A 196144-nucleotide genomic window follows, 5' to 3' on the forward strand; every position below is an offset into this window, starting at 1 on the left:
CCTGGCTCATCCCGATCGGATAGCCGGCCGCCGAGCCGTTGTTCAGCCACGGCAGGTAACCGGTCTGCGGCACCTGCGTGACGGTCTGCCCGTCGATCGTGCGCGTCACGCCGCTCGATCTCAACCCCGGGTAGTAGATCCACGTCAGTTCCCAGGTCAACGCGGCCGAATCGGCGCCGAGCAGTTTCAGGAACGGGTATTCGCTACGCGTGAGCGCCAGCAGCCCGTTGATGTCGTACTGGAACTTCTTCTTGTCGACCCATTGCGAGCAATTGACGCCCGCCACGCCGTTCGTGTTCAGGTCGAGCGGGCCGCCCGCGCCGTAGCAGCTCGACAGCGCGACCGCATCGCGCGGCCGGTACGACAGTTCGGTGCCGATCGCCCAGGGGCCGAGCCCGAAGTTCGCGCTGACGCCGAACAACTGGCGCCGGCCGGGGTACGACCATTGCACGTTGCCGTTCGCGAGCGACGCGAGCACCGGCGACTTGTCGGTGTAGTTCAGGTAGTAGAACGCGAAGTTCGCGTCGAACGAGCGCGGCGAGTAGTTGAACTTCACGCCGAACTGCGGCCGGTATTTCGCCGGCAGGTTCGTGACCGACGGCAGCCCGATGTCGTTGAACGGCGGCCCGGCGTAGGTGCCGTTCACGAGCCCGTTCTTGATCGCGTTGAGCGTGTCCTGGTTGCCGGCCGCGCCCGGTCCGCCGATCGCGTTGGCGATCGTGCCCGCGCTCGGGCCGATCACGTTCAGGTTATTCGTGTTGATCGTGAACGGCTCGGCACCGCGGCCGAAACCGTTCGTCACCGACCAGTACGAGCCGACCGGCGGATAGCGGTTGCCATTCCACTGGAACTGGTAGTAGGCCTCGGTGCTGAACCCGTGCGACAGGTCGGCCGCCAGGCTCACCATCGGCGCGGGCAGCAGCGCCTGCTTGAGCTGCGAGCCGGGGATCAGCAGCTTTTGCACGTCGATCGAGTTCGTCGCGTTGATGCCGCTCTGCGCGAACATGCTCTCGCCCCAGTTGATCACCTGGTTGCCGAGCCGCACGTGCGCGTTGCGCCCGCCGATCGTGAAATCCTTCTGCGCCCACAGATCGAGCAACTGCGCGTTGTAGACGACCTGCGCGGCCGCGGTGCTCGACAACGGCGTGCGGTTCGTGTTCTTGGCCATGAAGTCGTACATGCCCGTGCCGCGCACCATGAACTTCAGCCCTTCGCTCGGCATCTTCAGCAGCAGCTCGCTGGTCGCGCTGATGTAGGTGCTGAACGGCTGGCCCTTGCGGTAGTTCAGGTCACCGTTGTCCGCGTAGCCCCACTGGTTGGTGTTCGCGGCCGCGCCGCAGCCGAAGGCGTTCGGGTCGCCGGTGAGCGAGCAACTGGGGTTTTTGGTCCGGATGCCCGCGCCAGCCGTCAGGTTCGACACCCACGAGCCTTGCAGGGCCCCGCCGTTCAACGTGAAGTCATACGCGTACGCGCTCGACGTCGCGGCACCCGCCATCGCCACCGATACGGTAGCATTCCTGAACAATCTTGCCGGTTCCATGATCCACCTCCGCCCCTGTTCGATGCCGGCGCACGATCGTTGCGCGCGCCGGTCCTTGTATCCGTCAGCCGGTCAGCCTGCTGCCATCAGCGTTCGCTGACCGAGCGCAGCGATTCCGCCGTGTAGAAATCCGACTTGAAGCGCGGATCGTCGGCCTGCTCGAGCCAGTGGAGGTCCTTGCCCTGCCCGATTGACGACGCATCGAGCACGTAGCGGCCGTTGATCATGTCGTACTGCGCAAACGGTTCGTTGTCGCAGGCGCCGCCGAGCTCCCATACCGGAATCGGATAGCTTTCCCGCACCTTCCACAGCTTGCCCTGCGCGTCGTAGTCCTCGCCCACCAGCGCGAGCCAGCTATCCTCGTCGAGATAGAACACCTTCTTTGACGCGACGTGCCGCGCGCTCGGCTTCAGCGTCGCCTCCACCACCCACACGCGGTGGGCCTCATAGCGCCGGTTCGCAGCCGCGACGCCGTCCGGCGTCGCGACGTCGTGCAGCTTGCTCTTGAACTTGTACATGCCGAACGCGTTGTACGGGACGAGCATGTCCTTCTTGCCGACCAGTTTCCAGTTGAAGCGGTCGAGCGCGCCGTTGATCATGTTGCTTTCGTCGATCAAGTACTGATTCTCGAAGCCGATCAGTGGCGCGTCGTGCGTATAGGCCGGCATGCGCCGTACGCGGCGCTGGCCCGGGAAGTAGTAGTACGTCTCCGATGCCTTGTCGAAGTACTGGCGCTGCACGAAGGCCTGGCCGGCCAGCGCGGCCGGCGAATTCATCTGGAAGTATATGGCCGTGCTCAGCTGGTCCACGTCCTGCGGCGAATGCTTGCCGAGCTTGCCGGACGGGAAATAGAACGTCTGTGGACCGACCGCGTCGATCCATTCGCTGCTGCCCGGTCGCGGCGACACAGACGTCACGACTTGCGCCCATTCGACACCTTCGCCGCGATAGCGCATCTCGTAGTTCAGAATCGCTTCGACGCCGCTCTTCGGCTGCGGGAACGGCACGCCCGGCAATACGGCCGACGCGAGGCTCTCGCCGCTCGAATTGAGCTTCGCGGCGGTGAGGTTCGCCTTCGAGTTCTGCTCGGCGGCGTCCGGCAACTGGCATTCGCGATGGGACGGATAAACATCCATCCGGTAGCCCTTCTTCTGCTTGATCAGCGCGATCTGGCCGGGCGACAGCTTGTCCGCATACTTGTCGACGTTCGCGGCATCGATCGAGTACAGCGGTTTCTCGTTGCGATGCTTCCAGAAATCGCCGCGAACCTTGCCCCACTCCCAGCCGGCGTCGGGCGACTGCTTGCCCGTATAGGCCGGCACCGCGCCGTCCTTGCTCGCCGAACGGTCGGCGCCGGCCGGCGTCAGGTCGTCCGCCGCGACGGCGGTGCCGATCGCGACACATGCAGCGGCCGCCATCGCGGACACGGCCCAGAAACGATGCTTCTTCATCACGGTTCTCCTTCCCACTCCGCCTTCGCTCGCCCGTCATGGACGAAACGCGCTCACTCCGATCGCCTTCGTCGTCGACGATGACGTCGCTCCTTGATCGCGGCCGGCCAGTGCGCCGGCCGCGTGCCTTTTCAATCGACTTTCATGTTTCCTTCAGGACTGCGATTTATGTCTCGCGCAAGCCCATCCGGAAATTTGCCGCTGCCGCCCCGTCAGTCCTTGCCCGACCCGGCCACCGCCACTGCGCGAATCTCCACGCACAGGCCCGGCAGCGCCAATTCCGTAACGCCGACCGCCGTCCACGACGGATAGCGGCTCGGGAAGTACTCGTCCTTGACCGTCGCGAAACCCTGCATCTCCTGCTGAAGGTTCGTATGGAAGGTCGTCAGTTCGACGACGTCAGCGAGGCTCGCGCCGGCCGCTTCGAGGATCATCTTCAGGCTCTCGAACGCGATCCGCGCCTGCCCCTCTATGCCGTCGGCCGGTTGCATCTGCGCATCGAGACCGACCTGGCCCGATACCCAGATCGTGTCGCCGACGCGCGTGGCTGGTGAGAAGTGATACGCGTCGTACCACGGCTGGAACGGAGGCGGAACAATCGATTGACGCTTGGCGGTCACTGACATGATGCGAACCTCTTTACTCAGATGAATGGACGGACACAGGATGTGCATTACGGATCGCCGGCTTTCAAAGTGAAATCCCGTCAAGAAGCAGAGCGCCCAGCAGTGCCGTATCCCAAAATGACTGTATTCGGCTGCGGTTTGAGTGGAAATGGTTACCGCTCGACTATGTAGAGCGCCCCGACCCTTCCAAACCATCAGCCTTTCCAAACCTCTCCCGAACTACGTTACACCGGCCTAAAAATAATGTCTATGCGGCCAAATATTAGCGGTGATGCGGCCCACTATCAAGACGATAGAGATAGGGGAAACACCGACTGAACCACGCTTAAACAGGCTGGTTAGGCTAACGGATAACACGCGCTGGAGCGCCGATTGAAGAAGGAAGGCGCCAGCTTTCGGGACCTCCCGGTCGAGGTACGCAACGACCGCGCCTTCGCGGAAAAAGTTGAATGCCGTGCGAACGCAGCATCAAAAAACGCCAGTGGAAACGGCACGGCGGCATCGAAAAAATGACCGCCGCGCCAATTTCGATGTCTCGTCGGTCATCGCAACTGCGTGCAGTAAGACGACCGGTACGGTTGGCCCGGCTCCAGCGACGGATCGTTGAGCTCACTGATGTCGTAAGGGAAGTTGCACCCGCCGGTCGGCAGGGGCCGGTAATACACCTTGTCGCCGTAGAACCGGTAGACCAGCGTGTGACGATCGGGGCAATCCGGGGTCACTGGAGCGCCGCCGTGCAGCATGCCGGAATGAAACACCAGCGCATCGCCAAGCTCCAGATCCCAGGTAAAGACATCCCACGCCGCGGGGTCCTTGGCTCGGTCGGCCTCGATATCAGGGAGCCGGGGCCACTCGCAATCGATCCACAACGGCGAGGTATGGTCATTCGCGTCGTTGTAGGAAGTACCGTTGTACTGAACGCCGGCGTGGGAGCCGCGGACGAATTCGAGTGCGTTATACCGGGGAATCTTTTCGAAGCTGGTCCAGATATTGAGCATCTGCGGCCCGCTCACAGGCACGTACGAGTTGTCCTGATGCCAAGGCGACCGGCCGGCATTGCCGCCCTTCTTGATAAACAGTTCTTCTCCGACAAACCACAGGTGCTCAGTGTCCCAGAGAGACGCCACGAATTCATCGAGTCCCAACTCCTTGACCGTCGCGACATACACATCGCGGTTCTCGAAATTTCCGTAGTCGTTAAAGGTCTCGTAGGGCGTCCCTTTATAGGCGTAGCCGTGCAGCGGGCTCGGGTGGGCGATCCCGTAGTCGAAAGCCTCCCGCATCCGCTTAAGCCGCTCCGGTGAGAACAGACCTCGGACGACGATGGCACCGTCACGCGCCAAGTCTTGCTTCATTTGCTCTGTCACTTGCATGGAAATTTCCTCCTTCCTTTTTGACCACAACGTTTGCAATACATCGGGTGACGATGTCCGATCTGTTCTGGGGGAAACCATGCACATGCTCAACGCCCGATAAGTGCACCAGGTCGCAGCGCAAGCCCCCGCATGATCACCATTCAACTCGTAGCCACGCACCTGAACTCGAGCGCGTAATCCACAGCCCTGAGGATCGGATCTCCTCGTAATTTCATCTCTACTCGGTGGCCGCGCCGGACTCAGCCACTACCCTGATCTCGACGCGCAGACCCGGACCGGCCAATTGGGCCACACCCACTGCCGTCCTCGACGGATAGCAGCTCGGAAAACACCGATCCTCGACGGTCATGAACGCTTCGATTTCGCCGCGAAGATCGGTCTGGAGCGTGCGACAAGGTTGCGGCGCCAACATGCAGAGCGGCCGCTATCCTTTCAAATTACCCCTGTCAATATTACGTATTCATGGCCCACAAATAACGTTTCCATGGCCAAATATTAGCGGCGCAGCGGCCTACAATCAAGATGAACAAATTAGGGAAAACACCAACTGAACAGCGCCCGAACGATCGGGGCCGGTCACCGAAGCGCAGGTGCTAGCGCGCGCGTTCCCGAGGCGCTGTGTGCGGAACACGCCGAGCGAGACGCAACGCCGAGTGCGGAAGTCGACAGGGCACCCTCGTGACTCCCGGGGGAATGCAGAGGCGCCTCATGCTGGAGACGGAGGGAGCCCGCGACGCTCAACGCCGCTCAGAGGCCGTACTAGCCAAGGTCCAACACAGAAACGAGTTGCTTGTCGGTAACGGGCAACGGCCGCACTGAATTCAGGACGCGATGGGGGACTGGCAAGAAGGCATGTCGATTCCGTTTGAAGAACACTCGCGTGTTACATCGCGCTTGGCCTCACGTGGCACCGCGGAAAAATTCAGGTTGCACCCAAAGCTATCTCAGACGAGGCGATGTTTTCCGGCGAAGGCCTTCTGCTGCTCAGTAAGCCAAAACGAATAGCGAGGCTGGCGAGCGAGTCACGCGGAGCATGTCAGAATTTTAGTGTGCGGAGGTCATGAGACGTCTTGAGACGGGGGCCTGCTCACCTTTGAAAGCGAGTGGAGCCCGGCCCTTGGACCATCGCTCGACAAGGCGCTGAATGCTGATCTTGCAGATGGGCGTCTAGACATCGGATGCGTGGCGGCTCATGGCCACTTCTTCTATGATCGAGCGGCAAGTAAATACAATTACGTTGACGAGAATAAACCGGCCACCGCGTTTCTCTTCAAGTTGATAGCACAACTACAGTTTAGCGGAACGGTACCGATGATAGATGTAGAGGCGTATGGCCAGTGGCTGACGAAATAGCAAGGCGTCGACCTACCCCATCTAGGCTGGTGTCGATAGCGCTTGCTCGATGCCCCCACTATGAAATGGCTCTGGTTCCGGGGCTGAAGCCACTTCTCTTCCGAAAGGAGCATCAAATGTCGTATTGCCCCTTCCTTCAGACGCTGCACGATGACACGCGGCCAGTAGGCAACCTCGGTCGAGGAACTCACTACTCTGTCCTTCGCGCGCCGGTGTGGCACGACGAGCTTCTGAATCGACTCGATCGATGTGCCTTCCTCGACTTCGCGGTCATCTGGGATGAAGATCATGACGACCGTGTGATCGACGCAATCATGATGTTCTACGTTGCTGGCCTGCTTTCCCCCCATCCGGTACATTGGGGAAAGATGCGGCACTCTGTCAGTGATTCTCGCGCCCGACACCGGCCGAGTTTGGGAGCCGGCAAAGCTGGATCAGTATCGCGACGAGATCGACGACATCTGCCAATGCCTAGAGGATCCGTGTTCAGTGCACTTCGACGACGTCGATGGTCAACAGCACTCGATCATCCATGACTGTCCAGAGAAGGTTGCCATATATCTAAAGAATATCGACATGCTGTGGCAACTAGGCGTGAACCCCAAAACCCGGGTCGCGTAGGTCAAACGCAACACTGGGACTGGCTGGGACACCAGATGGGTCGCATTCCTGTTGCGTTATCCCGCACCCAGCAGCGCAACAAATGACTTGATTTGAACACGCAACGGGCAACAGCCTAAAAAGTGGATATTCTGTGAATAACTTGGCCGCCTTCCGGTTGAAATACAATAAAACCAGGAAAAACAACCCGACGCAACACCCCACCATAGGTACCAAGATTCGATCGTTTGTGTTGTGGCGGCTAAGTTGTAATGTCCGCTTCTGGCTAAGTTCAAATGTCCGTTTTTCGACCCATCGTAAGCTGATTGGCCGCTGGGAATCCAGCGCTGGAGGCTTCGATGGCAGCGACGGAACGGATCACGATGACGATGCGTGAACTGGACCGATTCAAGGTCATTCAGGATGTGGCGGACGGCAAGCTTCAGCCGTGGCGCGCGGCCGAGCGACTCGGGACCGGACATGATAGTGGTACCACCTTCGTTGCCCAACTGGATCGCCCGGGCCTGCTTCGGCGGCAACCAACCGTCAACTGCTCTCCACAGCGGTGAAGTCGCCGGGCGGCAATGGTCGGTTCGCCACGTCCTTTGCTTCGGTGCGCGTCAGGCCGAGCGTCTGCAATACCATTGCCGCGGCCCGCTCGGGTAGCCGGCCCTCGTCTCCCACCGGCTTCCTCACCTCGCCCGCAGCCGCGTCGGCCGCGTAGCACTCTGCCGCGATCGCCGCCAGGATCGTCCCCGTCATCGCGAGCACGCTCATGAACGGATCATCGACCACGAAGCGGCGTGCCGCGATTCCGCGCTCGCTGTCCCGCCGCAAGCGCCGGCCCAGCCCGTGGTCGAGCGCGCGCGCCGAAAAACCCTCCCGCATCAGAAACCGTCCCCAAAGCCGCTCGCGGCGCGCGCGCATCAGCGTGTGACGCACGCAGACGGAAACGACCTCGGCCGGATCCGATAATCCGCTCGCCAGCCGCTCGAGCCCGTCCGCGAAATCGTCGAACACCCACTCCGTCAGCGCGGCGAAGATGCCGTCCTTCGATTCGAAGTGGTAGTAAAACGAGCCGAACCCCACATCCGCCGCCTCGGTGATTTCGCTGATCGCCACGTTGTCCCTGCCCTTTGTCGCCATCAGGCTGAACGCCGCCTGCAGCAAGCGCATACGCGTCACCTGTTTGCGCCGCGCGCCGCGCGGCTGGCGCTGCTCCGCTTCGCCCGCTGACGCGTTCGCGCGGCCGCGCCGGGCCGGTGTGTCGTCCATGAGCGCGCCTCCGTTGTCCGAAAGATTCTTCTGCATGGCGCAATTCTAGATTACTCACTCATACTTGACAACTTTATCAGTTATGAGTCTAATCTCGAAAATAGCAGAACCGGTTCCGGTCCGCGCCCTGGGTCCGACTCCCGCCGGCAACCTCGGCGACGTGCGGAGGACCGTGCAGGTACAGGCGCGGCCATCGCAGGGGGCGAGCCGCGCCATGTTGGCGAGCGGAATGGTCTGCGCCATGAACATCGGAGTACTGATTGATCGTCAGGCGCACCGTCGCGGAGACGTGCTCGCGCGCCTGCCTGAATCGGGGTGTCCCTCCGTGGTCGCCAAACTCTTTTAAGTTGACCCCTCATTTGTCTTGGAAACATCGTGAAATCACCCGGTCTTGACGCGCGGACTTCAACGCGCCCGTTTCTGACACGCATCGCACAGCCGGTACGGCGAGCCCCGATCGCGTTCGCGTGCTGTGCGATTCTGCTCACGGCCTGCCACTCGCACGAGGCCGCTGCGCCCGAACCGCAACCCGTGGTCGCGCTGGCCGTTCATGCGGCCGACGGCGCCGCGCAGCGCGTGCTGCCCGCACAGGTTCAGGCGCGCTATTCGACGCCGCTGTCGTTTCGCGTCGGCGGCAAGGTCGTCGAGCGGCGCGTGCGGATCGGCGACACCGTCAAGGCCGGCCAGACCGTCGCGATGCTCGATCCGACGGACCTGCGCAACACGCTGCTGAACGCGCGCGCCCTGCTCGATGCCGCCGAGCATCGCGTGGCCTATGCGAAGCAGCAGCTGGATCGCGATCGCGCCCAGGCCCAGGCCAACCTGATCGCGCCCGCGCAGCTCGAAACGACGCAGGACGCGTATGCATCGGCGGTCGCGCAACGCGATTCCGCGCTCGCGCAAATGGCGCTCGCGAGCGATCAGCTGCGCTACGCGACGCTGGTCGCGGATCACGACGGCGTGATCACGTCGGAGGATGCCGATACCGGGCAGAACGTCCAGCCGGGCCAGGCGGTGTTTCATCAGGACTGGAGCGGCGACCTCGACATCGTCTGCGACGTCGCGGAGCGCGACCTGCGCGATCTCGCGGTCGGCCGCATCGCGCACGTCAACCTGACGGCCCTGCCGGGCAAGGTGCTCGACGCACGCGTGCGCGAAGTCGCGGCGGCCGCCGATCCGCAGAGCCGCACCTGGCGCGTGAAGCTTACGCTGATCGCGCCGGGGCCGGACGTGCGCGCCGGGATGACCGCCAGCATCACGTTCGACGGCGCCGCCGACACCGCTGCGGACCACGCGGTCACGCTGCCGGCCACCGCGCTCTTTCATCGCGGCGACGCGCCGGCCGTATGGGTCGTCCGCAAGGGCAGCGACACGCTGGAGCTGCGCCCGGTGACGATCGGACGCTACGACGAACGCACGATCACCGTCACGTCGGGTCTCGCGGACGACGAACGCGTCGTGATGCAAGGCGTGCACACGATCAGCGCCGGCCAGCACGTTCGCGTCGTGCCGCCGCTGCATGCGGAGGACTTCGCGTCATGAATGCGCGTGAACACCGGCCGTCGACCGACGGCAATCTCGCACGACCCGGCGCGGCATCGCACGACGACGGCGGATTCAATCTCTCCGCATGGGCGCTGAAACACCAGCAATTGGTGATCTTCCTGATCGGCCTCGCGACGATCTTCGGCGTGATCGGCTATACGCGCCTCGCGCAGTCGGAGGACCCGCCGTTCACGTTCCGCACCATGGTGATCCAGACCTACTGGCCGGGCGCCACGGCGCGCGAGGTGCAGGAACAGGTCACCGACCGGATCGGCCGCCAGCTCCAGGCCGCGCCGTACGTCGACAACATCAAGAGCTATTCGCGGCCCGGCGAGTCGATGATCTTCTTCGCGATGAAGGATTCGGCGCCGGTCGACCAGGTGCCGGAAACCTGGTATCAGGTGCGCAAGAAGGTCGGCGATATCCGCTCGACCCTGCCGAAGGGCGTCGTCGGCCCGTTCTTCAACGACGAATTCGGCGATGTCTATACCAACGTCTATGCGCTCGAAGGCGACGGCTACTCGCCCGCGCAACTGCACGATTACGCGGACAAGCTGCGCACCGCGCTGTTGCGCGTGCCGGGCGTCGCGAAGGTCGACTACTTCGGCGACCCGGCCCAGCACGTGTTCGTCGAGATCTCGAACGCGCAGCTGACGCGGCTCGCGATCACGCCGCAGCAGCTCGCGCAGGCGATCGATGCGCAAAACGCGGTCGCGCCGGTCGGCACGATCACGACGGCGGACGATCGCGTGTTCGTGCGCCCGAGCGGCGCGTTCAAGGACAGGCAGGCGCTCGCCGACATGCTGATCACGGTGAACGGCCGGACGTTCCGGCTCGGCGACGTCGCGAAGGTCACGCGCGGCTACGACGATCCGCCGGCCACGCAGATGCGTACCAACGGTCACGCGGTGCTCGGCATCGGCGTCACGATGCAAAAAGGCGGCGACGTGATCGATCTCGGCAAGGCGCTCGACGCGAAGGCCGCCGAACTGCAGCGCGGCTTGCCGGCCGGCCTGAAGCTGGCCGCGGTATCCAGCATGCCGCATGCGGTGAAGCACTCGGTGGACGACTTCGTCGAAGCGGTCGGCGAAGCCGTCGCGATCGTGCTCGTCGTCAGCCTCGTGTCGCTGGGCCTGCGCACCGGCATGGTCGTCGTCATCACGATTCCGATCGTGCTCGCCGTGACGGCACTGTGCATGCACGCGTTCGGCATCGGCCTCGACAAGGTGTCGCTCGGCACGCTGGTGCTCGCGCTCGGGCTGCTGGTGGACGATGCGATCATCGCCGTCGAGATGATGGCGGTGAAGCTCGAGCAAGGGTGGAGCCGGACCCGCGCCGCGGCATTCGCGTACACGAGCACAGCGTTCCCGATGCTGACGGGCACGCTCGTCACGGTATCGGGCTTCCTGCCGATCGCGCTCGCGAAATCGAGCACCGGCGAATACACGCGCTCGATCTTCGAGGTATCGGCGATCGCGCTGATCGTGTCGTGGTTCGCGGCCGTCGTGCTGGTGCCGCTGCTCGGCTACCACATGCTGCCCGAGCACGCGCATCGCGACGGTCACGCACACGGCGACGAGGTGTACGACACGGGCTTCTACCGCCGGCTGTCCGGATGGATCTCGGCTTGCATCGAGCGCCGCTGGGTGGTGCTCGGCATCACTGCCGTGCTGTTCGCGATCGCGATGGCCGCGTTCACGCGCGTGCCGCAGCAGTTTTTCCCGAATTCGGAGCGTCCCGAACTGCTCGTCGACATGCGCTTGCCGGAAGGCGCTTCGTTCGATGCGACGCTGCGTGAAGCGAAGCGGCTCGAAAAGGTGCTCGACGGCCGGCCTGAAATCGACCATGTCGTCGACTTCGTCGGCACCGGCGCGCCGCGCTTCTATCTGCCGCTCGATCAACAGCTTCAGCAGCCGAACTTCGCGCAATTCGTGATCACGGCCAAGGACGTGGAGACGCGCGACCGGCTGTCGCACTGGCTCGAGGCGACGCTCGCCAGCCGCTTCCCGACCGTGCGCACACGCGTCGCGCGGCTCGAGAACGGGCCGCCCGTCGGCTTCCCGATCAAGTTCCGGGTGAGCGGCGACGACATCGCCACCGTGCGCGGCATTGCCGAAAAAGTGGCGGACAAGGTCCGCGCCGACGCCCGCACGCGCAACGTGCAATTCGACTGGGACGAACCGGCCGAGCGGTCGGTGTCGTTCGAGATCGACCAGCTCAAGGCACGCCAGCTCGGCGTGACGTCGGAAGACGTGTCGGGTTTTCTCGCGATGACGCTGTCCGGCTACACCGTCACGCAGTATCGCGAGCGCGACAAGCTCATCGACGTCGACCTGCGCGCGCCGAAGAGCGAACGCGTCGATCCGTCGAAGCTCGCCGGCCTGGCGATCCCGACGCCGCACGGCCCGGTGCCGCTCGGTTCGATCGGCCACGTGCGCGACACGCTCGAATACGGCGTGATCTGGGAACGCGACCGTCAGCCGACCGTCACCGTGCAGGCCGACGTGCGCGGCGAAGCGCCGAGCATCGGCGTGACGCGCGACATCGACGCCGCGCTTGCGACGGTGCGCGCGACGCTGCCGGCCGGTTACCGGATCGAGATCGGCGGCGCGGCCGAGGAAAGCATGAAGGGCCAGACGTCGATCAATGCGCAGATGCCGCTGATGATCATCGTGGTGCTGACGCTGCTGATGATCCAGCTCAAGCGCTTCTCGCGCACCTTCATCGTCGTGCTGACGGCGCCGCTCGGCCTGATCGGCGTGGTCGCCGCGCTGCTGCTGTTCGGCAAGCCGTTCGGCTTCGTCGCACTGCTCGGCGTGATCGCGATGTTCGGGATCATCATGCGCAACTCCGTGATCCTGGTCGACCAGATCGACCAGGACATCGCGGCCGGGCAGCCACGCTTCGCCGCGATCGTCGGCGCGACCGTGCGCCGCTTCCGGCCGATCATGCTGACCGCTGCCGCCGCCGTGTTCGCGCTGATCCCGCTATTGCGTTCCGGCTTCTTCGGTCCGATGGCGACCGCGCTGATGGGCGGCATCACGGTCGCGACGGTCCTGACCATCTTCTTCCTGCCGGCCCTGTATGCGACGTGCTTCAAGGTGCGCCGCGACGAGAGCGAGCCGCGCGCAATGAACGTCGCGTCCTCGGAGATCTCCTGATGAAATTCCCTCTTCTCACCTCGGTGCTCGCCGTGAGCGCGGCGCTGGGCTTCAGCGGCTGCGCGATGGCGCCGAGCGGCACGCCGCCCGCGATGCCGTCGCCCGCGCACTACGGCGCCGAGCCGCAAGTGCAACAGACCGTGGCCGCGCAAGGCGTCGCGCAGCAATTCGACGTCGGCGCCGCGCCCGTTCCGCAATGGTGGCGCCTGTATCGCTCCAGCGCGCTCGACGCACTGGTCGACGAAGGCCTGCGCGCGAATCCGACACTCGCCGCGACGGAGAAAACGCTCGCCGCCGCGCAGCAGGAACTGCGTGCGCAGATCGGTGCATCGACGCTGCCGTCGCTCGATGCGAACGCACAGGTTGCCCGCACCCGCACGCCGGACATCTCCGGCGCCGGCACGCAAAACCTGCGATACAACGTGTTCGTCGGACAGCTGCAGGCGCATTACACGTTCGACCTGTTCGGCGCCACGCGGTATGCGAACGCGGCGAGCGCCGCGCGTGTCGACGTGCGCGGTTGCGAACTCGAAGCGGCTCGGCGCGCGCTGGCGGCCAACATCGTCGGCACCGCGATCAATGCGGCGGCGCTCGACCGCCAGATCATGCTGACCGAGCGCCTGATCGCCGTCGCCGAGGCCTCCGCGCTGGAAGATCAGCAGCGTTACGCGCTCGGCGCGATGTCCCACGTGCAGGCGCTGACGACGACGCAAGGCGCCGCGTCGCTTGCCGCGTCGTTGCCGCCGCTGCGCCAGCAACGCGCGAGCGCCGTTCACGCGCTCGCGATCCTGCTCGGCCGCACGCCCGACGCGCCGCCGCCGATCCCGGCTTTCGCCGGGCTGTCGCTGCCGGAACACGTGCCCGTGGCCGTGCCGTCCGACCTGCTGAAGGCGCGCCCCGACATCCGCGCGGCCGATGCCGCCGTGCGGGCCGCGGCGGCGGACGTCGGCGAGGCGACCGCGCAGATGTTCCCGAGCCTGTCGCTCACCGCGACGATGGGACGCGGCGGCTTCAGCTGGCCCGCGCTGCTGTCGGGCGCGGGCGGGCTGTGGGCGGTCGGCGCGGGGCTGTCGCAGCCGCTCTTCCACGGCGGCGCGCTGCTGGCTCACCGACGCGCCACGCGCGACTCGTACGACGCGGCGGTGCTGCAGTACAAGGCGGCGGTGCTGTCCGCGTTCGGCGACGTCGCCGATTCGCTGGCGGCGCTGGACAACGACGCGCAAGCGCTGGCCGCGAACGAACTCGCGGCACGCGCGGCGGGCGAGGCTTTCGACGAAACGGTGCAACGCCGCACGCTGGGCGCCGTGCCGATGTCCGCGCAACAGGCGAGCGAGCAGCGCTATCTGGGCGCGGAACTGGATGCGACGCGTGCCGCGAGCCGCCGGATGACGGATACGGCCGCGCTGCTGCAGGCCATGGGCGAACTGCCGCCCGACACTCACGCGACGGTCGCTGCCCGGCAATAGTCGATGCGTGCCCGGACGCCCGGTCGCGCCGCCTTGCGGCCGCCCCGGGCGGATTCCGGGTTTCGACGCCCGATGCGTGCGTGTCGTGCGCGCCGCGGCGCCGAGCTTCCGTTACGCCACACGATGGATTCCCGATGAAACCCGACAACCTGATCGCCTGCCACGAATGCGATCTGCTGCTTCAGCGTCCGCCGCGCCTGCGCGCGCTGGTTCCACACTGCCCGCGATGCGGCGCTCGCGTGAGCGGCGCGGCGCACGGCCGCCGGACGCTCGACCGGATGTGCGCAATGGCGCTCGCCGCGCTGCTGACGTATTGCGTCGCGCAGGCCTTTCCGATCGTCGCGCTCGATGCGGCCGGCATCGCGTCGCACGCGACGCTCGGCGACGCCGTGCGCGCGCTGGGGTCGCACGGCCAGCCGGTGGTGGCGGTGCTCGTGTTCTGCACGACGATACTGTTCCCGCTGCTGGAACTAGCCGCATGGCTGTACCTGCTCGTACCGTTGCGCGCAGGACGCGTGCCCCGGCGCTTCGCGCCGATCCTGCATGGCGTTCAGCGGTTGCGGCCGTGGAGCATGGTCGAAGTGCTGATGCTCGGCGTACTGATCACGATCGTCAAGATTACGAGCCTGGCGCACGTGATCGCGGGGCCCGCACTGTTCGCGTTCGCCGCCCTCGCCGTGATGCTCGCGTTCCTGTCGTCGATCGAGCCGGCCGGCCTGTGGGACGCGCGCGACGAACTCGTCGCGCTGCATCCAGCCGGCGAAGATCACCCGAGGCCGTCCGGAGCCGGCATGACGCAACCCGCCGCGCGCCCGGCAACCGGCGACGGATCGTCGGGCATGACGGCCCGCGCCGCGGGATTGATCGCCTGTCACCACTGCGCACGCGTACAGCCGGCGCATGCGTGCGGCCAGCGCTGCACGCGTTGTGGTGCGACGCTGCACGCGCGGCGCCCGCGCAGCGTCGCCCGCACCGGCGCGCTGGCTGCCGCCGCCGCCCTGCTCTACATCCCGGCGAACCTGTTGCCCGTCATGCATGCGACGTCGCTCGGCCGGGCCGAGGACGACACGATCCTCGGCGGCGTCGCGTACTTCTGGATGTCGGGCGACTGGGCGCTCGCCGTCGTCGTGTTCGTCGCCAGCGTGCTCGTACCGATGCTCAAGCTCGCGATCCTCGCGTTGCAGGCGATGGCCGCGCATCGCGGCGCGCAATGGCGCCCGCTTGAACGGGCGCGGCTCCACCGGCTGGTCGAGCGTGTAGGCCGCTGGTCGATGCTGGACGTGTTCGTCGTCGCGCTGACGATCGCACTCGTGCATTTCGGCAGGTTCGCCGACATCACGCCCGGCCCCGGCGCGCTCGCGTTCGGTGCCGTGGTCGTGCTCACCATGTGCGCGTCGATGCAGTTCGATCCGCGGCTCATCTGGGACGGCACGTCCCGCACGGGCATGTCCCTCACGAACACGTCCCGCCCGGCGGCCGTCCGCCGCCCATCCTGAACCGGCGCAAGCCCGCCGCCTCCTTTCGGATTCCAAAACGATGCATCCATTCGATCTACCCCAACCCGAGATCCGGCCGCGCAGCCGCTGGATCCCGTCGCTCGTCTGGATCGTGCCACTCGTGTGCGCGCTGATCGGGCTGTCGCTCGTGATCCGGACCGTCGCCGCGACCGGTCCGACGATCACGGTCACGTTCGCCAGCGCAGAAGGACTCGAAGCCGGCAAGACCAAGGTCCGCTTCAAGGACGTCGATATCGGCTCCGTCCAGACCATCACGCTCACCCCCGACTTCAAGCGCGTGGTCGTGTCGATTCAACTGACCCGCGACGCAGCGCGGTTCGCGAACCGCGGTACGCGCTTCTGGGTCGTTCGGCCGCGCGTCGGCGCCACCGGGATATCCGGGCTCGGCACGCTGCTCTCCGGCGCGTACATCGGTGCGGACCTCGGCCGCTCGCCGCAGGAGGAAACCGCCTTCACCGGCCTGGAAGCGCCGCCCGCCGTCACCGCGGATCAGCAGGGCCACCGCTATCGGCTGCACGGCGACTCGCTCGGCTCGGTCGACATCGGCTCGCCGGTGTTCTACCGGCATCTGCAGGTCGGTCAGGTCGTCGGCTTCGCGCTCGACGAGCACGGTAGCGGCGTCGACGTACAGGTGTTCGTCAACGCTCCGTACGACAAGTACGTCGGCACCAATACACGCTGGTGGCACGCGAGCGGCGTGGATCTGCGGCTCGACTCGAGCGGCCTGAAACTGAATACGCAATCGCTCGCGACGGTGGTCGTCGGCGGTCTCGCGTTCCAGTCTCCGCCCGGGCAGCCGGACGCGCCGCAGGCAGCCGACAACGCACCGTTCCGGCTCGCGCCGGACGAAGCCGACGCGATGCGCGATCCGGACGGCACGCCGCTGATGGTCGTCATGCGCTTCGACCAGTCGCTGCGCGGGCTATCCGTCGGCGCGCCGGTCGACCTGCGCGGCATCGCACTCGGCCAGGTCACGAACATCGGCATCGAGTACAACGAGCACACGCACAATTTCAGCATGAAGGTCACGATGGCGCTGTATCCGTCGCGACTGAGCCGGCACAGCGACACGGCGCTCCCCGCGCCGGATTCGGCCAGCGGGCATGAGCTGCTCGAGCACCTGGTGGTCCAGGGGTTGCGCGGACAGTTGCGCACCGGCAGCCTGCTGACCGGTCAGCTCTATGTCGCGCTCGACATGTTCCCGAAGGCGCCGCGCGCGAGCGTGGACGTGCGCCGCACGCCGGTGGAGCTTCCGACCGTGCCGAACACGCTCGATGAACTTCAGGTGCAGATTGCCGACATTGCGCGCAAGCTCGATCAGGTTCCGTTCGACCGCATCGGCAACAATCTGAACGGCGCGCTCGCGCATGCGAACCAGTTGTTCGGCCATCTCGACGAGCAGGTCGTGCCGCAGGCGCGCGACACGCTGGCCGCCGCGCAACGCACGTTCGACGCGGCCGAGTCCACGTTGCGGCAGAATTCGCCGATGCAGTCCGACGTGCACGACGCGATGCAGTCGCTCACGCATACGCTCCAGTCTTTGAACACGCTCGCCGACTATCTGGAGCGTCATCCCGAAGCGCTGCTGTTCGGGAAGAAAGGAGACCGGCAATGACCGCGCGCCCGTTTCGCCGCCTTCGCATGACCGCGCGCATCGCGACGTGCGTCGCGCTGGCCGTGCTGAGCGCGTGTACGTCGCCGCCCGTGCACTTCCATACCCTGGCGGCGCCCACCGGTGCCGGCGGCGATGCCGCCGCGCATCCCGCATGGCTGATCGACATCCAGGCCGTGCACGTCGTGGCGCCGGCGGACGGCAACCGGCTCGTCGTGCAGCGCGGCCCCGAGCGCGCCGACATCCTGGAGCAGGAACGCTGGGCCGCGCCACTCGGCGACGAAATGCGCGGCGGGCTGTCGACGCGCGTCGCGTCCGAGCTAGGCGCGATCGACGTTCACCGCGTGGCCTATCCGGACGGCACGGCCGTCTACCGGGTCGCGGTGGACATCCAGCGAATCGAATCGTGGCCGGCGTCGCACGTGCTGCTCGACGCGACCTGGAGCGTGAGCGCCGGGGCCGGGCAACGGGCACTGACGTGCCGCAGCATCGTTCGGTCCGGCGCGTCGACCGGCTACGACGCACTCGTCGATGCGCATCGCCGCGCGCTCGATGCGCTCGCGCTTGAGATCGCTGCAGGAATTCGTGCGGAAATCACGCACGCTGCGCCGCCCGCCGGATGTCGCGCGGGAACACTCGACCGTCGGCGCGCGCCACCGGTCGTCGATCGCGGCGCGCCGGACCCGCTCATCGATTGAATTGGGCCCCGAAGACGCGGCCAGCCGGGTCGGGCGATCAGCTTGGCTCCGCGGCTGTGGGGCCGGTGCCCTCGCACGATCAAGTCTCATCGTTATAACAGCGGACCGACGTACCGCCCTTTCCCGTGTCGATCCGACGTTCGCGCGATGCGGTGTTGCGCCGCTTCAATCAATTTCGCCCACATGGACAACACATGACAAAACGCGCGCGCCTGACCCGCGAGCAACGCAGGCTTGACACCCGCGAACGGCTGATCGCCACCGCTCGTGCGCTATTCATCGCGAAAGGCTTTGCCGATACGAGTGTCGAACATATCGCAGAGGGCGCCGGCTACACGCGCGGCGCGTTCTACGCGCACTTCGAACACAAGCGTGAACCGTTGATCGAGATCCTTCGCCGTGACCATGATCGACTGATCAAGAGGCTTCGGCTGGCGGCGCCGAAGGGCGACGGTTGCTGCACCGTCACCGACGCCGCGGACGTCGCCGCCGGCTGGGAATTTTTCCCGCTGTGGGTCGAGGTGTATCTGTACGCCCTGCGCGATGCCGGATTCCGGCAGATCATCGACAGCATGCACACCGAACTGGCCGCGCCACCGAACGCGGCAAACGGCGCGGCGGGCCCCTCTGACCACATGTCATCGTCGGCCGAACTGGCGGCGGTGCTCGGCGTCGCGTTGTTGCGTACTGGCGCACGGCGCGACGAGCCGACGTAGTACGCCGCGATGCGCATGCCCTGCTGTCCGTCTTCGACACACGCCGGCTGGACGGTGCCCGACAGGCTAATCGATCCAGTCAGCTGACGGGTACCGCTCGAGCACGCGGGATGGCTTGGCCGGCGCCTGCGGCACCCAGTTGCGTCACTGTGCGGTCTCGGCCGCTTCCACGACCGGCAGCGGCCGGCTTGCGATCTTCTCGGCTTCCGTGCGCTTGAGCCCCAGGGTACACAGGAGCGTCGCCGCGGTGCGTTCCGGAAAATGCTCTCCGCTGAAGCCGAGTTCCTTGAGAACACCGGCCGCCGGCGCACCCGGAGCAACGAAGTTGAGCTCGGCGGCAATTGCGGTCAGCACTGTACCGCCAACTGAAAGGAAGCCGATGAATGGGTCGGCGACCACGAAGCGCTTCTCGGCGATACCGCGCTCGATGTCCCGCAGCAGGCGTTGACCCAGGCCAAGCGTCAGGACGCGCGCCGAAAAGCCCTCGCGTATCAGGAAGTGTCCCCACACCGGCTCGCGCCGCGCGCGCATCAGCGTATGTCGCACCGAGACGGAAATGATTTCCGCCGGGTCGGACAAGCCGCTGGCCACGCGATCGAGCGAATCCGCGAACTCCTCGAATACCGATTCCACGAGGGTCGCGTAGATCGCCTCCTTCGATTCGAAGTGGTTGTAGAACGAGCCAAAGCCGACGTCGGCGGCCTCGGTGATTTCATTGATGGCGACGCCTTCCATGCCCTTCTCCGCCATCAGTCCAAGCGCGGCGTCCAACAGGCGGGCACGGGTCTCCCGCTTGCGGCGCGCGCCGCGTGGCTCACGCTCTTCGGCGACCACTGGACTGGCTGCTTCCGGAGCGGAGCGTTTTGATGTCCGGCGACTCGGTGTATTCGTCATGACGTTTCCGATGCTTGTTCGTGCCCGAGTATAGATTCAAATGTCTACATTGACAAAATTATCATCTATGACTTTAATGTCACCAAAGTGGCCGACAAACCCTCAAGAACCGATCGAACGACGAATGGAGATACGGTGGAGACACAACTGCACACGGGCGCCCGCGCGTCCATTTACAACAACTCGCGCTCGTCGACGGAGCGTGCGCTGCCTTTGGCGCTCGGCATACTGATTGCAGGATTCGAGGCAGTCGGCGCCACAGTGGCCAATCGGCGGGCACGTCACGAAGTCGACGTCTTGATCGTCGACGAGGCTGCCGAGATACGCGTCGCCCCACGCGCGATCGCACTCGGCGACGAAGCGCTGCGGACTCCCGACACCTGTGACGAGCAGCATCGCCTCCATGCGAAATCGACGACCGACTTCGCAATATTCACGGGCCGGCCAGTCACGCCGTGCCGCGATTCGATTGCATGCCTGCCGTTGCGCGGCAAGCCCCTCGATGCGACGGCGCCTGTCGTCGCGATTGCCATTCGATCTGCCTGAGCGTCATCCGCCATGAAACTGACCACCACCCAGCCGGCTCGCCACCCTCACCCCACGACGAAGGCATCGGCGCTCGCCTATCTGATCTTCGATCGTCCCGACATCGGCGAGGCGGAGCACTTTCTCAACGACTTCGGTCTTCGAACCGTACTGCGGGATGACACCCAAGTGCTGCTGCGCGGAACGGGCACCGCACACTTCTGTTATGTGGTTCGCCAGGCGCCGAAGGCCCGCTTCGTCGGCTTCGGATTGCGGGTCGACAGCCGAGCCGATCTGGAGGCGCTCGCCGAAGTCCCGGGCGCGTCGAAGGTCGAGGCATCGGATTGGCCCGGTGGCGGCTACCGGGTGCGGCTCACCGATCCGTCGGGTTTTCGGGTCGACGCGATTGCGGGCCAGGCACTGGCCCGCACGTTGCCGCATCGCGCTCCGCTCTCGTTCAACTCGATCGACACGCCCGTGCGGATCAACGAGACGCAGCGGCCGCCGGTGAGCGCGCCCGAGATCATTCGGCTCGGGCACGTCGTGCTCGAGCTCGCCGATTACCAGGAAACCTGCGCGTGGTACACGCAGCATTTCGGGTTCATCCCCAGCGATGTCCAGGTGCTGCCGGACGGCTCCCCTGCGGTTGCGTTCATGCGGCTCGATCTCGGCGACAGGCCGGCCGATCACCATACGCTCGCGCTCGCCCAAGGGTTCGTGCCGACTTATAGCCATAGCGCGTACGAACTGGTCGACGCCGATGCCGTCGGCATGGGCCAGCGCATGCTCCGCGATAACGGGTGGACGCACGCGTGGGGCATCGGCCGGCACATTCTGGGCAGCCAGATCTTCGACTACTGGCAGGACCCGTGGGGCGACAAGCACGAACACTATTGCGACGGCGACCTGTTCACGGCCGATGAGCCGACGGGCGTGCACGCGGTCAGCCGCGAAGCGATGGCGCAGTGGGGCCCGACGATGCCGCGCAGCTTCACGAAGCCCCGGTTCACGCCGTCGAGCCTCGCGGCGCTGTTTCGCAATCTGCGCAGCAGTCCCGATCTGACGCTGAGCAAGCTGCTGACCCTGGCGAAGCTGTTCGCCTGATCCCCAACCGCCTATTCGACTCACGAGAGACCTATTCATGTCACTGCTTGTCCTGCACTTCCGGCATAACGGCCGCGCCCAATGGGGGGTGGTCGCCAACGGCGCCGTCACGCCGATTCCCGGCGACTTCGAGACAACCGCGCACTTTCTCGCGGCAAATCCGGTTGAACGACTCGTCACGCTCGATGGAGCGACGATTCCGGAGTCGGACGTGGAGTGGCTGCCCCCGGTGACAGCCAACCAGCAATTCGTTTGCCAGGGCGCGAATTATCGTCGGCACATGATCGAATCGGGCATGGATCCGGACGCGAAAAAGTTCAACATGATCTTCACGAAGGCGACGAGTTGCATCGTCGCCGCCGACTCACAGGTCGTGAAACCGCGACACGTCCGGTTTCTCGACTACGAAATCGAACTCGGCCTCATCCTCAAGCGCGACATCACGTCTCACCAGCAGATCACGGACGCGAACCTGTCCGACTATGTCGCCGGCACCGTGATCGTCAACGATTATTCCGCGCGCGATGTCCAGATCCCGCAGATGCAGTTCTACAAGGGCAAGAGCTTCCGGACGTTTGGCCCGGTCGGCCCCTATCTGTGCCTGCTCGAGCGGCGCGACTTCCCGAAGCTGAAGTCGCTCGACCTGACATTGACCGTCAACGGCGCGGTGCGTCAGCGAGACTCGACAGCGAACCTCGTCTATGGTCCGGCGGAAACGTTGACCGAGTTGTCGAGCGTGCACGACCTACGCGCCGGCGACCTGCTCGCGACCGGCACGCCGGCCGGCTGCGCACTCAGCATTCCGTCGCCGCTCAAGCAGCGGGCCGTCGCGCTTTTTCCCGAATCCGTGAAGTGGAAGATGTTCATGAAGGTGCAGGCGGGGCGAGCGCAGTATCTGAAGGCCGGAGACATCGTCGAAGCCCGGATCGCGAGCCGCGACGGAACGATCGATCTGGGCGTGCAACGTAACGAGATCGTGGACGAAGCAGCATGAACGGCATCGCGACCCAGGACGACGTGCTGGCGATCGAAGCACAGGGCCTTCCGCCGGACCTCCCGGCCAGCACGTACGAGATGATCTGCGCCGGTGCGGCCCTCGATCCGTCCGCCCCCGCGCTCTCCTTTTTTCTGACCGCCGACGGGCACCGCGACGTCGAGCGCTGGACCTATCGCGAGTTGGTCCATGACATCACCCGCACGGCCAACATGTTCACGCGCCTCGGCGTGAGTTCGCATTCGGTAATCGCTTACGTCCTGCCCAATCTTCCCGAAACACACTTCGTGATCTGGGGCGGGCAGGCGGCCGGCATCGTATGCGCCATCAATCCGCTGCTCGAAGGCGAAGCGATAGGCAATCTGCTCAAGGCGTCCGGCGCCAGCGTACTCGTGACGCTCGCGCCATTTCCCGGGGCCGATCTCTGGCAAAAAGTCGCGGATCTCCTTCACCAGGTCGAGCCGCTGCGGCATCTCGTGCTGGTCGATCTGGCCGATCGCGTGCGGGGCACGGCGCAGTCGGCAGGCCGCACGCTCCAGCACGACGCCGGTGCGAAGCCGTACGGCGATGGCGGTTTGCGCAGCGCGGTGCCTGCGCACATCCAGATCCACGACTTCGGTACGGCAATCGCGCGGGAATCCGGTACGGCGCTCGACAATGCGCGCCGCTTTCAACCCGGCGACATGTCCTCCTTCTTCTGTACCGGGGGAACCACCGGGTTGCCGAAAATCGCGATGCGCAGCCACGGCAACGAAGTGGCGAATGCATGGAGCGCCGGGCGGTTCTTCGGCGACAGCATCGGCCCCGGCAAAACGACTTTCTGCGGATTGCCGCTCTTTCACGTCAATGCCGCGATGGTGACCGGCCTTCTGCCTTTCTCGCGCGGCGCCCATGTCGTGCTCGGCACACCGCAGGGTTATCGGGGCGACGGTGTCGTCAAACGTTTCTGGGAAATCGTCGAGCATCATCACATCAATTTCTTCAGTGGCGTCCCGACACTTTATGCTTCGCTGCTCGATATTCCGGCCAACGATCATGTTATCGACTCGCTCGAATACGGCCTGTGCGGCGCCGCGCCGATGCCGGTCGGCGTCTTCAGGGCCTTCCAGGAAAAGACGGGCATCCGGATTCTCGAAGGCTACGGCCTGACCGAAGGAACCTGCGTGAGCAGCGTCAACCCGACGACCGGCGAACGCCGGCTGGGATCGATCGGGCTACGCATCCCTTTCCAGGCGATGAAAGCAGTCGTCGTGGACAACGCGGGACGGTATCTGCGCGATTGCGCAGTTGACGAGGCGGGGCTGCTCGTCATCTCCGGGCCGAACGTTTTCACCGGCTACACGCGTGCCGATCAGAACGAGGCCCTGTGGCTCGATCTCGGCGACGGCAAGCGCTGGCTCAACACCGGCGACCTCGGCCGCTGCGACGTCAACGGTTACTTTTGGCTGACCGGCCGCAGGAAGGATTTGATCATCCGCGGTGGACACAATATCGACCCGGCAACGATCGAGGAGCCGCTGCATCGACATCCGGCGGTCCAGATTGCCGCGGCAATCGGGCGTCCCGATGCATATGCCGGCGAGTTGCCGGTCGCGTATGTTCAGCTCAAGCCCGGTATGACCGCTACCGAGCGCGATCTGGAAGTGTTCATGCAGCAGGAGATCGCCGAACGCGCCGCCCTGCCCAAGCATGTTCGAATCGTCGAGGCGATCCCGCTCACGGGCGTCGGCAAGATATTCAAACCGGAACTCAAGCGCCGCGAGACGGTTGACGCGCTCCGCGCGGCATTGGACCAGGGTGGAGCCCCCGGAGCATCAGTCAACGTCACGACCAATGATTCGGGCGGAATGTCGATCCTGGTCGAGCTGAGCGATCCCGGGCTCGAGACTACGGCGCGCTTCGTGCTTGGGCGTTTTCCGTTTGAATTCTCGATTTCGATCGGCGCGAAGTCAATCCGGTCACATGACTGACAGCGACGGATCCACGGCGATGGGGGAGCACGGCTAGCCGGGAAAACAAAAACTTTGAAATCGGCTCGCCGCACTCAATAAGGTATCCAAATTAGTTTTTACTCGTGAATCGGATCGAGACAGAGGAGACAAAAGATGAATTTCACGCGAACGATGCGTTTCGCAGGCGTGGCGGTTTGTATCTGCTCGGCTGCACTTGCCGATAATGCATGTGCACAGACGGCCGGAAGCATCACCACATCGGTGGGATGGCTACACATCTCGCCACAGGGCGACGCAACACCGCTGACCGTGCAAAGTGTTGGCGGCGTAACGGTGAATCAGCAACTGGCCGGTACCGGGGCGCATGCCAGCTCGACGGATACGATGGGCATCACCACCGAGTACTACGTCACCGACAACGTGGGTGTCGCCATGCTTTTCGGACTGCCACTGAAAGTCAATCTGATTGGCGATGGGACGTTACAGAAGTACGGCACCCTCGGCACGACCAAGCCGATGCCGCCCGCCCTCGAACTTCGATATCACCTGTTTTCAGCCGCATCGAAATTCCGTCCATACGCAGGACTTGGCGTGAACTATACGTGGTTCACTCAGGTTCGAGCGACCAACCGCCAGTTTGTCTCCGATAGCTTCGGGCCGGGCGGCTCGGTGCACGCGACCCTCAGCTCATCGTGGAACCCCGTATTCGAGCTGGGGGCAAGTTACGCGATTACACAACACTGGTCTGTCGGCACCTCCGTCAACTACATGCCGGTGAAGACCGGCCTCACGTTATACGGACAGACCGCCACCGGAACGCAGATCGTTTCCAGATCGACGCTCCGACTCCATCCCGTTAGCGTTTTCTTGAACGCCGCCTATACGTTCTAGCGGGTGCGCCCGGATGCCAGCGCCCCGCATCAACGCAACACACTGGATCGAACGATGAAACGACAGGCTCTCAAGACCATTCTCTTTGCATTGCCCAAGGTTCTGGACCTGACGGCACGCCGCTTCCCCGCTTATCGTGATCGCCTCAAGGAGCGCAATCTCGTCGCGTGGATCGGGCTCATGGATCAAAGCATCGGTCGCGCCATCGAGTTCAAGAATGGCCGTATTCGGTCGCGCGCCGGCAAGCATCCGCGGCCCGACGTGCGCATGGCCTTCAAGGATGTCGCCACCGCCCTGAAGTTCCTTTCCCCCAGCCCGGACCAGGGCGAAATCGTCCACGCCGCCAAGAACTTCAAGGTGGTCACCGAGGGCGAGGACGACCTGTTGGTCTGGCTCATGCAAACCCTGAGCATGATGCGCACCGTCGGCCTGCCGATGGGCACGCCCATGCGCGACGGCACCCGACGCTACACCACCTGTACCAATGGCGGGCCTCTGTTCGTCTATGTCAAGGACGGCCGCATCGTCCGCGTGACCCCCATCGACCTGGATGGTACGGATGCGCCAAGTTGGGTGATCGAGGCACGTGGGCGCCGCTTCAGCCCGCCGCGGCGGGGATTGGCCGCCCCCCACGCGTTGACGCTCAAGTCGCTGGTCTACTCCGACAAGCGCATCCTTCACCCGATGAAACGGGTCGACTTCGACCCCGACGGCGAGCGCAATCCGCAGAACCGCGGCAAGTCCGGCTATGTGCGCATCAGCTGGGATGAAGCCCTGGACATCGTCGCCAAGGAGATCAACCGGCAGAAGCGCGTCCACGGTCCCGGTTCCATCACTTTCCCGATGTCGTCCCACCACCAGTGGGGCAACGTGGGCTACTACCTCAGCGCGCTGACGCGCTTCGCCAACCTGATCGGCTTCACCCGCGTCGCCGCGAATCCGGACAGCTGGGAAGGCTGGTACTGGGGCGCCATGCATCATTTCGGCAATTCGATGCGCGTCGGCGTGCCCGCCGGCTATGGCGGTCTGGAGGATGCTCTCAAGGAAGCCGACATGATCGTCTTCTGGTCCTGCGACCCCGAAAGCACCAACGGAGCCTACGCAGGATTCGAGGGAACGCCACGCCGCCTGTGGGCCAAGGAGCTTGGCATCGAGTTTGTTCACATCGACCCGCACTGCAATCCCACCGCCCAGTTGCTGGGCGGCCGCTGGATTCCGATCCGGCCGCAAACCGATGCCGCCCTCGCTGCCGCCATCATGTACGTATGGACCGTGGAGAACTTGTACGACAAGGACTACGTCGCGACGCGCACGACCGGATTCGACGATTGGAAGGCCTATCTTCTGGGTGAAACCGACGGTACCCCCAAGACTCCCGAGTGGCAGGAGAGCGAGACCGGCGTGCCGGCCAAGGACGTCCGCGCACTGGCGCGTCTATGGGGAAAGAAAAAGGTTCATCTCGCCGTCGGGATGACCGGCGCGGGATTCGGCGGCGCGGGCCGCGGGGCGACCGGCGCGCAATGGGCGCGCTGCATGATCATGATGATGGCCATGCAGGGCTGGGGCAAGCCGGGCGTGAATTTCGGCTGTCTCGAAATCGGCGTCCCGCACGATCTCCAGTTCTACTTCCCGGGCTACGCGGACGGCGGCATTTCGGGCGACCTGGCGTGGACGGCCAATGCGGTGGACAACTATCAGCGCATGCCACACATTCTGACCATGAATCCGGTCAAGCAGATGGTGCCGCGACAGCAGATGCCCGATGCGATTCTCAACGGCCACGCCACCGGCTATCTCTGGGACGGCATGTCCCAGGAAGCCCAGTTTGCGCCGTTCACCTACCCGATGCCCGGCTATTCGCCGATCCACATGATCTATCGCTACGGCGGATCCGCGTTCAGTACCGTGACGAATTCCGGACGCTGGACGGAGGCCTACCGGCACTCGAGCATCGAGTTCGTCGTCAATCAGTCAATCTGGATGGAGGGCGAGGCCCAGTTCGCCGACATCATCCTGCCCGCATGCACTTCGCTGGAGCGTTGGGACATTGGGGAATGGGCGAATTCGGGCGGCTACGCCCACCATGGGTATGGCACGGTCAACCATCGCATGCTGACGCTGCAGCACAAGTGCATCGAGCCTTTGGGCGAGTCCCGCTCCGACTACGACATTTTCACCGCCATCCTGACCCGGTTGGGCCTGGGTGGCGTGTTCACCGAGGGCTGTGGCGATCTTGACTGGGTCAAGCGCGTCTTCGACTCGTCGGATCTGCCCGATCATATTTCGTGGCGCGAATTCTGCCGCAAGGGCTACTTCGTCGTGCCGCCAGAGAAGCCCGAGCTACGGCATCCCGTGGACATGCGTTGGTACGCGGACGGCAGGAAGAAGGATCTGCCCGAACCCCATCCGCTGCCGTCACAGTTCTCGGAAAAGTTCGGCGAGGGCCTGCAGACGCCGAGCGGCAAGCTGGAGTTCGTGCCCGAGTTGCTGAAGCGGCACACTGCGGACAACCCCGAGCGGCCATCGCTCAACCGATATATCCCCTCCTGGGAGGGCCTGCGCTCGGACCTGGCTCAGCGCTACCCGCTGCAGTTGATCGCCACCCACAGCCGCTACAGCTTTCATACCCATTGCGACGGCAAGAATTCCGCGGTGAACAGCGTCGAGGATCATCGTGCCCTGATCGCGGGGCACCGGTTCTGGCTGCTGAGGCTCAATCCGGCTGACGCCGCCATTCGACGCATTGCCCATCGCGATCTCGTCAAAGTGCACAACGCCCGCGGCGCCGTGATCTGCGCGGCCGATGTCTCGCCGCTGGTGAACGCTGGCGTAGTGAAATCCTACGAAGCTAGCGCTGAATTTCAGCTGATCGAAATCGACGGCGAGCAAGTCGAGATTGGCGGTTGCATGAACATGCTGACCCCCGACCGGCCGCAGACCTCCGGCACCAGCAGCATGAGCCCGAATTCCTGCCTGGTGCAGGTCGAGAAATGGCGCGGTGCCGAGGCGTTCATGCTCGGTCGCGCAGCGTGAGGAATTTCAAATGAGCAAGTGGAACCTGATTATCAAAGTCGGGCGTTGCGAGAACTGCCAGAACTGCGTGATCGCCGCGCGGGACGAGCACGTCGGCAACGACTTCCCCGGTTACGCCGCACCCGCCCCGGCCGACGCCGAGAGCCCCATCCGCATCCTGCGTCGTGTCCAGGGCGCTTCGCATATGGTCGACACCACTTATCTGCCGGTCATGTGCAACCACTGCGACGACGCGCCCTGCATGCGCGTGGGCGGCAGCGCCATTCGCAAGCGTGCCGACGGCATCGTCATCATCGATCCGGACAAGGCACGAGGCCGAAAGGACATCGTCAAGGCCTGCCCTTACAAGGCGATCGTCTGGAACGAAACGCTGCAACTGCCCCAGATCTGGATCTTCGATGCGCATTTGCTCGACCAAGGTTGGCCCCGCCCGCGTTGTCAGCAGTCGTGCCCCACCGATGTCTTCGAGACGGTCAAGCTCGATGACGCAGCGATGGCCGAGAAGGCCCGACGCGAAGGACTCAAGGTATTGCGACCGAACCTGAGCACGAAGCCCCGCGTGTGGTATGCCGGCCTTGAGCGCTGGGAAACGTGCTTCGTCGGCGGAAGTGTCAGTGTCCAGGCAGGAGACGGAGTCGAGTGTGTGACGGATGCGGCCGTCGCCTTGTACGTCGGTAATCAGCAGGTCGCCGAAACCGTCTCGGACGGCTTCGGCGATTTCCGGTTCGACGGCCTGGCCAAGGGCAGCGGCCCCTACAGAGTCAACATCCGACATGCACTCGGCAACGCCTGGCGCGAGTGCGAATTGGGCGACAGCGCCTACCTGGGCGAGATCAGGCTCAGTCAGTCGACAAACGCCGTGGCGATCGAGTGCTGACGATCCGAGCAAGGCTGGCCGCTGCGGCAATCGCACCGATCTCCGTAGCACCGCCTTGTCGTTTCATCAGAACTTCGCCAACCACAACCAGACGGCCCACATCATCACGGACTCTGCAAGTTCGGGTACCGCTGGCCCCACTGTATCGTATAGTCAGCAAGTCATTGATTACTTTTATTATTAAATTGGGGCCCAAGCGAAAGACGCCGCCAAGCCGAGGTGGATCTAACCGGAAAATTGCACGGAAATCCAAGGGGCCCCTTGGACCTCGGTAAGCTGACCGGCCGCCGGTTTTCCGGCGCCGACGGCGCCTCAGCGCACGACCAACGCTTCTACGACGCCGCATCCGATACGACCGCGATCGCTTCCACCTCGATCAGCGCGTCCGGCGAATACAGGGCCGAGACTTCGACAAGACTTTCCGCCGGATACGGTGCGGAAAACCATTCGCGACGCACGTCGACCATTCTGTCGAGGTACGACATCGACTTCAGGAAGATCGTCGTCTTGACGACTTGATTCATTCCCGAACCGGCCGCTTTCAACGCACGCTCCAGGTTGCCGAACGCGCATCGGGCCTGACGATCGAAGTCGCCGGGCCCTTCGATTTCACCGTCATCGCCAATGGCAGGCTGCCCCGAAACGAAGACGAAACCGCCCGCCCGAATTGCTTGAGATAATGCAAACGGCGCATAGGGATCGGGATTCGTGTGCACCTGTTCGATTTTCATGGAAGGCTCTCCGTCGAGTTCCGGGTGATTGTCAAGGATCGGAGTATCGGGGGAGCTTTCGAGCGCAACAAATGGTCAATTCTCACCTTACAGATGAGCTTTTCTAATCCATGCGCAAACTGCCTCCGTTGAGCGCGCTACGTGCATTCGAAGCCGCGGCGCGGCGCGCCGGCTTCAAAGCGGCGGCTGAAGAACTCAATGTCACCCCTACCGCCATCAGCCACCAGATACGTCAACTCGAGGAATGGCTCGACGTCAAACTGTTCGAGCGCCAGACACGCGGAGTCCGCTTGACGGAAAACGGCAAGGCGCTGTTTCCGGCGCTTCGTGACGGCTTCGACAGCTTCGAGCGTGCAATCGAGGCAGCGCGAAACGTCGACGAAACCAAGGTCGCAACGCTCACGTCCACGGTGGCATTCACCGCAAAATGCCTCGCCGCTCGAGCAGGCGGATTTCGTGCCGCGTATCCCGATTGGACCCTGCGGCTCGATGCCACCCATGCCATCGTGGACCTCGACCAGTCCGCGCATGCATCGATCCGTTACGGTTCGGGCTACTATCCCGGGCTCATGTCGGAACCGCTTTTCAGGGACCGTTTTACCCCGGTGTGTCGTCCGCATTTGTCGATCGCACACGAGAAAGACCTGCAGCGCGCGACGCTGATTCACTTCGATTGGGGTCCCGCCGTTCGCGACGATCAACGAGCGATTACATGGGCGCGCTGGCTGGAGGCAGCCCAAATACGCGGCACCGACCCGAACGAAGGCCTCCGATTCAACGACGAAGTCCATGCGATGCAAGCGACCCTTGCCGGACAGGGAATCGGCCTGATAAGCCGGACCCTGGTCTCCGACGAGTTGGCCAACGGCACCCTGGTACAACCGTTCGACCTGGCGCTGGATAGCTTCCAGTACGATCTCGTTTATAGCCCTCGCTCCGCGACGAGACCGGCAACCGAAATATTGCGAGACTGGGTGCTTCGGGAATTTGCCGGGCATCGCTGTGCAGAAACCGCCAAAACGAACGCGAGCGCGCTGCCCACTCAGGCACCCGCCTTCGATACGACGTAATCGTTATCGAGAGATCGTCCCCCGTCGAGCGCCCTGCTTCAACACGGAACCCGACCGCCCACACCATTACCCATCATCGTGCACCAGCGCTGCGTGTCTTGTTGCGGTGACGGATACGGCAAGCCGGTCCGCGGATTGATCGAGTCCAGCGGATTCGGTCCCGGGGGATGGTTTGCCGCGTGCATCGCGGCGTTCTCCGCCATCTGCCTCGCGGTCGCCGCGTTCTGTCGAGCCAGGTCCGCCTTCTGCGCGTCGTCCACCTTCTTCGTCAGGGTCACCAGCCGCGCGAACTGCGGATCGCGAACATCCTGCAATGGCGGCAAAGGCGGCGCGAACGGCATGAAAAGCAGCGGCCCGTCATATCTCGGCACCGCTAGTTTTGACGGCTTGCCGAAATCCGCGGCCATGCTGATCTCCCACATGCCGGCGTTCATGCCGAGCGCGTGTTCGTAGCGTCGGTTCACGTCCGCCACGCTGAGCGGCCCGGACGGCGCGGGCAACGGTTGCAGGGATGGCGGCAGCGTCTGCCGGGCGGCAGGATAGATTGCGCGAACCCAGCTCACCGCGGCGACCGAGTATTGATAGAGAAGCGCGTCGTACTTTTCCAGCACTTGCGCTCGACTATAGTTGCCGGGATTCTGGAAAACGGGCTTGTACGCCGCGAGGCTGTCGATGTACCGCATGTTCGCATCTCGCTGCTCCGCAACGAACTGCTGCTGAGGGTCGACCGGCGCAGATGAAGAGAGCGCAGCGCAGCCGGATAGCAGGCTGACGACGAATGCAACGCCGGCCGTCGTTCGGGAGGCTGACCGGATGGGACGCAAGATGTTGGGCATCGGAAACGCTGTGGAGACTTGACGGGTTTTGATGAATCGGCGCGCTGCCGACAACGGCCGGCATGCGCGACACTCGCCCTATTCTGCCCCGCTCCATGACGCGCCCGGTGGAATTGCGTCTGATCCTGGTGGATTCCAGTCTCGGGATTTCGTCCGGCGACAGCGGCCCCGGACATCCGCCCACCTCCTCAACAGGGTGTGACGAGCCCCCGTCGACTGCAGCAACGGCTCGCCATCCGCGTCCTGTTGCGTCAATCGCCGAATCGCGACATCGCGTGCGGCCGAATCAGCCGGTTGTCGCATGCACGTGCGTGCCGGCGCGTATGCCATCCACGCGTTCAATCCGTGCTGCCCAGCGCTTCCCGCAGCGCAGCAGCGGCCTCTCGGTGTGCGTGCGCGGCTTCGGGAATCACGCGCCCCATCGAAAAAAATCCGTGGATCATTCCCCGGTAGCACCGCGCCTCCACGCGATTTCCCGCGCGGCGCAACTTGTCGGCATAGCCGGCATGCTCGTCGCGCAACGGATCGTATTCGGCGGAAACCAGCCACGCCGGGGCGACGCCATGCAGATCCGCCGGCGCGTGACGCTCGCCGTCGAGCGGCGCAAAGCGCCAGTCCGCCGCATCGGCCGCGTCCCGCAGATAGTTGCGATGAATCCAGCGGATCACGTCGTGCGTCAGGAAATGATCTTCGCCGTAGCGCCGGTGCGCCGCGCTGCCCAGCGACGCCGACAGCGCCGGATAGATCAGCAACTGCATCGCCAGCGCAATGTCCATCTCGCGGGCCCGAACGGCGACCACCGCCGCCAGCGTGGCCCCCGAGCTTTCGCCGCCGACGGCCAGCCTCGACGCATCGAGACCATAGGTCAGCGCCTTGCGGTGCAGCCACCGCAGCGCATCCAGCGCGTCGTCCACCGCACACGGAAACTTGTGCTCGGGCGCGAGCCGGTAAGACACCGACACGACCGCGCACCGTGCGTCGGCTGCCAGCATCCGGCAGACGGCGTCGGCCGTCTCGAGCGAGCCGACGACATAGCCGCCCGAATGAAAGTAAAGCAGCGCCGGCTGCGGCGCGCTCCAGTCCGCGGCACGCGGATAGTAGATGCGCGCGGCGATGCGCGCGCCGTCGCGCATCTCGATCAGGCATTCGTCGATGCCGTCGACGCCGCGCGGCGCGAGGTCGGCAAGCGGCACGTAGTACGCGAAATAGCGGCGCGCCTCTTCCAGCGGCAAGCGGTCGAGCGACACCGCGCCGGGCCTCGCGCGACGCTCGAGAAACTGTCTGACACTCGGTGCGACGGGCATTCGATGTCTCCTCGACGGGTACTTTGCGCCGCGTGTCGTCCCGCGCGGCGCATCGGGCGCTAATCGGGCCTTACCTCGGCAGCGCGAGCGCGCGCAACTGGTCGCCGACATGCAGCAACGCAACCTGGTCCTTCACCTGTCCGATGAACATGCCGATCATCAGCGCGAGCAACAGGACGGCCAGCGCGCCCTTGACGGGCTGCGCGAGCGAGACGAGATCGAGTTTCGACGCAATCCGCGACAGCAGCCCCACCCCGACGTCGATGAGCAGCAACAGCAGCACCGCCGGCCCGGCGAGCTTCGCGATCGTGACCATCAGCGAATCCGTCTGCTGCATCACGAACGCCTCGATGAACGCGCGCGGCACCGGCGTCAGGCTGCCGAGCGGCCACCACACGTAGGTCTGGAACACCGCGCCGAGCAGGAACGTCATGCCGCCGAGGGTCCAGAACGCGACCGTCGCGCACTGCATCAGCAGCGTGGAGGTCAGCGTCGTCTGCTGCCCGAGGCTCGGGTTCGTGATCTGCACGTTGTTGTAGCCGGTGAGATCGTCGATATAGGTGCCGACGGCTTCCGCGACCCAGAACACCGGCGACGCGACGAACGCGATCACCAGCCCGATCACGGCCTCCTTGACGACGACGGCCAGCAGGAACCCGCCATGCAGTTGCGTCATCAGCGCCTGCTGCCCGTAAGCGACGTAGATCGACCACAGCACGACCATCGCATTGCGGATGCGCTTCGTGATCAGCTCGCCGCCCGTGGGCGGAAAGATCGTCAGCAGCACGAGCAGACGCACGCCGCAGACGGCGACCAGGATCATGAACGACAGCAGCGCGCGCCCGAGCTGCGGAATGCCGGTCGAGAACGGATCGATCATCGCGTGCGCTCCGTGGCGCCCCGGCGCGGCCCGTGCACGGCCGGCGCGGCACGGCGACGCGCGACGAACGTTTCCTCGCTCTCCTCGTCCTGCAGATCGTCCGCGCGGGCCTCGGCGAGACGGCCCAGGCGATCCAGCCGCGCGCTGCACAGGTCGATCCGCACGTCGTGGCGGAGAATCGCGGTACGGGTCGTACCGATCGCCTGTTCGATCGCGGCCACGCTCTCCCGCAACCGCTCCAGCGTGTCGAGTTCCCGCGCGCGCCGTGCGTGCGCGTCGGCCAGCAGCTTCTCCCAGTCGAGCAGTTCGTCGATCCGCACCGGCCCGCGGCCGTCGAGCAGGCGGTCGATGCGCGCGGTGCGCCGGTCGACCTCCGCCGCCGCTTGCGCGAGCACGCGCTGCTGCTCGGCCAGCCGCGCATCGGCCTCGTCGCGTTCGCGCTGCTGCTCGGTCAGCGTGTCGCGCAGCGCGGCCCGGGCACGCGTGAGGCGACTCCGGATCGTCGAGAATGCAATCACGCGCCTGTCTTTCATCGTCGTCGCCTTTCTCCTTTGGCAGCGGCGGCCGCGCTCACGCACGCAGGCCGCGCAGCGCGTCGCGTGTCGCGTCGCGCGTGCTGAATTCGTCGGTGCGCTGACAGAGGAATTGCCGGATGGCCTCGATCTTGCGCACGGCTTCGTCAGCGACCGGATCGCCGCCCGCCCGGTACTCGCCGAGTTGCAGCAGCGTTTCGATGTCCCGATGCTTGGCCAGCAGCCGGCGTACATGACTGGCCGCGTCGCGATGCGCGTCGTCCGTCACCTGCGGCATCACGCGCGACAGGCTCGCCAGCACGTCGATGGCCGGATACTGGTTGCGTGCGGCAATCTCGCGCGACAGGATCATGTGCCCGTCGAGAATGCCGCGCACCTCCTCGGCCACCGGATCGCTGCCCGATTCGTCCTCGGCGAGCACGGTGTAGAGCGCGGTGATCGAGCCGTGCTCCGACAGCCCCGCGCGTTCCAGCAGGCGCGGCAGCTCGGCGAAGATCGACGGCGGAAAACCGCGCCGCGCGGGCGGCTCGCCCGCGGCCAGCCCGATCTCGCGCTGGGCGCGTGCAAAGCGCGTCAGCGAATCCATCATCAGCAGCACCCGCTTGCCGCGATCGCGAAAATATTCCGCGATGGCCGTGGCCGAATAGGCCGCCTTCACGCGCTCGATCGACGAGCGGTCGGAGGTCGCGCACACCACGATGGACCGCGCGATGCCTTCCGGGCCGAGGATCTGTTCGATGAACTCGCGCACTTCACGGCCCCGCTCGCCGATCAGCGCGATCACGTTGAGGTCGCAGCGCGTGCCGCGTGCGAACATGCCCATCAGCGTGCTCTTGCCGACGCCGGCCGGCGCGAAAATGCCGACGCGCTGGCCTTCGCCGAGCGTCATCAGCCCGTCGACGACCCGCACGCCGGTGTCGAGCGAACGCTCGAGCAGCGGGCGGCTCATCGCGTCCGGCGGCGCCGCGTAGAGCGCGGCGGTTTCCGTCGTGTCGATCGGGCCGCGGCCGTCGATCGGGCGGCCCATGCTGTCGACCACGCGGCCGAACAGCGCGGAACCGACCGGAATCGCAAGCGGCCGACCCAACGCGACCACCTGGGTGTCACGCGACAGGCCGTCGAGGCGCCCGAACGGCGACAGCAGCGCCGTGTCGCGGGAGAAGCCGACCACCTCGGCGCATTGCATCAGTTCACCCTGCCCGGTCCTGAGTTCGCACAGCTCGCCGTAGCGGACGTCGATGCCGCTCACGCGGATCAGCGTGCCGAGCGCGTCCATCACCTTGCCGCGGGTCGACAGGTGCGCCGCACGGTCGAACTCCTGTTCGAGCGTGTCGGTCAGCCGGATCAGCGCATCGATGCCGGCGGCGTCTCGCGACACGTCGCTCATGCCGGCACCCCGACATCCTCGGCCGGGCCCGTGCCGCTCGCGGGTTCCCGTTCCTGTTCCGGCGGTTCCGGCAACCCGGCCGCCGCCGCATGCGTCCTGACTTCGGCGAACGCGTCCGGTGCGAGCGTATCCGGCACGTCCGGCGCGTTCGCGTCGCGCCGCAGCGCGGCGTCGGCCGCCATGCGGACCGCGTCGATCTGCACCTTGAGGCTCGCGTCGACCGAACCGATGTCGGTGTCGCACACGCACGCGCCCGGGTCGAGCGTGCGGTCCGCATGGACCGTCAGCTGGACCGGCTGGCCGCGCGCGCGCCACTGCGCCACCGCCCGCGAGAAGGTCTCGACGGCCGCGTCGTGCTCGTCCGGATGCACGCGAACCTGCAGGGTCCGGCTGCCTTCGATGATGCGTTCGACCACCTCGCCGGCGCGGGCGAACAGCGCCGCCGGCTGTTCGTTGGCGACGATCTTCTCGACCGCGGATACCACCAGCCCGGCGATGCGCTGCTTCAACGACATCTGCAGTTCGTAGCGCTGCTCGAGCAGCTGCGCGGTGCGCGCGTACCACTGCGAAAGCGCATCGCGACTGCCTGCGTCGTAACCGCGCTGCTGCGCGGTGTCGTACTCGCCGCGGGCTTCGGCGCGCAGCGCGTCCGCGTCCGCGCGGGCCGCCGCGAGCATGCTGTCGGCATCGCGCGCCGCTTGCGCGAGGACTTCCGCGTGCTGGCGCTGCAACGCGAGATAGCCCGCGTCGAGCTGCACCAGCGACGCCAGCGCCTCGCGCGGCACGACGTCCGCGTGCACGCCGACGCCCGTGTTGCACGCGCGTGCCGCCTGTTCGGTGCCCGGTTGCCTGAGCCAGATGATCATCGCGTTTCCTCCTCCGCAAAAAAATCGTCGAGCCGCATCAGCACGCGCCGGCTGTCGTCGCGCGTCGCGTCCGCGTCATGCGCATGCAGCCACGGCGCCGCCACCGCATCGCGCGCCCATGCCAGGCGCAACAGTCCTGCCGGCGCATCGGGTTCGCACATGCCGCTCGCCCGGAACAGGCAAAAACCTTCCCAGCTCAACGCGTACTCGTCGAGATGATCGAGCGGATGCATGCCGAAGTCGCGAATCCAGCGGTCGACCGGTTGCACGCGCGGCTCGGCCATCAGCCAGCGCAACGCCGCCGCGCCGTGCCGGCCGAGCCAGCCGCAGACCTTGTCGCGGCTCTCGCGGTCGACCCAGTAACGCAGTTCGGCGCGCCGGCCGTAAAGCGCACGCAGGCACAGCACGGCGAGCGCATCGTCCAGCGCCAGCGCGCCCAGCCGCCCGGCGTCGCCACGAAACGTCCGATAGGCCGGCACCGGCAGCCCCTCCTGCGCAAGCCAGCCCTCCAGCGCGCCGGCCCGCAGCCGGGCGAGCTGCGCACCGCCCGTGCCGGCCGCCCGGCGCCACGCGTCCGGAAACCAGCCCGGCCCGATCCAGTCGGGCAGCCCGATACGGTTCGCCTGGTACTGCACGAGACGCCGTGCGAGCCCGAAGGCGACGCTGCCGTGTTTGTCGATATCCATGATCGTCCGCCGCGTCCGCGCGCCGGTCAGCGCCCGGCGCCGTCGGCGGCCGGCTTGCCTCGGAACGGGCCCACCGGCAGCTTCGCCGCCAGGCCGTCCGCCGCATGTCCAGCGGGCGCGCCCGGCGCGTCAGGCGCGTCGGCGTCATGCGCGCGCCGGCCTCGCTTGAGCGCCGCGACGACGAGCAGCGCGAGCGCCGCGAGTACGCCCCCGACGATCGCGATCGTGCGCCACACTCCGCCGCCGGACGGCGCGCGCGGCATCACGTCGAGCGGACTGCCGGCGACGGCCGTCAGGCTGACCTTGTCGTACGACAGCCCTTCGACGCTGTGGACCACGAGGTTCTTGATCTGCGGCTCGATCGTCGCGAGATTCGCCGTCGGCAGGTACTTGATGAACACCGAGGCCGACGACGGCTTCACGTGCATCGCGAGCGGATCGTTGTCCGGCAGCACGATATGCACGCGCGCAACCATCACGCCGTCGATCTGCGACAGCGTCTTCGACAGCTCCTGCGACACGCCGTAGATGAAACGCACGCGCTCCTCGGTCGGCGTCGACACGAGGCCGTCCTTCTTGAAGAGATCGCCGAGATCGTCGTACTTGTGCGCCGGCAGTCCGTGCTCGCGCAATACGTTCATCGCCTGCACGATGTGCGCATCGTCAACCTTGGCGCTCCACGTCTTGCCGCCGTCCGCGCTCTCCTTCTTCGCGTCGATGCCCGCCTGCAGCAGCGCCGCGACGATCTCGTTGCAGTCCTGCTCGCTGAGGTTTCCATAGAGTTCCTGTTTGCAGCCGGCCAGCGCGATGCACAGCGCGACGCACGACACCGCGCACACGCGCATGCTCGCGCGGCCGACGATCCTGATCCGGGCGTTCATGATCATTGGTTCTTCATCAGGGTTTCCAGCGCGCCTTTCGACGATTCGACCACGCTGATCTTCATCGACATGTCGACCTGCAGGCTCGCCGTCTCGATCTGCATCTGCACGGAAGCCGCCGCGATCTGGTTGAACGACATGTCGCCCGCGTTGTGCAGCATGTAGAGCGCGTCGTTGGAGACGGTCTGCAGCGCCTCGTCCTCGCTGAGCACGAGGTGCGTGGCGAGCGATCCGGCCTCGGAACCCTGCGGCTTCGGCGGCGCCGTGACGCCGCTCGTCATCATCTGCTCGAAGCTCGCGACCTCGTGCGGCGGCACGACGACCGGCAACGCCGGCACGCCCGGGTCGATCACGTCGGCCGGGCCGGCCACACCGCCGCCGCCGCGTGCGATCGCCAGTTGAAAATCGGGTACGGGAGGAATCGGATTCATCTGGAGTCCCTTTTTTCGAAAAGACGAGCGACGCGTTCAAAGACGCAGGTACTGGCTTTCTTCCGCGGTCGGCGTCGCTGCGGACGGCTGGCCGCCGTCGGCATTCGCATCCGGCCCGTTCGCGTCGTGCAACGTCGGCGTCTTGATGCCGAGCCGGTCGCGCAGGCGCTTCATCATGTCGGTCATGTGGAACACGCCGGTGGCCTGGGCATCGCGATTCGCGCGCTCGAGTTCGTCTCGCAACTCGACCGAATCGAGCAACGCGCGCGCGTCGTCGCTCAGGCTGTCCTCGTCCTCGCGCATCTTGCCGGCCACGATGCGCCAGTCGGCATTGCCGCTCGCCGCCAGGCAATAGACGAGCATGGCCCGCGCGCCGGGCATGCATTCGCCGCGCGACGCGAGCCCGTCGAACACCGCGATCGCGTCGATCCAGTTGCGATGCACGATGTGCACGTAGCCGTCGTACAGGATCAGCTCCGGCCGCGCGGGCCGCATCACGTGGAGCGCGTCGAGCAGATGTTCGGCTTCGTCGCTCGTCATGCGCGGATTCGGAAACTTGTCGACCAGCGCAAGACGCACGATCTCGCGCATTGCACTGACGAGCCTGTTGCTGCACTGCATGTATTCGGGTTTGCCGTCCATGTTCGAGTCCGCCTTCAGGTAACGGGAATGTCGGGACGCGGTTGCCGTCCACGCTCCCAAGTTAGCAAACCGCCGCCGCGGCAACGCCACGCGTGCGAAGGCATTTCCCGCGCCGCGAAGGCCGCATCGCGCACGCGGCACGCGGCCGGCCCGAACGCCGCGTGCTTCGGGCCGGCCGCGCCGCCTTCGCCTGCATGCGTGTTCCCGGGCGGCGGCCGCGCTACCGTGCGACGACGCATGACGACGCGAACGGAGCGTTCATGAGCGACGAGAAGACCGAACAGCCCACGCGACGCAAGCTCAAGGAGGCGCGCAAGAAAGGCACCGTGGCGAAGAGTGTCGATCTCGTCGCGGCGGTGCTCGTGCTCGTCTCGCTCGCACTCTTTACGTTCGGCTGGCATCCGCTGCTCGACGCCCTCCACCAGAACATCTCGCGCGCGATCGATTTCTGTGCGTCCGAACGCTCGATGCAGGCGCTCTGGTCCGTGCTGATGCACGAACTGGCCAACGGCGCGATCGCGTGCTGCGTGATCAGCGTGGCCGCGGCGCTCGCGGCCGCGCTGTCGATCGGTGCGCAGGTGGGCCTGCAGGTGTCGTTCGACCCGGTCATGCCGAAGATGGACCGGCTGTCGCCGGCGGCCGGGCTCAAGCAGATCTTCTCGAAGCGCGCGCTGATCGACCTGCTGAAGATGAGCGTCAAGGCCGGGGTGATCGCCGCCGCGCTGTGGCACGTGATCGTGTCGCTGTTTCCGTTGATCACGTCCGCGATGGCCGAGCCGCTGGCGGCGCTCTCGCAGATTCTGTGGCACGCGCTGCTGAAGCTGCTGTTCGCGGCTGCCGTGCTGTTCCTGGTGGTCGGCGTGGTGGACTGGAAGATCCAGCACTGGCTGATGATGCGCGCGCAGCGCATGTCGAAGGACGAGGTCAAGCGCGAACTGAAGGAGCGCGAAGGCGAGCCGAAGCTCAAGCACGAGCGGCGCAAGCGCGCGAAGGAACTCGTCAACGGCGGCGGCGAAAGCGTGGCGGGGGCGGTCGGCCGCGCGAACGTGGTGGTCGTCAATCCGACGCATTACGCGGTCGCGCTGCGTTACGTGCGCGGCGAAACGCCGTTGCCCGTCGTGCTGGCGAAGGGCACCGACGACGCGGCGCTCGAGATTCGTGCGCTGGCGACGCAACGCGGCATACCGATCGTCGCCAACCCGCCCGTCGCGCGTGCGCTTTACAAGGTGGCCGAGCACCGGCCGATTCCGTCCGAACTGTTCGAAGTCGTCGCGGCGATCCTGCGCTGGGTCGAAGCGGTCGGCCCCGGCACGCCCGCTGCCGAACCCCGTTGATTCGCCCCTGGAGCGCGACATGTTCAAGAACCTGAAGTTACCCGCGAGCGGCGAAGTCGGCATCGCGGCCCTCGTCACCGCCATCGTTTCGCTGATGATCCTGCCGCTGCCGCCGGTCGTGATCGACATGCTGCTGTCGGTCAACATCTGCATCAGCGTCGTGCTGCTGATGGTGACGCTGTACGTGCCGTCGATCACGCAGCTGTCGGCGTTTCCGTCGGTGCTGCTGTTCACGACGCTCTACCGGTTGTCGCTCAACATCGCGTCGACCAAGTCGATCCTGCTGCACGCGGACGCGGGACACATCATCGAAAGCTTCGGCGAGCTCGTGGTCGGCGGCAACCTCGTCGTGGGCCTCGTGGTGTTCCTGATCATCACGACCGTTCAGTTCATCGTGATCGCGAAGGGTTCGGAACGGGTGGCCGAAGTCGGCGCGCGGTTCACGCTCGACGCGTTGCCCGGCAAGCAGATGAGCATCGACGCGGACTTGCGCGCGAACCTGCTGACGCCCGACGAGGCACGCCGCAAGCGCGCGCGGCTCGCGGTCGAAAGCCAGCTCTACGGCGGCATGGACGGGGCGATGAAGTTCGTCAAGGGCGACGCGATCGCCGGGCTCATCATCACGCTCGTCAACATGACCGCCGGTATCGCGGTCGGCGTGGCCTATCACGACATGACGGCCGGCGATGCGGCGAACCGCTTTTCGATCCTGTCGATCGGCGATGCGATGGTGTCGCAGATCCCGTCGCTGCTGATCGCGGTCGCCGCAGGCGTGATGATCACGCGGGTATCCGACGAGTCGGCCAAGCAAGGCAGCTCGCTCGGCGAGGACATGTTGCGCCAGCTCGGCGGCAACGCGCGCGCGATGTGGTTCGCGTCGGTGCTGCTCCTCGGCTTTGCGATGGTGCCCGGCTTTCCGTGGGAACTGTTCCTGCTGCTGTCCGCGCTGCTCGCGTTCGCGGGTTACCGGCTCGGGCGGCGCGGCGACGGCACGTCGTCGGCCGCGCCGGGCAAGACCGTCTCGGCGCTGCAGCGCGCGGGGTCGAAAGGCGACGCGCCGACGATCCTCCGGCACGCGCCGCAGTTCACCAGCGCGCTCGGCGTGCGGCTCGCCCCCGATCTCGCCGAGCGCCTGTCGGCCGCCGCGCTGAACGACGCGTTCGAGGCGCAGCGCATGCTGCTCCAGGAGCAGGTCGGCCTGCCGTTCCCGGGCATCACGATGTGGACCGCGTCCGACCTGGCGGCCGGCACGTTCGAGATTCTCGTGCTGGACGTCCCGTCGCTGACCGTGACGATTCCGCCCGGCAAGGTCATGGTGCCCGGCGCGGCGGCCGACCCGGCGCTGGCCGCGCAATGCGAGCAGGCCGGCGCGGCGGGCGGCCAGGCGAACAGCTACTGGGCGCCGGAACGCCAGCCGCCCGGCGGCGCGACGGTGTGGCGGGCGGAACAGGTGATCGCCAACGACACGATCGCGCTGCTGCGCGCTCGCGCGAAGCTGTTCGTCGGCATCCAGGAAACCCAATGGGTGCTGGAGCAGCTCGGCGCCGAATTCCCCGGGCTCGTCGCCGAGGTGCAGAAGGCGTTGCCGCTGCAACGGATCGCCGACGTGTTGCGGCGCCTGCTGGAAGAGAACGTTCCGATCCGCAACGCGCGCAGCATCATGGAGAGCCTCGTGAACTGGGGGCCGAAGGAGAAGGACATGCTGCTGCTGACGGAATACGTGCGCGGCGATCTCTCCCGCTATATCGCGTACAGCGCGACGGGCGGCGCCGCGTCGCTGCAGGCCGTCCTGTTCACGAGCGACCTGGAGCAGCATATTCGCCAGTCGATCAAGCAGACGCCGACCGGCAACTATCTCGCGCTCTCGCCCGATGAAGTCCGCACGCTCGCGGAGCGGATCGGCACTTACGTGGGCGACGTGCCGCACGACGAAGTCGCGCTCGTCACGTCGATGGACATCCGTCGCTACGTGCGGCGCATGGTCGAGGCGCACCTGCCCTGGCTGCGCGTGTACTCGTACCAGGAGCTCGGCGATTACGTCGAACTGCGCCCGCTCGGCCGCGTCACGACATGACGGCCGCGCGCCGGGACAGCCATGACGACCCACCCGATCACGCCGCGCATCCACATGCCGGACGACGACCCGGACGACGCCGCGCACCGCACGCCGCGCCCGGCGCGGAGCCGGCGCGGCATCGACTATGCGGAACTGGTACGCGATGCGCGCGAACGCGGCGAGCGCGCGGCGCTGCACGACGCGTTGCGCGCGCACGGCCGGCGCACGCGCGGCGATCCGCTCCGCAGGCCGGCTGACGCGGCCTCGTCCGACGACACCGCTGCCGACGCAGCGGGTCAACCGGACGCCGGCGAAAACGGCGCAGACGACGATCTCGACGCCGATGCCGACGCCGACGCTCCGCCGGCCGAGCGCGCACGGCGGCTCGACGCACAGGTCCAGCCGTTCGTCGCGGCACTCGGCGTCGAACAGTTGCGCGTGGTGGAACTGATGCGCTTCGTCGCCGCGCACGTGGCCGATTTCTGCAACGACGCGGCCGTGCTCGAGAACGGCAACTGGACCATCCGGCTCAGGCTCGATCCGGACCTGCTGCCCGGCTGCATGCTCGAACTGCATCTTTCGTATTTCGACCTCGCGCTTCGGTTCGACGCCGATGCGCCCGACACGCGTCAACTAGTGTGTCGTCATGTGCACGTGCTGCGCGAACAACTGGCGAATCTGCTGCATCGCCTCGCCGTCGCGCGCCACGTGTCGATCGAAGTCGCGTGACCGCCAGCCGATACGAACGGTTGCGCGCGCACCTACCGCCACGTCGAACGAACCGCTCACACACGACACGATGAACGCCACCGGCCAACCTGCTCGCCATGCCGTCCGCGCGCTGCGCGACGCCCCGACCGGGCTGCCGCGCATCGATGCGGAACTCGCGAGCGTTGCCCGTCTGCTCGGCGATGCGCGTTTGGCTGCGTGCGTCGCCGCGATCGACGGTGCCGCGGGCTGGCGGCTCGCGCCCGGCGACGTGGCGGACGGCAACCTGTGCTGGGTCGCGCTGCAATACGACGGTGCGCGGGCCTGGGTCGGGCTGAACGCCGACGCGCACCCGGCACTGGCGGCACTCGCGGACGACGACAGCGCGCCGCTGCCGTGCGCGATCGCGGGCCTGCTGCTCACGCCGCTGATCGACCTGCTCGACACGTTCGGCGCCGTCAACGTCAGCGTCGCGGCGATCGGGCGTCATGCCCCCGCGCACGCCGACGGCCGCCGCGCGGCGACCGTCGGCATGTATTGCGTGCGCGATGGGCACCGCCATGCGTGCCGGATCGGGCCGGTTGATCCCGGCTGGATCGACCTGATCGAACGCCGGATGGCCCGGTATCCGTCGCCGCTGCCCGCGCGGCTCGGCCGGATTCGCATGCCCGGCTACCTGGTCGTCGGCAAGAAGGCGCTGCCGATCGCGACGCTCAAGCGCCTGCGTGCCGGCGACGTCGTATTGCGCTTCGCCGATCCGGCATTCGCCGATTCGGACGGCGCCGCGCCGGTCCATGCGCTTGCGCTGCGCTGGGGCGTGGCGGGCACGCATCGGTACATCGCGCACGCCACGCTCGACGGCCCCCGACTCATCCTCGATACGGAACCCGCCATGACCGACCGCAACGACCACCCGGCGCCCGGCGCCCCCGACGCCGAGACCCAGACCTCGCTCGACGAACTCGAGCTGCCCGTCAGTTTCGAAATCGAAACGGTCACGCTTCCACTCGCGCAGTTGTCCGCGCTGCGGCCGGGCTACGTGATCGAGTTGCGGGGCACGCTGCGCGACGCGCGCATCCGGCTCGTCGCATACGGGCAACTGATCGGCATCGGCGAACTCGTCACGGTCGGCGAGCAGCTCGGCGTACGGGTCATCGACGTGTTCGGCAGCCATGACGCAGATTAACGAACTGACCGCGCTGCTGGTCGCGGTCATCGCGATCGGCCTGATCCCGTTCGTCGCGATGGTCGTGACCTCGTACGCGAAGATCGTCGTCGTGCTCGGACTGCTGCGCAACGCGCTCGGCGTGCAGCAGGTGCCGCCGAACATGGTGCTCAACGGCATCGCGATCCTGGTGACGCTCTACGTGATGGCGCCGATCGGGATGAGCGCGGCCGACACGATGCGCCACGAGCAACTGGCGAATTCGCCGGCCGAAATCATGGTCCAGGCGTTCGGCGCATCGCAGGCGCCGTTCCGGACCTTCCTCAAGAAGCATTCGCGCGAACGCGAGCGCCTGTTCTTCATGCGCTCGGCGCACGTGATCTGGCCGGAGAGCCTCGCGAACGCGCTGCACGAAGACGACCTGATCGTGCTCGCGCCCGCGTTCACGCTGACCGAGCTCGCCGACGCGTTCAGGATCGGCTTCCTGCTGTACATCGCGTTCATCATCGTCGATTTCGTGATCGCCAACGTGCTGCTGGCGATGGGCCTCAACCAGATCCAGCCGACCAACGTCGCGATCCCGTTCAAGCTGCTGCTGTTCGTGGCGATGGACGGCTGGTCGGCGCTGATTCACGGCCTGATCCTCACTTACAAGTAGACAAGCAGGCGCGCGATGAACACGGACACCCTGATCGGACTGACCTCGCAAGGCTTGCTGCTGTGCCTCTACATCTCGCTGCCGGCGATCATCGTGTCGGCGCTGTCGGGATTGATCGTCGCGTTCCTGCAGGCGATCACGTCGCTGCAGGACCAGACCATCTCGCACAGCGTCAAGCTGTTCGCGGTCATCGGGACGTTGCTGCTCACGGCCGGCTGGGGCGGCACCACCATCCTGCGCTTCGCCCTGCGGCTCCTGAGCGCGGCGGTGCCGACATGACGACCGTCCATCACGGCCCCGGCGCGTCCGGCCCGCACGAGGTGGCGCCAGCCACCGCGGGCACGGCCGCGCAAGCGCGTGCACGCATCGACCTGCGTGCGCGGCTGTACCGGAACAGCATCTTCCGCCACGCGGCGCGCGCCTGGCATCCGTCGCACGGCGCCGCGCATGCGCGGCAGGCCGCGGCCGATCACCTGCGTCACCTGCTCGCCGCGCACGGCGGCGTGCCACACCTGCCGCACCTGCCGGGCCGCCACGAAGGCCACGGCGCGCCGCGGCCGCGACAACCGAATGCGCGGCCCGACCCGCAGCAGAAGCATCGGCAACAACAGCAGCAATCACGGCATCCGAAGAGTCCGCCGCAGACGCCGAAGCACGACCGTCGCCCGCCCCGCCATCCGGCGCACGGCAGCTGGGCGCCGCGCCGGGACGCGACACCCGCCGCGCGCATGCCGTCGTTCAACGACGGCGGATCGCAATCGAACGGCGGTCGCCGCGACACGCCGGAGGACGGCAAGCGGCGCATCGATGTGATCCGGCGCGTGGCCGCCGCCGCCCGCACCGAACTCCAGGCGCTTGCCGCACGGACCGCCGACCAGCCGCTCGTCTACCCGGGCGCGATGCGCGAAGCGGTCATCCTGCAGCGTTGCGCGGGACACGACGCGTTCGCGGTCGCGGCCGACGTCCTGAAAGCCCGGCAGCTGGCGGGCGACGACGCGTCCAGCAGCTACGACGACCTGCTGAACTTCCTCGTCGACTTCAAGCGGCTGAGCGCCAGGACCGGCGCACGCGGCGCACTCACGCCGCTGCTGGCCTTCCACGACCTGCGCCGGTCGACCTCGGCGCTGCGCATGCGCTCGCTGGTCCGGCTCGACGCGATCGCGCGCGTCCGCCACGGCGTACCCGGCAGCGGACCCGGCGGCGAGGAGCCGTGAACGCACGCCGGTTCGCGGCACGGGCGATGCGTTCGCGATCGCGGCCGGATCGCGGCGCGCCGCTGCCTACACTCGCAAACATGCGGTAAGCGGCGGTGCCGTGCATCTGCGGCGCCGATCACCGAATCCCTGCCTGCCAACGGACCTGCCCTCATCCCATGAAGACACTGCGCATCCTGACCGGCACCCATGCGGGGATTCAGGCGCGCCTGACGCCCGGTCGCTACCGGATCGGCGCAGCCGACGACACCGATATCTGCATTACCGACTGGGACGAGGACGACGTGTTCGTCGAACTCGACGAACACGGCGCGGTCAGCGCGCGGCGCGCGGATGCGGCCGCGCCCGATCAGTCGGTCGTGTGGATTCCCGATTTCGTCGCCTTCCCGTTCGGGACGACCGTGCTGTGCTTCGGCGACGAAGACGCCGCGTGGCCGCCCGACATCGAATTGCTCGCCGGCCTGTACCACGGCACCGGCGACAAGCCGGCCGCCGGCGAACGCGCGCCCGCTGCGAAGCGCCGCTCCCGGCTGCTGCTCGCGGCGGGGGCCATCGTCGCGCTGCTGGCGGCAGGCGGCTCCGTGATCGCCAACGTCTGGCCCGATCGCGGCAGCGCACCGCCGCCGCCCGATGCGCGCTCGGTGGCGGCGCGGCTGGAGCGCCAGTTTCGCGACGCACGCATCGCCGGGCTGCGGGTCCGCGCGCAAGGCGACACGGTCGTCGTCGACGGCATCGTCGACGAAACCTCGCAGGACATCGCCGCGCGCGCCCTGCTCGCCCGCGCGGACTACCACGCGATCGCGCGCCAGTACGACGTCGCGCACGACGACGTCGCGAGCATCGAGGAATCGATCGGCATCGACGGCGTGCGCGTGCGCTATGCGGGCGACGGCGTGTTCGACGTGACGGGCGTCGCGCCGTCGATCGCGCGCCTCGAGGAAGCGCTGGGCCAGTTGCGCGCGGACCTCAACGCCAACATCCGGCGCCTCGACGTGAACGTCACCGAGGCGCCCGCGGCCAGCACCGTGCTGTACAGCGCGATGCTCGACGTGGGCGCCACGCGTTACGTCCAGACGACCGACGGCGTCAAGCACGTGTTCACGTCGAGTACCGGCGACGCCGCCGGCGGCCCGCGGATATTGCGCGAATCGATCGTGCCCGGGCGCGACGCGATCCGCTAGTTCCCCGTCAACCCGGCCCGTTGCGGGCCATCGAAGGAGTTGCCATGTACGACGCACTGGAAGCCATGATCGACGAAATGAAGGGCCTCGAGCAGACGCTCGCGGGCGGCCATGCCGGCGCGCGGATCACCGCGATCGCGGCCGCGTTCGAGGACTGCGCGCAGCGCGTATCGGACGCGACCGCCGCCTGCGCCGATGCCGACGAGCGCGCGGCGCTGCAGAAGATCTACCGCGGGATGATCGCGGGCCAGCGCCTCGTGCATCGGCTGAACGAACTGGCCGCGGACGATTCGACCGTCAGCCATTGAACCGGTGTTGGGCGTCTCGTCCAGCCGCCGGGCGCGGGTGCCCGGCGTAATCGGCCGGTACGCGAAGCCGCTCGGGCGTCGCGTGCCGGACCCGTTTGTCATTCAACTTGTTCCGGAGGAAGTTATGTCATTTGGCGCCAGCGCGGCAATGATGGGCATGATGCAGACGATGGTCAGCACCATGATCGAGGCCACCATGATCCAGGTGATGATGTCGATGATCCAGTCGGTCTGCAACATCGCGAAGACGGGCGCGCAGGATACCGAGGAGGATTCGAAGAAAGGCTGATCCCGTCGGGCGTGGCGGACGCGGCCCGCGCCGCGTTCGCCCGCGCCGGATCGTCGCGGTCATGAGCATCGAACGCTTCGCGGAAATCGTCCGCGACACCTGTGCCGTCGTCGGCCTGCCGGATGCGGACTACGTGCTGCAGACGCGCACGATCGAAGTCGAGGGCTTCGACGTGCGGCTCGATCATTTCGACAACGATCCCGAAGCCATGTATGTGAATTTCCACTACGGCACCGTCACCGCCGGGCGCACGCTCGTGATCTTCCGCCTGATGCTCGAGGCGAACCTGCTGATCTATGCGCAGGACCAGGCGCAGCTCGGCCTCGACGCCGACACCGGCGGCATCATCCTCATCCTCAGGCTGCCGCTGACGCCCGATGTCGACGGCGCCGTCGTCGCCGATACCGTCTCGCACTACACCGAACACGGCCGCTACTGGCGGCGCAACATCATCGAATCGACCGACGAGATGTTCCAGAACATCGTCAACGGCGATTACGCGTGGCTGCGCGCGTAGCGTCGGCGTCCGCGTTGGTCGCGCACCCTCGCGTGGTCGCGGCCGGCACATGCGGCACATGCGGCACATGCGGCGCATGCGGCGCATGCGGCGCGGGCCGCGCTCATCGGCACGCCACGGCCGGCTGACCGGGCGGCGCGCCGTCACCCGTATCGGCGGGCGATGCGCAGCCGTCGGCCGGATGCGGCGCGAGCAGGATCACCCGCATCGATCCATGCCCGGCTACCGACGGGGACGCACCGGGTTCCACCATCGCGAGCATCTCGCCCGGCCCGAGCGACGCACGCGCGACGTCGATCGCCGCACCGCGCCATTCGACGGCCAGCACCACGCGGGGCGGCTCGGTCCGCATGTCGAGCGCCGGCACGATGCGCAACGCGTCGTCCGTGGGCGGCCCCGCGTCGGAGGTCGCCACCGGGGTCGCGGCGGTGCCGTCCGATGCGGCCGTGTCCCGCAGGCCGCCCGCCCGCGCGACAGGATGCTCGGCGTGCCGTTCCCACGCGACGGCCACGCCGTCATCCGTCTGAAGCGCGCTGTCGGTCAGCATGCGCACGCCCGGCGTGCCGCGCAGCGCGGCGCCCAGGTTGCGCGCCGCGCGGGCCCGCATCACCGTGGCGCCCGGTGCGCCGAGCCCGATCGCGCCCAGCGCATCCGCATCGACTTCGGCCACCAGCAGGCCGATGCCGACGTGCTGCCGGGGCCGGTCGAGCGCGACGATCGCCCGCACGTCGGCGTCGAGCCGCTCGGGCCGGTCGCGCACCAGCACCGCGTTCGTGCCCGCATCGGCGCCGAGCACCGGCAGCGGCGCCTCGTATTCGGTGATGGTTGCGCGCAGGCCGTCGTGGGGATCGAGCACGCGCGCCGCGCGGCTCGCGATGCCCTGCACGACGTTGGTTCGACCATTCGCGAACGCCGTGCGATCCGCCGCGTTGCCGTAGCGGAGCGGCACGATGCGCACCGCCGTCTTCACGCGCGCCCGCGCGTCGGCGTCGAGTCGCTGTGCCGCGCGGCCCACGAGCGCAATCCAGGCGGGCGGCCCGCGAAACGTGATGAGGCCGCGGGCCGGCGCGTCGTCGCGCGCGACGAAACGCACGTCGTCGATGCCGGTCTGCGCGAGCAGCGCATGCAGGTCCGCCGGGCGCGCGTAGTTGAGACGGACGATCAGCGTGGTCTGCGCGCCGGCCGCATCGACGTGCAGCACCGTGCCGTCGTAATACCAGACGAGCCCGTACCCGTGCGCGAGCATCTCGACGAAGCGCTGCGGCGGCAGCTCGAAGCGCCCTTCGACGCGGCCCGGCAGCCCGGCGTCGAACGCAATCGGCACATGTGTCGCGGCGGACAGCGCACGCAGCGCGTCCGGCAGCGAGGCGCCGCTGGTGGAATAGCGGTACGGCGCGGACGACCACGGCGGCAGGTTGGGCAGCGCACACGCATGCGCGCGGCAGTCGGGCGACCGGCGTCGCGCCGGCGGCGGTGATGCGCGGGCGTCGCTCGCGGCGTTGCCGGCGGACCGCCCGCGCGTCGTGCGGCGTGCGCGCGGCGGCGCGGCTGCCGTGGGCGCGGACACCGCCGATGCCGGCGCGGCCTGACGCGGCGGCGCAGCCGGCGCGGGTTCGCCGCACGCGAGGTGCAGCAGCATGCAGACGCTCGCGAAAAACCCGCTCAACGCTTGAACTCGATCGCCCCTTCGCCTTGCTCGACCTCCTGGTCCACGGGCATGTCGGCCAGGTTCAGCCGGTAGCCGCGGCCGTACACCGACTGGATCACCCAGTCGACGTTCAGGTTCTTCAGGCGCGTGCGCAGCCGGCTCACGTACATGTCGACCGAGCGGCTCTGCGAGCCGCCGTCCCAGCCCCAGACGACCGAATACAGGTCCTGGCGCTGCACGACGATGCCGCGATGCGACGCGAGGTGCCACAGCAGGTCGAATTCCTTCGCGCCGATCGAGTGCGAGGTCGTGCCGCGGCTGATGTTCAGGTTGGCGCGGTCGAGGATGTAGTCGCCGACGATCATCCGGCGCCGTTCGCTGCCGGCTGTCTGGAAGCGCCGCAGCAGCGCGCGGATGCGCGCGAGAAAGACGATCCGGTCGACCGGCTTGATCAGGAAGTCGTCCGCCCCGGTGTCGAGGATCCGGACGATTTCCTCTTCGTCGGAATGCACGGTCTGAAACATCACCGGGACCGTCGAGCGCGATCGCCCGCGCACCCAGTTGAGCAGCTTGTCGCCCGACAGGCCGGGCACGTCCCAGTCGAGGATCATCAGGTCCGCCCAGTGATCCGACAGATGGTTGCGTGCCTCGATGCCATTGTCGAACGCCTCGACCTGGTACCCCTCCGCCTTGAGCCACGAAACCAGCATCGTCTGCTGGATCCGGTCATCCTCCAACAACATGATTCGCGTCTGATTGAGCATGTTTGCGATCCGCTCGGGCCCTCAGCCCGGTGTCAAGCGCCGCTGACGAGGTGCCTGGTCGAGCGGTGGGCGCTCCAGCGCCGCAGGGCCAGTGCGCCGGCCGTCCGGCGAGTTTCGGATACCGGCCTGCAGCACGAGGCGCGGCAGGCGCAACACGAAATCCGTACCGGACTCGCGATTGACCTCGGCATGCAGCGTGCCGCCATGCAGCGCGACGATGCGCGCGGCCAGCTTGAGGCCGATGCCGTAGCCGCCCGATGCCTTCGGCGACAGCGCGTCGAAGTCGGTCATCGGGCGATCGGGCGAGAGCCCCGGCAATCCGCCCGCCTCGTCGCCGACCACCACGACCGCCGTGCCGTCCTCGACCCGGAGCGACACCGTCACGCGCGCCCCGGCACGCGATGCCTGGATCGCGTTGTCGATCAGGTTCTGCAGCGCGCGCATCACGAACACCTGCACGCCGCTCATCCAGACGGCCGGCCCGTCGGCGAGCCACAACCGCAACGCGACGTCGCGATAGACGGCGGCCACCTCGAGTTTCGGAATCAGGCTGCGGATCGCGCGGCGCAGATCGAAGCGCACGAAATCGCGATGACGAACGACGTCGGCTACCGACGAGAAGATGTACTGATCGCCGAGCGACAGCGCGTAACGCGCGAGTTCGGCGATCCGCTGCATGCCGCCGCACGCTTCGAACGCCGCCTGATCGTGCTCGTGCAGCTGCGTGAGCGCGACGATCGAATTCTGCGGCGAGCGCAGGTCGTGCGACAGGAAGCGCAGCGATTCGGTACGGTGGTCGAGCGCCTGGTGCAGGTCGGTCACGTCGTGCAGCCACGCGACGGCCGCGGCGGGACTCCCGGGCCGGGCCCGCTCGAGCTTCACCCACAGCCAGCGGCCGGCCGCCTGCAGCTCGATGCCGCGTTCGAGATCCTGCTGCAGCGCGCGGTGCGCATCCGTATCGTCGTCTGTGTCGCCATCCGGCCGACACGCGCGCAGCAGCGGCAACAGCGACACGCCGGCGTCGAGCGGCCGTTCGAGCAGACGCGCCGCGACCGGCGTCGCGAACAGGATCGCGCCGCGCCCGTCGACGGCAATCGCGCCCTGCGGCTGTGCGTCGAACAGGACCCGTGCCCAGTCGATCGCGGACGGCGGCCCGTCTACCGTCAACGGGCGCACATCGGATCCAGGCTTCGTCGACATCGATGCCATTCAGGTTTCCGTTAATCAGAAGCGGGCAGTCCGGCGAGCATATCATTAGTAATATAAAACTAATAATATTAGATTTATTTATACCCGGAAATTGGTGTCAAATTCCGATGGAAATCGCCATCGAAATTCGATTGGCCATGTTTAGAAAATGAAATACCTTTCGTTTAGCATTTCGCATTCATAGCTCGATGATTCGAGGCGTCAGCAGAAACAGGCGTTCCATCCGACTGTTCTCGCGATTCGTATATTTGAACAAATTACCTATTAAGGGAATTTTTGAAAGAACGGGCACGCCCGTCGTCGTATCGCTGCGGCCGTCGTTCTTGTAGCCGGCGATCAGCAGCGCCTCGCCTTCATTGACGAAGGCCGACGTATTGATGTTCGTACTCGAGATCACCGGGATATTGTCGACGGTCCGCGACGTCAGCTGGCCATCCTGGATCGCGACGTCGAGCTTGATCTGCGTTCGGCCGCCTTCGTTGACGACCATCGGCAGGACACGCAGCGACACGCCGGTCGACACGCTGTACAAATCGGCCGACGTGTATCCGCTCACGCGCACGAAGAACTGCGTCTGGTTCGCCATGTCGGCTTCGATGTTGTCGAGCGTCGTGACTTTCGGATTGGCGTCGATCTTCGCCAGGTTCTGCTCCTCCAGCGCCGACACGTTCGCCATCAGATAGCGGCCCGCGTTGCCGATCACCGCCGACAGCACGCCGCCCACCGGCATCGCCGCCGCCGTCACGTTGCCGGCCAGCGTCGTGTTGCCGAAATTCTGGGTCAGCGTGCCGTTGTAAGTGTTCTGCGCGCCCAGGCCGTTGCCCGTCTGCAGGTCGATATGGCTGTTGTGCGCGGTCCAGTTCACGCCGAGCTGGCGGACCGACGACGTATCGACCTCGAAGATGTGGGCCTCGATCTCGATCAGGCACGGCTTGACGTCGAGCCGCTGGATCAGCGCCGGATACTGGTACATCCGGTCGGGCGTGTCGCGGATCAGGACCGAGTTGGTGCGCTGGTCGGCCTCGATGACGGGCAGCGTTTCCTCGTCGCCGCCGCCGGACGCCTGCCCGCCGGCATTCGGCCCCGAGCTGGCGACGGCCGACGACAGTTGTTGCGACGGCCGCCCCGACAGGCCCGACAGCAAGCCCAGCGACGACTCGCCGTTCGCCAGCGTCGTGCCCGGCGGCAGCGGCGCGGACGGTCCGCCCGCCTGCATGCGCGCGCCGCCGACGTTGCCCATCGGCTGCGCGCGCTGGACGTTCGGCGCGCGCCCGCCGCCGCCGCCCGAATTGCCGCCGCCGCCCTGTTGCGGGTGATAGACGTTGTTGAGCACCGTCGCGACGCCGAGCAGGTTGATGCTCTGCCCGTCGGCGACCACCGAGCGGTCCATCGCCCACGCATGATGCAGCGGATAGACCTGCACGACGGTGCCGGCCCGGTGCCGCGTGGTCGTATCGAGCCGCTGCGCGACGTCGCCGACGAGCTTGACGTAGTTCGGCGGCCCGTTCACGATCGCCGCGCCCTGCACGTCATCGTAGGTGATCCTGAAGCGCGGATCGGTCACGTTCATCGCCGCGAGCGTGCTGCGCAGTTGCGCGGTGCTGCCGTGATCGAGCTTGATCAGCGTGCTCTTCATTTCGTCGGGCGTCACGATGTCGAGCACCTGGCCGTCGTAGTACCAGACGAAGCCGAACGACGATGCGAGCGTGTCGAGCAGGCGCTGCGGCGGCATGTGGAACTTGCCCGTGACGCTGCCCTGCACGTCCTTCGAGATATCGGCCGGAATGCCCTGGCTGGCGGCGAAATCGCGCAGCACGTCCTTGATGTCCTTCGAGTCGGCCGTGTAGTCGACCATGCGCGTATGCCAGTTCACGGGCGCGGCGTGAACCGTCGCCGCCACGCATGCGGCGACGAGGATGAACAGCAGGCCGAAGCGGAAGATGGGCATGGTTGTCTCGCTCGCACGAAAGGCAGGTCGTGGGATCGATGATTGGCTGCCCGCCCGGCCGCGTCAACGCCCGGCGCCCCGTCGCATCGCCCCCGCTTCCGGTGCATGCATGTCCGTTCGCATCGCGCCGGTCAGTAGTAGGTGTTGATCGTCCAGCCATGCACGACCGGCGTATTGGGAATCGCCTGGTTCTGCTGGCCGAGCAGGCTGCTGGTCCACGGCGTGGTGATGACGGCGTAGGTCGCCCAGCTCGTGACGATCCGGACGCGGTACGTGCCCGGCTTCACGGCTTGCGTGAGCGACGTCGTGATGCCGCCCGAATCGTCGATCAGCGTCGGCGATTGCGCCTCGGTATGGCCGTAGCTCGCCGACAGCGCTTCGTTCATCACGTCGACGGCCTGCGAGAGCTGCGCCTGCGCGCCGCGCTTGCCGGTGCTCACGCCGTCGTTCAGGTGCCCCCAGGTCGTCACGGCGATGATGCCCGGCTTGGCCATCGTCACCGGCACATAGTAGTAGTACGAATAAGTGCCGTTCGCACCGTTGTAGGTGAACGGTCCGCTCGACCACGCCCCGCCGGGCACGCCGCCGCACCCGGCGTAGTCGGTCGCGTTCGGCGAGGCCATCAGGATCGTGCAGCCCGTCTGGTTCGTGACCGGTTCGATTTCCGCCTGCGTCTGCCACGTGCCGTCGCGGCACGACAGCACGCGGCCCGACGCGTCGGTGGTGACGGGCGTCGTGTTCGCTTCGTCCGGCGCGCACGGTGCGCCGACCGTCTGCCCGTTGCCGAGGTCGAGATAGCCGGCCTCGTTGACCGCGAGCGCCTGCCATGCCGTGCCGTTGAACGTATAGGCGCGCCCGGTGGCAAGCGTCACCGCGACGTCGCCCGGCAGCGGATTCGGCAGGCTGCCGAGTGCCGCGGCCGACGCGACGGGGTCGCGCCAGTGCAGCGACGTGATCGGTTTCCACATGCCGCTGCTGCAGGTGACGACATGGCCCGACGCATCCGCCGCGATCGAGCCCGCCGCGGACGTACAGGCGGCGTAGTCCTCCTGCTGCGCCAGCGTGACCGGCACCTGCATCGTGTTCAGCGCGGGATTGCCCGGCACGCTGACGCGATAGAGGAAATCGCCGTTCTGCGCCTGCGCGTTGGCCGGAAACACCTGGCTCACGAGATGGCCGAACCCGGTCGCGTTGCCCGAGCACGATTTGCGCGACGGGTTCGGTGTCGCGATGCTCCACGCACCGTACGCGCCGAATGCCGCGCCGGCCGCATTGTTGGTGCGCGGAATCGAGCCGCCGCCCGCGCCCGCATTCGCCGCGATGTAGCCGAGCTGCACGTCGCCGATCGTCGCGCCGCCTTCGGTCACGAGCAGCCCCTGCACGGTCGTCGCGTCGATGCCGTAGACCAGCAGGCACGGCGTCTGTCCGTACGCGTTCTTGCCGGACACGCCGGGCGGCAGATAGCGCGCGAGCGGGTAGCTGCCGCCCGCGAGGGACACGACGACCGGCACGGTCGGCGTGGCCGCGCCCGCGAGCGCGCTCTGGTTCTGCGTGATCAGCTGCGCGGCGGCCTGCGTCATCTGCGCCTGCCAGGCGGCCGCCTGTTGCCCCTTCGCGTCCGCGAGGGAGGTATTGATCATCGCCGTGACGCCGACGATCATCAGCGATGCGATCGCGAGGGCCGCGAGCATCTCCACGATCGTGAAGCCGCGCTGACGTTTGCGTGATGGGCTCATGATGAAGTCGACGAGTTCAGGGGCGGCGCCGCGCCGCCCGTCAATACGCTTGTGCCATCCAGACCGGCGCACCGTCCGGAACGGCGGCTGCGACGGCCTCCGGCAGCGCGACGGCCGGATTCCCCGGCGACACGATCGTGCCCGCGTGCGCCACGCCGGCAAGCGCCGAATGGAACGCGAGCGCCTCGATCACCGGAATCGCCGCGCCGGCCGCCGTGGAGGTCGTATAGACGACGACCGTGCTGCCCGCGACCGTCGTGTTCGGTGCGACATAGACCCGCCACAGCGGATTGCCCGCGCCTGCGCCGAGATACGGCCCGAGCGCCCCGTCCGATACCGTGCCGGCCGCGGCCGGATTGGCGAGCGCATACCGCACGCCGGCGAGCCGGTAAGCCGCCATGCTCTGTCCCATCGACGTCGCCGTGACGGTCGGTTCGGCATCGACCGCACGCGCATCGACGAGCGCGTAGACGCCGGCGAGCGCGATCATCGCAGCCGCGATCCAGAGCGCGAACATTCACCCGCCTCCCCTGAGCGACGCCAGCGCGTCCGACGCGATCATCGACTTCATCTGCTGGCGCAGCGCGTCGCCGAGTTCGTCGTAGCGCCCGTCGCGTACCTGCGCCCGCGCCGGCGCGCTGTCCGCGAGCATCAGCAACTGGGCCTCGAACCGCCGCTGCCCCGGCGCCCGGCTGGCGAGCCGCTGGTGCAGCACGGCCGCGAGACCGTCGGCGAGCAGCGAGCGCACCGACGGCGCGTCGAGCACGCGGGCCGCGAGCGTATGCAGCCGCGCGATCGCGCGGCCCACGTCGTCGGCCAGGACCGTGCTCACGATCAGGTGGCCTTCGCGGGCCGCCAGCAGCACGTCGATCATCAGCGCCGGATCGTCGAGATTGCCGACGAAGATCACGCGTGCGCCGCAGCCGAGCGCCGCCCGCAAATCCTCCTGCCGGTCGGCGCTGGTCAGCGTCGGGATGCAGATCCCTTCACCGTAAGCCCCGCCCGGCGCCGCGTCGATCGGCTCCTCGATCGTCATCGCGATGCCGCCGTGCAGCGTCAGCCGCTCGCGCACGAGCGCGCCGGCCGTGCGGGTCTTGCCGCACTTGGCCGCGCCGCAGATCACGACGAGGCCGTCGAGGTCCGCGCGCAGCAGGCGCCGCACGTAGGCGCCGGGCAGGCCGAGCCCCGCGAGCGACGCGAGCGTCGGGTCGAGACGGCGCAGCACGTACATCGGCCCGTCCGGCGTCGGCATCACGCGCACCCGGTACGGCACGCCGCCGTACTCGAGCCGGAACGCCCGCGCCCCGGGCCGGGCGCTGCCGCACGCGAACTTCAGCGCATCCAGCTCGGCCCGCAGCTTCGGGTGCGTGGGCAGCGCCCGCACGCGCTCGGCGGTCCCGTCCATGAAGCAGTCGCCGATGCGCGCATGCCCGAGGTACAGGTACGAAAAAGCCAGCCGCTGCAACGATTCGGTTTCGAGGGTCATCGCGTCGGTTCACCGGCATCAGGTCGAGGTCCAGGCCACCGTATTCGTGTCGCCGCCCGCGCACGCGGTGGCCGCGCTGTCCGGCGTCGCGGGCAGCGTCAGCGCCGTGTCGTTGACCGTGATCGAGATCCAGCTGCCGCCCGCGCTCACGCTGTTGACGCACACGCTGCGCGGCACGTTCGTATAGGTGATCGTGAACTGGTTGCTGTTGTTCGTGGCCGCCGCGACGGTGATCGTGCCGTTCCACATGTTGGTGATGGCGCCGCTGCCGGACGCCGGCGCCAGTGTCGACGGAAACACGCCCGCGCTCGCCAGCACCGAATTCGACAGGTTCGCGTAGCTCGCCGACTGCCCCATGTACAGCTTCTTCACGCCGCTCTGGATCGCGTTCACCTGCTCCGTGATCGAGTTCGTGTTCGCGCTGCTGAACGCGCCCGCCAGCAACGCGATCGCGCCGATCACGACGATCGCCGCGATGCCGAGATAGGAAATCGCCTCGAGCAACGACGCGCCGCGCTGCAGTGCGGCGCCCCGGTGCGCGGGCCCCCCTGCCGGCGGCGGCATGCGCGCGACGTCGCGCCGCTTCGTTCGTATCGGCATCCCATGCTGCGTGACCGCTTTCATCGCCTTTCCCCTGTTGATGAACCTGCGTGGTTGATCGGAGTGATTGACCGGAGTACCGCTAATGCATCGCCCTGCTCATCGCGGCGAGTTCCTCCTGGATGCCGAAGAACCCGACGATCAGCACCCCCAGCATGATCGCCATCGCCACGATCGCGACGCCGTTGAGCACGCGCATTTGCGCGGACACCCGCTCGACGCCCGTTTCGATCCATTCGTCCGCGAGCGTCTTGAGCGACTCGGCGAAGCCCTTGTATTGCGCGTACACGCACAGGTCGTCGACGATTTCCTGCGACGGAAACCGATGCCCGCTCATGCGCATCGCCTCCCCGACATTCAAGCCCGATTTCACGCCGAACAGCGTGTCGTCGATACGCTCGCGCAGCCATGGCTTCGCATGGTCGGCCAGTTGCGCGAGCGATTTCTCGACGGTGAAGCCGGCCGCCTGCATCGACGCGAACGCGGTCAGGAAGCTCGAACCGACCATCAGCCGGTACAGCGACCACGGGGCGTAATTGTCGAAACGGCTGCGCAGGCGCCCGGACCAGCGCGGCATCGACCAGACCAGCAACGCGACGAGCACGACGAGCACGATCAGGCATTCGGGCAGCCACGCCTGCACGAACACGGACAGGTCGTACAGCAGGCGTGCCGAGCCATGCCAGCGTTCGGGATCCTCGATCGCCGCGAATTGCGGCACGAGCTTCGCGCCGAACAGGTAGAGATAGGCCAGCATCATCGCGAGCAGCGCGACGGGATACGCGAGGCCCTGCGCGATCGCATTGCGGATGCGCCGCCCCGACGTCACGATGCCGGTCACCGAGCGCAGCGCGGCTTCGAGGCGGCCCGACTGCTCGCCCGCCAGCACGATCATCTGTTCGGCCTGCGGCACCCAGCCGTCCATGCCCTCGGCAAGGCTGCCGCCGTTCTGCACGGTGCGGCGCCATTCGCCGAGCAGGATCGCTTCGGGCAGCGTCGGCTTGCGTCCGTCGTGCGACGCGCGCAGTTCGAGCTCCTCGAGCACCTTCAGCAACGGCAGGCCGTTCGAGAGCATCTTCTCGATCTTGCGATAGTGCCGCAGGCGCGCTTGCGGCGTGGCCTGCAGCTTGGCCCACCGCAGGTGCGGATCAAGATTCATGGCCGGCTCCCGCGACCGCGCCGCCCGGATTCCCGCGCCGGCCCTCCGTCGTGTCGACCGGACGCAGCCGCACCGGTTCGTTGCGCGCCACGAGCGGGCCGACGATGCGTTCGGCCGCGCGCGGGTCGACCAGGCCTGCGGCGACTTTCTCGATCGTGTGCTCGACGGTCGTGCGGCCGCCGAGCTCGTCGAGCCAGTACGCCTGCGCCGCGCGTTTGTCGCCCTCGCGCAGATAGGCGAACAGGCGCGCATCCGGCCGGATCACCTCGGCGACCACCGTCCGGCCGATGGTGCCCCGCCCGCCGCAATGCTCGCAACCGGGCCCCTGCACGAAGACCTTGTCGAACGAGGCGCCGACCGCGCGGCGCACGCGCGCCGCCAACGCATCGTCCTGCTGCGGCGAACCCGCGAGGCGCTGCTTGCAATGCGGGCACAGCAGCTTGACGAGACGCTGGCTGACGAGCCCCGTGATCACCGATTCGTCGGCCACCATCGCGAGCGGCAGGCCGAGGTCGACGAGCCGGTCGACGATCGCGAGCGCACTGTTGGCATGGACGGTGGTCCAGACCTGATGGCCGGTCATCGACGCCCGCAACGCGCTTTGCGCGGAAGCGCGGTCGCGCACCTCGCCGATCATGATCGTGTCCGGGTCGAGCCGCATCGCATTGGCGATGGCGCCGGCAAACGCCAGCGAGCGCGCTTCCTCGGTCGGCGCGTTGACGACCGGCGTCTGCACCGCGCCCGCGATCGGATACTCGACCGGATCCTCGACGGTAATGACGTGGACGGAGCCGTGGGTCTCGGCGATCTGCCCGGCCAGCACGCGCTGCAGCGTGGTCGACTTGCCCGACCCGGTCGGCCCGCTGATGATGTTCATGCCGTGCGGCAGGCGCCGCAACTCGTCGATCTCCGCGGCCTGCGCATCCGAGTAGCCGAGCAGGCGCAGGTCGATCGAATCGCCGGCGTCGTTGTAGAGCAGCCGCAACACCATCACGTTGCCGGTACTGGTGGGCGCCGTTGCAATGCGGACCCCGAACAGCTCGGCAGGCAGTTTGTCGCGGTCGCCGATCGCCGCGTCCTGGCGCTCGTGCGGCTTGTACGTGTTGTCCGAAACGCTCGCCATCGCCGCATAGAGCGTCGCGAGCAGGCGCGCGCCCTGCTCGCGGGTCTGCTCGCTCACGCGCACCAGTTCGTTGTGGATGCGAAACAGGATCTCCGTGCTGAAGCGCTTCACGCGGATGTGGATGTCGGACGCGCGTTCGCGGCACGCATGCGCGATCAGTTCCTTCGCGAGCATCTGCATCGCCGTGTGATCGACGCGTTCGCCGGTCCCGTCGGAGCGCATTCCCTCGTACGCGCGCCGCACCTCGTCGAGCCCGACCGCCTGCATCCGGTAGTGATGGTGGAGCCGGTCGAGCCGCGCGCGATAGGACAGCACGTAGGGGCTCAGCTCGTGGCCCTCGGCGATCAGCAGGCGGCCGTCGTCGAGCAGGCACAGCAGCTTGCGCTCTTCCGCGCTCGCGGCCCACGGGCCCTCGCCGGACAACGGATGCGCGGTGTCGACGCCGGCCGCGCTTCGCGGCGGCGCGGCGGCGCCGGGACGCCCCAATCGAAGTGAGCTCATCGAATGCCTCGCCTGGCTACTGGGCCGGTTGGTACGCGGGCGGCAAACCCGCTGCCGCCGCCGCGGGGTCGGCGGCGGGCACGAGCGTGCCGGCGGACGCGCCGGCGCCCATCGCCACACCGGGATTGGCGGCGCCGTTCGCGGCCGGGTTCGGCCCGCCGCTGAACACCGCGCCGCTGCGTGACGCGAGCACCGGCACCATGCGCATCTTCTGCCCGTTGCCCCAGCGCCCGACGACTTCGTTCGCGCCGATCGACACGATCTTCATGCCGTTCGGCAATTCGTCGCCGGACGCCACGTCGAAACGCTCGCCGATACCGGTCTGCACGATCGCCGTATAGCGATGACCGAAGCCCTCGATCGCGATGACGCGCACGTTCTGCGCGACCGGGTCGATCGTCGCGGCGCTGCCGAGCCGGGCCAGCGCGGCCGTCCGTTGCGCGACTTCGGCCTGGGCGTCGAGTTTCCTGATCTCGGCCTTGAGCAATACGGTCTGCTCCTCGAGCCGCGTCAGTTGCGCGGCGGCCCCGGTCGACCAGCCGGCCGGCGGCGCGTCCTGCGCGGCGCCGCTCGCCGGCGCGGCGCCAAGCGGCTTCGCCACGGCGACGCCCGCGGACGCTTTCGGCACGGTCGCGGCAGGGTCGGATGCGGCGGCGACCGCGCCGCCCGTCCAGATCAGCGCCGCGACGATCAACCCGGCACGGGCGCGAGCTCTCGTATCAATTCGCATAGACGACTCCCTCCGCGGACCAGTCGCCCGCCTGGTAGGTCAACTTCACAAGGCGCACGCCCGCCGCGCTCAGCAGCGGCGTGAACTGTTCGGGCGGCAAGCCGCCGAGCCGCGCCAGCAAGCGCCACTGACGCCACGGCGGCGGCGCGCTGCCGACCGGCGCGAGCGCGTCGGGCTGCGGCGCCGCGACCGGCGACAGCGTCGCCGGCACGTTCATCGCCTGGAACCGCGCCAGCAACTCCGCTTTCAGGCTGCCGCCCGGCAGCAGCGCTTCGTCGCGCGGCGCGCCCATCTCGAACGGCTCGCTGAACGACGCGTGTTCGCCGCTTGCATCCAGTTGCGCGGACGGCGCCCGCGCGAGCAGCAGCGCGACCGTCGAGCCGTTGCGCGACCACGCGTACTGCACGCCCTGCGGATCGCACACGTAGCGATCGAGCGTCCATCCGCCCGGCGCGAGCAGCGCGAAATGCCGCTGGCAGGCCCGCGCGAACTGGCCGGGATCGGGCAGCCGCGCCCACGGATGGGCGGCCGGCCCCGACGCGCCCACCCGCAGGCCGGCCCGCGCCAGCGCGAGCGCGCGGTCCCGCTCGCGCTGCTCGGCGGCGCGATGATGGGCGTACCAGACCGACACGCCGGTCGCCGCGACCGCGACGCCCGCGGCGAGCCCGAGCGCCTGCCACGGCAGGCCGCGCCGGACCGGGCGCAGGCGGGTCCATTGCGGTGCCCGCACGCGGCCGCGCCGGCTGTCGAGCAGATCGTCGATGCGCCGCGCGTAGAAATTGTGGAACCCCATCGGCTCGATCTCGGGGTCGCCGATCACGGTGTTCCAGCCACCGAGCGCGTAGTCGGAGTTCAGCCGCTCGAACACCTCGTCGGCGGACCCGATGAAATCGCCGTTCGGCAAGAACGAGCCGTCGCGGATCGCGAAAAAGGCCCAGCGTCCGTCGGGCAGCCTGAACGCACCCAGCCAGTTCGGCGCGGGTTGCTGGCGGCCGTTGTAGAACGCGCCCTGCTTCGCGATCGCCTTCGCGACGACGATGCCGAGCGACGCCATGCCCGACTGCACGCCGTCGCCGGCGTTCGCGAACCCCGCGGCCGCGACGCTGCGGTCCATGCGCAGCACCATCAGGTCGAAGCTCAGCTTCCTGCCGAGTTCGATCGCTTCCTTGCGCAGTTCGTGGCGCCGCGACAGCGACTGCCAGAACAGTCCGCAGACGAAACGCTGGTGCCCGATCTGAATGACGTGAGTAGCCATGGCAGGATCCGTCGCGCGATCGTCAGGCGCCGTTCATCATGATCGGCGTGATCAGGATCACGATTTCCTGCCGGTCGCGGACCCCGTCGTAGCCGCCGCCGAACGCGTAATTGTTCGGCTTGCCGATGCCCGACTTCGTGAGGCTGTCGTTGGATGCCTCGTAACCGCTCAGCACCAGCGTCTGCCCCGACTTCATCGACACCCGCTGCAGGAAATTGCGCGTGTCGATCTCCGGCGTCTGGATTTTCTGACCGCCGCTCTCGACGGTTTTCAGCTCCAGCAGCGCCGAGATGTTCGTGTAGAACTGCAGCAGGACCGTGCCGTTGTCGAGCACGTGCGGCAGCAGCGTCATGTTGAACCCGGTCGTGATGGTGCCGGGCGTGAGCGCCGTCTGCGAGCCGACGTTCGCGGTGTTGGTCGTCGACACCGACGCCAGGTAGCCCTGCTGGGTCGCCACCTGCACCGGCACCGGCTGATCGTTGAGCGTCGTGATCGACGCCGAGGTCTTGCGCCGCACCTTGCCCTGGCGCGACAGCGCGCTGATCATCGCGAGCGTGCCCGACGCGCGGCTGTTCGGCGTGATCACCTGCGCAGTGAACGAGACCGGATTGGTCGCGGTCGTCGAGAACGTGTTCGCGAGCGAGAACGACGTACCGAGCGCCTGGTAGACGGCGTGCCAGTTGATGCCGTAGCTGTCGTCGTCGGACAGGTCGACCGACAGCACGGTCACGTCGATCAGCACCTGCTTCGACAGCGAGCGATTCTGCGCGTCCATGAACTGCCCGACGCGATCGAGCGCGTCGGGCGTGTCCGTGACCGTGATCGACCCGGTCGCCGGCGACGACACCACGCTGCCATAGCGCGACAGCATCGCCTTGATCGACGCGCTCAGGCTGTTGAACACCGACAGCTGCGAGTTGACCACCGTGTTGGCCGTATTGCTGGCCGATACGCTCGGCTGGTTCGAATTCGAACCCGTGCCGCCCGCCGACATGTTGCCGCCGCCTGCGATGTTGTCGCTCGTCGCGCCGCTCATCACGTGCGCGTCGACCGACGCGTCGCCGGGGATCGCGTTGACCTGGAACGTGCGCGTGTCGGTGAAGTAGAACAGGATCGCGCCGTTCACCAGCTTCCACGACACGCCGAAGCGCGCGGCCGCGGCATCGAGCAGGCCGCGCAGGTCGCCGTGCCGATACGAGATGTGGGTCGGCGCCGCGAGGCCCGCGATCGCATTCGCGCCGGGCGCGTTGCCGCGCGACCCGTCGAGCCCGGGCAGCGTCGGTAGCGGCGGCAACGGCGGCACGTTGCCGAGCACCGGCGTCGACGCACCGCCGCGGGCGCTCGCCGGCGCATCGCCGGTCGCGTTCGGCGAGACGCGCGTCGGGATATGCGTGAGCCGCGAAACGCGCTCGGCGAATTCGGCCAGCGAGCCGACGTCGCTGTCGAAGGTGGCCGGCTGCAGGAACACCGGCGGCAGCACGTCCGCATGATTCAGCTTGATCGTCGTGCCCGACAGCCACAGTGAATCCTTGACGATCACGCTGTCGGCGCCCGCGCGCGGGCGGGCGTCGCCGGCAAACGCGGCATCGATCGCTTGCTTCGACTGCGCGTGATCGTGGTCGACAGCGGCGGACAATTTCTCCGACAGGCCGGTACAGCCGGTCGTCAGGGTCGCGGCGAGCGCGAGAGTGATCGCGAGATGGCGCATTAACCGGCTCCCTTTTCAACGATGCGAAGCACCTTGTTGCCTCGATAGAGAATCGCCTGCACGGGCGCGTCGGTGGCCGACAGCGCGCCGATCACCGATTGCAGCGCTTCGTCGAACGTGCCGGTCAGGGTCGCGGGCGCGTCGACGGCGAAATCGACCGGCGCCTCCCAGATCAGTCGCCAGCCCGCCTCCTGGGTCCAGCGCGTGAGTGCGCCTCGCACCGTGCGATCGGACAGCTCGATGCGCCACGTCCGCGCCGGCGGCGGCAACGGCCCCGCGCCGGCGGGCAGCGCGCCCGCGACGGGATGACGATCCACGGCGGCGCCGCGCGCGCCGGGCAGCGGCAATTCGGTGTCCGGCGTGCGGTCGGCCTGGGTCGCCGGACGCGCGTCCGCGGCCGCGGACGCGCGCGACGAGCCCGGCGCCGACGGACGCGATGCGAGCCGCGACGCGCCGGCCTTGCCGGCCGGGCTCGCGCGATCCGGCATCGGGCTCGCGGGCGGCGCGCCGCCGATCGGGCCGCCGACCACGGCACCCGCGGGCCCGCCATCGGTCACGCCGCCCGGCAGCGTCGCGGACGGCATCGGCGGCACCGGTGGCGGCATCAGCGCGCCCACCGTGTCGGAGCCGAACGGCTGCCGGTAACGAACGGTGACGAGCTGGAAATCGGTGTCGACCTGCGCGGCGAGTTCGGGATGCGCCGCGAGCATCTCGCGCAGCGTTTGCGCGAGCGAATGGCCTGCGCTCCACGACACCGGCGTCGCCGCCCATGCGCCGGCATTCGGCAGGTTGATGCTGTACGTGACCGGCACCATCCTGCGCAGCGCGGCGCGCAACGGTACGCCCGCGCCCTGGGTCGTGACGCGCGGCGTATCGTGCGCCTCGCCGGCCACCGAGACCTGATCGTCGAGCGCCGTGCCGCCGGGCCCGGTGGCCTGCGCATGCGCGGCCCCCCAGCCTCCGACCATCCAGAGCGCTACCATGCATGCCTTCAACGTACGCATTCAGGTCGTTCCTCCAGCCACGGCGTCGCCGACGCCCGATGATTTGCCTGCCGGTTGCCGCATCCCCGCCGCCGCGCTGGACAATCGCGCGGAGGCCTGCGAGGATCGCGTTACCCCCTTCGCTGCAATCGACACACGATATGCACAGTCACCCGTCCGAACCGCGCGACCTGACCCAGGAGATCCTCGACCTCGTCGATCAGCGCCGCTTCTTCACCGACCTGCACATCGAGCAGGACCGGCCCATCATGATCAAGACGCCGCGCGGCTGGGTCGAGACCGAAGGCGGTCCGATCATGCTCGACGAGATGGCGCCGATGCTCGACGCCGTCGACGACGACTGGGACAACCGCCTGCGCGACGGCGCGATCGATCGCCAGTTCGTCCTCACCGGCTGCCGCCTGCGCGCGCACGTCTACCGCACCTCGAACGGCCGCAAGACCGTCATCTCGATCCGCCGCCTGCCGCTCGCACCGCTGCCGCTCGACAAGCTCGGCCTGCCCGCATACATCCGCTCGACGATCGAGACCGCGAGCATGGGGCTCGTGCTCGTGACCGGCGTGACGGGCTCGGGCAAGACCACCACGATCGCGTCGCTGCTCGACCACCTCAATCGCACCCGCAACTGCCACATCGTCACGATCGAGCAGCCGATCGAATACGCGATCGACAGCCACCAGTCGATCATTTCGCAGCGCGAGGTCCCGACCGACACCCGCAGCTTCTCCGCCGGCATGCGCGAAGTGCTGCGCGAGCGTGCCGACGTGATCATGGTCGGCGAGATCCGCGACATCGAAACCGCCGAGGCCGTGCTGCAGGCCAGCGAATCGGGGCACCTCGTATTCGCGACCATGCATACCGGCAGCGCACTCACCACCGTCACGCGCCTGCTGTCGTTCTTTCCCGCCGAGCAGCGCGAACGTCACGCGGCATCGCTCGCGAACGCGCTGATCGGCGTGATCTGCCAGAGCCTCGTGCCCAGCGAAAGCGGCGATCAGCTCGTGCTCGCCAGCGAACTGCTGTTCAACCACAATCAGCAGATCAGCGCGTTCCTCACCGATCCGTCGAAGATCCCGATGCTCGCGGAATTCGTCCGGCGCAAGGAGGACAACATGTCCCGCTCGCTCAACGAAAGCCTCGCGCAACTCGTCGCCCGGAATGCCATCACCGCGCGCGACGCACTACGTGCGACCTACAACCGCATCGAACTCAACGAAATGCTTCAGCAGACCGGTATGCGTTGAGGTCATTCTCGCCAGCCGGATAACGCGCGAAGACAATCTTTGACAATCTGTTACGATTCGCGCCGCGCCGGCCGCACACGAGGGGCGCGCACGCACGCCGTACGCTCGCCGTACGCGAGGCACTGCCGTTTCGATCAGGATCGGGCGGGTTTGTCGAGGCCGAGTTTTTCCATCGCCTCGTGCGCATCGATCACCATCGTCGCGACTTCGCCGACGGTCACGCGCAGGCGGGTCGCACGCGAGCGGATATGTTCGTAGGCGTCGTTTTCGCTCAGCTGGTGCGATTCGATCAGGATGCGCATCGCGCGCTCGATGTGGCGGCGCGCCTTGATCGCGTCCTCGAGCTTGCCGATCTTGCTCTGCAGCCGCTGCTGATAGCCGGACGACGCGCGCGCGAGCACCAGCGTGCTCAGGATGCCCGTCGAGCGATAGGGCCTGGTGATGACGCCGTGCGCCTGCGTATCGACGAGGATCTTCAGCACGGTCGGATTTTCATAGTCCGACAGCGCGATCAGCGTCGCCCGCGTATCGGCCGCGCACCAGTTGCCCGCGCGGCGCGTCTCCGGTCCGACCAGGAAGAACACCGCGTCGGCATCGTCGGGCAACTGCGCGGGAAACGGCCACAGCACCGTCACCGGGCAGCCGATCCGGCCCAGTTGCTCGACCAGCACGTTGCGGTCCTCGCCGGGCGGATGAATCACCAGCACGCGCAAGGTGCGCAGATCGTCGAACAGCCGGTGCGCCCACGTGGTCATGGCCGTTCTCCATCGAGCCAGAACTCGGCGAAGCCGTACGACACCAGGTACGGATCGGGCTTGACGGGCCCGCTCCCCTCCCAGACGATGTCGAACGCGCCGTCGGGCCGGCACACGGCGATGCGCGGCGTGAGGATCGCGTGATTGTTGTCCCGGTCGATGCGCAGCACGCCTTCGGGCGAATCGAATTCGACGTCGTGCACCGCGTCGACCAGCTTCGCCGTGTCGAGGCTGCGCGTGCGCGCCAGCGCGAGCGCGAACAGGCGGACCTGGTTGTACGCCATCTCCGACCACATGCTCGCGGGCTGCTCGCCGAAGCGTGCGCGCCACGATTCGAGAAAGCGCCGGTTGCCGTCGAGATCGAGCGTATTCAGGTAGCTGGCCGACACGATATGGTGGCCGCACAGTTCCGGGCCGATCATGCGCGTCTCGCCCTCGGTCATGGTCAGGCTCGCGATCGGCACCTGGGCGGGATCGATGCCGTGCTCGCGGTACAGCTGATAGAACGCGCGCGCGCTGCGCCCGATCAGCGTCGAGAACACGACGTCCGGCGGCGCCGCGCGAATCTGGCGGACCACCTCCGCGAGCGCGTCCGGATCGGCGTCGTTCGGCAGGTAGATCTCGTCGACGATCTCGCCGCCGTGCTGCTCGACCATGTCGCGCATGATGCGGTTCGATTCGCGCGGATAAATGTAGTCGGCGCCCACCAGGAAGAAACGCCGCCCGCGGTTGCGCAGCAGATAGGCCGCCAGCTGCATGCTGTTCTGGTTCGGCACCGCACCCGTATAGATCACGTTCGGCGAATATTCGAAGCCCTCGTAGATCGAGCAATACCAGAGCAGCGCATTGTTGCGCTCGATGACGGGCAGCACCGCCTTGCGGCTCGACGACGTCGAGCAGCCGAAGATGACCGTGACGTCGTCGTCCTGGATCAGGCGCGACGCCAGCCGGCGGTATTCGTCCGGATCGCTGCGCGGATCGTAGACCACCGGGTCGAGCGGGCGTCCGTCGACGCCGCCCGCCGCGTTGATTTCCTCGATCGCGAGCACGGTGCCGAAAAAGTGCTCGGATTCGGTCGCCGCCGTCACGCCCGTGCGCGAATACAGCACGCCGATGCGCCATCCGGCATCCGCGCCCGACTGTCCCGACGACTGCTGCGACTTCGCCTGCATGCCGTTTCCTCCAGTGTCCGTGCTCATCGTGCCGGGCCCGCGCCGTGATGGCCCGCGCGGCCCTCGGCACGCGCCTGCTTACGTGACCGAGATGGCCTGCTCGACGAACCGGGCTGCCGCGAGGCAGCGCAGGTCGTCGCCGCGCGGGCCGATCACCTGCACGCCGATCGGCGCGCCGCGCACGCCGAGCAGGCCGGGCACGTTCACGCACGGCGTGCCGAGCAGGGTCCAGTTCCGGTTGAATGCCGGATCGCCGGTCGACGCGAGACCGTCCGGCGCCTCGTCGGGCGCGCTGGGCGTCAGCAGCGCGCTCAATCCGTCGAACCAGCCGCCGAGCGCGTCGCGCGCGGCCGCGAGTTCGGCGCATGCGGCGAGATAGCTCGCCGTGTCCACCTGCGACGCGCGCTCGAGAAACGACGCGAGCATCGGCGTCAACGCGCCGCGATGTCGATCGTACTCGAAACCCAGCGTCCGGTATGCCTCGTAACGCTGGATCGTCTCGTGCGCATCGGTCATGCGCGCCATCCACGGCGCGAAGCGCACGCGGCGCACGCGGCCGCCCGCCTGCTCGATCGCGCGGATCGCCGTGTCGAGCACCGCGTACGCGTTGTCCGACGGCTGCGTCCACGGCCACGATTCCGGCACGCCGAACACCGGCCCGTCGAGCGGCGACGCGTCGTCGGTGCGCGGATCGCGCGCGGCCAGGACGGCGCCCAGGTACGCGACGTCGCGCACCGTCGCCGCGAACAGGCCGACCGTATCGGCCGTCCACGAGAAGCCCTTCATGCCGGCGGTCGGCAGCATCGCGACGGTCGGCTTGTAGCCGGCGATCCCGCAGAACGACGCGGGGCGGATCGTCGAGCCGCCCGTCTGCGAGCCGATCGCGAACGGTGCGTAGCCCGCGGCGACCGCCGCCGCCGATCCGGACGACGAGCCGCCCGCGGTACGGCCGGGATCGCACGGATTGCGCGTGACCGTCGGCGCCATGTACGCGAACTCGCTCGTCACGCTCTTGGCGATCACGACACCGCCCGCGCGCCGCAGCATCGTGACGATGGCCGCGTCGGCGACCGGCTGGTGCCGTGCGTAGATCGGCGAACCGTAGCAGGTCGGCAACGCCTGCGTGTCGAAGATGTCCTTGACGACGACGGGCAGCCCGCCCAGCGGCCCGTCCGCCGCGCCGGCCGCCGCCAGCGCGGCCTCCCGCGACACCACCGCGGTCAGCGCGCGAACCGATGCTTCGACGGCGTCGATCCGCGCGAACGCGTCGTGCATCGCGCGACCGCGATCTCCGTGCCTACCGTCGATTCGCGCCAGCATCTGCCGCGCGGAGCCCGGGCGATAAAAGCCGGTTTCGTGCATGTCGTCGTCCTCCCGGCTAGACCCGCAGGTGCGCGAAAACCGACGCGGCAGCCGACGGCGCCTTCGCATCGCCGTCGTCGATCAGCGCCCCCTGCTTCAGCACCGCATAGCGATCGGCGACCTTCAGCGCGAACGGCACGTTCTGCTCGATCAGCAGCAAGGTCGTGCCGCGGCGCTCGCGCTCCCACAGCAGCACGTCGGCGAGCCGGTCGATCACCGACGGCTGCAGGCCCTCGGTGATTTCGTCGAGCAGGATCGTCGACGGCCGCATCATCAGCGCGCGCGCCACCAGCAGCATTTTCTGCTCGCCGCCGGACAGCGTCCCCGCATACTGCTTCAGCCGGCTCGCGAACACCGGAAACACCGGTTCGATCTCGGCGAAGCGTTCGTCGAACGTCGACGCCTGCGCCAGCCCGAGCCGCAGGTTGTCGCGCACGCTCAGGTCGTGGAACAGCGCGTGCTCCTGCGGCGCATAGGCGATCCCCGCCCGCGAGATCCGGTGCGGCGGCAGGCGCGTGATGTCCGCGCCGTGCGCATGGATCGAGCCGCCCGTCTTCGGCAGGTAGCCCATGATGGTCTTCAGCAGCGTCGTCTTGCCCATGCCGTTCTTGCCGAGCAGCGCCACCGCCTCGCCGGCGGCGACGCGCATCGTCAGGCCACGCAGCACGATCGCATCGCGATAGCCGCTCGTGACCGCGTTCACGTCGAGCGCAATCCCGCTCATGGTGCCTCCTGTCGCGCGGCAGCGGCGCCGCCCTGCGCGCTGCCGGAATAAATGGTGCGGACCAGTTCCGACGCCACCACGTCGGCGAAGCTGCCCTGCATCACGATTCGGCCTTGATGCAGCACGACGATGCGGGTCGCGACTTCCGCGACGAAATCCAGATCGTGCTCGACGAGCAGACAGCACAGCCCGTACCGGTGCGCGAGCGCCGCGAGCACGTTGCCGATCTGCGTGCGCTCGACCTTGGTCAGTCCCGCCGTCGGCTCGTCGAGCAGCACGATGCGCGGCTCCAGCGCGAGCACCATCGCCAGTTCGAGCGCTTGCTGCTCGCCGTGCGACAGATCCTTCGCGACGGCATCGAGCTTGCGGTCGAGGCGCGTCGCCCGGATCACCTCCAGCGCGTACGGCGGCAGCGCGAGCGTCGTCGCGGCGCGCACCAGCGACGGCCGCTCGACGATGGTGCCGGCGATGCGCAGGCATTCGGCCACGGTGAGGCTGTCGAACACGTTGGCGTTCTGGAACTTGCGGCCGAGGCCGAGCCGCACGCAGCGCTCCGGCGGCATCCGGCCGATCTCGGTGCCGCCCAGCGCGACCTGCCCCGACGAACGCTCGGCGCCGTCGCTCATGCAGCGCATCAGCGTCGTCTTGCCCGCGCCGTTCGGGCCGATCAGGCCGACCAGCTCGCCGCCGGCCGCCTGCAGGTCGATGCCCTGCAATACCTTGAGACTGCCGAAATGCCGCTCGACCGCACGCATGTCGAGGGCAGGCGCGGCGCCGGCCGCGGCTTCACGCGGCTGCACCGGCCGCTCCACGAGCACCGGCAACGGCCGCCCGCTCGCCATGAAGCGGCGCAACGGTCGGGCGAGCAGCGGCACGAGGCCCTTCGGCAGCAGCACGATCACGACGACGAACGCGGCGCCAAGAATCAGCTGCCATGCGAACGGCATGCTCCCGCTCAGATAGGCCGTCGCGACGTTGATCAGCAGCGAACCGATCACGGGCCCCCACAACGTGCCGCGCCCGCCGAGCGCGACCCACACGACGAGTTGCGTACCGAGCAGGAAACCCGACAGCTCGGGCGCGACCACGCCGCTGAACGCGCCGTAGCCGAACCCGGCCAGCCCGGCGATCATCGCGGTCGCGATCAGCAGCACGATCTTGACGAACGACGTGTTGATGCCGAGATACGCACAGCGCGCCTCGTTGTCGCGGATCGCGACGAGCAGGCGGCCGCCGTCGCTGCGCACGAACACCCAGGCCAGCACCGCGACGGCCAGCAGCGCCGCGCCGGCGATCCAGTACCACTGGCCCAGCGACAGGTCGAAGGTCTCGAAGCCGGTCAGCCCCGAGCTCGAGCCGGTCCATTCGCCGCCCGACAGCAGCGACTGTGTCAGCACGATCGGCAGCACCAGCGACATCACGGTCGCGAAGAACGGCGACGCGCCCCGATAGAACGACAGCCAGCCGAACACCGCGGCGACGGCCGCCGTCGCGGCGAGCGCCGCGCCGATCGCGAGCAGCGCATGCAGCGCCGAAAAGCCGCCATGCGTGAACACGAGCCCGGCCGTGTACGCACCGATGCCGAAGAACGCCGACTGGCCGAAGGTCAGGTAGCCGGTATAGCCCCACAACAGGTCGACCGTCACCACGACGATCGAAAAGAAACACGCCTGGATCAGGACGTTCAGCAAATACGAACCGAACACGAACGGACCGGCGACCAGCAGCACGGTCGCCGCGGCGACCATGATCGCGAGGTCGCGCCACGCACGCGCACGCGGTGCAGACGCGGCCTGCGCCGCCGAATCGGCGCGATGCGGCTCGAACGAGGCGTCGACCTTAGCCATGAGCGAACCCCCGCGGACGGATGCGCAGCGTCAGCGCCGCGAGCACCGCGATCGTCAGGCCGCCGAGCACCGGGCTCACGAACGTGCTGACGAGCACCTGGCATGCGCCGAACACGATGCACGTGACGAGCAGGCTCGCCATCGAATGCCCCGAGACCATCACCAGCATGAATGCGCTGACGATCCACCCGACGCCCATGTCCGGATCGACGCTCGACAGCGGCGTGATCAGCGCGCCGGCGAGCGAGCCGAGCGCCGCGCCGAGGGCGAACGTGATGAAGCGGATGCGGCCCGAATGAATCCCGAGCCCGCGTGCGAGGTCTTCGTTCATGATGACCGCCCGCGTCTTCACGCCGAAGCGCGTGCCCGACAGCAGCAGCGTCAATCCCGCGCAGAGCCCGAGCGCGATCGGCACCAGCACCAGCCGGTAGGCCGAGTATTGGGTGCCCGCGATCGACACCGCGCCCTTCATCGAGGTTTCGACGAACTGCACTTCACGGCCGAACACCATCACGATGATCTGGCCGATCACGATGCCGAGCCCCCAGGTGGCCAGAATCGCGTCGAGCGGCCGTTTGTACAGCGGCCGGACGATGATCCATTCGACCGCCATGCCGACCACCGTCCCCACCACGATCGCGAGCGGCACGCTCAGCCACGGATCGAGCCCCAGCCGCGTCACGACGAAGCTCGCGTAGGCGCCCAGCGTGAGCAACGCGCCATGCGCGAAGTTCACGATCTTCATCACGCCGAAGATCACCATCAGGCCGACGGTCACGATGAACAGCACGGCCGCCGTCGTACCGATGTCCAATACCAGTCCCATGTTTCCTCCCGGTTCAGGTTCGGTTCGCCGCCGGCGAACCCGGGTGCACCGCGCCGCGCGTTACTTGAGCTTCGGGCATTGCATGCCGGGATCGACGTCGGCGAACGTCTGCAGCACCTTCACCGAACCGTCCGGCTGGATCTGCCCGAGGCGCATCGCGAGCGGCACGTGACGGCTGCGGTTCATCGTGACCGTCCCGCGCGGCCCGTCGAACGACACCTCGCCGAGCGCCTTCACGACCTTCGACGAATCGGTCGACCCGGCCTTCTCGACCGCCGCCTTGTAAAGGAAGAACGCTTCGTACTGCGGCTCCGACAACTCGTTCGGCGTCTTCACGTCCTTGCCGAACTTGCCGTCGAGCGCCGCGACGAACTTGCGGTTCTGCGGCGAATCGATGCCGGTGAGGTAGGACGCCGTCATGAACACGCCGGTCGCGACGTCGCCCATGCCCTTGGCCGTGCCTTCGTCGATCGCGAGGTTGCCGTACGGCAGCGCGAGGCCCGAGCTCTTGAGCTGCTTCGCGAGCGCGACGTTCGGCGCGCCGCCCGCGGTGGCGCTGATCAGCGCATCGGGTTTCGCCGCGCGGATCTTCGAGAGCACCGGCGTCCAGTCGGTGCCGTCGATCGGCAGGTAGGTCTCGCCGATCACCTTCCCGCCGTGCTGTTCGATGTACTGCTTCGTGAAGTCGAGCATGCCGCGGCCGAACGCATAGTCGTTGCCGACCAGGTAGAACGTCTTCGCGCCGCGGCGCTGGTTGAAGTAATCGACGATCGGCGCGACCACCTGTTCGGGCACCCAGCCGTTCACGTACATCCACGGGCTGCACGAGCGGCCTTCGTAGAACGACGTGTAGATGAACGGCTTCTTGCCGCGCGCGACGATCGGCAGGGCCGCGTTGCGCGCGGCGCTCGTCTCCATCGAGATGATCGCGTCGACGTTCTTCTGGAACACCAGCGTGTCGTACGCCTTTTGCGCGCCCACCGCGCCCGAGCCGTCGTCCGCGATCACGAGCTCGACCGGACGCCCGAGAATGCCGCCCGCCGCGTTGATCTCGGCCACGGCCAGTTGCGACGACTGCACGACGGCCGGCGCGACGACGCTGTTGGCGCCCGACAGCCCGACCGCGACGCCGATCCGGATCGGCTCGGCCGCCGATGCGGCCATCGATGCCGCGACGATGAAGGCGGCGGCGATTGTCTTGTTCAACGACCTCATGATGCTTCCTTGTAGTGGGGATGAGTCGCGGCGCATCGGGGTGAATGACGCCGGGTGAGGCACGAAACGCGCGCCGCGATCACGGCGGCGACACCGGCCAGCCGGTGCCGAGCATCGGGTCGTAGATATCCGCGCGACGATCGCGCAACACATGGTTGTGCGCATTCAGCGTGCGGCCGGCGCGCGTGCGCGCCACGTCGATCGTCCCGTAGACGATTTCCTCGCGATCGGCGCTGGCCGGGCCCGCGATGGGCCAGCCGTCGCCGCCGACGATCAGGCTCTGGCCGATGAACGGCTGGCCGCGCTCGATGCCGACCCGATCCGCGCACGCGATCGCGACGCCGTTGCTGTGCGCGGCGGCCATCGTCAACGTGGTCGCCATGCCCGGACGATCGTCGGGCTGCGACGGCATCGGCACCCAGTTGGTCGGCACGCAGACGAGATCGGCGCCCTGCATCGCGGCCAGTCGAAACGTCTCCGGAAACCACACGTCGTAGCAGATCGCCATCGCGATGCGCCCGAGCGGCGTGTCGAATACCGGCACGCCGAGGTCGCCCGGCTCGAAAAAGCGCTTTTCGTTGTCCCACAGGTGCAGCTTCCGGTACACGCCGAGATGCCCGCCCGGCCCCGCGAACAGCGCCGAGTTGTAGAGCCGCGCGCCATCGCGCTCGGCGATGCCGCTCACTATGTGGACATTCAGACGCCGCGCGATGGCCTCGAACGCCCGCGCGGTCGCGCCGTCGGGCACGGGCTCCGCGAGCGCCAGCGCTTCGTCGCGATCCTCGAACACGTAGCCGCTGTTGGCAAGCTCGGGCAGCACGATCAGCACCGCGCCGTTGCGCGCGGCCGTCTCGATCCGCTCGAGCGCACGCGCGAGGTTGTGCTGCGCCGCACCGATGCGCGGCTCCATCTGCACGCATGCGATCACGAACGCACGCGCCTGCGCCGCCTCCCCTTTCGCCGGGCCGTATTCCGCCATCCGTCGTTTCTCCCGAAAAACAAAAAGCCCCCGGACCAGCGTCGTGCGACGCAAGTTCGGGGGCTTCATAGCCGTCCATATGTGGCGCGGCAACATTGCCGCGGAGGCGCCGTCGAGCTTGGCGCCTCAGTCCGGCCGAATATAAGAAGCCATTTTTTACGTGTCAAGCGATTCCTCCGGCGTCGTTGCCGCGTCATGCCACCCCGCTTTTCGACGCACTTTTCGTATGCGGCCGCGACGTTTGCCGGCTCGTCGCGGCCGCACGTTCGCGACTACAGGATCTGCTGCTCCAGCGGCGGGTTCTTGGGCAACGTGCCGCCGTGGTGCTTCACCATGCTCTGCACCGAGTTGATCGCCGCCGCGAACGGACCGCTCGCGAAACCGGCCTCGGCCGTCACCTTCTCGTTGATGAAATGCAGACCGCTCGACTTCAGCGTGTTGGCGTACAGCGTGCGCGTATTGTCGAGATCGTTCGGCGCGTCCATCTTGAAGGCGCCGCCCTGGGTCGGCACTTCGGTCCAGTGCGTGTAATGACTCCGCGCTTCCCAGTGCTTGTCGATCAGGTCCGCGAGATTGCGCAGTTTGGTGGCGTCCTCGGGCTCGGCGCGCGTCGCCGCTTCACGCAGCGTGCCGACCAGGTTCTCGATCTGCGTTTTCTTCGACTTGCCCTCGACCTTCTTCGCGTTGTCGCCGAGCGTGTAGCTCAGGTAGATCACCGCGTTGTCGCCTTCCTTCGCGGGGGCGTGCAGATACAGTTGCTGGAACTCCGCGGTGGACTGCAGGTTCTTCGGCAATGCCTCCGGATGGAACTCGTCGGCCGGCACGGTCATCGTCATCTTGGTCGCGCCGACGATGTTGACACTGTCCAGCGCCACGGCGAGTTCCGCCGAGACCAGGCTGCCCTCGCCCTGCTTCGTCAGGCCCAGTTGCGTCGCGATCTTCGGGCTCGCCGCGAAAAAGACCTCGTCGTAGGTTTCGGTCTTCGTTTCGCCGTTTTCCTTCCACGACACACGGTACTCGTCCTTGCCGGTCTTTTCGTTGGTCGTCTTTTCGACGCCCATGGCCGGCGCATTCAACCGGATCGCGCCCTGAGCCGCGAGCGACTGGCGGCCGGGCGGCAGCCCCGCGGTGTCCGCGATCATGCGCTTGAGCGGCTCGTCGGCGCCATCGACCAGCAACTGGTGGTTTTCGAGCCGTTCGTCGACGAGGAAACGCATTTCCTCCAGGAAGCCCGTGTTGAAGTAGCCCTTGTAGCCGCCGACGCCGATGCCGACCGCACCGAAGGTTTCCCAGTGCTTGTCGTCCCAGTGAATGCCGTTTTCCTTCAGCAGATGCTCGACGCCTTCCTTGAACGTGAACGGATCGAACCGGTTCTTCGCGGCCTCGCACAACTCGCGAAACTTCGCCGTGTCGCCCGCGTCCCGTGCGTCGCGCATCGGCTGCGTCAGCGATCCCATCGCCTTGTCGAAGTCCGACTTCACCTGCTTCAGCACCGGGTCGGTCGGCTCCTTGCCCGGCTCCGCCTTGCGCACGCTTTCCTCGAGCAGCAGCAGCGCACCGACCTGGCTCGGGTTCGTGAAATCGATATGCTTGAGCTCGTAGTGCTCCGCGAAGCTCCAGTAGAAGTTGCCGTGCGTCGTGTGAAAACGCATGCCGCCGGGATGCGTGGCCGTCGGGCTCTGGGTGCCGTCTTCGAACTGGCGATGGTGCGTCGCCAGGCGGCCGCCGATGTGATCTTCCGCCTCGAGCACCGTCGACGTCACGCCAATGCGGTTCAGGCTGTCGGCCGCCATGATCCCCGCCGGGCCCGCGCCGATCACGCACACCCGGAGCTTTTCCGCGACGTCCTTCGGCAGGTTGCCGACCTTGCGGTCGTTGCCCCAGTAGAAGCCCTTGTAGTCGTACATGTGGTCGAGCGGCAACGTCATGCGCATGTCGGCATCGCGTGCGCGGACCGTGGCGCGATGCGTTTCGTCGGTGGCCGCCTGCCCGAACGACCCTTGCAGGGCCGTGCGCGCCTGCGCGCCGCAGGCCGCGAGCAGGCGCTGCGCATCCGCGGTCGGCATGTGGGCCGCCGTGTGTTCGAGCCACGTCGCGACGTTCGGCCCGCCGGCGAGCCGCTTGTTCCCGGCGCCGACCGTGTCGAGCACGTCGCTTTTCTCGCGCTCGGACAGGGCGTGCCAGTGCAGCGTCAGCTCGCGGCGCATCTGCTTGACCTCCGGCGCCGACTTCAGCGTCGAGAGCGTGGTCAGGTTGGTCGTCATCGCTTCCAGCAGCTTGGCGCGATTGTCGGCGGACGGCCATTTGCCCGCCGCCGCCGAGAAGTAGTGGCCGAGCGACTGCGGCGTGAGCGGCGGGATGTCGCGCCCTACGGCGGACAGGCTTTCGCGTGCCGGCCGCATCCTGTTCTTGATCGATTCGGCGCCCAGGCTGAAGGCCGCCGTATCCACGCGGCTCGACGGCCAGCCGCTGGGCGTGTCGACGCGCGCACGCTTGGCGGCGGCCTCGAGTTCGGTGGCCGACGCGCGCGGGCTGCCCTGCGTGGGAAGCGCGCTGCGCCGTTCCACGCCCGTGACTTCGGGCAGCGTCGAACTCGACGGGCCGACGGGCGACGACGGCGATGCCGGACGCTCGAGCGTGGCGTGTTCCGCGCTGTCGGAGGTGTGAACGTGAGGATTGACCGATTCCATTTCGACGTTTCCTTTCGGGTTGCAGAAGGGGATTGAAACAACGATGTGGTGAAACGGGCCGTGCCGGCTGCGTGTCGCAAGCGGCTGCGTGACGGCCCGAATCGGGGGGCCGGCGCACCGCGACGGGTGGGTCGCGATGCGCCGGGCGACGACGGCGACGTCAGGACGCGTCGCCCGTCGACGTTCGCCGCGGCGACTCCGTCGGCGTCGGGGCATGCGACACGTCGGCGGGCGACGACGACGCCGGCGCGGGCGCGGGCAACGCACCCGATGCGACCGGCTCGCTGCCGTGTTCGCTGCCGCTGTGTTCGTCGACTTCCTCGATGCGCGACGACACGTCGTCCTCGTCGTGGGCCGGCGCCGGCCTTCTCGACATCAGCGCGTCGCAGGTATCGATCAGCGTGCCGAACGCCTCGGTCGCGAGGAACTCCATGATCATCAGCGCGCCGGGCACCGCCAGCGCCGAGCGCGGCGAGATCTGCCCTTTCGGCAAATTGGCATTCTCGGGATCCTGTTCGATCAGGTGCGAGGTCAGCACGAGCGCGGTCGCGATAACGAAGCCCGCGTGCGCCGGCACGCCCGCCAGTCGGCCGAACTTTTCGGTCCAGAGCGTCTTGAGGCCCTGCCCCATGGCGCGCGCGGCGTCGCTGCCCGATTCGAGCAGGCTCTTGTTGTGGTTGACGAGTCTCGCTTCCAGCCGGTCGAGCGGTTGATGCGCGATCAGTTCGCCGTGCGTCGGCGCCTCGATGCCTTTTTCCCGCATGGCATCGCCCGATTGCCGCAACCGGCCGAGCGCAGCCTTCACGGCGCCGCCCGCGCCGCTCAGTGCGCTTTCGAGCGTTTCCGCGCCGAAGAACGTCGCGGCGTCGGCATACACGTCGTTCAGTACCGTGCGCTGCTGATCGAGCGAACCGCCGGTATGGATCGCATGCAATACGGGCACGATCGTCACCATCGCGCGCACCAGTTGACGCTCCATCTCGGCCCGCACGCCCGGCGGCAGCGCTTCTTCCGCGTAGCGGTTGTAGCGGCGCAGCACGGAAGGCGGCAACGCGGTCGCCACCAGCGGCGGGATGTAGTGCGCCTCGAGGCCTTCGCGCGCAGCGGCCGTGTTGGTCGTCGTGAACATGACCGTCGCACCGATCGGCAAACCGGTGGCCGGCGACGGCACGTGCTTGCCCACGTACGTCCCGGCCAGCGACAGCGCGAGCAGGTAGCCCGAGCGCCCGACGAGCGGCGCCGTCCACTCCGCGAAGGACTTTTTCAGAAAACCGCGCAGCGCCTTCTCGTCCGTCACGCCATGGCGTTCGTACAGCGGCGCGCGTGCGAGCAGGCTTCGCAGCACGTCGTCGGGCACGCGGTCGGCATGCGTGCCGTACAGCACGTGTGCGGTCGTGGCCGCGATCGTGACATGCGCTGCCGGCACATCCGGGCCGGCGAGCGCCGTCAGCTTCTGTTCGCAGGTCCGGTGCCCTATTTCAGGATCGCTGCCGTGTGGCACCGGCATGCGCCGCTGGCGCAACGTCATGGCGAATTCGTCGCCTGAGGCGACGGTGCCGCGATTGCGCGCGGCCGGCAACGCCGCCGTGTGCTGGGCCATCGACGTCGATGCCGGCACGGGCGGACGCGCGTCCTCCCGGGAACGCGCCGTCTCTTCGGGCGGTTCACCGGTCGCTTCGCGATGTCCAATCGTGGAGGGTTCCATAGGTATCCTGATAGATCGGTTTGCAGTTGGCGAGACGAATGCCATGCCCGCGCCCCATGGGGCGGCCTTGCCTGTCGGGCATCGATCGGGCCGGCATCCGCGGCATGGCGTCGTTCCGGATACGAGAATAGGATTCGTCGCGGCCGGCTACCCCGCTTGCGCGAAGCCGTCGCGCGACGCGCGAAGCGCCGCTGCGCCGGCCCGTGCGTTCAGCGGTCGGGCCGGCTCGCGATCGTATGCAGCCCGTCCCGCAGCAACGAATCGAGCGTGGCCGGCGCCGTCGCGAGTGCGCGCTGCGCGTGTGCGGCGGCATTGACGGTATCGCCGAGCGCGTCATAAATCTCCGTCAGCCGGCTCAGCACGTCGAAGCTGTCGTAGCCGCCTTCGAGCGCGCTCATCAGGAACGGCAGCGCCGCGCGCCGGTTCGCGTCGCCGCCGTTCGCCAGCAGCAGGCGCGCATGCAGATAGCTCCATTCCGGCAGCGCGGGCATGTCGTTGGCGAGGGTCGACAGCGTGTCGCGCGCGAAGCCGGGATCGACGCCCGCATCGATCATCGACCGCACCATGTCGCCGACGATGCCGTGGTGCCTGCGCGTGCGGTACAGCTCGACGATCAGCTCGCCGAATTCCGCGTTGACCGCGCGCAGGCGGCTCGCCATCGCGTCAGCACGCGTGCCGCGCACGGGCTCGCCGTCCCACGGCAGGATGTCGTACAGTTCGGCGCCGAACGGGCTCAGGTCGATCCAGCGCGGCGTTCGTCGCCCGCCTTCGATCACGTGCAGCCCGCAGCCGGTGCCCGCTTCCCGCGGCGACGGCGCGGCCGCGGCCGGCAGCGCCGTGCCCCGGCTCTTGCTGCGCGTGCGCGCCATGCTGGTGCCGACGAACAGCCGCCCGGCATGCGCCAGCGCGCCGCGCACGTAACCGTCGAGCGGCCGGTCGGCGCCGCGCGGCGCGCCCGCGACATGCACGAGACTGCCGTCGCGTGACGACACGCACAGCAAGGTGCCGCGATCGATGAACAGCGAGTGCGGATGGCGCAGGCCGCGCCGGACGACGCGGCCCGCCTCGCTGAGATCGAGGATCTGCCCGTCGCAGGCATCGCGCCACGACGCGCCGGGCTTGCAGCCGAACATCGACAGATAGACGTGCTCGCCGAATGCCCGCAGCGAATTCATGTGCAGCGTATCCGCGCCCGGCTCGATTTCGAAGAACACGCGCAGGTGCAGCGCGCCGTCGCGCGGCCAGTCGATCGCGAACACCTGGTTGGTGCCGCTGCTCACGACGAGCAGTTCGCCATGCCACGCCAGCAGCGAATGCGCATCCAGCACCGGCGCGAGCCGCGCCACGCGCCGGATGCGTGCGGACGCATCGATTTCGGCCAGCAGCGTGCCGACCGTGCCGGGCACGCGAATCTGCAGCGCCGCGTAGTAGCTCGCATCGACGCGGCACAGACCGGTCGCGCCGACGACCTGCGCGGCGACATCGCCCAGATCGATCCATTCGAACGTGTCGGCATCGACATCGAAGCGCGCGAGCACGTGTCCGGACGGCTTGGCATAGCAGAAGCTCAATAGCAGTTGGGTCATGAAGGCATCGGGTCGTGGAGGAACAGGCGGATGCGCCGCTACCGCACGGGTCGCGGCGCACGGACGATCATCGGGATCAGGCGGCGCAACAGCTCGTCGGTGCACTGCGCCGGCGTGCGGCCGCCGGTGTCGACGACCATCGCCGGCGAAGTCGGGCGTTCGTACGGCGATCCGACGCCGGTCAGGCCATCGAGCGCGCCCGCCCGCGCGAGCCGGTACAGCCCTTTCGGATCGCGGGCTTCGCACACCGCGAGCGGCGTGCTGACGAACACTTCGACGAAGCGCGATGCGCCGACGATCGAGCGGGCAAGCGCGCGTTCGTGCCGATACGGCGTGATGAGCGCCGCGATGACGACGAGCCCCTGATCGTTGAGCAGCCGCGCGAATTCGGCCGCGCGCCGCACGTTTTCCGTGCGATCCGGCGGGGTGAAACCGAGATCGCGGCTCGCGCCGCCGCGCAACACGTCGCCGTCGAGCGTCGCGGCGACCACCCCGCGTGCCGACAGCCCTGCGCGCAGGTGCACGGACAGCGTCGATTTGCCCGCGCCGCTCAGGCCGGTCATCCACACTGTGACCGCGCGTTGGCCGGGTACGCCGGCGACGCCGTGCCGCGCATCGTGCATGCCGCCCGCCCGCGCGTTCATTGCGCCGCACCGTCGATCGTCATCGCCCCCCACTTCACGAGCGTCGCCCTGACGAGCCGTGCGTATTCGTCCCGCAGGCGCGGGCTGCGCGAATGATAGGCGCCGACCGCGTCCCAGGTATTGCCGTAGGCGGCAATCTGCTTGCGCAGGTGCCACGCGGCCACGTAGACGTTCACGCATTCGTCGAGCAGATCCTTGGCGCGAATGCCGAAGGCGGCCAGCTCGCGCAGATGAATCGAGTTGATCTGCAACTCGCCGATGTCGGTCGTGCCGTTCTTGTTGCGGTGGATCGCCTGCGGATTGCCGCGCGACTCGACGTTCGCGATGGCCCGCAGGATCATCGGGTTGACGCCGTGATACGCGGCGGCCGATTCGAAACAATCGGCGTGCGCGGCCGTGGCGGCGCAGGCGAGCCACACGCACAGCGCGACGCGCGGTACCCAGCGGCGCTGACGTGGCGGCGCCGAATGACGTTGGTTCATGGTCGACCTCGAGAAGATCGGAGATGTCGGTCAGCGCCCGCTCGGCGCTGTTGCGGCATGCGGGCGTTGCAGCGCACCGCGACCGCGTCGAAGCGAAACTTAGCGACGTATCGCGGGGCACGTCGAGGGTCGATCGGCGGCTGCGGGTGCCGCGCTTCGGATTGGCGCCGTTCGCTTCGGCACGCATCGACGCGGGTGAAAGCGGCCGACGCATCGGCTTCGCGCCGACGCGAGGGGCTTCGCGCCCCACGCCGCGCGGCCGCGGCGGCCCGGTATAAAACGTTCATCCCCCGCGCCGACGCCGCTCGGCCGGCGACCTGGATCGTCTGGAGAACGCCATGCCGAGAACCGAGGAACGCGACCCGAGCCTTTATCCCGTCGAGTCCGGGCACGATGCCGTGCACGACACCGGGCGCGACGATGGCCACCTCAGGTCGTCGCGGCTGGACCGCGGGCAATTCGAGGCGCTGCAGCCGCAGCCCACCAGCAAGTCGCGAATTGCGCGGTGGAACGCGGAGGTCCACCGCGCGATTCACGGCGACGAACCGCCTGTGGCGTGGGTATCGCAGCCCGATTCGTCTCGACGGGCGGAAAGTGTGCCGCCCCTGCCCGGTTCGCCCGACCCGTTCGCGTCGGCCCCGCCGGGACGCCGGCCGATCGGTGCGATGCCGTCGCGTCACCGGCCGACGGCAAACGACGACCATGTGCACTATGCGCAGTTGCCGTCCGAAGACGGCCGGTCCCAGGTGGGCGAATCGTGGATGCCCATGCCGCCGCGCTCCGTCAGCCCGATATCGTTCGTGCACGAACGGCACACGCCGCTCGAGCGCCGCGCACCGGCATCCGACGACGGCCGCATCCCGCTGCGGTCGGACGACGATGCTTTCCGCACGGACACGCGGCGGACGCCGTTCCCGTCGCGGCCGGTCAGCCCTTCGACGACGTTCGACCGGAGCGATCGCGATAGCCATGCCGATACGTCCGCGTTCACCGATCGCGCCACGCGCGATTCGACCGACGGCTGGCAGGATCCGTCGTTTCAGACGAATTTCACGCCGGGCATGCAAGGCACCGGGCAGCCGCGCCGCCCCGGCATGAACCCGCCCGACAACCGCTGGACCTCACGGCTCCGGCCATGGGAAAACGTCATCGAAGGCGGGGCCAGCGTGATGGCGATGATGGCGAGGACCATCATCAACGTCGTGCAGTCGATCGCGCAGATCTTCGAGAAATGGGGTGACGCGCTCGTTTCGCTGACGCGTCGTTGACCGAACCGATCTCACCATCACGCCCATGTTCGACGAAACCTTCGCGCACAAGACGCTTTTCGAACTGCTGACGGACGCCGCCGACGATCGCGACGCGTTCTACGACGCGATGCCGGCGCTGCCCGGCCCCTATCGCGACGTCAGCGGCACCTGGATGGTCGGCCGCTACCGGCTCGCGTGCGCCGTGCTCGATCATCCGGCGCTGACGACCCGTTCGCCGCTGGTCGAATGCGACGTCGTGCGCGACGAAGCCGGCCTGCTCGACACGATGCTGTTTGCCGACGATTCGATGCACGAGCGCATGCGCAAGACGTTCGCACCGCTGTTCGCGAAGCCGCGCCTCGCGGCGCTGCGTACGCACATCGCGAGCGACCTCGACGCGCTGCTCGAGCAGATTCCCGATCCGCGGCGCTTCGATCTCGTCGAGCACATCGCGCAGCGCCTGCCGGCGCTCGCGGCGTGCCGGCTGCTGGGTATCGATCCCGTGCACGCGCCGCGCCTGCAGGCGCAGTCGATGGGGCCGATCCGGCTGATCAGCGCGATGCCGATCGGGCCGGCCGACCACGCATTGGCCGTCGCCGAGACACGGCGTTTCGTCGACGCGCTGGACGCGCATCTCGACAGCGTGTGCGCCGTGCTGCAGGCCGGCGGCACGCGTCCGGCGCTTGCGCACCGCCAGTTGCTCGCGAACGTGCTGCTGACGTTCATCGCGGGCTACGGCACGACCATGCTGTCGCTGGGCAACACGTTCGCACAGGCGCTGGCGCGCCGCGATCTGTGGCAAGCGCTCGCGCAGGAACCGCGGCGCGTGCCGCTCGCGCTGCGCGAACTGATGCGGATCGAACCGGCCGTGCACGTGATGATTCGCTTTGCGCGCGCCGACGTCGAACTCGACGGGCTCCGCATGGCGAAAGGCGATGTCGTCGCGGTGGTCGCCGCCGCCGCGAACCGCGACCCCGACGAATTCGCCGGGCCGGCCGACCTCCGTCTCGATCGTGCGCACGGCGGGCTCGTATTCGGCGCTGGTTCGCACGGGTGCCTCGGCGCCGCACTCGCGCGCATGCAGCTGGCCGTCGTGTTCGATACGCTGCTCGCCCGCATGCCCGGCCTCATGCTCGAACCCGGCGCGCATCCGCGTCTGCAGGAAGGGGCGTTCCGCGGCTACCGCTCGCTGCGGGTGTACGACGCGACCGGCGCTTGAGCGGCGTGGAACGCATGGGCCGTCGAAAGTAACAGAACGTCACAAAAGCCGGCTGCGGCGAAACGACGGTGCCACGATGCGCTCACCGACACGTTCGTGTCATCCATCAAGGGAGCGCCTCATGTCCTCATCGATCTACTTCGCCGTGGCTTCGACCCTCGCGTCGGTCGACGCCGAATCGTCGCTGTTCACCATGATGCTGAACGGCCAGTTCCGCGACGCGTCGGTTGCCGCGGCGGCGCGCGCCGAGCCGGCCGTGCCGGGCGTCGCGGCCGACTATGCGAGCCTGCAGACGTACGCCGACGTGCTGCTGGTGCTCGGGCAATACGAGGAAGCCGAAGACGCATACCGGCATGCGCAGAAGGCCATCCGCGGCGAGCACCGGACGGCCCGCGCCGCCCTGTCGCGCAACGCCGGCTGGCAGGCCCTGTTCCAGAACCATCTCGGTACGGCGCTCAAATGCTTCCAGCGCGTGAGCGACGACGAAGACGCGAGCGCCGGCCAGCGGCTCGAAAGCCTCGTCGGCTCGGTGCTGGTGCTGTTCAGGCTCGGCCGGCTGGACGGCGTGCATGCGCTGCTGACCGCGTTGCACGGTCAGGCGGCCCGCGCGCAGGATGCGCGCTGGGTGCGCGTCGCCTACATGCTGAACCGCGACATCGTCGATCAGTACAAGCTGCGTTCGAGCGCCCAGCTGGCCGATCACATCTACTGGCATTCGGCGGCGCTCGAAACGCGCTCGAAGGGATTCGACGAGACGTTGCCCGCGCAACCCGACGACACGCCGCCGATCGGCGTCCTGTCACGCCACGCGGATTATCTGAATCACCTGCGGGCGCTCGCGGGCGGTGCCGAATCCGCGCTCACCCGGATCGAAACGCACCTGCGCTGGAGCCAGGGCGCCGGGCTCGCGGAATACCACCGCGAATTGCGGCTCGAAGTCACGCTGGCCGCGCTCGCGGGGCGCCTCACGCACGTTGCCGAATCCACGCTCCACGTGTTCGGCGAACGCGCATTCCAGGGCAACCAGCACGCGCACTGGTACAACGAGCTGCTCTACTGCCAGTCGAAACTGCGCCAGCAACAGGGCCGCCTGCAGGACTACGCGCAGATGTACGCACGCTATGCGCTGCAGTCGCTGCGCCACGTGCGCGCCGACAGCGCCGCCGTGCCGGCGGTGGCCGCCGAACGCGCGCAGCCCGCCGCCGACGACATCAGCGCGCGGCTGCCCGGCAAGTACCGGCGCGCCTATCGTTACCTCGTCGAGCACCTCGAGCGGCCGGATCTGTCGGTGCGCGAAGTGGCCAGCCATATCGGCGTCACGGAACGTGCGTTGCAGGCCGCATTCAAGGCCAATCTCGGCTATACGCCGAGCCAGTTGATCCGCACGCGGCGCATGGAGCATATCCGTCACGACCTGCTGGAGGACGACGCGCACACGTCGAGCGTGCTGCGCATCGCGAACCGCTGGGGCGTCCAGCATCGCTCGACGCTGCTGAACGGCTATCGTCAGCTGTTCAACGAAGCGCCGTCGGAAACGCTCGCGCGCTGACGCCCATGTGCGCCACACCTGGCCCGTCCATGCCGGACGCCGCCGCGCCCCGCTTCGCGGTCCCGCGCGTCATCGAGGCCGGCGCCGTGCGGCTGCGCCCGTTTCGCGCGGACGACGCGCCGGCCCTGTTCGCGGTCCTGCTCGGCGATCCCGGCGTGACGGCGTGGCTGCCGATGCGCACCCATGCGAACGTCGCCGAAACGCAGGCGTTCATCGCCGGCTGCGACGCGGCCTGGCACGCCGGATGCCGCTACACGTGGGCGCTCGAGGACGCCGCCGGCGGGACGCTGCTCGCCGCGATCGAATTGCGGCCCGAGCCGCCGCGCGCCGAGATCGGCGTCGTGATCAGCCGGCTCGACGGTCATCGGCGCCGGCGGGCGTGTCTCACCGCGCTGCTCAAGCTCCTGCGCTGGCTGCTGGCCCAGCCGGCGCTGTGCCGCATTCATGCGTATTGCGCGCCGGAAGGCGCTGCCGCCGGCACGCTCACGCGGCTCGGCTTCCGGTTCGAAGGCCGGCTCACGAACTGGGAGCCGCGCCCCAACCAGGGGCTGGCCGCCGCCGATGCGCTGCTCTTCGCGATCACGCGCGAGCCGGGCGCGACCGGCGCGGCGGCCGCGCCGCCGATGCACCGGCTGGTCGACACCTGAGCGCGGGGCGGCCATCGCGGCGATGCCCGTCCGCCGTCCGCAGTAGAATCCGCGTGATCCATCCCGAACGGCACCGCCGCGCAACCGGAGGGCACCATGGCGATTCACGAAGTCTTTCCGTATCTGCGCGCCAAACGCGCGGAGGACGCCATCGCGTTCTATGCGAAGGCATTCGGCGCGCAGGAGAAATTCCGGCTCGTCGAACCGTCCGGGCGCATCGGCCACGCGGAATTGCAACTCGGACCGTGCACGCTGATGATCTCCGACGCGTTCCCGGAATACGATCTCTTCGCCCTCGACCCGGACGGCAACGCGCCGATGGCGCTCCATCTTCATGTCGACGATGCCGACGCGACGATCGCCGCCGCCGTCGCGGCCGGCGCGCGCGTCACGCGCGCGCCGCAGGACCAGTTCTACGGCGAGCGTTCGGGCAGGATCCGCGATCCGTTCGGTTACGATTGGCTGATCGGGCATACGATCGAAGCGGTCGAACCCGACGAAATGCAGCGACGTTACACGGCGCTGATGTCCGGCGACCGGTAAGCGATCCGGACGGCATACCCCGAGCGATCCCCCCGACATTCGCGATGCACTACCACCCCGACGACATCAGCCGGCTTTTCCTCGGTGTTCCGACACTGCAGTTGAACCGCTCCGCGCCGGCCGAACGGTTTCTTGCCACCGCCGTCGAGTCCGGCGTCGAACTTCGGCAGGTGCTGCGCGATTACCCGCATGTCCGCTATCAGCCGCTCGACTTCCACTATCTGTGCCAGCAAAGCCTGTCCGCGCTGGACGACGCGCTGCTGGCCGACCTGACACGCGACATGCAGTTCGGCTGGCGCGGCGCGCACTGGGCCGCGCTGCTGATCGCGTTGTCGGGCGACGCGCGTTATCTGCCGTATCTCGACGAGGTCAGGCACCATCGCGGCGTCGAATGGACCGCCGAGCTTGCCGAAGCCGCGTCAGGCCCCGATGCGCAATCGTCGGCCTGCCGTTGCTGCCGGTCGATCGTGCAGTTGCGCAATCAACTGGCCGAGTTGCCGCGCGTCGTCGTCCGGTTGAGACGCTGGCTTTCACCGGAAGCGCTCGAAGCGAGGGCAAACGCCATTCGCGCCGCCTATCGAAGCGGCGGCGCCGACGCGGCGCTGCCGATCGCGCGCAGCTAGACGCTCGACACACCACCATCGCGCGATGGCGCGCCGAACCCCACGCATCGCCACGCACACGTCCGTCCCGACCGCTTCCCCGCAGTCGACGCATCGCGATTCCGAGCGATTCCGCAGAGGACCTTTTCTGTGCAACGCCTTAATCGACCGCCGCCCGATCTCCAATAATGGCCGCTCGATCCGTCGGCCGGCGCGCCGATGCGACCCACCGGCGATCGGGCCGGAGACCAACGATAAAAAATCCTATGTATTCCTATAAAACTGGCCAGCAGGCCGGCACTCGCGTTGCCGCACCGCATGCCGTCCGTCGCTGCCGCGTTGCCGGCGCAATCCCGCGGACCGTGATCGCGGCCTGCGCAGCCGGCTTCATCCCGGGCATCGCGCTTGCCCAGAGCAGCGTGACGCTGTACGGCCTGATCGACACGTCGATCACCTACTCGACCCACCAGCGCACGCGCGGTGCCGGCTCGCCCGGCGGCGACAGCGTCGCGATGACGAGCGGCGCACTGAACGCGTCGCGCTGGGGGCTGCACGGCCGCGAGGATCTCGGCGGCGGATTGGCCGCGGTCTTCACGCTCGAAAACGGCTTCTCGGGCACCACCGGCAAGCTGTCGCAGAAAGGCGTCGACCTGTTCGGCCGCCAGGCGTGGATCGGCATGAGTTCGCAGACGGCCGGCACGCTGACCTTCGGCCGCCAGTACGACCTGATCCTCGATTTTGTGACGCCGCTCGGCGCGTCCGGCCCCGGCTGGGGCGGCAACCTTGCGGTCCACCCGTACGACAACGACGATTCGAACCGCAACCTGCGCATCAACCACGCGGTGAAGTACACGAGCCCGACGGTTCGCGGACTGAGGTTCGGCGCGATGGTGGGGTTCTCGAACACGGCCGGCCAGTTCTCCAACAACGCGGTGTGGAGCACGGGCGTGTCGTATGCGAACGGGCCGCTGAAGCTCGGCGCCGGCTACCTGAAGATCAGCCGCGACCGCCACGCGCCGAACCCGGACGGCGCACTGAGCACGGTCGACGGCTCGGCGACGATCACGGGCGGCAACCAGCAGATCTGGGCGATGGCCGGGCGTTATGCGTTCGGGCCGCATTCAGTCGGCGCCGCGTGGTCGCATTCGACCACCGACGGCGTGACCGGCGTGCTCCAGGGCGGCAACATCGCGCCGCTGAAGGGCGAATCGCTGGTGTTCGACAACTTCTCGATCGACGGGCGCTACTTCGTCACGCGTGCGCTGAGCGTCGCCGCCGCGTACACGTACACGATGGGCCGCTTCGACACCCGCACGGGCCAGACGCGCCCGAAATGGAACCAGGTCGTCGCGCAGGCCGACTATGCGCTGTCGAAGCGCACGGATGCGTATCTCGAAGGCACGTACCAGAGCGTGAGCGGCGGCAACGGCAATCCGGCGTTCAACGCGACCGTCTGGACCTTGACGCCTTCCGCGAACAGCAACCAGTTGGTCGTCGCGCTGGGGCTGCGGCACAAGTTCTGATGAGGCGGCGTGCGCTGCGGCGTCACGCGGCCGACCGACGGCATCCGGCGAGTGCTCCCCGCATCACCCGCTCCCCGTGACCGGCACTGACAAGGCCGCCCCCGTGCGCGGCCTTTTTTGCTGTGGCGTGCCGCGCGTACCGCACACCGCTTGTGCGGAAGCAAGAATGCCTCCCGACTGTCGCGTTTGCGCAAAAAATGCGGAGAAACTGGGCACGTTGTGACATTTTTCCTAATCTGTTTGCAGCGACGCCGCGATCCGGCGTTCCGGCCGCAACATTCTTTCATCTGGCGCACCATCGGCTTACGAGCCTGCATCACGGCAACGGAGCCGGACCTTTCGCGCCATGGCGGCCGGACAGCTGCGTGCAGACGAAACGGCACGCGCCACGCTTTCAACGCAGTCAACCGCTGGAGAAGAACGATGAGCAAAATGAACCGAATTGCGGTCCTGGCAACTTTCATCCTGCTGGCCGGTTGTCACCACGCGGCGAAAACGCCCGAGAATGCCGCCGCGGCGCCGGAGCCCTCGAGCGAAACCGTCGCGACGGTGACGGCCGACGATCTGAACAATCCGAACAGCCCGCTCGCCAAGCGCAGCATCTACTTCGATTTCGACCAGTACTCGGTGAAGCCCGAATTCCAGTCGCTGCTGCAGGCGCACGCCGACTACCTGCGCAGCCACCCGGCGCGGCGCGTGCTGATCCAGGGCAACACCGACGAGCGCGGCACGTCCGAATACAACGTCGCGCTCGGCCAGCGCCGCTCGCAGGCCGTGATGAGCACGCTTGAAACGCTCGGCGTGCCGGCGACGCAACTCGAGGCCGTCAGCCTCGGCAAGGAGAAGCCGGTCGCGCTCGGCCACGACGAGGAATCGTGGGCGCAGAACCGCCGCGCCGATCTCGTCTATCGTTGATCCAGGCGCCGCTGCCGCGGCGATACGCAAAAAGCATGGAATAAACGCCCCGCCGAAACGTCTTCTCATCGCGCAGACGCGCGGTTCACGCGAACCGCCTTTCCTGTGGCCTGCGCGCTGCAAGGAGATTGCCATGAAATCGGCAACGTTGGCTGCGGCGCTGATCGCGGCGCTGGTGCTCGTGCTGTCGGCGGGCTGTACGTCGTCGGGCAGCGGTACGTCGCAAGGACCGGGCATGAGCCGGTACGGCGGCTCGGGCGGCAGCGGAGGCGGTGGCGGAGGGGGCGGCGGCTACTGACGCGCCGCCGCGAAGAAAATGAGGCGACGAAATCGCGCGCGAGCACCGGAAGCTGGCTGCTCGCGCGCGACGCTCTACCCCACGGCGCGACTCAACGCATCGCCTTCACGTCGGCCGGCGTGACGCTCGCGGGCTGGCCGCCCCACGTCGCGCGCAGGTAGTTCGCGAGCTGCGCGAGTTCGTCGTCGCTCAGCGTGTGCGCGAAACCCGGCATCGGCTGCAGGTTTTCGAAGCCGGCGAACTTCTGCTCGTCGATGCCGTCGAGCATCGCGACCAGCAGGTTGCGCGAGTCGGCCTGACGCACCGTCGAGTTGCCGTTCATCGGCACCGCCACGTGCGGCTTGCCTTCGCCGTTGAAGCCGTGACAGCCGGCACAGACCGCGAGATACACCGAGCGGCCGGCCGCCAGTTGCGCGGCATCGGCCGACACCGGCTTCACTGGCTGCGGCGCGGGCGGCGTATCGCCGAGCAGGTACGTCGACAGCCCGCGCAGGTCGTCCTTCGTCAGGTACTGCGTGCTCAGGTGCACGACCGGATACATCTCGCCGAACGCCGAGCCTTGCGGCGCGATACCGACGCCGAAGAACGCCTGCAGGTCGGTGGCCGTCCAGCCACGCGCGGCGAGGCCGGCCGGCGTGATGTCGGGCGCGGCCACGCGGCCGAGCGCGGCCCCCGCGAGCGGCTTCGCGCCGTCGAGCTGGCCCGTGAACGCGCGCGGCGTGTGGCATTCCGCGCAGTGGCCGAGCGCGCCCGCGAGATAGCGGCCGCGCTGCCAGTCGGCGGATTGCCCGGCCGACGCATCCGGCAGGCTGTCCTTCAGGAACAGCATGTCCCAGAACACCATGCCGAAGCGCAGGTTGTACGGGAACTTCAGGTCGTGCGCGCGGTTTTCCTGCGCGACCGGCTTGACCGTCATCAGGTACGCGTACATCGCGTCGGCGTCGGCGCGCGTGAGCTGCCGGTACGACGTGTACGGCATCGACGGATACAGGCGCTTGCCCGGCGCCTTGCCGTCGTGCAGCGCAGCGTAGAAGTCGTCCGCGCTCCAGTTGCCGATCCCGTGGTCCTTGTCGGGCGTGATGTTCGAGCCGTAGAACGTGCCGAACGGCGATTCGAGCGCCGCGCCGCCGGCGAACGGCGCGCCGTCCTTCGCGGTGTGGCACGCCGCGCAGTCGGCGGCCTTGACGAGATAGCGGCCGCGCGCGACCGGGTCGGCGCCGGGCGCACCGGACGCCGCGCTCGACGCCGGCGCGTCGTGGCCGCCGCAGGCGGCGAGCAGCAGCGCGCAGGCCGCTGCGAGCGCGGGCAGGCCCGCGGCCCGCGCGACGCGATGAGCGAGTGTGCGTTTCATGCGGCGTCCTTCACGAGTCCCGGCGTCGTCAGCACCACGTCCTTGACGGCTTCGTAGTAGCGGACATAGCCCGTGCAGCGGCAGAGATGCGCGTCGAGCGCGTCGGTGATCGTGCGTTCCACGTCGGCCTTCGCGATCGGCTCGCGCTTCAGGCGTTCGATCAGCACGGTCGCCGCGTTGACGAAGCCCGGCGTGCAATAGCCGCACTGGAAGCTGAAGTGCTCGAGGAACTTCTGCTGGATCGGCGACAGCTCGACCACTTCGCCGGCTTCGTTGCGCTTCGCGTGGCCTTCGATCGTGCGGATCGAACGGCCGTGGAAGAAGTGCGCGCCGGTAAGGCAGGTGCGCATTTCCTCGCTCGTGCCGTCCGGCTTGTCGACAATCACGACGCACGCGTGGCAGATGCCCTGCCCGCAGCCGAGCCGCGAACCGGTGAGGCCCAGGTACTCGTGCAGGAACTCGATCATCATCAGCCCTTCCGGTACCTGCATCGGGCCGACGGCGTTGCCGTTGATCCTGACCGACAGCGGCTTCTGCTGGAACCGGACGAGCGGACGCTCGACGGCAGCCGGTGCCGATGCCGGCGCGGCGGGTGCGGACGCCGGTGCGGCGGAAGCCGCCGCCGGTGCGGAAGCGCCGGGCGCAGCCGCGCTGGCGCTCGCGGCCGAAGCCGCGGTTTGGGCGGTCGTCATGCGAGCACCTCCTGAATCTTTTGCGGGGTCACCGGCAGGTCGGTGAAACGATGGCCGATCGCGTGCGCGATGCCGTTCACGATCGCGCCGACGACGGGGATCATCACCACTTCGGCGACGCCCTTCGGCGGATCGGTCTCGGACAGCGGCGGCAGCACGTCGCCCGTTTGGGTCCATACGGCGACGTCGGACGCGCGCGGCAGCTGGTAGCGGTTGAAGTTCCACGTGCCGTTGCCGGGGCCGTCTTCGTAGAGCGGCAGGTACTCGTGCAATGCATGACCGATGCCCATCGCGAGACCGCCCTGCAGCTGGCCCGACACGAGTTGCGGCGAAATCTGGTTGCCGCATTCCATGATCGAGTGGTGCGTGAGCAGCTCGACCTTGCCGGTCGCTTCGTGCACGGCCAGCTCGACGAGCGTGCCGACCGCCGTGTAGTACGTGACGGCCGCGTTGTTGCGGCTCGTCGGCGGGATGAACACGCGCTTGCGATCGAGCACGCGATAGCCGTTCGCGGTCGGCGGCAGCGTGCCGCGCAGCGCGGTCGCGCCGGCCGGTGCGGCGGTGCCCGGCACCGGGCCGTCGTCGGCGCCCGTCTTCGGCACGCCGACACGCAGCGACAGCCCGTCGATCGGCAGACGCTCGACCGCGCCGCCTACCTCGAATTCGGCGTCGGTCCACTGCCAGCGGTTGAACACGTGCACGACGGCGCCGGTCGGCAGGCCGAGCGCATGCGCCTGCTTCGCGAGCTGCTCGAACGTCAGCGGCTCGAGGCCGTCGGCGGTCAGCTTGCCGTCGACCCAGCGCGCGTCCTCGATACGAATCGTGTACGGCGCGGCCTGGCCGCCGCCGAGGCCGCGCGTCCAGATCGACATCGCGGCCGGCCACAGCCCGTAGCGGAACACGGCGCGCGCGGCTTCGCGCGTGCTGTGCGTGAAGTAGTACGCCGAGTTCGTCGCGCTCGACGGCGACGCATAACCCGGCGACCAGCGCGGGTTCGCGCTCAGGCGGTCCTGGTCGGCCTGCGACATCAGGTACGGATCGCCGCTCGTCTCGACCGGCAGGTCCGGCCATTCGGTCAGGGCCACGCGCACGTCGGTCGCCGGCCGGCCGAGCCATTTCGCGACCGCGACGGCCTGCGACGTCGACATCCCGGTGCCGATCTCCGCGGCCGTGTGTTGCAGCGACACCTTGCCGTGCTCGTCGAACTCGACCTTCGCGAACGAAGCCTCGGCACCCGTGCCGAAATCCTTCTGCACGCACGCGAAGCCGACGCCGTAGCGCTTGCCCGGATGCGCGGCCTCGAATTCGGCCTTGCGCGCGGCGCGACGCGTCCACAGCGGATGCTGCTTCGCGCGTTCCAGCACTTCGTCGACGCGCAGCGCGCCGGCGGGAATCGCGCCCTGCGTGTTCTTCATTCCCGAACGCAGCGCGTTGCGCAGCCGGAACTCGATCGGGTCGATGTTCAGTTGCGCGGCGATCTCGTCGACCGCCATCTCGGTCGCGGCCATGCTCTGCAGCGTGCCGTAGCCGCGTGCGGAACCGGCGTCGATCGCGCGCGACGCGATCGCAACGGCCGCGAGGTCGCTCTTTGGAAAGTAGTAGATCGATTGCGCGGCCGTGGCGCCGACCATCGCGACCGACGGCGAGAAGTTCGAGCGACCGCCGCCGTTCGCCTCGAAGTCGCCCTTGAACGACTGCAGCAGGCCCGTGTTGCGGTCGACCGCGATCCGGTAATGCATCTTGAACGCGTGACGCTTCAGCGACGTCTGGAACTGCTCGTAGCGGTCGTTCGCGAACCGCACCGGGCGGCCGTCCGCGTACAGCGCGCAGACGAGGCCGTAGAACGGCACGTTGAAGTGATCCTTCGAGCCGTAGCCGACCGTGTAGCACGGATGCACGAACAGCTGCTTCACCGGGAAGCGGCACTTCGCGACCATCGCGGCCGCGTTCTCCGACACTTCGAGCGGCGACTGGGTCGGCACGACGAGATGCAGCGACTGCGTCGCGGCGTCGTACCAGCAGTTCGCGTTGTCGGGCTCGAGCGCGGCCGTATCGACCGACTGCGTGTTGTATTCGCGGTCGAACACGAGCCAGTCGGCCGACGGATGGTCGAGCTCGCCGGCGATCTGCCCGGCGAGGAACATGCCCTGCTCGTCGAGCTTGCCGTGCTCCTTGCCGTCCGGCCAGACCGGCAGGTGCTTGCGCATCATGCTCGGGAAGATCGGCGCGTCCTTCAGGCTCGAATAGACGTCGTCGTCATAGGCCGTCTTGCCGCCCACGCGCACGTAGCGGAAGGTGCCCCACGGATCGCGCTCGAGCGGGCCCGTGACCGCGCCGTAGCGGATCACGTCGTCGCGGAACTTCAGCGCGTTCTTCGCGAAGCGGAAGCGCGCGAAGTCGTGATAGATCAGGATCGCGACCGCATGGCCGAGATACGCGGGCGTCTTGCCGGGCGGCAACAGCATGTCGTCGCCGTAGAACGCCGGGAACGCGACGCCGTCTCGCGCGAGATCGTCGGCCGTCACCACGCGGTCCGGCTTCAGCTCGTCGCCGAGCAGCGACAGGTCGAAGCCTTCGTACGTGCGGTCGGCCTGCGTGACGCGCAGGATCAGCGCGTGCGACTGCTGCTGCGGCCAGTGCGGCATGTCGGCGGCGCGCACGTCGCGGGCGAACACTTTCGAGCCCGTGACCTTCGCGATGCCGTCGATGCGGAACTGGGGGATGCCGGTGACGCTATCCCATTTGACCGGGGTGAGGAGTTTTTCTTCGAAGAGCGCCGCGAACGCGCGGCTGCCGATGGGCGCGACGTAGACCGCGACGCCCGCCAGCACGCTGGCTTTCAGAAAACCCCGCCGTGACAGGCCGTGGTTTTTCATTTGGGGGAACCTCCTGAGGCGGCTCGGACGGCGATCGGGTGTCGCGGCGTTCGGAGCGGCGCGCATTCTGGCATTGTTTTAGATATATCGCCCATAGTATTTCCCGCATGAAATACTTATTGGATTTCTTATAACGAGATTCAGCCGGCCTGCGGCGGGTGGTCGCGGGGCGATCCGTTGGCCGTTTGCGTACGGCCGGATGCCGTCGCGTCCGGCTTCGGCCGGCATCGACAACGCCCGGCGAACCCGTACGCCACCCATCGCGGCCGGTCTCCGGTCGGCCGCCGTACATCGTTCCGTTCGCAACGATGCTGCCTTCGCGCCGCCGAATCCGCAAGCCTCCCGCAGCCGTGGTTGACGACTGGCGTTCGACGCGATGCGCGGCGCTGCCAGCCGGCCCGCGCCGCCGGTTTTTCGTGGTAATGTCGTGCGCATCCGGCTCGGCCGGGCGTCCGCCACGTGCCGTGCGGGCGCCGCCAGCCATCGAGACATCGTGTCGAGGTCGACAACCATGGCAGTCAGGGCGTCTCTCCTGAACTCCGTTCTCGCCACTCCCCCTTCCGGCAACCACCGCGTGACGGCCGCGCTGCGTCCGTCGATGCTCGTGACGCTGTTCGAGGACGTGCGCCCGATGGCGCTGTCCGGGCTCGCGAGCGGTTTCGTCGCGGCCGTCGCGCTGCTCCGGCTGCAGCAGCTGTGGTGCCTCGCATGGCTCGTCGCCGACGTCGGCCTGCTCATGGCGCGCCTGTCGATCGCACGGGCGTACACGGTGCGGCGCAACGCCGGCGACGATCGCGCCGAATACTGGGCGAGGCGCTATGCGCCGGTGTCGCTCGTCGCGTGCTTCGTGCTCGGCCTCGGCGTGATGGGCTGCGTGCAGGCCGCCGACGTCGAGCTCGGCACGCTGTCCGTGATGGTCGCGGGCGGCGTGTTCGGCGGGATCGCGTCGCGCAATTCGGCGCTGCCGCGGCTCGCGATGACGCAGGTCGCGCTCGGCGTGCTGCCGATCGGCGTCGGTGCGCTGCTGGCCCCTCGGCCGGGCGCGTGGCTGCTGGTGCCGCCGCTCGCGATCTATCTCGCGGCGATGCGCACGGTCGTGCAGCGCCACTACCGCGTGCTCGTCGCGCTGATCGCCGCGCGCCAGCGCAACGCCGAACTCGTCGCCCGCTTCGACGCCGCCCTCACCTACATGCCGCACGGCCTGTGCATGATCGACGGCGACAGCCGCGTGATCGTCGCGAACCGGCGCACCGCGCAACTGTTCGGCTCGCCGCGCGAGATCGTGCTCGATACGCCGCTGCCGGCGGTCGTCGCCGCGCTCGGCGCCCATGCCGTGACCGATCCCGGCGGCGCCGGCCTCGCCGCGCAGTGCGACAGCTGGCTGAGCCGCCACGAGCCCGGGCCGCTCGACATCGCGCTCGCCGACGGCCGCCAGCTCGAACTGACGCGCCACCGCGTGCCGGACGGCAACGCGGTGATCATCGTCGAGGACGTCACCGCGCGCCGCCGGACCGAACAGCACATCCGCCACCTCGCGCGGCACGACGCGCTGACGGGTTTGCCGAATCGCCACGAACTGCATGCGCAGCTCAAGCGGATGCTCGCACGCCGGCCGCGGCTGCCGAGCCCCGCGTTCGCGGTCATGTATCTCGACCTCGACGGTTTCAAGTCGATCAACGACCGCTTCGGCCACCAGGCCGGCGACGAAGTGCTCACGCGGGTTGCCGAGCGGCTCGGCAAGACGCTGCCGCCGGGCGAGCTCGCCGCACGCATCGGCGGCGACGAATTCGTCGTCGCGATCGACGACACGACGATGCACGCATGCTCGATCCTCGCCGCGCGGATCATCCGGCAGATTTCGGCGCCGTACGCGCTGTCGATCGGCGAGACCGTCTGCATCGGCATCAGCATCGGCATCGCGCTCGACGACGGACACGGCTCGCCCGACGAGCTGATCCGGCAGGCCGACAGCGCGCTGTACGACGCGAAGTCGGCCGGCAAGGGCATCTACTGCTTCTATTCGAGCGGCAGCCGCCGCATGGCGCCGGCCACCGCAAGCTGAGCCGGCGACGCGCGCACCACGCCCGCATCCGCTCTTTCCGTGCCTGCCGCCTCCTCCCGACGATTCAATCCCGCAACGTTTTGCCGGTTCGCACGTGGCGCCGCGCGTTCGCGTGTCACGTGACGTGTTCCGTAACATCGCCGTCCGGCACGCAGCACGATGACGGCAGAAGCCCGCACGATCGCGGCCGCGGCCTGCATTTCGTCGCTGGCACTCTTATTGCTCCTTGATGGGGAAAGAACGTTTCAGGGAGCCCAACATGAATACCGTCGACGTCCTCGCACGAACCGAAATCATCGACGAACAGGCTGTGATCGACGGCGCATTGCTGATCCGCCGGCTCGTGTCCGACCGCCGGATGCCGGCCGCGTACGAAGCCGAATGCATCGACAATCCGCCGCTCACGCTGTACGGCGCGTTTCGTCAGGGCGTCGCCGATCACGCCGCGCGGCGCGCGAATCCGTATCGCGCCGGCAGCCGTTTCTGGGCACTGTGGGAAGAAGGACGTCTCGAAGCTGAAACATCCGGCCGGTAAGCCCGTTGCACGCGCCGGGCCTGTCGCGACAAGGGCTCGGCGCGAAATCCGACACGTGAATGCAGTTGGCCGGCGTGCCGGCATGCGTTCATCGCTGCAACATCGCGCGGTCGCGCGTATCGGCCCGGCAAGGTCCGGCAACGCGCCCGTCCGCCGTCACGCGCATCCCGGTCGATCCCGCCCGGCGCGCCGCGCGGTGCCGGTTTCCCCTATAAGATGGCAGATTCCGTTCATCGAACGATACCGCCATGACCGCCTCCTCCTCTCCCCGAAATCCCATTCACTGCGAAATCGATCTCGACGCGCAAGGCAAGCACGCGGGCTACCTTCGGCTGCCGCACTCCGTGCACCGCTCCGCCTACGGCTGGCTGCCGATCCCGATCGCATCGATCCGCAACGGCGACGGCCCGGTCGCGCTCGTGATGGCCGGCAACCACGGCGACGAGTACGAAGGCCAGATCATCGTGTCGCAACTGATGCGCGAGATCGAGCCGGACATGGTCAGCGGGCAGTTGATCCTGCTGCCGATGGCGAATTTCCCGGCGGCGGATGCGGGCCAGCGCGTGTCGCCGCTCGACGAAGGCAACCTGAACCGCAGCTTTCCCGGCGACCCGACCGGCACGCCGACGCAGATGATCGCCCACTACATCGAGCACGCGCTGTTGTCGCGCGCGCAGTATCTGGTCGACCTGCATTCGGGCGGCAGCTCGCTGTTGTACCAGGGCGGCAACATGCTCGCAATCGATCCGCTCGACGCGGACGAAGCCGAGAAACTCAACGGGCTGCTGGTTGCGTTCGGGTTGCAGAATGCGCTGCTGCATGCGCCGAATCCCGTGCATTCGGCGTCGGCCGCGCGCCGGCAAGGCGCGATCTCGATCGTCACCGAACTCGGCGGCGCGGGCATGGCCGATCCGTCGCTGATCCGGCTCGGCCGCCACGGGCTGCTGCATTACCTCGGCTATATCGGGCTGCTGCACGGCGCGCTCGTGCCCGACGCGCCGCCGACCGTCACGCGCTTCATGCGCGTCGACGGCGATCGCCATTTCGTCTATGCGTACGAGCGCGGGCTGTACGAACCGCTCGTCGAACTCGGCGACCAGGTGAAGGCCGGGCAGCCGGCCGCGTGGGTGCATTTCCCCGATACGCCGTTGCGCGAACCGGTGCTGCACCGATTCAACGGCGATGGAGAGGTGGTGTGCAAGCGCGTGCCCGCGCAGGTGCGGCGCGGGGATTGTCTGTTTCAGTTGGCGGAGTTGTCGACGCCGCCGCGTGTCATCGGGTGATGAAGCCGACTGACGCGTTCACGACCGTCGTACGTCGTACGCCGACGCCGGTGCGTACGCGCTGATCGTCAGTCGGAGGACACCGGCGACTCATTTCCCTGCGCCACGCCACATTGATGGCAATGCGGGAAGAAGAAGAAATTCCGGCCCCCGCATTCGCATACATTGAAAAGTTTCAATCCGCAATGCACGCAGAACGTGGAGTCGTCGCCGCCGAGATTCCATTGTTTGTCGCATGACGGGCAACGCTTTTTCTCGAGTGACCGCACGGCTTTTTCGTATCCGATCGTGCGCGCGCGTTCGCCCTGATCCTGCTGCAATTCGAGCCGCTTGCGTTCGGCATAGCGCTGAAATGCCTTCATCATGTAAAGACCGGCGAATACCGTGAGCACGATGCCGACCAGGACCCGGACATAGCCGCCGAAATTCGGCAAGTACGGGACCAGTTCGATGAAAAACGCACTCAGCGCAAACAGGCCGAAACCGTACACGAACGGCCAGTAGCGCGCCTTGCGGTAGCGGATGAACAGCCAGGTCGCGACGAGCAGGATCGGCAGCGTCAGCGCGAGCCGCAGTCCGAACACCTGCATCTCGTAGCGCCGGGTTGCCTCGTCGAAGCGACGTTCGGCTGCTGCGTCCGCTTCGGCGATTTGTGTGTCGACTCGAGTTTGCTGCGATGCCAGTGCCCGTTGCTGGTCGCCGATCGCATCGATCTGATGCTGCCAGTTGACCACCACTGCCTGGAGCGCATCGAGCTTGCGCGTTCTCGCGAGAATGTCCGGGTCCCTCGCACCGTCCCCCGTCACCGCGCGAGTGGCCAGCCAGTTGCGGAAACTCTCCTTCTCGGCCGCGTACTCCTTCGCGGCGCGGCTGCGCGCCACTTCCATCGTGTCGGCCTTCTCGGCAAGCGCGTCGCGCTGCGCCAGCAGCTGGCGCCGCGCCGCGTCCAGCCGTGCTTTTGTCGGCGCATCGGCGAATTGCTCGACGACCGGCGGGCCACCGCTCGGGGCGAACGCCATGTCGCGGATCACGAGACTGCCGAGCATGTTCAGAAAGACGGCGAAGATGATCGCGATCACCCATGACGCGAGTCGCAGGAGCCGCGCCGGGCTGGTCAGGCCGTCGCCGGAAGTCATCATTGTTTTTTTCCCGTTTGTTGGAATGGTTGCCATTGTCTTCAATCTTGATGCAACCGTCGATCGTCTCTTTCTCCGTCGATTACAGTCGCGAACCTCGGTAGACGAGGGTTAATGTAGTGACGGAGTTAATACGTTCTACGCGATCCGGGCGCCTTTTGCGCGTTCATGGCGCAATCAAAATCCCCCTGTTGGCGAAATAGCGATCGAATGTACTTCGCTGCATCGATACGTTTTCCTGCGTGTCATGTTCAAAGCCTGACGGATTGTGGAAAACCCACTCGTCGGTCGCGGGATTGACGCCAAGCACCAGGACAAGGTGCCCGCCACGGGAGGGAGGCTCAACCCCGGCATGCCGGATGCCAGGATGAACAGATGCCATGAACATATATCCGTCACGCAAACTGTGCTCGACCGTAGACGATTCCATATGCTCGACGACACGACCTTCAATCTGAAAGCGTTCGCGGATCCAGTTTACGAATGGTCGGTAGAGCAGGCGCTTTCCTTTGTCGCCCATCTCTGGTTGATAGACACCAAAGGTGATGGCCTCACGCACGAGTTCCAACAGCGGAATCACTCGCGCGGTGCGATGTGCCAGCAACATCTTCAGGCACGCGATGCCGCAAATATGTGGGCTCCATTGCGCATACTCGTCCGGGCTGCTGGCGCCAGAGTTACGCCAGAGCGGATCTTCCTCAGCGCGCAATTCGCGCGACAGGAATCGTGAGATCAGGGTCCTGGATTCCCATTGGGAAAAATACGGTACATCAATCATTTTTCATCCCATGAACAGAAGTGCGACGCCTATGGCTGCCACTGCGCCAAAAGCAAGCTGCTCGCGAAGTTTGCCTTCGTTGTAGAGAATAGCCGAGACGCCCAATAGCAACGGGACACGGAGGGCAATCGCCAGGTAGCCAAATGCGACGGGCAGGATCGTCTGTAATGAAAAATTGAAGAATAACTCGGGCAGAGCCCATATTGCGCCGACAAACAGGAGCGGTCGAACGTGGATGCGGAAGAGCGTGCGCCGGACGAACCATGCCGCGAGAACATTGCCGATACCAGTCCAGAACAAATAGGGAAGCCAGCCGGTGCGCGGAATACCCACCTTGTCGCAGACAGCGAAACCCACGACTATCACGATCATCCACGCAAACCGCCGCTTGTCTGCGGCTGGCATCACCGCGAGATGACCGAACATGGCAAATCCGACCCCGGCCGCAAACAGTATCGCGATCGCGGCGACACCGCCCGGCGTCAGACGGGTTCCAAATGCCCACGATTCGACTGCCGCGATGAACCCGATCGCGATTGGGAACGTATAAGTCGTCGCGGACAAGCTCCGCCCGATGAGACGCTGTTGCATACCCATCAGCACAGCGAGCAACGCCCCCTTAATCAAACCTGCACCGATGCCGCCGAGATGCGGGTGCAGATCTGGTGCTCGACCGACTGCAGCCAGAATCGACCACAGTACAGTACAGCTCACGACTGTACCGAGCCCTACACATAGGGAAGTGGCATCGGGATCGATGTCGTTAACGACCCGCTTGAACAGTAGCGTCCGAACGGTGACGAGCAGCAGGATTACCAGAAAAAATTCGGCCTGTACCAAGCTCAAGGTCGCTGTCCTCAATCGTGGATTTATGGCTCGATACGCCGAGTGCCGAATCGAGATGTACGTCGATGGAATCGATGACCGCAATTCCGCCATGGAAACTGAAGTTCGGAAGGATAAGCGGAATCTCCGTGCATCCCAGAATCACGGCCTCGACGCCGGACAGCGCGAAGTGCTTCACGACTCCCATGAAGATATCGCGCGATACTTGGGAGAAGATTCCATGACACAGCTCGCGATAGATGATGTTGTGAATAACGGCGCGGTCGCCTGCTTCAGGCGTCACCACTTCGACACCGGCCGACTCAAGCCGCTCTCGATAAAATTCGCGCTCCATCACGTACCGGGTTCCCAACAATCCAACACGTCTATAGCCGCGATTCAGAACGTGCGACCGGGTCGCGTCGATGATGTTGACGATGTCCAAGTCGAAGCTGCGTTGAAGCCGATCGCAGGTATTGCTCGTCGTGTTCGAGCAAATCAGCAGCTTTCGTGCTCCCGCATGTTACGCAGCAGAAGCGACGAGTACAGACGCTATCGTCGGATCAAGAAGATGCCGTTTCATCGTGCGGCCGTGCTTCCGGCTCCGTCAGATAGCAACCGCGGAAACGCTCGTCGACGCGTTCCGCCATCAGTCTGGAAAACAGCATCGCCGCTTCGAGCGGGCGATGGTTGATGACCACGGAATCTGTCTCGCCCTTGTCGTTCAGATGCGCGACGACCACCGTCTCGATCGGCATGCCCTGGATCCGGGACCGATAGGACTCCAGATACAAACCGTCGCCCATCACACCCTTGTAGCTGTGATGCTGGAATTCGTACAGCGAGACCGCGTGTTTGATCACGGAGAGAATATCGGCGCGCCCTTCGATCGGACGTTTCAGGACGGTGGCTTCGAGCGTCGCGTTTTCGGCGAGGCCCGTCAGCCAGAGCGGCGGACCGCCGGCGGGCGCCATCACGGGGGCTGTGTCGTTGAATTTCATGCGGGCGCTCCTGTTACGGTTTGCTCGTGATGCCGGCGATAGCGGCATTGCGAGCCGCTTCGAGCGTGATGCATGCTTTTTCGCGGCGACGTCGTGCGAGACGCTCAACGCCCGCGCCGCGTTCGGACTCGCCCGCCAGCAGCGCATGAATGGCGGGCAGCGTCCAGATCGCGCCGCGTGTGCCCCACGCGCCATCCGGGATCTCGGTCGGGAAGACCCAGACGCGCGGCGCGACGTCGTCGAACGGCTGGTTCTCCGCGCGGGCCACCGCCTCCGTGACCTGCCTGACGAGCCAGCGGCGCGATTCGTCTGTGTATTGCCCTTCGGGGACGGACGGAATGATCCGGTAGCGGATCGTGTCCGCGCGCTCACCGCAGATGTAAATCGCGGCAGGTCGATGAAGGTGGAATACGGTGACGCGCTGTGCGATCGGACTGGCGGGGTCATAGCCTTCCGCCTCGATGAGAATGTCGGTCAGTTCCTTGACGAGGCGTGCCTCGGCCTCGGGCGTCAACGCGTTTTCGGGCCACAGTGCATCGATCATCGGCATGGTGCTGCTCCTGTTTTTCGGTTCGTCGGATGTGGCCATGATCGGGGTTTACTGGCGCGACCATAAGTGGCAGGATCGCCATTATTCAGGGAATTTCAGACACGCAAATGGCCATCGTCCGCATCTGGGTCTATGACGGCATCCTCGCGTCCGGCGTCGCGGGCCCGGTCGACGTGTTCAGCGCAGCCAATCAGTTCCATATGCGCAAGGCCACACCGGCCGGCACCCCGTCCGCCCCGCTGCTCGCATGGCGTGTGGAATCGCTCGACGGTCAGCCCGTCACTGCCGCGTCGGGCCAGACCATCGAGGTTGATGGAAAGATCGACCCGCGCAAGCGGGCGGACGCCGTTCTGCTGACCGCCCCATTCTTCTCGAACATCGACGAGTTCATCGGGCGCCGCGAGCGGTTGAACGCGTTGACTTCCGCGCTGAGGCGCCAACGCAAGGCCGGCGCCGTGCTGGCGGCCTATTGCACCGCCAATTACCTGCTCGCCGAGGCCGGCCTGCTGGATGGCCGCGCCGCGACCACGCACTGGGCGAGAGCCGCGGACTTCGCGCGCCGCTATCCGCGAGTCGAAGTTCGCGCGCAGGAACTGATGATCGCGCAAGACGGCATCATCTCGGGCGGTTCCGTGACGTCGTATCTGAATCTCGCGGTGCAGCTCGTTGAAACACTCGCCGGCGAGGCGCTCGCAACGATGACCGCGAAGGCATTGCTGATCGACATGAATCGAACGTCGCAGGCTTCCTTTGCAACGCTCGTCGAGGAACACGGACATACCGATACGCTCGTCGCCCGTGCCCAGCGGCAGATGGAGGCGACGTTGCAGCAGGGATTCCGGCTGAGCGAGCTGGCCGCCTCGCTTGCCGTCAGCGAACGCACGCTCAATCGTCGCTTCAAGGAAGCCGTCGGGCTCGCGCCGCTCACGTATCTGCAGAATCTGCGTATCGAAGTCGCGAAACGCTTGCTGGAAACCCGGCCAATCGGGCTGGAGGCGCTGAGTCAACGTGTCGGTTATGGCGATATCAGCACGTTCCGGCAATTGTTCAAGCGCAAAACCGGATTGTCCCCAAGCGAATATCAAATGCGGTTTTCACGCGTGGCGGCGAAGCATCGGGAAGACGAGCCAGGCAGCAAGGACTGAGACCTGGCGATGTCGCGGAGATATGGCTGCGGTCGGCCACGACACCCACCCGGCATTGCTGAGCCTGATGATCGACCGTACGCCGACCACGCATGTTCACGAGCGCGCCGCGCACCCGGTGACTGTGAACGATCGGAGCGCCGGCGATCCGGATGATTGCCTCGTGAGTGACGCTTCGTGGCCGCGAGTGCTCCCCGTCATATAGAATGACGCGCTTTGCCCGTACGCCTATGTGGTTCAAGAACCTTCAGCTTCATCGTCTTCCGGCACCTTGGGCCGTTACCCCCGACCAGATGGAAAAATGGCTGGCGCCTCACGCGTTCCAGCCGGGCAGCAGCGTCGAAATGCAGCGTGCCGGATGGGCGTCGCCGCGTGACGACGGCGCGCTCGTGTATTCGATCAACCGGCAGATGCTGCTGCTGTTTCGTACCGAAAAGAAGCTGCTCCCGGCGTCGGTCGTCAATCAGGTCACCAAAGCGCGTGCGCTCGAGGTCGAAGAGCAGCAGGGCTTCAAGGTCGGCCGGAAACAGCTGCGCGAACTCAAGGAACAGGTGACCGACGAACTGCTGCCGCGCGCGTTCAGCATTCGCCGCGATACCCGCGTGTGGATCGACACGGCGAATGGCTGGCTCGTCATCGATGCGGCTGCCCAGGCGCTTGCCGACGACGTTCGCAGCCTGCTCGTCAAATCGATCGACCCGTTGCCGCTCGCCGGCGTTCAGGTGGCGCGTTCGCCGGTCGCCGCGATGACGGACTGGCTGCTGTCCGGCGAGGCGCCGGGCGGATTCACCGTCGACCAGGACGCCGAGCTGCGTTCGACCGGCGAAGGCGGCGCCACGGTGCGATACGTCGGCCACGCGCTGGAAGCGAACGACATGCGCCGGCACATCGAAGCCGGCAAACAATGCATGCGCCTCGCGATGACGTGGGATGACCGGATCTCGTTCGTGCTGACACCATCGCTGACGATCAAGCGCGTCACGCCGCTCGACGTGATCAAGGAGGCGGCGGACCCGACCGCGCAGAATGACGATGAACGCTTCGATTCAGATTTCACGCTGATGACGGGTGAACTGGCGCGGATGCTGACCAGTCTCGTCGAGATCCTGGGTGGCGAACAGCGCGACTCGATGCATCAGGCGGCAGCAGCCTGAACGCCGTCGTCGTCGCGGGTCATCGCCCCGCGACGGCGGGGCTTTGCGCCGACGCGACGATTCGAGGAGGACCGCCGCCACCATGGCGGCGGGTCGCGCCTGGCGCTCGCCCCCTGCCGATCCGCGGCGGTCATCTACGTCGCCCACACTTCAAACGGACACGGCTCCCCGCCACGCCCGTTCGCCCTACCCCACTCCCCCTGCAAGCCTTCTTCCACCTCCCGCGAAATCCTTATCGAAATTGCTTCGTTCGCCTTTGCCGGCCGCGCCGCTAACGTGTTCAAAACGGCGGCGGCGCGCCGGATGCCTTGCACGAAGCACGACAGCCGCCGCCATCACGACAACTGCGTCGCGATAACGGAACAGACCGGACGGGCCGCATGCCCGCACCCCGCCAGGAACGTCCGCATCGCGCGCCATTCGCGATGCCCATGGCCACGAACGACCGCATCATCGACACGACGCCGCACGACGTCCGCGCGCAGCCGCTGATCGACGCGCTGATCGACGAGTATTCGACCCGTTACGACGCGTACCGCCCCGACAGCCGCGCGTCGGCCCGCGACGAACTCGCGCGCTACCCGGCCGAACTGTTCGCGCCGCCCGAAGGCGCGTTCGTGCTGCTGCTGCGCGACGGCGAGACGATCGGCGGCGGCGCGTTCAAGCGCTACGACGCGCAGACCGCGGAACTGAAACGCATCTGGACACGCACCGACCTGCGCCGCCAGGGCCTCGCACGGCGCATCGTCGAAGCGCTCGAACTGCGCGCCGTGCAGCAGGGCTACCGCCGCCTCTACCTGACCACCGGCTTTCGCCAGCCCGAAGCGTGGGCGCTGTACGACCGCACCGGCTATACGCGGCTGTTCGATTCGTCCATCGATCCCGAAGCGTATTTCCACCTGCGCTTCGGCAAGGATCTCGTCGATCCGTCGCGCACGTCGACGCTGGCCGACCTGTGGGCGCCCGTGCCCGAACCGGTGCTGCCGCGCTGAGCGCACGGCGTCCCGCATTTCACGTCGCCCATTCCGCTTTCCACGCTTCCACGCTTCCACCACAGGACGTTTTCATGCATCGAGCCGTACCGCTTTCATCCCGTGCCGTGCGCACGCTGGCCACCGCGCTGATCGGCCTGAGCGCCTTCGCCGCCGTCACTGCCGCGTCCGCCGCGACGTTCGACCTGAGTCCCGAGCAGCGCGGCCGCCCGCGTGGCGCGGCCGATGCGGCGGTCGAGCGCGCGGTGCCCGCGTCGTTCAAGTTCGCCGATTCCGGCACGCTGACGATCGGTATCGCGCCGAGCCTGCCGCCGATCAGCTCGTATGCGACCGACGCACGCACGGTGATCGGCTTCGACGCCGACGTCGGCCAGCTCGTGTCCGACAGCCTCGGCCGCAAGCTGAAGATCGTCGCGCTCGCGTGGGCCGACTGGCCGCTGGCGCTCGAATCGGGGAAAGTCGACGCGGTGATCTCGAACGTGACCGTCACCGAGGAGCGCAAGCAGAAGTTCGATTTCTCGACCTATCGCAAGGATCAGGTCGGCTTCTACGTGCGCAACGACAGCAAGATCCAGGCGATCCGCGAGCCGAAGGACGTCGCCGGGCTGCGCATCGTGACCGATGCCGGCACCAACCAGGAAAAGATCCTGCTCGCGTGGGACCGCGAGAACGTCGCGCACGGGCTGAAACCCGTGCAGATCCAGTACTACGACGACCAGGCGATGCGCATCGTCGCCGTGCAGTCGGGCCGGGCGGACGCGGTGTTCAGCGTGAACTCGGTGCTCGCGTATCAAAGCGCGCAGCAAGGCAAGACGCGGCTCGTCGGCGCGATCAGCGGCGGCTGGCCGCGCACGGCCGACATCGCGATCGCGACGCGCCGCGGCAGCGGCCTCGCCGAGCCGCTGACCGTCGCGCTGAACGGACTGATCAAGAGCGGCCGCTACCAGCAGGTGCTCGACCGCTGGAACCTCGCGTCCGAAGCGATCGACCAGTCGCGCACGAATCCGCCCGGGCTGCCGAAAAGCTGAGCGCCGCGCGCCAACCACCGTCCATCCACGCTCACGCAGGAACGCCGCTCACCATGTCTTATTCGCTTTCGTTGCTGGACAAGAGTCCGATCGCCGACGGCGCGAACGCCGCCGATGCGCTGCGCTTCACCACGACGCTCGCGCAACGCGCCGAACAGCTCGGCTACGCGCGCTTCTGGGTCGCCGAACATCACGGCACGCCCGGTTTCGCCAGCTCGGCGCCGGAGGTCGTCGTCGCGCACCTGCTCGCGCACACGTCGCGCATCCGCATCGGCTCGGGCGGCGTGATGCTGCAGCACTACAGCCCGTTCAAGGTGGCCGAGACGTTCAAGCTGCTGGCCGCGCTCGCGCCGGGCCGCGTCGATCTGGGCATCGGCAAGGCGCCCGGCGGGCTGCCGCTGACCACACGCGCGCTGCAGTGGTTCCACGACAAGGCGCGCAAGCCCGATTTCGCGGGGCAGCTCGCGGAGCTCGACGCGTTTCTCGGCTGGGGCGTGGCCGAAGATCATCCGCTCGCCGGCGCGGTCGCGATGCCGGTGCCGCCGCAGTTGCCCGAACGCATCCTGCTCGGCGGCTCGCCAGACAGCGGCGCGCTCGCCGCGCGCCACGGCTGGCGCTTCTGCTACGCGGGCCATTTCAACGGCGACGACGCGAATCTCGAACGCTCGCTCGACGCCTACCGCAGCGCGGGCGGCCAGAAGCCGCTCGTCGCGCTGTACGCGGTCGCCGCGCCGACGCGCGACGAAGCCGAGCAACTGATCGGGCCGCTGAAGATCTTCAAGCTGCAGTTCGCGGGCGGCCAGAGCTTCAACCTCGCCAGTGCGCAGGCGGCCGCGGAATTCGCGCGGCAAAGCGGCGCGTCCGACTACCGGATCGACGAGCTGCGCCCGACGGTGCTGGCCGATACGCCCGAACGCGTGCACCGCGCGCTCGACGCGCTGAGCCGGCGGCTCGACGTCGATGCGTTCGTGATCGATTCGCCGGTGTCCGACTACGCGGCACGGCTCGCGTCGGCCGAATGGCTCGGCGGCGCACTGTCCACCACACCGTTGCAGGCGGCCCTCGCGGCCGGCCGCTCCCTCTCCCCTGACCAGAACGCGTGACGCTCCCATCATGACGACCCGACGATCGATCCCCTTCGGCCTGATGCTGCAAGGCGCAGGCAGCCACATGAACGCGTGGCGGCATCCGAGCAACCCGCCCGACGCGAGCATCAACGTCGACTTCGCGATCGGCGTCACGCGCAAGGCGGAAGCCGCCGGCATCGCGTTCGCGTTCGTCGCGGACGGCCTCTACATCAACGAGAAGTCGATCCCGCACTTCCTGAACCGCTTCGAGCCGCTGACCGTGCTGTCGGCGCTCGCGGTCGCGACGAAGAAGATCGGGCTCGCGGGCACGATCTCGACGTCGTACAGCGAGCCGTTCACGGTCGCGCGCCAGCTCGCGTCGCTCGACGCGATCAGCGGCGGGCGCGCGGGCTGGAACGTCGTGACGACGCCGCTCGAAGGCACCGCGAAGAATTACGGCAAGGCGCACCCGGATCACGAGCTGCGCTACGAGATCGCCGACGAATACCTCGACGTCGTACAGGGCCTGTGGGACAGCTGGGACGACGATGCATTCGTGCGTGACCGTGCGACCGGCCGCTTCTTCGATCGCGACAAGCTGCATACGCTCGATCATCACGGCCGCTTCTTCCAGGTCGCGGGCCCGCTGAACATCCAGCGCTCGCCGCAGGGGCAGCCGGTGATCTTCCAGGCCGGCTCGTCCGACACCGGGATCGGCCTCGCGGGCAAATACGCGGATGCCGTGTTCACGCATTCGCCGTCGATCGACGAAACGGCCGCATTTACGCAGCGCGTGAAACAGAGCGCGATCGAGCACGGGCGGCAGGCCGGCGACGTGAAGATCTTCCCCGGCGTGGGGCCGATCGTCGGCCGCACGGCCGCGGAAGCGGAGGACAAATACCAGGCGATCCGCGACCTGCTGACGATCGACGAGGCGCTCGCGTATCTCGGCCGCTATTTCGATCACCACGATTTCACGCAGTACGCGCTCGACGCACCGTTCCCGGAACTCGGCGAGCTCGGCCGCAACAGCTTCCGCTCGACCACCGACCGCATCAAGGCCGATGCGAAACAGAAAGGCCTGTCGCTGCGCGAGACGGCGCTGGCGGTCGCGACGCCGCGCCCGAACTTCATCGGCACGGCCGAGCACGTCGCCGACGAGCTGATCCGCTGGCACGACGCGGGCGCCGGCGACGGCTTCATCCTCGGTTTTCCGGTGCAGGCGCAGGGCGTCGACGATTTCATCGAACTCGTGATTCCGGTGCTCGAGGCGCGCGGCCGCTACAGCCGCGACCTGCCCGGCGCCACGCTGCGCGACCACCTCGGTCTGCCGCGCAAGGCGAGCCGCTACGCGACGCCCGGCGCCGCCCAGGAAACGGCCGCCGAAGCACACGCCTGACGCCCCCGCGCCGCCGGTGCGCGGCGCGCCCGCCGATCGATCGATTCGAGGATGCCAACGAAATGAGCGACACGACCCACCTCGGCGGCGCGCTGCCGCCGCTCTCTTCCCCCGGCGCACGCGAGCCCGGCACGCGTTTGCGGATCGTGCCCGCGCGCCACCGGACGCGCACGGCCGGCACCGTGCTCGCGCTCGTGCTGATCGCGATCACGCTGCATTCGATCCTCGGCAACCCGCAATGGGGCTGGCCGGTGTTCGCCGAATGGTTCCTGTCGCCGCCGGTGCTGTCGGGGCTCGCTCGCACGCTGGTGCTGACGCTGCTCGGCGCGGTGTTCGGCTTCGTGCTCGGCGCGTTCGTCGCGCTGGCCCGGCTGTCGCGTTCGCGCCTGCTGTCCGCCAGCGCGTGGATCTTCGTGTGGCTGTTCCGCTCGATTCCGCTGATCGTGCTGCTGCTGATCCTGAACAACCTCGGCTACCTGTACGAGCACGTGCGGCTCGGCGTGCCGTTCACCGACATCGTGTGGTTCGACACGCCGACCACCGACCTCATCAGCCCGTTCCTCGCGGCCGTGCTCGGCCTCACGCTGAACCATGCGGCGTTTTCCGCGGAGGTGATCCGAGGCGGCATTCTCGCGGTCGATCAGGGGCAACTCGAAGCCGCCGCCGCGCTCGGGCTGCCGCGCGGCCGGCAAACGTCGCGGATCGTGCTGCCGCAGGCGATGCGCGCGATCCTGCCGACCGCGTTCAACGACCTGATCACGCTCGCGAAAGGCACGTCGATGGTGTACGTGCTCGCGATGCCGGAGCTGTTCTACACGGTGCAGGTGATCTATCGCCGCAACCTCGAAGTGATTCCGCTGCTGATGGTCGCGACCGTCTGGTACCTGATCATCCTGACCGTGCTGTCCGCGATCCAGGTGCAGGTCGAGCGGCACTATGCGCGCGGCGCGCTGCGCAATCCGCCGCCGTCGGTGGTCACGTTCGCGCTCGCGCGCATCGGCGGGCTGTGGCGGCGTGTCGCGTCGCGCCGTGCGGCATCGAGCGCGCAGGCCGCAGGCGACACCCGCACCGATACCGCGGCCGCCGTGTCGCGCACCGGCGGCGAAGTGGCCGTGCATGGCGTGTCGAAGCAGTTCGGCATGCAGCGCGTGCTCGACAACGTGTCGTTCGTCGCGCCGCGCGGCAGCGTGACCGTGATCGTCGGGCCGTCCGGCTCCGGCAAGTCGACGCTGCTGCGCACGATCAACCACCTCGAACGCGTCGACGACGGTTTCATCGACATCGACGGCGAACTGATCGGCTATCGCCGCGACGGCGACGTGCTGCACGAATTGAACGAACGCGCCGTGCTGAAGCGGCGCACGGCGGTCGGCATGGTGTTCCAGAACTTCAACCTGTTCCCGCACCTGACGGTGCTCGAGAACCTCGTCGAAGCGCCGGTCGCCGTCGCCGGCGTGACGCGCAGCGCGGCCGAGCACACCGCGCGCACGCTGCTCGCGCGGGTCGGCCTCGCGGACAAGGCCGACGCGTATCCGCGCCAGTTGTCCGGCGGCCAGCAGCAACGCGTCGCGATCGCGCGGGCGCTCGCATTGCGGCCGAAGGTGCTGCTGTTCGACGAGCCGACGTCGGCGCTCGATCCCGAACTCGTCAACGAAGTGCTCGACGTGATCAAGGAGCTCGCGCGCTCGGGCACGACGCTCGTGATCGTCACGCACGAGATCGGCTTCGCACGCGAGGTGGCGGACAACGTGCTGTTCATGGAACGCGGGCGTATCGTCGAGGCCGGGCCGCCCGCCGCCGTGCTCGATGCGCCGTCGCATCCGCGCACCCGTGCGTTCCTGTCCCGGGTGCTGTGATGCGCGCCGCCTCCCACCTGCGAGGTGCCGCGCGATGACCGATCGACGCCAGTTCATCACGGCCGCGCTGGTCGCGGCATCGGGCCTGCCGTGGCATGCGGCACGTGCGGCTGCCGCGACGGCCGATCTCGATCCGCGCCAGGCCGGCCGCCTGCGCGCCGGCCCCGACGACGCGGCCATCCGCGCGGCAAGCAGCTATCGCTGGGTGCGCGACGGCGCGTTCACGGTCGCGATTTCGCCGCACGCGCCGCCCGTATCGACCTATGCGACCGACGCGCGCACCGTGGTCGGCGCCGATCCCGACTATGCGCAGCTCGTTGCCGACGCGCTCGGCCGTACGCTCGTGCTGCTGCCGATCGCCTGGGCCGACTGGCCGCTCGGGCTGACGTCCGGCAAGTACGACGCGGTGATCTCGAACGTCGGCGTGACCGAGAAGCGCAAGGAGAAATACGATTTCACGACCTACCGGCTCGGGCTGCACGGCTTCTACGTGCGCACCGGCAGCCCGATCGCGAAGATCGCGGAGCCGAAGGACATCGCGGGTTTGCGCATCATCACCGGCGCCGGCACGAGCCAGGAGCGCATCCTGCTCGAATGGAGCAAGCGCAACGTCGCGCAGGGGCTGAAGCCGGCCGAGCTGCTCTACTTCGACGACGATGCGACCGCGCGCGTCGCGCTGCTGTCGGGCCGGGCCGATGCGGAGCTGAACCCGAACGCGTCGCTCGCGTACGAGGCCGCGCGCAGCGGCAAGATCCGCCGCGTCGGTGTCGTCAATGCGGGCTGGCCGGCGAATGCGGATGTCGCGATCGCGACGCGTCGCGGCAGCGGGCTCGCGCCCGCGCTGACGCTCGCGACCAACGCGCTGATCGGCAACGGCCGCTACGGGCAGGCGCTGGCGCGCTGGGGTTTGCAGAGCGAGGCGATCGCGCGGGCGGAGACCAATCCGCCGGGGTTGCCGTCGTTCTGAGCGTTTCGTTCAAAACAATCGCCCCGGCATACCGTGACGGCAATGCCGGGGCGTTTCGACTTGCGGCTGGTTCGTCTACGCCGGCACCGCCGCCTGATATCGATCGAGTTCCGCGATATGCGCATGAATCGCCGGGATCAGCTCGCGCCCGTAGGCCAGCGCATCGTCGAGCGGATCGAAACCGCGAATCAGGAACGTCGATACGCCGAGCCGGTAATACGCGCCCAGCGCCCGCGCGACCTGCTCGGGCGTGCCGACCAGCGCGGTCGAATTCCAGCGCGCGCCGGTCAGGTTCGCGACGCCCATCCACAGCCGCTCGTCGAGCACGTCGCCCTGCGCGGCCGCCGCCATCAGCCGCTGCGAGCCGGCATTCTGCGGCGCATGACCGGCGATCGGCTGGCCGTTCGCGAGTCGCGCCGCGCGCACGCGCTCGCGGATCGCCTCGGCCTTCTCCCACGCGGCCGCCTCGGTATCGGCGACGATCGGCCGGAACGACACGCTGATGCGCGGCGCACGCCCGAACGGCGCGGCAGCGGCCCGCACGCGCGCGATCTGCTCGCGCACCGCGTCGAGCGGTTCGCCCCACGTCATGTAGACATCCGCATGCTCGCCCGCGACCGCGAGTGCGGCCGGCGACGAGCCGCCGAAATAGATCGGCACATGCGGCCGCTGCGCGCCCTTCACGACCGGCGACGCGCCGCGCAGCCGATAGAACGCGCCGTCGTGGTCGACCGGCGCATCGGCCAGCCAGATCCGTTTCAGCACGTCGAGATATTCGCCGGTGCGGCGGTAGCGGGCATCGTGCGGCACGAAATCGCCGTCGCGCTGCAGGTCCGCATCGTCGCCGCCGGACACCACGTTCAGCGCCAGCCGTCCGCCGCTGAACACGTCGAGCGTCGATATCTGCCGCGCGGCGGCCGACGGCACGATCACGCCCGGCCGGTGCGCGAGCAGCAGGCGGATGCGTTCGGTCGCGGCGGCCGCGAACGACGCGACGATGAAGCCGTCCGCCGCGTTGCTGAAATGGCCGACCAGGATCTGGTCGAAGCCGGCCGTCTCGTGCGCCTGCGCGAAGCGGCGCACGTAGTCGGGCTGGACGGCCGCGCCGCCCGGTACGTCGACCTCCGCGCCGGGTGTCGCGGTGATCATGCCGATGATGTCGACTGGCATGTCGGGATGTCCTTCGGTGTGTCGATCGGTGTGTCGATCGGGAATCGCGGAAATCGTAAAGCGTGCCGCACGGTCACTGCGCGGCGGCCGTCTTCTGCGCGGGCGCTGCGAACGCGCCCGCATACGAGCGGTCGAGCAGCTTCGACGTGTCGTACGCGGCCGGAATCACGCCGGACTTGTGCAGGAAGTCGGCCGTGTTCTGCGCATCCTTCGCGGCCGTCTCGTCGACCGGGCCGACGCGCTGCCTGGCATTGTTGAGCCAGCGATACGCGACGTCTGGTTCGAGATTCGCACGCTTCGCCCACAGGTCCGCATACTCGCGCGGATGGCTGTCGACCCACTGGCGCGCCACCACCACGCGCCGCAGGAAATCGGTGATCTCGGGCCGCTTGCCCGAGGCGGCCTGCTCGTTCGCGGCGACGAAGCTCAGCGCAGGCATCAGCCCCTGCGCGGTCGTCACGGGCCGCGCGCCCTGCCGCAACGCGAGCGTGCTGACGAACGGCTCCCACAGCGATACGGCATCGACCGAGCCGTTCGCGAGCGCATTGGTCGCGTCGATCGGCATCAGGTACGCGTACTTCACCGAATCGGCGCGCAGGCCCGCGTGTTCGAGCGCGCGCAGCACGAGCTGCTGGCTCCATGCGCCGCGCCATACCGCGATGGTCTTGCCCTGCAGGTCGGCCACGGTGCGCACCGGCGAGTGCTTCGGCACGAGGATCGCGACGCCGTCGAGGCTCTGCCGCGACACCGCGACGACCTTGACCGGCGCGCCGCGCGCGGCCAGCGTGAGCAGCGCGGAATCGCCGAGGAAGCCGATGTCGATCGCGTTGCCGTTCAGGCTTTCGGCCACCGGCGCGGCGGCCTGGAAGTGCTTCCACTCGATCGTGTAAGGCAGGTCCTTCAGCACGCCGGACGCCTCCATCGACGCCTGGATGTTGAAGTAGTTCTGTTCACCGACGCGCAGCGTGACGGTGTCCTTGGCGATGCCCGGCTGCGCGGCAAGCGCCAGCAAGAGCGCCGTGACGATTCGGCTCAGCAACATGATCTCCCGGAAGGTTCGCGGGCAGCCGCGCGACGGCGGCGCCCTGTTGTCCGCCGTGCGAAATCGCCGGCGCAACGGATGGAACCGGAGAAGATACGTCGATCCACTTCATGACACAAACGCAATATTCTTCTATGTAAAGATGCAAATGTTTTATGAATCACTCGCCCATGCCCGACGCTCGCCGCCAGCCGTCGCCGGATGAATTTCGAACGATTCCTCGATAGATATTTCGTGCACGAAATAAATCCCGGACTATATTTCGCATACGAAATAACTGCCTGGAGCGAGGACGGCCATGACCTCCCAACCCATCGAGTTTTCCGCCGCCGACGGCTATGTGCTGCACGGCACGCTGTGGTCGCCGGACGCGACGCCGCGCGCGCTGGTCCTGATCCATCCGGCGACGGCCGTGCCCGAGCGGCTGTATGCGGGCTTCGCGCGCTTCCTGACCGAACGCGGTTTCGCGGCGCTGACCTACGACTATCGCGGCATCGGCGCATCGCGGCCCGCGCGTCTGGGCGCGCTGCAGGCCCGCATGCGCGACTGGATGGAGCTCGACGTGGGCGCCGCGACCGCGTGGGCCCGGCACGCGCATGAAGAGCTGCCGCTGCTGGCGGTCGGCCATAGCGTCGGCGGACACGCGATCGGGCTGTCCGGCGCGACGACGCATCTGCGCGCGGCCGTACTGGTCGCCGCGCATGCGGGCAGCACGCGGCTGATCGCGCAAGCAGCCGAGCGCCTGAAGGTGCGGCTGATCCTGCGCGTGCTCGGCCCGCTGATGTCCGCGCTGCTCGGCTACGTGCCCGGCAAGCGGCTCGGGCTCGGCGAGGATCTGCCGGCCGGCGTGTTCCGCGAATGGAGCCGCTGGACGACGCTGCCGCATTACTTCTTCGACGATCCGACACTCGGCGCGGCCGAGCGCTTCTCGAAGCAGCAGTTGCCGATCCTCGCGCTCGGCTTCGACGACGATCCGTGGGCGAACCCGGCCGCGATCGGCCTGCTGGTAAGCTACCTCACCCGCGCGAAGGTCGAACGCCGTCAGATCGATCCGCGCGCGGCGGGCAGCGGCCCGGTCGGGCACATGGGCTTCTTTCGCAGCCGGCCCGGCAGCGTGCTGTGGCCCGACGTCGCCGACTGGCTCGCGCAGGCGCTCGACACGCCGCGCACCGCGGGCCGTCCCTCCCTTTCCATTGCAGCCGGGAACCCAGCTTGAGCGAAGACCGACGACTGTTTTTCATGTTGAACATCGGCCAGCGGCGCGTGCAGCGCTGGATCGACCGCAAGGCCGAAACCGACACGCGCGCGAGCGCCGCGCAGGCCGGCGTGCTGTTCTGTCTCGCGAAGCAGGACGGCGCGCTGATCGGCGAAGTCGGCGCGGCATTGCAGCTCGCGCCGTCCGCGATGACGGGGCTCGCCGACCGGATGGCGAAAGCCGGCCTCATCACGCGTCATGCCGATTCGGACGACGGCCGCGCAACGCGGCTGTACCTGACCGACGCAGGCCACGCGGCACTCAAGCGGGCGCGCGTGCTGCTGCGCGAACTCAACGGCAAGCTGTGCGACGGGTTTTCCGACGACGAACTCGAGGTCGTCGCGCGCTGGCTGCACGCGTTGCAGGAGCGGTTTCCGGCGGAGCGCTGAGCAGCGCTTCACGCGTACGCGATCGGTGCGCGCCGGCATCAATCGCAAGCGATTGCGATTCGCGTTTTCGATTCGATTTTCATGCTGCCGCAACGGCAAATCTTGCATGCCGGCCACCGGTTTCCGGCAACGCTTTCCGGCTACGTCCTGTTACAAAAAACCGTCTGTCGCGCGGCATTCGAATCGCCTACATTGCAATCCACTTCGACACATTCGCCGCATGCCCGGACCGGCTTTCCCGTCGGGTCGACATCGCAGACACACCCGACGAGCAATGAAAACGAAGAGGCGTCTTAACCGAAGCGCTGGCGGCATCCAGCGCACGCGGATGGCGATGACCGAAGCGGCATGCTGAACGGCACGTAACGACGTGTGCGGCACGATTGGCCGCGCGCCGGCTCGCGTTGTCTCGTCGTGCCCCGTCATCGCATCCGCACCTCACCGAGGAGTCGTCCATGCGACGCATGATCGTGTCCCATCCGCTTGTCACTCGCCTGTCCGCCGCGATGGCGCTGGCCGCCGCTGCCGCGGCGCACGCCGAGCCCGTCGTCGTGTCCGGGCCGAGCCCGTTCGCCGCGTGCACCATCGGCGGCCCGGGCACCAACTACGTGAATGCAGAAGTCGAACCGTGGCTCTCGGTCAACCCGGCGAACCCGACGAACATGATCGGCGTGTGGCAGCAGGACCGCTGGTCGAACGGCGGCGCCCACGGGCTCGTCGCCGGCTACACGTTCGATGCGGGCGCAACCTGGGCGCGCACGCCGCAGCCGTTCAGCGCCTGCGCGCCGGGCGGGCTCAAGTACGAGCGCGCGTCCGATCCATGGGTATCGTTCGGGCCGGACGGCACCGCGTACTCGGTGTCGATCTCGTTCAACCAGTCGAACAACGCCAACGCGGTCGGCGCGTCGGTCTCGACCGACGGCGGACAGACATGGAGCAGCCCGGCCGTGCTGATCGCGAACGACGAACCGACGACGCAGTTCTTCAACGACAAGGAATCGGTGACGGCGAACCCGGTGAAGGCCGGCACCGCGTATGCGGTATGGGACCGCCTCGAGCTGCCGAACGGCAACCCGTATGCGAACCTGCACACGGCGGCGTACCGCGGGCCGACGTTCTTCTCGAAGACGGTCGACGGCGGCAAGACGTGGAGCCGCGCGAAGGTCATCGTCAACGTGCCGTCGCGTCAACAGACGATCGGCAACCAGATCGTCGTCGATCCGAAGACCGGCACGCTCTACGATTTCTTCGACCTGATCCAGCCGCCGTTCCGCAAGGCGGCCGGCAAGGTCGCGTTCATCAAGTCGACCGACGACGGTGCGACCTGGACGAAGCCGCAGGTGATCGCGGGGCTGCAGACGGTCGGCGTCACGGATCCGAACACCGGCGAACCCGTACGCACCGGCGACATCATTCCGGAACCCGCGATCGATCCCGCATCGGGGCAGCTTTACGTCGTGTGGCAGGACAGCCGCTTCAACGGCGGCACGTACGACGAGATCGCGATATCGACGTCGAAGGATGGCGGCGCGACCTGGAGCGCGCCGCAACAGCTGAACACGCCGACCGGGCGCCCCGCGTTCAATCCGTCGGTGCGCGTCGACAACACGGGGGCGGTGATGGTCACGTACTACGACTTCCGCGACCTGCAGGCGGGCAACACGACGACGCTGCCGACCGGCTTCTGGCGCAAGATCTCGCATGACGGCGGCACCACGTTCGCCGACGAGCGGCGCGTCGGCGGCCCGTTCGACATGAAGCTCGCGCCCAACGCCGAAGGGTTCTTCATCGGCGACTACCAGGGGCTCGACGTCCTCCCGTCGTCGTCGTTCCATCCGTTCTTCGTCCAGACCAACGCAGGCAACCTGACGAACCGCACCGACGTGTTCTTCGCGCCGTGACGCGAGGATGACCGTCACGCCGCCGCACGACGCCATGCGTCGCGCGGCGGCGTGCGCCTGTTCAGGGCATCAATGCATGTCGGTCAGCACGATGCGTCCGTCGACCTTCCCTTCCCGCAGCTTCGCGAATACGTCGTTGATGTTGCCGAGCCGGTCGCGGTGGATGTGCGCGCGCACCAGGCCGTCCGCCGCGAAATCGAGCGACTCCTGCAGATCGCGCCGCGTGCCGACGATCGACCCGCGCACGGTGATGCCGTTCAGCACGGTCGAGAAGATCGGCAACGGGAAATCGCCGGGCGGCAAGCCATTGAGCGCCACCGTGCCGCCGCGCCGGACCATCCCGAGCGCCTGCGCGAACGCGCTGCGCGACACGGCCGTGACGAGCACGCCGTGCGCGCCGCCGATTTCCTTCTGGATCACTTTCGCGGGGTCGTCGACCGACGCATCGATCGTCAGGTCCGCACCCAGTTGCCGCGCCAGCGCGAGCTTGTCGGGCGAGATGTCGACGGCCGCGACGTGCAGGCCCATCGCACGCGCATACTGCACGGCCACGTGCCCGAGGCCGCCGATGCCGGAAATCGCGAGCCATTGGCCCGGGCGCGTGTCGGTGACGCGAATGCCCTTGTAGACCGTGACGCCCGCGCACAGGATCGGCTCGATCTCGTCGAACGCCACCTGCGCGGGCAACTGGCCGACGTAATCGGGATCGGCCAGCACGTATTCCGCGTAGCTGCCGTTCACCGAATAGCCGGTGTTCTGCTGCCCATGGCACAGCGTTTCCCAGCCCGTGCAGCAGTACTCGCAATGGCCGCAGGCCGTGTAGAGCCACGGCACGCCGACGCGGTCGCCCTCGCGCACGTGCGTGACGCCCGCGCCGACCGCCGCGACGATCCCCACGCCTTCGTGGCCCGGGATGAACGGCAGCGACGGCTTGACGGGCCAGTCGCCGTCGGCCGCGTGCAGATCGGTATGGCAAACGCCCGACGCCTTGATGTTGACGAGAATCTGGCCGGGCCCCGGTGCGGGGATCGGGACTTCCTCGATGCGCAACGGCTCGCCGAACGCGTGTACCACGGCCGCTTTCATGGTCTGGGTCATGCGTTGCTCCTGTCTGGTCGATGAGCAACCCAGTATCCGGTTTTGGAATCGGAGCACGTTGATACGCGTCAACGCATCGGGACGCATGCAACGGTCGACGCGGCTTCGCCACGACCGGCGTCGTTTGACGCGCAAGCGCGAGCCAGCGGTTGCACGCTGCCCCGCCGCTCCCGCGGCCCTTTCAACGATCCGACGGAAACCCGACGGGATCCTGCCATTCGGCTTGGAATTTGAGATGATATAACATATCATCTCGCGAGCTCGTCCGCCTGACGCCGTTCCAACCCAGGTGGCCGCGCGTCGCCGAGCCATGTTCCAACGGGTCATTGCGCGTCATTGACGCAACAATATATCGTATCTAGCGGTGACCCGCATCGCTCGTTATCCGATCCGATTCCAACCGATTCACCGACCATGCGCGACCTCCCTCGCTTACCGCTTCGCCCGCTCTCGTCCCTGTCGCTGATGCTGTTCGCCGCCGCCGCCCACGCGCAGACCGATGCGCCCGCCGCGTCCGGCACGCCGGCCGCCGCCCCGCTCGCCCCGATCTTCGTGACCGCGAACCCGCTCGGCGACACCGAACTGATCGCACCGACCGTCCAGCTTTCCGGCGATGCGCTGACGCGCCGCCAGGCCGATTCGCTCGGCGAAACGCTCAACGGGCTGCCCGGCGTGTCGACCACCACCTACGGGCCGATGGTCGGCCGTCCGATCATCCGCGGGATGGACGGCGACCGGATCCGGCTGCTGCAGAACGGCGTCGCGGCGTATGACGCGTCGTCGCTGTCGTACGACCATGCGGTGCCGCAGGATCCGCTGTCGATCGAGCGCGTCGAGATCGTGCGCGGCCCGGCCGCGCTGCTGTACGGCGGCAACGCGGTGGGCGGCGTGGTCAACACGATCGACAATCTGATTCCGCGCGAAGCGATCCAGGGCGTGACCGGCGCGCTCGACGCGCGCTACGGCGGCGCGAATTCCGTGCGTGCAGGCGCCGCGCAGGTCGAAGGCGGCAACGGCCGCTTCGCGTTCCACGTCGATGCATTCGATCGCGAAACGAGCAAACTGCGGATTCCCGGCTACGCGCGCAGCAGCCAGCAACGCGCGATCGACGGCCCCGACACGCCGCAACCGGAAGGCAACGTGCCGAACAGCGACGGGCGCGTGCACGGCGGTGCGGTCGGCGCGTCGTATACATGGGCGGACGGTTTCGCGGGCCTGTCGTACAGCGGCTACGAATCGAACTACGGCTCGGTCGCCGAGGACGACGTGCGGCTGCGGATGCGCCAGGAACGCCTCGCGCTCGCGTCCGAGGTACGCAACCTGAGCGGGCCGTTCACGAAGCTGAAATTCGACTTCGCGTACACCGACTACCGCCACAAGGAAGTCGACAACGGCGAGACGGCGACCACCTTCCGCAACCGCGGCTACGAGGCGCGCATCGAGGCACGGCACCGCAAGATCGGCCCGTTCGAAGGTGCGATCGGCGTGCAGTTCGGCCAGAACACGTTCTCGGCGCTCGGCGACGAATTGCTCGTGCCGTCCACGCGCACCAACAGCGTCGCGCTGTTCGGCCTCGAGGAATGGCAGGTCGTCCCGGCGCTGAAGCTGAGCCTCGGCGGCCGCTTCGAGCACGTGAAGGTCGATCCCGATCCGGCCGGTGTCGAAAAATTCGCGGGCGCGCAGCCGCGCGACTTCAACGCCGGCAGCCTGTCGGCCGGCGCGCTGTTCTCGCTGACGCCCGTATGGTCGGTCGCGGCGAACGTCGCCTACACCGAACGCGCGCCGACCTTCTACGAGCTGTATTCGAACGGCCCGCACGATGCGACCGGCCAGTTCCTGATCGGCAACCCGAACGCGTCGAAGGAAAAAGCCGTGTCGACCGACCTGTCGCTGCGCTATGCGAGCGGGCCGAATCGCGGCAGCGTCGGCGTGTTCTACAACCGCTTCTCGAACTACCTGACCGAGTACAACACCGGCCGCGTGGTGGACGACGACGGCGAGCCCGTCGCGCCCGGCACCGACGGCTCGCTGAACGAGGCGATCTATCGCGGCGTGCGCGCCGAGTTCTACGGCATCGAGCTGGACGGCAAGTGGCGTGCCTTCGCGCGGCGCGGCCATACGGTCGATCTCGAACTGACGGCCGACTACACGCATGCGCGCAACGTCGACACGGGCCAGCCGCTGCCGCGCATCGCGCCGCTGCGCGCGACGCTTGCGGCCGACTACGGTTACGGCCCGTTCGGTGCGCGTGCGCAGGTCACGCATGCGTGGTCGCAGCATCGCGTACCCGACAACGACTTCTCGACGGACGGTTACACGTCGCTCGGCGTGATGGTGACGTACAAGTTCCGCATGGGCCCGACGCACTGGCTCGCGTACCTGCGCGGCGACAACCTGACGAACCAGGAGATTCGCTACTCGACTTCGGTCGTGCGCGGCTTCGCCCCGCAAGGCGGCCGCAGCGTGATGGCCGGACTGCGCACCACGTTCTAACCCCGGTACGGCTCGCGGCCCCCCGCCGCGGGCCTCTTACCGGCGCGAATCCGAGCCGGGTGACGATCACCGATATTCACCGGCATCGTCGAAGGCATCGCGTTCCAGACCAACAACGCGCCGCGTGCAACCGGCGCATCCAGCCTCGAAAATCGCTCTAGCCGATCGATGCGCATGCCGTCATGCACGCATACGCATCGTCAGCACGATCACGCGCGATTCGCCCTACTCGCCGCATGGCCTTGCGCACATTGCATCGCAGCGCGGCGCAAGTTTCGGTCCCGCTCGGGCATCGCCCGTTGCCGCACTGCCGCCATCGATACCGCGCGACCTGCCCGCCCGCATCGTCCGTCGACACGGACTTTTAAAACGCACGAATGACGAGTATCCTAAAAAGAGCACTTTTCGACCGGACGGCGAATCGCGTGCCCTGACTCCCGTCCGATCGCCCTGCGGCCCCGTCGTATCGCGCACCGCGCGCCGACGGTGGCGTCTGCCTCTCGCGCCCTGGCCGCACGAACCTTCCCCAACAATCTTCAGGAGAGCTGGTGAGCCGACTCGTCGTCGTATCCAATCGCATCGCAGATCCCCGTAAAGCCGCGGCCGGCGGCCTCGCCGTAGCCGTGAAGGACAGCCTGCAGGAAACCGGCGGCGTCTGGTTCGGCTGGAGCGGCAGGCTACGCGGCGGCGACGATCAGCCTCCACATGGCGACGACGTGCAGATCCAGAACGTCGGCGGCATCCAGCTCGCGACGGTCGATCTCGATCCGCAGGATTACGACGCTTACTATCTCGGCTACTCGAACAACGTGCTGTGGCCGGTGTTTCACTACCGGCTCGATCTCGCGCAGTTCGACCGGCGCTTCGCCGACGGCTACCGGCGCGTGAACCAGCTGTTCGCGCGCAAGCTGCGCACGCTGCTGCGGCCCGACGACACCATCTGGGTCCACGACTATCAGCTGATTCCGCTCGCGGCCGAGCTGCGCGCGATGGGCTGCACGAATCCGATCGGCTTCTTCCTGCACATCCCGATGCCGCCGCCGCCGATCATGGCCGCGATCCCGGAGCACGAATGGCTGATGCGCTCGCTGTTCGCGTACGACCTCGTCGGCTTCCAGACCGAATCGGACCTGCTCCACTTCGAGCATTACGTCGAAGCGGAAGCCGGCGCGGCGCGGCTGCCGGACGGCCGGCTGCGCGCGTTCGGCCGTACGCTGTCGGCCGGCGCGTTCCCGATCGGCATCAACGTCGACGAATTCGAGTCGCTCGCGCGCGATCGCGACGGCATCGACATGTTCGATCGAATGCGCGACGAATATTCGCGCCGCCAGTTGCTGGTCGGGGTCGACCGGCTCGATTACACGAAAGGCCTGCCGCAGCGCGTGCATGCATTCCGCGAGCTGCTCGAACAGTATCCGGAGAACCGCGACCGCGCGACGCTGATCCAGATCGCCGCGCCGAGCCGCGAGGATCTCGGCGCCTACGACGACCTGCGGCGCGAGATGGACAGCCTGTGCGGCGCGATCAACGGCGACTACGGCGAGCTCGAATGGATGCCGATGCGCTACATTCACCGCACCGTCGCGCGCAAGCGCCTGCCGGGCCTCTACCGCGCGAGCCGGGTCGCACTCGTCACGCCGCTGCGCGACGGGATGAACCTCGTCGCGAAAGAATTCCTCGCCGCGCAGGACGCGGCCGACCCGGGCGTGCTCGTGCTGTCGCGTTTCGCGGGCGCGGCCGAGCAACTGAAGTCGGCGCTGCTCGTCAATCCGTACGACACGCAAGGCACCGCGCAGGCGATCCAGCGCGCGCTCACGATGCCGCTCGAAGAGCGTCGCCAGCGTCACGCGGGGCTGATGGCGATCGTGCGCAAGACCGACGTGCACTGGTGGCGCACGCGCTTTCTCGCAGCGCTCACGGAAGCAGCCGAAGTCGCGGCCGCGACCGAATCCTGACGCGCTGACGCGCGCTCACGCCGCCGTCGTCTCGTCGTGCAGTGCATTCCGCACGATGCCGTTCAGCCGATACGTGCGCCCTGCTCATGGCGAATCCGTGGCGGGAAAGAAGGAAAAGAAAGCACGGCGTCGGGATATCGACGCGCGCCGGCCGCCGGTTCGCGCAGCGGCTTCAGCGATCGCGTTCGTGCGGCCGGCCGTACGCGACGAAATCGCGCTCGACCGCCGAAGCCTGCTCCGTGTCGATCGCGCCGGCATCGTCGCCCGGCGACGACGAAGTGGATGAAGACGGTTCGATGCGCCCATCGATCAGCGCCTGCAGCGCATCGCGTTCGAGCACCTCGCATTGCAGCAGCCGTCGCGCGATGCGTTCGAGCGCGTCGCGGCGTTCGCCGAGCGTCGCCGCCACGCGCGCATGCGCATCGGTCAACAGCGTGCGCACCTCTTCGTCGATCATTCGCGCGATGTGCTCGCTACAGCGGCGATCGCCCGCATGCCATGCGCCGGGCATGCCCGGGTGCGCGTCGCCGTCGTCGAACGTCGCAAGCCCGATCTTCTCGCTCATCCCGTACTGCATGACCATGTGGCGCGCCATCGCGGTCGCGCGTTCGAGATCGTTCTGCGCACCGGTCGACACATCGGCGAACACGAGTTCTTCCGCCACGCGCCCGCCGAGCAGCGCATCGATCCGGTCGAGCAGCTCGCTGCGGCGCAGGACATAGCGATCCTCGGTCGGCACCTGCTGCGTGTAGCCGAGTGCGGCGACGCCGCGCGGAATGATCGACACCTTCTTCACCGGGTCGCAATGCGCGCGGCTTTCCGCGACGAGCGCATGGCCGGCTTCGTGATACGCAATCGTCAGCTTCTCCTGCTCGTTCATCACGCGGCTCTTGCGCTCGAGGCCCGTCAGCGCGCGGTCGATCGCCTCGTCGAAATCGGCCATGCCGATCGCCGTCTTGCCGAGTTCGGCCGCATGCAGCGCGGCCTCGTTGACGACGTTCGCGAGATCGGCGCCGACGAAGCCCGGCGTGCGCGACGCGAGCTCGCCGAGGTCGACTTCGGCCGCGAGCTTCACGCGCTTCACGTGCACGCCGAGGATCTGGCGGCGGCCGTTCACGTCGGGCCGGTCGATCGCGATGTGACGGTCGAAACGGCCCGGCCGCAGCAGCGCGGGATCGAGGATCTCGGGCCGGTTCGTCGCGGCCATGATGATCACGCCGGAGCCGGCCTGGAAGCCGTCCATCTCGACCAGCAACTGGTTCAGCGTCTGTTCGCGCTCGTCGTTGCCCGACATCGGGCCGACGCCGCGCACCTTGCCGAGCGCATCGAGCTCGTCGACGAACACGATGCACGGCGCCTTCTGCTGCGCCTGCTCGAACAGGTCGCGCACGCGCGCGGCGCCCACGCCGACGAACATCTCGACGAACGCCGAGCCGCTGATCGAGAAGAACGGCACCGCCGCCTCGCCGGCCACCGCGCGTGCGAGCAGCGTCTTGCCCGTGCCCGGCGCGCCGACGACGAGCACGCCTTTCGGAATCTTGCCGCCGAGCCGCTGGTAGCGATCGGGATTGCGCAGGAACGCGACGAGCTGCTGCAGTTCGGCCTTCGCTTCGTCGATGCCCGCAATGTCGTCGAACGTGATGCCGGTTTCCTGCTGCACGTACACGCGCGCGCGGCTCTTGCCCATCCCGGTAAAGTCCTGCAGCCCGCCGCGCCTGCGCAGCATCATGTTCCACACGAACACGAGCAGCATCAGCGGCAGCAGCCACGACGCGAGCGACGTGATCCAGCCGGTGTCGGGCGTGCCGTGATAACGGATGCCGGCGGCGGTCAGCGTGTCGATCAGGTGTTCGTCGGTCACGCGGCTGGTCGTGAAGCGCCACGGCGTGCCGGCCTGCTGCACGACCGCCGCGTCGGACGCCGGCAGCATCGCGCCGGCCTGCGGCATCTTCAGCGCGCCCGAGATCGACGCAGGGCCGACCTCGAGATCGTCGACGAGCCGCGCGGCGACGAGCCGGTGGAAATCGCTGTACGCGATCGGTGTCGACGTCGGGTGCAGCATCAGCAACTGCGCGGCGAACAGCACGAAGAAGCCCGCCGCGATCAGCAATCCCGGGTAGTCGAATTTCTTGTCCATGGCATCGGGCCGGCCGTATCTGCTGCGCGGCGTGCGCTCACGCCGGCACGCGCGCGCAACGGGTACGCGGCGGCCGCCATGCGAAAGCGGCATGCATCCACACCATCGTCGCCTCGCTGTCTCGCGTCGTTCGTCGCATCGATGCCGCCCGGCAACACCGTCGCCAGCGTTGCCGGGCGATCCTCGCCCGGGCGGCACGCCGCGACGCGCCGCCCCTGATTCCAGTCTAGTTCGCGCACGGGCGTCGCGCACCGCTCGCCGTGCGAGAGTCGAATCGTCCGACGAACGGCTTTCATCTGCCCCCTTGCCGCGTTATAGTCGCGTTCATGACATTTCCGTGACAGTCGCATCGCGCCACCGCGCGCGCTGCCGGCCGTTGCATTCCGCCCTGCGTCGCGGCAGCCCGCGCGGCGCCGGCGCGCATCGAACGACAACGCCCACCCGCCCATCCGAGGAGCCCACGACGTGAACGACACCCCCGATCGCCCCGACGACCTGCCCGCCGATCCCGACCGCCGCCGTGTGCTCGGCGGCCTCGCCGCGCTCGGTGCCGGTGTCGCGCTCGCCGGCTGCGAAACCACCGCGGGCAACGTGCCGCGTTCGGCCGCCGACCTGCGCATCGACGAAGCGTTGCGCCAGCGCGTGCGCCACATCGTCGTGATCTATGCGGAAAACCGCAGCTTCGCGAACCTGTACGGCGATTTCCCGGGCGTGCGTCATCCGCTGAGCGAAGTGCGGCCGGAACACGCGCAGCAGCTCGATCGAGACGGCAAGACGCCGCTGCCGGTGCTGCCGAAGATCTGGGGCGGGCTCGTGCCGCAGGCGCAGGAAGTGGACGGCAAGCGCTACGCGATCGCCGAGCGCGACATCGACAAGCTGCCGAACGCGCCGTTCCGGATCACCGACGCGCAGGGCCAGCCGCTGCCGAACGGCGTGATCACGCGCGACCTGTGGCACCGCTTCTACCAGAACCAGATGCAGATCGCGGGCGGCCGCAACAACCAGTTCGCCGCGTGGGCCGATTCGGGCGGCCTCGTGATGGGCCATTACCGCAATTCGGCCGACACGCTGCGGCTGTGGAATCTCGCGCGGCAATACACGCTGTGCGACAACTTCTTCATGGCGGCCTTCGGCGGGTCGTGGATGAACCACATGTTCCTGATCTCCGCGCAGCCGCCGCGGTATCCGGACGCGCACAAGCATCCGCATGCGGCGAAACTGCTGTCGAAGGTCGAAGGCGACGACCCGGCCGGCACGCGCCTGAAGCTCGCCGACGATTCGCCCGCGTCCGCGCTCGACGGCCCGCCGAAGTTCGCGGTCGACGGCCCGCTGACGCCGGACGGCTATGGCGTGAACACGATGGCGCCGCCGTACCAGCCGAGCTACGTGCCGCCGCCCGATCCGGGCAACGCCGCGTATGCGGATCCGGCCGACCATCGCGTGATGCCGCCGCAGGGCTACGCGACGATCGGCGACCGCCTGTCGGAAAAGAACATCGACTGGGCGTGGTACAGCGGCGCGTGGCAGTACGCGCTCGAGCATCGCGACACGGGCACGGTGCCCGATTTCCAGTACCACCACCAGCCGTTCAACTACTTCGTGAACTACGCGCCGGGCACCGAAGCGCGCCGCCAGCACCTGCGCGACGCGGGGCTCGGCGACGAGCCGTCGACCAACCGCTTCATCGCCGACATCGACGCGGGCCGCCTGCCGGCCGTCACGTTCTACAAGCCGCAGGGCAACCTGAACATGCATGCGGGCTATGCGGACATCGAATCGGGCGACCGTCACATCGCGACCGTGATCGACCATATCCGGCGCGGGCCGCAATGGGAAAACACCGTGATCGTGATGACGCACGACGAGAACGGCGGCTGGTGGGATCACGTCGCGCCGCCGGTCGGCGATCGCTGGGGCCCCGGCTCGCGGATCCCGGCGCTCGTGATCTCGCCGTTCGCGAAAAAGGGCTTCGTCGATCACACGCTGTACGACACGAACTCGATCCTGCGCTTCATCAGCCGCGTGCACGGCCTCGCGCCGCTCGACGGCGTGGTCCTGCGCAACAACGCGTTCGCCGCACGCGGTGAGACGCCGCCGGGCGACCTGACGAACGCGCTCGATCTCGGCTGACCGCCGGTCGATCACAGGAAACGACGACGCCCCGGGCCGTGCGATGGATGGCCCGGGGCGTCGTTCGTTTCAGGTCCTGCGAGGCTAAGCGGTGCTGCGCAATGCGTCGCGCACGGCGCGCGCGACAGACGGCCGGCATCTGCGGGGCACGTTCGACTTCCTCCGACGTTTCGCCGGTCGCCGCGATGCCGATCCTGGCGATATCGATGTCGAAAACGACAACGTCCCGCCGCCGGTGAGGGATACCGGCGACGGGACGTTCATACCGCTTTCAGGTCGGACGTCGATTTCGCGCGTCAGCCGCCGATACGTTGCTCGATCTTCTTCATCGTGTCGGTCATTTCAGCCGGCAAGCGCAGCTTCAGCGTATCGAACAGCGCCGCATGCAGCTTCAGCTCCTCGCGCCATTCGTCTGCGTTCATCGACGTCACCGCATCGAACTGATCGCGCGTGAAATCGAGGCCGTCCCAGTGCAGGTCTTCATACGCAGGCGACACGCCGAACGCATGCTCGCCGCCACCGCCGGTGCCTTCGAGACGATCGAGCATCCACTTCAGCACGCGCATGTTCTCGCCGAAGCCCGGCCACACGAACTTGCCGTTCGCATCCTTGCGGAACCAGTTCACGCAATAGATCCTCGGCAGCGTCGCGCCGGCGGCTTCGAGCTGCTTGCCGAGTGCGAGCCAGTGCGCGAAATAATCGCTGACGTTGTAGCCGCAGAACGGCAGCATCGCGAACGGATCGCGGCGCACGATGCCCTGCTGGCCGACGGCTGCCGCGGTCGTTTCGGAGCCCATCGTCGCGGCCATGTACACGCCTTCGACCCAGTCGCGCGCCTCGGTCACGAGCGGCACCGTCGTCGAGCGGCGGCCGCCGAAGATGAACGCATCGATCGGCACGCCGGCCGGGTTTTCCCAGTCGTCGTCGATCGATGGGCACTGCGCAGCCGGCACGGTGAAGCGCGAGTTCGGATGCGCGGCCTTGCGTCCGGTTTCCTTGCCGATCTCGGGCGTCCACGGATTGCCCTGCCAGTCGGTCAGCTTCGCGGGCGGCGTGTCGGTCAGCCCTTCCCACCACACGTCGCCGTCCTCCGTCAGCGCGACGTTCGTGAAGATCACGTTTTCCTTCAGCGTGGCGATCGCGTTCGGGTTGGTCTTCACGCCCGTGCCCGGCGCCACGCCGAAGAAACCGGCTTCCGGATTGATCGCATACAGGCGGCCGTCGCGGCCCGGCTTCAGCCACGCGATGTCGTCGCCGATCGTCGTGACCTTCCAGCCGTCGAAGCCTTCCGGCGGGATCAGCATCGCGAAGTTGGTCTTGCCGCACGCGGACGGGAACGCGGCCGCGACGTGATACTTCTTGCCGGCCGGCGACGTCACGCCGAGGATCAGCATGTGTTCGGCGAGCCAGCCCTGATCGCGGCCCATCGTCGACGCGATGCGCAGTGCGAAGCACTTCTTGCCGAGCAGCGCGTTGCCGCCGTAGCCCGAGCCGAAGCTCCAGATCTCGCGCGTTTCCGGGAAGTGCACGATGTACTTGACCGGGTTGCACGGCCACGGCACGTCCTGCTGGCCGGCTTCGAGCGGATGCCCGACGCTGTGCACGCACGGCACGAAATCGCCGTCCTCGCCGAGCACGTCGTACACGTCGCGCCCCATGCGCGTCATGATCCGCATGTTCACCGCGACGTACGGGCTGTCGGACAACTCGACGCCGACGTGCGCGATCGGCGAGCCGAGCGGGCCCATCGAGAACGGCACGACGTACAGCGTGCGACCGCGCATCGAGCCGCGGAACAGCCCGTTGAGCGTCTCGCGCATTTCGGCCGGCGCGATCCAGTTGTTGGTCGGGCCGACGTCGTCGCGCGACGCCGCGCAGATGAACGTGCGATCCTCCACGCGCGCGACGTCCGACGGATCGGATTGCGCGAGATACGAGTTCGGGCGCTTCGCCGGGTTCAGGCGCGTGAGCGTGCGCTGGTCGACCATCGCCTGGCACAGCGCATCGTATTCTTCCTGCGAACCGTCACACCATACGACGCGCTCGGGCTCCGTGAGCGCCGCGATGCGCGATACCCAGTCGATCAGCTTGCGATGTTTGACGAAAGCCGGCGGAGCGATCAGCGGGCCGTGTGTCGCTTCGGCCAAAGTGTTTTGCAACATGGGGATGTCTCCAGATTATTGGGCGGGGATGGGGGTGCGGGGCGAGCCCGCGAGATGGGGAATGCGTGCGGAGCGCAGGAAGATGCGGCACGCAGGACAGACGCGCGAACGGAGCGCGCGTCGATGCCGCGATGCGTGCGAGAGAAGGTGAAGTCTCGTTAGAGGGTGCGAACGCGAGTTTCGCCATGCATGCAACCTGCCATACAACTCCATGCCGGCCAGCATACCATCGCCGTTATTGGGCCGGCGTTGCGTTGCAACAAGAAACAACTGTGACCGCGCACCGGCATGCGCGTTGCAGGCCGGGTGCTTGTTACGGCGTCGTCGCGCGCGCTTTGGGGACGAAACGGCCGCGACGTCCGCCCCGCAAGGGTTTCGCGCGAGCGGCAATTTCAACCTGCGGCTCGTGCGTGCCGACCACGCGAACGCGCGCCGCACGAATTAGCGTTTTCGCTACTCAGGCAAACCCTGAATTAGGTTGCGTACACAAACATCCTGATCGAATGCGCGATGCCGCCACTGCTCATCACGGTGCGCGCGGCAATCCGGGGTAATACGCGCCCGGCTACGACGCGAATCGTCGACGCGTGCTTCCGATCGCCGCGATGACCGCCCCTTCGGCATGCTTCGACGCGGTGGGCGACGACGCAAAATTCCAGCACAACGTGTGCCGAGATGATGGACAGTTGCGAGCGCTTCATCGATGTCGACACGATCGACGGGGTGCCGACGAGCCAGTACGTCGTGAAGGCCGTGCGCGGGTAACGCGCCGGCTTGGGCAGACAAAAAAAAGCCAGCCCCGAGGGGCTGGCGTCGTGCTTCGGGTCGGACGACGATCAGAACTGATTCATCGTGTTGTCCTTGCCCGCTGCCTTCAGCGCCGCTTCGCCGCTGAAGTATTCCTTGTGATCGTCACCGATGTCCGAGCCGGACATGTTCTGGTGCTTCACGCAGGCGATGCCCTGACGGATTTCCTTGCGCTGCACGCCGGCCACGTAGCCGAGCATGCCCTGGTCGCCGAAGTATTCCTTGGCCAGGTTGTCGGTCGACAGCGCAGCCGTGTGGTACGTCGGCAGCGTGATCAGGTGGTGGAAGATGCCTGCTTCACGCGATGCATCGGCCTGGAACGTACGGATCTTGTCGTCGGCGAGCTTGGCCAGTTCGGTTTCGTCGTATTCGACGCTCATCAGCTGCGCACGGTCGTAAGCCGACACGTCCTTGCCTTCAGCCTTCATCGCGTCGTAGGCCTGCTGACGGAAGTTCAGCGTCCAGTTGAACGACGGGCTGTTGTTGTACACCAGCTTCGCGTTCGGGATCACCTTGCGGATCTCGCTGACCATGCCGCCGATCTGCGCGATATGCGGTTTTTCGGTTTCGATCCACAGCAGGTCGGCGCCGTTTTGCAGCGCGGTGACGCAATCCAGCACGCAACGTGCTTCGCCCGTGCCGGCGCGGAACTGGAACAGGTTGCTCGGCAGGCGCTTCGGACGCAGCAGCTTGCCGTCGCGTTTGATGATGACGTCACCGTTGCCCAGTTGGTCGGCCGACAGTTCTTCGCAATCGAGGAACGCGTTGTATTGGTCGCCCAGGTCGCCCGGCGTATTGGTCACGGCGATCTGCTTGGTGAGGCCGGCGCCGAGCGAATCGGTACGCGCGACGATGATGCCGTCGTCCACGCCCAGTTCCAGGAACGCGTAGCGGATCGCGCGGATCTTTGCGAGGAAGTCCTCGTGCGGCACGGTGACCTTGCCGTCCTGGTGGCCGCACTGCTTCTCGTCCGACACCTGGTTTTCGATCTGGATGCAGCATGCGCCCGCTTCGATGAATTGCTTGGCCAGCAGGTACGTTGCTTCCGCGTTGCCGAAACCCGCGTCGATGTCGGCGATGATCGGCACGACGTGCGTGACGTGGTTGTCGATCTTTTGCTGGATCGCGGCCTTGGCGGCGGCGTCCTTCGCGGCATCCAGCTCGCGGAACAGGCCGCCCAGCTCACGGGCGTCGGCCTGGCGCAGGAACGTGTACAGTTCGCGGATCAGCGCGCTGACCGAGGTCTTTTCGTGCATCGACTGGTCCGGCAGCGGGCCGAACTCCGAGCGCAGCGCGGCGACCATCCAGCCCGACAGGTACAGGTAGCGGCGTTCGGTGCTGTTGAAGTGCTTCTTGATGGAGATCATCTTTTGCTGGCCGATGAAGCCGTGCCAGCAACCCAGCGACTGCGTGTACTTGGACGGATCGGCATCGTACGCGGCCATGTCGGCGCGCATGATCTTCGCGGTGTACTTCGCGATGTCCAGGCCGGTCTTGAACTTGTTCTGGGCACGCATGCGGGCGGCATATTCGGGGCTGATGGCATTCCACGCGCTGCCGTGGTTTTCCTTCAAACCAGCCACTGCCTTGATGTCGTCTTGATATTGGGACATGTCTATCTCCTGGGAACGAAGCGCATTTGAGTAAAGGATTCAGCGTGCCCGCCGCGTGTGACGAAGCGAACTGCATGGACTCAATAGTAATCCTGTCCGGCGCGATTTCGTCCAAGTCTTATATAAGACATAAGATATAAATTTCTGTTGTTTTTCAATGAGATAGCCAGGCATTTTTGCGATGCAAAATACGGTTTCAAGCGGCGGTAAAACGCGGCGGCAGGAATTCGGCACGAATCCCGTAATGTGAAATGTTCTTTCGGCTGCTGAAGAACGGGCCCGCTTCGACCACGCCCGGGCAACGACGACCGCCTCGCTTTGTCACAGCTATGACGAAACGTCTATACTTGGACGATTCTTTGATCCGCGCACGCCAGCGCGTCGGCCTGCCTCCCGGAGCGACATGAACGACTCTCCCGTTTTCGACACCCTTTGCGAACTGCTGAATACATCCGGCGCACGTTTCCGCGTGCTCGAGCATCCGGCGGAAGGCAAATCCGACGCGATCGCCGCGCTGCGCGGCACACGCCCCGAACAGGGCGCGAAGGCGATGCTCTGCACGTTCAAGGATGGCGGCGACACCGTCGCGCTCGCGGTGATTCCCGGCCACCTGAAGATCGACTTCCGCAAGGTCGCCGATGCGGTGGGCCGGCGCAAGGCGACGCTCGCGTCGCCCGACGTCGCGGCCGCCGTCACGCGCTGCGTGATGGGCGCCGTGCCGCCGTTCGTGTTCGATTCAAACGTGACGCTCGTCGTCGATCCGGCGCTGGTCGAGCGCAACGCCGAGATCGCGTTCAACGCGGGCCGCCTCGACCGCTCGGTCGTGCTCGACGCGGCCGACTATGTCCGGATCGCGCGCCCGCTGCTGGCCGACATCACGCGGCCGGAAACGACTGACACGCCCGCCCCCCAGGAGCACGCATGAGCACGAACCGCAAACCGCTGCCGTCGGAGCAGGCGTCGCTGATCGAGCAGGTGCAGCGCATTGCCGAAGGGCTCGGCGAGATGTTCGCGCCGTTCACCGAGGTCGTCGTGCACGACCTGCGCACGCCGGAGCACGCGATCCTCGCGATCCACAACAACCTGTCCGGACGCGCGGTCGGCGATCCCGCGACCGAACTCGGCCTCGCCCGCATCGCCGACGACGAGTTCCCGCAGGTGCTCGCGAATTACCCGAACCGCTTCGCCGACGGCCGCACCGCGAAAAGCACGTCGATCGGCATCAAGGATTCGACCGGGCGCTACGTGGCCGCGCTGTGCCTGAATGCCGACGTCACGCTGTTCCGCGGCTTCCAGGGCATGCTCAACCAGTTCTGCCGCACGGACGGCGAAGCCGTCGTCGAAACGCTCGACCCGGCCAGCGCCGACGCGATCCGGCAGCGCATCGACGCATTCGCGACGCGCCTCGCGACGACGCCGCGCGAGCTGAAGACCGACCAGCGCCGCGAGCTGATGCAGACGCTGAAGGCCGACGGCTTCCTCGAGGTGCGCCGCGCGATGGAGATCGTGTCGCAGCATCTCGGCGTCTCGCGCGCCACCGTCTACAACGATGCGAAGTGACGCGCCGCGCCCGGCTTTGCCGTTTTGCGTTTCCCGTTGACTGATCTTTTCGACCCTCGAGCGACCATGAACTCTCCGATTCTCCCCACGTACGACGACGTCGTCGCCGCCGCGGCCCGGCTCGAAGGCCACGCGCACCGCACGCCGGTGATGACGTCGCGGACGATCGATGACGCGCTCGGCGCGCAGGTGTTCTTCAAGTGCGAGAACCTGCAGCGCATGGGCGCCTTCAAGTTCCGCGGCGCGTTCAACGCGCTGTCGCGCTTCAACGCGGAACAGCGGCGCCACGGCGTCGTCGCGTTCTCGTCGGGCAACCATGCGCAGGCGGTCGCGCTGTCGGCGCGCATCCTCGGCATTCCCGCGACGATCGTGATGCCGCAGGACGCGCCGGCCGCGAAAATGGCCGCGACGCGCGGCTACGGCGGCAACGTCGTAACCTACGACCGCTACACCGAGGATCGCGAGCAGATCGGGCGCGCGCTCGCGGAACAGCACGGGCTCACGCTGGTTCCGCCCTACGATCACCCGGACGTGATCGCCGGCCAGGGCACCGCGGCCAAGGAACTGTTCGACGAAGTCGGCCCGCTCGACGCGGTGTTCACGCCGCTCGGCGGCGGCGGGCTGCTGTCGGGCACCGCGCTCGCCACGCGTGCGCTGTCGCCGCATGCGAAGCTGTACGGCGTCGAGCCCGAAGCCGGCAACGACGCCCAGCAATCGTTCCGGTCCGGCACGATCGTGCATATCGACACGCCGCGCACGATCGCCGATGGCGCGCAGACGCAGCACCTCGGCAACCTGACGTTCCCGATCCTCCGCCGCGACATCGACGACATCCTGACCGCGACGGACGCGGAACTCGTCGACTGCATGCGCTTCTTCGCCACGCGGATGAAGATCGTCGTCGAGCCGACCGGCTGCCTGTCGTTCGCCGCCGCGCGGCGGATGAAGGACGCGCTGCTGGGCAAGCGCGTCGGCGTGGTGATCAGCGGCGGCAACGTCGATCTCGAGAACTTCTGCGCGCTGGTGTCGGCACCGGCCTGACCGTCGCGGCGCGCATGAAGACCGCGTCATGCGCGCGCCGCCGAGCCTTCACGTCGCGTTAAGTTTCGCGCCCTAGACTGATTACGTCGTCCTGAAGTCAGTCAGTCGTGTAGGAGTCGCCATGAATACGCACGCGATCGTCGCCGCCGCCCTGGCGGCCGCTTCCCTGTCGGCGTTCGCTCAACCGGGCGTGACGTCATCCGGTTTTCCCGCCGCGTCGCCTCACCCTGCAGCCGGGCAAGCGATGCACCGCTCGCCCGCCGCGTTGCCGCCCGCCGGCTTCGTGCTCGCGAAGATCGATCAGAACAATACGCCGCCCGATCGCGGCGGCGACCCGGGCGGCCGCGCACACGGCGGCTCGCATATGTAACGACACGCGCCGGCCGTCGGCATTCGGAACGACGGCCGCGGCGGATCGCGGGCGGCGAGGATATCGTCGGTGCGCCGCGGCAGCGCAGCCGTCGATCGTCTCCGGTTGCGGAATCAGCCAGTCGCGCCCGGCGCGACGACACGCGCTCGAACCCACCCGTTTCATCAGACATGAAACGCAGTACCGCCGCAGAGAACGAGAGAATCCGGAAATCCGCCGCCGGACAATGACGTTTTTTTGCATCCCCACGCGGCCGCACGATTGACGCGCCGGAGTGCGCGCCATTACCCTTGCGCGCTGATGGTTCCCAGGGATGGGATCAAAAGGGAACGCAGCAGAGGCAACGCCTCGAATCTGCGGCTGCCCCCGCAACTGTGAGCGGCGAATCCGTGCCACCGCATGCCACTGGGAAACCGGGAAGGCCCGCACGGATGACGACCCGCGAGCCAGGAGACCTGCCATCGACCCGAGGTCCAGCAGCCGCACCGGGCGGGGTGTCCCGATGCGCGAGGCACCGCCCCTGGCGGCCGCCCGTTGCATGGACGACCCGACCTCAGGATCCGTCAGATGTCCTTCGTTCCAGAATCCGCTTCCCGGCCGGAAGCGCCGCACCGACACGCCGTCGGCATGCGTCCCCTGTCCGCCCTCCGCTCACGATCGCCGTACACGTCACACGTTTTGTCCCGCCGCTTCATGAACATTCGCCACCTGCTTGCCACCTCCGCCGCCACCGCGCTGCTTTCCCCGCTCGCCCATGCGGCCGGCGACACGGCGCTTGCGCAGCCCGCCGCGCCTGCGGACAACACGGACCTGCCGACGATCAGCGTGACCGACACGCGGCACCTGCCCGAATCGTTCGACCGGCGCTATGCGTCGACGCAGGTGCTCACGCGCGAGGATCTCGACCGGCTGTCGCCGACCGACCCGAGTATCACGCAGGCGCTCGCGACGCTGCCGGGGGTGACCGTCGCGCAGAACGGCGGGCCGGGTTCGTCCGCGTCGGTCAGCATCCGCGGCTCGTCGGCGAGCCAGGTCGCCGTGTTCATCGACGGCATCCGGATCGGCTCGCCGACCACCGGCATCGCACCGTGGGCCGACCTGCCGACCGAAGCATTCGAGCGCGTCGAAGTGATCTCCGGCCCGGCCGCCGCGTCGTTCGGCAACAACGCGATGGGCGGCGTCGTGCAGCTCATCACGCGCCGCGCCGCCAACCAGCCGAACCAGACCACCGTGTCGTTCGGCGGCGGCTCGAACAAGACGTTCGACACGCAGTTCCGCACGTCGGGCACGGTGCCGTCGACGGGGCCGCTGGCCGCGCTCGGCGGGCTCACCTATTCGCTCGGGCTGCACGACTACAACACGGCCGGCATCGATGCGACGCGGCCGTTCTTCTACGGCCACGAAGACGGCCGCAATCCGTATCACGCGCAGGATCTCGATGCGCGGCTCGGCTATGCGCGCGACAACTGGTCGATCTCGACGTTCGCGCTGTACCACCGCTCCGATCTGTCCTACGACAACAGCGGCTACGCCAATCGCGAACTCGATCATCAACTGACGACCGGCGTCGCGTTCCATCTCGACATCACGCCCGATACGCAGTTCGACCAGTCGTTCGGCTATGCGAACGACCGCCAGTTCATCTACGCGGACAACCCGGCCCTCGCGACGGATCAGATCAATTCGCAGCGGATCAGCACGTCGACGTCGCTGACCCATCAGGAGCACGGATTCCACCTGTTCGGCCTGCCGCTGTCGGGCGAATCGAAGCTCGCCTACGACTTCACGCGCGAACAGGCGTTCCTGCCGGTCGACATTTCCGGCGGCGTGCCGACGCGCAACGATTCCGCGTTCTCGCTGCACCAGTCGGCGACGCTCGGCAGCGTGACGATGTTCGTCGCCGGCCGTCACGAGATCATCGCCGGGCAAGCGGTGAACACCGGCAACGCCGCGCTGTCGTGGGCGATCACGCCGGTCTACACGGCGCGCGTGTCGTACGGCAATGCATTCCGCCTGCCGACGTTCAACGACCTGTACTACCCCGGCTACGGCAACCCGACCCTCAGCCCGGAACGCAGCACGTCGGTCGAGGCCGCGCTCGACGCGAACACCGCGTACGGCACGTTCACCGCGGCGATCTACGACACGCGCGTCAACAACCTGATCGCGTACAACCCGGCGACGTTCTCGCCGATGAACATCGGCCGTTCGCACATTCGCGGCATCGACCTGTCGTACAAGGGGACGATCGGCCGCTCGACGCCGGTGAGCGTCGCGGTCGGCATCCTGAATCCGCAGGACGAGACCAACCAGACCTGGCTCAGCCGCCGGCCGCGCCAGACGGTCAGCCTGAACGTCGACCACACGTGGGACGAACTGAAGCTGCATGCGCTGAGCACGGGCGCGTCGCTGCTGTACGGCGGCTCGACCTTCGACGATCCGGCCAACCGGCAGTATCTGGCGTCGTACCTGACGGTAAGCCTGCGCGCGTCGTACCGGATCAATTCGCACCTGACGGTGTCGGCGTCGCTGTCGAACCTGTTCGACCGGCAGTACATGACCGCGTACGGCTACAACACGCTCGGGCGCACCGCGTTCGGCAAGGTCAGCTATACGTTCTGACGGCCCGGCGCATCGGCGCAACGCGCCACACCGGCACGCGCGGAAAATTGACATCGCGGCAAAAACTAATAGAATTAGTTTTTTGACTAACCCGCATAGCATTCGTCATGGCGCGTGCCGGCATTACCGTGGACAAGCTCGTCGAAGCCGGCGCGCAGCTCGCCGATGAAAGCGGCTTCGAGCAGCTCACCGGCGCGGCGCTCGCGCGACATTTCGACGTCAAGCTGGCGAGCCTGTATTCCCATATCCCGAGCTTCGACGATCTCAAGAGCCGCATCGCGCTGTTCGCGCTGCAGGAGCTGGCCGATCGCGCCACCGACGCGCTGGCCGGCCGCACCGGCAAGGACGCGCTGGCCGCGCTCGCGAACGTCTATCGCGACTACGCGCGTGCGCATCCGGGTCGCTTCGCGGCCGCGCGCCATCCGGTGAGCGCCGAGCGCGCCGCCGCGAGCGCGGGCGGGCAGCTCGTCAGGATGACGTCGGCGGTGCTGCGCGGCTACGACCTGCCCGATACCGAACAGGCGCATGCGATCCGCCTGCTCGGCGGCTTCTTCATGGGCTACGTGACGCTCGAAAGCGCCGGCGGCTTCTCGCACAGCGCGCCGGATTCCGACGCGTCGTGGTCGCGCAGCCTCGATGCGCTCGACGTGATGCTGCGCCACTGGCCTTCGGCCGCATGACGCACCGAACGGAACCCAAGCGATGAAAGACAAACCAGACGGCGTCGTGCTGCCGAGCCGTATCGTGCCCTTCCCGACCTCGATCAGCGACGAAGCGCGCGCCGCGCTGCAACGCCTGACCGGCGGCGACGGCGTGCCGCTGAATGCGTTGCACGTGATGCCGGCCCCGGACGATGTCGATGCGTGGATGCGCATGAAGGCCACAGCCGACGCGCATTACGCGGCCGCGGTCGAGCAGCTCGCCGGCTATTTGCGTTCGAGCGTCGAGACGATCCGCGTCGGCGATGCGGACGTGCACGTCGCGACACCCGAAGCGGCGGCTTCCAGCGCCTACGCGACCATCGACCTGCATGGCGGCGCGCTGGTCGTCGGCGGCGGCGCCGCGTGCCGCGCCGGCGCGCAGATGCAGGCCGACCGGCTCGGCATCCGCTGCTACGGCGTCGACTACCGGATGCCGCCGGAACACCCGTATCCGGCCGCGCTCGACGACTGCATCGCGGCCTATGCGTACGTGCTGGAGCGTTACGCACCGGAAAACGTCGTCATCGGCGGCCGTTCGGCCGGCGGCAATCTCGCTGCCGCGATGGTGCTGCGCGCCCGCGACGAAGGCCTGCCGCTGCCGGCCGCGCTCGTGCTGCTGTCGCCGGAAGCCGACCTGACCGAATCCGGCGACAGTTTCGAGACCAACCGGCTCGTCGATGTCGTGTTGCCGGCGCCGCTGATGGCGAACAACCTGCTCTACGCGAACGGCGCCGATCTCGCGCATCCGTACCTGTCGCCGCTGTTCGGCGATTTCGCCGCCGGCTTCCCGCCGACCTTCATCCAGAGCGGCACGCGCGACCTGTTTCTGTCGAACGCCGTGCGCCTGCATCGCGCATTGCGGCGCGCGCAGGTGCCGACCGAGCTGCACGTGTTCGAGGGGATGCCGCATGGCGGGTTCATGGGCGCGCCGGAGGATATCGAGCTGAGCCACGAAATCGCGCGCTTCGTGCACGCGCACCTGCATTTGCACGCATCGAATTGAGCCGGCGATGAACGGAAAAGCACACAAGGACGACATCGGCATCGGCCCGGATCGCTGGATCGAATGCGCTGACCTGACAGGCGATCTCCGCAATGCGATTGAGATCGACCCGCATCTGGCGGCCGTCATGCCGTTGATCGACGCGCTGGAAATCCACTGCGTCGCAGGATGCTGCGGCATCGACGCGTTCGGCTTCTGGCCGGACGAAATCGCCGTTGCGCTCGACACGTGGGATCCCGATGCGCTGACACGGCTCGTCGACGATCTGCTGTCGGTTCAGCATGCGATCGATGCGTTGCCGTCCGATATCGTCGTCAGCATGCGAATCAACCAGTACTGTCGAAAAACGGTGATGCTCGAGCTGCTCGCCCATATCCGGACGACGGTCGACGCGATCCGGTCGACCCGCGCGGCCCCGCGCGCCTAGATCAGCCCGCGCACGCCGGCGACCAGCTGGATCGCGCCGAATACCGCGACGACGGCTGCCGACACGCGCGACAGCCCGTGCATGAACGCGAACGACATCCTCGCGCGCAGCGTGGCGGTCGCGCTGCTCAGGCACAGCCACCACGTGGCCGAGCCGACGAACACGCCGGCGACCATCCACGCCACGGTCGTCCACATCGCGCCTGCCTGCGCACCCGGCAGCGGGCCGAGCGCCGCGAAGATCCCGACGAACGACACGATCGTCATCGGGTTCGACAGCGTGAGGCCGAACGTCGTCAGGAAATCACGCAGGACGGTCGTACGCGGCAACTCGCGTTGCCCGGCCGGTGCGGCTGGCGCCTGGCGCGCGATGGTCCACGCGAGCCACACGAGAAACGCGCCGCCGCCGATCTTCAGGCCGACGGTCAGCATCGGGAATGCGGTGACGATACCCGCAACGCCCAGCGCGCCGAGCAGGCCGTAAATCGCATCGGCGCACGCGGCGCCGATGCCCGTCGCGAATCCCGCCTGGAAGCCGCGGCTCAGGCTGCGCTGAATGCACAGCATGCCGATCGGGCCGACCGGCACCGCGATCGACAGCCCCATCACGACGGATTTAATGAACAGCATCGCCTGCTCCTTGCAACATCCAGTGGATCGAACAGGCATCGTAGGGAAAGTCCGGCCCCCGCTGAATGCGGTTTTTAAGGAAAAATGGCGGCTCTACCTTAAAAATTCCCGCTGCGATGGACGATCTGGACTGGAAGATACTGGCGCTGTTGCAGGACAACGGACGCATCAGCTATACGGAGCTCGCGCGCCAGGTTCACCTGTCGGTGCCGGCGGTGACGGAGCGCGTGAAGCGTCTTGAAGCAACCGGTGTGGTCGAAGGCTACACCGCCCGGATCAATCCGTCCGCGGCCGGCTATCCGGTGAGCGCGCTGATCGGCATCACGGTGCCGCAACCGGCGAAAGCGAAGTTTCTCAAGCTGCTGGAGACGATTCCCGAAGTCGTCGAATGCCATCACGTGACGGGCGCGGATTCGTATGTGATGCGGTTCGTCGCCGTCAGCATGGCCCATCTCGAACAGTTGATCGAACGCATCAACCTGTACGGCGAAACGCGCACGTCGATCGTGATGTCGACGCCGCTGCCGGCGCGCGGGATCGCGCGGCCGGCGGCAAGAATCGACGTCGTGCGGAGGTGAACGAGCGCGGGCCGACCTGCGATCACCCGGACGGCCCCCGCGCCGGCCGCTGCTTCATCCGCCCCGGCGAATAACCGTAGAACTGCCGAAACGCATGGGCATAAGCGCCTTCGCTGGAATAGCCTACGGCAACCGCGACATCGATCAGCCGGAATCCGGATCGATGCATTTCAAGCGCCTTCGTCATGCGCGCGTGAGTTCGCCATTGCTGAAACGACAGCCCGGTCGACTTGACGAAGGCCCGCTGCAGCGTCTTTTCGCTGGCGCCGACCTCGCGCGTCCAGTCGCTCAGCATGCGCACGTCCGACGGATCGATTTCCAGCGCGCGGCAGATGACGGCGATGCGCGCATCGTCGGGAATCGGCATGCCGGCCGCGACGCGCGGCGCCCGACGGATTTCGTCCACGATCAGACGTGTTTTCCAGAAACGCGCGTCCGACGACGCATCGGCATCGTCCCAGCACGCCGCATCCAGGATCAGCGCCTTCAGCAGCGGGCTCACGTGTGAAACGGAGAAGATCGGATCGGCATGCAAGCACGCGCCGATGTAGACGCTGTGGTAGCGATACGGCCTGTCCATCAGAACCGAATGGGGCACGTCGGGCGGAATCCACGCGGCCTGCCCAGGCCCGAGCCGAACCAGGTGGTGCGCCGTTTCCAGCAATGCGGCACCGCGCTCCGGATAAAGCAACTGGCCGCAGCTGTGCACGTGGTACGGCGCTTCCGCAGTCTTGCCTTCGCGCACGATCGAGACAAGCTGGGTGTCGTCGGCCAACGCGCGCAGCCGCTCGTGCGCCCGGGCGATCGCGGATTTCATCTGTCGCATTCGATTCGAAAACTGACTGTTTTCATGCGGTATCGGGAAAAACACGGCAGTACATTGATACCGGCTCGGCGCACGGCTGCAGATTCCGGCGAATTCTTGCCGGTATTCCGCCGGTATCCCGCCGGTTTCAGGGCCTTCGGCCGAGGATATCACCGGCCGCCGAAGCGAACGTACCCGCAAGCATTACTGCCGCGATACGGACCATCGGCAATCCCCCCAACCGCAGTCACACTCGGGCAGTCAAGACGACCATGGCGACTCGATCCACCCAAACCGCTTCGCACTGGGGCGTGTACAACGTTCTCACCGACGACCACGGCGCCATCGCGGGCACGGCACCTTTCAGTGCCGACCGCCACCCTGCGGCGTTCGTCGGCGGACTACCCGAAATCGTGCGCGGACGGCTGCGCATCGATCGCCCTTACGTGCGCGCGGGCTATCTGCGCTCGCGCAACGCCGAGGGCCGCGGCGGCGACGCCTTCGTGCCGGTGAGCTGGGACGACGCATTGCGCCTGGTCGCCGACGAGCTTGCGCGCGTCAAGGCCGAACACGGCAACGAAGCGATCTACGGCGGCTCCTACGGCTGGGCCAGCGCCGGGCGGTTCCATCACGGGCCCAGCGTGCTCAAGCGACTGCTCGGCTTGCACGGCGGCTACGTGGACAAGCGCGGCAACCACAGCTTCGGCGCGGCACTCGGCGTGATGCCGTATATCCTCGGGCGCACCGATATCACGAACCTCGTGCCGTCCTGGCCGGAGGTGATCGAATCGACGGGGCTGCTGGTCATGTTCGGCGGCGCTGCGATGAAAAACACACAGCTCGACCCGGGCGGCGCCGTCATTCACGACAGCGTCGACTGGTACGCGAAAGCCGGCGATCAGGGTCCGCCGTTCATCGTGATCAGCCCGTCGCGTGCCGACGTTCCGGCCGGGCCGCGCGCGGAATGGATTCCGATCAGGCCGCATACCGATACCGCGCTGATGCTGGCGATCGCGCACGCGCTCGTCGACGAAGGACTACACGACGTCCGCTTTCTGTCGCGCTACTGCGAAGGGTTCGACCGCTTCGAAGCGTATCTGCTGGGACGCGACGGCAGCACGCCGCATACCCCCGAATGGGCGGCGAACATCACCGGCATCCCGCCAGCACGCATCCGCGAACTCGCGCGATCGATGGCGGCGAACCGGACGCTCATTAACCTGAGCTGGTCGATACAGCGGGCCGACCATGGCGAGCAGCCCGTGTGGATGCTGATCACGCTGGCCGCGATGCTGGGCCAGATCGGCCTGCCGGGCGGCGGCTTCAGCCTCGGCTTCGGCGCGATCAACGGCATTCTGGCGCCGCGCGTCGACGGCATGCCGAGGCCGACGCTTCCGCTCGGCCCCAATCCGGTCAAAACCTACGTTCCGGTCGGGCGTGTCGCCGACATGCTGCTGCACCCCGGCGAGCAGATTCGCTGCTTCGGCGAAACGATCACGTTTCCGGACATCCGGCTGGTGTATTCCGTCGGCGGCAATCCGTTTCATCACAACGCGAACCTGAACCGCTTCCTGCGCGCATGGCAGCGACCCGAAACCGTGATCGTTCACGAGCCCTGGTGGAATCCGGCGGCAAGGCACGCGGACATCGTGCTCCCCGCGACGACCACGATGGAGCGCAACGACATCCTCGCGCACGAGAATTCTCCGTACTGGATGGCCATGCGGCAGGTGATCGAGCCCGTGGGCCTCGCGCGGAACGACTTCGATATCTTCGCCGACGTGGCCGATGCACTCGGATTCCGGCCGGCCTACGACGAAGGGCGCGACGAATCGGCGTGGCTGCGTCACATGTACGACGTCGCCCGAAATACCGCGCAGAAGAACGGCTTCACCTTGCCCGACTTTTCCACGTTCTGGACGGACGGACAGTACCGGTTTCCGCAACCGGACTCAGGCACCGTGCTGTTGAGCGCCTTCCGGCGCGACCCGGTTGCGCATGCGTTGGCGACCGCGTCCGGGAAAATCGAAATTCATTCGCGCGTGGTCGAACAGTTCGGCTACGACGATTGTCCCGGGCATCCGGCGTGGCTCGAGCCGCAGGAGTGGCTGGGCGCCGCCGGCGCGGTCAGCCATCCGCTGCATCTGCTGTCGAACCAGCCGGCGACCCGACTGCACAGCCAGCTCGACCCCGCTTCGGCCAGCCGGACGAGCAAGATCGCGGAACGTGAACCGCTTTACATGCATCCGGACGATGCAACGGCCCGCGGCATTCGGGACGGACAGGTGGTACGCGTGTTCAACGATCGCGGCGCGTTCCTCGCAGGCGTCGCCCTCGCCGACTTCCTGGTACCGGGCGTCGTACAGATCGCGACCGGCGCGTGGTACGACCCGCTGCGCGGCGGCACCCCCGGAACGCTCGAAAAACACGGCAATCCCAATGTCGTCACGCTGGACAAAGGCACCTCGCAATTGACTCAAGGCTCCGTCGCGCAAACGGCGCTGGTGGAAGTCGAGGTTTATGCGGACCCGCCGCCCGTCACGGCGTTCGAACCGCCCGCGATCGTCGAAGACAACGCCGGCTGACACAGTCGCGCAGATTCTCGCCCGGAAGGTCGGGACGGGCGGCAAGCGGCCGCCCGGCGGCTGGCGGACGGCCGCCTTTCCGTCGACGATCGATGCGCACCGGCTACTTGCCCGCCGCACCGCCGGTCACGCCGCCGAGCAGGCCGCCCACCAGCGACGTCACCGGCGCGAGCGGATTGGCGAGGCCGCCCAGCGGCGAGCCGCCGCCGCTCGTACCGGCCGCGGAGCCGTCGTGCACGGTGGCCGGGATGCCGCCGACCACGCTCGTCACCAACCCGGAGATCGGCACCGCGCCGTTCGCACCGGCCGGGTTCACGAGGCCGCCCGCATTGGTCACCGTGTCGCCGACCGCACGGACGAGGGAGCCGACGCCACCGACGATCGGCTGCGGCGACGCGGCGGTCACCTTCCATCCGGCCGACGTGATCGCCCCGCCGACCTGTCCGAGCAGGCCCGCGACCGGCTGCCCGAGGCCGGTGGCAGTGCCGACCTGCTGCGTGAGCTGGCCCGCCGTCGTCACGAGCGGCGTGATGGCGGTGCTGATCGCCTGCGTCGCCTGCTGGACCGGGGCCGACGACAGCGACGCGCCGAGCGTAGCGCCGCCCGTGCGCAAACCGCTCGCCACCGTGTCGAGCAGCCCGCCGACCGGCGTCGTGATCGGCGCCAGCGGCGACAGCGGGCCGGACCCGAGCGCCTTGACGGTTTCGCTGATGCCGCTGACCGGGTTGCCGGTCGCGGCGACGACCGTACCGAGGCCGCCGACCGTCGTGCCGACCGGGTTCGGTACGATGCCGATCTGGCCGAGACCGCCGCTCACGACGTCCGACGTATCGCCGATGATCGTGCCGACGCCGGTCACCGTATCGGCCGGCCCGACGGTGACGCCCTTGCTGACGCCGGGCAGGCTCATGCTGCCGAGCGTGGCGCCCTCGTCCATCACGATCGCACCGACGGAGCTGACGATGCCGTTCGTACCCGGCGCGCCGCTCGTACCCCAGCCGCTGGTGTTGCCGCTGCTCGAGCCGCTGCTGCTCGTGCCACTGCTGCTCGTGCCGCTGCTGCTTGTGCCGCTGCTGCTCGTGCCGCTGCTGCTTGTGCCGCTACTGCTTGTGCCGCTACTGCTTGTGCCACTGCTGCTTGTGCCACTGCTGCTTGTGCCACTGCTGCTTGTGCCGCTACTGCTTGTGCCGCTACTGCTTGTGCCGCTACTGCTTGTGCCGCTACTGCTTGTGCCGCTACTGCTTGTGCCGCTGCTGCTTGTGCCGCTGCTACCGCTTGAGCCACTACTACCACTCGTCCCACTCGTGCTCGTCCCGATGTGATTGCCAGCAAGCGTCGGCGCCGTAATGTCGCCCCCGCCGCACGCCGCGAGCGCACACGCCGCGGCAATGGCGGCGAGCGCAACGTTCGCCTTGATGAAATGATTCTGCATGGAAGTCCCCGTCCGCTATTCAGCGCGAACATTTCATCAAGCATCTACCGTGCCATCTCCATCGGCCTCCTTCACAGTTTCACAATCGCCTTGCGATGGCCGGGCAGACCGCACTGCGCGGCACGACGTATCGCATGCGGCCCGCGTGCTGCGGCTCGACCCGCCCTGACATTCCGATAACGCTGACGTAACACGAGCCGTGCGTTACGTAGCACGCACGAGCCGTAAAAACGGCGGCGTCCACCCGAGCACGCGCCGCATCCTCGTCACGGCCGCTTCACCAGCTTCACGATCGTCAGTGTGCCGTTGACGTTTTCCACCCGAACCCGGACCTTGTCGCCCACCTGCAGCGACGAGATCATCGCCGCATCGCCGGCCTTGAATGCCATCGTCATCGGCGGCATCCCGAGGTTGTCGAGTGCGCCGTGCTTCAGCGTCACGAGCCTGCGCCCGGCATCGATATCCTTGACTTCGGCATCGGTCAGCTTCGCATCCGGCGCCGACACATTCGTATCGCCCGACTTCATGCCCGACATGTCGCCACCCGCGAGCGCCGGCATGGCAACGACCGCCATCGCGCACGACATGGCGACAGCGTGAAAGCAGGTTTTCATCGAGTGTCTCCCGTCGGGGCCCGGCGCGTTTCTGCTGCCAGCCGGTGCTCGCATCACACGATCAACGTCACACCGGCCCACGCGATCAGCACGACACCCAGCACACGGCCGATACGATCGCCGCCGGGCAGGACCTTTTCCACGAACACGAACAGCGACAACGCGACGATCCACACGACATTCATCACGCCGCCGACGAACAGCAGCGCCATCAGCAACCAGCAGCAGCCCACGCAAACCATGCCGTGCCGCGCGCCCAGCAGGAAGCTGCCGGCCACGCCCGGACGCCAGTGCGCGACGAGGAATGCAGCCGGCGCACGGCATTGCCGCAGGCACGCGCGTTTCAGCGGCGAGAATTGATAGAGCCCGGCCAGCGCCAGCACGATGGCGGAAAGGAGCGCGCTCCTCGACCACAGCATCATCGCGGAGATCAGCCCGGCAGGCTGCAGCAGCGCCTGAAGCAACGCCGCGCCGATCGAGAACGCGAGCCATGTCGTCAGATAGCCGGCCAGCAGCGCCACCGACGTGAACGCCGATCCCGCCGCCCCGTTGCCGTGCTGCCGCAGCACGCGCCGGTACAGCATCACGAGCGGCGCGGCGCCGGGCGTCATCATCGCGATCATCATCACCCACCACATCGCGATCACGGTCGGCAGCGACGGATCCATGCTGCCCATGCCGTCCGCCAGCCGATGCGGAAACAGCGCGACGGTCGTCATCTCCCACGCCGACATGCCGGTTCCCGCGCCCGTCCACAGATAGAACCAGCACAGGCCGACGAGCACGGCCATGCCGAACAGCATGACGGCGCGCTCGCGCGCGAGCCAGGTGTCGAACGGCGTCATGCCGCGGCGCGATGCCGGATCAGCCCGTGGTTGTTCAGATGCAGCCGCGCGAATTGCGCATAGGTTCCGTCGAGATTCAGCGCGATGTTGCCCTGCGAGCGCCCCGTGCCCGAACCGATCTCGGCCAGCTCGTATTCGAAACCGTGCGGCAGGTCGATCCGCACACGGTGCTCGGCCCCCGTCACCGGATTGTGGATGGGTTCGCCGGCGGCGTCGAACACACCTTCCACGTGAATCCGGCCGCGCCGCGCATCGACATCGACGTCGAAATCGATCTTCGTGAAGATCGGGTCGAACGCGTGCTCGAGCGTCGACGCATACACGGAAAACATCGTCGCGAAAGGATCGGTATCCTGACCGGTCATGATCTTCAGCACGGCTTCACGCTGCGCCGGACTGGCGCGCTCGTCGACGATCGGCTGGCACTTGCCCTTGCCTTCGTGAACGGCACCCGGCCACTGGAACACCACCGCGATCCTGACGCCGTCGAGCACCACGTCGCCGTAGTGGCCGCTGTCGATCGAAATCGCCCCCATCGCTTCGCAGTTGCCGTTGGTCGGCAGCGCATTGAACTGGCAAGGGCAACCGTATGAGCAATTGCAACTGATCATTTCGGTACCTTGAATCTCCCACGGCGTCATGGCTCCACCTCGCGCGCTGAAATAGACGAACGCTTCGAATCTAGTGCACGCAATCGGGGAAAGCAAAGCAGCAATGGCGGCGTGAAAACCGGGGGTCCGGCCTTACGCAAGACGTTTCGGGATGCGTTCGCCGCGCTGTTCCGGAAACCGTCTCGTCACCCGTTCTCACACGAACAGCGACGCGACGATCGCACACCACACCGCGCCGGCACCGCACAGAAAAACGCGCCGCGCGACGAACATTCGCGACTCGTCGTCTGGCGTCTTCATGGGCGATGTCGCGAGAAACGGCACGCTGGCGAGGCATGCGAAACCCGCCAGCGCGGGCACGATCACGACGTAGTCGCCGAACCGCCAGGGCAGCGCTTCGTGCAATCCCCAGTAGCCGAGAAACAGCATGCCCATCGAGAACATCGTCGCCGCGGCCGAGCTGAGCGCGACCACCGATCCTATCGGAAATTGCACGGGAACCTCCCCTCGCGGGCAGGCGTGCTGCCGCTCATCTCGCCGGGGATCGCGATGATTGCGTCTGCCGGCGCAGACTCATGCGTTCATTTCCGGCTCGAACGCATCGCGTGCGCCGTCGAGGCCGAGCAGCGAATGCGCGTTGTCCCCGATTGACGGATTCGGCCCGATCGAGCGGTTATGTCGTACCCGTTCAACGAGGACGCGCGTCGCGCCGCTAACTCGGCTTCTTCGTGCCCTGCGCAACGGAAATCCACCCGACCACCGCCGCGGCGACCCAGCAACAGGTGATCATCAGGTCCAGATCCATCCAGCCCTGAAAATTCATACTGTTTTCGAAACTGCAGCGCTGATGGCCCCTGACCCACATGCAGCCGCTGATCAGCTGCTGGATGTGCATGTAGATGCTGTACACGGCAACGGCCGAAGCGATGACGGCGACCCGCAGGCTTATGCTCTTTTTCATTGATGCTGAAGGCGTGGGATGATCTCCCGACGATCTTAAGCCAATGGCAATGCGTGACGCAATCGATCCGGTATCGACCCGATTGACCAGCACGCGTAAAAGGGGATCGATCTCGCAACAGCAACGCGGATCACCATGACGAAACAGAATACGATCGCACTGATCGTCGATCCCGACAGCGGCGAGCGGATTCGCGACATCGCCGCGCACGCACGGCATACGTGGGTCGTGACGAGCGATACGAACGACCCCGTGGTCAGGCAGATCTGGAATACGCGTGGGCCGGAGTCTGGGCAAGCCCCCGAAGGCGGCGTGACCACGTTCCTGCGTCATGGCGACGACCGCGAAAGCTGGTGCGCCGGAATACTGGATGCGGTCGACGACCATCACGGCGACGCGCTGCATCGCGACGGCCATGCGATTCTGGCCGTTTACGGCACGCCGCTTTCCGGACGCCTTCGGCGCGCGTTGTCCGCCTTCGGGTTTTCGGACTTCGTGTCGACGACGGAAGGATTTCTCGCGTTCAAGCGCGACACCGGATGAATCGCGGGTGGTTCGCAGCGCCACCCAGTTCAATCGACGATCGGCCTGATCGTCTGCAGGCAATCCGCAGCCAGTTGCTGATAAATCCGCGTGCCGTTCGGCTTCGCGTCGATCTCCGCATCGCTCAGCCGCCGCACGACGGGCGCCGGCACCCCGCAAGCAGCACGCCGCAGGGCACGTCGTAGCCGGCCTTCACGAATGCACAGGCCGCCACGATCGTCGCGCCATCCCCGTACTGTCAATCCGGACGATACGCGTCGCCACCGACGGCGGCAAAGAACGAAACCGTACTCGCCATCCTGGCCGCGCGAACGCGAGTCACGTCGAGCCGCGCCAGGTCGTATGCATACTCGTCGCGGAGCACACGAAGCCGGTCCGAACTGCCGTTCTCGAACTGGCGGCGGGTCATCTCCAGAACGGTCTGCTGCCGTTGCGCGACCGCGCCACGGGCCTGCAGCGTGGTCGCATCGCGATCGATTTCGGTCATCGCATCGGCGACGCTCTGCAACGCGCCCAGCACGACCTTCCGGTAGTCCTCGAACGTGGCATCGTAAGCGGCAACCGCCGCATCCCGCGCCGCACGCAATTCTCCACCATGAAAAACCGGTGCGCTGAGCTGGGCGCCGATATTCCAGATCGTGGTGCCGCCGGCGAACAACTGACCGAGCACCAGCGGCGACGACCCGATGCTCGCACCCAATTCGATCCGCGGGTAAAGATTGGCCGTGGCAATGCCGGCCAGCTCGCCGGCAATATGCAGGCTCGCCTCCGCTGCGAGAATATCGGGCCGTTGCCGCACGAGCTCCGACGGAACCACCGACGGCAGGTCCTGCGGCAACTGCAAATCGTCCAAGCGAAACTGCGGCAGCGATTCGGGCGATGGAACACCGGCATAGACCGCGAGTTGAAACCGGACCTGCAGCAGTTCCGCGCGTAATACCGCTAGTTCCGTCTCGATTCGATCAGCGTCCGAATCGCCATCGATCGTTTCCCGATACGCGACGCTGCCGATTTCATGCCGTTCGTGCAGCATCTGCCGAACAGTTTTCCGGTTCCGCAACACTGCGTCGGTCAATTCGATTTCGTCGCGCAGCCGCCCTTCCCGAACCACCGCAGCGATGATATTGCTGGCCAGCGTCAAGCGCGCTGCGTCTGCCTGATGCTGTCTCAGCGCCGCTTCGTACCGTTTCGCCGCGATCCGATGGCGCTGCGCGCCGAAGAAGTCGAAGTCGTATCGAACGTTCACGTTCGTGTTGTACAGCATGAACGGGGATGGGTTGGGAATCATCGGCAAGCCGGCAGCGGCAGTATTCAACTGCTCCCTTTTGGCCGATGCGCCGAGGTCGATCTGCGGATAGCGACTGGCACCGTGTTGTCCCGCAAGATACTTCGTGGCCTCGATCAACCGCGACTCCGCGCTCCTTATGGACGGACTATCCTGCATTGCCTGCTCGACGAGTGCATCCAGCGCCGACGAGCCAAAGCGCCGCCACCAACGCGGCTCGGGTTCGCCGTGCACGCCCGCGTCATCGCGATCGGTCGACACGGCGCTCATTCCCATGAAGGTGGAAGGCAATGCCAGCTCGCTCGCGGATCGGGGAACAAACGCGGGATGGCTGCACCCGTGCCCCGCGACGATGGCAACCGCGATCGGCAGGACCGCAATCGCGCGGCAGGCGCGGCGGCATGGACAGGTTCGTTGTGCCATCGTCGTTCAATCGAGCGTGGTTCGGTACGCGAGTAGGCCGATCGTCATTGCAACCAGCGCGAATACGACCATTGTCGCCGCATCAGGCCATACTTCGTTCCATCCACTCCCCTTCAGGAGGACACCACGAATGGCCCGGTTGAAATAGGTCAGCGGCAATCCGTTGCCGAGCAGCCGCGCCCAGCCCGGCATGCCGGCAAACGGAAACATGAATCCGGAGAGCAAGACGCTCGGCAGGAAATAGAAGAACGTCATCTGCATCGCCTGCAACTGGTTCCGTGCGACCGACGAAATGGCGATGCCGACCATCAGGTTCGCGACGATCAGCAACGATGCGAGGCAGTAGACCGTTACAGGATTGCCTTCAAACGGCACGCCGAACACGAACCGGGCCGCCAGCAGGATGATCGTGCATTGCAGGAGGCCGATCAGGATGTACGGCACGATTTTTCCGCAGATTACCTCGATCGAGGTTGCAGGCGACGCGAGGATGTTCTCGATCGTTCCGCGTTCACGTTCACGCGTGATGGCGAGGCTCGTCATCATGACCATCGTCATCGACAGGATGACTCCCATCAATCCGGGGATGATGTTGTACTGCGTAATGCCGGCCGGATTGTAGATCCTGTGCACCCGGGCCGAGAATGCATCTCGTGGCGCGGCTATCGCCAAGACTCCCGTCAAATCCTTGTTCAACACCGTCAGTGTCATCGTGTTGAACGCGGCGATCGCATTTCCCGTTGCCGCGGGATCGGTCGCATCCGCTTCGACCAGAATTTCCGGGTGCTCGTTGCGCACCAGCCGTCGCGAGAAGTCGTGCGGCACGCTGACCACGAACTGCACGCTGCCCTTTTGCAGCGCGTCACGGGCCGCCCGTTCGGAAAACAGGCCGCCCCGGACATCGAAATACCCCGTGTTGCGCATACCGGCGACGAGCGATCGCGAAAATTCGCTTGTGTCGTCGGCGAGCACGATTGTCGGAAGATGCCTGGGGTCGCTGTTGATCGCAAAACCGAACAGGGCCAGTTGCACGATCGGCAACACGGCGATCATCCCGAGCGTCACGCGATCGCGGCGGATCTGGAGGAATTCCTTCGTGACCATGCTCCACCAGCGGGAAATCGAAAATCCGATCATGATCAGCCAGCCTCCCCGGATGCGTCCTTCATCAAATGCAGGAAAACGTGCTCGATATTCGTCGCGATCCTGTGAAGCTCGACACCATCGCCGCAGACCGCGGCGAGACTCGCCCCAAGCACGGCCTCGTCACGTCCCGATACGTGCAGTGCACGACCGAACGCAATCACCTGCTCGACGCCCGGCCGGCCCTTGAGCCGGTCGTTCAGCCGGACGAGATCGCCTCCGGACACCGACCAGGTATGGAGCGCGTGCCGCCGCACGAGATCGCCTGCCTCGCCGTGTGCCAGCAGCGTGCCGTACGAGATGTAGGCCAGCTTGTGGCAACGCTCCGCCTCGTCCATATAGTGCGTGCTGACGAGCACGGAAATACCGCGTGCCGCCAGACGGTGCAGTTCCTCCCAGAACACCCTGCGCACGCCCGGGTCGACGCCGGCCGTCGGTTCGTCGAGCAGCAGTAGTTCGGGCGACTGCAACAGCGCAGCGGCAAGCGCCACCCGCTGCTTCCAGCCGCCCGACAATGAGCCAGTCAGCTGGTTCGAGCGCGACTCCAGGTCCATCTCGGCGAGGATCCTCGCGACGCGTTCCTTTCGCGCGTCGATCGCATACAGTCGCGCGACGAAGTCGAGGTTCTCCCGCACCGTCAGGTCTTCCCAGTACGAAAAACGCTGCGTCATGTAGCCGACTCGTCGCTTGATCTCCCGGCATTCCGTCCGGATGTCGAATCCGAGGCAGGTTCCGCTGCCGGAATCCGGCGTCAGCAGTCCGCACATCATGCGCAACGAGGTCGTCTTGCCGCTGCCGTTCGGGCCGAGAAAGCCGAATATCTCGCCGCGACCGACCTGCAGGCTCAGGTTCTTGACGACGTGCCGTGTGCCGAAATGCTTGTTCAGCTCGCGCACGTCGATCAGCGGCATCGCATGATTCATGGCGTCACCTCGATCGGCAGACCGGGATGCAGAGAGCGCGCGGCAACGGTGTCGGGCCGCGCCTCGACAAGAAACACCAGCTTCGAGCGTGCGTCGTTGCTGTAGATGACGGGCGGCGTATATTCGGCGTCCGACGCGATATGGCTGATCGTCGCCGTATAGCCGCGTTCGCAGCCGTCGCATGCGATCTTCACGACACGACCGACGCGTAAATTGGCCAGCGCGGCCTCAGGCACGAAGAAGCGCACCTTCGTATTGCGATCGACCAGAATCTTCGCCACCGGGTTGCCGGCGACGACCCACTCGCCCGGCGTAAAGAACGTATCGACGACGACACCCTTGCCGGGAGCCTGCACCGACAGTTGCCGGAATTGCGTCTGCAGCCGTTCATATTCGGCCTGCAGTGCATCGGCGCTCTGTCGCTGCGAATGCCGTTGACCGTCGCGCGCCGGCAAGCGCGCCGTCCTCAGTTGGCTGGCGAGCTCGCTGACTCGTGCGTTGTCCACCCGGTCCGCCGCACGTTCGCGTTCGAGCTGATCGCGCGAGATCGCCTGTATCGCGTAGTCGGCTTCTGCACGGGCGAGCCGTTGCGTCGAAAGCGCGGCACTCGCCCGCGCCTGTTCGAGCTGCGCCTTCACCGTATCGATTTCCGATGAACGCTTTCCCTGCTCCAGATCGTCGAGCACGTTCAGCGACGATTGCCACTGGTGATACTGACGCTTGATTGCCTGTTCCAGGTCAGGAGCACTGATCTCGAAAACGACCGCGCCCGCTTCGACACGATCGCCGCGTGCCGCGTGCAATGTCTTCAGGTTTCCCGAGTACGGCGCCGACAGATAGGAAAACTGCCCTTCGATATAGCCATGATATGTTTCCGGCGACTTTGTACAGCCCGCGGCGAGGAGGCACGCGCAAACGAAGCCGTACCCGGCCCACCTGGGCATGAGCGTGATGCATTCCATAGGGAAGAAGCCGAATATGGCGTGGTTGTATGCGACGACGGCTCAGAGGATGCCGATATTGATGTCCTTCGCCTCGATGATCTCGCCGTAGACGGGTTGCAGACAATCGAGCAGGTCGGCAAGCGCCTCCCCGTCGAGCATGCCGGCCCAAGGAAACATCCGGATGACATCCGCCCGATCGCGCGGATGTGTCAGCAAAACGACGTCGATATCGCGCGGCGCAACGCGTCTCAGCCATTTTTTTGTGCAGATGGACCAAAGTAGACATTCGATTCCGTTGCAGCAGGAAACAGCTGCTTTTCAACCATGGGCGCCCTTCCATCTTTTCAATTTGAATGGCATGGCCGGTCCATATGAAATGGACCAATCAATTCTATTTCACGTGAAAAATTGTGAATCCATACACATCTCGACTACGAAATATCCATGACGATGTCTTTCGACATGGGCTTTAATACGGCGGCCGTGCCATACAAAATTCGCCCAAGCAACTACACGATCGAACCGATACGGCGATGAATTCTATTTTTTTGCAATCCAATTCGTCAACGCAAAATCCGGCGTTTTAATTTTTAATTTTGAGATTGGATCGTTATTTTTCAATTCGAAACAAATAAAAGACTAGTACTGGTACTAAGTCATATTGAAAACTCTGGAAACGCCCCGGCCCACTACGTGGGCATCGCCCCCACTATCGTGACTAAGGGAATTCCGCATTGCCGACCGTGACGCCACTGTGCCAAGAGGAGGCTAAATCTGCCAATCCGACGGAGGCACACGTCACGGATAGGACCCGGCGGAGGGCAACGCCGCACTACATCGTGGAGACGATGCCAACGTGATACGACCCCACCGGCTACTGCCAGTAGGCCGTCAGCAGCTTGGGCGTAGGCTGGCGGAACAACATGTTGCGGAGGAGAAGCGCCGTGCCCGATTCAGGATCGTTCGAACCGGCCTCCATAATCAAACGCCGCTGCGTCACCCTCCTGCCCCTCTGTCTCGCCGTACTCGTGGCCCAGGTCGACACGGCCGTCGTCATCAGGTGTCGCGCTTCGAGCAGACGCAACTGCTTCTGGTACTGCAGCGGTGTCATCGCCGTCAGCGCCTTGAATTGCCGGTGAAACGCGGACGGGCTCATCTGCGCGACGGCGGCGAGTTCGTCGACGCGGATCGCCTCGGCGAACTGGCCGCGCAGCGCATGGATCGCCGCGACGACGCGCTGGGCGTGACCGTTGGCGAACACGACACGCGACACTTCGCCGCCGTGCGGCCCGGCCGCTGGGTCAATGCGTAGCGCATCGAGGTGTCGGGCGAGATGGCGCTCTGAGCGTTGACTTTCGTCGATCGGCCCGATACGATCGATGCACTTTCAAGACGCCCTCCCGGTCCGCCGGGAGGGCGTTTCGTTTTGGTTCCCGGACCAAAAGGAAACGACTTGAAATGAACCCTATCGACACCCTCGCCTCCCGCCCGGACAGCGCAGCCGGCAGCCTCGGTTACCTGCGGCACGGCACGGGCCCCGAATGCGTGATGGTCCTGCACGACTGGCTCGGCGACCATACGAACTACGCGGCGCTGCTGCCGTATCTCGACGAAACGGCGTTCACGTACGTGTTCGCCGATCTGCGCGGCTACGGTGCGTCCATTCACTTGGGCGGCACGTACACGATCAACGAGATCTCGACCGATTGCGTCGCGCTCGCGGATCGTCTCGGCTGGCAGCGCTTTCACGTGATCGGCCATTCAATGACCGGCATGGCGACGCAACGGCTCGCCGCCGACGTGCCGTCGCGCATCAAGAGCGCGATTGCCGTGTGCCCCGTGTCGGCGGCCGGCAATCGCCTGCACGACGACGCACGCGCATTCTTCGCGAGCACGACCGTCGACGACGATGCGTTTCGCCGGCTCGTGCGATTCGTGACGGGGGGACTGTCGGCGCGCTGGGCCGATGTCAAGCTGCGGCAGAACCGCGAGCGCGTGGCGCCCGCTTGCCGACTCGCGTATCTCGACATGCTGACCGGAACCGACTTCGTCGATGACGTGCGCGGGCTCGACACGCGCTTTCTGGTCGTCGTCGGCGACAAGGACCCGGGGCTCGACGCAGCAGCGATGCGGGCGACGTTTCTCGCATGGCATCCGGACGCGCGGCTCGTGAAGATACCGAATTGCGGGCATTACCCGATGCAGGAATGTCCGCCGTATTTCGCGATGGTGATCGAGGATTTCCTGCGGGACGCGGCCGCCTGAGCGTGAAACACGCGCGGCGCCGGTAAAGGCGGGAGAAGCAGAAGAAGCCGTCGCGGCGCGACGGCACCGCCGGCGATCGACGAACGGCACACAGTGCGCCGTTCATCCGGTTCGTCCGGCCATGCGGCCGAACAGGTGACGATCGGTGCGCGCTGCTGCGCACCGGTCGTGGCCGCTTAGCGGCGCGGCTGCCCGCTTCGCGGCGGACGCGGGGAATTCGCGTCCTTGTGCCGGAAGTTGATGCGGCCCTTCGTCAGGTCGTACATCGACAGTTCCAGCGTCACGCGATCACCCGCGAGAATGCGGATGTGGTTCTTGCGCATGCGGCCCGACGCGTACGCGCCGACCACGACGCCGTTTTCCAGCGTGACACGGTATTTGCTGTCCGGCAGCACTTCGTCGACGATTCCGTCCAGTTCCAGCAGTTCTTCTTTTGCCAAACCAATTCCTCCAGACAAGGTGATTGACCGCGGCCGCGGCGATCTGCCCGGCGCCGGCTCCCGCAAACGGGACGGCGGCCGGCAGGCAGCCGGGATCGGTTCGTTCAGACGGGCCACGGGCCTGTCTTGCGATCGGAGCCCGGCGCGTTGCGGCGTTCGGGCGGTCGGTGGCGGCGGCGCAATGAGCGCGCCGCGCAAGTCGGGACCGCGCCGGCTACGGGGCATGGCGGCGGCCTGCTCGGGTTGATGCGTTGAAGCGGTGATGCGCTGGCGAAGCGACGAGCGCTTCGCGAGGGCGTTGCGTCGCACGCGGGTCACGCATGCGATGAGGGAGGCGTCACGACCGATGCATCGTGAATGTCGCGATGCATCGGTCGTGCGCATCGGAACGCGCAGGCCGCCGTCATGCGGCGTCCCGCGCGATACTCCATCCGGCATCGGCCGCCGCTTGGCGACCGCTGCCGATGCGGCTTACTGCGGCGTGATGTTCGACGCTTGCAGACCCTTCGGGCCGCGCTTCACTTCGAAGCTGACCTTCTGGCCTTCGGCCAGGGTCTTGAAGCCCGTGCCGCGAATTTCGGAGAAATGGGCGAACAGATCGTCGCCGCCGTTGTCCGGGGAAATGAAACCAAAGCCCTTGGTTTCGTTGAACCACTTGACGGTACCGGTATCCACAAATACTTCCTTAATACAAATAATTGAACATGCGCCCGCGACGGGCACAGAAAGAATCAAAGAGGGAGAGACCAACGACTGCCGCACGGTGTGCGGCCAATGATGAGCAATCGAACTTCTTGACGACTTCGGTTTCGGACACTACGCGGGAGCGGCCGTTTCGTCAAGTTATTTTGATGCGACGCACAAGCGCGGGCGCTCCGGACACCTTCCATGGCGGATGTTGCCTGTCGATATAGCCCGTTTCGATGCGCCCCTCATTTTTTGGCCGCCAGCCCGTTTTTTTACCGTCTGTTGGGACGAGAGGACGAGCGGTAAGAGGCCGGCGCCGCCCGTCCCGGCTTCGCGCGACGGCGGGCCGCCGCCGCGACGCTAGTCGAACGGATTCAGCAACCGGACGCCGGTGCGCGCGAAATCGTCAACGTTGCGCGTGACGACCGTCAGATCGTTGATCAGCGCGGTGGCTGCGATCAGCTTGTCGAGTTCGTGCGTCGGATCGGGCACCCGCAAATGCCCCCACATCTGGCTGGCCTCGATATCGACCGGCAGGATGTTCGGCGCATAGCCGGACAGGATCATCGCCATCCAGGCCTCGAGCGCCGACGCCTGGCTGTGATCGCCGCGATGACGGATCAGGTCGACACCGCGCCGCAGCTCGGCCACCGTCACGACGGACAGGTAAAGCGGGCTCGCGTCGGCTTCGGCCTGCCTGAAGAACGCCCGCACGCCGCGGTTGGTTCGCTTGCCCTTCCTGATTTCGCTGATGACGTTCGTATCAATCAAAAACACGCCTGACCTCGCCTGAATCCTGAACACGTTGGAAATCCGCGTCTTCGCCCACCTCCGGCATGCTCATCAGCACTTGTGCAAAGGACCGCCGCTTCGGCCGGCCGAGCGCTTCGGCCAGAATGGCTCGATGTTCGGCCTCGGCGCTCCTGCCATGGGCCGCCGCCTGCTCGCGCAGGCTTTGAACGATAGTGTCATCCACGTTACGCACCAGAAGATTTGCCATGAGTACCTCCATCCAGATTTGCTATCAATGATAGCGCCATGAAGATAAATTGCAAGCATTGCTATCACCTTCGTGACCGGACGGACCCCTGAGTCGGCGTGGACCCGCAGCAGCGGACGACAAGAATTTCGTCCATCTTCCGCCGCGGGTCCGACGCATCGAACTGCTGTCGCTCAAGGTAAGCCGGAGCGGGACGATGGGGAAGCCGGCCGGATGGCCAGTCGAGTGCCATCGATAACGACGAATGTCCGGCCGGCGAGGAACGGGATTTGCGATGCGAGCGCCGTCGGCGACATGCGCTGCGAATACGGGCGTCGCATCGAGTCGCGCTGAAACATCGTGTTGCACAACGGGCCGCGACCCCTCGCCATCGTTTGATACCATCGGATCACAAGACCGGCGATCGAACGCCGTGCGAAGCGCGCAGAAGACCTTGCATCGACGCGGACCATCCGTGCCTGAAATCCCGATCCAAGACACGAGACGCCCTTCAGTGGACTTTGTTACGCCCTCTCTGGAAACCCTGTTCTCCCCGACACCCGACAAACTCTACTTCCCGGCATGCGTTGCGGCCGTGGCGATCATCGCGTGGCTCGTCGCCCGACACGTGCCGTTCTACCGGTCGGCCGTCGACAAGTCGCTGTCGATGCGCTATCGCAATCTCGACGGGTTCCGCGGCCTCCTGGCCATCTCCGTGGTCTTCCATCATTTCGCGTGCAACCAGGCGTTGCTGTCGACCGGCGTCTGGGGTGCCGGCACCGACTTCCTGCGCGATCTCGGGACGATTCCCGTCGCGATGTTCTTCATGGTCACCGGGCTGCTGTTCTGGGAACGCGCATGCCGAGGCGCGCTCGACGTGCGGACCTTCTTCGTCGGGCGCGTGCGACGCCTCGCGCCGCTCTATCTGTTTTACGCGGCCGTCATCGTCATCTGCACGCTTTACTGGTTTCCTCGCAACGCCGTCGGTGCACCGGCGCAGTTGCTGGCCGACCTGCTCAAGACCGTTTCGCTCGGCTGGTTCGGCGCGTTCCCGATCAACGGAGCGGAGCGAACCCCGTATCTGAGCGGCGTCTGGTGGACCCTCGCCTACGAATGGCGGTTCTACGTCGCCGTTCCGTTTCTCGCGTGGTTCGTCGCCACGCGTGCGTGGCGCAAGCTGCTCGCGCTCGCGATCGTCACGGCCTGCGCGGCGCTGTTCGGGCCGCCAGGCGGCATGGCGCTGCTGTTCGCGTTCGGCGCGGTGGCCTACGAGGTGTCGCGGCATCCTGCAATCTGCGCGCGGCTCGCCACGAAAGCGGCGGCGACCGTCGCGCTGCTGATCCTCGCGATGTCTCCGTCCCCCGCCGAACGCTATTCGATCGCAGGCGCGCTGCCGCTGCTTCCGGTGTTTCTCTGCATCGCCAGCGGGAACACGTTCTACGGCGTGCTCAAGACCCGCCCGCTCGCGCTGCTCGGCACCGCCAGTTTCAGCATCTACATGATCCACATGGTGATCGTGTACATGATCATTCATGCAGTCGACAAGTTCGTTTTCCCGATCAATTCAGCCGACGACTCGGGCATCTGGGCGCTCGCGCTGGCATGCGCGCTGGTTGCCGTCTTCTGTGCGCTGCTGACTTACCGCTACGTCGAGCATCCGTTCATCGCAAAGCGCCACGACGCACGCCCGGCACGCCGCGCGGCGGAGCCCGCTCGCGAGCGTCAAACGGTCACGCCGTGACCCGTGCGCGTTCAGAAACGGTACGAGATGCCGATCTGCAGGACCGGGTACCACCGATAGCGCGACATCATCTGCCGCAGCGAGTCGAGCCCGCTCGCGGCCAGCACCTGGCTCTTCGCCGGTCCGGCCGCCGCGGCCAGTTCCGGCGACAGCGTGTACGAACATTTCGGTATCCCGTACGCGACGCCGATATCGGCGACGAACCCGAGCCCTTTCGACGCAGGCCGATGCCCGTAGCCGATTCCGACATACGGCATCACGGTCGGATAACGCGCTTCCGCGACCGCGTACATGCCCGGCAGCGCTGGATAACGCTTGCCGCCGAATACGTAGGTCCCGTTGGTCGGTACCGATACGCCGTGAAGCTCGTCGTCGTTGAAGCGCAACCCGAGCGTCGCGCGGAAGCCGCTGCCTCGCCACGGAAAGATGTCGGCATATAAGCCGCCCTGGCGCAGCTTCAGGTCGTCCTGATAGCGATTGCCGGCCACCGTGAAGTTATGCGTCAGATTGATCGCGTTGAAATCCGCGTGCGCGCCCAGCATCGAATTGAAGCTCACGGCCGCCCCGATGCCGACGCCCTGCGTGCCGCCCTGCAGGTAGATTTCCTGCGCGTGCGCGCTCGCGACGAACATCGCCGCGACTACTGCCCATTGATTCACTGTCGTTTTCACGGGCGCCTCCCCCGACATGTGCCGGGTGCGACGCGACGCACACGCGACCTTCGTCGCGATGCGCGATGCGAACCCCGGCACGACACCTTGCAAGCACGCTTGCTGTTCGACGGATCGGGGACGCGTTGTGCGGTGCACATGACCGATACGACATGCGCTGCGCATGCGCCGTGGCACACGGCGCGCGCGACCCGATCCGATTCCCCGTTTGTTTCGATGTCGTTACATGCCGCCGATGCGCGGGTCGTTCTGGCGAAATTCATCTGCGCCGGCGGCATCGGGTGAACCGCAAAGGGCGTGCCATGCGGCGCTGGCCGAAGCGGAAAAAGCGCCATTCGTCGGGACGGGTAGTGGCGCGAGTCGCAATCGAGGGGAAATGTTTCAGGAACGTATCCGTATTCGGCGAGCGACGCCGAAACACGCGATGTGCCGTCTTGTGCGTCGACGGTGCATGGATGGCGCAACGCCCGCGGAGCGAAGCCGGACGGCCATCAGCGCACGCGCGTTGCCGTTGCGATCAATCGCGTACGGAACAACGCATTGAAAATGCGTTGCAAAAATGCACCTTCGCGCCGGGCGCAAGCGTCGCCGATGCACGATCCTGCTTGACGAGGCAGGGTGAATACCGATGCGTGCGCATGCATCTTGTCCGGCCATGCGCGACATGCCGCGCGAGCCGGCCGGCTCATGTCGTGCGACGTGGTCGAACGGATGCGGAAGTAGAAAGGCAGATTATCCGCGGCCCCAAACGATCACGCCCGCTGCAATGATCGCCGGCACGAACCCCGACAGCAGCGCATACGCCCTGCCCCCTCGCGCACGAACGGCCCCGGCAACAAAGCAACGCGCGCAATAGCCAACAGGACGAACGACGCTACGCCGGCCTTCGAGAACATCGCGAGCCGGTGCGAACGCGCGTCCGCCGCGCCGCGCCGCATCCCGGCGACGATCGGCACGCACGCCCGCGCGACCTGCCCGATCGCCGGATGCGCGGCGAACAGCCGCCCGATCTCCGCCGGATGGCAGTTGAAACCGCCGACGATGAACATGTCCTTGATGCGATCGGCGAGACCGCTTCCCGATGACCGGCGGAATCGGTACCATCGAGCAGGCGCCGCGCGACCGTGCACCGGCGCCGGACTTTCGCCCCACCGATTTCCCCATGTCCCGAGAACCCACCCATTCCGCGCTGCTCTGGATCGTCGCCGCTGCCTTCTTCATGCAGTCGCTCGACACGACGATCGTCAACACCGCGCTGCCCTCGATCGCCCAAAGCCTGCATGCGTCGCCGCTCGCGATGCAGCCCGTCGTGGTCGTCTACACGCTGACGATGGCGATGCTCACGCCGGCCTCCGGCTGGCTCGCCGACCGGTTCGGCACGCGCCGCGTGTTCTCGGTCGCGATCCTCGTGTTCGTGCTCGCGTCGATCGGCAGCGCGGCGTCGCACACGCTCGGCCAGCTCGTCATCGCGCGCGCGGTGCAAGGCATCGGCGGCTCGATGCTGCTGCCGATCGGGCGGCTCGCCGTGCTGCGCCGCGTGCCGGGCGAACAGTACGTCGCGGCGATCGCGTTCGTGTCGATCGCCGGCCAGCTCGGCCCGATCGTCGGGCCGACGCTCGGCGGCTGGCTCACGCAGGCGATTTCGTGGCACTGGGTGTTCATCGTCAACGTGCCGGTCGGCGCGGTCGGCTTCATCGCGGTGCAGCGCTACCTGCCGCACGACCAGGCGACGCAGCCGCCGCCGTTCGACTTCGTCGGCTGTGCGCTGCTGTCGGCCGCGATGATCGCGCTGTCGCTCGCGATCGACCCGCCGATGTCCGCGCACCGCGCCGTGTGGGCGGCCGGGCTCGCCGGGCTCGGCCTGGCGAGCGCGCTTGCATACCTGCCCCACGCGCGGCGACGCACGCAGCCGCTGTTCCGGCTCGGGTTGTTCCGCGAGCCGAACTTCGGGTCGGGGCTGCTCGGCAACCTGCTGTGCCGGATCGGCACGAGTTCGGTGCCGTTCATGCTGCCGCTGCTGATGCAGGTGCAGCTCGGCTATACGCCGCTGCAATCGGGGCTGATGATGCTGCCGGCCGCGATCGCGGGCGTCATCGCGAAACGCTGGATCGCGCCGCTCGTGAAGCGCTTCGGCTATGCGGCGTTTCTGGTCGTGAATACGGGGATCGTCGGCTGCGCGATCGCGGGGTTCGCGCTGGTGTCGGCGCGGCCCGCGCCGGTGCTGGAAGGCGTGCTGCTGATCGTGTTCGGCGCGGCGAATTCGATGCAGTTCGCGGCGATGAACGGCGTGACGCTCAAGGGGCTGTCGCACGCCGACGCCGGCAGCGGCAACAGCCTGTTCACGATGATGCAGATGCTCGCGATGGGGCTGGGCGTGTCGATCGGCGGCGGGCTCGTCAACCTGTTCGCCGCCTATCGGGGCTCGATGGCGCATGGGTTCATGCTGTCGTTCGCGTGCATGGGCGCGGTGACGCTGCTGTCGTCCGTCGTGTTCCGGCGGATCGATACGGCCGCGCCGCCGGCCGGTGCGGCGGCGCGCCCTTCCGCGTGATCGCGGCCGTCAGTTCACCTGGCGGCGCTCGACGACGCGCTTGAGCACCCAGCGGATCGACGAACCGTCGGCCGGCGGCCGCGCGACGCGGTATTCGTCGACTTCGAGCGTGTACAGGTAGCCCGGCTGGTAGGCAAACCCTTCGATCCCCGCGTACCACAGGCTCCACGGCTCGCTCGGGCTGCTACGCACCTGCAGGCACTCCATCGGCGCGACGCCCGTGCAGCGCGCGGACTGCGGCGCGACGTAGACGATCTTGGCCACGGGCTTGCCGTCGGCCAGGCGGGCGGCATTCGGCGCGGTGGCCGCCGCATCGGTCTGGCATCCGGCTAGGAGCGTGCTGCCGGCAAGGACGGCCGCGCCGAGCAGCGTTCGGGTCTTGTGAATCATCTGATATGCCTCTGGGAGCGTTGGAGGGCCAATTAGACGAGCCGCCCGGCGAGAAGGTTCACAAACACCTTACAGAACGCGTTCGAGCACCGTCATTTATCGGATCACGTGCGATCCGATACGCTACGGTGTTCCGGTTCCGCCGCGCGCTTCGTCACCGGCCACGCGCTCGCCGTCGACGGCGGCTTCACCGTGTGGTGATCGTGTACCATCGACGCTTCCCGATACGATTTCGCACGCTGCGTTCGTCCGCCCGGCCACGCCCGCGCGGTTCGCGCAGCGCGTTTCCTTCGCATGACCTCATCCGTTCCGTCCGACACCGCGCTGCGCCCGCTGCCGATCGATACGCTGGCCGTGCCGGCCGCGCTCGACGGACGCACGGGCACCAACCGCTCGGGCAGCGCGCATCCGCAGATCGCCGCGACCAACGACCTCGACGCCGTGCGCGCGTGGCTCGCCCGCTTCGTCGATACGCCGACCACGTTCCAGAACTACCGCAAGGAAGCCGAGCGCCTGCTGCTGTGGGCCGTGATCGCGTGCGGCAAGCCGCTGTCGTCGCTCACGCACGAGGATCTCGTCGTCTACCGGCAATTCCTGCTCGCGCCCGCGCCGGCCGAGCTGTGGTGCGCGAACGGCGGCCGCAAGCATCCGCGCGACGATCCGCGCTGGCGGCCGTTTTACGGGCCGCTGTCGGCGGCCAGCCAGCGGCAGGCGCTGGTGATCCTGAACGTGATGTTCTCGTGGCTCGTGCAGGCCGGCTATCTGGCCGGCAACCCGCTCGCGTTGTCGCGACAGCGGCAGCGCCGGCCCGCGCCGCGCATCACGCGCCATCTCGGGCAGCCGTTGTGGCAATCGGTGAAGGACGCGATCGCCGCAATGCCGCGCGACGATGCCCGCGCATGCTTCCATGCGGATCGCGCACGCTGGCTGTTCACGCTGCTGTATCTCGGCGGGCTGCGCATCACCGAAGCGGCCGATACGACGATGGGGCAATTCTTCTGCCGGCGCGACGCGAACGGGCACGAGCGCTGGTGGCTCGACGTGACGGGCAAAGGCGGCCGGCAGCGGCTCGTGCCGGCCACCGACGAGATGATGGCCGAGCTGGCGCGCTACCGGCGCGCGCACGGCCTGCCCGCGCTGCCGTTCGACGGTGAGCCGACGCCGCTCGTGCTGGCGGTCGGCCAGACGCGCAAGCCGCTCACGCGCGCGGCGCTGCACCGGATCGTGAAGCAGGTGTTCCGGCACGCGGCCGACCGGCTGCGCGCGAACGGCGATGCGGGAGAACAGGCGGCGCACGTGCTCGAACAGGCGTCCGCGCACTGGCTGCGCCACAGCGCGGGCTCGCACATGGCCGACGGCCGCGTCGACCTGCGGCTCGTGCGCGACAACCTCGGCCACGTATCGCTCACGACGACGAGCCAGTACCTTCATGCGGACGACGACTGGCGGCATCGCGAGACGGAGGAGAAACACCGGATCGGGTGGTAGGCGCACCGCCCTACACGTCACACCCCGTCAGTACACCGCCATCCAGTGCCCGGGCACCCATGCCCAGTGATTGCCGGCCCACCGGTAATGCCCCTTCGCCCAGCGATAGCCGGGCGCGGGCGGCGGCGGCGCCACCTCGACGACGGGTGCGGGCTGCGGCGGCCGCACGGGCTCGACCACGCACGCGGACAACAGCACGGCACTCGCGCTCACCAGCACGGCGAGCGAAACGGATCGGATCTTCATCATCTCGAGTTCTCCCTGTTGTGTAATCGTGTGGCGGGGACGAACGCACGCATGTGCCGCGTTACGCGGCCCCGCGAATCAGGCCCGTCATCGGCCGCGTTGCGCTGCTTTCCGCGAACAGCGCAGCCGCGGTGCGGCGCGGGTCGAGCCGCAGGCTGTCGGCGGCCGCGCCCGCGATCAGCGCGTCGAGCGACGCGGTCGGCTTCAGGTCGCGTCCTTCGTACAGGTCGCCCGGTCGCAGCCCCGGCCAGTCGGCGATCACGCGGCCGCCGGCGACCGCGCCGCCCGCGAGCATCGCGACCGACGCCTGCCCGTGATCGGTGCCGCCCGTGCCGTTCACCGCGGCCGTGCGGCCGAACTCAGTCGCGACCAGCACCGTGGTCTGCTGCCACGCAGGCCCGAGGTCGTCGCGCAGCGCGGCGAGCATCGTGTCGAGCGCCTTCAGCTGATTCGCGAGCCGCCCGTTCTGCGCGCTGTGCGTGTCCCAGCCGCCCGTCTCGATCATCGCGATCCGCGGGCCGTCGTCGCGCGCGAGAAACGTCGCGGCAAGCTTGCCGACGCCGGCCGGGTCCTGCCGCGCATGCGCATCGCCGGCGAGACCTCGCGCTTCCATCGCCGATTGCCACAACGGGCCGAGCTGCGCGTCGGCTTCGTAGAGCGCCGACACGCGCGTGAGCAGATCGTCCGGCGCGGCCGGCAAGCCGGACGGCGCATACGACGCGGCCTGCACCGTGCCGCGCAACGCGAGCGGCACGGTCGGCGCGAACGCGATCGCGCTGTCGCGTGTCGCCGGCAGCAGCGCGGCGAGCCGGTTCAGCCAGCCGTCTCTCACCTGGTACGGCGCACGGCCGCCCGTTTCGAGCACGTTCTGGCCGTCGAAATGCGAGCGGTCGCGATACGGCGACGCAATCGCATGGACGAACAGCGCCTGGCCGTCGCGGTACAACTGCGCGGTCTGCGCGAGCGACGGATGCAGCGCGAACGTACCGTCGAGCCGCGTCGCGGCCGCCGTGTCGATCGCGAGCGGGCCGCGCAGCGACGCATACGCGGGCTCCGCATACGGGACGACGATGTTCAGGCCGTCGGCCGCGCCGCGCTGGATCACGAACACGAAGCGCCGGTCGGTCTCGACGTTCGCGAACACGATCCGCGGCGCGACGAGGATCGCGCCTGCGCCGGCGGCGGCAACGCTCAGGAATTGTCGGCGGGAAAAAGACACGGCCATGGTCATCTCCGTTGGAAATCGGGCGATACGAGCAGCAGCGCGAGCGACGTGGTCGCGCTTTCGGCGCGCGACAGTGCGGTCGCGGTCGGCGCGCTCATCGAACCGGCGAGCAGCGTGTTGCCGAGCGTGCGCGGATCGAGCCGGTCGCCCGTACGCGCGGCCAGACGCTGCGCGATCTCGACGCGGCGCACAAGTGCGTCGGGCGCGGCCCAGCTCGCAGCGACGTCATCGTAGCCGGCCGGCGATCCCGGTCGCCACACCGGCTGGCCGAGTTGAGCCAGCAGCGGCGCGGCCTTCAGATCACCGGTGTCGCGCCAGCCGAGCCCGCGCAGTGACGATACGGCCCACTCCCACGGCGTCTTGAACTTGCGGTCGACCGGCGACCACGCGTCGGGCGCATCGACGAGCGCGCGATAGACGGTCGGCAGGTCGCCGCCACGCGCATCGAATGCACGCGCGAGCCGATCGGTCAGCGCGGGCGGCGGCGTGTCGGCGACGAAATGACGGGCGAGCTGGAACGCGATGTGCCGGCCCGTCGCCTCCGATCGCGCGAGGTCGTGCAGGATCGCGCGCGCCTGCGCTTCGCCCGGTTGATCGTAGGTGCGGCCCATCACCGCGCGCGAACCCGGTTCGTGCAGATTCGGGCGGAACACGAATGCGCCGGGCGCCGCATCGCCCGGTTGCGGCCCGCGCCCGCCGGCGATGCTCCAGCCGGTCAACGCGCGGGCGAATTCCGTCACGTCGGCTTGCGTGTAACCCGTGCGCACGCCGAGCGTATGCAGCTCCATGATTTCGCGTGCGAGGTTCTCGTTGAGCCCGCGCTTCGCCGACGGATTGCGTGCTTGCGCACGCAGCGCGGCCGGGCTGTCGGGGCCGACCGAGTGCGCCTGATCGAGGAACATCTGCATCGCGGGATGCTGCTCGACGGCGACGAGCATGTCCTCGAAACGGCCGAGCACGTGCGGACGGATCGCGTCGCGCTCGAATGCGCCCGCGTACGCGGCCACCGGCCCCTTGTCGATCGACACCGCGAAATGGTTCGCCCAGAAGTGCACGAGACGCTCGACGAACGGCGCGGGCGTGTTCAGCGCGCTGTTCATGCGCGCGGCGACGGCGCTGCGATACGCGTCGTAGCCGTCGCGGCGGATCGATTGCTCGGTCGCGCGCTTCGCGGCCGCGTCGTCGGACGTCATCGCGTTGCGGGTGCTCGCGAAGCGCGTGGCGAGCGTGACCGCGTCCGGCTCGCCGGCCCATGCGGCGGGCCGTGCATCGTAGCGGTCGAATTGGGCGACGAGTGCCGCCTTCGGATCGGCGGGCAGTGCTTCGTCGGCTCGCGCGCCGAGACCGAAACGGTTCAGCGCGATCGCGGCCGGCGTGGAGTCGTTCGGGTGGTCCATGACGGGCTCTCTTGCGGTGCGTACCCACGTTTAACGCGGGAGCGCCGGGAAATCCGTCGCGGGGATGGCAAATATTTTTGGTTCATCGCGGATTTCCGGGGAACGCGGGGAAGACCGTCGGCACTCGGCCAGAAGGGGCACACGACTGTGGTATCGCGAAGGCATTAGAGTGTCCGTTGGATATGCGACAATTGTCATACAACTACACCCCCGAACTCCATGGACGACGAAATCCGCAGCCTTATCCAAAACGGCGAGATTGGCGCGCTTGCGCTGGACACTTCCATGTTGCGGGCGGCAGGTTATGCGTTTGAGCGAGGTCTGCTAGAGCAGGTGGCTCATCTCCGGGCGCACGGGATAACAGTGCTGCTCCCGGATATCGTTATGCACGAGACGCGTGCACATCTTCTCAAAGAGGCAGCCCTCGCCGTTGGTAAGCTGCGGGGTGCTGTTGAAGATTTGGACCGAAAAACCCTGACCTACCCGGCGGCGCTGGCTACGCTGATATCGGCCTCGGACGCGGCATGTGTCGAAGCGCAAGAACGCCCGGCCCAGCGGGTAAAGGAATGGATCGCCAAGGCAGGGATCTCGGTAGTTGACGCTGGCGATTTTGTTCAGGTTGAAGATCTGATTGCACTCTACGTTGCTGGCGATCCGCCGTTTACCGTAGAGGGGAAGAAGAAGTCCGAGTTTCCAGACGCATTCGCGCTATTGGCACTCAAGGGTTGGGCCGAAAACAATGACACTCGTGTACTTGCTGTGTCTAGCGACGATGACTGGAAAAGGTTTGGCGAGTCTTCCAGTGCGGTCTATGTCGTACAAGACCTTGGGGCTGCGCTTTCTGCGTTTCAGACACCCAATGCCGCAAATGTTTGCCGTGCGCTGTTCATGTCCGTTGACGATGGCGATCCATACGGGCTTGAAGCGGAGCTACTGAAAGCGCTTGATAAAGGTCGCGATCGACTCCGGCTGCGCCTCGAGTTAGATGAGACACCATATGCTGAGACAATTGAGGCGTTCTCGATCGAATTCAGCGGAGTGGAGCTTCCTGAGTTTGACCATGGCTCAGACGAATTTAAGCCGGTTAGCCACGATAGTGCCACCGGTAAGACAGTGGTTGAAATTGCTGCTTGGGCATCAGCGGTCATTTCGTGGCAACTAAGCCTCTCAACGTGGGACAAAGCTAAGCGCCAGAGCGTCACGGTGGGCGGTGGCACATATCGCGATGAGCAACAGTTTGAATTCAAAGCACTGATTACGGTCGCCAAGGGATCCGGGGATTTGAAAATCATGCGAGTAGAAATTGAGCCGACGACCGTGGACTCTTTCCTAGACGAGGTTACTCCCCAGTGGTACGGAGATGCATCGGTTTAGATATCGCTCAGGTGCTCGGCGTCACAATCTAACAAATTGTGGGATGTGCGGTGCTTCGCCAGTGCCTGTCTCGTTATACGCTTTAAGTGAGGAGTTGCATGCGCTGCATTTTCTGCAAGGCGGATTCTTTTGACTCAAGAAGCGTAGAACACATCATTCCCGAAAGCCTGTGGAATACGAAACAGATCCTTCCAAAAGGTGTTGTTTGCGATAAGTGTAACAATTACTTTGCGCGAAACGTTGAAAAACCTTTGCTGGATTCGCCGGCACTTACGCATCTACGGTTCCATGAGGCGATACCCAATAAGCGCGGTCGTATTCCGGAAGTCGACGGCCTAATTCTCCCGGGGCACGTGGTTCGCATGCAGCGTCACACTGATGGGCCATATGTGGCATCTGTTGCTGTCCCCCCCGTTGCGTTTGACGAAATCATGAGCGGAAAAAGTAGCACATTGATTTTGCCGATCGGGGCAGAACCTCCCGCAACCCAAATCGTGTCTCGATTTCTGGCAAAAGTCGCTATAGAGGCACTAGCGCAGCGGCTCCTGAATTCTCCAGGTGGTCTTGACTATGTGGTCGATGAGGTTCAGTTCGATCCCATCCGGAACTTTGCACGGGTTGGACAACCAAGGGAGTGGCCGCATCATTCGCGAAGAATCTACGATATCAATCATCGCTGGAACGATGCACGCGGTGAAGACGTTCAAGTGGTGCATGAATACGATTTTCTTTACACGAAGCAAGGCGAACTGTATCTGGTACTAGCGTTGTACGGGCTGGAACTCGCAATCAACATCGGAGGCCCGGAAGTAGATGGATATCTCGCATGGCTGGAGAAAAACGATGGTGTGAGCCCTTTGTATTCGGGAAAAAACGCGCCACCACCCACCGAATGAGGGCCGGTGCATTAGCGAGCCAGCTACGAGGTCATTTGGCACGGTTGTCGTCTCGAAGCGCCGGTCATCTGACCGGCTGCTGACGGCCCTCGACTCTGATCGTCCCCTTTCGGATTCCCTGAAAGGCAGTTCCGGGTCGAACGTGGCCGGTCGCGTGTCACAGGGCGGCGGCCCGGTCGCCGGCCGCGTTCGCCATGAAGGGACTCTCGTTTGGACACTCAACCGACCGCACAATTCAGAAAGCGGTCATTCGATTCCGAAGGCTAACGTGAAACCGCGAGGCCAATCAATCCCGGGCCTATGCAAGCAGGATTTCGCGCTGGGATTGCGCCGGCCAGTCGACGCACCACCGCCCCCGCCCGTCAAAGTGAATGGCAGGCTCGTGAGCTCATTTCAGGACTGCGTCACAGGCGTCGAGCAATTGAGGCCGCCACAAGGCACGGAAAGCGGCGCAGCAGGAGCCGAAGTCCAACCCACCACCACGCCGCCCAATTGCCCGGTTACGCCACCGAAGCCCGCCTTGGTATGTTGCTCCGTGTGCAACACATCTGCGCCCGCCAAGCAATCACCGGGCTCATTCACTTTCCAGGCGCCGTGGTCCCAACCGGCAATCCGATGCAAATCGGCACCGCCCTTCGTTGGATGTTGCGTGTTTTTCCCATGCTTGTTGTCGGAGCCAAAGCTGTAAGCCAGCCGACAGTATCCTCCACTATCGGGCGCTGGCGCAGAGCTCCATCTCCCTAGCGTTGCGCCATGATGAGGTGCTACCAATCCAACAAGCGGCTCGTCCGTCTGGCTGGCATCGATATACGAGTAATCGCAATCGCCTGTGAGAAGCCACCTCTTGCTAGGGGGCATGGACGTGTCTTCTGCCATCAAAACGATGCCCGTGTTGTTTCTGTCTCCGCCGTTACCAACGGCGATGATCAACTGTCGGGATGCCGCAATATTCACGTGTACAGGAGAGCTGGTCGACGGCTTATAAATGAAAACATCGCCGCCGTTTGCCACGATGTCATATGCGAACGCGAGATGCACCGGACCCGCTTTCTGTTCCGGAGCTAACCAGGTCTTGGACAGGGCGGGATAAGTGCCAGCTCCAGGCGCGCCCGCCGACGCAGGTGCCATCATCGCATAGGCACCCGCCCAGTGGTCTGCATCCCAATGCGACAGGATGACGGTGTCCACCCGGCTGAAGCAGAAAACGAGATTGGTGGGCGTGGTCGAACTGTTTCGGTATACCCCAGCGCCCAGGTCATAGTACAACGTCGGGAAAGCCGACGATACTTGGTTTTTCAGGAACGAATTGCAGTTCCCTTGGCCGACGTCGTAAATGGCAAGCAGGTCTGCGCAAACGCGTTGCAGACGAGGGGCAAGGAAACGCTCATCCGCCGTAGGAAGGTGTGCGAAGGAAAAGGCCTGAGTCAGTAACTTGCCTGCTTTTCCAGACGGCATAGTGCCTTGCACATAGACCGTCGTCGGTGGCGCGAACAGATTGGAGTACACGTTCGCAGGCACTGCGCCGGGCACCGGTGCCGTCGAGAAACTCAGGTGAAACCACGCCCTTTCGAAACTTTGATACCAACCATTTGGCTCGCCCTTAGATTCATAATCAGCTGCATGAGGATATCCGAAGGGATGGCGGTAGGCCGCGCCGTCCGTAGGGGACAGCGTAACCTCGACTCGATATAAGGAGGCGTCTTCAAACGGGTTCACCCCGGGCGAAGGTGTCAGTTTCTGCTTTAACAACTTCTGGTGCTGATAGTCGCTGATACCAGCCTGTTGCCAGAAAGAGCTGCTCTCGAACCAATCGCCATCAACCACATCTAGAGCAATAATGACATCGCCCCTCGGAGACATTTCGACATGGTCTACCGTGGCATAGCCCGCCGGAGGAAAGTCTGATCTCATCTCCTCAAATCTTCTGAAGTGCCTGTTCATCGCTTCCTTCAATCTCTGTATTGTCGGGAGTCAAACACGAAGACTTTACTTCGAACAACGCTATTCGGCTGAACTGAAAATTCCGTGATGAAGAGCTTGTCCCCATCGCGCACTCTTTCTTCGAGTTCCGGAAGAAACGACAGCAGGCACACCAGCCGACGTTCTCGTGGCCAGCCTTCAAGCATTATTCGCAAGGTGCCTTCAATGATGCCGAGCTTCTGCTCCTTGTGAGCGTCGTCGCAGACAAAAGACAGAAGCTTTTCCGCCGCTTCATGGTTGATCGTACGCAGTTCATCTAGCTTGTAGTCGAGCGGCGACTCGAACTTGCCTCCGCGCACGAAGCCCCCCTTCTCTCTGTCAAGGAACGCAGCCGCTTTCTGCAACTCGTCAATCAGGCGAAGCGCCTTAAAGCAAGAGACCGGCCGTCGAAGCAGAGATAGATGAACGTCCGCAGAGGCCGAAGACTTGGCCCCGATCAATTATACGGATGGCCGTTCCACTCGGATATCAGCCATTGCTACTTCCAAGAGTCGACCGGCTTAAACGGGTCGGCAAACGACATCCACGAAATTCCACGAAGAACCATATTTTTGGGATCGGGGAAGCGAGGAACCGGACGACTGGCGGAGGTGGCGCCCAGCAACAGCGTACGACATCGACGCGCAACAGCGGTCCGATTCATCCCGCGCCCGCATTGCACATGACCGAACGCGAGTGTCGGCGACATGCGTACCGCGTATCGCCCCGCCCGATGTTTACTGACTCGCCGGCGCGTCCGGTTTCTTCTGCAGCTTCGGCGGCAGACGCCAGTTGCCGCTGTGCTGCAACCCGTCGACGAACTTCATGCGCTCGTCGGGCGCCAGCGTCGCCGCGAAATCGACGACGCTGCGCTCGACCTGCGCCCGCATCGCGGTGTCGGCCGCGCGCGTGCGGTCGAGCGCCGCATCGATCGCCGCACGATCGAGTTGCGGCGCGGCGAGCAGGTCGAGCACGGTGATCCGGCCGTCGCGCCCTTCCCGCGCGAAATCGCGGCTGCTCTTGCGCGCCGCCTTCAGCGCGGCGGCGAACTCGCGCTGCCGCGCATCGGGCAATTCATCCGCCGCGAAACGCAACGCGGTGCGCGATGCGGGCGTGCCGGCCGCATGCAGGTCGCGATGGGTCGAGAACCATTGATATACGCCGCCCCCAATCGCGCCGAGCATGAACACGTTCAGCACGACCGAGCCGACCAGCGTGAATTTCCAGCCGCGTTCGGTCATTCGTCACTCCCGTCCACGCTCGGACCGCCGAACGTCGTCGTCAGATAGCCCGGCTCGTGCTGCGCCGGCGGCGCACTGCCGAGCATCAGCATCGACACGGCCACCGCCCCCGCGAGCGCGCCGGCCAGGCCGACGCCCGCGAACGCCGCGCCCGACCACCATACGGCGCCGCGCCGGCGTGCGCGCTGCGGCGCGGGCGCCGTCGCGACGATGCGCTCGACGAGCGCGGGCGTCGGCGGCGCGACCGTGTCGCATGCGAGCCACGCATCGAGGTCGGCCGCATCGTCGAGCGCCTGCAGCGCTTCGCTCGGGTTCGCGTGCGCCCACGCCTCGGCGGCCGCGCGCTCGCCGGCCGGCCAGCGCCGCGCGTCCGAGCCGTACGCGGCGACGATGGTACGAAATCGTTCGGGTGTCATCGCTTGTCCTCGCTAGGTGGGTCGCCGGCCAGTTGCGCGCGCAGGTTGCGCCGCGCACGCGCGAGCAGGCTTTCCAGCGCATCGACGGTAATGCCCATCAGGTTGGCCGCTTCCACATTCGACATTTCCTGATAGTACTGGAGCACCAGCGCTTCCCGCTGCCTCGGCGGCAACGCGGCCAGCGCCTGCCGCACGCGCGCATCGCGCGAACGCAGCTCCGCATGCGCGGCCGGCTCCGGTTGCGTGTCGGGCACGTCGGGCAGCGTGTCGACGGGCTCCTCGCGCCGCCCGCGCAACCGGTCGTAGCACAGGTTCAGCACGACGCGATGCAGCCACGTGTCGAAGCGGGCTTCGCCTTCGCGCCAGCGCGGCGCCTGGTTCCAGATTCGCAAGAACGTCTCCTGCGCGACGTCCTCGGCTTCGTTCCGGTCGCCGAGCATGCGCGTCGCCAACGCGAGCAGCCGCGGCAGCTTGCGCGCGACGAGCACGCGTACCGCCGACGCATCGCGCGCGCCGACGCGCGCGACGAGTTCCGCGTCCGGATCGCGGTCGCCGCGATCGTTCAACGCCGCCTGCTCCGTCGCGCGGCACGCGAGCGCCGCACTGTCACGGCAGAGGGACCCGCCGCCCGGCTGAAGCTCATCGTCGTGCTCTCCTTGCATGCGTGGGGCCATCGCCGGACGGCGCCATGCCGACGGTTCGGCATCGCCGCGCGCGTCGCGCCCGGCATCGCACACGGCGTCGGCCATGTCGGTTTCATCGACATCCGGTTCGCGCCGCATGTCGATCCTGTCTGCCGGCCGCGCGACCGTCGGCCGGCGCGCTCAATATACGACGACCGGCGCGGGCCGGTAATACACCGGACGGGCCGGCACCACGACGCAGCCGGCCAGCACGATGGCTGCGACCGCCAGTATCACGATGGTTCGAAAAGGCATCGCTTCGACTCATGATGTTGCGTGAAAAATCCGCTGCGCCGGCACCCCATGCCGCGCGCCGACGTACACGTCAGGCCCAGTGGCCCGGCACCCAGCGCCAGGCCGGGCCGCGCGCGGCCCAGTGTCCGGGCACCCAGTGGTAACCGACGCGCACGATCTGCCAGTGGCCCGGAATCCACATGTAACGGCCCTGCCGCCAGTGCCAGTGCCCCTGATCCCATACGTAACCCGCACGGGGCGCCGGCATCACTTCGACGCGCGGCGGCGGCGGCGCGTAAGGCGCGACGATGACGGCCTGCGCGAATACGGCCGACGTTGCGAGCGCCGCCATGCAGCCGGCGGCCAATCGCAATGGAACAGAAAGTTTCATGAAAGACTCCGAAATAACGGGCATCGACCGGAAGCGATCGTTCATGCGTTAAACGGAGCCCGCGGGAGCAATCCGTCGCGGCGTCGGCAAATAAATTTTCGGTGGACCTACCCTGCTTCGGAGCAGGCCGGAGGCGCGCGACGCGCGATCGTACGTATCGGCCGCCGCGCACACAGGGTTGCGGTACTGTCACAACGCGGCAAAACTGGCCTTCGACAATGCATGCGACCGGGATCCCGCTCGTTTCCGGCCCATGCCCCGGCCATGCTCGCGCATGGCCGCGCGGTTCCCCACCTCGCGCCCCATCAACGAAAACACCGACCATGTCGAACCAGGACACTCTCCCTGACCAGCCGAACGAGCCGGCCGCCTCCGTGTCGCGTCGCGGCTTCCTGAAACTCGCCGGCGTCTCCGGCCTCGCCACCGCCGCCGGCGGGCTCGCGGCCGCCCGCGCCGCCGCGTCGAATCCGGACGGCACGCCCGAGCAGGTTCACCTGACGTGGGGCAATGACCCGACGTCCGAAGTCGTGATCTCGTGGGCGTCGCTCGCCCCGGCCGTCAATCCGCGCGCGCGCATCGTCGCCGACGGCGAGCCGGCGCACACCGTGCACGGCGTCCAGCGCCTGTACACCGACGGCCTGAACGGCGAGACCGTGTTCGCGTACCACGCGCGCGTGCACGGGCTGAAGCCGGATACGCGCTACCGCTACGAGATCACCGCCGACAACGACAGCAATGCCGCGCAGCCGTTCTCCGCGAATTTCTCGACCGCCCCGCGCGGCCGGGCGCCGTTTCGTTTCACGAGCTACGGCGATCTCGCGACGCCGAACGGCGCGTGGGTGCTGTCGTCGCCGCAGAGCCGCTTCGCGGTGCAGGCCGTCGAGCAGTTCCAGCCGCTCTTTCACCTGCTGAACGGCGACCTCTGCTATGCGAACCTGAACCCCGCGCACCAGCCGGAGGTGTGGCGCGATTTCGGCAACAACAACCAGACGTCGGCCGCGAATCGCCCGTGGATGCCGTGCCCCGGCAATCACGAGATCGAATTCAACAACGGACCGCAGGGGCTCGACTCGTACCTTGCACGCTATACGCTGCCGGAGAACGGCACGCATTTCCCGGGCCGCTGGTACAGCTTCCGCGTGAGCTCCGTGCTGTTCGTGTCGCTCGACGCCGACGACGTCGTGTACCAGGATGCCGCCGCGTTCGTCGGCGGCCCTGCGCCGCTCGTGCCGGCCGCGAGCACCGGCCGCCCGCCGATCGAGCCCGGCACGTCGTTCTATGTCCGCGGCTACAGCAACGGCGAGCAGACGCGCTGGCTCGACCGCACGCTGCGTCATGCCGCGCATGACGACGACATCGACTGGATCGTCGTGCAGATGCACCAGGACGCGCTGAGTTCGTCGAAGACGGGCAACGGGTCCGACAAGGGCATTCGCGAAGCGTGGCTGCCGCTGTTCGATCGTTACGGCGTCGATCTCGTGCTGTGCGGCCACGATCACGACTACGAGCGCAGCTACCCGGTGCGCGGCTGCAATCACCGCGCGGGCGTCGATGCGAAAACCGGCGAAGTGGTCGAGACGCTGCAGCCGCGCCCGGTCAGCTCGAACGACCCGGACCGCACGAAGTTCGACACGAGCCACGGCACGATCCACCTGATCCTCGGCGGCGGCGGCACCAGCGCGCCGCTCGACGTGTACGGCGAAAACCCGTCGACCGGCTTTGCGCAGGCGAAGGTGTTCACGAAGCCGAACCGGCCGGTGCCGGGCACCGCGCCGAACACGTTCGTGCGCCAGCCGGCCGATGCGCTCGAGGACGCGATCTGGTCCGCGCGCCGCGATACGGGCACCGGCTACGGGATCGCGGTGTTCGACCACGATCCGGGCAAGCCGGGCGGCCACACGACGATCACGATGCGCTACTACCACGCGCCGGGCGCCGACCAGCACCCGACCGCGCAGTACGAACTGTTCGAGACGATCGAGCTGAGCAAGAAGCGGCACGAGCGGTGATCGACGCATCGGGCGCCCGCTGCGGCGGGCGCCTGATGCGTTACCGTCGACGGACGGGAGGCGCGGCGCGCGTTAGACTGCCCGCTTCGCACACCGCCCCATGCAGATGAGTTTCGAATACCGCATTCACACGCCCCCTTCGGCCGACGCATTCGACGCCATCGCCAATGTGCTGCGGCAAGCATATGGCGACATCGACGTCGATCCACGCGAACGGCGGCTTGAAATTCGCGATGCGGCCAGCGGCTGGCCGCTGATCGAGCTGTCGATCGAAACAGCCGGCTTCCTCCTTGTCACCACGCTCGGCCCGACGCGGAACGCGATGCTCGACGCGCTCGGGCACGCGCTGTCGGGAATCGGCGCACCGTGGCGTATCGACGACGCGTGATCGGCTCGCGCGACCGAATCGATCGTACATGCCAGTCCGGCTGCATCGCGGCAACGGCCGCGCCCCCGTAAAATGCGCGTTTCCGGCGAAATCTTCGCTTCGTATCGTGGCTCGCGATGACGGCACGCGCGAGCCGACCCGAATCATCCGAAATCGAATGGGCATGTTGAAACAGGCAGCAAGCATGAAACGCAAGAACAACGCAACGCTCGTCGGGCTCGGCGCGGTGCTGTTATGGGCCTCGGTGGTCGCGCTCGTGCGCGGGGTCAGCGAAAGCCTCGGCGCCACCGGCGGCGCGGCGATGATCTATACGGTGGCGTCCGTGCTTCTGCTGTTCTCGATCGGCTTCCCCGACCTGAGCCGATTCCCGAAAAACTATCTGCTGTGGGGCGGGCTGCTGTTCGTGTCGTACGAGCTGTGCCTGTCGTTGTCGATCGGCTATGCGAGCAACGGTCAGCAAGCGATCGAAGTCGCGATGGTCAACTATCTGTGGCCGAGCCTCACGCTCATCGCCGCCATCGTGTTCAACAAGCAGCGCGCGAACCTGCTGGTCGTGCCCGGCGTCCTGCTGTCGATGCTCGGCATCTGCTGGGTGCTCGGCGGCGACCAGGGGCTCGATCCGGCCGGCATGCTGCGCAACGTCGCGGACAATCCGCTCAGCTACGGCCTCGCGTTCTTCGGCGCGCTGATCTGGGCCGCCTATTGCACGGTGACCGCGCGCATCGCCAACGGCAAGAACGGCGTCACGCCGTTCTTCATGCTGGTCGCCGCGGTGCTCTGGATCAAGTTCGCGATCGAAGGCGGCGGCGGCATGACGTTCAGTTTTCACGCGGTCCTGTATCTCGTGCTGGCGGCATCGGCGCTGGGGTTCGGCTATGCGGCCTGGAACACCGGCATCATGCACGGCAACGTGACGGTCATCGTCGGCGCATCGTACTTCACGCCGGTGCTCGCCGCCGCCTTCGCCGCCACGCTGCTGCATGCGCCGCTGTCGGCCGAATTCTGGCAAGGCGCGTCGATGGTGTGCGGCGGCTCGATCCTGTGCTGGCTCGCGACGCGCAGTCGCCGTGACAAGGCCACGCCCGTGCGGATCAGCAAGGAGGCCGAGAGCAATTGCCACGGATGACGATGGCCGGTGCCGTCGTTAACTTTTCGACTCCAGCGCGATCCGCACGGCCAGCCCGGCCAGCACCGTCCCCATCAACCAGCGCTGAACCGCCGCCCAGAGCGGCCGCCCCGCGAGAAAGCCCGCGATCGAACCGGCCGCGCAGGCAATCAGCGCATTGACGCTGACGCTCACCGCGATCTGCACGCAGCCGAGCGCCAGCGATTGCGCGAGCACGCTGCCGTGCCCCGGCACGATGAACTGCGGCAGCAACGACAGATACATCACCGCGATCTTCGGGTTCGCGAGGTTCGTGACGAAGCCCATCGCGAACAGCCTGGCGCGGCCGTCGTGCGGCAACTGCCGGACCTGGAACGCGGAGCGCCCGCCCGGCTTCAGCGCCTGCCACGCCAGGTACGCCAGATACAGCGCACTGGCCAAGCGCAGCGCATCGTACGCATACGGCACGGTCATCACCAGCGCGGTGATGCCGACTGCCGCGCACACCATGTAGAACACGAACCCCAGCGCGACACCGCCGAGCGACACCAGCCCGGCGCGACGGCCCTGGCAGATCGAGCGCGAAACCAGATAGATCATGTTCGGTCCGGGCGTCAGCACCATGCCGAGCGACACGAGTCCGAACGCAAACAGGGTGGGCAAAGTGGGCACGGCACGCTCCTTCAGGGCAACGATCACGAGATCCGAACAATGTATTGCATCCCGGCGCTCATAGGCATGAATAAACTGCAAGCCGCCCATGAGCGCCGTTCATCGTGCGCGCCGCTCGCTACCTGCTCTTTTTCGCGCGCGTCCGGCTCGTCTTTCCTGCTTTTGCACGTTGCGCGTCGACGAGCCGCACGAACGCGTCGGTGACCGCATTGCCGGCGGTATTCCACGCCAATCGCACGGAGCGATGCAGCCGCGGCGACAATTCCAGCACGCGGCCGCCGAACGGCGTGTACGTGAGCGTGATGCGCGGCACGATCGACACGCCCATGCCGGCCTCCGCCATCGACAGGATCGTGCGCATCTCGACCACGTTGAATGCGGCCCGAAGCGGCGCCCCGCCGCGCGCGAAGTAATCCGAGATCACCGGCCCGCATCCCGCCTTCGAGAAAATGAACGGCGCCGCGGCCAACTGCCTGGCCGACACGCTCTTGCGGCCGGCGAACATGTCGTCGGCCGCCACCGCGACGAAATCCTCGTCGAGCAGCGGCAGGTTGTGCGCGAACGTCTTCGTGCCGGCCACCACGCCGACGTCGGCCGTCCCGTCGTCGATCCACCCTTCGACTTCGCTGTCCGTGCCTTCGAGCAGCACCGCCGATACGCCCGGGTGCATCTCCTTCAATGCCTCGAGCGCGGGAACGACGAACGCCAGCGACACGCTCGGCAGCGACGCGACCACCAGCTTCCCTTCGAGCTTGCCGCGCGACAGGCTGAACTGCTGGCGCAGCATCTGTGCTTCCCGCACCACGCTCTGGACATACGGCCACAGGCGCTCGCCGGCCGCCGTCAGGACGACCGGCTGCCGGTCGCGCCAGAGCAGCTTGACCTGCGTGATGTCCTCCAGCTCCGTCAGCGCGTGGCTGATCGCGGATTGACTGCGGCTGAGCCGGTCTGCCGCGGCCGTCAGCGAGCCGAGTTCGACCACGGCAGCCAGGGCCTGCAACTGGGCAAGCGTCATCGGGTTTCCTTGTTCGATGGGGTATGTATGCCGCGCATGAAGCGACTCATCTTCTTGAATTATATTGAACCGATGCGACGGTCATGCAGTCGACATGCATACCTCGTCACGTGCGCGCCGAATGCCCCACGCTACGCACAGGTTCGATGCACGATCGAACCGCCGGCATGCCGCATGCGGCCGATCGCGCATGCGTTCTGAAAGCTGCAACGCGTAGTATTCGCAGACCCGGCGTATCGCCCCGACCGACAGCACGGACGATACGCGACCGGCTTTGCTGTACGTACGCCGATGTCGACGTCAGCGTTGCCATGTTTTCAGAGGCACGAAATGGAAACCTATGTGTTGCTGGGCTGCGGCCTGGGCCTTGGCCTGTTGATCGCGATCTGGGGTATCTGGTCGCTCCGATGACGCGCGCCGGCCCCGTCCGCGCGCAAGGCATCCGTATGGAGAAGGACGGGAAACTGTAGTGTCGGTGAACGGCTCCGATTGACTTGATTCGCAGTCCGATTCAGTCTGCCATCGCCTGTACCCCGAGCCGTCGGCCGCCTCTGCCGCCCGGCGCTTTTAATACGTCCGGCACCACGCCCTGCTCCATTCCCGAAGACGCGTTAGACTATTCGGATGGAACAATGCCGTTATTGCCCGAGAATCCGCGATGAATGGGATTGCCACGGCGACGAATGCCGCCAGGCAATCGCCAAGGCGCTGCGCCGGCAGCGCGCGGGCCTGCCGATGGTCCCCGATCGCATCCGCAACGAGCTGCCGTCCGGCGCGCCGACCCAGCAGGTGATCGCCGTCCTGTCGCGCCAGCGCCTGCGCGCGCGTCGCGGCAACGAGGAACGCCGCGAGCGCAAGGAAATCGACGACGACGGGGTCTGATCCGGCTCCCCGGTAGCCCCAAGTTCCGCCGCGCGCGATCTTCACCCGCCCGTTGCCGCCAGGCGCGTGCCCGTGCGCGACATCCCGCCCCCACTCACTCTCCCGCCATTGCCTGCAATCCCCGCAATACAGCATGGGGGCAGAACAGGTTTGTCTCGAAATTATTACCTCCAGCGCAACGATCTTTCACTCAAAGTCACGTTTACCCTATGTGAACCGGCGCCTACGATGTAATCAACCGCTGACGACATGGTGTCGAACGCGGAAAGCCAATAAACATCGGAGGTCATCATGAAATCGCTCGTTTCCGCAGTCGTCGCCGCCGTCGCCCTGTCCGCCTCGTTCGGCGCATTCGCGCAAAGCACCGTGACCCGCGCCCAGGTGCGCAACGAACTGGTCCAGCTCGAGAACGTCGGCTACAAGCCCAGCCAGGCGAGCCCGCACTACCCGGCCGACATCGAGGCCGCGCAAGCCCGCGTGCACGGCATGGACAACAGCGGCCTCGGCTCGCAGCCGGCCGCGACCGTCGAAGGCGGCGCACCGGTCGTTCGCGCACAGACCCCGCGCGACTCGGTCTACTTCGGCCACTAAGCCGTTCGCTGCGCACGCCGCACGCGCAGCCCACCTATCCGACGAGCCCGTCCCGCGACCGGCTCGTCGCGTTCCGGCCGGCCGTCAGCGGTTGCCGCCCGACGCGACGCGGCCAGTCTCGTCAGGCACGCCGCCGCGGACCAGATCCTGATAGCGCACGCACACGCACTGGGCGGACGCCTTCGCCGCGTACATCGCCGCGTCGGCCTTGACGAGCAATTCCTCGGCCGACGCGCCATCCGCCGGAAACTCGCTGACGCCGATGCTCGCGCCGACGGCCATGCGCCCTTCGTCGAACTCCAGCTCCTCGGCCATCACGATCTGGATGCGCGACGCGACATCGCCGATCACCGCCGGTGAGCGCACGTCCGAAATCAGCACGATGAATTCGTCACCGCCGAGCCGCGCCACCATGTCGCCGCTGCGCAGCACCTGGCTCAACCGCTTCGCGACCGCGACGAGCGTGCGGTCGCCGGCCGAGTGCCCGTGCTGGTCGTTGATCTGCTTGAAGCGGTCGAGATCGACGAACATCACCGCCAGCCCCTCGCGCACCGCGGCCGCATGCCGGATCGCGGCATCGAGATGTTCCATGAACAGCAGGCGGTTCGGCAGGCCGGTCAGCGGGTCGTGACCGGCGAGGTGCGTCAGCTCCAGTTGCTTCGCGCGCAGCATTGCCATCTGCGTGCGAATCTCGACGCGCATGCTGTCGAAACAGCGCGCGAGCACGCCGATCTCGTCGGCCCGCGCAACCGGCAGCCGTTCGGCGGCCGGATCGTCGAACACGTGCGTCGCGGCGCGCGCGAGCGTCTGCAGCGGCCGCGTGATCGCACGCGCGAACAGGATCGCGAGGATCGCCGCCAGCACGCTCGATACGAGCACCATCCTGACGATCCGTTCGCCCAGCATGCTGGCCGGCGTGAGCACGTCGGCCAGCGGGCGGGCCATCCCGAGCACGACGAAGCGGTTGCCCTCGTCGTGCCCGAACGGCGTGCGCACGAACGCGAACATCTGTCCCGGCGCCTCGTCGGGCTGCGCGAGGCCATTGAGCGTCACGTTCGTGCGCCCGCTGTCGAACAGCGCGCGCGTGGCGGCAAAGCGATCCTGCATCAGCACGCGCCGGCCGCGATCGAAGCCGAACGTCTGCTCCGGATCGGGATGCACGAGAAAATCGCCCCACTCGTTCGCGAGATAGACCGCATAGTCGTCCGGCAGATCGCGTTCGAGCCGGTCGAACACCCGAGAGAGTTCAACGTCGACGACGAGCGCGCCGACCGTCTGGCCTGATGCGTCGACCACCGGCGTCCCCACGCGCAGGATCGGCAGCCCTTGCGCCGCATGCGCTCCCGTCTCGTGATTGATCGCGATCGGCGACAGGTAGATATGGCCGGGCGCCGTCGCGAGCGTATCGAATACGTAGGAGAACTGCCCTTTCTCCTGAAACGCGCTTTCGGGCAGCACGACGATGCCGCGCGCATCGCGATCGAGGCGAATGCGTTCGATCCCGAAATGCCCGCTCGCGATCAGGCGGATCTGCAGGTATTCCGCGTGATTTCTCATGAAGCTGTAAAACACCTGCTCGAGCCGCATGCGTCGCGTGTTGTCCGGATGGTCGGCGCCCGCGACGGACGCGGACGACGGCAACTGCGCGAGCACGAGCGCATCGTCGGCAACGTCGGCGAGCGCGGTCGTGAAGCGCTGCCCGAGCAGTTGCGTCGACATCAGCAGGCTGTGCTGCGCTTCCTGCACGAGCATCGCGCGGTTGGCGCGATACGCGTAGTAGCCGGTCGTGCCGGACGCGATCACGCCGATGCACGCGAACAGCACCGACAGCTTCGACGTGAGCCCAAGCCGGATCATTTTCCGAACCGCTCCGGCCGATCGCCCGACACGATGCGGCTCCACAGCGACTCGCGGCGCGCGATGTCCTCCACGGGCTGAAGCCACACGAGGTGCTGGTGACCGGTATCCAGGCCGCGCGGCCGCTCGAGCGTGTTCGCGAGCCCCTGACGCTCGGTCAGCAGCGCGCCGATCGCCGGTTCGAGCATGTAGTTGATCCATGCAAACGCGAGCTCGGGACGGAGCGCGCCGCGCGTGACGGCCCAGCAATCGAGCCACGCGAGCGCGCCTTCGTCCGGGATCACGTAGCCGACGTCCGCGCCGGCGCGACGCAACTGCTCGACCTGCTGCGTGCCGTAGTTGCCGAACATCAGCGCCGCGCGATGCTGGACGAACAGCGCGGTCGCTTCTTCAGGAAGCGTGTAGTACGTCAGCAGGTTGCGGCGCAGGTCGATCAGCTTGCGGGCCACGGCAAGCGTCTGCGCGGGCGACAGGTGGAACGGATCGGGATAGCCGAGCGCCAGTGCCGTGAACGAGAAATTGTGCTGCGCGCTGTTGAAGTCGAGCACCTTGCCGCGATAGCGCGGATTCCACAACTCGCGCATCGAGCGCGGCGCGGCCGGCACCTGCTTGCGGTCGTAGATCAGCCCCATCGACGAATACGTGAACGGGATCGCGTAGGACGCGCCGTCCTGCACGAGGCCGCCGATCGTCGCGAGCTGCTGGAAATTCGGTAATTGCCGCCGCCGGCTCGGGATGCGCGACAGGTCGATCGGCGCGAGCAGGTGTTCATGCGCATAGCGCTGGATCTCGGCCGTGTTCGCGGCCAGCACGTCGTACGGCGGCGGCGAAGCGCTGTGCATGCGCGTCCACAGCGCTTCGTCGGAATCGACCAGCGTCACCTCGACGCGCACATGAAACTGCGCCTCGAATGCGCTGACGATATCGCTGTCCGCGTAACCGGGCCAGGCCAGTACGCGCAGCACGTTGTCGTTGATGGTTTCGGGAGAGACGGCGAAGGCCGGCAGAACGGGCGCAAGCAAGCCCAACATCAAGATGACAAGCAGCGTCCGCACGGCGCCGCGGGCGCGCGCGCATGCACCGATTCCCCTGATCAGTCGGACCCCGCGTGAATCACCCCGCTGCATTCGACTGTCCTTTTTCGAGTCGATGCGATATCCCGCAACGAGACCATAAAACGCAGGGTCACGCAATTGGCACAAGCCGCACATCGCGCATGTTCACCGCCTCACGGCTGAATGCGACGCAATTAAATGGGGCCGCGAATACGCCAATACGAGAATCCGACCGTCAGCGCCAGGCCTGCGTGAATTCAGCGATCACGCGTGACAGGTGGGCGCGCATCGCGTCGCGCGCCCCGCCTGCGTCGCGCGCCATGATCGCCGCGAAGATCCGCTGGTGATCTTCCTGCGACGCCTCGCGCAGCGCGGCCGAGTGAAAGTGCTCCTCGATCTTGTCCCACAGCGGATCGCTGCGCGCGCAGTCCCACATCGCGGTGACCATGTGCAGCAGCACCGTATTGCCGGTCGATTCCGCGATTCGCAGGTGGAACTGGCGATCGGCCGCGTCGTATGCGGCCTTGTCGTTCATCTGCTCGCGCATCGTCGTCAGCGAGAAAAACAGGCGGTCGAGATCGGCATCCTTGCGTTCGGTCGCCGCGAGCGCCGCGACTTCCGCCTCGATCAGCCCGCGCGCGCGCAGCGTCTCGATCGGCCCCGGCCCGCGCGGCACGTCGAACGTCACCGGCCGCGCGGCATCGGCCGCCGACACGTAGATGCCCGAGCCGATCCGCACCTCGACGATCCCCTGCACCTCGAGCGCGATGATCGCCTCGCGCACCTGCGTGCGGCTCACGCCGAACTGGTCGGCCAAGCTGCGCTCCGACGGCAGCCGTGCGCCGGCCTCGAACGCGCCGGCGGCCACCATCGCGTGAATCTGCCGCGCAAGGCCGATATAGGAGCGGTCCGCGGCATCGGTGTCGCGGCTGGCGGGCAGGCTGGAAAAATCGGTCATCGAAAGGCTCGCAACAGGCTGGCCGGCGCCGCTGCGGCGCCGGATCGTCAAAATGGTACACCAATTTGGTTCGCAGCCGGTCCGGCCTGCCGGCCGGCCTTACCAGTCGTTTCCTCGGATGTCACGTTGACCGTCGTCCAGCCGGACAACTGGTAAACCACTATCCCGCGCAACTGGCATACCAATCATAATTCGCACACCGACGACGGGCCGGCACGCCGCCGCCCGATCGTCCGACGCATGAACCGCCAGCCAGGAGCCGCTCCAGTGAAGATGTCTTTCCGTTGGTACGGCGAGTCCGATCCGGTCTCGCTGCAATACATCCGCCAGATTCCCGGCGTCACGCACATCGTGTCCGCGATCTACGACGAACCGGTGGGCGAAGTCTGGCCCGTGCACAAGATCGACGCGCTGAAGGCGACGATCGAACGCGCCGGCCTGCAGTTCGACGTCGTCGAATCAGTGCCCGTGCACGAGGACATCAAGCTCGGCAAGCCGGGCCGCGACCGCCTGATCGACCACTACCGGCAGACGATCCGCCATCTCGGCGCGGCCGGCATCCGCGTCGTCTGCTACAACTTCATGCCCGTGTTCGACTGGACGCGCACCGAGCTGTCGAAGACGCTCGACGACGGCTCGACCTGCCTCGCGTTCACCACCGACGCGGTCGACCGGATCGATCCGAACGACGGCATCGCGCTGCCCGGCTGGGATTCGAGCTACCGGCCCGAACAGTTGCAGGCGCTGCTCGCCGATTACCGCGACGTCGACGAAAACGCGCTGTGGGCCAACCTCGAATACTTCCTGAAGGCGATCATTCCGGTCGCCGAGGAAGCCGGCGTGAAGATGGCGATCCATCCCGACGATCCGCCGCGCCCGATCTTCGGGCTGCCGCGCATCGTGAAGAACCGCGACGATCTCGCGCGGATCGTGCGTATCGTCGACTCGCCCGCGAACGGGCTGACGCTGTGTTCGGGCTCGCTCGGCGCGGGCCCCGAGAACGATGTCGAAGCGCTCGTGCGCGAGTTCGGCGCGATGGGTCGCATTCATTTCGCGCACATCCGCAACGTGAAGGTCGACGCGAACGGCGATTTCGAGGAAACCGCGCACCTGTCGAGCTGCGGCTCGCTCGATATCGCCGCGATCGTGAAGGCGTATCACGACACCGGCTTCACCGGCTACGTGCGCCCCGACCACGGCCGCATGATCTGGGGCGAGACGGGCAAGCCCGGCTATGGCCTCTACGACCGCGCGCTCGGCGCGGTCTACCTGAACGGCCTGTGGGAAGCGCTGGCGAAGTTCGACCGCGCGCCGCAAGCGTCTCGGTAATTCGCCCTTCGAGGCGGCCGGCGCAGCGGATCGCCGGTCGCCCGCCACGACATTCCGCGCGGAGACACCCCATGCCACGCATCCGATGGGCCATGATCCTGATGTGCTTCCTGGCCAACGTCATCAACTTCATCGATCGCGCGAACCTCGCGATCGCGGCGCCCAGCATCCGTGCCGACCTCGGCCTCGACGCAGTCGGCATGGGGCTCGTGCTGAGCGCGTTCTTCTGGACCTATGCGTTCCTGCAATTACCGGCCGGCTGGTTCATCGACAAGGTCGGCGTGCGCGTGAGCCTCGCGCTGGCCGTCGGCTGGTGGTCGGTGTTCACCGTCGCGACGGGCGCCGCGCGCGGCCTCGCGCAACTCGTCGGCGTGCGGCTGATGCTCGGCGTCGGCGAAGCGGCCGCGATCCCGTCGTTCGCGAAGGTCGCGTTCAACTGGTTTCCGCGCAGCGAGCGCGGCGTGGCCAGCAGCATCTTCGACAGCGGCTCGCGCGTCGGCTCCGCGCTGTCGCTGCCGCTCGTCGCGTGGCTGATCTCGATCGTCGGCTGGCGCGGGTCGTTCGTGATCACGGGCGGCATCGGCATCGTGTGGGCGCTGGCGTGGTGGTTCGTCTATCGCGACCCGGAACGCTATCGCACGATCGCACCGGACGCCGTCGATGCGCTGCTCGCGCAACGCGGCGCCCCGACGGTTGCGGCCGCAACCGACGGCCCGAAGGTGTCGTGGCTCGACCTGTTCCGCTACCGCACCGTGTGGGGGATGATGATCGGCCTGTTCTGCCTGAACTTCGCGATCTACTTCTTCATCACGTGGTTCCCGAGCTACCTGCTGCAGTCGCGCGGCTTCTCGCTCGCGTCGCTCGGCACGTGGGGCATGCTGCCCGCGCTGCTCGCGATTCCCGGCGGCTGGTTCGGCGGCTACGTGTCCGACAGCCTGTTCCGCCGCGGCTGGAGCGCCACCGCCGCGCGCAAGACCTGCCTCGTGCTCGGCATGCTGCTGTCGTCGTCGATCGCGCTGTCCGCGTTCGTCGAAAACGTGTGGGCCTGCCTCGGCCTGTTCGCGCTCGCGTATGCCAGCCTGTCGTTCGCCGGCGCCAACGTGTGGACGCTCGTCGGCGAAGTCGCGCCGACGCCCGCGCACGTCGCGTCGCTCGGCGGCATCCAGAACTTCGCGGGCAATCTCGCGGGCATCTTCATCACGACCTTCACCGGCGTGATGCTGTCGATCACGAAAGGCTCGTTCGTGGTGCCGCTCGCGGTGGCCGGCGCGCTGTGCGTGGTCGGTGCGCTGTCGTACCTGTTCGTCGTCGGCAAGGTCGAGCCGTTGCCGCCGCTGCCGCGCGGCAGCAGCGGGCGGAATGTCGAGCCGAACGCGGCCTGACGCAGCGGGACGGCGCGGCCGACACACCCGCGCTTTCCTTTTCGGGCCGCGCATCGGACAATGAGCCGCGTCCGCCGGCGCGGCGCCGCTCTGGCGCGCGTGCGGCGGCGAAGCGCCCGCCCACGCCGATGAAACGCTACGAAACCCTCGCCCATACGATCGCCGACGACATCCGCAACGGCAACCTCGCCGTCGGCACGCGCCTGCCGTCGCTGCGGCAGATCATCGCGCAACATGGCGTGAGCCAGTCGACGGTGTTTCGCGCGTATTACCTGCTCGAACAGTGGGGGCTGATCCGCGCGCGCGAACGCTCGGGCTACTACGTCGCACCGGGCGCGCAGCCGGCCACGAGCCCGGCAACGAAACGCCGTACGAGCCGCGCCGGCGCCACGCGCAAGGTCGACATCAGCAGCCTCGTGTTCTCCGTCCTCGATGCGGCCACGCAGCCCGGCATCGTGCCGCTCGGGTCCGCGTTCCCCGCGCCGCAGCTGTTTCCGCTGCCGCGTCTGGCGAAGTCGCTCGCGCAGGCCACGCGGCTCGTGAGCCCGTGGAGCACGGTCGTCGACCTGCCGCCCGGCAACGAGGCGCTGCGTCAGCAGATCGTGCGGCGCTATCTCGCCACCGGCATCTCGCAGCCGATCGACGAAATCGTCGTCACGAACGGCGCACTCGAAGCGCTGAACCTGTGCCTGATGGCGGTGACGCGGCCCGGCGACGTCGTCGCCGTCGAAGCGCCCGGCTTCTATGCGGCGCTGCAGGCGATCGAGCGGCTCGACCTGCGCGCGGTCGAGATTCCCGTCGATCCGCGCACGGGCCTCGATCTCGCCGCGCTCGCGAACGCGCTCGACCGGCACGACATCCGCGCGTGCTGGTTCATGACCAATTTCCAGAACCCGACCGGCGTCACGCTGAGCACCGAAAAAAAGCGTGCGCTCGTCGAATTGCTCGCGGCGCGCGACGTGCCGCTGATCGAGGACGACGTCTACGGCGAACTGCATTTCGGCCCGGACTATCCGCTGCCCGCACGCGCGTTCGACCGTCATGGCCTCGTGATGCACTGCAGTTCGTTCTCCAAAACGCTCGCGCCCGGCTACCGGATCGGCTGGGCCGCCGCCGGCCGGTTCGCGGAGAAGGTACAGCGGCTCAAGCTGATGACGACGCTGTCGGCCAGCATCCCCGCGCAGGCCGGCATCGCGAACTATCTCGAGCACGGCGGCTACGACCGCCATCTGCGCAAGCTGCGCGGCGCGCTGCACGCGCAGCTCGACCGGATGGACGACGCGCTGCGGCGCTGGCTGCCGGCCGGCGTCGAATGGGTGCGGCCCGAAGGCGGGTACTTCCTGTGGCTGGCGTTTCCCGACGCGATCGACGCGATGGAACTGCATCGCCAGGCGATCGCGCGCGGCATCAGCTTCGCGCCGGGCCCGCTGTTTTCGGCTGCACACGGCTTCGAGCGCTGCGTGCGCGTGAACTTCGGCCATCCATGGAGCCGCGACATCGAACGCGCGATCCGCGTGCTCGGCGAACTGGTCGCGCAGCCGTCGGTCCGCAAGGCAGGCTGATCGCGCAACGCGCGCGCCGCGCTGGCTGCGTCACGGCCATGCAGCCGATCGGCTCGCGGGTTACATTGCAGCTCCTGCCGCCCTTTCACGATTTCACATGAGCCCACTGCCTTACCTCGATCACGACGCGCTGCTGAAACTGACGGCCGACGCGGCGCACGTCACGCAGCCATGCACGTGCACGAAGACCTCGCTCGCCGGCTGGACGACCCTGCCGCTGTCGCTGCCGGACACGCAACTGATCGAAGTGGCCACGCTCGCGCCGCCGGGCGAGGCCGAGCCGACCTATGCGGAATATCATCCGGCCGGCACGCGCTATGCGTCGGACGACGCGCCGATCGCGCTGCGCCATTTCCCGTACAACCGCTGCACCGTCAGCCGCTGCCGTGCGTGCGGCCGCCTGTTCCTGCGCTACCAGGAAGGCGGCGGCTACTTCATCGACCAGCGCATTCGCGCGCTCGATCCGGCGCTCGTCGTCGACGCATGACCGCGCCCACGGGCATGCACGCATGCCCGGCCCGCGCCGGCGCCCCGCCGGCCATCTGCTGCGCCTTTTTCGTCCCGATCTGCTGCTTGTCCCGCCGCATCGCGTTCCCTACGCTGTCTTCCGTTGCCTGACATCCGTCGCAACGTCCTTCCGCGCCGCGCACCATTCGCCGCGGCGCCTCTCGCGTATCACGTCATGTATCGATATACCGATTTCGACCGGGCGCTCGTGCACAGCCGCGCCGCCCAGTTCCGCGACCAGCTCGAACGCTGGCAGCAAGGCACCCTCGGCGAGGACGCGTTCCGGCCGCTGCGCCTGCAGAATGGCTGGTACGTGCAGCGCCACGCGCCGATGCTGCGCGTCGCGGTGCCGTACGGCGAGCTGTCGAGCGCGCAGCTTCGCGTGCTCGCGCGGATCGCGCGCGACTACGACGTACCCGACGACGACGCCTACCGCGCCGCGTGCGACGCGCAGGCCTTGCTCGGCACGTTGCGCCTGCCGACCCGCAGCGCGCACTTCACGACGCGCACCAACGTGCAGTTCAACTGGATTCCGCTTGCGAAGGCGGCCGACGTGATGGACCTGCTCGCGACCGTCGACATGCACGGCATCCAGACGAGCGGCAACTGCATCCGCAACATTTCGTGCGACGAACGCGCGGGCGTCGCGCCGGACGAGATCGCCGATCCGCGCCCGTTCGCCGAAGTGATGCGCCAGTGGACGACGCTGCACCCCGAATTCGCGTTCCTGCCGCGCAAGTTCAAGATCGCGATCACCGGTGCGACCGAAGACCGCGCGGCGACCGACTGGCACGACGTCGGGCTGAAGCTCGTGCGCGACGACGCGGGCGCGCTCGGCTTTCGCGTGAGCGTCGGCGGCGGGATGGGCCGCACGCCGATGATCGCGACGCTGCTGCGCGCGTTCCTGCCGTGGCAGCACGTGATGAACTACATCGAGGCGATCGTCCGCGTGTACAACCGCTACGGGCGGCGCGACAACAAGTACAAGGCGCGGATCAAGATCCTCGTGAAGACCGAGGGGCAACGCTACATCGACGACGTCGAGGAAGAATTCCGCCAGATCGTCGTCCTCGACGGCGGCCCGCATACGATCCCGCAGGCCGAATTCGATCGCGTCGCCGCGTCGTTCGTCCCGCCGCGGCTGAAGCCGCGCACGCTCGACCTCGGCGACGCGAACGCGCGCGTCTCCGCGCAGGCGAGCCGTCATCCGGCGTTCGCGCGCTGGCTCGCCCGCAATGTCGCCGATCATCGCGACCCGGCGCTGCGCATCGTCACGCTGTCGTTCAAGCGCCGCCTGCAGGCGCCCGGCGACGCGTCGCCGGACCAGCTCGACGCGCTCGCCGATCTCGCCGACCGCTTCTCGGCCGGCGAGGCGCGCGTCACGCACACGCAGAACGTCGTGCTGCCGTGGGTACACGTCGACGACCTGTTCCCGCTGTGGGAAAACGCACGCGCGATCGGGCTCGCGAGCGCGAACGTCGGGCTGCTGACCGACATGATCGCGTGCCCGGGCGGCGATTTCTGCGCGCTCGCGAACGCCCGCTCGATTCCGGTCGCCGACGCGCTCGCCGAGCGCTTCGACGATCTCGACCGGCTGCACGACGTCGGCGACATCGACCTGCACATCAGCGGCTGCATCAACTCGTGCGGCCATCATCACAGCGGCCACCTCGGCATCCTCGGCGTCGACAAGGACGGCGCGGAGTGGTACCAGGTCACGCTCGGCGGGTCGGACGGCTCGACCGCGAGCGGCCCCGCGCGGCCGGGCAAGGTGATCGGCCCGTCGTTTTCGGCGGACGAAATCGTCGATGTCGTCGACGCGATCGTCAACGCGTATCTCGACGCGCGAATCGACGCGAACGGCCGCAGCGAACGATTCATCGATACGGTGCGCCGCATCGGCACGGAACCGTTCAAGGCCGCCGCGAACGCCGCGCGTCATCAGGAAGAGCCCGCATGAAGCACGAGACCTCGAACGCAACCGCACGCATCCGGTTGCTGACGCCGGCCGAGCATGCAGACGACACGCAGCAGCACGGCGCGACGACGCTGACGATCGGCAACGACGAGGAACTGCCGCCGCTCGCCGCACGCATCGCGCACGCCGAGCGCATCGACCTGCAGTTTCCGTCGTTCACCGACGGCCGCGCATACAGCCAGGCCTACCTGCTGCGCAAGCGCTACGGCTTCGCCGGCGACCTGCGCGCGACCGGCGACGTACTGGTCGACCAGTTGCTGCTGATGGAACGCACGGGGTTTTCGAGCGCGGTGCTCGGCGACGACACCGATCTCGCGGCCGCACGGCGGCAGCTCGACCGGTTTCCGGGCTTCTATCAGCGCGATGCGAGAACGACCATGCCGCCGCAGGACGCGGCAGCGCAGACAGGAAATTGACGTTCTCCTCTCCCTAAAGGGAGAGGATTCCCACATCTGGCGATGCACGTCCGCATCGGAGAATGTTCAGCGCAGCGTTGGTATCTCGATCATGCTCGGCACCACAGTCACTGCAGGCCCACTCTCTTATTCTCAGTCCCGCGATACCTTTCGGCCGCGCCGTGCTGTCTTGCGACCCGCACGCCGAACAGGACTGGGTGGAACCGCTTTCGTCGACTTCCTCGAACGTGGCCCCGTGCGCGATCGCTTTGTAGCGGAGCGTGTTTCGGAAGGACGACCAGGATGCGTCGTAGACGCTCTTCGCCATCCTGGTTCTGGCGAGTTTTGCGGCCGACACGTTGCCAACCGCGATGTAATCGAAGCGCCGCACCAGATCGAGCGCGAGCTTGTGCTGGAAGTCGGCGCGGGCATTCGCCACCTTGGCGTGCAGCTTCGCGATATGCCGCTTGTGCTTTCGCGCCCGTTGCGCTTTCGCCAGCTTGTCTGCCGCGTGTCGGCCGAATCGGTCGTTCGGCAGTTTCTCGCCCGTCGAAAGTGTGGCGAAGTCTTTCAGGCCGAGATCGATGCCGACACAGGAACGGATCGGTCGGGCCTGAACATCGGGTATCTCGATCACGATGTTGAGAAACCAGTTGCCGCGCGCATCCTGCGCAAAGTTGGTCCCGTCCTTGATCTTGCCTTCGGGAAGCGGTCGGCTGTTGAACACGCGAGACGTGTTGCCGGCGAAACGAAACGCGTC

The 196144-nt window shown here is 66.9% G+C and carries 177 protein-coding genes, 5 pseudogenes and 1 riboswitch; of the genes and pseudogenes, 86 read left to right on the plus strand and 96 right to left on the minus strand.

What is annotated here, in order from left to right:
• The 3 genes from HWW87_RS32775 to HWW87_RS32785 form a co-directional block, all read right to left on the minus strand.
• Positions 1–1540 (minus strand): DUF1302 family protein (locus tag HWW87_RS32775; protein ID WP_175823781.1); only part of this gene is annotated, 1540 nt, incomplete at its 3' end.
• 86 nt (positions 1541–1626) lie between these two features.
• Positions 1627–2991, minus strand: coding sequence for a DUF1329 domain-containing protein (locus HWW87_RS32780; protein ID WP_175823782.1), 1365 nt, complete (start codon positions 2989–2991; stop codon positions 1627–1629).
• A gap of 212 nt (positions 2992–3203) precedes the next feature.
• Positions 3204–3617 carry a RidA family protein gene (locus HWW87_RS32785; protein ID WP_174433211.1) on the minus strand — a complete coding sequence of 138 codons (414 nt, stop codon included), beginning with the start codon at positions 3615–3617 and terminating at the stop codon, positions 3204–3206.
• A 372-nt stretch (positions 3618–3989) separates the two neighbouring features.
• Here HWW87_RS32785 and HWW87_RS32790 point away from each other — a divergent pair, with 372 nt between their 5' ends.
• Positions 3990–4130, plus strand: a complete 141-nt coding sequence (locus HWW87_RS32790) for a hypothetical protein (RefSeq protein WP_175823783.1) — start codon at positions 3990–3992, stop codon at positions 4128–4130.
• Between the two features lie 29 nt (positions 4131–4159).
• On the opposite strand, the gene HWW87_RS32795 is transcribed toward HWW87_RS32790, so the two are convergent.
• Positions 4160–4990, minus strand: a complete 831-nt coding sequence (locus HWW87_RS32795; RefSeq protein WP_175823784.1) for a phytanoyl-CoA dioxygenase family protein — start codon at positions 4988–4990, stop codon at positions 4160–4162.
• Between the two features lie 1080 nt (positions 4991–6070).
• Here HWW87_RS32795 and HWW87_RS32800 point away from each other — a divergent pair.
• A pseudogene (locus HWW87_RS32800) lies at positions 6071–6346 on the plus strand (hypothetical protein); the annotation flags it as partial.
• A gap of 959 nt (positions 6347–7305) precedes the next feature.
• On the plus strand, positions 7306–7515 hold the full coding sequence (locus tag HWW87_RS32805; RefSeq protein ID WP_175823779.1) for a hypothetical protein: 210 nt from the start codon (positions 7306–7308) through the stop codon (positions 7513–7515).
• On the opposite strand, the gene HWW87_RS32810 is transcribed toward HWW87_RS32805, so the two are convergent.
• Positions 7493–8221: a TetR/AcrR family transcriptional regulator gene (locus tag HWW87_RS32810; protein ID WP_244107390.1), complete on the minus strand. Its 729-nt coding sequence runs from the start codon at positions 8219–8221 to the stop codon at positions 7493–7495. The two genes, HWW87_RS32805 and HWW87_RS32810, sit on opposite strands and share 23 nt — an antisense overlap.
• 531 nt (positions 8222–8752) lie before the next feature.
• On the opposite strand from HWW87_RS32810, the gene HWW87_RS32815 reads away from it, so the two are divergent.
• From HWW87_RS32815 to HWW87_RS32845, 7 genes are all read left to right on the plus strand, one after another.
• On the plus strand, positions 8753–9763 hold the full coding sequence (locus HWW87_RS32815) for an efflux RND transporter periplasmic adaptor subunit (protein ID WP_347879308.1): 1011 nt from the start codon (positions 8753–8755) through the stop codon (positions 9761–9763).
• Complete coding sequence (locus HWW87_RS32820) at positions 9760–12927, plus strand: efflux RND transporter permease subunit (RefSeq protein ID WP_175823786.1); 3168 nt, start codon at positions 9760–9762, stop codon at positions 12925–12927. Before HWW87_RS32815 ends, HWW87_RS32820 begins: the two co-directional genes overlap by 4 nt.
• Positions 12927–14393: an efflux transporter outer membrane subunit gene (locus tag HWW87_RS32825; RefSeq protein ID WP_175823787.1), complete on the plus strand. Its 1467-nt coding sequence runs from the start codon at positions 12927–12929 to the stop codon at positions 14391–14393. Before HWW87_RS32820 ends, HWW87_RS32825 begins: the two co-directional genes overlap by 1 nt.
• Positions 14394–14527: 134 nt before the next feature.
• Positions 14528–15889 (plus strand): PqiA/YebS family transporter subunit, encoded by a 1362-nt coding sequence (locus HWW87_RS32830; RefSeq protein ID WP_175823788.1) that lies wholly within the window; start codon positions 14528–14530, stop codon positions 15887–15889.
• A 40-nt stretch (positions 15890–15929) separates the two neighbouring features.
• Positions 15930–17525: an MlaD family protein gene (locus HWW87_RS32835; RefSeq protein WP_175823789.1), complete on the plus strand. Its 1596-nt coding sequence runs from the start codon at positions 15930–15932 to the stop codon at positions 17523–17525.
• Positions 17522–18220, plus strand: a complete 699-nt coding sequence (locus HWW87_RS32840; protein ID WP_175823790.1) for a PqiC family protein — start codon at positions 17522–17524, stop codon at positions 18218–18220. Before HWW87_RS32835 ends, HWW87_RS32840 begins: the two co-directional genes overlap by 4 nt.
• 194 nt (positions 18221–18414) lie before the next feature.
• The gene (locus HWW87_RS32845) at positions 18415–18936 is read left to right on the plus strand and encodes a TetR family transcriptional regulator (protein WP_175823791.1); all 522 of its coding nucleotides are present in this window, start codon (positions 18415–18417) and stop codon (positions 18934–18936) included.
• 144 nt (positions 18937–19080) lie between these two features.
• Here the strand turns inward: HWW87_RS32845 and HWW87_RS32850 are convergent, their stop codons facing one another.
• Positions 19081–19830, minus strand: a complete 750-nt coding sequence (locus tag HWW87_RS32850) for a TetR/AcrR family transcriptional regulator (protein WP_175823792.1) — start codon at positions 19828–19830, stop codon at positions 19081–19083.
• 135 nt (positions 19831–19965) lie between these two features.
• Here HWW87_RS32850 and HWW87_RS32855 point away from each other — a divergent pair, with 135 nt between their 5' ends.
• The 7 genes from HWW87_RS32855 to HWW87_RS32885 all read left to right on the plus strand — a co-directional run bounded on the left by HWW87_RS32855 (position 19966) and on the right by HWW87_RS32885 (position 29206).
• Positions 19966–20376 carry a hypothetical protein gene (locus HWW87_RS32855; RefSeq protein ID WP_244107383.1) on the plus strand — a complete coding sequence of 137 codons (411 nt, stop codon included), beginning with the start codon at positions 19966–19968 and terminating at the stop codon, positions 20374–20376.
• Positions 20377–20388: 12 nt separating this feature from the next.
• Positions 20389–21459 carry a VOC family protein gene (locus HWW87_RS32860; RefSeq protein WP_175823793.1) on the plus strand — a complete coding sequence of 357 codons (1071 nt, stop codon included), beginning with the start codon at positions 20389–20391 and terminating at the stop codon, positions 21457–21459.
• A 37-nt stretch (positions 21460–21496) separates the two neighbouring features.
• On the plus strand, positions 21497–22453 hold the full coding sequence (locus HWW87_RS32865) for a fumarylacetoacetate hydrolase family protein (protein ID WP_175823794.1): 957 nt from the start codon (positions 21497–21499) through the stop codon (positions 22451–22453).
• Positions 22450–24423, plus strand: a complete 1974-nt coding sequence (locus HWW87_RS32870) for an acyl-CoA synthetase (protein ID WP_175823795.1) — start codon at positions 22450–22452, stop codon at positions 24421–24423. The genes HWW87_RS32865 and HWW87_RS32870 overlap by 4 nt, the downstream gene beginning before the upstream one ends.
• Before the next feature lie 135 nt (positions 24424–24558).
• Entirely contained in the window at positions 24559–25296 is a 738-nt protein-coding gene (locus HWW87_RS32875) for an OmpW family outer membrane protein (RefSeq protein WP_175823796.1), read from the plus strand.
• A gap of 54 nt (positions 25297–25350) precedes the next feature.
• Complete coding sequence (locus HWW87_RS32880) at positions 25351–28329, plus strand: molybdopterin-dependent oxidoreductase (RefSeq protein ID WP_175823797.1); 2979 nt, start codon at positions 25351–25353, stop codon at positions 28327–28329.
• Positions 28330–28339: 10 nt separating this feature from the next.
• Positions 28340–29206, plus strand: coding sequence for a 4Fe-4S dicluster domain-containing protein (locus HWW87_RS32885; protein ID WP_175823798.1), 867 nt, complete (start codon positions 28340–28342; stop codon positions 29204–29206).
• Between the two features lie 332 nt (positions 29207–29538).
• Here the strand turns inward: HWW87_RS32885 and HWW87_RS32890 are convergent, their stop codons facing one another.
• On the minus strand, positions 29539–29937 hold the full coding sequence (locus HWW87_RS32890) for a RidA family protein (protein ID WP_175823799.1): 399 nt from the start codon (positions 29935–29937) through the stop codon (positions 29539–29541).
• A gap of 110 nt (positions 29938–30047) precedes the next feature.
• Between HWW87_RS32890 and HWW87_RS32895 the strand changes: the two genes are divergently transcribed.
• The gene (locus HWW87_RS32895; RefSeq protein WP_175823800.1) at positions 30048–31007 is read left to right on the plus strand and encodes a LysR substrate-binding domain-containing protein; all 960 of its coding nucleotides are present in this window, start codon (positions 30048–30050) and stop codon (positions 31005–31007) included.
• Between the two features lie 38 nt (positions 31008–31045).
• Here the strand turns inward: HWW87_RS32895 and HWW87_RS32900 are convergent, their stop codons facing one another.
• From HWW87_RS32900 to HWW87_RS32950, 10 genes are all read right to left on the minus strand, one after another.
• Positions 31046–31843: a hypothetical protein gene (locus HWW87_RS32900; RefSeq protein ID WP_244107384.1), complete on the minus strand. Its 798-nt coding sequence runs from the start codon at positions 31841–31843 to the stop codon at positions 31046–31048.
• 338 nt (positions 31844–32181) lie between these two features.
• On the minus strand, positions 32182–33147 hold the full coding sequence (locus HWW87_RS32910) for an alpha/beta hydrolase (RefSeq protein ID WP_175823925.1): 966 nt from the start codon (positions 33145–33147) through the stop codon (positions 32182–32184).
• 70 nt (positions 33148–33217) lie between these two features.
• Positions 33218–34027 carry a type III secretion system export apparatus subunit SctT gene (gene sctT, locus HWW87_RS32915; RefSeq protein ID WP_175823802.1) on the minus strand — a complete coding sequence of 270 codons (810 nt, stop codon included), beginning with the start codon at positions 34025–34027 and terminating at the stop codon, positions 33218–33220.
• Positions 34024–34560, minus strand: coding sequence for a hypothetical protein (locus HWW87_RS32920; protein ID WP_175823803.1), 537 nt, complete (start codon positions 34558–34560; stop codon positions 34024–34026). Before HWW87_RS32920 ends, sctT begins: the two co-directional genes overlap by 4 nt.
• A gap of 37 nt (positions 34561–34597) precedes the next feature.
• Positions 34598–35947, minus strand: coding sequence for a type III secretion system ATPase SctN (gene sctN, locus HWW87_RS32925; protein ID WP_174433233.1), 1350 nt, complete (start codon positions 35945–35947; stop codon positions 34598–34600).
• On the minus strand, positions 35944–36813 hold the full coding sequence (sctL, locus tag HWW87_RS32930; protein ID WP_175823804.1) for a type III secretion system stator protein SctL: 870 nt from the start codon (positions 36811–36813) through the stop codon (positions 35944–35946). The genes sctN and sctL overlap by 4 nt, the downstream gene beginning before the upstream one ends.
• Positions 36810–37499 (minus strand): type III secretion protein HrpB4, encoded by a 690-nt coding sequence (locus HWW87_RS32935; RefSeq protein WP_175823805.1) that lies wholly within the window; start codon positions 37497–37499, stop codon positions 36810–36812. The genes sctL and HWW87_RS32935 overlap by 4 nt, the downstream gene beginning before the upstream one ends.
• Before the next feature lie 26 nt (positions 37500–37525).
• Positions 37526–38380 (minus strand): type III secretion inner membrane ring lipoprotein SctJ, encoded by an 855-nt coding sequence (gene sctJ / locus HWW87_RS32940; protein WP_175823806.1) that lies wholly within the window; start codon positions 38378–38380, stop codon positions 37526–37528.
• A 2-nt stretch (positions 38381–38382) separates the two neighbouring features.
• The gene (locus tag HWW87_RS32945; RefSeq protein ID WP_175823807.1) at positions 38383–38811 is read right to left on the minus strand and encodes a hypothetical protein; all 429 of its coding nucleotides are present in this window, start codon (positions 38809–38811) and stop codon (positions 38383–38385) included.
• Between the two features lie 36 nt (positions 38812–38847).
• Positions 38848–39453, minus strand: a complete 606-nt coding sequence (locus HWW87_RS32950) for an HrpB1 family type III secretion system apparatus protein (RefSeq protein WP_175823808.1) — start codon at positions 39451–39453, stop codon at positions 38848–38850.
• A 260-nt stretch (positions 39454–39713) separates the two neighbouring features.
• Here HWW87_RS32950 and sctU point away from each other — a divergent pair, with 260 nt between their 5' ends.
• The 11 genes from sctU (at position 39714) to HWW87_RS33005 (ending at position 48883) form a co-directional block, all read left to right on the plus strand.
• Complete coding sequence (gene sctU / locus HWW87_RS32955) at positions 39714–40787, plus strand: type III secretion system export apparatus subunit SctU (protein ID WP_175823809.1); 1074 nt, start codon at positions 39714–39716, stop codon at positions 40785–40787.
• A 19-nt stretch (positions 40788–40806) separates the two neighbouring features.
• Positions 40807–42861, plus strand: a complete 2055-nt coding sequence (gene sctV / locus HWW87_RS32960) for a type III secretion system export apparatus subunit SctV (protein WP_174433240.1) — start codon at positions 40807–40809, stop codon at positions 42859–42861.
• Positions 42862–42882: 21 nt separating this feature from the next.
• Entirely contained in the window at positions 42883–43572 is a 690-nt protein-coding gene (sctP, locus tag HWW87_RS32965; protein WP_175823810.1) for a type III secretion system protein SctP, read from the plus strand.
• Positions 43573–43642: 70 nt separating this feature from the next.
• Positions 43643–44737, plus strand: coding sequence for a type III secretion system cytoplasmic ring protein SctQ (gene sctQ, locus HWW87_RS32970; protein ID WP_175823811.1), 1095 nt, complete (start codon positions 43643–43645; stop codon positions 44735–44737).
• Positions 44724–45374, plus strand: coding sequence for a type III secretion system export apparatus subunit SctR (gene sctR / locus HWW87_RS32975; RefSeq protein ID WP_174433243.1), 651 nt, complete (start codon positions 44724–44726; stop codon positions 45372–45374). The genes sctQ and sctR overlap by 14 nt, the downstream gene beginning before the upstream one ends.
• Positions 45375–45389: 15 nt before the next feature.
• Complete coding sequence (gene sctS, locus HWW87_RS32980) at positions 45390–45653, plus strand: type III secretion system export apparatus subunit SctS (protein ID WP_012339994.1); 264 nt, start codon at positions 45390–45392, stop codon at positions 45651–45653.
• Positions 45650–46588 carry a hypothetical protein gene (locus HWW87_RS32985; RefSeq protein WP_175823812.1) on the plus strand — a complete coding sequence of 313 codons (939 nt, stop codon included), beginning with the start codon at positions 45650–45652 and terminating at the stop codon, positions 46586–46588. Before sctS ends, HWW87_RS32985 begins: the two co-directional genes overlap by 4 nt.
• A gap of 158 nt (positions 46589–46746) precedes the next feature.
• Positions 46747–47769, plus strand: coding sequence for an HrpD5 family protein (hrpD5, locus tag HWW87_RS32990; protein ID WP_175823813.1), 1023 nt, complete (start codon positions 46747–46749; stop codon positions 47767–47769).
• A gap of 44 nt (positions 47770–47813) precedes the next feature.
• Positions 47814–48077 carry a type III secretion system protein gene (locus tag HWW87_RS32995; protein WP_174433246.1) on the plus strand — a complete coding sequence of 88 codons (264 nt, stop codon included), beginning with the start codon at positions 47814–47816 and terminating at the stop codon, positions 48075–48077.
• Positions 48078–48084: 7 nt separating this feature from the next.
• Complete coding sequence (locus tag HWW87_RS33000; RefSeq protein WP_175823814.1) at positions 48085–48366, plus strand: hypothetical protein; 282 nt, start codon at positions 48085–48087, stop codon at positions 48364–48366.
• Positions 48367–48427: 61 nt separating this feature from the next.
• Entirely contained in the window at positions 48428–48883 is a 456-nt protein-coding gene (locus HWW87_RS33005) for a molecular chaperone Tir (RefSeq protein WP_174433248.1), read from the plus strand.
• Between the two features lie 103 nt (positions 48884–48986).
• Here HWW87_RS33005 and HWW87_RS33010 read toward each other — a convergent pair whose 3' ends face one another.
• The 14 genes from HWW87_RS33010 to HWW87_RS33075 all read right to left on the minus strand — a co-directional run bounded on the left by HWW87_RS33010 (position 48987) and on the right by HWW87_RS33075 (position 65733).
• Entirely contained in the window at positions 48987–50522 is a 1536-nt protein-coding gene (locus tag HWW87_RS33010; protein WP_175823815.1) for a secretin N-terminal domain-containing protein, read from the minus strand.
• A 23-nt stretch (positions 50523–50545) separates the two neighbouring features.
• On the minus strand, positions 50546–51295 hold the full coding sequence (locus HWW87_RS33015) for a response regulator transcription factor (protein WP_174434259.1): 750 nt from the start codon (positions 51293–51295) through the stop codon (positions 50546–50548).
• A 21-nt stretch (positions 51296–51316) separates the two neighbouring features.
• Positions 51317–52504: a HAMP domain-containing sensor histidine kinase gene (locus HWW87_RS33020; RefSeq protein WP_175823816.1), complete on the minus strand. Its 1188-nt coding sequence runs from the start codon at positions 52502–52504 to the stop codon at positions 51317–51319.
• A gap of 178 nt (positions 52505–52682) precedes the next feature.
• Entirely contained in the window at positions 52683–54452 is a 1770-nt protein-coding gene (gene sctC, locus HWW87_RS33025; protein ID WP_175823817.1) for a type III secretion system outer membrane ring subunit SctC, read from the minus strand.
• A gap of 131 nt (positions 54453–54583) precedes the next feature.
• On the minus strand, positions 54584–56188 hold the full coding sequence (gene pilV / locus HWW87_RS33030) for a shufflon system plasmid conjugative transfer pilus tip adhesin PilV (RefSeq protein ID WP_175823818.1): 1605 nt from the start codon (positions 56186–56188) through the stop codon (positions 54584–54586).
• A gap of 40 nt (positions 56189–56228) precedes the next feature.
• Entirely contained in the window at positions 56229–56705 is a 477-nt protein-coding gene (pilM, locus tag HWW87_RS33035; protein WP_175823819.1) for a type IV pilus biogenesis protein PilM, read from the minus strand.
• A complete protein-coding gene (locus HWW87_RS33040; protein WP_175823820.1) occupies positions 56706–57674 on the minus strand; it encodes an ATPase, T2SS/T4P/T4SS family in 969 nt (322 codons plus the stop codon).
• A gap of 18 nt (positions 57675–57692) precedes the next feature.
• Complete coding sequence (locus tag HWW87_RS33045) at positions 57693–58298, minus strand: type 4 pilus major pilin (protein ID WP_175823821.1); 606 nt, start codon at positions 58296–58298, stop codon at positions 57693–57695.
• Positions 58299–58356: 58 nt separating this feature from the next.
• Entirely contained in the window at positions 58357–59433 is a 1077-nt protein-coding gene (locus HWW87_RS33050; protein WP_175823822.1) for a type II secretion system F family protein, read from the minus strand.
• A complete protein-coding gene (locus tag HWW87_RS33055; RefSeq protein ID WP_175823823.1) occupies positions 59423–61057 on the minus strand; it encodes an ATPase, T2SS/T4P/T4SS family in 1635 nt (544 codons plus the stop codon). Before HWW87_RS33055 ends, HWW87_RS33050 begins: the two co-directional genes overlap by 11 nt.
• Positions 61058–61073: 16 nt before the next feature.
• Entirely contained in the window at positions 61074–61787 is a 714-nt protein-coding gene (gene pilP, locus HWW87_RS33060) for a type IV pilus biogenesis protein PilP (RefSeq protein ID WP_175823824.1), read from the minus strand.
• Positions 61777–63042 (minus strand): type 4b pilus protein PilO2, encoded by a 1266-nt coding sequence (gene pilO2, locus HWW87_RS33065; protein WP_175823825.1) that lies wholly within the window; start codon positions 63040–63042, stop codon positions 61777–61779. Before pilO2 ends, pilP begins: the two co-directional genes overlap by 11 nt.
• 22 nt (positions 63043–63064) lie before the next feature.
• Positions 63065–64750, minus strand: a complete 1686-nt coding sequence (locus HWW87_RS33070) for a PilN family type IVB pilus formation outer membrane protein (protein ID WP_175823826.1) — start codon at positions 64748–64750, stop codon at positions 63065–63067.
• Entirely contained in the window at positions 64750–65733 is a 984-nt protein-coding gene (locus HWW87_RS33075; protein WP_175823827.1) for a toxin co-regulated pilus biosynthesis Q family protein, read from the minus strand. Before HWW87_RS33075 ends, HWW87_RS33070 begins: the two co-directional genes overlap by 1 nt.
• Positions 65734–65894: 161 nt before the next feature.
• On the opposite strand from HWW87_RS33075, the gene HWW87_RS33080 reads away from it, so the two are divergent.
• Entirely contained in the window at positions 65895–66998 is a 1104-nt protein-coding gene (locus tag HWW87_RS33080; RefSeq protein WP_174434272.1) for an ATPase, T2SS/T4P/T4SS family, read from the plus strand.
• A gap of 134 nt (positions 66999–67132) precedes the next feature.
• Here the strand turns inward: HWW87_RS33080 and HWW87_RS33085 are convergent, their stop codons facing one another.
• The 13 genes from HWW87_RS33085 to HWW87_RS33145 form a co-directional block, all read right to left on the minus strand.
• Entirely contained in the window at positions 67133–67753 is a 621-nt protein-coding gene (locus tag HWW87_RS33085; protein WP_175823828.1) for an ANTAR domain-containing protein, read from the minus strand.
• Positions 67750–68925 (minus strand): transporter substrate-binding domain-containing protein, encoded by a 1176-nt coding sequence (locus tag HWW87_RS33090; RefSeq protein ID WP_174434273.1) that lies wholly within the window; start codon positions 68923–68925, stop codon positions 67750–67752. The genes HWW87_RS33085 and HWW87_RS33090 overlap by 4 nt, the downstream gene beginning before the upstream one ends.
• Before the next feature lie 78 nt (positions 68926–69003).
• Positions 69004–70245 carry an amidase gene (locus tag HWW87_RS33095; protein WP_244107391.1) on the minus strand — a complete coding sequence of 414 codons (1242 nt, stop codon included), beginning with the start codon at positions 70243–70245 and terminating at the stop codon, positions 69004–69006.
• A gap of 58 nt (positions 70246–70303) precedes the next feature.
• A complete protein-coding gene (locus HWW87_RS33100; RefSeq protein WP_174434275.1) occupies positions 70304–71011 on the minus strand; it encodes an ABC transporter ATP-binding protein in 708 nt (235 codons plus the stop codon).
• On the minus strand, positions 71008–72759 hold the full coding sequence (locus HWW87_RS33105) for a branched-chain amino acid ABC transporter ATP-binding protein/permease (protein WP_244107392.1): 1752 nt from the start codon (positions 72757–72759) through the stop codon (positions 71008–71010). Before HWW87_RS33105 ends, HWW87_RS33100 begins: the two co-directional genes overlap by 4 nt.
• A 91-nt stretch (positions 72760–72850) precedes the next feature.
• The gene (locus tag HWW87_RS33110; RefSeq protein ID WP_175823831.1) at positions 72851–73684 is read right to left on the minus strand and encodes a branched-chain amino acid ABC transporter permease; all 834 of its coding nucleotides are present in this window, start codon (positions 73682–73684) and stop codon (positions 72851–72853) included.
• Positions 73685–73744: 60 nt separating this feature from the next.
• Positions 73745–74899, minus strand: coding sequence for a substrate-binding protein (locus tag HWW87_RS33115; protein ID WP_175823832.1), 1155 nt, complete (start codon positions 74897–74899; stop codon positions 73745–73747).
• A 79-nt stretch (positions 74900–74978) separates the two neighbouring features.
• Positions 74979–75878, minus strand: coding sequence for a nitrilase family protein (locus tag HWW87_RS33120; RefSeq protein ID WP_174434279.1), 900 nt, complete (start codon positions 75876–75878; stop codon positions 74979–74981).
• Between the two features lie 272 nt (positions 75879–76150).
• A complete protein-coding gene (locus HWW87_RS33125) occupies positions 76151–78568 on the minus strand; it encodes an FAD-dependent oxidoreductase (RefSeq protein WP_175823833.1) in 2418 nt (805 codons plus the stop codon).
• A 160-nt stretch (positions 78569–78728) separates the two neighbouring features.
• Complete coding sequence (locus HWW87_RS33130) at positions 78729–80273, minus strand: hypothetical protein (RefSeq protein ID WP_175823834.1); 1545 nt, start codon at positions 80271–80273, stop codon at positions 78729–78731.
• 209 nt (positions 80274–80482) lie between these two features.
• Entirely contained in the window at positions 80483–81859 is a 1377-nt protein-coding gene (locus HWW87_RS33135) for a DUF4915 domain-containing protein (protein WP_175823835.1), read from the minus strand.
• Positions 81860–81897: 38 nt separating this feature from the next.
• Complete coding sequence (cysC, locus tag HWW87_RS33140; protein WP_175823836.1) at positions 81898–82503, minus strand: adenylyl-sulfate kinase; 606 nt, start codon at positions 82501–82503, stop codon at positions 81898–81900.
• Positions 82500–82985, minus strand: coding sequence for a lytic transglycosylase domain-containing protein (locus HWW87_RS33145; RefSeq protein ID WP_175823837.1), 486 nt, complete (start codon positions 82983–82985; stop codon positions 82500–82502). The genes cysC and HWW87_RS33145 overlap by 4 nt, the downstream gene beginning before the upstream one ends.
• Before the next feature lie 23 nt (positions 82986–83008).
• On the opposite strand from HWW87_RS33145, the gene HWW87_RS33150 reads away from it, so the two are divergent.
• The 10 genes from HWW87_RS33150 (at position 83009) to HWW87_RS33195 (ending at position 91531) form a co-directional block, all read left to right on the plus strand.
• Entirely contained in the window at positions 83009–83263 is a 255-nt protein-coding gene (locus HWW87_RS33150; RefSeq protein ID WP_175823838.1) for a hypothetical protein, read from the plus strand.
• Positions 83264–83323: 60 nt separating this feature from the next.
• The gene (locus HWW87_RS33155) at positions 83324–84253 is read left to right on the plus strand and encodes a hypothetical protein (RefSeq protein ID WP_175823839.1); all 930 of its coding nucleotides are present in this window, start codon (positions 83324–83326) and stop codon (positions 84251–84253) included.
• Between the two features lie 25 nt (positions 84254–84278).
• Entirely contained in the window at positions 84279–85454 is a 1176-nt protein-coding gene (locus HWW87_RS33160) for a cytochrome P450 (RefSeq protein ID WP_175823840.1), read from the plus strand.
• Between the two features lie 121 nt (positions 85455–85575).
• The gene (locus HWW87_RS33165) at positions 85576–87003 is read left to right on the plus strand and encodes a helix-turn-helix transcriptional regulator (RefSeq protein WP_175823841.1); all 1428 of its coding nucleotides are present in this window, start codon (positions 85576–85578) and stop codon (positions 87001–87003) included.
• A gap of 29 nt (positions 87004–87032) precedes the next feature.
• Positions 87033–87650 (plus strand): GNAT family N-acetyltransferase, encoded by a 618-nt coding sequence (locus HWW87_RS33170; RefSeq protein ID WP_175823842.1) that lies wholly within the window; start codon positions 87033–87035, stop codon positions 87648–87650.
• 96 nt (positions 87651–87746) lie between these two features.
• Positions 87747–88193, plus strand: coding sequence for a VOC family protein (locus tag HWW87_RS33175; RefSeq protein ID WP_175823843.1), 447 nt, complete (start codon positions 87747–87749; stop codon positions 88191–88193).
• Positions 88194–88237: 44 nt separating this feature from the next.
• Positions 88238–88816: a hypothetical protein gene (locus HWW87_RS33180; RefSeq protein ID WP_175823844.1), complete on the plus strand. Its 579-nt coding sequence runs from the start codon at positions 88238–88240 to the stop codon at positions 88814–88816.
• A gap of 245 nt (positions 88817–89061) precedes the next feature.
• Positions 89062–90318, plus strand: coding sequence for a porin (locus HWW87_RS33185; RefSeq protein ID WP_175823845.1), 1257 nt, complete (start codon positions 89062–89064; stop codon positions 90316–90318).
• 423 nt (positions 90319–90741) lie between these two features.
• Positions 90742–91233 carry a peptidoglycan-associated lipoprotein Pal gene (pal, locus tag HWW87_RS33190; RefSeq protein ID WP_175823846.1) on the plus strand — a complete coding sequence of 164 codons (492 nt, stop codon included), beginning with the start codon at positions 90742–90744 and terminating at the stop codon, positions 91231–91233.
• Between the two features lie 133 nt (positions 91234–91366).
• Entirely contained in the window at positions 91367–91531 is a 165-nt protein-coding gene (locus HWW87_RS33195) for a hypothetical protein (RefSeq protein ID WP_175823847.1), read from the plus strand.
• 91 nt (positions 91532–91622) lie between these two features.
• Here HWW87_RS33195 and HWW87_RS33200 read toward each other — a convergent pair whose 3' ends face one another.
• Genes HWW87_RS33200 through HWW87_RS33210 form a run of 3 tightly spaced genes read right to left on the minus strand, consistent with a single transcriptional unit; the run spans position 91623 to position 96450 of the window.
• Positions 91623–92882, minus strand: a complete 1260-nt coding sequence (locus HWW87_RS33200) for a cytochrome c (protein WP_175823848.1) — start codon at positions 92880–92882, stop codon at positions 91623–91625.
• Positions 92879–93574: a (2Fe-2S)-binding protein gene (locus HWW87_RS33205; RefSeq protein ID WP_175823849.1), complete on the minus strand. Its 696-nt coding sequence runs from the start codon at positions 93572–93574 to the stop codon at positions 92879–92881. Before HWW87_RS33205 ends, HWW87_RS33200 begins: the two co-directional genes overlap by 4 nt.
• Positions 93571–96450: a molybdopterin cofactor-binding domain-containing protein gene (locus tag HWW87_RS33210; RefSeq protein WP_175823850.1), complete on the minus strand. Its 2880-nt coding sequence runs from the start codon at positions 96448–96450 to the stop codon at positions 93571–93573. The genes HWW87_RS33205 and HWW87_RS33210 overlap by 4 nt, the downstream gene beginning before the upstream one ends.
• Before the next feature lie 511 nt (positions 96451–96961).
• Between HWW87_RS33210 and HWW87_RS33215 the strand changes: the two genes are divergently transcribed.
• From HWW87_RS33215 to HWW87_RS33225, 3 genes are all read left to right on the plus strand, one after another.
• On the plus strand, positions 96962–98512 hold the full coding sequence (locus HWW87_RS33215; protein WP_175823851.1) for a sensor domain-containing diguanylate cyclase: 1551 nt from the start codon (positions 96962–96964) through the stop codon (positions 98510–98512).
• Positions 98513–98771: 259 nt separating this feature from the next.
• Positions 98772–99047 carry a hypothetical protein gene (locus tag HWW87_RS33220; protein ID WP_174430802.1) on the plus strand — a complete coding sequence of 92 codons (276 nt, stop codon included), beginning with the start codon at positions 98772–98774 and terminating at the stop codon, positions 99045–99047.
• A 248-nt stretch (positions 99048–99295) separates the two neighbouring features.
• Positions 99296–100330, plus strand: a complete 1035-nt coding sequence (locus tag HWW87_RS33225; protein ID WP_175823852.1) for a succinylglutamate desuccinylase/aspartoacylase family protein — start codon at positions 99296–99298, stop codon at positions 100328–100330.
• Positions 100331–100398: 68 nt separating this feature from the next.
• On the opposite strand, the gene HWW87_RS33230 is transcribed toward HWW87_RS33225, so the two are convergent.
• The 6 genes and pseudogenes from HWW87_RS33230 to HWW87_RS33255 form a co-directional block, all read right to left on the minus strand.
• On the minus strand, positions 100399–101469 hold the full coding sequence (locus HWW87_RS33230) for a zinc ribbon domain-containing protein (protein WP_175823926.1): 1071 nt from the start codon (positions 101467–101469) through the stop codon (positions 100399–100401).
• A 163-nt stretch (positions 101470–101632) separates the two neighbouring features.
• Positions 101633–102244 carry a hypothetical protein gene (locus HWW87_RS33235; protein WP_175823853.1) on the minus strand — a complete coding sequence of 204 codons (612 nt, stop codon included), beginning with the start codon at positions 102242–102244 and terminating at the stop codon, positions 101633–101635.
• Between the two features lie 3 nt (positions 102245–102247).
• Complete coding sequence (locus HWW87_RS33240) at positions 102248–103090, minus strand: hypothetical protein (RefSeq protein WP_175823854.1); 843 nt, start codon at positions 103088–103090, stop codon at positions 102248–102250.
• Positions 103008–103577: pseudogene (locus HWW87_RS33245) on the minus strand (amino acid racemase); the annotation flags it as partial. The pseudogene HWW87_RS33245 and the gene HWW87_RS33240, both read right to left, overlap by 83 nt.
• A gap of 55 nt (positions 103578–103632) precedes the next feature.
• Complete coding sequence (locus HWW87_RS33250; protein ID WP_175823855.1) at positions 103633–104070, minus strand: hypothetical protein; 438 nt, start codon at positions 104068–104070, stop codon at positions 103633–103635.
• A gap of 13 nt (positions 104071–104083) precedes the next feature.
• Complete coding sequence (locus HWW87_RS33255; RefSeq protein ID WP_175823856.1) at positions 104084–104620, minus strand: Tautomerase enzyme; 537 nt, start codon at positions 104618–104620, stop codon at positions 104084–104086.
• Between the two features lie 107 nt (positions 104621–104727).
• On the opposite strand from HWW87_RS33255, the gene HWW87_RS33260 reads away from it, so the two are divergent.
• The 8 genes from HWW87_RS33260 to HWW87_RS33295 all read left to right on the plus strand — a co-directional run bounded on the left by HWW87_RS33260 (position 104728) and on the right by HWW87_RS33295 (position 114228).
• Positions 104728–105765, plus strand: a complete 1038-nt coding sequence (locus HWW87_RS33260; protein ID WP_175823857.1) for a helix-turn-helix domain-containing protein — start codon at positions 104728–104730, stop codon at positions 105763–105765.
• A gap of 230 nt (positions 105766–105995) precedes the next feature.
• On the plus strand, positions 105996–106919 hold the full coding sequence (locus HWW87_RS33265) for a recombination-associated protein RdgC (protein ID WP_175823928.1): 924 nt from the start codon (positions 105996–105998) through the stop codon (positions 106917–106919).
• A gap of 431 nt (positions 106920–107350) precedes the next feature.
• Positions 107351–107911 carry a GNAT family N-acetyltransferase gene (locus HWW87_RS33270; RefSeq protein ID WP_175823858.1) on the plus strand — a complete coding sequence of 187 codons (561 nt, stop codon included), beginning with the start codon at positions 107351–107353 and terminating at the stop codon, positions 107909–107911.
• A gap of 74 nt (positions 107912–107985) precedes the next feature.
• Positions 107986–108939: an ABC transporter substrate-binding protein gene (locus tag HWW87_RS33275; RefSeq protein WP_175823859.1), complete on the plus strand. Its 954-nt coding sequence runs from the start codon at positions 107986–107988 to the stop codon at positions 108937–108939.
• 53 nt (positions 108940–108992) lie between these two features.
• On the plus strand, positions 108993–110042 hold the full coding sequence (locus tag HWW87_RS33280) for an LLM class flavin-dependent oxidoreductase (protein WP_175823860.1): 1050 nt from the start codon (positions 108993–108995) through the stop codon (positions 110040–110042).
• A gap of 10 nt (positions 110043–110052) precedes the next feature.
• Complete coding sequence (locus HWW87_RS33285) at positions 110053–111405, plus strand: LLM class flavin-dependent oxidoreductase (RefSeq protein WP_175823861.1); 1353 nt, start codon at positions 110053–110055, stop codon at positions 111403–111405.
• 62 nt (positions 111406–111467) lie between these two features.
• Positions 111468–113261, plus strand: a complete 1794-nt coding sequence (locus tag HWW87_RS37485) for an amino acid ABC transporter permease/ATP-binding protein (RefSeq protein WP_175823862.1) — start codon at positions 111468–111470, stop codon at positions 113259–113261.
• A 34-nt stretch (positions 113262–113295) separates the two neighbouring features.
• Positions 113296–114228 (plus strand): ABC transporter substrate-binding protein, encoded by a 933-nt coding sequence (locus HWW87_RS33295; protein WP_175823863.1) that lies wholly within the window; start codon positions 113296–113298, stop codon positions 114226–114228.
• A gap of 75 nt (positions 114229–114303) precedes the next feature.
• Here the strand turns inward: HWW87_RS33295 and HWW87_RS33300 are convergent, their stop codons facing one another.
• Positions 114304–115398, minus strand: a complete 1095-nt coding sequence (locus HWW87_RS33300; RefSeq protein ID WP_175823864.1) for an LLM class flavin-dependent oxidoreductase — start codon at positions 115396–115398, stop codon at positions 114304–114306.
• A 73-nt stretch (positions 115399–115471) separates the two neighbouring features.
• Entirely contained in the window at positions 115472–116440 is a 969-nt protein-coding gene (locus tag HWW87_RS33305; RefSeq protein WP_175823865.1) for an ABC transporter substrate-binding protein, read from the minus strand.
• Between the two features lie 298 nt (positions 116441–116738).
• On the opposite strand from HWW87_RS33305, the gene HWW87_RS33310 reads away from it, so the two are divergent.
• The 3 genes from HWW87_RS33310 (at position 116739) to HWW87_RS33320 (ending at position 119985) form a co-directional block, all read left to right on the plus strand.
• Positions 116739–117656, plus strand: coding sequence for an alpha/beta hydrolase (locus tag HWW87_RS33310; RefSeq protein WP_175823866.1), 918 nt, complete (start codon positions 116739–116741; stop codon positions 117654–117656).
• Positions 117653–118084 carry a MarR family transcriptional regulator gene (locus HWW87_RS33315; protein ID WP_174386591.1) on the plus strand — a complete coding sequence of 144 codons (432 nt, stop codon included), beginning with the start codon at positions 117653–117655 and terminating at the stop codon, positions 118082–118084. Before HWW87_RS33310 ends, HWW87_RS33315 begins: the two co-directional genes overlap by 4 nt.
• 455 nt (positions 118085–118539) lie before the next feature.
• Entirely contained in the window at positions 118540–119985 is a 1446-nt protein-coding gene (locus tag HWW87_RS33320; protein WP_175823867.1) for a sialidase family protein, read from the plus strand.
• A 69-nt stretch (positions 119986–120054) separates the two neighbouring features.
• Here the strand turns inward: HWW87_RS33320 and adhP are convergent, their stop codons facing one another.
• Positions 120055–121083, minus strand: a complete 1029-nt coding sequence (gene adhP, locus HWW87_RS33325) for an alcohol dehydrogenase AdhP (protein WP_175823868.1) — start codon at positions 121081–121083, stop codon at positions 120055–120057.
• A gap of 414 nt (positions 121084–121497) precedes the next feature.
• Between adhP and HWW87_RS33330 the strand changes: the two genes are divergently transcribed.
• Positions 121498–123576, plus strand: coding sequence for a TonB-dependent receptor (locus tag HWW87_RS33330; protein ID WP_244107385.1), 2079 nt, complete (start codon positions 121498–121500; stop codon positions 123574–123576).
• 548 nt (positions 123577–124124) lie between these two features.
• Positions 124125–125531: an alpha,alpha-trehalose-phosphate synthase (UDP-forming) gene (gene otsA / locus HWW87_RS33335; protein ID WP_174386587.1), complete on the plus strand. Its 1407-nt coding sequence runs from the start codon at positions 124125–124127 to the stop codon at positions 125529–125531.
• Between the two features lie 172 nt (positions 125532–125703).
• Here the strand turns inward: otsA and ftsH are convergent, their stop codons facing one another.
• Complete coding sequence (ftsH, locus tag HWW87_RS33340) at positions 125704–127668, minus strand: ATP-dependent zinc metalloprotease FtsH (protein ID WP_175823869.1); 1965 nt, start codon at positions 127666–127668, stop codon at positions 125704–125706.
• Positions 127669–128133: 465 nt separating this feature from the next.
• Between ftsH and HWW87_RS33345 the strand changes: the two genes are divergently transcribed.
• Complete coding sequence (locus HWW87_RS33345) at positions 128134–129798, plus strand: acid phosphatase (protein WP_175823870.1); 1665 nt, start codon at positions 128134–128136, stop codon at positions 129796–129798.
• Between the two features lie 296 nt (positions 129799–130094).
• Here HWW87_RS33345 and HWW87_RS33350 read toward each other — a convergent pair whose 3' ends face one another.
• The gene (locus HWW87_RS33350) at positions 130095–131960 is read right to left on the minus strand and encodes a phosphoenolpyruvate carboxykinase (GTP) (RefSeq protein WP_175823871.1); all 1866 of its coding nucleotides are present in this window, start codon (positions 131958–131960) and stop codon (positions 130095–130097) included.
• A gap of 557 nt (positions 131961–132517) precedes the next feature.
• Here HWW87_RS33350 and HWW87_RS37585 point away from each other — a divergent pair.
• Positions 132518–132725 (plus strand): annotated as a pseudogene (locus tag HWW87_RS37585) (hypothetical protein); the annotation flags it as partial.
• A gap of 71 nt (positions 132726–132796) precedes the next feature.
• Here HWW87_RS37585 and HWW87_RS33360 read toward each other — a convergent pair.
• Positions 132797–134380 (minus strand): isocitrate lyase, encoded by a 1584-nt coding sequence (locus tag HWW87_RS33360; protein ID WP_174430823.1) that lies wholly within the window; start codon positions 134378–134380, stop codon positions 132797–132799.
• Positions 134381–134783: 403 nt separating this feature from the next.
• On the opposite strand from HWW87_RS33360, the gene HWW87_RS33365 reads away from it, so the two are divergent.
• The 8 genes from HWW87_RS33365 to HWW87_RS33400 all read left to right on the plus strand — a co-directional run bounded on the left by HWW87_RS33365 (position 134784) and on the right by HWW87_RS33400 (position 142104).
• Positions 134784–135305, plus strand: a complete 522-nt coding sequence (locus HWW87_RS33365; protein ID WP_175823872.1) for a YbaK/prolyl-tRNA synthetase associated domain-containing protein — start codon at positions 134784–134786, stop codon at positions 135303–135305.
• Complete coding sequence (locus HWW87_RS33370) at positions 135302–135940, plus strand: PAS domain-containing protein (protein WP_089501804.1); 639 nt, start codon at positions 135302–135304, stop codon at positions 135938–135940. Before HWW87_RS33365 ends, HWW87_RS33370 begins: the two co-directional genes overlap by 4 nt.
• Positions 135941–136006: 66 nt before the next feature.
• Positions 136007–136981, plus strand: coding sequence for a threo-3-hydroxy-L-aspartate ammonia-lyase (locus HWW87_RS33375; RefSeq protein WP_175823873.1), 975 nt, complete (start codon positions 136007–136009; stop codon positions 136979–136981).
• A 121-nt stretch (positions 136982–137102) separates the two neighbouring features.
• Positions 137103–137351 (plus strand): hypothetical protein, encoded by a 249-nt coding sequence (locus tag HWW87_RS33380; RefSeq protein WP_175823874.1) that lies wholly within the window; start codon positions 137103–137105, stop codon positions 137349–137351.
• A gap of 284 nt (positions 137352–137635) precedes the next feature.
• Positions 137636–137829, plus strand: a riboswitch (cobalamin riboswitch).
• 215 nt (positions 137830–138044) lie between these two features.
• Positions 138045–139973 (plus strand): TonB-dependent receptor, encoded by a 1929-nt coding sequence (locus HWW87_RS33385; RefSeq protein WP_175823875.1) that lies wholly within the window; start codon positions 138045–138047, stop codon positions 139971–139973.
• 128 nt (positions 139974–140101) lie between these two features.
• On the plus strand, positions 140102–140653 hold the full coding sequence (locus HWW87_RS33390; protein WP_244107386.1) for a TetR-like C-terminal domain-containing protein: 552 nt from the start codon (positions 140102–140104) through the stop codon (positions 140651–140653).
• A gap of 22 nt (positions 140654–140675) precedes the next feature.
• Positions 140676–141677 (plus strand): alpha/beta hydrolase, encoded by a 1002-nt coding sequence (locus HWW87_RS33395; protein ID WP_175823877.1) that lies wholly within the window; start codon positions 140676–140678, stop codon positions 141675–141677.
• A 7-nt stretch (positions 141678–141684) separates the two neighbouring features.
• Positions 141685–142104 carry a DUF6331 family protein gene (locus tag HWW87_RS33400; protein WP_175823878.1) on the plus strand — a complete coding sequence of 140 codons (420 nt, stop codon included), beginning with the start codon at positions 141685–141687 and terminating at the stop codon, positions 142102–142104.
• Here HWW87_RS33400 and HWW87_RS33405 read toward each other — a convergent pair.
• Positions 142101–142733 carry a LysE family transporter gene (locus HWW87_RS33405; RefSeq protein ID WP_175823879.1) on the minus strand — a complete coding sequence of 211 codons (633 nt, stop codon included), beginning with the start codon at positions 142731–142733 and terminating at the stop codon, positions 142101–142103. The genes HWW87_RS33400 and HWW87_RS33405 overlap by 4 nt on opposite strands.
• Before the next feature lie 116 nt (positions 142734–142849).
• Between HWW87_RS33405 and HWW87_RS33410 the strand changes: the two genes are divergently transcribed.
• Complete coding sequence (locus HWW87_RS33410) at positions 142850–143311, plus strand: Lrp/AsnC family transcriptional regulator (RefSeq protein ID WP_175823880.1); 462 nt, start codon at positions 142850–142852, stop codon at positions 143309–143311.
• Positions 143312–143333: 22 nt separating this feature from the next.
• Here the strand turns inward: HWW87_RS33410 and HWW87_RS33415 are convergent, their stop codons facing one another.
• Positions 143334–143909, minus strand: a complete 576-nt coding sequence (locus tag HWW87_RS33415; protein ID WP_244107395.1) for a helix-turn-helix domain-containing protein — start codon at positions 143907–143909, stop codon at positions 143334–143336.
• Between the two features lie 6 nt (positions 143910–143915).
• Positions 143916–144020 (minus strand): annotated as a pseudogene (locus HWW87_RS37325) (AraC family transcriptional regulator); the annotation flags it as partial.
• Between HWW87_RS37325 and HWW87_RS33420 the strand changes: the two are divergent.
• Positions 143975–146701: a molybdopterin-dependent oxidoreductase gene (locus tag HWW87_RS33420; protein ID WP_244107387.1), complete on the plus strand. Its 2727-nt coding sequence runs from the start codon at positions 143975–143977 to the stop codon at positions 146699–146701. The pseudogene HWW87_RS37325 and the gene HWW87_RS33420 sit on opposite strands and share 46 nt — an antisense overlap.
• Before the next feature lie 103 nt (positions 146702–146804).
• Here the strand turns inward: HWW87_RS33420 and HWW87_RS33425 are convergent, their stop codons facing one another.
• From HWW87_RS33425 to HWW87_RS33450, 6 genes are all read right to left on the minus strand, one after another.
• Positions 146805–148133, minus strand: coding sequence for a collagen-like triple helix repeat-containing protein (locus tag HWW87_RS33425; RefSeq protein ID WP_175823882.1), 1329 nt, complete (start codon positions 148131–148133; stop codon positions 146805–146807).
• A gap of 266 nt (positions 148134–148399) precedes the next feature.
• On the minus strand, positions 148400–148747 hold the full coding sequence (locus HWW87_RS33430) for a copper-binding protein (RefSeq protein WP_175823883.1): 348 nt from the start codon (positions 148745–148747) through the stop codon (positions 148400–148402).
• A gap of 53 nt (positions 148748–148800) precedes the next feature.
• The gene (locus HWW87_RS33435) at positions 148801–149592 is read right to left on the minus strand and encodes a DUF2182 domain-containing protein (protein ID WP_175823884.1); all 792 of its coding nucleotides are present in this window, start codon (positions 149590–149592) and stop codon (positions 148801–148803) included.
• Positions 149589–150233 (minus strand): DUF1326 domain-containing protein, encoded by a 645-nt coding sequence (locus HWW87_RS33440; RefSeq protein WP_174430837.1) that lies wholly within the window; start codon positions 150231–150233, stop codon positions 149589–149591. The genes HWW87_RS33435 and HWW87_RS33440 overlap by 4 nt, the downstream gene beginning before the upstream one ends.
• Before the next feature lie 165 nt (positions 150234–150398).
• Complete coding sequence (locus tag HWW87_RS33445; protein WP_175823885.1) at positions 150399–150698, minus strand: hypothetical protein; 300 nt, start codon at positions 150696–150698, stop codon at positions 150399–150401.
• A 217-nt stretch (positions 150699–150915) separates the two neighbouring features.
• Complete coding sequence (locus tag HWW87_RS33450; protein ID WP_174430839.1) at positions 150916–151164, minus strand: hypothetical protein; 249 nt, start codon at positions 151162–151164, stop codon at positions 150916–150918.
• Between the two features lie 135 nt (positions 151165–151299).
• Here HWW87_RS33450 and HWW87_RS33455 point away from each other — a divergent pair, with 135 nt between their 5' ends.
• Positions 151300–151707, plus strand: coding sequence for a hypothetical protein (locus tag HWW87_RS33455; RefSeq protein WP_175823886.1), 408 nt, complete (start codon positions 151300–151302; stop codon positions 151705–151707).
• Positions 151708–151736: 29 nt separating this feature from the next.
• Here HWW87_RS33455 and HWW87_RS37590 read toward each other — a convergent pair.
• The 6 genes and pseudogenes from HWW87_RS37590 to HWW87_RS37330 form a co-directional block, all read right to left on the minus strand.
• A pseudogene (locus HWW87_RS37590) lies at positions 151737–151927 on the minus strand (phenylacetic acid degradation protein PaaY); the annotation flags it as partial.
• An 18-nt stretch (positions 151928–151945) separates the two neighbouring features.
• Positions 151946–153415, minus strand: coding sequence for an efflux transporter outer membrane subunit (locus HWW87_RS33465; protein WP_175823887.1), 1470 nt, complete (start codon positions 153413–153415; stop codon positions 151946–151948).
• 6 nt (positions 153416–153421) lie between these two features.
• Positions 153422–154552 (minus strand): ABC transporter permease, encoded by a 1131-nt coding sequence (locus HWW87_RS33470; protein ID WP_175823888.1) that lies wholly within the window; start codon positions 154550–154552, stop codon positions 153422–153424.
• A gap of 2 nt (positions 154553–154554) precedes the next feature.
• Positions 154555–155469, minus strand: coding sequence for an ABC transporter ATP-binding protein (locus HWW87_RS33475; protein WP_244107388.1), 915 nt, complete (start codon positions 155467–155469; stop codon positions 154555–154557).
• An 8-nt stretch (positions 155470–155477) separates the two neighbouring features.
• The gene (locus HWW87_RS33480) at positions 155478–156443 is read right to left on the minus strand and encodes an HlyD family efflux transporter periplasmic adaptor subunit (RefSeq protein WP_175823890.1); all 966 of its coding nucleotides are present in this window, start codon (positions 156441–156443) and stop codon (positions 155478–155480) included.
• A gap of 856 nt (positions 156444–157299) precedes the next feature.
• A complete protein-coding gene (locus HWW87_RS37330) occupies positions 157300–157686 on the minus strand; it encodes an AraC family transcriptional regulator (protein WP_244107389.1) in 387 nt (128 codons plus the stop codon).
• Positions 157687–157883: 197 nt separating this feature from the next.
• Here HWW87_RS37330 and HWW87_RS33490 point away from each other — a divergent pair, with 197 nt between their 5' ends.
• Positions 157884–158690, plus strand: a complete 807-nt coding sequence (locus HWW87_RS33490; protein WP_175823891.1) for an alpha/beta hydrolase — start codon at positions 157884–157886, stop codon at positions 158688–158690.
• 176 nt (positions 158691–158866) lie between these two features.
• Here the strand turns inward: HWW87_RS33490 and infA are convergent, their stop codons facing one another.
• The 4 genes from infA to HWW87_RS33515 all read right to left on the minus strand — a co-directional run bounded on the left by infA (position 158867) and on the right by HWW87_RS33515 (position 160817).
• Positions 158867–159130 carry a translation initiation factor IF-1 gene (gene infA / locus HWW87_RS33495; protein WP_027780754.1) on the minus strand — a complete coding sequence of 88 codons (264 nt, stop codon included), beginning with the start codon at positions 159128–159130 and terminating at the stop codon, positions 158867–158869.
• Between the two features lie 471 nt (positions 159131–159601).
• A complete protein-coding gene (locus HWW87_RS33505; protein WP_006483056.1) occupies positions 159602–159805 on the minus strand; it encodes a cold-shock protein in 204 nt (67 codons plus the stop codon).
• A 372-nt stretch (positions 159806–160177) separates the two neighbouring features.
• Positions 160178–160594, minus strand: a complete 417-nt coding sequence (locus HWW87_RS33510) for a type II toxin-antitoxin system VapC family toxin (RefSeq protein ID WP_175823931.1) — start codon at positions 160592–160594, stop codon at positions 160178–160180.
• On the minus strand, positions 160581–160817 hold the full coding sequence (locus HWW87_RS33515; protein WP_175823892.1) for a DNA-binding protein: 237 nt from the start codon (positions 160815–160817) through the stop codon (positions 160581–160583). Before HWW87_RS33515 ends, HWW87_RS33510 begins: the two co-directional genes overlap by 14 nt.
• Before the next feature lie 493 nt (positions 160818–161310).
• Between HWW87_RS33515 and HWW87_RS33520 the strand changes: the two genes are divergently transcribed.
• Positions 161311–162537, plus strand: coding sequence for an acyltransferase (locus HWW87_RS33520; RefSeq protein WP_175823893.1), 1227 nt, complete (start codon positions 161311–161313; stop codon positions 162535–162537).
• A gap of 11 nt (positions 162538–162548) precedes the next feature.
• Here HWW87_RS33520 and HWW87_RS33525 read toward each other — a convergent pair whose 3' ends face one another.
• Complete coding sequence (locus HWW87_RS33525) at positions 162549–163226, minus strand: hypothetical protein (protein WP_175823932.1); 678 nt, start codon at positions 163224–163226, stop codon at positions 162549–162551.
• A gap of 734 nt (positions 163227–163960) precedes the next feature.
• Positions 163961–164257 (minus strand): hypothetical protein, encoded by a 297-nt coding sequence (locus HWW87_RS33530; protein WP_175823780.1) that lies wholly within the window; start codon positions 164255–164257, stop codon positions 163961–163963.
• A 113-nt stretch (positions 164258–164370) separates the two neighbouring features.
• Here HWW87_RS33530 and HWW87_RS33535 point away from each other — a divergent pair, with 113 nt between their 5' ends.
• Complete coding sequence (locus HWW87_RS33535; protein WP_175823894.1) at positions 164371–165759, plus strand: MFS transporter; 1389 nt, start codon at positions 164371–164373, stop codon at positions 165757–165759.
• A gap of 9 nt (positions 165760–165768) precedes the next feature.
• On the opposite strand, the gene HWW87_RS33540 is transcribed toward HWW87_RS33535, so the two are convergent.
• A complete protein-coding gene (locus tag HWW87_RS33540) occupies positions 165769–166149 on the minus strand; it encodes a DUF4377 domain-containing protein (RefSeq protein WP_175823895.1) in 381 nt (126 codons plus the stop codon).
• Positions 166150–166443: 294 nt separating this feature from the next.
• Between HWW87_RS33540 and HWW87_RS33545 the strand changes: the two genes are divergently transcribed.
• Entirely contained in the window at positions 166444–167637 is a 1194-nt protein-coding gene (locus HWW87_RS33545; RefSeq protein ID WP_175823896.1) for a tyrosine-type recombinase/integrase, read from the plus strand.
• 27 nt (positions 167638–167664) lie between these two features.
• Here the strand turns inward: HWW87_RS33545 and HWW87_RS33550 are convergent, their stop codons facing one another.
• The 3 genes from HWW87_RS33550 to HWW87_RS33560 all read right to left on the minus strand — a co-directional run bounded on the left by HWW87_RS33550 (position 167665) and on the right by HWW87_RS33560 (position 170505).
• Positions 167665–167883: a YXWGXW repeat-containing protein gene (locus HWW87_RS33550; RefSeq protein WP_175823933.1), complete on the minus strand. Its 219-nt coding sequence runs from the start codon at positions 167881–167883 to the stop codon at positions 167665–167667.
• 61 nt (positions 167884–167944) lie between these two features.
• Complete coding sequence (locus tag HWW87_RS33555; RefSeq protein WP_175823897.1) at positions 167945–169108, minus strand: DUF1501 domain-containing protein; 1164 nt, start codon at positions 169106–169108, stop codon at positions 167945–167947.
• A gap of 2 nt (positions 169109–169110) precedes the next feature.
• Positions 169111–170505 carry a DUF1800 domain-containing protein gene (locus HWW87_RS33560; protein WP_175823898.1) on the minus strand — a complete coding sequence of 465 codons (1395 nt, stop codon included), beginning with the start codon at positions 170503–170505 and terminating at the stop codon, positions 169111–169113.
• 219 nt (positions 170506–170724) lie between these two features.
• On the opposite strand from HWW87_RS33560, the gene HWW87_RS33565 reads away from it, so the two are divergent.
• Both HWW87_RS33565 and HWW87_RS33570 read left to right on the plus strand, forming a co-directional pair.
• Entirely contained in the window at positions 170725–171879 is a 1155-nt protein-coding gene (locus tag HWW87_RS33565) for a PIN domain-containing protein (RefSeq protein ID WP_175823899.1), read from the plus strand.
• A gap of 98 nt (positions 171880–171977) precedes the next feature.
• Positions 171978–172775 (plus strand): HNH endonuclease, encoded by a 798-nt coding sequence (locus tag HWW87_RS33570; RefSeq protein ID WP_175823900.1) that lies wholly within the window; start codon positions 171978–171980, stop codon positions 172773–172775.
• A 393-nt stretch (positions 172776–173168) separates the two neighbouring features.
• Here HWW87_RS33570 and HWW87_RS33575 read toward each other — a convergent pair whose 3' ends face one another.
• From HWW87_RS33575 to HWW87_RS33600, 6 genes are all read right to left on the minus strand, one after another.
• Positions 173169–174716 carry a hypothetical protein gene (locus HWW87_RS33575; protein WP_208449971.1) on the minus strand — a complete coding sequence of 516 codons (1548 nt, stop codon included), beginning with the start codon at positions 174714–174716 and terminating at the stop codon, positions 173169–173171.
• An 8-nt stretch (positions 174717–174724) separates the two neighbouring features.
• A complete protein-coding gene (locus HWW87_RS33580; protein ID WP_175823902.1) occupies positions 174725–175195 on the minus strand; it encodes a hypothetical protein in 471 nt (156 codons plus the stop codon).
• 276 nt (positions 175196–175471) lie between these two features.
• Positions 175472–175975 (minus strand): periplasmic heavy metal sensor, encoded by a 504-nt coding sequence (locus HWW87_RS33585; RefSeq protein WP_175823903.1) that lies wholly within the window; start codon positions 175973–175975, stop codon positions 175472–175474.
• On the minus strand, positions 175972–176391 hold the full coding sequence (locus HWW87_RS33590; RefSeq protein ID WP_175823904.1) for a hypothetical protein: 420 nt from the start codon (positions 176389–176391) through the stop codon (positions 175972–175974). Before HWW87_RS33590 ends, HWW87_RS33585 begins: the two co-directional genes overlap by 4 nt.
• Entirely contained in the window at positions 176388–177173 is a 786-nt protein-coding gene (locus tag HWW87_RS33595) for an RNA polymerase sigma factor (RefSeq protein ID WP_175823905.1), read from the minus strand. The genes HWW87_RS33590 and HWW87_RS33595 overlap by 4 nt, the downstream gene beginning before the upstream one ends.
• A 226-nt stretch (positions 177174–177399) precedes the next feature.
• Positions 177400–177699, minus strand: a complete 300-nt coding sequence (locus tag HWW87_RS33600) for a YXWGXW repeat-containing protein (protein WP_175823906.1) — start codon at positions 177697–177699, stop codon at positions 177400–177402.
• Positions 177700–178022: 323 nt separating this feature from the next.
• Here HWW87_RS33600 and HWW87_RS33605 point away from each other — a divergent pair, with 323 nt between their 5' ends.
• From HWW87_RS33605 to yddG, 3 genes are all read left to right on the plus strand, one after another.
• Complete coding sequence (locus HWW87_RS33605) at positions 178023–179708, plus strand: metallophosphoesterase family protein (protein WP_175823907.1); 1686 nt, start codon at positions 178023–178025, stop codon at positions 179706–179708.
• Between the two features lie 100 nt (positions 179709–179808).
• Positions 179809–180096 (plus strand): hypothetical protein, encoded by a 288-nt coding sequence (locus HWW87_RS33610; RefSeq protein ID WP_175823908.1) that lies wholly within the window; start codon positions 179809–179811, stop codon positions 180094–180096.
• A gap of 184 nt (positions 180097–180280) precedes the next feature.
• Positions 180281–181222: an aromatic amino acid DMT transporter YddG gene (gene yddG, locus HWW87_RS33615; protein ID WP_175823909.1), complete on the plus strand. Its 942-nt coding sequence runs from the start codon at positions 180281–180283 to the stop codon at positions 181220–181222.
• Positions 181223–181240: 18 nt separating this feature from the next.
• On the opposite strand, the gene HWW87_RS33620 is transcribed toward yddG, so the two are convergent.
• Positions 181241–181873 carry a LysE family translocator gene (locus HWW87_RS33620; protein ID WP_175823910.1) on the minus strand — a complete coding sequence of 211 codons (633 nt, stop codon included), beginning with the start codon at positions 181871–181873 and terminating at the stop codon, positions 181241–181243.
• 118 nt (positions 181874–181991) lie between these two features.
• A complete protein-coding gene (locus tag HWW87_RS33625) occupies positions 181992–182888 on the minus strand; it encodes a LysR family transcriptional regulator (RefSeq protein ID WP_175823911.1) in 897 nt (298 codons plus the stop codon).
• A 624-nt stretch (positions 182889–183512) separates the two neighbouring features.
• Here HWW87_RS33625 and HWW87_RS33630 point away from each other — a divergent pair.
• Both HWW87_RS33630 and HWW87_RS33635 read left to right on the plus strand, forming a co-directional pair.
• Entirely contained in the window at positions 183513–183770 is a 258-nt protein-coding gene (locus tag HWW87_RS33630) for a hypothetical protein (RefSeq protein ID WP_175823912.1), read from the plus strand.
• Between the two features lie 291 nt (positions 183771–184061).
• Positions 184062–184361: a DUF4148 domain-containing protein gene (locus HWW87_RS33635; RefSeq protein ID WP_175823913.1), complete on the plus strand. Its 300-nt coding sequence runs from the start codon at positions 184062–184064 to the stop codon at positions 184359–184361.
• A gap of 84 nt (positions 184362–184445) precedes the next feature.
• Here the strand turns inward: HWW87_RS33635 and HWW87_RS33640 are convergent, their stop codons facing one another.
• The 3 genes from HWW87_RS33640 to HWW87_RS33650 all read right to left on the minus strand — a co-directional run bounded on the left by HWW87_RS33640 (position 184446) and on the right by HWW87_RS33650 (position 188231).
• Entirely contained in the window at positions 184446–186218 is a 1773-nt protein-coding gene (locus HWW87_RS33640; protein ID WP_175823914.1) for a GGDEF domain-containing protein, read from the minus strand.
• Positions 186215–187345, minus strand: coding sequence for an extracellular solute-binding protein (locus HWW87_RS33645; RefSeq protein ID WP_175823915.1), 1131 nt, complete (start codon positions 187343–187345; stop codon positions 186215–186217). Before HWW87_RS33645 ends, HWW87_RS33640 begins: the two co-directional genes overlap by 4 nt.
• 163 nt (positions 187346–187508) lie before the next feature.
• The gene (locus tag HWW87_RS33650) at positions 187509–188231 is read right to left on the minus strand and encodes a FadR/GntR family transcriptional regulator (RefSeq protein WP_175823916.1); all 723 of its coding nucleotides are present in this window, start codon (positions 188229–188231) and stop codon (positions 187509–187511) included.
• Positions 188232–188498: 267 nt separating this feature from the next.
• Here HWW87_RS33650 and uxuA point away from each other — a divergent pair, with 267 nt between their 5' ends.
• The 6 genes from uxuA (at position 188499) to HWW87_RS33680 (ending at position 195405) form a co-directional block, all read left to right on the plus strand.
• The gene (gene uxuA / locus HWW87_RS33655; RefSeq protein ID WP_175823917.1) at positions 188499–189560 is read left to right on the plus strand and encodes a mannonate dehydratase; all 1062 of its coding nucleotides are present in this window, start codon (positions 188499–188501) and stop codon (positions 189558–189560) included.
• A gap of 71 nt (positions 189561–189631) precedes the next feature.
• Positions 189632–190942, plus strand: a complete 1311-nt coding sequence (locus HWW87_RS33660; protein ID WP_175823918.1) for an MFS transporter — start codon at positions 189632–189634, stop codon at positions 190940–190942.
• 128 nt (positions 190943–191070) lie between these two features.
• A complete protein-coding gene (locus HWW87_RS33665; protein ID WP_175823919.1) occupies positions 191071–192504 on the plus strand; it encodes a PLP-dependent aminotransferase family protein in 1434 nt (477 codons plus the stop codon).
• 97 nt (positions 192505–192601) lie between these two features.
• On the plus strand, positions 192602–192991 hold the full coding sequence (locus tag HWW87_RS33670) for a hypothetical protein (RefSeq protein WP_175823920.1): 390 nt from the start codon (positions 192602–192604) through the stop codon (positions 192989–192991).
• 195 nt (positions 192992–193186) lie between these two features.
• Positions 193187–194971: a nitrite/sulfite reductase gene (locus HWW87_RS33675; protein ID WP_175823921.1), complete on the plus strand. Its 1785-nt coding sequence runs from the start codon at positions 193187–193189 to the stop codon at positions 194969–194971.
• Positions 194968–195405: a DUF934 domain-containing protein gene (locus HWW87_RS33680; protein WP_175823922.1), complete on the plus strand. Its 438-nt coding sequence runs from the start codon at positions 194968–194970 to the stop codon at positions 195403–195405. The genes HWW87_RS33675 and HWW87_RS33680 overlap by 4 nt, the downstream gene beginning before the upstream one ends.
• A 13-nt stretch (positions 195406–195418) precedes the next feature.
• Here HWW87_RS33680 and HWW87_RS33685 read toward each other — a convergent pair.
• The coding region (locus HWW87_RS33685; RefSeq protein ID WP_175823923.1) for an RNA-guided endonuclease TnpB family protein at positions 195419–196144 on the minus strand (726 nt) is incomplete at its 5' end.

Source organism: Burkholderia sp. BCC0419 (assembly GCF_902830285.1).
In the GTDB taxonomy this organism is placed as follows: Bacteria; Pseudomonadota; Gammaproteobacteria; order Burkholderiales; family Burkholderiaceae; genus Burkholderia.

Coding starts and splice junctions, on each gene's coding strand:
- HWW87_RS32780 (WP_175823782.1), bottom strand. CDS start 2,991: ATGAAGAAGCATCGTTTCTGGGCCGTGTCCGCGATGGCGGCCGCTGCA.
- HWW87_RS32785 (WP_174433211.1), bottom strand. CDS start 3,617: ATGTCAGTGACCGCCAAGCGTCAATCGATTGTTCCGCCTCCGTTCCAG.
- HWW87_RS32795 (WP_175823784.1), bottom strand. CDS start 4,990: ATGCAAGTGACAGAGCAAATGAAGCAAGACTTGGCGCGTGACGGTGCC.
- HWW87_RS32805 (WP_175823779.1), top strand. CDS start 7,306: ATGGCAGCGACGGAACGGATCACGATGACGATGCGTGAACTGGACCGA.
- HWW87_RS32810 (WP_244107390.1), bottom strand. CDS start 8,221: ATGGACGACACACCGGCCCGGCGCGGCCGCGCGAACGCGTCAGCGGGC.
- HWW87_RS32820 (WP_175823786.1), top strand. CDS start 9,760: ATGAATGCGCGTGAACACCGGCCGTCGACCGACGGCAATCTCGCACGA.
- HWW87_RS32825 (WP_175823787.1), top strand. CDS start 12,927: ATGAAATTCCCTCTTCTCACCTCGGTGCTCGCCGTGAGCGCGGCGCTG.
- HWW87_RS32830 (WP_175823788.1), top strand. CDS start 14,528: ATGAAACCCGACAACCTGATCGCCTGCCACGAATGCGATCTGCTGCTT.
- HWW87_RS32835 (WP_175823789.1), top strand. CDS start 15,930: ATGCATCCATTCGATCTACCCCAACCCGAGATCCGGCCGCGCAGCCGC.
- HWW87_RS32840 (WP_175823790.1), top strand. CDS start 17,522: ATGACCGCGCGCCCGTTTCGCCGCCTTCGCATGACCGCGCGCATCGCG.
- HWW87_RS32845 (WP_175823791.1), top strand. CDS start 18,415: ATGACAAAACGCGCGCGCCTGACCCGCGAGCAACGCAGGCTTGACACC.
- HWW87_RS32850 (WP_175823792.1), bottom strand. CDS start 19,830: ATGACGAATACACCGAGTCGCCGGACATCAAAACGCTCCGCTCCGGAA.
- HWW87_RS32860 (WP_175823793.1), top strand. CDS start 20,389: ATGAAACTGACCACCACCCAGCCGGCTCGCCACCCTCACCCCACGACG.
- HWW87_RS32865 (WP_175823794.1), top strand. CDS start 21,497: ATGTCACTGCTTGTCCTGCACTTCCGGCATAACGGCCGCGCCCAATGG.
- HWW87_RS32870 (WP_175823795.1), top strand. CDS start 22,450: ATGAACGGCATCGCGACCCAGGACGACGTGCTGGCGATCGAAGCACAG.
- HWW87_RS32875 (WP_175823796.1), top strand. CDS start 24,559: ATGAATTTCACGCGAACGATGCGTTTCGCAGGCGTGGCGGTTTGTATC.
- HWW87_RS32880 (WP_175823797.1), top strand. CDS start 25,351: ATGAAACGACAGGCTCTCAAGACCATTCTCTTTGCATTGCCCAAGGTT.
- HWW87_RS32885 (WP_175823798.1), top strand. CDS start 28,340: ATGAGCAAGTGGAACCTGATTATCAAAGTCGGGCGTTGCGAGAACTGC.
- HWW87_RS32890 (WP_175823799.1), bottom strand. CDS start 29,937: ATGAAAATCGAACAGGTGCACACGAATCCCGATCCCTATGCGCCGTTT.
- HWW87_RS32895 (WP_175823800.1), top strand. CDS start 30,048: ATGCGCAAACTGCCTCCGTTGAGCGCGCTACGTGCATTCGAAGCCGCG.
- HWW87_RS32900 (WP_244107384.1), bottom strand. CDS start 31,843: ATGCCCAACATCTTGCGTCCCATCCGGTCAGCCTCCCGAACGACGGCC.
- HWW87_RS32910 (WP_175823925.1), bottom strand. CDS start 33,147: ATGCCCGTCGCACCGAGTGTCAGACAGTTTCTCGAGCGTCGCGCGAGG.
- sctT (WP_175823802.1), bottom strand. CDS start 34,027: ATGATCGATCCGTTCTCGACCGGCATTCCGCAGCTCGGGCGCGCGCTG.
- HWW87_RS32920 (WP_175823803.1), bottom strand. CDS start 34,560: ATGAAAGACAGGCGCGTGATTGCATTCTCGACGATCCGGAGTCGCCTC.
- sctN (WP_174433233.1), bottom strand. CDS start 35,947: ATGAGCGACGTGTCGCGAGACGCCGCCGGCATCGATGCGCTGATCCGG.
- sctL (WP_175823804.1), bottom strand. CDS start 36,813: ATGATCATCTGGCTCAGGCAACCGGGCACCGAACAGGCGGCACGCGCG.
- HWW87_RS32935 (WP_175823805.1), bottom strand. CDS start 37,499: ATGGATATCGACAAACACGGCAGCGTCGCCTTCGGGCTCGCACGGCGT.
- sctJ (WP_175823806.1), bottom strand. CDS start 38,380: ATGAACGCCCGGATCAGGATCGTCGGCCGCGCGAGCATGCGCGTGTGC.
- HWW87_RS32945 (WP_175823807.1), bottom strand. CDS start 38,811: ATGAATCCGATTCCTCCCGTACCCGATTTTCAACTGGCGATCGCACGC.
- HWW87_RS32950 (WP_175823808.1), bottom strand. CDS start 39,453: ATGGACGGCAAACCCGAATACATGCAGTGCAGCAACAGGCTCGTCAGT.
- sctU (WP_175823809.1), top strand. CDS start 39,714: ATGAGCGACGAGAAGACCGAACAGCCCACGCGACGCAAGCTCAAGGAG.
- sctV (WP_174433240.1), top strand. CDS start 40,807: ATGTTCAAGAACCTGAAGTTACCCGCGAGCGGCGAAGTCGGCATCGCG.
- sctP (WP_175823810.1), top strand. CDS start 42,883: ATGACGACCCACCCGATCACGCCGCGCATCCACATGCCGGACGACGAC.
- sctQ (WP_175823811.1), top strand. CDS start 43,643: ATGAACGCCACCGGCCAACCTGCTCGCCATGCCGTCCGCGCGCTGCGC.
- sctR (WP_174433243.1), top strand. CDS start 44,724: ATGACGCAGATTAACGAACTGACCGCGCTGCTGGTCGCGGTCATCGCG.
- sctS (WP_012339994.1), top strand. CDS start 45,390: ATGAACACGGACACCCTGATCGGACTGACCTCGCAAGGCTTGCTGCTG.
- HWW87_RS32985 (WP_175823812.1), top strand. CDS start 45,650: ATGACGACCGTCCATCACGGCCCCGGCGCGTCCGGCCCGCACGAGGTG.
- hrpD5 (WP_175823813.1), top strand. CDS start 46,747: ATGAAGACACTGCGCATCCTGACCGGCACCCATGCGGGGATTCAGGCG.
- HWW87_RS32995 (WP_174433246.1), top strand. CDS start 47,814: ATGTACGACGCACTGGAAGCCATGATCGACGAAATGAAGGGCCTCGAG.
- HWW87_RS33005 (WP_174433248.1), top strand. CDS start 48,428: ATGAGCATCGAACGCTTCGCGGAAATCGTCCGCGACACCTGTGCCGTC.
- HWW87_RS33010 (WP_175823815.1), bottom strand. CDS start 50,522: ATGCTGCTGCACCTCGCGTGCGGCGAACCCGCGCCGGCTGCGCCGCCG.
- HWW87_RS33015 (WP_174434259.1), bottom strand. CDS start 51,295: ATGCTCAATCAGACGCGAATCATGTTGTTGGAGGATGACCGGATCCAG.
- HWW87_RS33020 (WP_175823816.1), bottom strand. CDS start 52,504: ATGGCATCGATGTCGACGAAGCCTGGATCCGATGTGCGCCCGTTGACG.
- sctC (WP_175823817.1), bottom strand. CDS start 54,452: ATGCCCATCTTCCGCTTCGGCCTGCTGTTCATCCTCGTCGCCGCATGC.
- pilV (WP_175823818.1), bottom strand. CDS start 56,188: ATGAGCCCATCACGCAAACGTCAGCGCGGCTTCACGATCGTGGAGATG.
- pilM (WP_175823819.1), bottom strand. CDS start 56,705: ATGTTCGCGCTCTGGATCGCGGCTGCGATGATCGCGCTCGCCGGCGTC.
- HWW87_RS33040 (WP_175823820.1), bottom strand. CDS start 57,674: ATGACCCTCGAAACCGAATCGTTGCAGCGGCTGGCTTTTTCGTACCTG.
- HWW87_RS33045 (WP_175823821.1), bottom strand. CDS start 58,298: ATGAAAGCGGTCACGCAGCATGGGATGCCGATACGAACGAAGCGGCGC.
- HWW87_RS33050 (WP_175823822.1), bottom strand. CDS start 59,433: ATGAATCTTGATCCGCACCTGCGGTGGGCCAAGCTGCAGGCCACGCCG.
- HWW87_RS33055 (WP_175823823.1), bottom strand. CDS start 61,057: ATGAGCTCACTTCGATTGGGGCGTCCCGGCGCCGCCGCGCCGCCGCGA.
- pilP (WP_175823824.1), bottom strand. CDS start 61,787: ATGCGAATTGATACGAGAGCTCGCGCCCGTGCCGGGTTGATCGTCGCG.
- pilO2 (WP_175823825.1), bottom strand. CDS start 63,042: ATGGCTACTCACGTCATTCAGATCGGGCACCAGCGTTTCGTCTGCGGA.
- HWW87_RS33070 (WP_175823826.1), bottom strand. CDS start 64,750: ATGCGCCATCTCGCGATCACTCTCGCGCTCGCCGCGACCCTGACGACC.
- HWW87_RS33075 (WP_175823827.1), bottom strand. CDS start 65,733: ATGGTAGCGCTCTGGATGGTCGGAGGCTGGGGGGCCGCGCATGCGCAG.
- HWW87_RS33080 (WP_174434272.1), top strand. CDS start 65,895: ATGCACAGTCACCCGTCCGAACCGCGCGACCTGACCCAGGAGATCCTC.
- HWW87_RS33085 (WP_175823828.1), bottom strand. CDS start 67,753: ATGACCACGTGGGCGCACCGGCTGTTCGACGATCTGCGCACCTTGCGC.
- HWW87_RS33090 (WP_174434273.1), bottom strand. CDS start 68,925: ATGCAGGCGAAGTCGCAGCAGTCGTCGGGACAGTCGGGCGCGGATGCC.
- HWW87_RS33095 (WP_244107391.1), bottom strand. CDS start 70,245: ATGCTGGCGCGAATCGACGGTAGGCACGGAGATCGCGGTCGCGCGATG.
- HWW87_RS33100 (WP_174434275.1), bottom strand. CDS start 71,011: ATGAGCGGGATTGCGCTCGACGTGAACGCGGTCACGAGCGGCTATCGC.
- HWW87_RS33105 (WP_244107392.1), bottom strand. CDS start 72,759: ATGGTCGCCGCGGCGACCGTGCTGCTGGTCGCCGGTCCGTTCGTGTTC.
- HWW87_RS33110 (WP_175823831.1), bottom strand. CDS start 73,684: ATGGGACTGGTATTGGACATCGGTACGACGGCGGCCGTGCTGTTCATC.
- HWW87_RS33115 (WP_175823832.1), bottom strand. CDS start 74,899: ATGAGGTCGTTGAACAAGACAATCGCCGCCGCCTTCATCGTCGCGGCA.
- HWW87_RS33120 (WP_174434279.1), bottom strand. CDS start 75,878: ATGGCGGAATACGGCCCGGCGAAAGGGGAGGCGGCGCAGGCGCGTGCG.
- HWW87_RS33125 (WP_175823833.1), bottom strand. CDS start 78,568: ATGGAATCGGTCAATCCTCACGTTCACACCTCCGACAGCGCGGAACAC.
- HWW87_RS33130 (WP_175823834.1), bottom strand. CDS start 80,273: ATGGAACCCTCCACGATTGGACATCGCGAAGCGACCGGTGAACCGCCC.
- HWW87_RS33135 (WP_175823835.1), bottom strand. CDS start 81,859: ATGACCCAACTGCTATTGAGCTTCTGCTATGCCAAGCCGTCCGGACAC.
- cysC (WP_175823836.1), bottom strand. CDS start 82,503: ATGAACGCGCGGGCGGGCGGCATGCACGATGCGCGGCACGGCGTCGCC.
- HWW87_RS33145 (WP_175823837.1), bottom strand. CDS start 82,985: ATGAACCAACGTCATTCGGCGCCGCCACGTCAGCGCCGCTGGGTACCG.
- HWW87_RS33150 (WP_175823838.1), top strand. CDS start 83,009: ATGTCGGTCAGCGCCCGCTCGGCGCTGTTGCGGCATGCGGGCGTTGCA.
- HWW87_RS33155 (WP_175823839.1), top strand. CDS start 83,324: ATGCCGAGAACCGAGGAACGCGACCCGAGCCTTTATCCCGTCGAGTCC.
- HWW87_RS33160 (WP_175823840.1), top strand. CDS start 84,279: ATGTTCGACGAAACCTTCGCGCACAAGACGCTTTTCGAACTGCTGACG.
- HWW87_RS33165 (WP_175823841.1), top strand. CDS start 85,576: ATGTCCTCATCGATCTACTTCGCCGTGGCTTCGACCCTCGCGTCGGTC.
- HWW87_RS33170 (WP_175823842.1), top strand. CDS start 87,033: ATGCCGGACGCCGCCGCGCCCCGCTTCGCGGTCCCGCGCGTCATCGAG.
- HWW87_RS33175 (WP_175823843.1), top strand. CDS start 87,747: ATGGCGATTCACGAAGTCTTTCCGTATCTGCGCGCCAAACGCGCGGAG.
- HWW87_RS33180 (WP_175823844.1), top strand. CDS start 88,238: ATGCACTACCACCCCGACGACATCAGCCGGCTTTTCCTCGGTGTTCCG.
- HWW87_RS33185 (WP_175823845.1), top strand. CDS start 89,062: ATGTATTCCTATAAAACTGGCCAGCAGGCCGGCACTCGCGTTGCCGCA.
- pal (WP_175823846.1), top strand. CDS start 90,742: ATGAGCAAAATGAACCGAATTGCGGTCCTGGCAACTTTCATCCTGCTG.
- HWW87_RS33195 (WP_175823847.1), top strand. CDS start 91,367: ATGAAATCGGCAACGTTGGCTGCGGCGCTGATCGCGGCGCTGGTGCTC.
- HWW87_RS33200 (WP_175823848.1), bottom strand. CDS start 92,882: ATGAAACGCACACTCGCTCATCGCGTCGCGCGGGCCGCGGGCCTGCCC.
- HWW87_RS33205 (WP_175823849.1), bottom strand. CDS start 93,574: ATGACGACCGCCCAAACCGCGGCTTCGGCCGCGAGCGCCAGCGCGGCT.
- HWW87_RS33210 (WP_175823850.1), bottom strand. CDS start 96,450: ATGAAAAACCACGGCCTGTCACGGCGGGGTTTTCTGAAAGCCAGCGTG.
- HWW87_RS33215 (WP_175823851.1), top strand. CDS start 96,962: ATGGCAGTCAGGGCGTCTCTCCTGAACTCCGTTCTCGCCACTCCCCCT.
- HWW87_RS33220 (WP_174430802.1), top strand. CDS start 98,772: ATGAATACCGTCGACGTCCTCGCACGAACCGAAATCATCGACGAACAG.
- HWW87_RS33225 (WP_175823852.1), top strand. CDS start 99,296: ATGACCGCCTCCTCCTCTCCCCGAAATCCCATTCACTGCGAAATCGAT.
- HWW87_RS33230 (WP_175823926.1), bottom strand. CDS start 101,469: ATGATGACTTCCGGCGACGGCCTGACCAGCCCGGCGCGGCTCCTGCGA.
- HWW87_RS33235 (WP_175823853.1), bottom strand. CDS start 102,244: ATGATTGATGTACCGTATTTTTCCCAATGGGAATCCAGGACCCTGATC.
- HWW87_RS33250 (WP_175823855.1), bottom strand. CDS start 104,070: ATGAAATTCAACGACACAGCCCCCGTGATGGCGCCCGCCGGCGGTCCG.
- HWW87_RS33255 (WP_175823856.1), bottom strand. CDS start 104,620: ATGCCGATGATCGATGCACTGTGGCCCGAAAACGCGTTGACGCCCGAG.
- HWW87_RS33260 (WP_175823857.1), top strand. CDS start 104,728: ATGGCCATCGTCCGCATCTGGGTCTATGACGGCATCCTCGCGTCCGGC.
- HWW87_RS33265 (WP_175823928.1), top strand. CDS start 105,996: ATGTGGTTCAAGAACCTTCAGCTTCATCGTCTTCCGGCACCTTGGGCC.
- HWW87_RS33270 (WP_175823858.1), top strand. CDS start 107,351: ATGGCCACGAACGACCGCATCATCGACACGACGCCGCACGACGTCCGC.
- HWW87_RS33275 (WP_175823859.1), top strand. CDS start 107,986: ATGCATCGAGCCGTACCGCTTTCATCCCGTGCCGTGCGCACGCTGGCC.
- HWW87_RS33280 (WP_175823860.1), top strand. CDS start 108,993: ATGTCTTATTCGCTTTCGTTGCTGGACAAGAGTCCGATCGCCGACGGC.
- HWW87_RS33285 (WP_175823861.1), top strand. CDS start 110,053: ATGACGACCCGACGATCGATCCCCTTCGGCCTGATGCTGCAAGGCGCA.
- HWW87_RS37485 (WP_175823862.1), top strand. CDS start 111,468: ATGAGCGACACGACCCACCTCGGCGGCGCGCTGCCGCCGCTCTCTTCC.
- HWW87_RS33295 (WP_175823863.1), top strand. CDS start 113,296: ATGACCGATCGACGCCAGTTCATCACGGCCGCGCTGGTCGCGGCATCG.
- HWW87_RS33300 (WP_175823864.1), bottom strand. CDS start 115,398: ATGCCAGTCGACATCATCGGCATGATCACCGCGACACCCGGCGCGGAG.
- HWW87_RS33305 (WP_175823865.1), bottom strand. CDS start 116,440: ATGTTGCTGAGCCGAATCGTCACGGCGCTCTTGCTGGCGCTTGCCGCG.
- HWW87_RS33310 (WP_175823866.1), top strand. CDS start 116,739: ATGACCTCCCAACCCATCGAGTTTTCCGCCGCCGACGGCTATGTGCTG.
- HWW87_RS33320 (WP_175823867.1), top strand. CDS start 118,540: ATGCGACGCATGATCGTGTCCCATCCGCTTGTCACTCGCCTGTCCGCC.
- adhP (WP_175823868.1), bottom strand. CDS start 121,083: ATGACCCAGACCATGAAAGCGGCCGTGGTACACGCGTTCGGCGAGCCG.
- HWW87_RS33330 (WP_244107385.1), top strand. CDS start 121,498: ATGCGCGACCTCCCTCGCTTACCGCTTCGCCCGCTCTCGTCCCTGTCG.
- ftsH (WP_175823869.1), bottom strand. CDS start 127,668: ATGGACAAGAAATTCGACTACCCGGGATTGCTGATCGCGGCGGGCTTC.
- HWW87_RS33350 (WP_175823871.1), bottom strand. CDS start 131,960: ATGTTGCAAAACACTTTGGCCGAAGCGACACACGGCCCGCTGATCGCT.
- HWW87_RS33360 (WP_174430823.1), bottom strand. CDS start 134,380: ATGTCCCAATATCAAGACGACATCAAGGCAGTGGCTGGTTTGAAGGAA.
- HWW87_RS33365 (WP_175823872.1), top strand. CDS start 134,784: ATGAACGACTCTCCCGTTTTCGACACCCTTTGCGAACTGCTGAATACA.
- HWW87_RS33370 (WP_089501804.1), top strand. CDS start 135,302: ATGAGCACGAACCGCAAACCGCTGCCGTCGGAGCAGGCGTCGCTGATC.
- HWW87_RS33375 (WP_175823873.1), top strand. CDS start 136,007: ATGAACTCTCCGATTCTCCCCACGTACGACGACGTCGTCGCCGCCGCG.
- HWW87_RS33380 (WP_175823874.1), top strand. CDS start 137,103: ATGAATACGCACGCGATCGTCGCCGCCGCCCTGGCGGCCGCTTCCCTG.
- HWW87_RS33385 (WP_175823875.1), top strand. CDS start 138,045: ATGAACATTCGCCACCTGCTTGCCACCTCCGCCGCCACCGCGCTGCTT.
- HWW87_RS33395 (WP_175823877.1), top strand. CDS start 140,676: ATGAAAGACAAACCAGACGGCGTCGTGCTGCCGAGCCGTATCGTGCCC.
- HWW87_RS33400 (WP_175823878.1), top strand. CDS start 141,685: ATGAACGGAAAAGCACACAAGGACGACATCGGCATCGGCCCGGATCGC.
- HWW87_RS33405 (WP_175823879.1), bottom strand. CDS start 142,733: ATGCTGTTCATTAAATCCGTCGTGATGGGGCTGTCGATCGCGGTGCCG.
- HWW87_RS33410 (WP_175823880.1), top strand. CDS start 142,850: ATGGACGATCTGGACTGGAAGATACTGGCGCTGTTGCAGGACAACGGA.
- HWW87_RS33420 (WP_244107387.1), top strand. CDS start 143,975: ATGCGGCACCGCGCTCCGGATAAAGCAACTGGCCGCAGCTGTGCACGT.
- HWW87_RS33425 (WP_175823882.1), bottom strand. CDS start 148,133: ATGCAGAATCATTTCATCAAGGCGAACGTTGCGCTCGCCGCCATTGCC.
- HWW87_RS33430 (WP_175823883.1), bottom strand. CDS start 148,747: ATGAAAACCTGCTTTCACGCTGTCGCCATGTCGTGCGCGATGGCGGTC.
- HWW87_RS33435 (WP_175823884.1), bottom strand. CDS start 149,592: ATGACGCCGTTCGACACCTGGCTCGCGCGCGAGCGCGCCGTCATGCTG.
- HWW87_RS33440 (WP_174430837.1), bottom strand. CDS start 150,233: ATGACGCCGTGGGAGATTCAAGGTACCGAAATGATCAGTTGCAATTGC.
- HWW87_RS33450 (WP_174430839.1), bottom strand. CDS start 151,164: ATGAAAAAGAGCATAAGCCTGCGGGTCGCCGTCATCGCTTCGGCCGTT.
- HWW87_RS33455 (WP_175823886.1), top strand. CDS start 151,300: ATGACGAAACAGAATACGATCGCACTGATCGTCGATCCCGACAGCGGC.
- HWW87_RS33465 (WP_175823887.1), bottom strand. CDS start 153,415: ATGGCACAACGAACCTGTCCATGCCGCCGCGCCTGCCGCGCGATTGCG.
- HWW87_RS33470 (WP_175823888.1), bottom strand. CDS start 154,552: ATGATCGGATTTTCGATTTCCCGCTGGTGGAGCATGGTCACGAAGGAA.
- HWW87_RS33475 (WP_244107388.1), bottom strand. CDS start 155,469: ATGCCGCTGATCGACGTGCGCGAGCTGAACAAGCATTTCGGCACACGG.
- HWW87_RS33480 (WP_175823890.1), bottom strand. CDS start 156,443: ATGGAATGCATCACGCTCATGCCCAGGTGGGCCGGGTACGGCTTCGTT.
- HWW87_RS33490 (WP_175823891.1), top strand. CDS start 157,884: ATGAACCCTATCGACACCCTCGCCTCCCGCCCGGACAGCGCAGCCGGC.
- HWW87_RS33515 (WP_175823892.1), bottom strand. CDS start 160,817: ATGGCAAATCTTCTGGTGCGTAACGTGGATGACACTATCGTTCAAAGC.
- HWW87_RS33525 (WP_175823932.1), bottom strand. CDS start 163,226: ATGTCGGGGGAGGCGCCCGTGAAAACGACAGTGAATCAATGGGCAGTA.
- HWW87_RS33530 (WP_175823780.1), bottom strand. CDS start 164,257: ATGTTCATCGTCGGCGGTTTCAACTGCCATCCGGCGGAGATCGGGCGG.
- HWW87_RS33535 (WP_175823894.1), top strand. CDS start 164,371: ATGTCCCGAGAACCCACCCATTCCGCGCTGCTCTGGATCGTCGCCGCT.
- HWW87_RS33540 (WP_175823895.1), bottom strand. CDS start 166,149: ATGATTCACAAGACCCGAACGCTGCTCGGCGCGGCCGTCCTTGCCGGC.
- HWW87_RS33545 (WP_175823896.1), top strand. CDS start 166,444: ATGACCTCATCCGTTCCGTCCGACACCGCGCTGCGCCCGCTGCCGATC.
- HWW87_RS33550 (WP_175823933.1), bottom strand. CDS start 167,883: ATGAAGATCCGATCCGTTTCGCTCGCCGTGCTGGTGAGCGCGAGTGCC.
- HWW87_RS33555 (WP_175823897.1), bottom strand. CDS start 169,108: ATGGCCGTGTCTTTTTCCCGCCGACAATTCCTGAGCGTTGCCGCCGCC.
- HWW87_RS33560 (WP_175823898.1), bottom strand. CDS start 170,505: ATGGACCACCCGAACGACTCCACGCCGGCCGCGATCGCGCTGAACCGT.
- HWW87_RS33565 (WP_175823899.1), top strand. CDS start 170,725: ATGGACGACGAAATCCGCAGCCTTATCCAAAACGGCGAGATTGGCGCG.
- HWW87_RS33570 (WP_175823900.1), top strand. CDS start 171,978: ATGCGCTGCATTTTCTGCAAGGCGGATTCTTTTGACTCAAGAAGCGTA.
- HWW87_RS33575 (WP_208449971.1), bottom strand. CDS start 174,716: ATGAACAGGCACTTCAGAAGATTTGAGGAGATGAGATCAGACTTTCCT.
- HWW87_RS33585 (WP_175823903.1), bottom strand. CDS start 175,975: ATGACCGAACGCGGCTGGAAATTCACGCTGGTCGGCTCGGTCGTGCTG.
- HWW87_RS33590 (WP_175823904.1), bottom strand. CDS start 176,391: ATGACACCCGAACGATTTCGTACCATCGTCGCCGCGTACGGCTCGGAC.
- HWW87_RS33595 (WP_175823905.1), bottom strand. CDS start 177,173: ATGCGGCGCGAACCGGATGTCGATGAAACCGACATGGCCGACGCCGTG.
- HWW87_RS33600 (WP_175823906.1), bottom strand. CDS start 177,699: ATGAAACTTTCTGTTCCATTGCGATTGGCCGCCGGCTGCATGGCGGCG.
- HWW87_RS33605 (WP_175823907.1), top strand. CDS start 178,023: ATGTCGAACCAGGACACTCTCCCTGACCAGCCGAACGAGCCGGCCGCC.
- HWW87_RS33610 (WP_175823908.1), top strand. CDS start 179,809: ATGCAGATGAGTTTCGAATACCGCATTCACACGCCCCCTTCGGCCGAC.
- yddG (WP_175823909.1), top strand. CDS start 180,281: ATGAAACGCAAGAACAACGCAACGCTCGTCGGGCTCGGCGCGGTGCTG.
- HWW87_RS33625 (WP_175823911.1), bottom strand. CDS start 182,888: ATGACGCTTGCCCAGTTGCAGGCCCTGGCTGCCGTGGTCGAACTCGGC.
- HWW87_RS33630 (WP_175823912.1), top strand. CDS start 183,513: ATGGAACAATGCCGTTATTGCCCGAGAATCCGCGATGAATGGGATTGC.
- HWW87_RS33635 (WP_175823913.1), top strand. CDS start 184,062: ATGAAATCGCTCGTTTCCGCAGTCGTCGCCGCCGTCGCCCTGTCCGCC.
- HWW87_RS33640 (WP_175823914.1), bottom strand. CDS start 186,218: ATGATCCGGCTTGGGCTCACGTCGAAGCTGTCGGTGCTGTTCGCGTGC.
- HWW87_RS33645 (WP_175823915.1), bottom strand. CDS start 187,345: ATGCAGCGGGGTGATTCACGCGGGGTCCGACTGATCAGGGGAATCGGT.
- HWW87_RS33650 (WP_175823916.1), bottom strand. CDS start 188,231: ATGACCGATTTTTCCAGCCTGCCCGCCAGCCGCGACACCGATGCCGCG.
- HWW87_RS33660 (WP_175823918.1), top strand. CDS start 189,632: ATGCCACGCATCCGATGGGCCATGATCCTGATGTGCTTCCTGGCCAAC.
- HWW87_RS33665 (WP_175823919.1), top strand. CDS start 191,071: ATGAAACGCTACGAAACCCTCGCCCATACGATCGCCGACGACATCCGC.
- HWW87_RS33670 (WP_175823920.1), top strand. CDS start 192,602: ATGAGCCCACTGCCTTACCTCGATCACGACGCGCTGCTGAAACTGACG.
- HWW87_RS33675 (WP_175823921.1), top strand. CDS start 193,187: ATGTATCGATATACCGATTTCGACCGGGCGCTCGTGCACAGCCGCGCC.
- HWW87_RS33680 (WP_175823922.1), top strand. CDS start 194,968: ATGAAGCACGAGACCTCGAACGCAACCGCACGCATCCGGTTGCTGACG.